This window comes from Pseudomonas sp. Emmai (assembly GCF_055179735.1).
Window position 1 is genome coordinate 5,747,099 of sequence record NZ_CM143685.1, and the last position, 230,686, is coordinate 5,977,784.

185 protein-coding genes and 2 pseudogenes (2 of these 187 cut by a window edge) are annotated in these 230,686 nt (G+C 60.6%); 93 read left to right on the plus strand and 94 right to left on the minus strand.

The annotated features are described in order from the left end of the window. The 13 genes from tolB to ACY4LX_RS26485 form a co-directional block, all read right to left on the minus strand. Positions 1–700 carry the 5' portion of a Tol-Pal system beta propeller repeat protein TolB gene (gene tolB / locus ACY4LX_RS26425; RefSeq protein WP_218585736.1) on the minus strand. 569 nt of this gene lie to the left of the window's left edge, so the window shows 700 of its 1,269 coding nt (coding positions 1–700); its start codon is at positions 698–700; its stop codon lies beyond the left edge, outside the window. Positions 701–729: 29 nt separating this feature from the next. Next, positions 730–1,809 (minus strand): cell envelope integrity protein TolA, encoded by a 1,080-nt coding sequence (tolA, locus tag ACY4LX_RS26430; protein ID WP_149657886.1) that lies wholly within the window; start codon positions 1,807–1,809, stop codon positions 730–732. Then, entirely contained in the window at positions 1,809–2,261 is a 453-nt protein-coding gene (gene tolR / locus ACY4LX_RS26435) for a protein TolR (protein ID WP_166656030.1), read from the minus strand. Before tolR ends, tolA begins: the two co-directional genes overlap by 1 nt. A gap of 23 nt (positions 2,262–2,284) precedes the next feature. Further along, positions 2,285–2,980 (minus strand): protein TolQ, encoded by a 696-nt coding sequence (gene tolQ / locus ACY4LX_RS26440; protein ID WP_054044990.1) that lies wholly within the window; start codon positions 2,978–2,980, stop codon positions 2,285–2,287. After that, positions 2,970–3,437, minus strand: a complete 468-nt coding sequence (gene ybgC / locus ACY4LX_RS26445; protein WP_149657887.1) for a tol-pal system-associated acyl-CoA thioesterase — start codon at positions 3,435–3,437, stop codon at positions 2,970–2,972. Before ybgC ends, tolQ begins: the two co-directional genes overlap by 11 nt. 138 nt (positions 3,438–3,575) lie before the next feature. After that, positions 3,576–4,637, minus strand: coding sequence for a Holliday junction branch migration DNA helicase RuvB (gene ruvB, locus ACY4LX_RS26450; RefSeq protein WP_133838095.1), 1,062 nt, complete (start codon positions 4,635–4,637; stop codon positions 3,576–3,578). Continuing rightward, on the minus strand, positions 4,638–5,255 hold the full coding sequence (gene ruvA / locus ACY4LX_RS26455; protein WP_149657888.1) for a Holliday junction branch migration protein RuvA: 618 nt from the start codon (positions 5,253–5,255) through the stop codon (positions 4,638–4,640). 114 nt (positions 5,256–5,369) lie between these two features. Next, positions 5,370–5,894 (minus strand): crossover junction endodeoxyribonuclease RuvC, encoded by a 525-nt coding sequence (gene ruvC, locus ACY4LX_RS26460; RefSeq protein ID WP_008147379.1) that lies wholly within the window; start codon positions 5,892–5,894, stop codon positions 5,370–5,372. Positions 5,895–6,043: 149 nt separating this feature from the next. After that, complete coding sequence (locus ACY4LX_RS26465) at positions 6,044–6,790, minus strand: YebC/PmpR family DNA-binding transcriptional regulator (protein WP_149657889.1); 747 nt, start codon at positions 6,788–6,790, stop codon at positions 6,044–6,046. A 120-nt stretch (positions 6,791–6,910) separates the two neighbouring features. Continuing rightward, positions 6,911–8,686 carry an aspartate--tRNA ligase gene (gene aspS, locus ACY4LX_RS26470; RefSeq protein WP_463258286.1) on the minus strand — a complete coding sequence of 592 codons (1,776 nt, stop codon included), beginning with the start codon at positions 8,684–8,686 and terminating at the stop codon, positions 6,911–6,913. A gap of 94 nt (positions 8,687–8,780) precedes the next feature. Beyond that, entirely contained in the window at positions 8,781–9,002 is a 222-nt protein-coding gene (locus tag ACY4LX_RS26475) for an FmdB family zinc ribbon protein (RefSeq protein WP_010457489.1), read from the minus strand. Positions 9,003–9,154: 152 nt separating this feature from the next. Continuing rightward, on the minus strand, positions 9,155–9,469 hold the full coding sequence (locus ACY4LX_RS26480) for a ribbon-helix-helix domain-containing protein (protein ID WP_149657891.1): 315 nt from the start codon (positions 9,467–9,469) through the stop codon (positions 9,155–9,157). Positions 9,470–9,735: 266 nt separating this feature from the next. Further along, on the minus strand, positions 9,736–10,206 hold the full coding sequence (locus ACY4LX_RS26485) for a Dps family protein (RefSeq protein ID WP_149657892.1): 471 nt from the start codon (positions 10,204–10,206) through the stop codon (positions 9,736–9,738). Between the two features lie 310 nt (positions 10,207–10,516). Between ACY4LX_RS26485 and ACY4LX_RS26490 the strand changes: the two genes are divergently transcribed. Then, positions 10,517–11,119 (plus strand): cold-shock protein, encoded by a 603-nt coding sequence (locus tag ACY4LX_RS26490; protein ID WP_133838099.1) that lies wholly within the window; start codon positions 10,517–10,519, stop codon positions 11,117–11,119. A gap of 74 nt (positions 11,120–11,193) precedes the next feature. Here ACY4LX_RS26490 and ACY4LX_RS26495 read toward each other — a convergent pair whose 3' ends face one another. Both ACY4LX_RS26495 and ACY4LX_RS26500 read right to left on the minus strand, forming a co-directional pair. Then, positions 11,194–11,400 carry a SlyX family protein gene (locus ACY4LX_RS26495; protein ID WP_149657893.1) on the minus strand — a complete coding sequence of 69 codons (207 nt, stop codon included), beginning with the start codon at positions 11,398–11,400 and terminating at the stop codon, positions 11,194–11,196. A gap of 3 nt (positions 11,401–11,403) precedes the next feature. Continuing rightward, the gene (locus tag ACY4LX_RS26500) at positions 11,404–11,829 is read right to left on the minus strand and encodes an HIT domain-containing protein (protein WP_054045765.1); all 426 of its coding nucleotides are present in this window, start codon (positions 11,827–11,829) and stop codon (positions 11,404–11,406) included. Positions 11,830–12,737: 908 nt separating this feature from the next. Between ACY4LX_RS26500 and ACY4LX_RS26505 the strand changes: the two genes are divergently transcribed. Further along, the gene (locus ACY4LX_RS26505) at positions 12,738–14,036 is read left to right on the plus strand and encodes an OprD family porin (RefSeq protein ID WP_463258287.1); all 1,299 of its coding nucleotides are present in this window, start codon (positions 12,738–12,740) and stop codon (positions 14,034–14,036) included. A 240-nt stretch (positions 14,037–14,276) separates the two neighbouring features. Here the strand turns inward: ACY4LX_RS26505 and ACY4LX_RS26510 are convergent, their stop codons facing one another. Both ACY4LX_RS26510 and ACY4LX_RS26515 read right to left on the minus strand, forming a co-directional pair. Further along, positions 14,277–15,119, minus strand: a complete 843-nt coding sequence (locus ACY4LX_RS26510; RefSeq protein ID WP_463258288.1) for a mechanosensitive ion channel family protein — start codon at positions 15,117–15,119, stop codon at positions 14,277–14,279. A gap of 138 nt (positions 15,120–15,257) precedes the next feature. Beyond that, entirely contained in the window at positions 15,258–15,743 is a 486-nt protein-coding gene (locus ACY4LX_RS26515) for a YajQ family cyclic di-GMP-binding protein (protein ID WP_463258289.1), read from the minus strand. A gap of 140 nt (positions 15,744–15,883) precedes the next feature. On the opposite strand from ACY4LX_RS26515, the gene ACY4LX_RS26520 reads away from it, so the two are divergent. From ACY4LX_RS26520 to ACY4LX_RS26530, 3 genes are read left to right on the plus strand one after another with little or no spacing between them, the layout of a single operon-like run. Continuing rightward, positions 15,884–16,801: a putative 2-dehydropantoate 2-reductase gene (locus tag ACY4LX_RS26520; RefSeq protein ID WP_463258290.1), complete on the plus strand. Its 918-nt coding sequence runs from the start codon at positions 15,884–15,886 to the stop codon at positions 16,799–16,801. A gap of 45 nt (positions 16,802–16,846) precedes the next feature. Beyond that, on the plus strand, positions 16,847–18,883 hold the full coding sequence (locus ACY4LX_RS26525) for a sensor histidine kinase (RefSeq protein ID WP_463258291.1): 2,037 nt from the start codon (positions 16,847–16,849) through the stop codon (positions 18,881–18,883). 3 nt (positions 18,884–18,886) lie between these two features. Then, complete coding sequence (locus tag ACY4LX_RS26530) at positions 18,887–19,468, plus strand: cob(I)yrinic acid a,c-diamide adenosyltransferase (protein ID WP_463258292.1); 582 nt, start codon at positions 18,887–18,889, stop codon at positions 19,466–19,468. A 37-nt stretch (positions 19,469–19,505) separates the two neighbouring features. Here ACY4LX_RS26530 and ACY4LX_RS26535 read toward each other — a convergent pair whose 3' ends face one another. From ACY4LX_RS26535 to secA, 4 genes are all read right to left on the minus strand, one after another. Continuing rightward, complete coding sequence (locus tag ACY4LX_RS26535) at positions 19,506–20,450, minus strand: Nudix family hydrolase (RefSeq protein WP_149657900.1); 945 nt, start codon at positions 20,448–20,450, stop codon at positions 19,506–19,508. Further along, a complete protein-coding gene (locus ACY4LX_RS26540) occupies positions 20,447–21,079 on the minus strand; it encodes a glutathione S-transferase family protein (protein WP_463258293.1) in 633 nt (210 codons plus the stop codon). Before ACY4LX_RS26540 ends, ACY4LX_RS26535 begins: the two co-directional genes overlap by 4 nt. A gap of 136 nt (positions 21,080–21,215) precedes the next feature. Beyond that, positions 21,216–22,433: a bifunctional glutamate N-acetyltransferase/amino-acid acetyltransferase ArgJ gene (gene argJ, locus ACY4LX_RS26545; protein WP_149657902.1), complete on the minus strand. Its 1,218-nt coding sequence runs from the start codon at positions 22,431–22,433 to the stop codon at positions 21,216–21,218. A gap of 121 nt (positions 22,434–22,554) precedes the next feature. Next, positions 22,555–25,290 carry a preprotein translocase subunit SecA gene (gene secA, locus ACY4LX_RS26550; RefSeq protein ID WP_149657903.1) on the minus strand — a complete coding sequence of 912 codons (2,736 nt, stop codon included), beginning with the start codon at positions 25,288–25,290 and terminating at the stop codon, positions 22,555–22,557. 307 nt (positions 25,291–25,597) lie between these two features. Between secA and ACY4LX_RS26555 the strand changes: the two genes are divergently transcribed. After that, a complete protein-coding gene (locus ACY4LX_RS26555; protein WP_054613720.1) occupies positions 25,598–26,053 on the plus strand; it encodes a DUF721 domain-containing protein in 456 nt (151 codons plus the stop codon). 105 nt (positions 26,054–26,158) lie between these two features. Here the strand turns inward: ACY4LX_RS26555 and ACY4LX_RS26560 are convergent, their stop codons facing one another. Continuing rightward, the gene (locus ACY4LX_RS26560) at positions 26,159–27,640 is read right to left on the minus strand and encodes a helicase HerA-like domain-containing protein (protein WP_463258294.1); all 1,482 of its coding nucleotides are present in this window, start codon (positions 27,638–27,640) and stop codon (positions 26,159–26,161) included. A 187-nt stretch (positions 27,641–27,827) separates the two neighbouring features. Here ACY4LX_RS26560 and ACY4LX_RS26565 point away from each other — a divergent pair. From ACY4LX_RS26565 to ACY4LX_RS26585, 5 genes and pseudogenes are all read left to right on the plus strand, one after another. Further along, positions 27,828–28,859, plus strand: a pseudogene (locus ACY4LX_RS26565) (HAMP domain-containing protein); the annotation flags it as partial. A 93-nt stretch (positions 28,860–28,952) separates the two neighbouring features. Further along, a complete protein-coding gene (locus tag ACY4LX_RS26570) occupies positions 28,953–29,717 on the plus strand; it encodes a methyl-accepting chemotaxis protein (protein WP_372242329.1) in 765 nt (254 codons plus the stop codon). Positions 29,718–29,909: 192 nt separating this feature from the next. Further along, positions 29,910–31,031 carry a glycosyltransferase family 4 protein gene (locus tag ACY4LX_RS26575; RefSeq protein WP_463258295.1) on the plus strand — a complete coding sequence of 374 codons (1,122 nt, stop codon included), beginning with the start codon at positions 29,910–29,912 and terminating at the stop codon, positions 31,029–31,031. Continuing rightward, positions 31,024–31,797 carry a DUF2334 domain-containing protein gene (locus tag ACY4LX_RS26580; RefSeq protein WP_463258296.1) on the plus strand — a complete coding sequence of 258 codons (774 nt, stop codon included), beginning with the start codon at positions 31,024–31,026 and terminating at the stop codon, positions 31,795–31,797. The genes ACY4LX_RS26575 and ACY4LX_RS26580 overlap by 8 nt, the downstream gene beginning before the upstream one ends. Then, on the plus strand, positions 31,794–32,789 hold the full coding sequence (locus tag ACY4LX_RS26585; protein WP_463258297.1) for a lysylphosphatidylglycerol synthase transmembrane domain-containing protein: 996 nt from the start codon (positions 31,794–31,796) through the stop codon (positions 32,787–32,789). Before ACY4LX_RS26580 ends, ACY4LX_RS26585 begins: the two co-directional genes overlap by 4 nt. 101 nt (positions 32,790–32,890) lie before the next feature. Here the strand turns inward: ACY4LX_RS26585 and ACY4LX_RS26590 are convergent, their stop codons facing one another. Then, positions 32,891–33,067, minus strand: a complete 177-nt coding sequence (locus ACY4LX_RS26590; protein ID WP_178129028.1) for a hypothetical protein — start codon at positions 33,065–33,067, stop codon at positions 32,891–32,893. A 140-nt stretch (positions 33,068–33,207) separates the two neighbouring features. Further along, entirely contained in the window at positions 33,208–34,056 is an 849-nt protein-coding gene (purU, locus tag ACY4LX_RS26595) for a formyltetrahydrofolate deformylase (RefSeq protein ID WP_027922916.1), read from the minus strand. A 339-nt stretch (positions 34,057–34,395) separates the two neighbouring features. On the opposite strand from purU, the gene mvaT reads away from it, so the two are divergent. Continuing rightward, positions 34,396–34,773: a histone-like nucleoid-structuring protein MvaT gene (mvaT, locus tag ACY4LX_RS26600; RefSeq protein WP_007933316.1), complete on the plus strand. Its 378-nt coding sequence runs from the start codon at positions 34,396–34,398 to the stop codon at positions 34,771–34,773. A 98-nt stretch (positions 34,774–34,871) separates the two neighbouring features. Here mvaT and sbcB read toward each other — a convergent pair whose 3' ends face one another. Continuing rightward, positions 34,872–36,302 carry an exodeoxyribonuclease I gene (gene sbcB / locus ACY4LX_RS26605; protein ID WP_149657910.1) on the minus strand — a complete coding sequence of 477 codons (1,431 nt, stop codon included), beginning with the start codon at positions 36,300–36,302 and terminating at the stop codon, positions 34,872–34,874. Between the two features lie 186 nt (positions 36,303–36,488). Between sbcB and ACY4LX_RS26610 the strand changes: the two genes are divergently transcribed. From ACY4LX_RS26610 to ACY4LX_RS26635, 6 genes are read left to right on the plus strand one after another with little or no spacing between them, the layout of a single operon-like run. After that, positions 36,489–37,214, plus strand: a complete 726-nt coding sequence (locus tag ACY4LX_RS26610; RefSeq protein ID WP_463258298.1) for an RDD family protein — start codon at positions 36,489–36,491, stop codon at positions 37,212–37,214. Then, positions 37,211–38,188 (plus strand): stage II sporulation protein M, encoded by a 978-nt coding sequence (locus tag ACY4LX_RS26615; protein WP_463258299.1) that lies wholly within the window; start codon positions 37,211–37,213, stop codon positions 38,186–38,188. The genes ACY4LX_RS26610 and ACY4LX_RS26615 overlap by 4 nt, the downstream gene beginning before the upstream one ends. After that, positions 38,175–39,719: a DUF4129 domain-containing protein gene (locus ACY4LX_RS26620; protein ID WP_463258300.1), complete on the plus strand. Its 1,545-nt coding sequence runs from the start codon at positions 38,175–38,177 to the stop codon at positions 39,717–39,719. The genes ACY4LX_RS26615 and ACY4LX_RS26620 overlap by 14 nt, the downstream gene beginning before the upstream one ends. Then, on the plus strand, positions 39,716–40,879 hold the full coding sequence (locus ACY4LX_RS26625) for a DUF4350 domain-containing protein (RefSeq protein WP_463258301.1): 1,164 nt from the start codon (positions 39,716–39,718) through the stop codon (positions 40,877–40,879). Before ACY4LX_RS26620 ends, ACY4LX_RS26625 begins: the two co-directional genes overlap by 4 nt. Then, entirely contained in the window at positions 40,876–41,874 is a 999-nt protein-coding gene (locus ACY4LX_RS26630; RefSeq protein ID WP_463258302.1) for an AAA family ATPase, read from the plus strand. Before ACY4LX_RS26625 ends, ACY4LX_RS26630 begins: the two co-directional genes overlap by 4 nt. After that, positions 41,871–43,202 carry a DUF58 domain-containing protein gene (locus ACY4LX_RS26635; protein WP_463258303.1) on the plus strand — a complete coding sequence of 444 codons (1,332 nt, stop codon included), beginning with the start codon at positions 41,871–41,873 and terminating at the stop codon, positions 43,200–43,202. The genes ACY4LX_RS26630 and ACY4LX_RS26635 overlap by 4 nt, the downstream gene beginning before the upstream one ends. A 32-nt stretch (positions 43,203–43,234) precedes the next feature. On the opposite strand, the gene ACY4LX_RS26640 is transcribed toward ACY4LX_RS26635, so the two are convergent. The 6 genes from ACY4LX_RS26640 to ACY4LX_RS26665 all read right to left on the minus strand — a co-directional run bounded on the left by ACY4LX_RS26640 (position 43,235) and on the right by ACY4LX_RS26665 (position 59,285). Beyond that, entirely contained in the window at positions 43,235–47,281 is a 4,047-nt protein-coding gene (locus ACY4LX_RS26640; protein WP_463258304.1) for an Ig-like domain-containing protein, read from the minus strand. Continuing rightward, positions 47,274–51,353 (minus strand): Tc toxin subunit A-related protein, encoded by a 4,080-nt coding sequence (locus ACY4LX_RS26645; RefSeq protein WP_463258305.1) that lies wholly within the window; start codon positions 51,351–51,353, stop codon positions 47,274–47,276. The genes ACY4LX_RS26640 and ACY4LX_RS26645 overlap by 8 nt, the downstream gene beginning before the upstream one ends. A 48-nt stretch (positions 51,354–51,401) precedes the next feature. Then, positions 51,402–55,004, minus strand: coding sequence for a Tc toxin subunit A (locus ACY4LX_RS26650; protein ID WP_463258306.1), 3,603 nt, complete (start codon positions 55,002–55,004; stop codon positions 51,402–51,404). A 149-nt stretch (positions 55,005–55,153) separates the two neighbouring features. Further along, positions 55,154–57,670: an Ig-like domain-containing protein gene (locus ACY4LX_RS26655; protein ID WP_463258307.1), complete on the minus strand. Its 2,517-nt coding sequence runs from the start codon at positions 57,668–57,670 to the stop codon at positions 55,154–55,156. 633 nt (positions 57,671–58,303) lie between these two features. Then, positions 58,304–58,663, minus strand: a complete 360-nt coding sequence (locus ACY4LX_RS26660) for a PilZ domain-containing protein (RefSeq protein WP_149657920.1) — start codon at positions 58,661–58,663, stop codon at positions 58,304–58,306. Positions 58,664–58,910: 247 nt separating this feature from the next. Next, positions 58,911–59,285, minus strand: a complete 375-nt coding sequence (locus ACY4LX_RS26665; protein ID WP_149657921.1) for a tetratricopeptide repeat protein — start codon at positions 59,283–59,285, stop codon at positions 58,911–58,913. A 172-nt stretch (positions 59,286–59,457) separates the two neighbouring features. On the opposite strand from ACY4LX_RS26665, the gene pyk reads away from it, so the two are divergent. Then, positions 59,458–60,909, plus strand: coding sequence for a pyruvate kinase (gene pyk, locus ACY4LX_RS26670; RefSeq protein WP_123600008.1), 1,452 nt, complete (start codon positions 59,458–59,460; stop codon positions 60,907–60,909). 145 nt (positions 60,910–61,054) lie between these two features. Here pyk and ACY4LX_RS26675 read toward each other — a convergent pair whose 3' ends face one another. From ACY4LX_RS26675 to ACY4LX_RS26695, 5 genes are all read right to left on the minus strand, one after another. Then, positions 61,055–61,888, minus strand: coding sequence for an IS3 family transposase (locus ACY4LX_RS26675; RefSeq protein ID WP_463257481.1), 834 nt, complete (start codon positions 61,886–61,888; stop codon positions 61,055–61,057). Further along, complete coding sequence (locus ACY4LX_RS26680) at positions 61,885–62,181, minus strand: transposase (protein ID WP_463257480.1); 297 nt, start codon at positions 62,179–62,181, stop codon at positions 61,885–61,887. The genes ACY4LX_RS26675 and ACY4LX_RS26680 overlap by 4 nt, the downstream gene beginning before the upstream one ends. Positions 62,182–62,389: 208 nt before the next feature. After that, complete coding sequence (locus ACY4LX_RS26685) at positions 62,390–63,139, minus strand: enoyl-CoA hydratase-related protein (RefSeq protein WP_463258308.1); 750 nt, start codon at positions 63,137–63,139, stop codon at positions 62,390–62,392. Between the two features lie 31 nt (positions 63,140–63,170). Beyond that, positions 63,171–64,106, minus strand: a complete 936-nt coding sequence (locus ACY4LX_RS26690; RefSeq protein ID WP_463258309.1) for an iron-sulfur-binding ferredoxin reductase — start codon at positions 64,104–64,106, stop codon at positions 63,171–63,173. After that, complete coding sequence (locus tag ACY4LX_RS26695) at positions 64,099–65,205, minus strand: GGDEF domain-containing protein (protein ID WP_149657924.1); 1,107 nt, start codon at positions 65,203–65,205, stop codon at positions 64,099–64,101. Before ACY4LX_RS26695 ends, ACY4LX_RS26690 begins: the two co-directional genes overlap by 8 nt. A gap of 498 nt (positions 65,206–65,703) precedes the next feature. Here ACY4LX_RS26695 and ACY4LX_RS26700 point away from each other — a divergent pair, with 498 nt between their 5' ends. The 7 genes from ACY4LX_RS26700 (at position 65,704) to ACY4LX_RS26730 (ending at position 82,233) form a co-directional block, all read left to right on the plus strand. After that, positions 65,704–67,227 carry a fumarate hydratase gene (locus ACY4LX_RS26700; protein WP_463258310.1) on the plus strand — a complete coding sequence of 508 codons (1,524 nt, stop codon included), beginning with the start codon at positions 65,704–65,706 and terminating at the stop codon, positions 67,225–67,227. Positions 67,228–67,453: 226 nt separating this feature from the next. Then, on the plus strand, positions 67,454–71,896 hold the full coding sequence (locus ACY4LX_RS26705; RefSeq protein ID WP_463258311.1) for a SpvB/TcaC N-terminal domain-containing protein: 4,443 nt from the start codon (positions 67,454–67,456) through the stop codon (positions 71,894–71,896). A 3-nt stretch (positions 71,897–71,899) separates the two neighbouring features. Then, entirely contained in the window at positions 71,900–74,692 is a 2,793-nt protein-coding gene (locus ACY4LX_RS26710; protein WP_463258312.1) for an RHS repeat-associated core domain-containing protein, read from the plus strand. A gap of 21 nt (positions 74,693–74,713) precedes the next feature. Further along, complete coding sequence (locus tag ACY4LX_RS26715; protein ID WP_463258313.1) at positions 74,714–77,446, plus strand: RHS repeat-associated core domain-containing protein; 2,733 nt, start codon at positions 74,714–74,716, stop codon at positions 77,444–77,446. Between the two features lie 81 nt (positions 77,447–77,527). After that, complete coding sequence (locus ACY4LX_RS26720) at positions 77,528–79,294, plus strand: sensor histidine kinase (protein WP_463258314.1); 1,767 nt, start codon at positions 77,528–77,530, stop codon at positions 79,292–79,294. Then, positions 79,288–80,619 carry a sigma-54-dependent transcriptional regulator gene (locus ACY4LX_RS26725; RefSeq protein ID WP_463258315.1) on the plus strand — a complete coding sequence of 444 codons (1,332 nt, stop codon included), beginning with the start codon at positions 79,288–79,290 and terminating at the stop codon, positions 80,617–80,619. Before ACY4LX_RS26720 ends, ACY4LX_RS26725 begins: the two co-directional genes overlap by 7 nt. A 291-nt stretch (positions 80,620–80,910) precedes the next feature. Further along, on the plus strand, positions 80,911–82,233 hold the full coding sequence (locus ACY4LX_RS26730) for an MFS transporter (protein ID WP_463258316.1): 1,323 nt from the start codon (positions 80,911–80,913) through the stop codon (positions 82,231–82,233). A gap of 135 nt (positions 82,234–82,368) precedes the next feature. Here ACY4LX_RS26730 and ACY4LX_RS26735 read toward each other — a convergent pair whose 3' ends face one another. Beyond that, positions 82,369–83,124 carry a COG4705 family protein gene (locus ACY4LX_RS26735; RefSeq protein WP_149657932.1) on the minus strand — a complete coding sequence of 252 codons (756 nt, stop codon included), beginning with the start codon at positions 83,122–83,124 and terminating at the stop codon, positions 82,369–82,371. A 347-nt stretch (positions 83,125–83,471) separates the two neighbouring features. On the opposite strand from ACY4LX_RS26735, the gene ACY4LX_RS26740 reads away from it, so the two are divergent. Next, positions 83,472–83,726 carry a hypothetical protein gene (locus ACY4LX_RS26740; protein WP_149657933.1) on the plus strand — a complete coding sequence of 85 codons (255 nt, stop codon included), beginning with the start codon at positions 83,472–83,474 and terminating at the stop codon, positions 83,724–83,726. 503 nt (positions 83,727–84,229) lie between these two features. After that, a complete protein-coding gene (locus ACY4LX_RS26745) occupies positions 84,230–84,859 on the plus strand; it encodes a flavin reductase family protein (protein WP_149657934.1) in 630 nt (209 codons plus the stop codon). On the opposite strand, the gene ACY4LX_RS26750 is transcribed toward ACY4LX_RS26745, so the two are convergent. Together ACY4LX_RS26750 and ACY4LX_RS26755 are read right to left on the minus strand one after the other, a co-directional pair. After that, a complete protein-coding gene (locus ACY4LX_RS26750; protein WP_149657935.1) occupies positions 84,860–85,090 on the minus strand; it encodes a hypothetical protein in 231 nt (76 codons plus the stop codon). Between the two features lie 43 nt (positions 85,091–85,133). Then, entirely contained in the window at positions 85,134–85,487 is a 354-nt protein-coding gene (locus ACY4LX_RS26755; RefSeq protein WP_463258317.1) for a putative quinol monooxygenase, read from the minus strand. 334 nt (positions 85,488–85,821) lie between these two features. On the opposite strand from ACY4LX_RS26755, the gene ACY4LX_RS26760 reads away from it, so the two are divergent. Further along, entirely contained in the window at positions 85,822–86,751 is a 930-nt protein-coding gene (locus ACY4LX_RS26760; protein WP_149657937.1) for an AraC family transcriptional regulator, read from the plus strand. 114 nt (positions 86,752–86,865) lie between these two features. On the opposite strand, the gene ACY4LX_RS26765 is transcribed toward ACY4LX_RS26760, so the two are convergent. The 6 genes from ACY4LX_RS26765 to ACY4LX_RS26790 all read right to left on the minus strand — a co-directional run bounded on the left by ACY4LX_RS26765 (position 86,866) and on the right by ACY4LX_RS26790 (position 94,303). Next, on the minus strand, positions 86,866–87,921 hold the full coding sequence (locus ACY4LX_RS26765; protein ID WP_463258318.1) for an ABC transporter ATP-binding protein: 1,056 nt from the start codon (positions 87,919–87,921) through the stop codon (positions 86,866–86,868). A gap of 15 nt (positions 87,922–87,936) precedes the next feature. Continuing rightward, the gene (locus ACY4LX_RS26770) at positions 87,937–88,785 is read right to left on the minus strand and encodes an ABC transporter permease (RefSeq protein ID WP_123409336.1); all 849 of its coding nucleotides are present in this window, start codon (positions 88,783–88,785) and stop codon (positions 87,937–87,939) included. Further along, positions 88,782–89,693, minus strand: a complete 912-nt coding sequence (locus ACY4LX_RS26775) for an ABC transporter permease (protein ID WP_149657939.1) — start codon at positions 89,691–89,693, stop codon at positions 88,782–88,784. Before ACY4LX_RS26775 ends, ACY4LX_RS26770 begins: the two co-directional genes overlap by 4 nt. Positions 89,694–89,898: 205 nt before the next feature. Next, positions 89,899–91,002, minus strand: a complete 1,104-nt coding sequence (locus ACY4LX_RS26780) for an ABC transporter substrate-binding protein (RefSeq protein WP_123409338.1) — start codon at positions 91,000–91,002, stop codon at positions 89,899–89,901. Between the two features lie 218 nt (positions 91,003–91,220). Then, a complete protein-coding gene (locus ACY4LX_RS26785) occupies positions 91,221–92,669 on the minus strand; it encodes an aldehyde dehydrogenase family protein (RefSeq protein ID WP_463258319.1) in 1,449 nt (482 codons plus the stop codon). After that, positions 92,666–94,303 carry a 5-guanidino-2-oxopentanoate decarboxylase gene (locus ACY4LX_RS26790; RefSeq protein ID WP_463258320.1) on the minus strand — a complete coding sequence of 546 codons (1,638 nt, stop codon included), beginning with the start codon at positions 94,301–94,303 and terminating at the stop codon, positions 92,666–92,668. Before ACY4LX_RS26790 ends, ACY4LX_RS26785 begins: the two co-directional genes overlap by 4 nt. Positions 94,304–94,462: 159 nt before the next feature. Here ACY4LX_RS26790 and ACY4LX_RS26795 point away from each other — a divergent pair, with 159 nt between their 5' ends. Further along, positions 94,463–95,347: a LysR substrate-binding domain-containing protein gene (locus ACY4LX_RS26795; RefSeq protein ID WP_463258321.1), complete on the plus strand. Its 885-nt coding sequence runs from the start codon at positions 94,463–94,465 to the stop codon at positions 95,345–95,347. A gap of 28 nt (positions 95,348–95,375) precedes the next feature. Here the strand turns inward: ACY4LX_RS26795 and ACY4LX_RS26800 are convergent, their stop codons facing one another. From ACY4LX_RS26800 to ACY4LX_RS26815, 4 genes are all read right to left on the minus strand, one after another. Beyond that, on the minus strand, positions 95,376–96,398 hold the full coding sequence (locus ACY4LX_RS26800; protein ID WP_463258322.1) for an alpha-xenorhabdolysin family binary toxin subunit B: 1,023 nt from the start codon (positions 96,396–96,398) through the stop codon (positions 95,376–95,378). Positions 96,399–96,433: 35 nt separating this feature from the next. After that, positions 96,434–97,672 (minus strand): alpha-xenorhabdolysin family binary toxin subunit A, encoded by a 1,239-nt coding sequence (locus tag ACY4LX_RS26805; protein ID WP_463258323.1) that lies wholly within the window; start codon positions 97,670–97,672, stop codon positions 96,434–96,436. A gap of 348 nt (positions 97,673–98,020) precedes the next feature. Continuing rightward, a complete protein-coding gene (locus ACY4LX_RS26810) occupies positions 98,021–98,635 on the minus strand; it encodes an NAD(P)-dependent oxidoreductase (protein ID WP_463258324.1) in 615 nt (204 codons plus the stop codon). Between the two features lie 160 nt (positions 98,636–98,795). Continuing rightward, positions 98,796–99,677 carry an MBL fold metallo-hydrolase gene (locus ACY4LX_RS26815; RefSeq protein ID WP_463258325.1) on the minus strand — a complete coding sequence of 294 codons (882 nt, stop codon included), beginning with the start codon at positions 99,675–99,677 and terminating at the stop codon, positions 98,796–98,798. 113 nt (positions 99,678–99,790) lie between these two features. Here ACY4LX_RS26815 and ACY4LX_RS26820 point away from each other — a divergent pair, with 113 nt between their 5' ends. Both ACY4LX_RS26820 and ACY4LX_RS26825 read left to right on the plus strand, forming a co-directional pair. Beyond that, positions 99,791–100,699, plus strand: coding sequence for a LysR family transcriptional regulator (locus ACY4LX_RS26820; RefSeq protein WP_463258326.1), 909 nt, complete (start codon positions 99,791–99,793; stop codon positions 100,697–100,699). Positions 100,700–100,846: 147 nt separating this feature from the next. Continuing rightward, positions 100,847–101,023 carry a hypothetical protein gene (locus ACY4LX_RS26825; RefSeq protein ID WP_166656028.1) on the plus strand — a complete coding sequence of 59 codons (177 nt, stop codon included), beginning with the start codon at positions 100,847–100,849 and terminating at the stop codon, positions 101,021–101,023. Positions 101,024–101,032: 9 nt separating this feature from the next. On the opposite strand, the gene ACY4LX_RS26830 is transcribed toward ACY4LX_RS26825, so the two are convergent. After that, entirely contained in the window at positions 101,033–101,929 is an 897-nt protein-coding gene (locus ACY4LX_RS26830; RefSeq protein WP_149657948.1) for a helix-turn-helix domain-containing protein, read from the minus strand. A gap of 179 nt (positions 101,930–102,108) precedes the next feature. On the opposite strand from ACY4LX_RS26830, the gene pobA reads away from it, so the two are divergent. Further along, positions 102,109–103,302, plus strand: coding sequence for a 4-hydroxybenzoate 3-monooxygenase (gene pobA / locus ACY4LX_RS26835; protein WP_463258327.1), 1,194 nt, complete (start codon positions 102,109–102,111; stop codon positions 103,300–103,302). A 59-nt stretch (positions 103,303–103,361) separates the two neighbouring features. Further along, a complete protein-coding gene (locus ACY4LX_RS26840; protein ID WP_463258328.1) occupies positions 103,362–104,879 on the plus strand; it encodes an MDR family MFS transporter in 1,518 nt (505 codons plus the stop codon). A gap of 111 nt (positions 104,880–104,990) precedes the next feature. Here the strand turns inward: ACY4LX_RS26840 and ACY4LX_RS26845 are convergent, their stop codons facing one another. The 4 genes from ACY4LX_RS26845 to ACY4LX_RS26860 form a co-directional block, all read right to left on the minus strand. After that, positions 104,991–105,839 carry a cache domain-containing protein gene (locus tag ACY4LX_RS26845; RefSeq protein ID WP_463258329.1) on the minus strand — a complete coding sequence of 283 codons (849 nt, stop codon included), beginning with the start codon at positions 105,837–105,839 and terminating at the stop codon, positions 104,991–104,993. Between the two features lie 292 nt (positions 105,840–106,131). Next, positions 106,132–106,977, minus strand: a complete 846-nt coding sequence (locus tag ACY4LX_RS26850; protein WP_149658162.1) for an ATPase — start codon at positions 106,975–106,977, stop codon at positions 106,132–106,134. 125 nt (positions 106,978–107,102) lie between these two features. Beyond that, on the minus strand, positions 107,103–108,095 hold the full coding sequence (locus tag ACY4LX_RS26855) for an NAD-dependent epimerase/dehydratase family protein (RefSeq protein WP_463258330.1): 993 nt from the start codon (positions 108,093–108,095) through the stop codon (positions 107,103–107,105). A 95-nt stretch (positions 108,096–108,190) separates the two neighbouring features. After that, positions 108,191–109,090 (minus strand): LysR family transcriptional regulator ArgP, encoded by a 900-nt coding sequence (locus ACY4LX_RS26860; RefSeq protein WP_149657953.1) that lies wholly within the window; start codon positions 109,088–109,090, stop codon positions 108,191–108,193. 96 nt (positions 109,091–109,186) lie between these two features. On the opposite strand from ACY4LX_RS26860, the gene ACY4LX_RS26865 reads away from it, so the two are divergent. The 3 genes from ACY4LX_RS26865 to ACY4LX_RS26875 all read left to right on the plus strand — a co-directional run bounded on the left by ACY4LX_RS26865 (position 109,187) and on the right by ACY4LX_RS26875 (position 111,235). After that, positions 109,187–109,588, plus strand: coding sequence for an ACT domain-containing protein (locus ACY4LX_RS26865; RefSeq protein ID WP_463258331.1), 402 nt, complete (start codon positions 109,187–109,189; stop codon positions 109,586–109,588). Between the two features lie 6 nt (positions 109,589–109,594). Continuing rightward, positions 109,595–110,197, plus strand: coding sequence for a LysE/ArgO family amino acid transporter (locus tag ACY4LX_RS26870; RefSeq protein WP_463258332.1), 603 nt, complete (start codon positions 109,595–109,597; stop codon positions 110,195–110,197). Positions 110,198–110,638: 441 nt separating this feature from the next. Further along, positions 110,639–111,235 (plus strand): superoxide dismutase, encoded by a 597-nt coding sequence (locus tag ACY4LX_RS26875; protein ID WP_008034365.1) that lies wholly within the window; start codon positions 110,639–110,641, stop codon positions 111,233–111,235. Positions 111,236–111,435: 200 nt separating this feature from the next. Here the strand turns inward: ACY4LX_RS26875 and ACY4LX_RS26880 are convergent, their stop codons facing one another. Both ACY4LX_RS26880 and ACY4LX_RS26885 read right to left on the minus strand, forming a co-directional pair. After that, positions 111,436–111,684: a DUF6124 family protein gene (locus ACY4LX_RS26880; protein ID WP_463258333.1), complete on the minus strand. Its 249-nt coding sequence runs from the start codon at positions 111,682–111,684 to the stop codon at positions 111,436–111,438. A gap of 531 nt (positions 111,685–112,215) precedes the next feature. Beyond that, complete coding sequence (locus ACY4LX_RS26885) at positions 112,216–112,464, minus strand: DUF6124 family protein (protein WP_149657956.1); 249 nt, start codon at positions 112,462–112,464, stop codon at positions 112,216–112,218. A gap of 1,097 nt (positions 112,465–113,561) precedes the next feature. On the opposite strand from ACY4LX_RS26885, the gene ACY4LX_RS26890 reads away from it, so the two are divergent. From ACY4LX_RS26890 to ACY4LX_RS26920, 7 genes are all read left to right on the plus strand, one after another. Then, positions 113,562–115,613 (plus strand): putative bifunctional diguanylate cyclase/phosphodiesterase, encoded by a 2,052-nt coding sequence (locus ACY4LX_RS26890; protein ID WP_149657957.1) that lies wholly within the window; start codon positions 113,562–113,564, stop codon positions 115,611–115,613. Positions 115,614–115,825: 212 nt separating this feature from the next. Next, complete coding sequence (locus ACY4LX_RS26895; RefSeq protein WP_463258334.1) at positions 115,826–117,175, plus strand: imelysin family protein; 1,350 nt, start codon at positions 115,826–115,828, stop codon at positions 117,173–117,175. Between the two features lie 289 nt (positions 117,176–117,464). Next, positions 117,465–118,892 (plus strand): di-heme oxidoreductase family protein, encoded by a 1,428-nt coding sequence (locus tag ACY4LX_RS26900; protein ID WP_463258335.1) that lies wholly within the window; start codon positions 117,465–117,467, stop codon positions 118,890–118,892. A gap of 26 nt (positions 118,893–118,918) precedes the next feature. Beyond that, a complete protein-coding gene (locus ACY4LX_RS26905; protein ID WP_149657960.1) occupies positions 118,919–119,983 on the plus strand; it encodes an imelysin family protein in 1,065 nt (354 codons plus the stop codon). Positions 119,984–119,997: 14 nt separating this feature from the next. Beyond that, the gene (locus tag ACY4LX_RS26910) at positions 119,998–121,095 is read left to right on the plus strand and encodes a DUF1513 domain-containing protein (RefSeq protein WP_463258336.1); all 1,098 of its coding nucleotides are present in this window, start codon (positions 119,998–120,000) and stop codon (positions 121,093–121,095) included. A gap of 283 nt (positions 121,096–121,378) precedes the next feature. Continuing rightward, positions 121,379–122,527 carry an efflux RND transporter periplasmic adaptor subunit gene (locus ACY4LX_RS26915; protein WP_463258337.1) on the plus strand — a complete coding sequence of 383 codons (1,149 nt, stop codon included), beginning with the start codon at positions 121,379–121,381 and terminating at the stop codon, positions 122,525–122,527. A 13-nt stretch (positions 122,528–122,540) separates the two neighbouring features. Next, positions 122,541–125,576, plus strand: coding sequence for a multidrug efflux RND transporter permease subunit (locus tag ACY4LX_RS26920; protein WP_463258338.1), 3,036 nt, complete (start codon positions 122,541–122,543; stop codon positions 125,574–125,576). Between the two features lie 160 nt (positions 125,577–125,736). Here ACY4LX_RS26920 and ACY4LX_RS26925 read toward each other — a convergent pair whose 3' ends face one another. The 5 genes from ACY4LX_RS26925 to colR form a co-directional block, all read right to left on the minus strand. Further along, on the minus strand, positions 125,737–125,964 hold the full coding sequence (locus tag ACY4LX_RS26925) for a hypothetical protein (RefSeq protein WP_133838174.1): 228 nt from the start codon (positions 125,962–125,964) through the stop codon (positions 125,737–125,739). A gap of 2 nt (positions 125,965–125,966) precedes the next feature. Beyond that, positions 125,967–126,680 carry a lipopolysaccharide kinase InaA family protein gene (locus ACY4LX_RS26930; protein WP_149657964.1) on the minus strand — a complete coding sequence of 238 codons (714 nt, stop codon included), beginning with the start codon at positions 126,678–126,680 and terminating at the stop codon, positions 125,967–125,969. A gap of 4 nt (positions 126,681–126,684) precedes the next feature. Continuing rightward, complete coding sequence (locus ACY4LX_RS26935) at positions 126,685–127,353, minus strand: class I SAM-dependent methyltransferase (RefSeq protein WP_149658163.1); 669 nt, start codon at positions 127,351–127,353, stop codon at positions 126,685–126,687. Positions 127,354–127,506: 153 nt separating this feature from the next. Further along, the gene (locus ACY4LX_RS26940; protein ID WP_463258339.1) at positions 127,507–128,787 is read right to left on the minus strand and encodes a sensor histidine kinase; all 1,281 of its coding nucleotides are present in this window, start codon (positions 128,785–128,787) and stop codon (positions 127,507–127,509) included. Further along, positions 128,777–129,460, minus strand: a complete 684-nt coding sequence (gene colR, locus ACY4LX_RS26945; protein ID WP_149657966.1) for a two-component system response regulator ColR — start codon at positions 129,458–129,460, stop codon at positions 128,777–128,779. The genes ACY4LX_RS26940 and colR overlap by 11 nt, the downstream gene beginning before the upstream one ends. A gap of 202 nt (positions 129,461–129,662) precedes the next feature. Between colR and ACY4LX_RS26950 the strand changes: the two genes are divergently transcribed. Both ACY4LX_RS26950 and ACY4LX_RS26955 read left to right on the plus strand, forming a co-directional pair. Next, complete coding sequence (locus ACY4LX_RS26950) at positions 129,663–131,612, plus strand: LTA synthase family protein (protein WP_463258340.1); 1,950 nt, start codon at positions 129,663–129,665, stop codon at positions 131,610–131,612. Between the two features lie 54 nt (positions 131,613–131,666). Further along, the gene (locus ACY4LX_RS26955; RefSeq protein ID WP_463258341.1) at positions 131,667–132,410 is read left to right on the plus strand and encodes a phosphatase PAP2 family protein; all 744 of its coding nucleotides are present in this window, start codon (positions 131,667–131,669) and stop codon (positions 132,408–132,410) included. Positions 132,411–132,603: 193 nt separating this feature from the next. Here ACY4LX_RS26955 and groL read toward each other — a convergent pair whose 3' ends face one another. The 4 genes from groL to ACY4LX_RS26975 all read right to left on the minus strand — a co-directional run bounded on the left by groL (position 132,604) and on the right by ACY4LX_RS26975 (position 136,112). After that, positions 132,604–134,247 (minus strand): chaperonin GroEL, encoded by a 1,644-nt coding sequence (groL, locus tag ACY4LX_RS26960; protein WP_149657969.1) that lies wholly within the window; start codon positions 134,245–134,247, stop codon positions 132,604–132,606. 49 nt (positions 134,248–134,296) lie between these two features. Beyond that, complete coding sequence (locus ACY4LX_RS26965; protein WP_019827816.1) at positions 134,297–134,590, minus strand: co-chaperone GroES; 294 nt, start codon at positions 134,588–134,590, stop codon at positions 134,297–134,299. A gap of 247 nt (positions 134,591–134,837) precedes the next feature. Then, entirely contained in the window at positions 134,838–135,314 is a 477-nt protein-coding gene (locus ACY4LX_RS26970) for an FxsA family protein (protein ID WP_149657970.1), read from the minus strand. Between the two features lie 66 nt (positions 135,315–135,380). Further along, positions 135,381–136,112 (minus strand): HugZ family pyridoxamine 5'-phosphate oxidase, encoded by a 732-nt coding sequence (locus tag ACY4LX_RS26975; RefSeq protein WP_463258342.1) that lies wholly within the window; start codon positions 136,110–136,112, stop codon positions 135,381–135,383. A gap of 167 nt (positions 136,113–136,279) precedes the next feature. On the opposite strand from ACY4LX_RS26975, the gene ACY4LX_RS26980 reads away from it, so the two are divergent. Continuing rightward, positions 136,280–137,038, plus strand: coding sequence for an SDR family oxidoreductase (locus ACY4LX_RS26980; RefSeq protein WP_149657972.1), 759 nt, complete (start codon positions 136,280–136,282; stop codon positions 137,036–137,038). A gap of 83 nt (positions 137,039–137,121) precedes the next feature. Here the strand turns inward: ACY4LX_RS26980 and apbC are convergent, their stop codons facing one another. Next, positions 137,122–138,216 (minus strand): iron-sulfur cluster carrier protein ApbC, encoded by a 1,095-nt coding sequence (apbC, locus tag ACY4LX_RS26985; RefSeq protein WP_149657973.1) that lies wholly within the window; start codon positions 138,214–138,216, stop codon positions 137,122–137,124. 320 nt (positions 138,217–138,536) lie between these two features. Between apbC and metG the strand changes: the two genes are divergently transcribed. The 8 genes and pseudogenes from metG to ACY4LX_RS27025 all read left to right on the plus strand — a co-directional run bounded on the left by metG (position 138,537) and on the right by ACY4LX_RS27025 (position 145,621). Then, entirely contained in the window at positions 138,537–140,588 is a 2,052-nt protein-coding gene (gene metG, locus ACY4LX_RS26990; RefSeq protein ID WP_463258343.1) for a methionine--tRNA ligase, read from the plus strand. Positions 140,589–140,735: 147 nt separating this feature from the next. Further along, positions 140,736–141,305: an electron transport complex protein RnfA gene (locus ACY4LX_RS26995; protein WP_463258344.1), complete on the plus strand. Its 570-nt coding sequence runs from the start codon at positions 140,736–140,738 to the stop codon at positions 141,303–141,305. 17 nt (positions 141,306–141,322) lie between these two features. Next, positions 141,323–141,697, plus strand: a pseudogene (rsxB, locus tag ACY4LX_RS27000) (electron transport complex subunit RsxB); the annotation flags it as partial. 802 nt (positions 141,698–142,499) lie between these two features. Then, on the plus strand, positions 142,500–143,492 hold the full coding sequence (locus ACY4LX_RS27005) for an RnfABCDGE type electron transport complex subunit D (protein WP_149657978.1): 993 nt from the start codon (positions 142,500–142,502) through the stop codon (positions 143,490–143,492). After that, positions 143,489–144,100, plus strand: coding sequence for an RnfABCDGE type electron transport complex subunit G (locus ACY4LX_RS27010; protein ID WP_149657979.1), 612 nt, complete (start codon positions 143,489–143,491; stop codon positions 144,098–144,100). Before ACY4LX_RS27005 ends, ACY4LX_RS27010 begins: the two co-directional genes overlap by 4 nt. Then, positions 144,093–144,671 (plus strand): Rnf-Nqr domain containing protein, encoded by a 579-nt coding sequence (locus tag ACY4LX_RS27015; protein WP_463258345.1) that lies wholly within the window; start codon positions 144,093–144,095, stop codon positions 144,669–144,671. The genes ACY4LX_RS27010 and ACY4LX_RS27015 overlap by 8 nt, the downstream gene beginning before the upstream one ends. Before the next feature lie 25 nt (positions 144,672–144,696). Further along, the gene (nth, locus tag ACY4LX_RS27020; protein WP_463258346.1) at positions 144,697–145,335 is read left to right on the plus strand and encodes an endonuclease III; all 639 of its coding nucleotides are present in this window, start codon (positions 144,697–144,699) and stop codon (positions 145,333–145,335) included. A gap of 106 nt (positions 145,336–145,441) precedes the next feature. After that, positions 145,442–145,621, plus strand: coding sequence for a PA3496 family putative envelope integrity protein (locus ACY4LX_RS27025; RefSeq protein WP_149657982.1), 180 nt, complete (start codon positions 145,442–145,444; stop codon positions 145,619–145,621). A 43-nt stretch (positions 145,622–145,664) separates the two neighbouring features. On the opposite strand, the gene ACY4LX_RS27030 is transcribed toward ACY4LX_RS27025, so the two are convergent. Continuing rightward, entirely contained in the window at positions 145,665–146,291 is a 627-nt protein-coding gene (locus ACY4LX_RS27030) for a response regulator transcription factor (RefSeq protein ID WP_054045186.1), read from the minus strand. 566 nt (positions 146,292–146,857) lie between these two features. On the opposite strand from ACY4LX_RS27030, the gene ACY4LX_RS27035 reads away from it, so the two are divergent. Beyond that, positions 146,858–147,580, plus strand: a complete 723-nt coding sequence (locus ACY4LX_RS27035) for a hypothetical protein (RefSeq protein WP_463258347.1) — start codon at positions 146,858–146,860, stop codon at positions 147,578–147,580. A 128-nt stretch (positions 147,581–147,708) separates the two neighbouring features. On the opposite strand, the gene ACY4LX_RS27040 is transcribed toward ACY4LX_RS27035, so the two are convergent. Together ACY4LX_RS27040 and ACY4LX_RS27045 are read right to left on the minus strand one after the other, a co-directional pair. Further along, positions 147,709–148,926: an argininosuccinate synthase gene (locus ACY4LX_RS27040; RefSeq protein WP_133840112.1), complete on the minus strand. Its 1,218-nt coding sequence runs from the start codon at positions 148,924–148,926 to the stop codon at positions 147,709–147,711. A 128-nt stretch (positions 148,927–149,054) separates the two neighbouring features. Next, on the minus strand, positions 149,055–149,963 hold the full coding sequence (locus tag ACY4LX_RS27045) for a flagellar protein MotY (RefSeq protein WP_463258348.1): 909 nt from the start codon (positions 149,961–149,963) through the stop codon (positions 149,055–149,057). 159 nt (positions 149,964–150,122) lie between these two features. Between ACY4LX_RS27045 and pyrC the strand changes: the two genes are divergently transcribed. After that, positions 150,123–151,169, plus strand: coding sequence for a dihydroorotase (gene pyrC, locus ACY4LX_RS27050; protein ID WP_149657985.1), 1,047 nt, complete (start codon positions 150,123–150,125; stop codon positions 151,167–151,169). After that, complete coding sequence (rnt, locus tag ACY4LX_RS27055; protein ID WP_133840115.1) at positions 151,166–151,843, plus strand: ribonuclease T; 678 nt, start codon at positions 151,166–151,168, stop codon at positions 151,841–151,843. The genes pyrC and rnt overlap by 4 nt, the downstream gene beginning before the upstream one ends. A gap of 74 nt (positions 151,844–151,917) precedes the next feature. Here the strand turns inward: rnt and ACY4LX_RS27060 are convergent, their stop codons facing one another. Beyond that, positions 151,918–152,520: a peroxiredoxin gene (locus ACY4LX_RS27060; protein ID WP_133840116.1), complete on the minus strand. Its 603-nt coding sequence runs from the start codon at positions 152,518–152,520 to the stop codon at positions 151,918–151,920. Between the two features lie 316 nt (positions 152,521–152,836). Between ACY4LX_RS27060 and ACY4LX_RS27065 the strand changes: the two genes are divergently transcribed. Further along, positions 152,837–153,055 carry a bacterioferritin-associated ferredoxin gene (locus ACY4LX_RS27065; RefSeq protein ID WP_008057530.1) on the plus strand — a complete coding sequence of 73 codons (219 nt, stop codon included), beginning with the start codon at positions 152,837–152,839 and terminating at the stop codon, positions 153,053–153,055. Positions 153,056–153,253: 198 nt separating this feature from the next. Next, the gene (gene bfr / locus ACY4LX_RS27070) at positions 153,254–153,727 is read left to right on the plus strand and encodes a bacterioferritin (protein ID WP_149657986.1); all 474 of its coding nucleotides are present in this window, start codon (positions 153,254–153,256) and stop codon (positions 153,725–153,727) included. A gap of 177 nt (positions 153,728–153,904) precedes the next feature. On the opposite strand, the gene grxD is transcribed toward bfr, so the two are convergent. From grxD to ACY4LX_RS27085, 3 genes are all read right to left on the minus strand, one after another. Continuing rightward, a complete protein-coding gene (gene grxD / locus ACY4LX_RS27075; protein ID WP_109501982.1) occupies positions 153,905–154,246 on the minus strand; it encodes a Grx4 family monothiol glutaredoxin in 342 nt (113 codons plus the stop codon). A 97-nt stretch (positions 154,247–154,343) separates the two neighbouring features. Then, entirely contained in the window at positions 154,344–156,449 is a 2,106-nt protein-coding gene (locus tag ACY4LX_RS27080) for a molybdopterin oxidoreductase family protein (RefSeq protein ID WP_149657987.1), read from the minus strand. A gap of 133 nt (positions 156,450–156,582) precedes the next feature. Continuing rightward, the gene (locus ACY4LX_RS27085) at positions 156,583–156,873 is read right to left on the minus strand and encodes a hypothetical protein (protein WP_149657988.1); all 291 of its coding nucleotides are present in this window, start codon (positions 156,871–156,873) and stop codon (positions 156,583–156,585) included. A 407-nt stretch (positions 156,874–157,280) separates the two neighbouring features. Between ACY4LX_RS27085 and argF the strand changes: the two genes are divergently transcribed. Further along, positions 157,281–158,201, plus strand: a complete 921-nt coding sequence (gene argF / locus ACY4LX_RS27090; RefSeq protein WP_429512212.1) for an ornithine carbamoyltransferase — start codon at positions 157,281–157,283, stop codon at positions 158,199–158,201. Beyond that, complete coding sequence (locus ACY4LX_RS27095) at positions 158,198–159,307, plus strand: ABC transporter ATP-binding protein (protein WP_463258349.1); 1,110 nt, start codon at positions 158,198–158,200, stop codon at positions 159,305–159,307. The genes argF and ACY4LX_RS27095 overlap by 4 nt, the downstream gene beginning before the upstream one ends. Before the next feature lie 112 nt (positions 159,308–159,419). Here ACY4LX_RS27095 and ACY4LX_RS27100 read toward each other — a convergent pair whose 3' ends face one another. Continuing rightward, positions 159,420–160,202 carry a PhzF family phenazine biosynthesis protein gene (locus ACY4LX_RS27100; RefSeq protein ID WP_463258350.1) on the minus strand — a complete coding sequence of 261 codons (783 nt, stop codon included), beginning with the start codon at positions 160,200–160,202 and terminating at the stop codon, positions 159,420–159,422. Between the two features lie 15 nt (positions 160,203–160,217). Then, positions 160,218–160,688 (minus strand): Cys-tRNA(Pro) deacylase, encoded by a 471-nt coding sequence (ybaK, locus tag ACY4LX_RS27105; RefSeq protein ID WP_149657992.1) that lies wholly within the window; start codon positions 160,686–160,688, stop codon positions 160,218–160,220. Between the two features lie 368 nt (positions 160,689–161,056). On the opposite strand from ybaK, the gene ACY4LX_RS27110 reads away from it, so the two are divergent. From ACY4LX_RS27110 to ACY4LX_RS27170, 13 genes are all read left to right on the plus strand, one after another. Beyond that, positions 161,057–161,908, plus strand: coding sequence for an MIP/aquaporin family protein (locus tag ACY4LX_RS27110; RefSeq protein ID WP_169373308.1), 852 nt, complete (start codon positions 161,057–161,059; stop codon positions 161,906–161,908). Between the two features lie 74 nt (positions 161,909–161,982). After that, positions 161,983–163,488, plus strand: coding sequence for a glycerol kinase GlpK (glpK, locus tag ACY4LX_RS27115; protein ID WP_149657994.1), 1,506 nt, complete (start codon positions 161,983–161,985; stop codon positions 163,486–163,488). A gap of 93 nt (positions 163,489–163,581) precedes the next feature. Then, entirely contained in the window at positions 163,582–164,337 is a 756-nt protein-coding gene (locus tag ACY4LX_RS27120) for a DeoR/GlpR family transcriptional regulator (RefSeq protein ID WP_007916700.1), read from the plus strand. A gap of 391 nt (positions 164,338–164,728) precedes the next feature. After that, the gene (glpD, locus tag ACY4LX_RS27125) at positions 164,729–166,267 is read left to right on the plus strand and encodes a glycerol-3-phosphate dehydrogenase (protein ID WP_463258351.1); all 1,539 of its coding nucleotides are present in this window, start codon (positions 164,729–164,731) and stop codon (positions 166,265–166,267) included. Positions 166,268–166,687: 420 nt separating this feature from the next. Next, the gene (locus ACY4LX_RS27130; protein ID WP_149657996.1) at positions 166,688–167,602 is read left to right on the plus strand and encodes a glutamate/aspartate ABC transporter substrate-binding protein; all 915 of its coding nucleotides are present in this window, start codon (positions 166,688–166,690) and stop codon (positions 167,600–167,602) included. A 193-nt stretch (positions 167,603–167,795) separates the two neighbouring features. Continuing rightward, positions 167,796–168,542 (plus strand): amino acid ABC transporter permease, encoded by a 747-nt coding sequence (locus ACY4LX_RS27135; protein WP_149657997.1) that lies wholly within the window; start codon positions 167,796–167,798, stop codon positions 168,540–168,542. Next, the gene (locus tag ACY4LX_RS27140) at positions 168,542–169,213 is read left to right on the plus strand and encodes an amino acid ABC transporter permease (RefSeq protein ID WP_463258352.1); all 672 of its coding nucleotides are present in this window, start codon (positions 168,542–168,544) and stop codon (positions 169,211–169,213) included. The genes ACY4LX_RS27135 and ACY4LX_RS27140 overlap by 1 nt, the downstream gene beginning before the upstream one ends. Beyond that, the gene (locus tag ACY4LX_RS27145; protein WP_054045228.1) at positions 169,210–169,944 is read left to right on the plus strand and encodes an amino acid ABC transporter ATP-binding protein; all 735 of its coding nucleotides are present in this window, start codon (positions 169,210–169,212) and stop codon (positions 169,942–169,944) included. Before ACY4LX_RS27140 ends, ACY4LX_RS27145 begins: the two co-directional genes overlap by 4 nt. A 215-nt stretch (positions 169,945–170,159) precedes the next feature. Further along, positions 170,160–172,061: a two-component sensor histidine kinase AauS gene (aauS, locus tag ACY4LX_RS27150; RefSeq protein ID WP_149658000.1), complete on the plus strand. Its 1,902-nt coding sequence runs from the start codon at positions 170,160–170,162 to the stop codon at positions 172,059–172,061. Next, a complete protein-coding gene (gene aauR / locus ACY4LX_RS27155) occupies positions 172,058–173,386 on the plus strand; it encodes a two-component response regulator AauR (RefSeq protein WP_149658001.1) in 1,329 nt (442 codons plus the stop codon). Before aauS ends, aauR begins: the two co-directional genes overlap by 4 nt. A gap of 8 nt (positions 173,387–173,394) precedes the next feature. Beyond that, positions 173,395–173,724 (plus strand): GlpM family protein, encoded by a 330-nt coding sequence (locus ACY4LX_RS27160; protein ID WP_178129047.1) that lies wholly within the window; start codon positions 173,395–173,397, stop codon positions 173,722–173,724. A 323-nt stretch (positions 173,725–174,047) separates the two neighbouring features. Next, positions 174,048–174,422: a DMT family transporter gene (locus tag ACY4LX_RS27165; protein WP_149658164.1), complete on the plus strand. Its 375-nt coding sequence runs from the start codon at positions 174,048–174,050 to the stop codon at positions 174,420–174,422. Further along, positions 174,415–174,816, plus strand: a complete 402-nt coding sequence (locus tag ACY4LX_RS27170; protein ID WP_149658003.1) for an EamA family transporter — start codon at positions 174,415–174,417, stop codon at positions 174,814–174,816. Before ACY4LX_RS27165 ends, ACY4LX_RS27170 begins: the two co-directional genes overlap by 8 nt. A gap of 168 nt (positions 174,817–174,984) precedes the next feature. Here the strand turns inward: ACY4LX_RS27170 and ACY4LX_RS27175 are convergent, their stop codons facing one another. Beyond that, complete coding sequence (locus tag ACY4LX_RS27175) at positions 174,985–175,737, minus strand: MipA/OmpV family protein (protein ID WP_463258353.1); 753 nt, start codon at positions 175,735–175,737, stop codon at positions 174,985–174,987. A 217-nt stretch (positions 175,738–175,954) separates the two neighbouring features. Here ACY4LX_RS27175 and ACY4LX_RS27180 point away from each other — a divergent pair, with 217 nt between their 5' ends. The 5 genes from ACY4LX_RS27180 (at position 175,955) to ACY4LX_RS27200 (ending at position 182,176) form a co-directional block, all read left to right on the plus strand. Beyond that, the gene (locus ACY4LX_RS27180) at positions 175,955–176,653 is read left to right on the plus strand and encodes an HAD-IB family phosphatase (RefSeq protein ID WP_149658005.1); all 699 of its coding nucleotides are present in this window, start codon (positions 175,955–175,957) and stop codon (positions 176,651–176,653) included. Continuing rightward, positions 176,646–178,040: an aspartate aminotransferase family protein gene (locus ACY4LX_RS27185; RefSeq protein ID WP_463258354.1), complete on the plus strand. Its 1,395-nt coding sequence runs from the start codon at positions 176,646–176,648 to the stop codon at positions 178,038–178,040. The genes ACY4LX_RS27180 and ACY4LX_RS27185 overlap by 8 nt, the downstream gene beginning before the upstream one ends. Beyond that, positions 178,037–178,915 carry an alpha/beta hydrolase gene (locus ACY4LX_RS27190; protein WP_149658007.1) on the plus strand — a complete coding sequence of 293 codons (879 nt, stop codon included), beginning with the start codon at positions 178,037–178,039 and terminating at the stop codon, positions 178,913–178,915. The genes ACY4LX_RS27185 and ACY4LX_RS27190 overlap by 4 nt, the downstream gene beginning before the upstream one ends. A 113-nt stretch (positions 178,916–179,028) precedes the next feature. Then, positions 179,029–180,798: a sensor histidine kinase gene (locus ACY4LX_RS27195; RefSeq protein ID WP_463258355.1), complete on the plus strand. Its 1,770-nt coding sequence runs from the start codon at positions 179,029–179,031 to the stop codon at positions 180,796–180,798. Beyond that, entirely contained in the window at positions 180,788–182,176 is a 1,389-nt protein-coding gene (locus ACY4LX_RS27200) for a sigma-54-dependent transcriptional regulator (protein ID WP_463258356.1), read from the plus strand. Before ACY4LX_RS27195 ends, ACY4LX_RS27200 begins: the two co-directional genes overlap by 11 nt. A 152-nt stretch (positions 182,177–182,328) precedes the next feature. Here the strand turns inward: ACY4LX_RS27200 and ACY4LX_RS27205 are convergent, their stop codons facing one another. The 4 genes from ACY4LX_RS27205 to ACY4LX_RS27220 form a co-directional block, all read right to left on the minus strand. Beyond that, entirely contained in the window at positions 182,329–183,237 is a 909-nt protein-coding gene (locus ACY4LX_RS27205; RefSeq protein ID WP_463258357.1) for a hypothetical protein, read from the minus strand. Beyond that, a complete protein-coding gene (locus ACY4LX_RS27210) occupies positions 183,234–183,929 on the minus strand; it encodes a hypothetical protein (protein ID WP_149658011.1) in 696 nt (231 codons plus the stop codon). Before ACY4LX_RS27210 ends, ACY4LX_RS27205 begins: the two co-directional genes overlap by 4 nt. Positions 183,930–184,039: 110 nt before the next feature. Further along, positions 184,040–184,705, minus strand: coding sequence for a DsbA family oxidoreductase (locus ACY4LX_RS27215; RefSeq protein ID WP_463258358.1), 666 nt, complete (start codon positions 184,703–184,705; stop codon positions 184,040–184,042). Positions 184,706–185,171: 466 nt separating this feature from the next. Continuing rightward, complete coding sequence (locus ACY4LX_RS27220) at positions 185,172–186,191, minus strand: alpha/beta fold hydrolase (protein ID WP_149658013.1); 1,020 nt, start codon at positions 186,189–186,191, stop codon at positions 185,172–185,174. A 266-nt stretch (positions 186,192–186,457) separates the two neighbouring features. On the opposite strand from ACY4LX_RS27220, the gene ACY4LX_RS27225 reads away from it, so the two are divergent. Then, positions 186,458–189,739 carry a hypothetical protein gene (locus ACY4LX_RS27225; protein ID WP_463258359.1) on the plus strand — a complete coding sequence of 1,094 codons (3,282 nt, stop codon included), beginning with the start codon at positions 186,458–186,460 and terminating at the stop codon, positions 189,737–189,739. A gap of 65 nt (positions 189,740–189,804) precedes the next feature. On the opposite strand, the gene metE is transcribed toward ACY4LX_RS27225, so the two are convergent. Continuing rightward, on the minus strand, positions 189,805–192,117 hold the full coding sequence (gene metE, locus ACY4LX_RS27230) for a 5-methyltetrahydropteroyltriglutamate--homocysteine S-methyltransferase (protein ID WP_463258360.1): 2,313 nt from the start codon (positions 192,115–192,117) through the stop codon (positions 189,805–189,807). Positions 192,118–192,224: 107 nt separating this feature from the next. On the opposite strand from metE, the gene metR reads away from it, so the two are divergent. Beyond that, complete coding sequence (gene metR, locus ACY4LX_RS27235) at positions 192,225–193,142, plus strand: transcriptional regulator MetR (RefSeq protein ID WP_123515140.1); 918 nt, start codon at positions 192,225–192,227, stop codon at positions 193,140–193,142. 121 nt (positions 193,143–193,263) lie between these two features. Here metR and ACY4LX_RS27240 read toward each other — a convergent pair whose 3' ends face one another. The 4 genes from ACY4LX_RS27240 to nosR form a co-directional block, all read right to left on the minus strand. Continuing rightward, complete coding sequence (locus tag ACY4LX_RS27240; RefSeq protein ID WP_463258361.1) at positions 193,264–193,770, minus strand: GNAT family N-acetyltransferase; 507 nt, start codon at positions 193,768–193,770, stop codon at positions 193,264–193,266. Positions 193,771–193,772: 2 nt separating this feature from the next. Then, positions 193,773–194,411 carry a LysE family translocator gene (locus ACY4LX_RS27245; RefSeq protein ID WP_149658017.1) on the minus strand — a complete coding sequence of 213 codons (639 nt, stop codon included), beginning with the start codon at positions 194,409–194,411 and terminating at the stop codon, positions 193,773–193,775. Positions 194,412–194,436: 25 nt separating this feature from the next. After that, on the minus strand, positions 194,437–194,859 hold the full coding sequence (locus ACY4LX_RS27250) for an NUDIX hydrolase (protein WP_463258362.1): 423 nt from the start codon (positions 194,857–194,859) through the stop codon (positions 194,437–194,439). Between the two features lie 228 nt (positions 194,860–195,087). Beyond that, on the minus strand, positions 195,088–196,449 hold the full coding sequence (nosR, locus tag ACY4LX_RS27255) for a response regulator c-di-GMP phosphodiesterase, NosR family (protein WP_149658019.1): 1,362 nt from the start codon (positions 196,447–196,449) through the stop codon (positions 195,088–195,090). Positions 196,450–196,705: 256 nt separating this feature from the next. On the opposite strand from nosR, the gene ACY4LX_RS27260 reads away from it, so the two are divergent. The 5 genes from ACY4LX_RS27260 to ACY4LX_RS27280 are packed head-to-tail and all read left to right on the plus strand — an operon-like array spanning position 196,706 to position 205,098. Beyond that, on the plus strand, positions 196,706–199,012 hold the full coding sequence (locus ACY4LX_RS27260) for a putative bifunctional diguanylate cyclase/phosphodiesterase (protein ID WP_463258363.1): 2,307 nt from the start codon (positions 196,706–196,708) through the stop codon (positions 199,010–199,012). After that, entirely contained in the window at positions 199,009–200,883 is a 1,875-nt protein-coding gene (locus ACY4LX_RS27265; protein WP_463258364.1) for a putative bifunctional diguanylate cyclase/phosphodiesterase, read from the plus strand. The genes ACY4LX_RS27260 and ACY4LX_RS27265 overlap by 4 nt, the downstream gene beginning before the upstream one ends. Positions 200,884–200,927: 44 nt before the next feature. Beyond that, positions 200,928–201,887 (plus strand): cytochrome-c peroxidase, encoded by a 960-nt coding sequence (locus ACY4LX_RS27270; protein ID WP_463258365.1) that lies wholly within the window; start codon positions 200,928–200,930, stop codon positions 201,885–201,887. Next, positions 201,884–203,695: a DAHL domain-containing protein gene (locus ACY4LX_RS27275; RefSeq protein ID WP_463258366.1), complete on the plus strand. Its 1,812-nt coding sequence runs from the start codon at positions 201,884–201,886 to the stop codon at positions 203,693–203,695. The genes ACY4LX_RS27270 and ACY4LX_RS27275 overlap by 4 nt, the downstream gene beginning before the upstream one ends. After that, on the plus strand, positions 203,692–205,098 hold the full coding sequence (locus tag ACY4LX_RS27280; RefSeq protein ID WP_463258367.1) for an ATP-binding protein: 1,407 nt from the start codon (positions 203,692–203,694) through the stop codon (positions 205,096–205,098). Before ACY4LX_RS27275 ends, ACY4LX_RS27280 begins: the two co-directional genes overlap by 4 nt. Before the next feature lie 733 nt (positions 205,099–205,831). On the opposite strand, the gene ACY4LX_RS27285 is transcribed toward ACY4LX_RS27280, so the two are convergent. Together ACY4LX_RS27285 and ACY4LX_RS27290 are read right to left on the minus strand one after the other, a co-directional pair. After that, the gene (locus tag ACY4LX_RS27285; RefSeq protein WP_149658025.1) at positions 205,832–207,157 is read right to left on the minus strand and encodes an APC family permease; all 1,326 of its coding nucleotides are present in this window, start codon (positions 207,155–207,157) and stop codon (positions 205,832–205,834) included. Between the two features lie 230 nt (positions 207,158–207,387). Beyond that, a complete protein-coding gene (locus ACY4LX_RS27290; protein ID WP_463258368.1) occupies positions 207,388–208,209 on the minus strand; it encodes a carbon-nitrogen hydrolase family protein in 822 nt (273 codons plus the stop codon). A gap of 127 nt (positions 208,210–208,336) precedes the next feature. On the opposite strand from ACY4LX_RS27290, the gene ACY4LX_RS27295 reads away from it, so the two are divergent. Beyond that, positions 208,337–209,137, plus strand: coding sequence for a helix-turn-helix transcriptional regulator (locus ACY4LX_RS27295; protein ID WP_463258369.1), 801 nt, complete (start codon positions 208,337–208,339; stop codon positions 209,135–209,137). Between the two features lie 151 nt (positions 209,138–209,288). Then, the gene (locus ACY4LX_RS27300; RefSeq protein WP_123410296.1) at positions 209,289–210,908 is read left to right on the plus strand and encodes an FMN-binding glutamate synthase family protein; all 1,620 of its coding nucleotides are present in this window, start codon (positions 209,289–209,291) and stop codon (positions 210,906–210,908) included. Positions 210,909–211,031: 123 nt separating this feature from the next. On the opposite strand, the gene ACY4LX_RS27305 is transcribed toward ACY4LX_RS27300, so the two are convergent. After that, complete coding sequence (locus tag ACY4LX_RS27305; protein ID WP_463258370.1) at positions 211,032–212,525, minus strand: glucosyltransferase domain-containing protein; 1,494 nt, start codon at positions 212,523–212,525, stop codon at positions 211,032–211,034. Between the two features lie 227 nt (positions 212,526–212,752). Here ACY4LX_RS27305 and ACY4LX_RS27310 point away from each other — a divergent pair, with 227 nt between their 5' ends. Beyond that, positions 212,753–213,880 (plus strand): OpgC family protein, encoded by a 1,128-nt coding sequence (locus ACY4LX_RS27310; RefSeq protein ID WP_463258371.1) that lies wholly within the window; start codon positions 212,753–212,755, stop codon positions 213,878–213,880. A 214-nt stretch (positions 213,881–214,094) separates the two neighbouring features. Here ACY4LX_RS27310 and ACY4LX_RS27315 read toward each other — a convergent pair whose 3' ends face one another. Further along, positions 214,095–215,516, minus strand: a complete 1,422-nt coding sequence (locus ACY4LX_RS27315) for an amino acid permease (RefSeq protein WP_054613646.1) — start codon at positions 215,514–215,516, stop codon at positions 214,095–214,097. A gap of 1,267 nt (positions 215,517–216,783) precedes the next feature. On the opposite strand from ACY4LX_RS27315, the gene ACY4LX_RS27320 reads away from it, so the two are divergent. The 3 genes from ACY4LX_RS27320 to ACY4LX_RS27330 all read left to right on the plus strand — a co-directional run bounded on the left by ACY4LX_RS27320 (position 216,784) and on the right by ACY4LX_RS27330 (position 226,446). Next, positions 216,784–217,242, plus strand: a complete 459-nt coding sequence (locus tag ACY4LX_RS27320; protein WP_133840163.1) for an REP-associated tyrosine transposase — start codon at positions 216,784–216,786, stop codon at positions 217,240–217,242. A gap of 952 nt (positions 217,243–218,194) precedes the next feature. Beyond that, the gene (locus ACY4LX_RS27325; protein WP_463260649.1) at positions 218,195–221,305 is read left to right on the plus strand and encodes a transglycosylase domain-containing protein; all 3,111 of its coding nucleotides are present in this window, start codon (positions 218,195–218,197) and stop codon (positions 221,303–221,305) included. Positions 221,306–221,499: 194 nt separating this feature from the next. Then, positions 221,500–226,446: an NEL-type E3 ubiquitin ligase domain-containing protein gene (locus tag ACY4LX_RS27330; RefSeq protein WP_463258372.1), complete on the plus strand. Its 4,947-nt coding sequence runs from the start codon at positions 221,500–221,502 to the stop codon at positions 226,444–226,446. 178 nt (positions 226,447–226,624) lie between these two features. Here the strand turns inward: ACY4LX_RS27330 and ACY4LX_RS27335 are convergent, their stop codons facing one another. From ACY4LX_RS27335 to ACY4LX_RS27355, 5 genes are all read right to left on the minus strand, one after another. Further along, a complete protein-coding gene (locus ACY4LX_RS27335; protein WP_463258373.1) occupies positions 226,625–227,836 on the minus strand; it encodes a hypothetical protein in 1,212 nt (403 codons plus the stop codon). Between the two features lie 70 nt (positions 227,837–227,906). Continuing rightward, the gene (locus tag ACY4LX_RS27340) at positions 227,907–228,407 is read right to left on the minus strand and encodes a CS1 type fimbrial major subunit (RefSeq protein ID WP_463258374.1); all 501 of its coding nucleotides are present in this window, start codon (positions 228,405–228,407) and stop codon (positions 227,907–227,909) included. Positions 228,408–228,481: 74 nt separating this feature from the next. Next, positions 228,482–229,225 carry a molecular chaperone gene (locus tag ACY4LX_RS27345; RefSeq protein WP_149658036.1) on the minus strand — a complete coding sequence of 248 codons (744 nt, stop codon included), beginning with the start codon at positions 229,223–229,225 and terminating at the stop codon, positions 228,482–228,484. A 44-nt stretch (positions 229,226–229,269) separates the two neighbouring features. Beyond that, positions 229,270–230,478, minus strand: a complete 1,209-nt coding sequence (locus ACY4LX_RS27350; RefSeq protein WP_149658037.1) for a hypothetical protein — start codon at positions 230,476–230,478, stop codon at positions 229,270–229,272. 5 nt (positions 230,479–230,483) lie between these two features. Next, positions 230,484–230,686, minus strand: partial view of a CS1-pili formation C-terminal domain-containing protein gene (locus tag ACY4LX_RS27355; RefSeq protein WP_463258375.1) — the end only. The gene runs 2,320 nt beyond the window's last position; 203 of the gene's 2,523 nt are visible here — the last part of the coding sequence; its start codon lies beyond the right edge, outside the window; the stop codon is at positions 230,484–230,486.

Sequence of the window (230,686 nt, forward strand, 5' to 3'; positions counted from 1 at the left end):
GGCCTTCGAAGTTGGTGATCTGCTCACGGCGGCCGGTGTCGATGTTCTGCATGAAGATGCGCGGACGCTTCTGCTCGAACGATACATAGGCGATGCGCTTGCCATCCGGTGCGAAACGCGGCGACAGGATTGGCTCGCGCGATTGCAGCAGGGTCACGGCGCGAGCACCGTCGTAGTCCGAACGTTGCAGCGTATAGCGCGTGTTCTTCTCGGAGAAGCGCTCGGCGGTCACGTACAACAGGCGAGTCGAGAACGCACCTTTAATACCGGTGAGCTTTTCGAACGACTGGTCGGCGATGTAGTGCGCCATGTCGCGCAGCTGATCAACCGTACCGGAGACACTGCCTTCCGATACTTTTTGCTCGGTCGCAACGTTGAACAGCGAGTATTGGACCTGCAAGCGACCGCCCGCCGGAACAATGTTGCCGACCATGATGAACTGGGCGTTTACCGCTTTCCAGTCACGGAAAATGATTTCGCTCGGCTGGGTCGGCTGGCTGATCATGTTCTGCTTTGGAATCGGCGAGTAGTAGCCCGAGTTGCGCAAGTCATTACCGATGATTTCGGCCATGTCATCCGGCAGCACGGTGCCGCCCTGGAAACCAAATGGCACTACGGCAATTGGAGTTGCCTGGGAGCTACCACTGCTGACCAGAATGTTTTTTTCATCTGCGCTCGCCAATCCTGCAAAGCAGAACATGACTACAAGCAGTCCTCGAAGAAGGTTTCTCACAAGGCTAGATCCTCAGGTGTGAATGTCATCTTGAATGAACGATAGGGTGCGAAATCACTTGCCTTCAGACCCTGCATTTCGGTCAAACGACCAATATTTTTTACTGCCGCTACCGCTGAACTGTCGAACGGCACATCACCACTGGAATGAGCTACCGAGACGCCGGAGATCGTTCCGTCAGGCAACATGTTGATCTGCAGGATCACCTTCATGCCCTTGCGGGCCGACGGCGGCTGCGCCCAACCTTCAGAAGCGCGTGAACGAATCAGGTCATCGAAGTTGCCGGCGACTTCGTCACCCTGCTCATCGGCCAACGCCTGCTGACGCTCCGGCTTGTCGGAAAGCAAATCTGCCAAGGCCTGAGCCTTTTTGTCTTCGACCGATTTACGTGCCGCATCCTGCGATTTCTTCTTCGCAGCATCGGCAGCAGCTTTCTTCTTGGCTTCGTCGGCGACTTTCTTCTTCGCCTCTTCAGCGTCAGCTTTCTTCTTGGCGTCGTCCGCGGCTTTCTTTTTCGCGTCTTCGACGATCTTTTTCTTCGCTTCTTCAGCGGCCGCTTTCTTGGCCTCTTCTTCCGCAGCCTTCTTGGCTTCTTCTTCAGATTTCTTCTTGGCTATATCAGCCAATTGTTTCTCTTCGGCCTTTTTGGCTTCGGCGGTCTTCTTGGCTTCGTCGGCTTTCTTGGCTTCATCAGCCTTTTTGGCTTCCTCAGACTTCTTGGACTCGTCGGCCTTCTTGGCTTCCTCGGCTTTTTGAGCCGCTTCTTCTTTCTTTTGTTCCGCAGCCTTCACCGCTTCCTGCTCGACCTTCTTCTGTTCCATCTGTTCGACTTCAGTCTGGCGCGCAGCAGATTTCTGCGCTTCACCCGCAATCTTCTGATTGGTCTGGGTGACAGCCCGACTTTTCGATTTCAGCTGGTACAAGGTCGCCTGGACAATCGGCTTGGCCGGCGGCAACTCAGGCGTCAGGGCAAAACTGACGAACAGCATGCCGAAAACCAGCACGTGCAAGCCAATCGCCCAGACACTAGGCCAGAAGTAGCTTTCCGAGGCTGTTGGCTCTCGTTGTTGCTGCATCAGGGCGCCTCGGTAATCAAGCCAACATTACCGACCCCGGCTTTCTGCAACCCGCCCATGGCACCCATGACGGATCCGTAGTCGACGGTCTTGTCACCACGGATGAACACCTGGGTACGCTTGCCGCCTTCAGTGCCTACGCGAATGATCTTGGTCACGGCGTCGGTCATCTGCGGCAAGGTCATCGCCTTGTCCTGCTGCTTTTCGGTGTCGACTTCGCTGCCAAGGTTCCAGTAGTAGGTCTTGTCAGCCTTGATCGAAATGGTCAGGACCTGGGTGTTGTTGTCCTGCGGCAAGGCTTCGCTGGAAACCTTGGGCAGATCAACTTTCACGCCCTGATTGAGCATCGGCGCGGTCACCATGAAGATGACCAGCAGTACCAGCATCACGTCGATGTAGGGCACCACGTTCATCTCGGCGACCGGCTTGCGCTTTTTGCGAGCTCGAGCGATTAAAGCCATTGGAAATTACCTGCTTATTCTTCGCTGGTGTGCACTTTGCGGTGCAGGATCGCCTGGAATTCGTCGGCGAAGGTGTAGTAACGGCTCAGCAGGGTTTCGCTGCGGGCAGCAAAACGGTTGTAAGCGATAACGGCCGGGATGGCTGCGAACAGGCCGATAGCGGTAGCCACCAGTGCTTCGGCAATACCCGGGGCCACGGTGGCCAGGGTCGCTTGCTGGGCAGTTGCCAGGCCGCGGAAGGAGTTCATGATGCCCCAGACCGTACCAAACAGACCGATGTACGGGCTGACGGAACCGACAGTGGCGAGGAACGGCAAGCTCTGCTCGAGCTTTTCTTCTTCGCGGGAAATGGCGACGCGCATGGCACGGGCCACGCCTTCCATGACCGCTTCAGGGTCAACCCCTGGCTGCTGGCGCAGACGGGAGAATTCCTTGAAACCGGCACGGAAGATCTGCTCGACGCCCGAATCCGGGTCAGGGTTGCTGCCGGCCTGACGGTAGAGTTTGGACAGGTCGATACCCGACCAGAAGCGCTCTTCAAAGCTCTCCAGGGCACGTCGACCGGCGCGCAGCAAATTGCTGCGCTGAAAGATCATGATCCATGAGGTCACCGATGCGGCTACCAGAATCAGCATTACCAACTGCACCACGACGCTGGCATTGCTGACCAGGCTCCACATGGAGGAATGGTCGACGACGTTAGCTTCCACGCTTTATCTCCTGCTTTGAGTGTGTACCCGCGCCGCTCACGTCGGCAAAGGCCGCACGTAGAGCTTCGGGAATGGCCCGGGGTTTCAAACTGTTAGTGCGCACACAGGCCACCAAAAACTGCCCTTCGCAGAGCAGCACATTATCCGTAGCCCGCCTGACCTGCTGTTTAAAGCGCAGGCTGACACGGTTCAATTCGATTACTTCAGCGCTTACCAGCAGCTCGTCGTCCAGTCGCGCCGGCGCGTGGTAACGCGCTTCGCTGGAATGCACGACGAACAACAGGTCCTCCCCTGCCAGCTGGGATTGGGCAAAGCCCAGTTCCCGGAGCCGCTCGGTTCGAGCCCGTTCCATAAACTTGAGGTAATTAACGTAATACACGATGCCGCCCGCGTCGGTGTCCTCGTAATAAACGCGACAACGATGTGCGAACGGCTCAAGCCCGTTTTGCGCGCGCATACTCTAGTGCTTACTCCTCAGGTTGCCAATCCGGCGAGGCAACTGTTTTTGATTGTTTCTGCGGCTTTCCAGTGAAAGATTCGTCATGTGAGCCCCTAGGACCACACAAACCGTCAATCGATCAGCCCGCAAAGGTGATTAATCGTCTACTGCATCAAGGAACTCGTCTACCACGGGCATCTCGCCCAATCGTGACGGAATGTTTAAACCGAAGTGCAGGTACGCGTGCCGGGTGACGACCCGCCCCCGCGGGGTACGCATGATATAGCCCTGCTGAATCAGGTACGGCTCCAGCACGTCTTCGATGGTGTGGCGCTCTTCGCTGATGGCCGCGGCCAGGCTGTCCACCCCCACCGGGCCACCGTCAAACTTCTCGATCATGGTCAACAACAGGCGTCGATCCTGGTGATCAAAGCCACGTTCGTCGACATCCAGCAGGTTCAGGGCCAGGTCGGCGATGGGTTTGGTGATGTGGCCCTTGGCGCGGACTTCGGCGAAATCCCGCACCCGGCGCAACAGGCGGTTGGCGATCCGCGGCGTGCCACGGGCGCGGCGAGCAATTTCGAAGGCGCCCTCCGGGTCCAGCGGCAAGCCGAGGATGTTCGCCGAGCGCATGACAATCGTCGCCAGGTCGGCGGTGCTGTAGAACTCCAGGCGCTGCACAATCCCGAAACGGTCGCGCAATGGGTTGGTCAACATGCCGGCCCGCGTGGTGGCACCGACCAGGGTGAACGGCGGCAGATCCAGCTTGATCGACCGCGCAGCCGGGCCTTCGCCGATCATGATGTCGAGCTGGAAATCTTCCATGGCCGGGTACAGCACTTCTTCGACGATCGGCGACAGCCGATGGATTTCGTCGATGAACAGCACATCGTGCGGCTCAAGGTTGGTCAGCAATGCCGCCAAATCACCCGGACGCTCAAGGACCGGGCCCGAGGTGCTTTTGATCGACACGCCCATTTCCTGGGCGATGATGTTGGCCAGCGTGGTTTTACCCAGGCCCGGCGGGCCGAAGATCAGCGTGTGATCCAGGGATTCGTTACGGCCACGGGCAGCCTGGATAAACAACTCCATTTGCTCGCGAACGGTCGGCTGGCCAATGTACTCGGCCAGGCTGAGGGGACGAATCGCGCGGTCCTGGACTTCCTCGCGGTCGCGAGGGCCAGGTGTGGCGGCAATCAGACGATCAGCTTCAATCACTTAAATCATTCCCTTCAGGGCACGGCGAATCAGGTCTTCACTGCTCAAGCCTTTCTCCTTGATCGAGGTAATCGCCTTGCTGGCTTCCTGCGGCTTGTAGCCCAGGGAGACGAGCGCGCTGATCGCATCACTCTCGGCGGTGACCGTCGAAGCTGGGGCATCCGGCCCACCCGGCTGGTTCGGCACCAGGGCGAACATCGCCGGTACGGTTTCCCAGGCCTTGAAGCGGTCCTTGAGTTCCACCAGCAGACGTTCGGCGGTCTTCTTGCCCACGCCCGGCACCTTGGTCAGCGCCGAGGTGTCCTGGGACTGCACGCAACGCACCAGCTCATCGACTTCCAGGCTCGACATCAGGGCCAGGGCCAATTTCGGCCCGACACCATTGAGACGGATCAACTCGCGAAAAAAGTCTCGCTCACGCTTACTGGCGAAACCATAGAGTAACTGCGCGTCTTCGCGTACGACTAAATGGGTGTGCAAGGTCAGCGGTTCACCGACCGACGGCAAGCGGTACAGCGTGGTCATGGGCACTTCCAGCTCATACCCCAGGCCGTTTACATCCAGAATCAGGTGCGGCGGCTGCTTTTCAGCCAGGGTGCCGCGCAAGCGTCCAATCACGTTTCGAATCCTTGAGCGTTGGCCAGGCAGGTGCTGGCGACTGACAGGACAAGGGTTTTGCGCCGACGACACAGGCGCAAAACCCTCATCCCGTAAAAATGATTGCTGATGCTATCAGAGACGCAGGCGCCCGCCACGACTGCGTGCAGTTCCCAGGCCATGAGGCAGCAGGCTGGAACGGGTATGCGCATGACAAATGGCGATGGCCAGGGCGTCCGAGGCATCGATTTGCGGCTTGCTGGTCAGTTTCAGCATGTGCATGACCATCATTTGCACCTGCTCTTTATTCGCCGCGCCGGTGCCAGTGACCGCTTGTTTGACCTGGGTCGCGGTGTACTCGGCGATTTCCAGGCTTTCTTCGGCGCCGGCGACAATGGCCGCGCCGCGAGCCTGGCCCAGCTTCAGCGCCGAGTCGGCGTTGCGGGCCATGAAGACTTTTTCGATGCCCATGGTGACAGGGCCGTAGGTCTGGATGACTTCGCGCACGCCGCGATAGACGATCTGCAGGCGTTCGTGCAACTCGCCGGAGCCGGTGCGGATGCACCCCGACGCCACGTACACGCAGCCGCGTCCGGTATCACGTACCACGCCATAACCGGTGATGCGCGAACCGGGGTCGATACCAAGAATTAAAGTCATAACGCCTGCGCAATGTGGTGCGATCGCTGAGGGGAACCGTAGGCGCTGCCGAAGGCTGCGATCTTTTGGCTCTTGAAAATCAAAAGATCGCAGCCTTCGGCAGCGCCTACAGTGTAGAGCGGGTGAAGGCCGCGATCTTGATAGATGCATCAACCCAGCTGTGCGGCAACCGACTCCGGAATGTCCGCGTTGGAGTAGACGTTCTGTACGTCATCCAGGTCTTCGAGCATGTCGATCAGCTTGAGGACCTTCTCGGCACCCTCCAGGTCCAGTTCGGCACTGGTGGTCGGCAGCATGACGATTTCCGCGTCATCCCCTTTGAAACCAGCCGCTTCCAACGCGTTACGCACGGAGTAGAACCCGGCAAACGAAGTGAACACGTCAATCGAACCGTCTTCGTGGGCAACCACGTCATCGGCGTCGGCTTCCATGGCCGCTTCCATCAGCGCGTCTTCGTCAACGCCCGGCGCGAAGGAAATCTGGCCCTTGCGCTCGAACAAATACGCCACCGAACCGTCAGTACCGAGGTTGCCGCCGCATTTGCTGAACGCGTGGCGCACAGCGGCTGCGGTGCGGTTACGGTTGTCGGTCATGCACTCGACCATTACCGCCACGCCGCCCGGGCCGTAGCCTTCGTAGGTCAGTTCGACCATGTCGTCGGTGTCGGCAGCGCCAGCACCGCGAGCCACCGCGCGATCAATGATGTCGCGACTCATGTTCGCGCCAAGGGCCTTGTCCAGCGCCAGGCGCAGACGCGGGTTGGAACCTGGATCGCCACCACCCTGACGGGCCGCAACGGTCAGTTCACGAATCCACTTGGTGAAAATCTTGCCCTTCTTGGCATCCTGACGTTCTTTGCGGTGCTTGATGTTCGCCCACTTGGAATGACCCGCCATATCTCGCTCCGAATTCTCTTTGAAACATTGCCCGCTGCGCACGTTCGCGCCAGCCAGCAAGAAAAAATCTCGACCTATGAAAAAGGCGCATCCCATAAGGATGCGCCTTCAGGGTCAGCCTTACTCAGCCTTTGGCGTTTCGCGCAAACGAATGTGCAATTCGCGCAATGCCTTGGCATCTACAGCACCCGGAGCCTGCGTCATGACGTCAGCCGCGCTCTGGGTTTTCGGGAAAGCGATCACTTCACGGATCGACTGGGCGCCAGTCATCAGCATCACCAGACGGTCCAGGCCGAAGGCCAGACCACCGTGCGGCGGCGCGCCGTATTTCAGGGCGTCGAGCAGGAAGCCGAATTTCTCTTCCTGTTCCGCTTCATTGATACCCAGCAGGCGGAAAACGGTCTGCTGCATTTCCTTGCGGTGGATACGGATCGAACCGCCACCCAGCTCGGTGCCGTTCAGGACCATGTCGTAGGCACGGGACAACGCGGTCGCCGGGTTGGCTTCCAGTTCTTCCGGGGTGCACTTCGGCGCGGTGAACGGGTGGTGCAAGGCGGTGAAGCTGCCGTCGTCGTTCTCTTCGAACATCGGGAAGTCGACGACCCACATTGGCGCCCACTTGCAGGTCAGCAGGTTCAGGTCGTTACCGACCTTGATCCGCAGCGCGCCCAGGGCTTCGCTGACGATCTTGGCTTTGTCGGCGCCGAAGAACACGATGTCGCCGTCAACCGCGCCAACGCGATCGAGGATCACATTGAGGTTGGCTTCAGGGATGTTCTTGACGATTGGCGACTGCAGGCCTTCGACGCCTTTGGCGCGCTCGTTGACCTTGATGTACGCCAGGCCCTTGGCACCGTAGATGCCGACGAACTTGGTGTAGTCGTCGATCTGCTTGCGCGGCATGCTCGCAGCGCCTGGAACGCGCAGGGCGGCAATGCGGCATTTCGGGTCGTTGGCCGGGCCGCTGAACACCTTGAAGTCGACGTCTTTGAGTTGATCTTCAACGTCAACCAGTTCCAGCGGGTTACGCAGGTCCGGCTTGTCGGAACCGTAACGGCGCATGGCTTCTTCGAAGGTCATGTGCGGGAAGTCGCCGAATTCCAGATCCAGCACTTCCTTGAACAGGTTGCGGATCATTTGTTCGGTGATGGTCATGATCTCTTTTTCATCGAGGAAACTGGTCTCGATGTCGATCTGGGTGAATTCCGGCTGGCGGTCAGCCCGCAGGTCTTCGTCACGGAAGCACTTGGCGATCTGGTAGTAGCGGTCGAAGCCGGCAACCATCAGCAGTTGCTTGAACAGCTGTGGCGATTGCGGCAAGGCGAAGAAGGAACCGGCGTGGGTACGGCTCGGCACCAGATAGTCACGCGCGCCTTCCGGGGTGGCACGAGTCAGGATCGGCGTCTCGACGTCGAGGAAGCCGTTCTCGTCCAGGAAGCGACGGATGCTGGTGGTCATGCGCGAACGCAGGCGCAGCTTCTCGAGCATTTCCGGGCGACGCAGGTCGAGGAAGCGATAACGCAGGCGGGTTTCTTCGCCAACGTCGGAGAACTCGTTGAGCGGGAACGGCGGGGTTTCCGATTCGTTCAGCACTTCCAGCTCGTAGCCCAGCACTTCGATCATGCCCGACGCCATGTTGGCGTTGGTGGCACCGGCCGGACGCAGACGCACCTTGCCGGTGATCTTCACGACGTATTCACTGCGCACGCGATCGGCGGCAGCGAAGCTCTCGGCGCGGTCCGGATCGAATACCACCTGGGCCAGACCGTCACGATCACGGATATCGAGGAAAATCACCCCACCGTGGTCACGGCGACGGTGAACCCATCCGCAAAGGGTAATTTCCTGGCCTTCCAGGGCTTCGTTCAGTTGGCCGCAATAATGGCTGCGCATCATGGTAGTGGTTTCACTTCTCGTAATCGAAATTCGGTTGGAGGCCTTGCAGATGGTGCAAGAGCTCGCGCGTGTCGTTCAACTCAGGTCCAAGACCCTAGTCAGCTTTGTCGCCGCCGGCCAGATTCTTCTTGGAACCGGTCTTGAAGTCGGTTTCATACCAGCCGGTGCCACTGAGGCGGAAACCCGGCATGGACAGCATCTTCTTGAGCTCTGGCGCCTGGCACGCAGGGCAGTCGACCAGCGGTGCTGCGCTGATCTTTTGAATGGCTTCCAACTGATGACCACAGGAAGCACATTGATAGTCGTACATCGGCATGGGGGTTGTCTCGGCGATCAGATTGCTACCGCTTACACTGGGTTTTGCGGCAAAGAGCGGGATTATATCCATTAAATGCAGCCTGTGCAGCCGTAAGACTGCACAGGCCGACATACCACCCGCTGCGGCGTGAGCCACGGGAGGAACGTGCGTTACTTCAAGCTGTGTACAACGCAGACAACGCGCACCAGCCCGGTGAAATTCTTCACCCCGCCATGACGCAAATGCACCTCGCGATCCACGTGGGACAACAGTGCACTGACGGAGCAACCATTGAGCGTGGCCATCTCGCCCAGAATTTCCCAATAGACCTGCTCCAGCCGCAGGCAAGTCGCAAAACCGTTCAAGCGCACCGATCGGGATAACGGCCTGGCCAGCCCCATATCGAATTCCCTGACGAACGGATCAACCTTTATAGCCGGTTGCGCACCGGGCCTCCACTCGCTTCGACTTCCTCCATAAACCATACCGCTGACACTCCTTTGCCATCCTGGTTTCGATAAGAGCAACCTCCTGTGCCCTTATCAAAACGCAGGCGCAAAGTTATATCCAGATGACTTTTTGACCATCCACGTAGGATAAGCCAACAGCTGGGAGAGGATCATGGACACGGTCCTAGGCTGGACTGTTTCCTACAAAGCCCGGGGTATTTTCTTTGGCTGAAAGGGTATTTGGCTGAGAGAAAAAGCCGTGCACGAACAACGCTCCCCGGCGCCATCCGCGCACCTCGCGGTTACTGATCGAGCAATGAGCGCAACATCCACGCGGTTTTTTCGTGAACCTGCATGCGCTGGGTCAGCAGATCCGCGGTGGGTTCATCGCTGACCTTGTCCAGCAACGGGAAGATCCCGCGGGCTGTGCGGGTCACGGCTTCCTGGCCGTCGACCAATTGCCTGATCATGTCTTCGGCACTCGGCACACCCTCTTCTTCTTTAATAGAAGAAAGACGTGCATATACCGAATAGGCACCGGGTGCCGGGAAACCCAACGCACGAATGCGCTCGGCGATCAAATCGACCGCCAGGGCCAATTCGTTGTATTGCTCCTCGAACATCAAGTGCAGGGTGCGAAACATCGGCCCCGTGACGTTCCAGTGGAAGTTATGGGTTTTCAAATAAAGCACATAAGTGTCCGACAACAGACGCGACAGCCCGTCGACGATGGACTTGCGATCCTCTTCACTGATACCGATATCAATTGCCATGCTTATCCCCTAAAGGTGATGAAATTCATCCGACAAGTGCAGGACCACTGTAGCAAGGCTGTCCACACCCTGCAGTCCCGGATGGCCAGCCGAGCTGCGACAAATCGCCCACGGGGGCACCGCTGGCCTGCCTGATTTGAGTAGCCGCAGGCTTTGCTGTTAAATAGGCAGCGTGTCGCCACTCCCCTATTTTTCCGGGTGCGGCGCATAGGCTGGTAGCGGGTACGTGTCCACCGCCTCTTATTGTTCTGAAGCGGACCGTGCTCAATCAGCTCTTCCTTGTGATCCGTCTTAACGTGAGTCAATCAAAATGTTGAAAATCGTCCACCTGCTAATGGGCGCAGCTGCTTTGCTGCTGTCCTTCATCCCTAGCCTGCGATCCGAAGCGGTACCTTACCTGCAACAACCCGATGCGCTGTACCTGGCCTTTTTCGGCCTGCTCAACCTGACCCTCGCTCCGGTTATCCCTTACTGGAACAAAGGTCCTCGTCACCAACTGCAAAACCTGGTCAGCGCCCTGCTGGTCCTGGCTGTCGTGCTGCAAACCCTGACGCTGATCGCGCCGATGCCGGTGATTGCCGGTCAACCCGCGGTTCTGTTCAGTCTCGTTGTTACCCTGGTCGCCGTGCTCCTGCACCTGGCCATCAGCTTCTACAAATCGTCACCGGCCGCCGCCTCGCCAAGCTATGACATGAGCAACCGCGATACCGGCACCGTCAAGTGGTTCAACACGTCCAAAGGCTTCGGCTTTATCTCCCGGGATTCCGGCGATGATATTTTCGTGCACTTCCGGGCCATTCGTGGCGAAGGCCACCGCGTTCTGGTCGAAGGCCAGCGCGTGGAGTTCTCCGTGATGAATCGCGATAAAGGCCTGCAAGCCGAAGACGTGATTGCCGCACTGCCCCGTCGCTGATTCCGAGCGATAAAAAAACCGCGAACAGCCTGGCTGTTCGCGGTTTTTTATTGCCCGGCGTTTGGCCGCTCTACTTAATAATGCGGCGGTGGCGCCTCTTCTTCGGAGGACTCGAACTGGCCAGCCATTTCTTCCTGGCGCCGCAGCAGCGCGGCCATTTGCAGTTGCAGGCGTTCGACCACCCGCTGTTGCGTCACGAGAATATCGTTCAATGACTGAATGGTGTCGTCCTGGAACGCCAGTTGGCTTTCCAGATCGTTGACGCGCTCTTCCAGGCCCATGGCTCAGCCCTCCAGAAACGTGAAGTGATCGGTCAAGACCAGGCGCAGCCGTTCGCGGATCACCGCGACCTGCTCGGCGCTGTAGGGCTTGGCCGGGTGCTTGCCCCAGACCGGGGCGGGCCAGGCGGCATCCTCGCGTTTGCGCACAATCACATGCATATGCAACTGACTGACAACGTTACCCAGCGCCGCAACATTCAACTTGTCGGCGTCGAACGAGTCCTTGAGCATTTCTGCCAGGGCGGTGGTTTCCTGCCAGAGCTGCTGCTGATCGGCGACATCTAACTGAAACAACTCGCTGATATCTTCGCGGCGCGGTACCAGGATGAACCAGGGGTAGTTCGAATCGTTGGACAAGAGCAACCGGCAGAGAGGGAAATCGCCGATGGGTAAGGTGTCTTGTTGAAGTCGTGGATCTAAAGCGAACACTGTGCGCACTCCCGCCTGTTTCATCATTTTCAGCTTAGCGCCGCCCACCGGAGGCTGCGCGCCAAGCGACAGAACCGCAGCATACCTGCGAATGCCCCGGGCTTCACGACGAACCCGGCCCGCAGGGTCAACTCAGCCATGCGGTCCCGCGCCCCGAGATGAGACATTTTTGTCCGGCGCGCACCATTACAGCACCGATGCGGCAGCGAAAACCGCCGAAATGACCGACAAACACTCCTCCGTTCGCGCCCTGCCACTGGCCACGCTGTATGAATACAGCACAGCGAATAAAATTTTTTGCACCAAAACCGCACATCGCGTCTACGCTGAGTCCGTCGGGGATCCGCCAATTACTCACTCACGGGGTGAACCGGTAACGTTTTTTGTGGTCGCGCAATTGTCATCAGCGTGCAACACACTGGAAAGGATGGCGTCAAGCGCAAACAAAACGCGCTTGAAACCCCCGGTTTTATGAGGTTTTTACAGGAACGAGCGTGCCGATAGAAAAAAACGGCAACAGAATTCAGGTTTGAGCACGCTTGTTGCATTCACACCCATATCGTCTACAAGTGCCCTGCTGGAAGTGGGAGCCTTGAGGCCAATAAAAACAGCGGCAGGGTTGCCCAATGGAGATTCAAACGTTTCACCAGGGACTCTTTTTATCGACGCTAAAGCTTTGGAAAACAGCGCCTAAGTTGTTAATCCGCTTGCATCGAGGTTGTAAATTTGCGACATCTATCAAGCTGTTTGCGACAGTGTCGTAAAGAAGCTGAAAGGTTAGATGCGCAAGTATCGCCAATACTGTCGGCGTGATATAAGTTTGCGCCGACACAAAAAGAAAGAGCCGCCCAGATAATAAAACAGGTGGGACGGCAGTACTCTTCTAAAAACCAAAGGAGCAAATCACGATGCGCGTGATGAAGTGGAGCATGATCGCACTGGCTGTTTCAGCAGGCACCTCGCAGTTCGCAATCGCGTCCTCCCAGGACGACGCTAAAGGTTTTGTTGAAGATAGTCATCTGACAGCAAAAACCCGTATTGAGTACATGAACCGCGACTTCCGTAATGGCGCTGGCAACATTTCAACGGGGCCAAATACCTTCAAAAGCGGTTATCGCCAGGACACCGGTATCAGCGAACTGCTGACCTACGAATCGGGCTTCACTCAAGGCACTATCGGGTTTGGCCTTGATGGCTTCCTCGGGGGCACCGCCAAGCTGGATGGCGGCTCGGGCCGCGCTGGTAACGGCCTGTTCGCTACCGACAGCGAAGGCAACCCTGAGAACACCCAATCCAAAGGTGGCGCAGCTGTTAAATTCCGCCTCTCCGACACCACGCTGAAATACGGCCGTCAATTCGTTGCCAGCCCTGTATTCGCTACCGATGACAGCCGTCTGCTGCCAGAAGTCGCTGAAGGCACCTTGATCACCAGCAAGGAAATCAAAGGCCTGGAAGTCAGCGCTGGTCGTTTCACAGCCCTGAGCTCGCAAACCGGCATGGGCAAGGACAGCATCAACGGCAAGCACACCCCGGGCTTGACCAGTGCCAACATCGCTGGCGCAACCTATCAGTTCACCGATAACTTCGTTGCTGGTGTGGCTGCATCCGACGTTGATGACTACTTCAAGAAGCAGTACATCAACGCCAACTACACCTTCCCGATCAATGACGAACAGTCGCTGAACATCGACTTCAACGGCTACAAGACCAAGTCCCAGGGTCAAGAGCTGTACGGCGATCTCGACAACAAACTGTGGAGCCTCGCGGCGGCCTACAGCATTGGTGCGCACAAATTCACCATTGCTCACCAGCGTTCGACTGGCGACACCAACTACCTGTACGGCGTGGACGGTAACGGCACGATCTTCGTAGCCAACTCCATCCAGATCTCCGACTTTATCGGTATTGACGAACGTTCGTGGCAGGCTCGCTACGACTTGAACATGAAAACCTACGGCGTTCCTGGCCTGAGCTTCATGACTCGCTACGTATACGGCGACAACATCAAGACGTCTTCCGATACCGAAGGTAAGGAACACGAGTTCAACTTCGAAACCAAGTACGTTCTCCAGGAAGGTCCGGCCAAGGATCTGTCGTTCCGCCTGCGTAGCGCGATTTATCGTGCAAACGGTGCCTATAACGCCGACTACACCGCAGACAACAACGATGTGCGTCTGATCGTTGAGTACCCGCTGACCATCCTGTAATCAGGATGTAAACCGGTCGTACTGTAGAGCTCTGCTCTAACAAAAACCGCTCACCTGTTTCAGGTGGGCGGTTTTTTTATGCCGGGTGCACAGCAACTTCGCAAGCAAGCTAATTAACTTCAACTAATAACATTAGGAAGCTATCTTTTCTAAACGATAGCCCATAAAAAACCCAAGAGCCTTATCGACTCTTGGGTTGACGGTTTTAACTTGACCGAACAGCCAAGTTAAAAAACTCCGTTACTGTGGTGTTGCTTCCCGAACCACGCGAATAACCCGTTGCGGAAACGGGATATCGATACCGGCCGCTTTCAAACGATCACGGGATTGCTCATTGAACATGAACATCACATCCCAGTAATCGGCGGTCTTGACCCACACCCGCAGGGACACAGTGATCGAACTGTCACCCAGGGTCGAAATCACCGCCTGAGGCGCCGGCTCGACCATGACGCGTTCATCCTTGGCCAGTTCCAGCAACACTTCACGGGCCTTCTGCAAGTCCGCTTCGTAATCCACGCCCACATCAAACACGACTTTACGGGTCGGCTGACGATTCGTGTTGGTGATGATGCCGTTCGACAGGTTGCCGTTAGGGACGATGATGGTTTTGTTGTCACCGGTGCGCAGCACGGTGTGGAAGATCTGGATGCTGTCGACCGTACCGGCCACGCCCTGTGCTTCGATCCAGTCACCAATGCGGAACGGACGGAACAGCAGAATCAGCACGCCGCCGGCGAAGTTCGCCAGGCTGCCCTGCAATGCCAGGCCGATGGCCAGGCCGGCCGCACCGATGGCCGCGACGAACGAAGTGGTTTCCACACCGATCATCGACGCGACGCTGACAATCAGCAGCACCTTGAGAATGATGTTGGCCAGGCTGCTGATAAAACCTTGCAGCGCGAGGTCGGCGTTACGCAGGGCCAGCAAACCGCCGAGCTTGTTCGTGACCTTGTTGATCAACCACCAGCCGATGGCCAGGGTAATCACCGCCAGCAAGACGCGGCTGCCGTATTCCATGATCATCGGAATCCAGGCTTGCGATGCCTTGACCAGATTGTCCACTTCGCTATTCAAATCCATCTACTTTCTCCTGATTTCCGGCCATCCGGCACGCGAAAAGTAAGCGGCAGAAAAGACCAACCCCACCGGGATTTGATCGTTTCTGCCATTGCTGGGGCCTCGGACGCCGAAAACGCCAGGAGGTTCCCGCCTTGAAGGTCAGTCGCGGAAGTTGTTGAACTGCAGCGGCATGTCGAACGTCTTGGCGCGCAGGGCCGCCATGGCTTCCTGCAAATCGTCGCGTTTCTTGCCGGTAATTCGCACCTGCTCGCCCTGAATCGAGGCCTGGACCTTGAGTTTGGCGTCCTTGACGTGAGCGACGATTTTCTTCGCCAGCTCTTTGTCGATGCCTTCCTTGAGCACGGCTTCCTGCTTCATCAGCTTGCCCGACGCATAAGCGTCTTTGACTTCAAGGCACTGCACGTCGATTTTGCGCTTGACCAGGGACAGCTTGAGGATTTCGATCATCGCTTCGAGCTGGAAGTCGGCTTCAGCGGTCAGGTTGACGGCCAGGTCCTTTTCCTTGAACTCAAAGCTGCCCTTGCCTTTCAGGTCATAACGGCGATCGAGTTCCTTGACGGCGTTCTCGACCGCGTTGGTGACTTCGTGTTTGTCCAGTTCGGATACCACGTCGAACGACGGCATGTAGTTTCTCCAATAAAAAGGCGCGCTCGATCATGATGGAGCGCGCTTGGCTTGCGGTTAAAATCGGGCTCATTATAACGGGTCTTTTCCAACCGATACTGCGAGCCGCACATGCCTGCCTCAAACCGAGCAAAAAACTGATGTCCACCACCTGGCATGTTCTGGGCGCCGGCAGTCTCGGCACCTTGTGGGCCACCCGTCTGGCGCGGGCCGGCGTTCCGGTGCGGTTGATTGTGCGCGATGAGCAACGCTTGCAGGCGTACCAATGCGCCGGCGGCCTGACACTGGTGGAGCACGGCGAGGCAAAAACCTATGCGGTGCCCGGTGAAACACCTGACAACGAAGAGCCGATCAATCGCCTGCTGGTGGCTTGCAAGGCCTACGACGCCGAGAACGCCGTGGCCCGACTGGCGTCGCGCCTGGCCCCGGGCGCCGAGCTGATTCTTTTGCAGAATGGCCTCGGCAGTCAGGATGCGGTCGCGGCCAAGGTGCCCCAGGCCCGTTGCATCAGCGCATCGAGCACCGAAGGTGCGTTTCGCGATGGCGACTGGCGCGTGGTCTTCGCCGGCCACGGTTACACCTGGCTCGGGGATGCCGGCCATCCGGTGGCGCCGATCTGGCTGGACGACCTGACGGCCGCCGGGATTCCCCATGAGTGGAGCACCGACATCCTCACCCGTCTGTGGCGAAAACTCGCACTCAACTGCGCAATCAATCCTCTGACCGTGCTGCACGATTGTCGCAACGGCGGTTTGCAGCAGCACCATTGCGAGGTGGCCACGCTCTGCGCCGAACTCACCGAGCTGCTGGAGCAATGTGGCCAGCCGGCCGCCGCTGAGGATCTTCAGCAGGAAGTGGAGCGAGTGATCCACGCCACCGCCGCCAATTACTCCTCGATGTACCAGGATGTTGCCAATCAACGCCGCACCGAAATCAGCTATCTATTGGGCCATGTCTGCAAAGTCGCGGCGCGACACCAGCTGCACCTGCCCCATCTGCATCAATTGCAGCAACGGCTGATCGCTCATCTGCACAGCCTTGGATTGCCCAGCGACTGAGCAGCGGCTACGCTGGCCACTTGTTCCTTTGCAGCGATAAACCTGATGCCACTGCGCCAGCGCCTCGAAAACCTTCCCGTCGGCCAGAAACTGCTGGCCGCCCTGCTGGTGCTGTTGATCACTGTCCTGCTGGTCGCCAACCTGACGTTCATCAGCGCCGCCTACTACATATCCCAGGAAAGCATGGCGCCCCAGGCCTTGCAGACCATCGGCCGACTGGTGTCCAACCCGAGCCTGGTGGCCGAGGCGTTGAAGTCGCCGCAAAGCGCCGAGCGCCTGCTCAATGAGCTCAACAGCTACTCACCGTTGCGCGCGGCAGCGCTGTATGACGGTGACGGCGTGCGTCTGGCGCAGTTGCAGCACGGCGAAAAGCTCAAACTTCCAGAACGCTACCGGCATATCGAAGCCTGGCAAGCCACGGAATTTCGCAGCAACCAAATCATCACCCTGCCCCGCCCCGGCACCGAACCGGGCCATCTGCTGCTGGTGGCGAGCAGCGAACTGCCCGTGGCGTTCTATACCGGCACCCTGACCGCGAGCCTGGGGATCCTGATCTTCAGTGTGCTGCTGTGGCTGGTGATCGCCCGGCAGATCAAACGCCTGATCACCCGACCGATCCATCAGCTCGAAGAACTGTCCCGACAAGTGACCCGGGAAGAGAACTACGCCCTGCGCGCCTCTCGCGGCAACCACGATGAAATCGGCAGCCTGGCCGAGGCGTTCAACACCATGCTTTCGCGCATTGAAGCCCGGGAGCAGCAACTCAAGCGCGCCCGGGACGATTCCCAGGCCGCTTACGATCAGGCCCAGGGGCTGGCGGAAGAAACCCGTCACACCAACCGCAAGCTGGAACTGGAAGTCCAGGTGCGGAGCAAGATCGAAAAGAAACTCACCGGTTTCCAGAACTACCTCAACAGCATCATCGACTCCATGCCGTCGGCGTTGATCGCCCTCGATGAGCAGCTCTACGTCACTCAGTGGAATCAGGAGGCCAGTGCCCTGTCCGGCACGCGCCTGGATGAAGCGCTGAACCAGCCGATCTTCCTCGCCTTCGAACCGCTCAAGCCATTCCTGCCGCAACTCAAGCAAACCGTCGAGCAGCACACTGTGGCCAAGATCGAACGGGTGACCTGGATCAAGGACGATGAAGCCAAACACTACGCCCTGACGTTCTACCCGCTGATGGGCGGCGCCGGGCGTGGGGTGGTGATCCGTATCGACGACATCACCCAGCGCCTGTCCCTGGAAGAAATGATGGTGCAGTCGGAAAAAATGCTCTCGGTGGGCGGCCTCGCTGCCGGTATGGCCCACGAAATCAACAACCCGCTGGGGGCGATCCTGCACAACGTGCAAAACATCCGCCGACGGCTGTCCCCGGACCTGCCGAAGAACCTCGAACAGGCCGAACACGTCGGCATCGAGCTGGAAACGGTCAATCAATACCTGCAAGCGCGGGAAGTCCCGCAGTTGCTCGATGGCATTCAGCAAGCCGGGGCACGGGCGGCGAAGATCGTCACGCACATGCTCAGCTTCAGCCGGCGCAGCACCCGGCAAATGGCCCCGTGCGACCTGCCGGCGCTGATCGATCAAGCGGTGGAAATTGCCGGCAATGACTTCGACCTGGCCATCGGCTTCGACTTCAAGGGCCAGGCGATCATTCGTCAGTTCGACCCGGCGCTGGGCCCGGTGCCGGGCACGGCCAACGAGCTGGAGCAGGTGCTGCTCAATTTGCTGAAAAACGCCGCCCAGGCGATTCACCAACGGGAAGACGACCGCGAACCAGGGCGGATCATCCTGCGTACCAAACTCAACCCGCCGTGGGCGGAAATCCAGGTCGAAGACAACGGCATCGGCATGAGCGAGAACGTGCGCAAACGCACCTTCGAGCCGTTCTTCACCACCAAGGAAATCGGCCAGGGCACTGGCCTGGGGCTGTCGGTGTCGTATTTCATCATCACCAACAACCACAAGGGCCAGATGGAAGTGCAATCGACCCTCGGCCAAGGCACCTGCTTCACCTTGCGCCTGCCGTTGGCGGGCACCCCGCTCGTCTCCCAAGAACTCAATCAGCTACCGAGGTAACCCATGGGCTTTCGCTTGTCGAAGATTTACACCCGCACCGGCGACAAAGGCGAAACCGGCCTGGGCGATGGCCGCCGCGTGCCCAAGGATCACCCGCGGATCGAGGCCATTGGCGAAGTCGATACGCTGAACAGTCAGGTCGGTGTGTTACTCGCCGGATTGGCTGCAGAAAGCGCGACTTATCCAGGCTTGAAGGAGGTGATCGACGTGTTGGCCCCGTGTCAGCATCGACTGTTCGACCTCGGCGGTGAACTGGCGATGCCGGTGTATCAGGCCTTGAATGAAGCGGAAATCGAACGGCTGGAAGCGGCCATCGATGTGTGGAATGAAGAGTTGGGGCCGCTGGAGAATTTCATTCTGCCGGGCGGTTCGGCGTTGATTGCCCAGGCCCATGTGTGCCGCAGCCTGGCCCGCAGTGCGGAGCGCCGGTGTCAGCACTTGAACGCGATTGAGCCGTTGGCCGGGGTGGGCCTGGCGTACATCAATCGGTTGTCGGATTTGTTGTTTGTGGTGGCGCGAGTGATTGCCAAGCGTCAGGGGATTGCCGAGATTTTGTGGCAGGCGGCGGCGAAGCCTCAGGCGTAATGATCGTTCCCACGCCGAGCGAGGGAACGATCAGGTGTTACGCCTCAGGCCAAAACGCCCGAATCCCCGCCACACCCTGCGCCCCGGCTTCCCAAGCCTTCTGCCGATCCGACGGGCCAACGCCACCCAACAAGAACACCGGTTTGCTGAAGCCTTCGATCAGGGCCGCGGCCTGTTCCCAACCCAACGGCTGGCCATCCGGGTGGGTCTGGGTCAGCTGCACTGGCGACAGGGTGACGAAGTCCACGTCCATCTGCTCGGCCAACGCCAATTCTTCAGCGTTATGGCAGGACGCCGCCAACCAGCGCGATGCCGGCAGCGGCCGGCCCTTCTCCGCATACTTGCGCAGTTGCGCGGCGGTGATGTGCCAACCGGCGGACGGGAAGTCGCCCAGCCATTCGAATGGGCCCTTGATCATCAACTGCGCCTTGCCGGCACACAGCCCCGCCGCGTCCACCGCCAGGTCGCGGTATTTCGGGTCGTAACCGTTGGGTGCGCGCAACACAATCAACTTGATGCCACCGGCAATGGCTTTCTGGATACCACGCAGCAGGGCCGGGGTTTCCAGATCTTCCGGGGTAATCAGGTACTCCGCCGGCAGCCGTGCGGCCGCGACAATTGGCTGGTTGGCCGCCGGGAACTCATAGTTCAGCAGATCCCGGGGCGCGACCCATTCCAGCGGCTGGCCTTCGGCACCGTGGGGTTCGCCGGTAAATGCCGAGACTTCCCAGACATCCAGCAACACTTGCTTGTCCGGGTAGTCGTGGCGAACCTTGATCAGCGGGCGCGCAGCACCGACGACAATCCCCAACTCTTCATGAAGTTCGCGGGCCAGGGCCGTCTCGACCGACTCGTCAGCCTCGACCTTGCCACCGGGAAACTCCCACAGGCCGCCCTGATGCTGGGTATCGGCACGACGGGCAATCAGAATCCTGCCTGCGTTGTCACGGATAACCGCGGCGGCGACGTGTACTCGTTTCACTGTGCTACCTCCTCCAGACCAGCCTTCTGCCAGGCCTTGAAAAACGGCCATTGGTAAATTGTTTCAACGTAAGCCTCATCGGCCGCCGGCAACTTCACCCGGTAAGTGCGCAGACGCACGGCAATCGGCGCGAAGAACGCATCGGCCAGCGTTGCAGCGCCGAACAGGAACGGGCCGGTTTCGGTCGCGACCGCGCGGCATTCTGCCCACAGCGCCAGCATGCGCTCTATGTCCGCCTGAACCTCAGGTGGTGTCGAGGGCAGTGCTTCGTCGCGGCTCAGGTCGAAGGGCATGTTGCTGCGCATCGCGACTAAGCCGCTGTGCATCTGCGCGCAAGCCGAACGCGCCTGGGCGCGAGCGGCGGTGTCTTTGGGCCAGAGCTGGGCGTCGGGAAACTGCTCGGCCAGGTATTCGGCTATCGCCAACGAGTCGGCGATGACACCGTGCTCGGTCTTCAGCAACGGGACTTTGCCGGTGGGCGAATGCTTGAGCAGGCGTTCTCGGGTGTCGGGCTGGCCGAGTTTGATCAGCTCTTCGGTGTAGGGCGCGCCGGTCAGGTCGAGGGCCAGGGCACCGCGCAGGGACCAGGAGGAAAGCAGCTTGTCGCCGATGATCAGGTGGAGGCTCATGTTCGGGACCTTTTGGTGAAGGGGTACAGGCCAGAATCTCTAGCGTCTGGTCGGCCGTCTTCGCGGGCAAGCCTCGTTCCTACAGATCACATCATCCGTAGGCGCGAGGCTTGCCCGCGAAGGGCGCGACTCGGTCTTACGTACGGTATTCGGCGTTGATCTTCACGTATTCGTGGGACAGGTCGGTGGTCCAGATGGTTTCGCTGCAATCGCCGCGACCCAGTTCGATACGGATGGTGATTTCTTCCTGCGCCATCACCGCCGAACCTTGGGCTTCGGTGTAGGTCTCGGCGCGGGCACCACGGCTGGCGATGCACACGTCACCGAGGAACACGTCGATCTTGCTCACATCCAGGTTCGGCACGCCGGCACGGCCGACAGCGGCGAGGATGCGGCCCCAGTTCGGGTCCGAGGCGAACAGCGCGGTCTTGATCAGCGGCGAGTGGGCCACGGTGTAGCCGACGTCCAGGCATTCCTGATGATTGCCGCCGCCGTTGACTTCAACGGTGACGAACTTGGTCGCGCCTTCGCCGTCACGGACGATGGCCTGGGCCACGTCCATGCACACTTCGAACACAGCCTGTTTCAGCTTGGCGAACAATTCGCCACTGGCGGACGTGATTTCCGGCAGCGAAGCCTGACCGGTAGCAATCAGCATGCAGCAATCGTTGGTCGAGGTGTCGCCGTCAATGGTGATGCGGTTGAACGACTTGTTGGCGCCGTCCAGCAGCAGGTTTTGCAGCACGTCACGGGCAACTTTGGCGTCGGTGGCGATGTAGCCAAGCATGGTTGCCATGTTCGGGCGAATCATGCCCGCGCCTTTGCTGATGCCGGTGACGGTGATGGTCACGCCGTCATGCTGGAACTGGCGGCTCGCACCTTTGGGCAAGGTGTCGGTGGTCATGATGCCGGTGGCGGCGGCTTCCCAATTATTCACCGAGAGGTCGTCAAGGGCCGCTTGCAACGCGCCTTCGATTTTCTCGACCGGCAGGGGCTCGCCGATGACACCGGTGGAGTACGGCAGCACCAGGCTGGCATCGACACCGGTCAGTTCAGCCAGTTTCGCGCAGGTGCGCGCGGCGGCAGCCAGGCCTGGTTCGCCGGTGCCAGCATTGGCATTACCGGTGTTGGTCAGCAGGTAACGCACCGGGCCTTGCACACGTTGCTTGGCCAGGATCACGGGAGCCGCGCAAAACGCGTTCAGGGTGAACACGCCCGCGACCGTGGAACCTTCGGCACAGCGCATGACCACGACATCCTTGCGCCCGGGGCGCTTGATGCCGGCCGAGGCGATACCGAGTTCAAAACCGGCAACCGGGTGCAACGTTGGCAAAGGACCAAGACCAACAGCCATGAATGCGCTCCTTAATAAATGATGTCAGCACCGGCGTCGCAGCATCGGTGGTTTAAATGGCAAAACGCCGCGACGGCTGATGCCGGTCGCGGCGCGGGTATTTCAGCGATTGAAACGGGTTTTACTGGATCTGCCCGTGGCAATGCTTGAATTTCTTGCCCGAACCGCAGTAGCACAGTTCGTTGCGGCCCAGCTTCTGATCGTTGCGTACCGGCGCGGCGGCAAGGGCCACATCGACCTCTTCACCGAGCAGTTCCGGTTGCTCAAGACCCGGTGCTTCGTCGTGCTGGAACTGCAGGCGCGCCGCCAGTGCCTCGGCTTCCTGACGCAGGCGTTGCTCTTCTACTTCCGGATCTTCGCGGCGCACCTGAACGTGGGACAGCACACGGATCGAGTCGCGCTTGATCGAATCCAGCAGCTCGGAGAACAGCGTGTACGACTCGCGCTTGTACTCTTGCTTCGGATTCTTCTGCGCATAACCACGCAAGTGGATGCCGTGACGCAAGTGATCCATGGTCGACAGGTGGTCTTTCCACAGGTCGTCGAGTACGCGCAGGACGATTTGTTTCTCGAAACTGCGCAGCGCTTCGGCGCTTGCCGCTTCTTCTTTCTCGTTGTACGCCGCCAGCAGCTCGGTCATGAGCTTCTCGCGCAGGGTTTCTTCGTACAGGTGATCGTCTTCGTCGAGCCATTGCTGGATCGGCAGCGCCACACCGAAGTCGCTCTGCAAGGCAGCTTCCAGACCGGCCACGTCCCACTGCTCAGGCAGCGATTGCGGTGGAATGTGCGCGCTGACAGTGGCGTTGAGCACGTCCTGACGGAAATCGGCGATGGTTTCGCCGATGTTGTCGGCGGCCAACAAACTGTTACGCATGTGATAGATCACTTTACGTTGTTCGTTGTTGACGTCATCGAACTCGAGCAGTTGCTTACGAATATCGAAGTTGCGGCCTTCAACCTTGCGCTGAGCCTTTTCGATGGCGTTGGTCACCATGCGGTGCTCGATCGCTTCGCCGGACTGCATGCCCAGGGCCTTCATGAAGTTCTTCACCCGGTCAGAGGCGAAGATGCGCATCAGGCTGTCTTCCAGCGACAGGTAGAAGCGGCTGGAACCGGCGTCACCCTGGCGACCGGCACGACCACGCAACTGGTTGTCGATACGGCGCGATTCGTGACGCTCGGAAGCGATCACTTGCAGGCCACCGGACTCCAGCACTTGCTGGTGACGCTTCTGCCAGTCGGCCTTGATCTGGGCGATCTGCTCGGGGCTCGGATTTTCCAGCGCCGCGACTTCAACTTCCCAGTTACCGCCCAACAGGATGTCCGTACCACGACCGGCCATGTTGGTGGCGATGGTCAGTGCACCCGGACGACCGGCTTGCGCGATGATCTCGGCTTCTTTTTCGTGGAACTTGGCGTTCAGAACCTTGTGTTCGATGCCTTCCTTCTCCAGCAGGCTGGACATGTGCTCGGACGTTTCAATGGTCGCAGTACCCACCAGCACCGGACGGCCCTGGGTCATGCATTCCTTGATGTCGGCAACGATGGCCGCGTACTTCTCGTCCGCGGTGAGGAACACCAGGTCGTTGTAGTCTTTACGCGCCAGCGGTTTGTTCGGCGGGATAACCATCACCGACAGACCGTAGATCTGGTGGAATTCGAACGCTTCGGTGTCCGCGGTACCGGTCATGCCGGACAGCTTGTTGTACAGACGGAAGTAGTTCTGGAACGTGGTCGAGGCCAGGGTCTGGCTTTCGGCCTGGATGTTCAGGTTTTCCTTGGCTTCGATGGCCTGGTGCAGGCCTTCGGACAAACGACGACCCGGCATGGTACGACCGGTGTGTTCGTCGACCAGCACAACCTGGCCGTCCTGCACGATGTATTCGATGTTGCGATGGAACAGCTTGTGCGCACGCAGGCCGGCATAAACGTGGGTCAGCAGGCCCAGGTTATGCGCGGAATACAGGCTCTCGCCTTCCGCCAGCAGACCGACGCGGGTCAGCATGTCTTCGATGAACTGGTGACCGGCTTCGTTGAGTTCGACCTGACGGGTCTTCTCGTCAACGGTGTAGTGGCCAGCCTTGGTGACTTCGCCTTCGACTTCTTCGACGTGCAGTTCCAGTTGCGGGATCAGTTTATTGATCTCGACATACATTTTGGAGCTGTCTTCGGCCTGACCGGAAATGATCAGCGGCGTACGGGCTTCGTCGATGAGGATGGAGTCGACTTCGTCGATCACGGCAAAATTGAGTTCGCGCTGGAATTTTTCTTCCATGCTGAACGCCATGTTGTCGCGCAGGTAGTCGAAACCGAATTCGTTGTTGGTGCCGTAGGTAATGTCGGCAGCGTAAGCCTGGCGTTTCTCTTCCGGCGGCTGGAACGGCGTGACCACGCCGACCGTCAGGCCGAGGAATTCGTAGAGCGGACGCATCCAGTTGGCGTCGCGACGGGCCAGGTAGTCGTTCACGGTGACAACGTGCACGCCTTTGCCGGACAGCGCGTTCAGGTAAACGCCCAGTGTGGCCACCAGGGTCTTGCCTTCACCGGTACGCATTTCCGCGATCTGGCCTTCATGCAAGGTCATGCCGCCGATCAACTGGACGTCGAAGTGACGCATGCCCATGACGCGCTTGCCGGCTTCGCGGGCGACCGCAAAGGCTTCTGGCAACAGCTTGTCGAGGGTTTCCCCTTTGGCGATGCGGGCCTTGAACTCGTCCGTCTTGGCACGCAACTGATCGTCCGAAAGGGCCACCATTTGCTCTTCGAAGGCATTGACGAATTGCACCGTCTTGAGCATGCGTTTGACTTCACGCTCGTTCTTGCTTCCAAAAAGTTTCTTTAACAAAGGCGCAAACATATCGGCAGGATCTTCCACACTAAAGGGATGGAGGGCGGCCCCGTGAGTCGCCCGAGCAGCCCTCATGGCCGCATGCGAACGAGCATTCTACCCGGAAACGATGGTGAGGAAAGTGGCGTTGTTCCACGATGCATGCACTGCGCTGTTACGGGGCTCACTTAAAATAAGGGCTTTTTACTGAACTTCAAGCCATTCACGGCAGAAGTTACTTGTTGATTTAATGGGTAAAGCGCTCGCAAAGCAATGGGTCAGGTTCATCGAGTGCTTTCTGCTACCATGGCCGCTCTGTTACTTCAGGTGTCTGATCATGGCATTTCGCCCTCTCACGGCCAGAGCACCCGCCGTTCTGCTTCGCGAAGCCAAACCGCTGAAAGCCATCTTCGGCCAGGCTCAACGCCTGGGTCATCTGCAACGCCTGGTGGAAAGCCAGTTGCAACCCGCTGCGCGCGAGCACTGCCATGTGGCGTCGTGGCGCGAGGGCAGTTTGTTGCTGATTGTCACCGACGGTCATTGGGCCACCCGCCTGCGTTACCAGCAGAAGCGCTTGCAACGGCAGCTGCAGTTGTTTGATGAGTTCGCCAGCCTGACGCGGATTCTGTTCAAGGTCCAGCCGCCGACCGTCCAGCAGGGCGCGGCGGGGCATACCATCAGTTTGTCCAGCGATGCGGGTGCGACCATTCAGGCGACAGCCGACGGGATCAGCGATCCGAATTTGCGGGCGGCGCTGGAGCGCCTTGCGGCGCACGCCAAACCAAAAGACTGATGAAAATCCTGTAGGAGCGAGGCTTGCCCGCGAAGCTTTTGGCGCCCTCAAGGGCCTCTTCGCGGGCAAGCCTCGCTCCTACATTGATTGTGGCCAGCCAGGAATTCAGCGGCGTTTGCTGCCGCCCAATAGAGAGCCCATCAACCCACGCACCAACTGTCGGCCCAACTGGTTCGCCGCCTGTCGCATCGCCGATTTCAGCGCCTGCCCCGCCGCCGTGCCAAGAAACTCCCCAGCCTTGTCGGTAAAACTCGGCTCCTCAGCAGCCGGCTTACCCGGTTCAGCCTCCGGCGCCAGGCCCTTGCGCCCCATCAACACTTCATACGCCGATTCGCGATCAACCGGCTTGTCGTAACGCCCCTTGAACGGCGACCCGGCGATCAGCATCGTGCGCTCGGTGTCGGTCAACGGCCCGATCCGCGACTGCGGCGGTGCGACCAACACCCGCTGGACCATCTCCGGCGTGCCCTTGTCCGCCAAGGTGCCAACCAGCGCCTCGCCGATCCCCAGTTCAGTCAAGACCGACAAGGCATCAAACGCCGGGTTCGGCCGGAAGCCATCCGCCACGGCGCGCAGGGACTTCTGTTCTTTGGCGGTGAACGCGCGCAAGCCGTGCTGCACCCTCAAACCGAGCTGGGCCAGCACGTCGTCCGGCAAGTCCCCCGGCGACTGGGTGACGAAATACACGCCCACGCCTTTGGAACGAATCAGGCGCACCACTTGCTCCAGACGCTCCTGCAACGCCTTCGGGGTGTCGGCGAACAACAAGTGCGCTTCGTCGAAAAACAGCGCCAGCAGCGGTTTGTCGGCATCGCCGCGCTCCGGCAGTTGTTCGAACAGCTCGGCCAGCAGCCACAGCAGGAAGGTCGCGTAGACCTTCGGCGCTTCATGCACCAGACGACTGGCATCGAGCAGATGAATGCGCCCACGACCATCGGCCGCCGGTTGCAGGATGTCTTCGAGTTGCAGCGCCGGCTCGCCGAACAAGGCTTCGGCGCCCTGTTGCTCCAGGGTCGCCAGCCGCCGCAATAGCGCCTGACTGGAACCGGTGGTCATCAATGCCGCGTCTTCGCCGAGCAATTGCGGGTTGTCCCGCAGGTGATTGAGCAGCGCTTTCAAATCCTTGAGGTCCATCAGCAACAGGCCTTCGCGGTCCGCGACCTTGAACGCGGCGTACAGCGCCGACTGCTGGCTGTCGGTCAATTCCAGCAACGCGCCGATCAACAGCGGGCCCATTTCGCTCAGCGTGGTGCGCAAGGGATGACCGGACTCTCCGTGAATGTCCCACAAGGTCACCGGATACGCCTGGGGCTTGTAGTTCAGCCACGGCATCCCGGCGATGCGCTCGGCGACCTTGCCTTGTGGGTTGCCGGCGGCGCCCAAGCCACACAGGTCGCCCTTGATGTCCGCGGCGAACACCGCCACACCGGCATCGCTGAAGGCTTCGGCCAGGCGTTGCAACGTGACGGTCTTGCCAGTCCCGGTCGCGCCCGCGACCAGACCGTGACGGTTCGCCAGGCGCATGGCCTGGGCGATCGGCTGCCCCGCGAGGTCGGCGCCGATAACGAGTTGCGATGAGTCAGGCATTTTGTCACCCATGGTTAATCTTTGATCCTGCACGGCCGATAAAAAGAGGCGAGAGACCAGACTGAAAAGAGCGTCGGTAATTCCCTAAGGAGAGACGGAATATCAGCTTACTTTCAACACCGCCCAATTTGCGTGCCTTTATAAAAGCACGCCCTGGACATTAAGACCTTAGCGGACACCCCAAGCCATGAACAAAAATCTGCGTTTCAGCCATAAGATACTGCTTGCCGCCGCCCTGATCGTTATTGCCGCCTTTGCCTCATTCACGCTGTACAACGACTATTTGCAACGCAACGCGATTCGCGAGGACCTGGACAATTACCTCAACGAGATGGGCGAGGTCACCGCCAGCAACATTCAAACCTGGCTGACCGGTCGCATTCTGCTGATCGACAACCTCGCGCAGAACATCGCAATCAACCCTGAACAGTCCACCGTGGCCAGCCTGCTTGAGCAGAAAGCCCTGACGTCGACGTTCATGGCGTCCTACCTCGGTGACGCCACCGGCCACTTCAGCATTCGCCCGGATGTGAAAATGCCTGACGGCTTCGACCCTCGGGTTCGCCCCTGGTACAAAGGCGCCGAAAGCAGCAGCACGGCAACGCTGACCGAACCGTATATCGACGCGGCCACCGGCCAGACCATTATTTCCATCGCCACCGCCTCGAAAAAGGCCGGACAAAGCGTGGGCGTAGTGGGCGGCGACCTGAGTTTGCAAACCTTGATCGACACCCTCAGCGCCCGAGACTTCGACGGCATGGGTTATGCCTTCCTGGTCAGCGCCGACGGCAAGATCCTCGTGCACCCGGACAAAGCCCTGGTGATGAAATCCCTGAACGAGGCCTACCCGAAAAACACCCCGCGCATCAGCAGCGATTTCAGTGAAGTCGAAGTTGACGGCAAGACCCGCATCGTTACCTTCACCCCAATCAAAGGCCTGCCATCGGTCAACTGGTACATCGGCCTGTCGGTGGACAAGGACAAAGCCTTCGCCATGCTCAGCGAGTTCCGCGCCTCGGCGGTGGTCGCGACGGTGATCGCCGTGGCCATCATCATCGCCCTGCTCGGCATGCTGATCCGAATCCTGATCCAGCCGTTGCACGTCATGACCCGCGCCATGGAAGACATCGCCGACGGTGAAGGCGACCTGACCAAACGCCTGACCATCCAGAACAATGACGAATTCGGCATCCTCGGTACCGCGTTCAACCGCTTTGTGGAGCGAATTCATACCTCGATCCGCGAAGTGTCCTCGGCCACCGGCCAGGTCAACGAAGTGGCGTTGCGTGTGGTCGCGGCCTCGAACTCGTCGATGTTCAACTCTGACCAGCAAGCCTCGCGCACCAACAGCGTGGCCGCCGCGATCAACCAGCTCGGCGCCGCCGCCCAGGAAATCGCGCGTAACGCCGCGCAAGCCTCGAACCAGGCCAGCGACGCACGCAGCCTGGCCGAAGACGGCCAGCAAGTGGTGGACCGCAGCATCAAGGCGATGAATCAACTGTCGAGCATGCTCAGCGCGTCAAGCACCAACATTGAGTCGCTGAACAGCAAAACCGTGAACATCGGCCAGATCCTCGAAGTGATCACCAGCATTTCCCAGCAAACCAACCTGCTGGCGCTCAACGCAGCGATTGAAGCGGCGCGCGCCGGTGAAGCCGGTCGTGGCTTTGCGGTGGTGGCCGACGAAGTGCGCAACCTGGCGCACCGCACCCAGGAATCGGCGCAACAGGTGCAGACCATGATCGAGGAGCTGCAAGTCGGCGCCCGGGAATCCGTCAGCACCATGAGCGAAAGCCAGCGCCACAGTCAGGACAGCGTGGAAATCGCCAACCTGGCCGGCGAACGCCTGAACAGCGTGACCCAGCGCATCGGCGAGATCGACGGGATGAACCAGTCGGTGGCCACGGCGACCGAGGAACAGACCGCAGTGGTGGAGTCGATCAACGTCGACATTACCGAGATCAATACGCTGAACCAGGAAGGCGTGGAAAACCTGCAATCGACGTTGCGCGCGTGCTCGGACCTTGAGCAGCAGGCGGCGCGGTTGAAGCAGTTGGTGGGCAGTTTCCGTATCTGAGGCGTCCTTCAGGGCCTCTTCGCGGGCAAGCCTCGCTCCTACAACGGATCGCACATCCGCGTAGGAGCGAGGCTTGCCCGCGAAAGCGGTCTATCCAACACCACATCCCCCGCTGACACCCCCGCCGCAAAACCCCAGCCGAACATCTATCCTTCATATAGGTCAACCTAGGGAGAGCAATAGCCCGGAGGGATGTTCATCGTGCATATCGCTGACATAACCATGTTCTACGCCCCTGCCAGCGGTGGCGTGCGCACTTATCTGGACGCCAAGCACCGTCGCCTGAGCGTCAAACCGGGAATTCGCCACAGCCTGCTGATACCCGGTTCACACCTGAGCGAACAGGACGGTGTGTACACGGTTCCCGCTCCCGCCCTGCCCTTCGGCAAGGGTTATCGCTTCCCCCTTCGTCTCGCGCCTTGGCGCAATGTTCTGCAGGATTTGCAGCCCGATCTGATTGAAGTCGGCGACCCCTACCTCACCGCCTGGGCGGCGCTGGATGCCCGGCGGCAACTGGATGTGCCGGTGATCGGCTTTTATCACTCGGACCTGCCGCTGCTGGTCAGCAATCGCATGGGCAATTGGGTGACCACCAATGTCGAGGCTTATGTCAGCAAGCTTTATGGCAACTTCGACCGGGTGCTGGCGCCGAGCCAGGTCATGGCGGACAAACTGTCTAGCCTGGGGGTGCGCAATGTGTTCGTGCAGCCCTTGGGCGTCGACCTGCAAACCTTCAACCCGAGTGCCCGTGACCCGGAACTGCGGGCCGAACTGGGGATTGCTGAGGACTCCCGGCTGCTGATCTTCGCAGGACGTGGCTCCAAGGAGAAAAACCTGCCGGTGCTGCTCAATTGCATGAAACGCCTGGGGCCGCGCTATCACCTGCTGCTGGTGGGTTCATCGATGCCGGCCCAAGTGCCGGACAACGTCACGGTTGTGGATGAGTTCTGCCCGGCCACCCAGGTCGCGCGTTTGATGGCCAGCGCCGACGCGCTGCTGCACGCCGGGGACCAGGAAACCTTCGGCCTGGTCATCCTCGAAGCCATGGCCAGCGGCATTCCGGTGGTCGCCGTGGCAGCCGGGGCCTTCAAGGAAATTGTCACCGAGCAATGCGGCCTGCTCTGCGCGCCCAACAATCCCCTGGCCATGGCCAACGCAGTGCGCGAATTGTTCAGCCGGGGCAGCGTCACCCTGGGCGAACAGGCCCGGCAACATGTGGAACGGCATTACGCCTGGGACGCGGTGGTCAACAGCTTGCTGGGCCATTATCACGCCGTGCTTGGCGATCCCTGGCCGCTGACCGTCAATGGCTGAGCACACGCCCCCCGCACTCTTGCTGGTGCTGCACGACGTGGCACCGCAGACCTGGGCCGATTACCAGCCTTTCGTCGACGCCGTCGATGCGTTGGGCGGCGTGCCGATGACCTGGCTGGTGGTCCCCGATTTTCACAAACACAACGATCTGGAGGCGCATCCGGGATTTCGCCGGATGTTGAGCAGTCGCCTCGACCGGGGTGACGAACTGGCGTTGCACGGCTACTTTCACTGCGACGACAGCCCGACAGCGACGACACCCCGAGACTGGTTCATGCGCCGTGTCTACACCCACGAAGGCGAGTTCTACAGTTTGTCTCAAGCCGCCGCCCTTGCTCGCCTGCGCGCTGGCATCGAAGTGTTTCATCGTTACAATTGGCCGCTTAAAGGCTTTGTCGCGCCTGCCTGGCTGATGAGCGAAGGAACACGCCAGGCCTTGCAACAATTGCCATTGAGTTACACCAGCGACCCGCAACATCTGTATCGTCTGCCGGAATTCACCGCGATCGATGCCCCCGGGCTGGTCTGGAGTGCGCGCAGTGCGTGGCGCCGCGGTCTATCGAAAATCGTCAGCGACCAACGGCAACAACGCTGGCGGCATGCGCCGGTGATTCGCCTCGGCCTGCACCCGGTGGACATGCGTCACCGGTTTTCCCGTGATTACTGGCTGAAAACACTTGAACACTTACTCGACGAGGGCCGTGTGCCAATGACCAAGGCCGACTGGCTGACGCTGCACCAAGACCGTTTCGGCCGCACAGCATGAGTCGCGGGATTCTGCTGTTCCTCGCCCTGCTGGCGGCGGTGCTGATTCCGCTGGTGCTGGGCGGCAATGAAACCTGGTCGCGCCTGCAAAGCTTTCCGGTGAGCGGTTTGCTGATCATGTTCGGCATGGTTCTGCTGTGCTGGGTGGTCAATACGATGCGCTTGCGCCTGTTGCTGGGCGATCAGCGCGACAAGGTCAGCCACGTCAAAAGCCTCGGTGTGGTCATGGCCGCCGAGTTCGCCTACTGCGCCACCCCCGGCGGCAGTGGCGGACCGCTGACCATCATGGCCCTGCTGGCGCGTAACGGCGTGCGCCCGGCCAGGGGCAGCGCGGTGTTTGCCATGGACCAATTGAGCGACTTGCTGTTTTTCCTCTGCGCCCTGAGCGGGATTCTGATTTATGCGCTGTTCCAGCACCTGAGCCAGCGCATGGAATGGCTGCTGATGGTCAGCGCTGTCTCGTTGTTCGGCGGCTTGGTCACTTGCCTGATGGTGGCGCGTTTCCATCGGCTGCTGATTCGTCTGAGCGGCCGGTTACTTGCGCGCCTGAATGTCAAAGCCAGCACACGCCTGCGTTGGGCGCGAAAACTCCTGCATTTCCTGGCGGCGTTCACGGACACGCTGAAGTTGCCCGTCCAGACACTGGCCAAGGTCTTCGCCCTGACCTGCGTGCATTGGCTGCTGCGCTACAGCGTGCTGTACCTGGCGTTACGCGGATTGGGGGCGGATTTGCAGTGGGCCTGGAGCTTTCTGATCCAGATGCTCTCATTGGGTGCGGGGCAATTCAGCTTGTTGCCGGGCGGTGCCGGTGCGGCGGAATTGACCTCGGCGGCGTTGTTGGCGCCGATGGTGGGGAAATCCACCGCGGCGGCGGCGATTCTGATCTGGCGGGCGGTGACGTATTACTTTTACCTGGTGGTCGGTGGGCCGGTGTTTTTGCTGATGCTGGGACGGCCGTTGCTCAAGAAGTTGATGAAATTCAAGCAGGCCTGATCCCGTGTAGGAGCGAGGCTTGCCCGTGAAAACGGCGGGATATCCAATATTGATGCTGGCTGACACACCGTTTTCGCGGGCAAGCCTCGCTCCTACAGGGATCAGGCGTCCCCGGATTTTTCGCCAGGTGTTTCCTGCAACTGCTCCCACAACTCGGCGGCGCCGGGGAATTCGGTGCCGTCTTCAGGGCTCATGTCATCCGGGTCATAACGACTCAAACAGCCCTCGCCCAAGGTGGCAGGCGCCTTGGAAGTGGCTTTGTCCAGTGGATCGGCCATGGTCAATTTCCTCTCTCTACACTGATCGTTCCCACGCTCTGCGTGGGACTGCCGCCATGGACGCTCTGCGTCCGCTTTGTGACGCGCAGCGTCACGGGATGCATTCCCACGCAGAGCGTGGGAACGATCAGGTGTGGAGTTTAGAACACGACGGTTTTATTGCCGTGGACCAGCACCCGGTCTTCCAGGTGATAACGCAGGCCACGGGCCAACACCATCTTCTCGACGTCACGGCCGAAGCGCACCATGTCTTCGATGCTGTCGCTGTGGCTGACACGGACCACGTCCTGCTCGATGATCGGACCGGCGTCCAGTTCTTCGGTGACATAGTGGCAAGTAGCGCCGATCAGCTTCACGCCACGCAGGGAAGCCTGATGGTACGGCTTGGCCCCGACGAACGACGGCAGGAAGCTGTGGTGAATGTTGATGACCTTGTGGGCATATTCGCTGCACAACGCCGGCGGCAGAATCTGCATGTAACGGGCAAGTACCACCACTTCGGCATCGTGCTGTTTGACCAGGCGCGAGACCTCGGCAAACGCAGGCTCTTTGTCCTGTGGATTGACCGGTACGTGGTAATAAGGAATGCCGTGCCACTCGACCATGCTGCGCAAGTCGTCATGGTTGGAAATCACGCAGGAAATTTCGCAGTCCAGTTCATCGCTGTGCCAGCGGTGCAGCAAGTCCGCCAGGCAATGAGACTCGCGGCTGGCCATCAATACCACGCGTTTTTTCTGCGCGGTATCGGTAATACGCCAGTTCATCGAGAACTCTTCGGCAATCGGCGCAAACGCTTCGCGGAAAGCTTCGATACCAAAAGGCAGCGAATCGGCACGAATTTCGTGACGCATGAAGAACCAGCCACTGAGATTATCCGAGTGATGGCTCGCTTCAGTGATCCAGCCGTTATGTGACGCCAGAAAGTTACTGACTTTAGCAACGATACCGACGCGGTCCGGGCAAGCAATCACCAGCCGAAAAGTGCGCATTAGGGTCAAACTCCAGAACTTCGCAAAGGCCGCCATTCTAGCGATTGCGCAGCAAAACTGCAGTATTGATGACGTCTGCCCCTGCACATCGGCCAACGGCCCGGGTTCGAGCCGCGTCACGCGCCAACGCGATGGGGCTGTAGCACAGCATGTTCAAGCACTCATTTGTGAATATCTGTGTTGACTGCATCACACTATTTAACTGCACAACGAGTTCATGCCCTATTCACCGCAACTCATTTAAATAAAACTTCGGTTAAATGTTTACTTGATGAAACACCCTGACTATTATTGCCGCACTGTCCCTGCCATCCTGCGTCCTACATAAGGTAGTCCTCAATGTCCTTGATCAACGAATACCGCGCCACCGAAGAAGCTATCAAAGAGCTGCAAGCCCGTTTGAAGAATCTGTCCCAAGACGACAAACTGCAAACCGAGCTGGAATTCGAAGGCAAATTGCGCACCCTGATGGGCGAGTACTCCAAATCCCTGCGTGACATCATCGCGCTGCTGGATCCAGAGTCCAAAACCAAAGCACCACGTGGCGGCGCAGTAAAAACTACTGGTACCAAGCGTGCTCGCAAAGTTAAACAATACAAAAACCCGCACAACGGCGAAGTCATCGAAACCAAAGGTGGCAACCACAAGACTCTGAAAGAGTGGAAAGCCAAGTGGGGCGGCGACGTGGTTGAAGGCTGGGCTACCCTGCTGGGCTAAGCCGCAAGCCTGTTGCAGATTAATTCTGCGACAAAAAATAACGCCAGCAGATGCTGGCGTTTTTTTATGCCCGGGATTCAGGCTTCAATCATTGCACTTCAAAGACTCAAACGTTTGCGTAATCCCTGGACATAATTTGCCCATTCATTGAGCACCTCTTGCTGAAACGTTGTAGCGCTATTGGCCAATTGTGCCGAGGCCTGCGCAAAAGATTCCAGGGTATTGGGCGCCCCCCACTCCGGAGCACTCAAACGTTGCTGACAAAATAGCCGCCAGCGTTCTTGCTCTTCGAAATTCAACGTATCCGGGAAGTTGCGTGCGCGATATCGAAACAATAATTCAGGTAAACGCTCATCATCGAACGGCCATTGTTGTTGCGCTAATTGCACCGGGTCCGCCGCCCGGACTTGATCACATAGACGCCGATCCCGATCACCGATAAAGCCGTCGTATAACTGTTGCTCCGGATCCTGGCTCGCGGCGAAAGCTTCGCTGGCATAAATCGCCATGACCTTATCGCGCCAAACTTGTTGTGCGTCACTTAGCCGCAGCGCCCGTTGCTGATATAGCGCCATCTCCAGCCCCAGGCGTTGCTGATCTTCGGCACGCAGTACCGACAGCGGCGCCACCACCGGGCATTTATTGATATGAATGAGTTTGAGCGGCACCGGCAACTCGCCTTCAGCCAGCTCATCGCGACGGGTATACAGGCGCTGGCGCAACGTCTCGGCATCCAGGTCGAGCAAGCCTTGGGGGTCCAGGTGCAAGTCGCAGACAATCAGCGCGTTCTTGTTGCGCGGATGCCAGGCCAGGGGCAATACCACGCCGACATAACTGCGCGCCGCCGAAAAACGCCCGGAGATGTGCACCATCGGCTGCAATAACCGAATCTGATCCATCACCTTCTGTTTGCTGCGCAACTGGAACAGCCAGTCATACAACTTCGGTTGTTTCTCGCGAATCAAACGGGCCAGGGCGATGGTGGCGCGCACATCGGACAAGGCTTCGTGGGCATTGCCGTGATCGATGTTATTGGCCACCGTCAGGCGATCGAGCTTGAGCGTCACCCGCCCTTCGTCGTCCGTGGGCCAGTTCAGGCCATCGGGGCGCAGGGCATACGCGGCGCGCACCACATCGATCAGGTCCCAACGACTGTTGCCACCCTGCCATTCCCGAGCATACGGGTCGAAAAAGTTTCGATAGAGGCTGTAGCGGGTCATCTCGTCGTCGAAGCGCAAGGTGTTGTAACCCGCACCACAGGTGCCGGGGGCCGCGAGTTGGGCATGCACCCGGGTCATGAAGTCGGCTTCACTCAGCCCTTGTTCGGCCAGACGGCTTGGCGTGATGCCGGTGATCGCACACGCCGCCGGATGCGGCAGGATGTCGTCGCTGGGCTGGCAATACAGATTGACCGGCTCGTCTATTTCATTGAGTTCGAAGTCGGTGCGAATCCCCGCCACTTGCAGCGGCCGGTCGCAACGGGGGTTGATGCCAGTGGTTTCATAGTCGTACCAGAAGATGGAGGTCACGGGCTGTTCCTGAACTGAAGACCGGCGAAGTCTAGGCGCAGACAAGTCGCTGCGGCCAGTCCTCTTGTCATTCAATCACTTCCGGCTTTGCATCGTGCAATACATAGTTATGTCGTTTCCCCCCAAGAGGCTGCTAGCATCTACGCATTATTGAATCCCGATCCGGCCCGATCATTCAGGTTGCCCATGCTCGTGACCACAGCACTGCCAAGGAATGCGACGCTGTCCCCGCCACTGGACACGCGGTATCAAGTCGAAACGCCCGAAGGCATCGACTTGCCACTGCGCCCGGCCGGGTTGATGGTCCGTGCGCTGGCGTTCTCCATTGACCTCGGCCTGCGCGGGTTGCTCCTCGGCGTGCTGTTCACCGTGCTGGCGTTTCTGGGCAAACTCGGCGCCGGGCTGGGCTCGATCCTGCTGTTCGGGGTCAGTTGGTGGTACATGGTGCTGTTCGAGGTGCTGAATCAGGGCCGCTCGCCGGGCAAGCAATGGATGGGGTTGCGCGTGGTGCAGGACGATGGCACGCCGGTCGGCTGGTCGGCCTCGTTGCTGCGCAACCTGCTGCGATTTGTCGACCTGCTGCCGTTTGGTTACGTCCTCGGGGCCATCAGTTGCCTGCAACACCCGACCTTCAAGCGCCTCGGCGACCTCGCCGCCGGGACGCTGGTGATCTACCGCGAACGGCCGCTCACCCGCCCCGAAATACCCGACGCCGAACCACGTCGCACCACCTTTGCCCTGACGCTGACCGAACAACGCGCCATCCTCGGTTTTGCCGAACGCCAGGGCGAACTCTCCCCGGCGCGGGTCAATGAACTGGCGAGCATCCTCGCCGAACCGTTGCGGGTTGCGCCGCCCCGCGCCGTGGCCGAACTCAATGGCATCGCCCGCGGCTTGTTGGGCCCCACATGAAGCAAAGCCTTTTCGAAAGTCGCCACAAGGCCGAATGGGAGCAATTCGCCCTGGTCCTCGACCGACTGGAACGAGGCAAGGACGCCTCACGCATCGCCAGCTTTTCCAAGGATTATCGCCGGCTCTGCCATCACCTGGCCCTGGCCCGGGAGCGCGGGTACAGCAGTTTCCTCGTGGATTCGCTGCAGCATCAGGTGTTGCGTGGGCATCAACAGTTTTACCGGCATCGCAGTCGATTGGGGGCCAATGCGCTGGCGTTCATCCTCGCCGACTTCCCGCGACTGGTGCGCCAGCAGTGGCGCTTTGTACTCGCCGCCGGCCTGATGTTTTTCGGCAGCCTGATCGGCATGGGCCTGCTGGTGTATCTGTTCCCGGGCCTGATCTACAACCTCATCCCGGCCGACCAGGTCAGCGAAATGCAAAGCATGTACGACCCGGTCGCCGGGCACCTCGGCCGTTCGGCGGAACGGGCGGCCAGCGAAGACTGGGTGATGTTCGGCTACTACATCATGCACAACATCGGCATCGCCTTTCAGACCTTCGCCAGCGGTGCGCTGCTTGGCGTGGGCAGCGCGTTTTTCCTGGTGTTCAACGGGTTGATGATCGGCGCGGTGGCCGGGCACCTGACCGACATCGGCTATGGGCAAACCTTCTGGCCCTTCGTGATCGGCCACGGTGCTTTCGAACTGACCGGCATCGTCCTGTCCGGCGCCGCCGGCCTGCAATTGGGCTGGGCCTTGATCGCACCGGGACGCCTGCCCCGGGCCGAAGCCTTGCGCCTGGCTGCGCGCCAAAGCGTGTTGCTGATTTGCGGGGTCATGCTGTTTCTGCTGCTGGCGGCGTTCGTCGAAGCCTACTGGTCCTCCATGACCGCCCCCACGCCCATGACCAAATACCTGGTCGGCGCGGCGCTGTGGTCAGGGGTGCTGTTGTATTTGCTGTTGGCCGGACGGACTCGCCATGCGCCTGAGTGACGCCACGGTGGTGATTCGCCCGCGCAATACCTGGGAAGCCATGGACCTGGGCGTGCTGCTGAGTCAACGGCATCGCGGGTTGTTGATGAGCAGTTGGGCCATCGTGACGTTGCCGATCTTCGCCCTGCTCACCCTGCTGCTGTGGGATTCGCCGTCGCTGGTGGTGATGATTTTCTGGTGGCTCAAACCGGCGTTCGATCGCCTGCCGTTGTTCATCCTGTCGAAAACCCTGTTCGGTGAAACGCCCACGCTCAAAGAGGCGTTGCGCCAATGGCCGCGACTGCTCAAGCCGCAACTAGTGGCCAGCCTGACCTGGCGCCGACTGAGCCTGAGCCGCAGCTTCCTCATGCCGGTGGTGCAACTCGAAGGCCTGAGCGGTACGGCACGCCAACAACGTTTGCACGTCCTGCTGCAACGCAATGCCGGGGCCGCGCAGTGGTTGACGATCATCGGCTCGTTCCTGGAAAGCGCGTTGTGGATCGGCTTGATGGTGCTGTTCTACCTGCTGCTGCCGCAACAGGTCGAGCTGGACTGGAACTGGCAGACCCTGATCGACGCCGCCAATCAGGACTGGCTGTGGCTGGCGCACCTGATCAACGCCTTTTACGCACTGATATTGGTGGTGTGGGAACCGATTTATGTCGCCTGCGGTTTCAGCCTCTATCTGAACCGCCGCACCGTGCTGGAGGCCTGGGACATCGAACTGGTGTTCCGCCGCATGCGTCAGCGCCTGAGCAGCGCAGCCGTCGTCCTGTTGCTGATAGTGATTGCAGGGATGCCGAGCGCGCAAAGCGTCTGGGCCGCCGAGCCGGTCATTTCACCGGACACGCCGCGCCTGCTGGACCAGCCCCTGACCAGCCAGGCGTCCCGGGACAGCATCAAGGCGATCCTCGACCAGCCACCGTTCAAGAACCGGGAATCCGTCACCCGTTATCGGTTTGGCGAGGACAAACCCGACGCGAAAACCAAGGACGATGGCACCACCCCGCAATGGCTGAAGGCGCTGACCCGGCTGCTCGACGACTCGCGATTCAGCGCCCTGGCGTCGCTGATTGAAGTGGTGCTGTGGGGCATCGTGCTTGCCGGCATCACGTTGCTGATCTGGCGCTACCGCGACTGGTTGCAGGCGTTTGTCAGCCGTCGGCCCGTGCGACGGAGCAAGGTTGAGCGCGCCGTGCCCAAGCAACTGTTCGGCCTGGACGTGCATCACGAAACCCTGCCCGCCGACGTCGCCGCCGCTGCCGAAACCCTCTGGCAAACCAACCCTCGCGAAGCCCTCGGCCTGCTGTATCGCGCCCTGCTCAGCCGCTTGTTGCATGACTACAAGCTGCCATTGAAAGACGCCGACACCGAAGGTCAGGTGCTGGCGCGCATCGATCAATTGCAGCAACCGGCACTATTGGCCTTCAGCCGAACCCTGACCGGGCACTGGCAGAACATGGCCTATGGGCATCGCTTGCCGCCAGCGCCGTTGCAACAGGAACTCTGCGATGGCTGGCGTGCGCTGTTCAATCCGGGAGCCTCCCGATGAGCCGGCGCGGATGGCTGGCGCTGGGCGCCGTGTTCGCGCTGCTGTTCGGCGCGTTGTGTTTTTATCTGTACCTGAAAGCCACGCCGTATCAGGAGATCGTCGATCACGGCGCATCTCCCGAAGCGCGGGCCAATCCGTATCTGGCGGCGGAGCAGTTTCTGCGCAAACAGGGCGTCGCCGTCAGTCACGCCAACAGCCTCGACGTGCTGCCCGGCATCGACCCGCGCCAACACAGTTTGTTGCTGTTCGGCGACCGCTCGAACATGACCCCGCGCCAGATCGATCAGGTGCTGAACTGGACCCGAGCCGGCGGGCGTCTGGTGTTCGTCGCCGAATCCCTGTGGGATGAAAAGACCGGCCAGAGCAACGACCTGCTGCTCGACCGGGTGCAGTTGCATCAGTCCTTGAGCAAAGACCTCAAGGACCTGCCGCCCGATCCCATCGACGACCCGTACCCGAACCTGACCAAGCTCTACCTGGAAGACGAGGACGCCCCGGCCTACTTCAGCTTCGATACGGATTTCCACCTCGATGATCCGAAAAACCTCGCCCAGGCCTGGGCCAACAGCGGCAAGGCCACCCACATGATGCAACTGGCCCACGGGCTCGGTTCGATCACCGTGGTCACCGACGCCGAGCTGTGGAAAGCCCCGGCCATCGAGCAATACGACAATGCCTGGCTGCTCTGGTATTTGAACGCCGATACCAGCGTGACCCTGCTGTACAACACCGATCACGATTCGCTGCTGACCTTGCTGCTGCGCTATTTCCCCCAGGCCCTGGTCGCCCTCGCAGCGTTGATCGGCCTCGCCTGCTGGCACTTCGGCGTGCGCCACGGGCCGCTGCTGGCACCTGTTCCACGGGCGCGCCGACAACTCCAGGAACACCTGCGCGCCAGCGCCGATTTCATGCTGCGTCATCACGGCCAGGACACCCTGCTGCAGGCCTTGCAGCAGGACGTCTTGCGCCGCGCCCGACGCCGTCATCCCGGTTTCGAACAACTGGCGATTGCCGAACAATGGCTGGTGCTTGCGCGCCTGACCCGGCAACCCACCCGCGCCATCAGCCAGGCCCTGAGCCCGCGCCCGAAACAGCGGCTGTCCAGCGCTGAATTCAGCCGTCAGGTCGCCCACCTGCAAACCTTGAGGAATGCCCTATGAGTGACATCGAGCCCGGCACCGCCCACCACGCCGCCCAGCAACGCCAGCGCGCCAGTCAACTGGCCCAGGCCGTGCGCGGCGAATTGCAGAAAGCCGTGATCGGCCAGAACACTGTGATCGATGACGTGCTCACCGCGCTGATCGCCGGCGGCCATGTGCTGCTCGAAGGCGTGCCGGGTCTGGGCAAGACTCTGCTGGTGCGCGCCCTCGCCCGCTGCTTTGGCGGCGAATTTGCGCGCATCCAGTTCACCCCGGACCTGATGCCCAGCGACGTCACCGGGCACGCGGTGTACGACCTGCAAACCGAGCAATTCAAACTGCGCAAAGGCCCGTTGTTCACCAACCTGCTGCTGGCCGACGAGATCAACCGCGCCCCGGCCAAGACCCAGGCGGCGTTGCTTGAAGCGATGCAGGAACGCCAGGTCACCCTCGAAGGCCGGGCGTTGCCGATTGCGCAGCCATTCATGGTTCTGGCCACGCAAAACCCGATCGAACAGGAAGGCACCTACCCGCTGCCGGAAGCCGAACTCGACCGTTTCATGCTCAAGGTGCGCATGGACTACCCCGATGCCGACCAAGAGCTGGACATGGTGCGCCAGGTCAGCCGCTCGACCCGGGCCGACATGCTCGACGTGCAGCCATTGCGCACCGTGCTGCAAGCCAAGGACGTCATGGCGCTGCAACGGATCGCCAGCGATTTGCCCCTCGACGAGCAAGTGCTCGACTACGCCATCCGCCTGGCCCGCGCCACCCGCACCTGGCCTGGCCTGACCCTCGGCGCCGGACCCCGGGCGTCCATCGCCCTGGTGCGTTGCGCGCGGGCGCTGGCGTTGTTGCGCGGCGGTGAGTTCGTGATTCCGGATGACATCAAGGGCTGTGCCCTGGCGGTGTTGCGTCATCGGGTGCGGATTGCGCCGGAGCTGGACATTGAAGGCCTGGATGTCGATCAGGTGTTGCAGCAACTGCTTGATCAGATCCCGGCGCCGCGCCTGTGAAACCCTCGCGCCTGCTGCTGATCTGGCTCTCGGTGCTGCTGGGCCTGAACATCATTCTGGGCGCACTGCGGGCGCTCGAAATCAACATTCCCGACAACCTGCCATCGATCAGTTGGGCGCTGTTGTTGGCACTGCTGACCCTGGCCGTGCTCGATATCGTGCGCCTCAAACGCCTGCCCTCGCCACGCCTGACACGACAGATGCCCGGCAGCCTCGCGCTGGGACGGTGGGGAGAGGTGCAGCTGGTGGTCGAGCATGACTTTGCCCAGCCGTTGGACGTACAGATTTTCGATCATGCCCCCGAAGGATTGCTCTTCGAACACTTGCCACAATCCCTTGAGTTGCAGCCCGGTCAACACAGCCAGCTCACCTATCGCCTGCGCCCGCTGCAGCGGGGTCACTTCAGGTTCGAACAGTGCGAAATCAACCTGCCCAGCCCCTTGGGCCTGTGGTCCGACAAACGCCTGCTCAATGTGAGCGACAGCACCCGCGTCTACCCGGACTTCGCCCGTCTCTACGGCGGCGAACTGTTGGCGGTGGACAACTGGCTCAGCCAGCTCGGCGTACGTCAGCATCAACGACGGGGCCAGGGCCTTGAGTTTCATCAACTACGCGAATACCGCGAAGGCGACAGCCTGCGCCAGATCGACTGGAAAGCCACGGCCCGGCAACGCACGCCGATTGCCCGGGAATACCAGGACGAGCGCGACCAGCAGATCATCTTCATGCTCGACTGCGGCCGGCGGATGCGCAGCCACGATGGCGAACTCAGCCATTTCGACCATGCACTGAACGCCTGCCTGTTGCTCAGTTATGTGGCGTTGCGACAGGGTGATTCGGTGGGGCTGTGCACCTTTGCCGGCGAGACGCCGCTGTACCTCGCCCCGGTCAAAGGCGCGGGTCAGCTCAAGACCGTGCTCAACGCGACCTACGACCTCAACACCACCCAACGTCCCGCCGACTACCAGGCGGCCGTCAGCCAGTTACTGGCCCGGCAGAAACGCCGTGCGCTGGTGGTGCTGGTCACTAACCTGCGGGATGAAGACGACGAAGACCTGCTCAACGCCGTGAAACGCCTGGGCCAGCACCACCGGGTGCTGGTCGCCAGCCTGCGCGAAGAAGTCCTCGATCAGTTGCGCCACACGCCCGTGCAAACCCTGCCCGAAGCCTTGTTGTATTGCGGAACCGTGGATTACCTCAACGCACAGGCCGAACGCCATGAGCAACTGAGTACCCATGGCGTGCCGGTGCTGGAAGCGCTGCCCCGGGAACTCGGCAACGGTTTGGTGACGCGTTATCTGAGCTGGAAAAAGGCCGGGGCGTTTTAACGTTCATTCCCCGTCACCGTTGACTCGCGCCCCTAAATGACTGGCACAACAATCCCGCTCCGTTTCGCAGGTTCGCCGGGGTTTCTGACTTCCACGTTGAGTGAAACCAAATCACCCACCATCAAAGGTCGCCAGTGACCTATCACTTCTCCTTTTGCATCCGTCAGTGTTGACCGGTAGGCACCTCCACTCACAGACACAAACACCTCTCGCCCCGCCAACGGCTGGCCTGTGTCTGTGGCCACAATCACCGCGGTCATCCTGACAAAAACCTGAGGCGCCGCCGGATTCGGTGATGCATTCACCTCTCGGATACTGGCATGCACCGGCAACACCTCGACGATCACCGACGCCATCTCCCACCCATACAAGCCACCGCTCACAAAAGCCGTCAACAAGCCCTCGCCGGCTTGCTCCAGAGTGAACTCAACCGTCGCCACCCCATCCGCTCCGGTCAGGGTCGGCACCAGCCTGACGCCCGAGTAATCCCACATCACCTCGACCCCAGCCAATGGCTCACCCGTGAACGCCGACACCACCGTCGCCATGCCCGACGCCACTTGACCCGGATAACCCGCCGGTTCTGCGCAGACCAGCGATTGAATGCTGGAGGGTTGATTGACGACATACGCCAGCGATACCGACTGCGAATATGTCTGGTCCCCGACCGTCGCCGTGAGCACTGAGGCCCCGGCGGTGGTCGGTGTGAAACGAACGCTCGCCACCCCGTAAAAATCCGTCACCGACGTCACGACCCCCAGGTCCGGGCTACGCCAGGTCACGGTCAAACCCTTCATCGGTCTGCCACTGATTGACGACACTACCGTCACCTGCTCAACCAGCGTTTGCCCCCAGTTCAACGTCTGGTCAACACGACTGTCGATCCGCAGCTTGACCACCTGGACCCCTGACCCGAGCGACATGGCATTGGCGGGCGACAATGCCGCCAAGCGGCTGGCGGCCAGGCGCAGGGCGAACGCGCCATCCTGTACATCGCCCACCGTAAAGGACAATTGCACGCCGGCAGGGGATATCGGCAACGGGGTCCCGAGCACGTTCGTCGGGTCGAAGCGGATACCCAGCGCCGCCGGCCCGGTGCCGGTCAGCCCCAGCGTCAGTTGCTGATCGAGCAAAGGGCTGTCGTGGCTGGCCATGATTTGCAGCGTGTGGTTGCCGCTGCGCCGCGGAAAGTAGGTTTTTGCGCCCCAGGGTTGCGGCGGCTGATCGTCAAAACTCACCGTTACGCCGCTCCACGGGTCGCTGGCCAGTGGCGACACCGTCGTCGCGCGCGACTCTTCGTAGCCGTCATAGGGGCTGGTCAGTACCGCCCACACCTCTTGCGGCCCGGTACCGCTGGGCGCAAAGGCAAACCCGGACCAACCGTCGGCGTCGGTTTGCACCTCGATGGGCACAGCACCCGCCAGCCATTTCAGCGGAACATGTTCCACCGCGCGCCCGGTGTACCGGGAAAACACTTGCGCCCACAGCCAGGCCGGCTCCTGGCCCACGACCGGGTCCACCGCCGCTTCCTGCCACGTCCCAATCCGGACTCGGTTGTGCGCCAGCAGCATGTCGTTGGCTGTCGCCGTCCAGTTCAATTGCGGCAACGCCAGCGCCAGGGCAAACCGGCCCGGCGCCGGGCTGGCGGTGAAATCCAGGGACCAGCGCGCGCCGCCGTCGTCGATCACCTGGGGTTGCGCCAAGGGCGGCGTGACGCTGGCGCCCAGATCCTCGGGGGTCGCGCCCGTCCAGGACAAGGTTGCCGATAGCCCTGTCAGCGGACTCAAGGCATTGGGCAACACGCTGAAACGGTGCACGGCCCCCAGGCACGGATAGAGCGCCTGGGCGCCGGGTATCGCGGCGACCTGATCCAGCGCCAGGCTCGCCTCCTCGGCCAGGTCAGGGGCGATCAACCGTCCGAACAATTCCCGATCCGCAGTCAACCGCGGGGTGCTGAGTTTCAGCTCGAACAGACTGCTGACGCTGGTGGCCTGCACCGACGATAACGTCCACTCCAACCCCGCAGCGGTCAGCGTTCTCGGCGTTCCGATATCACTCGCCACCAACCCGATGGCCGGTGCCGCTCCGCGCCAGTTCAGCGCAATGGCCTGACCGATCAAAGTGCTACCGGCCAACGGCTCGACTTTCAGCGTGTGCGAACGCCCCCGCCAACACAGCACGCCCAACACCACCCGATCGACTTCGACGTTATCCAGCAGGATTCTGACTTCGCTCTTCCACGGACTGGTGGCCAGGGCTTTGACATTGAAGGGGTGTTCATACGCCACCGCCTCTTCATGGGCCCGCACCCGGGCGCTGACCTGCTGATCCCCGGCGTTGCGCGGCGTGTAGAACAAACTGGCCCAACCACCGCTGCCCGTGGGGACGGTGGGCAACGTGCCCTCAGGGGTGACCCAGTCCACCAGCGCATTGACCACTGGATCGCCGTCGCCGCCGTCCCGCACATGCACCACCTGCACCCGCAACAACACGTTTTCGTTTTCATCCACCACTGGAAACTTGTTGGCCTCGCGCACCTCGCCGATGCGCACCAGATTGCGCGCCAGCGACATGGTTTTTTTCGGCGACGGCAGCAACAGTTTCGAGCACACCAGCGACAGTTCGAATCGACCGTCGAGGCGATCCTCGCTGGTCAGGGTCCATTCCAGATCGCGGCCCGTGACCGGCACCGAAGTTTCCAGCGCCGGGCTGACGGCAACGCCCAGTTGCTCGGCGGCATCACCGCTCCAGCGCAGCTGCATCTCGCTATCCAACAGCATGTGATCCGTCGGCAGCCTCACTTGCAAGGCATACCCGGATCCCCGATTGGGGTAACCGGTCTTTTCCTGCCAGGGTGTCTCGGCGCCTTCGACCACCGACTGCAACGTCTTCCACGGATCGCTCGCCAATACCCGCACCGTCTGGGTGTGGGAAACCACGCCGCTGGCGTAATACAAACTCTCGACCGTCGCTTCGATGTCGAAGTCACCCGCCACCGTGGGCACATAGTCGAAGTAGGCCCAGCCATCGGCGTCGGTCAGGGCGGCACCTTTGACGCCCTGACCGGCCACGGTCCAGTTCACCGTGCGCCCGTCGAGAAACTGACCGGTGTAGTACGACGCCACCTGCACCCCCAGGCGTACGGATTGCTCATATTCCAGCACCGGGTAATACGCCGCTTCCAGCACCTCGCGGAACACCACGCGGTGGTGCCCCAGGGACACGGGAATCGAATACGGTTCGGCGGTGTACTGGTTGACCCATTGCAGCGTCAACAGGTGCGGGCCTTCGTCATCCAGCAGCGGACAGTCAAGGAGCCACGGTTCATCCAGCGGCTGATCGGCCCCCCAATCCGGTTCCGCGCGGATCGCGCCTTGCGGATTGTCTGCCAGGGTCAAGGCCGCCTGGGTACCCAGCCACGGGTGCCCCGCCACCGGCACACACTCCAGACGATGGCGCCAATTGCCGGTGGTCCCCAGGCATAACGGCAACAGGCGGCCGGCGGGCACGACTTGCTCATCCAGCTTCAGGGTTTGCAGTTGCACCGCTGGCAAATGCAGGGCCAGGTTGATGCGGGTGATACACACCTCTGCATTGCCATCTCCACCGGTCGGGCTGTTCACCGTCAAGCGAATCCGATCCTGGCTTTGCAACGGCAGGTCCAGTTCGACTTCGTACTCGATCGGAAGAAATTCCTGTGCCTGCCCACCCGCCAGACGTTCCCTATCTTGCTCCTCGTTCCGCGCAGGGCCGGGCAGCAGTTCAATCTCCATTTTTTTCTCGGGCTGATCAACCATCGCCACCACCACCCGACCCGCACCGTCGTAACGCACCTGGCACAGAAAGCTCAGTACATAGCGGTTCTCGGCGTCCGAGGCCTTGGGCACCACGATCACCTGGCTGACCGAGGCATCCAGGCTGATCCTGAGAAAACGCGTCATTTCGCCGTTGTACATTTCACTGCCAATGGCGACACCCCGCGAATTGGGGGGCTGCTTGAGCCAGCCATTGGCATAGGGCAGCAGGAAGTCACCGTTAAGTACCAGGTTCTGATTGGCCTGAATGACAGGGTTACCCATGGCTGCGCGCTCCCTTGAGGCCGGGCATTTCGTCTATGTTCACCAGGTTTTCCACCGCCAGCCGAAAGCTCGGCTCGCCGCCCTTGGCGGTGTAGCGGATGCGCACAACGACATCGGTCAAAGAGCCCAGCATCGCGCGCTGCACCTCTTTTTTCGGCCAGGGGAAATTCAATTGCCAACGGGAAACGGCACCGGTGTTTTCGAACGGATTGAGCAAGCCTTCATCGGGCCGGATCGCCATCATGCCGTTATCGGCTACCCCCGCCGACAGCGCGATCTGCTGCCCGCTGCGCAGGTTGAACTGCACATCCGCCGGGGCCACCTTGCCATCCGGGTCGTGCAGATACTCGACCGACTGGACCGTTGCCTTGGTGGCGGTCGTGCTGCCAATCTGCTGCAAGGTCCCCCGCACATCCTCGTAAGGTCCGACCAGCACCGGCAGGTCGACCTCCACCGCGTTGATCAGGCGGCAGTAGTCGCCGGGGTGTTCGCGATCGAACAGCAACTGCGTGAGCCTGAACTCCAGCACGCCGGTGTCCTGCAACCTGGCCAGCGCCTCGCTCCAGCTTTTGTGCACTGGTTGCGGGTCTTTGTCGTCGTCGAACAGCCGCCGCAGGGACACCGTCTTGACCCGCTCCAGGCGCCGCTCGAAGGTTTGCAGGTGCCGACGCTCCATGCGCAACAGGTACTCGCGCAACTGTTCACCGGCCGTCAGGCCACAACGGTTGTCGAGCCACACCTGAGGCAAGGCCGGGGCCGAATCGTAATCGCCGGTTTCAGCACTCAGTGACGACTGGGCACTCTGGCACAGGCTGACCACCGCATCGTAGGCCTGGTAGTGCAAAGCCTTGAGCTGGCCCAGCAGCCAGCCGAACAACTCGGCATTGCTCGCGCGTTTTTTCAGGAAGTTGTACACCGTCAGCGCTTGGGCATTGGCGCGCAATGTCTGGTCGAGACTGGACCGGGCCGCGTCCACCGCCAGTTGCTGCGCGGTGATCTGTTCGTCGATGGCCAGCACCTCGGCCTGGGCCTGGTTGCGTTGCAGTTCCCATTCCCGCCGGCGCAGGCGATAGGTTTCGGTCACCGCTTGCTTGTCGGCGTCTGCTTGCTGCGCCGTCGAGGCGACTTCCAGGCCATAGGCCACGGCATAGAGAACGGAACCCGGACGATGGCCGCCATTGGCCACGCCAAAGATGTTCGGCAACGCGTCTATCGCCGCCCCCCCGGCTTGCAGCGCCGTCGACCCCACGTGTAGTTGCTTGGCCAATTGCAGGCTTTCCATCACCTGATATTCCACATCACTGACGTTTTGCTCATACCAGCGGGCATAGGTGTCGGCACGTTCCTGCACCGTGATACGGCTTTGGCGCAGCGCGGCCACTGTCGCCTCCAATTGGGCGATGCTCTGCTCCTGGGCGACCTGGGCGTAGTTGCCCAATTCCACCAGATGGTTCTGCTGCAACTCTTCCTGCTCGGCCCGATCCCGTTGCTCCAGCAGGCGCAGCACCTGGCTGCCGTAGTCTTGCAGCGTCTGCACGGCCCGCAGTGCGACTTCGTACGCCACCCGCCAACGGAAGGCGCCCACGACCAGGCGTCCGCCCATCGGCCGCGGACCGCCCCCCCCGCCGGCGGCCAGGTCGCGCAGCAATTGGTTCGGATCGGTCGGCGGGCTGAACAGCGGAATATCCAGCGGTTTACCGTCCAGCGTCAGGTTACTGCGCAGGTTGAAAAGACGCCGGCCCGGCAGGTCGAACAGGTCGAGCAATTGCCCGTTGATCGGCACCTTGAACGGCCCGTTGGCCAACAAGCCGAGCAAGGGCGGCGCTTCGGCCGCTGGCGGGATGTCGCCCAGGGAAACATTGAGGGTTTTCTCAAACTGTTCCAGCGCCGGGCGCGAACGGCTGTCGTCCAGCAGTTGTCCCAGCGTCCGGGTTTTCCATTGCGTCACCGTCCGCGCCACCGGCGGCTTGCCCATCAGGAACTCGGCTTGCACATAACACAGCTTGGCCGCCACCAGGCTGTCGCGGGTGAGCTGGCGGTAATACCAGTCCCCCCAGGCGATCAGGTTGTTCACGTACTCGGTGAACACCAGAATCTGAAAACGCTGGGGTGCCGAGTAACCGATGGCATCCGGGTCGACGGGCCGTTGGGTTTCACACCCCAGGTTGCCTTCGCCGTCCAGTGGACGGCAGCGCCAGTAGGGCGGTTTGTCGGTGGCTTCCGGGGGTTCGGACACCTCGGCCGGGGCACGCGGGTCGAACAGATAATGCAGCCAGTTCTGCGCTTCCTGAAAGCGATCCTCGGCCCGCAGGCGCACCGCGATCAGATGCGGAAGGTGAAAAAACAGCTCCCAGAACGACAGACCATTGGCACCGTTGAAGGCCCCGTTGGGCTCGTCGAGGGCGGCGGAATCGGGGGGTGGCTCCACCAGGAACTGGGTATCCCAATCGAGCACGGCGTCCACCGACGCGCTGGCGCGCTGCACCAGTTCCGGGCCGAACAGCGAGTTCAGGCGTGCATGGGCCAGGGTGCTCGGCTGTTTGAAGGCAATGAATTGCGCGGCGTTGGCGGTGTTTTTTTCCAGGGCCGGGGGCACGAACCGGGGCAGGTTGGCCATCTTCAGGGTGAATTGGCTCTTGCCGTAAGACGTGTTTGTTCCCTCCAACGTGAACTGCACAGTGCCAACAAAGCCACCCGAATTGCGCTGGATCGTTATCCAATCCGTCGCCCAACCGCCGGTGGGGTTTCCTTCGAAGTCGGCCGTGTCAGGCTTATCACCGGCAGCAGGGTTGAGCAACGTCAACGTAAAAGTGCCACTCGCCGCAGGCAGCGGAGCGGGCTTGCACACCCCTCTGACCACCAATCGGTCCTTGCCAGCGCCGCTATCGCTGAGAAACAACACCTGCAAGCCGTAATAGCTGGTCAATGAACCGGGAGTAATGACTTCGTCGGTGATCTCCGGTTGATTCCCTGCAAACAGCGGATGCTGCACGGTCAAGGTATTGGTGAAGCGATACAGCGCCAGATGAGACAGCCAACAGCCGTCATCCTCCGGAACGGGGCGCATCAACACATCACGGGTCACGAACACGTTAAATTCGCTGTTCTTGCACACGAACATGACGCCCAACACGCCTTTGGGCTGACGTGCATCCACCGTGATCGTGGCGATCAAGCGGGCGTCGACGCTCAAATCCTCTACCGGCTCATCGGTATACAGATTCAACGGTGCCGACCATTGGCCGTTCTGCATCATGAATGCCAGATTGATGTCGAGCTTGTTCGGAATACGCACGACTGACCCATTGTCAACAATCTTGTCCCGCCACTGCGCCCACACCACACACAACCGCCCGTTCCAGAACACCGGGCGAATATCCAGCACCCGATCCCCCGTACCAATCTCCACCGGCAACCATTCCCCCCACGCCACCGGGTTGATGGATTTGCAGTTGGGCTGCAATTCAATCGCGGCCTTGCGCCAGAAATACTGGAACGGCGGCACCCGCTGGCGGCCGATAAAGTAATAGTCGGCGCGGGTGGGCGAAGCACCGTCCATGTAGCTGCTGAGCACCTCCAGGTTGCAGGTCTGCTCGAACCCTTGCAGGTAGCTCTGCAAGGCCCGCTGCACCGAATCGCTGCTGAGCCGGGTCTGGTTCAGATCGTTTTCCAGGGCCTTGAACAGCCCGGTCTTGCGCTGGCGGACAAAGGGGTTGATGAAGTTCTCCGGGTAAATCCCGATCTGGGTCACCGCCGCCCAGTCCGGGTAGTTGTTGTACAGCTCCCAGAGCTTGAGATCCTGCGAATTGAAAATCGCCTTTTTATAACCCGGTTCCAGCTTGCGGTAGGCCGCATGGATGAACTGTTGGGCGCAACTGGTCGCCTCGGCCACCCAGGAACTCTGCACCGGATAGCTGTCGAGCGGGTCCAGGCGCAGCAGTTCGAACAGGTCCTCCGGGGTCCTCAGAAAGTTGAATTTGCCGGTGCCGGTCTTGCCCACTTGCCCGATGCAATACTCGACCAGGGCCAAACGACGTTCTTCAAGCAGACCACCAATATTGTGCTGTGCCATGCTTCTTGCTCCTAAGCCCGTTGGGGCCAAACCGTTATGCGGCCGTCGTCATTCGGCGCCATTGCCGGCAAATTCGATGGGCTCGAACACCACCTTGGTATTGGCGCTTTGGATAATGACGCTGACCTCGAAGCTTCCACCTTCATTACTGGAAAGAAAGGTCCGCACCAGGCCCTCCTGATTGCTGAACCCCTGACCCGGCCGGACAGTCGCAGAGTCTGTATCACTCAGCGCCACCCAGACCCAGTCCACCAACTGGTTTTGGCCAAGGTTGCCGTAACGATCCTTGAGCGTGCCGTAAACCTCGACTTGCTGGCCCAACGGCACCGCCCCTATCGGTGGCTGGGACCTCTCCGCCGGCCTTATCGTCAACGACTTCACATCCGCTATGACGTGAACGGTCTCGGCGTACTTGGGGTCTATCAGATCCAGCCAGTACAACGGCGCCTCGCTCCCCAGAACCTTGCCCAAGTACTGCGCGGTGGCGATGCCGTTCTCGTCGGTCCTGGCCTTCGCGATCGTGCCCAGGCTGGCCTGAAAGTACACATCGACATGGGGAATAACCTTGTCGTCGGGGTCCTTGACCGTCACGGTGAAGGTGATCTTGTCCTCCGGGTTGTTCGCCACCACGTCGACCTTGTCCAGGACACAGTTGATCTTGACGATCTGTTCGGGCGCCTCGTCCCGGTAGGACGTCATCGCCGCACGGGACTCCGTGAGGCTCAGCAAGGCACTTTCCGCAGCAGCCCGATACGCCTCTTTGTCGATTGCCTCCGGTAAACAGCCGACGCGCAACACCGTCGAGGCGTCCATACCGGTGTGCCGCGCCAATACGCGGATGCGCATCAGCAGGTCCAGTTGGGACAGGTTCTTCACCAGGCGTTTGTCGGGATCGATATACGCGACACAGGCCCGCACCTCCTCCACGCTCCAGTCGAAAAACGCGGCCAGACGAATCGAGGCGGCTTTTTGCGCCAGGTCCAGCGCTTCATTGGAGATCTGATCAGGCAGCGCGTTGACCTCGCGCAGGTAATCCAGCAGCTTCCCGGCCGGTTGCTCACTCAGCTCGAAGGCGCGAGTCAATGCCGAAAAGTAATACAGGGCGCGCAGCGAAAAATCGTAAGGGTCGTTCTGACCCAGCCAGGCCTTGTAGCCGTACTGCAAATAGTCCTGCAGCAACGTGGCGCTCAGGTCGAGTTGCAATACCACGTTGCTGCGCTGCCGCACTTCAGCCAGCAGCTTGAACAAGGGGTCGGTTTGGTCATCATTCAACGCGCCTTCCAGCGCGCGCTCGGCCCGTCCCTGCACCTGGCGCAACAGTTGATAAACCGTGCTGTTGGCCCAGACCAGCACACTGGCCACGCGCTCGGCATCCAGGCCGGTGTACACCGCCAGGCTTTCCCGGGCCACCGAGGCCTGGGCGTCACGCGCCTGCAGCAGCACCGCGAGCATGCGCTCGACCAGAACGGCATCCTCCTCGCCGAGGCCATCGTCCACCGCCTTACCCAGTTTTTCCCGGGCGCGCTCCAGATAATCGGCTTCACTGCCGTCAGGGTTGAGCACCAACCCCGAGGCATCCACCAGCGAGCCCAGCAAGTCCAGCCAGTCGGCGCTGGGCAGCGGTGGTACGCCCGCCATCAGCACGGAGGCGTTGCTGAACAGCGCGGCAGGCAGCAGGTTGCGGCACTGTTCGATGAACTGGCGTTCCTGTGCGGAGGCCACGGCCAGCGCCGCCGGTGGCGACACCTGCTGCAACATCCACAGCACTGGCAAGTCGCGATCCCGGCACCAGCCCACGCAAGAATGCAGGGCATAGATCAGGTTCAGCACATCGGGCGCCTCTTCGCCGCTGGCGGTGGCCTTGATCTGTGGGACACCCGCCAGCACATCGACCCACCTGTTGCCGCCCAGAGCGGTCAGCATCAGCACGCCCTCCACCGGGGTGATGCCCAACAGGCGCGGCAACTTCACCAAGCGGAAGAACGCCGAGATGATCGACCGGCTGCGCTTCAATGTGCTGCTCAGGCCATGGGCCCGGGCAATCGCCAGTGCCAGGTAGTGGTAGGTCTTCAGATCGATGCCCAGGCCACTGCACAAGCGGTTGACCGTCAGGTCCATGCCTCCCGGCACCGGGATGATCGGGAAGTCCCCGTTATCCAGGAGCAAGGGAGACTGAAAGGCGCCCTGGTTGTTGAACACCTGGTCGAATTGCGACAGCGCATCGCCCCGGCCGTAGATCGCCATCTCGTCGATAAACACCGCGAAGTCCGGCGCGGTGCAGCCATAGCGCTCGCGCAGTGACTGAAACAAGCCAATGGCTTGCACCGTAGCCTCGCTGATCCACCAAGGGTTGGCGACGTCGCGCTTCTCAGCCTGCATCGCCGCCACCAGCAGCGCGTCCACCTGATCGCAGGGCAATTCCAGCCATTGGTCCAGGCGCACCTTGCGGTTCAACCGGTCGAAAAGTCCAAAATCGGCCCCAGGGATGGCACTCAAACGGTGGAACTTCTGGCCCGCTTCGCTGTAATTGATCGTGACCGCCGGGCTCTTGGCGGCATTGAGATAGACCGAGCCCGAACGCTCGCTTTCGCTCACGCCTGGGGCGGGTGCAGTCGCATACACCAAGACATTTGCCGAGCGTGTCGGGGCGAAATCCCGCGCCGACAACAGCGCCTCGACGCCCCGGGCATCGAGCTTGGTGCGCTCACCGAAAAAGGGCACCTGACTGAGGTTTTGCCAGGAGACATCGGCGGCACCGAAACTGGCCAGGTAAAACTCGTCCCGCCCGTCCTCGGGCACCGCTGATTCCGTCAACAACAGCCGCTGATAAGGCCCCAGTCGCGAGGCGTGGATCAGGGCCCGTTTGGCGTCGCCATTCCAGGCCTTGGGCAGGAGGAAATACGGGAAGGATTCGTCCACCATGTGCACAAAATTCCCCACCGACATCCCGTGATGCCGGGCAACCGCATCCAGGGTGACCCAGTGCTGGTAGTACGGCAGCCCATTGGGGTAGCGCGCGTCGATTAAGGCCTGTTCCAGATCGGCCGCCCCTCCTTCGCCCTTGATAAAGGTCTCGAGCACGGAAACGATGATATCCACCGCCGACACCGACTGATGCACCGCATTGAAATCCACCGCCAAGGCTTTCAGATCCTTGCGCCGATCATGCAGAGGCAGTTTCTTGTCCCCGCCGTCCCCGTCGTCCTTGCCGCTGGGCTCGACGCGGTCGCGGATCCAGCGCAACAGCTCAATGCAGTACGCCACCGGAGAGGTCACGGATTCCAGGGCATCGGGCGGGCACAATGTGTCGAAATCGGTCTGGAACAGTTGCTCGAAACTCGGTCCCTGCACCAGCGACAGCAGCCCGCTCGACGGTGTGCCGGCGAGCGCTCCGGACCCCGTCAGGCTCTGCTCGATAAAACGGCGGCGGACATACGCCGCCAGGCTATTGGCCCGGCGCAGGAACTGCTGCGCGTCATCACGACTGATCCCGTAATCGCGCACCAGCCCTTGCACACCCTGCTCCACCAAGGGAAACACCGAGCCGCCCTGCTCGATGTACGTGCTCAGGTCGGTGTAAGCCGCACGTTGGTTCTCGCCAAACACCTGCTCGAACAATTGCTGGATGGGACGTTGACCGGAATCTGCCATGGCCAGGCTCCTCGAATGGATGCAAGTACCCGAACGGCGGCTAGCCGCGCGGAAAAGTAGGTCTGTATAGTGCGAATCTGCGCCTGGAGAGCAGAAGCGTCTACTGTCAGAAGTGACAGTAGACACGAGCGCTTTTACGGCGCTGGCCGTTAACGCGGCGGTGGCCCGGGGACTTCAAAGCGCTGGCTTTGCACCCAATCGGAAATCGTTGAGCCATCCGCGCCATCGACGATGGTTTGCTTGAAACGGCACCAATTGCCGCCCGCCGACAATCGTCGGACCGACCAGCCTTGCCAGCCTTGGGTGCTGACAGTCAGCGCCGGCGCCCACACGTACTCGGGGTTGTACCAGCTCGTTACCTGGCCGGTGCCCCGCCGGCCCTGGCCGCTGAAGTTCACGGGCTCCGCGACCCAGCGCCCCGCCTGCGGCGTATCGATCACCGGCGAGTAGCTGCCCAATACAACCGGTTGCCGAGCGCAGCGATCGGATTCAAACCCGTCCAACGAAGCCACCGCCACCAACGCCTGAGCACCAGCGGGTTGCGTGAGCGTCACGGCCACCGACCAGGTGCGATCCTCCAGCACCGGCGTACTGCCGAGCACGGTGTGTGCGGCATCGTCCAGGCTGATCGTGATCGTGTCCCCCGGCTCGCCGAAACCGGACACCACCGTGACGCGCCCGATCTCCCCGTCCTTGACCGGGGTTTCAATCCAGGGCGCGTCGGGCACCACGTCGCAGGTCACCGGCGAGCTTTCGCCGGACGCCTCCTTCTGCGCCTCCATGGTTTGCCGGGCCTGTAGCGTGATCACTCCCACCGGCAGGTTCACCGCACCTTCCCAACAGCCGTCGAAGCCGACCGGCACTTCCATGAGCAACAAGTCCTCGCGCCCCACCTCCCACACCTGGACCTTCGCGCCGGGCGTTCCCTTACCGGCAATCGTCGCCGCGCGCGGTACCTGGCCGCCCGGCAGCGGCACCGTGAACACCGGGGGCATCAGCACCACCATCACCGCGACCGGGTCGCTGAGTTCGGAGGGCCGACCGCCCCGGAACTGCTGTGCATCGAGGATTCGGCGGCCGAAGGCCAGGCCTGTGAGATCGATATGCCACGCCCCCCCACTCATCGGCGTTGCAGGCCCCGCCTCAATACCGTCGACGCGCAGCTGCATCGTCGCCCCGTTGGTGCTGTCTGTGCCGCACACCCTCAGGTCACGTGCCACTTCTGCCCCGTGCACGGGTTCGATGATGACGGGTTTACTCAACATCCCCACCTCGAACGTACGCCGTGCCGGGGGCGAAGTTTGTTGTGCCATGGTCTGGGTGACCGTCACCGTATGGGTCACGCCGGGAGCAAACTTGTCGGGGTGTCGAAAGCACCACTGGCCATCGCTCATGACGGGGCTGTAGGGCGCCGGGCTGTTGCTGAACACCAGTTCGACCTGCGCCCCCGGCCAGCAGGTGCCGCTAACGATGGGCGACAACTCGTCGTCTACCACGCCAGTGATAACGGGTGGTAGTGGCGGGATCGTCACCTCGACCGCCACCAGCCCCGGCGACACCTGGCCGTCCAGTTGCTGCTTGAATTGCACCTGTCGTTTCCACGTTGGGCCCCAGTCCGTCGTCGGCCTGCTCGACCAGATCCCGCCTATGACCGGGGCGTCGGGCGCGGCTCTGTCACCGTTGGCGAACGTGATGAGTACCGTTGCCCCCGTCATTCCCCTGCCGAAAAAACTCGGTATGTACTGTTCGTAGGTGAAGCTAACGTCCGTGGGATCAGGTACGGGATCCTCCACTATCGAGACATCAAATTCCGAAGGCTGCGAAGGGATCCAGCCACTGGCGTTGTCAGTCACCTTCTGGATGGCCGACAGCCTGTAGACACCCAGCGGCCAGCTGCCAGCGGTCGTTGCCCAAGTGCCGTTGCTCACCGTCACGGCAGGCGGTGGCGAGGCACCGTCGGGACCGCTGATCACGGTGATTTCCACCGTAGCGCCGTCGTAACCGGGACCGGAGAACCTCACGCCATGGTTAACTTGCGGTGTGACGGCAATGTTGATGAGCCGAAATGGCCGGACCTTGAAAAGACGTTCCGTACCCACGGTCCCCACCCGACCGTTGATCGTCTGTCGCGCAACAATCGAATGCATGCCGGGCGCAAAAGAGATGAAGGTCCCCCAATTATTCGTTGGCAAAACAAGGGCGGAACCCACTTCGCAGTAATCGAAGTCCGTGAGAATCTGCACCTTGGCGGAATAGTCGCCACGCCGTCCACTGACCCAGGTCAGCATGTCTTGCGTTGAGTCGACCTCAGGTTGATTGATCTGCGGCGCTGGCAACGCCAGTCGGATCGAAAAGGTGACGCGGTCGCTGGGTATCTCATACCCATCAACCCCTACCGCCACGGCAATAATCGTATGCGTGCCTTCACCGAGCACCACCGAACACCCCCAAGGGCCACCGGGCAAGAGGAGCGGGTAGGTGACGCCCAATGGAATTGCGATGTCGTCGGCATCAAGTTTGCGAACGTGAATGAAGACGGGTACCAGAATGCCGCCGGTGACCGCGAACCTGGAACTTGTCTCCACCGAGCCATTCACCGGGTAGGAGATATGAATAGCGGGAGCATGAGTGTGTTCGCCTGTAGTGCCTTCGTCTTCGCTGGCCATGAATGCCGCTCCGCTCAACCCGTTCGTAGTACGCACTGTTTTACGACGAATGCGCGGGGCTTCCTACCTGTAATAACTGACAGTTCAGACGAACGGTCCTGCGGACTTTTCCCACATTTTTTGAGGCCTACGAAGCGTTGCGCCGTTGCCTACAAGCCCCTCGGAATCGGCCGGCTTGTGCACTTTTGGCCTGACCCGTAATTTGATCCGTGTCGCTGATTGGCAGCGGCCGGATTCAGTCGACCGGGAGGTGAATGCGAAGGTGAAAAGCCTGTCAGACGGTCGGGATGTCCCTATCCCCCTTCCTGAACGTTATGACGGCTGCGCCGGTTTTCTCGCATTCCCTTCCGGCCGACTGCCCCGTGGATGGACGCAAAGCCACCGCACCTGGCGATGGCGATTTAGTAATTGAACGAGATGGGGTTGTTGCGGGTGAAGAAGCCACTGGAGAATGAGCCGGTGATCTGCGCGACCCAAGTTTCAGCGCTGCCCTTGCAGGCGCAAGGCCCGCCCGCGATGGCGATTTCGAGCCCGCCATCGCTGTAGGAGCAAGGCTTGCCCGCGATGACGATTTCGAGCCCGCCATCGCGGCCAAGCCTTGCACCTACAGGGGACCGATAGACACCGCCGACATCAGGCAGAAGCAGGCAACGGCTGAAAACTGAAGTACTGCCTCAACGCACTCACCAATTGCCCATACTCCGGCGGAGCCCGTTGCAGGCTGAACCCGGCGTCATAGTGGTGGGGCGTGGCGTCTTCATGGCACCACAAACAACTGCCGCACACATCAATGATCTGCGTGCAGCCGTCGCTGGCGGGAATCTTCAGGCGCAAGTCAAAATCAGCGCCAATCATCATCGGCAACTGACTGATCAGCATCAGTCCGTCCTCGGACACATTGCCGAGAAAGCCGATGGGTTTGTCGGTGACGCTGTTGAACACTTTCAGAAAATACGGCAGTTGATGCCGCTCGATCCGGCGGTCAGTAAACATGCTGAATTCACTACGCAAGGCTCTTAAGCAGAGCCGCACTAATGCTTCGGAACGGGCCTTCTGCTTTATAGATGCAGGATGGGCACGCTCTCCCCGCTTCCGGTGTGACAGTCCATCCAGACCGCTGCCACTTTTACCGCTGCCAGTCGCAGGTGTTGCGTCGGTTCAGAGGAAAAGGCCCTGAAGCCGATTTATTCGACTATAGCTGAACCTGTACACCCGGCCAGCCTTTGTATGAGATCTGTCATCAGAAGCGGGTTGGTCGCACAACCGGCGCGCTGCGGGTCGGATAGTGGCCAAGGGATTCCAGGGTTTCCAGGCGCGCACGAGCGCGGTAGGCGTATTCGCTTTGCGGGTACGACGCGATGATGTACTGGTACGTCTGGGCCGCGTCGATAAACAGCTTCTGCCGTTCCAGGCACTGGCCGCGCATCATCGACACTTCCGGCTGTACATAACGGCGCGCACGGCTGGCGCGGTCGACCTTGGACAATTCGAGCATCACCTGCTCGCAATTGCCCCGGTCATAGGCGCTGTAGGCGTTATTCAAATGATGGTTCATCGACCAACGGGTGCAGCCCGTGACGCTGAGGGCAATGACGGCTATGAGCGCAAATCGCATGAGGGTTCTCCTGTCTTGAGCTCTGTATCGACCCGTCGGCGGAAATCTTCAGGCTGCCTGTAACCAAAAGTATTCGTTTCAAGAAACAAACGAATAAGTAGTGCATCCGAACAATGACTACATCCAAAGACCATAGTAGCCTCACTCAGCGCTTGAACTCAGGAGTCTATGCATGTCCGTCCGTCGCACCAAAATCGTCGCTACCCTTGGCCCGGCCAGTAACTCGCCGGAAGTTCTCGAACAGCTGATTCTGGCTGGCCTGGACGTCGCCCGCCTGAACTTCTCCCACGGCACCCCCGACGAGCACAAGGCTCGCGCGAAGCTGGTGCGTGACCTCGCCGCCAAGCACGGCCGCTTCGTCGCCCTGCTGGGTGACCTGCAAGGCCCGAAAATCCGTATCGCCAAATTCGCCGGCAAGAAGATCGAGCTGAAGATCGGTGATCAATTCACCTTCTCCACCAGCCATCCGCTGACCGAAGGCAACCAGCAAGTGGTCGGCATCGACTACCCGGACCTGGTCAAGGATTGCGGCGTGGGCGACGAGCTGCTGCTCGACGACGGTCGCGTGGTAATGCGCGTCGATACCGCCACCGCCACCGAACTGAATTGCACCGTGCTGATCGGCGGTCCGCTGTCGGACCACAAAGGCATCAACCGTCGCGGCGGTGGCCTGACTGCCCCGGCCCTGACTGAAAAAGACAAGGCCGACATCAAGCTCGCCGCCGAAATGGAAGTCGACTACCTCGCCGTGTCCTTCCCGCGCGACGCTGCCGACATGGAATACGCCCGTCAACTGCGCGACGAGGCCGGCGGTACTGCCTGGCTGGTGGCGAAGATCGAACGCGCCGAAGCCGTGGCCGACGACGACACCCTCGATGCCCTGATCAAAGCCTCCGACGCTGTCATGGTTGCCCGTGGTGACCTGGGCGTGGAAATTGGCGACGCCGAGCTGGTGGGCATTCAGAAGAAAATCATTCTGCATGCACGCCGCCACAACAAGGCGGTGATCGTCGCGACCCAGATGATGGAGTCGATGATCCAGAACCCGATGCCGACCCGCGCCGAAGTGTCCGACGTGGCCAACGCCGTGCTCGACTACACCGACGCCGTGATGCTCTCGGCTGAAAGTGCTGCCGGTCTGTACCCGCTGGAAGCCGTGCAAGCGATGGCGCGCATCTGCGTCGGCGCTGAAAAGCACCCGACCAGCAAGACCTCCAGCCACCGCATCGGCAAGGTCTTCGAAAGCTGCGACCAGTCCATCGCCCTCGCGGCCATGTACACCGCCAACCACTTCCCGGGCGTGAAGGCGATCATCGCGTTGACCGAAAGTGGCTACACGCCGCTGATCATGTCGCGCATCCGTTCTTCGGTGCCGATCTACGCGTTCTCCCCGCACCGCGAAACCCAGGCCCGCGCCGCCATGTTCCGTGGCGTCTACACCGTGCCATTCGACCCGGCGTCCTTGCCACCTGAGCAAGTCAGCCAGGCCGCGATCGACGAGTTGCTGAAACGCGGCGTCGTGGAAAAAGGCGACTGGGTCATCCTGACCAAGGGCGACAGTTACCACACCATCGGCGGCACCAACGGCATGAAAATCCTGCACGTTGGCGATCCGATGGTCTGAGTGACCGGTTGCTGAAAATCAAAAGCCCCGCCCTGTGAATGGCGGGGCTTTTTGGTTTCTGATCTGGGGGATGTGGTGCCTGGGCCGGCGCCTTCGCGGGCAAGCCTGTTGGGGTCCAGTTTTTTTGGACCACTCCGTAGGAGCTTTAGGCCGCCTGCTGCTCAAAAAGCGCAGGCGGCAGGTTATTCGATGCGGTGTGGCAGCGGCGATGGTTGTAGTGCGACACGAAGTCGATCACATCCTTTTCCGCCTCAAGGTGATTCTGATAGCCATTTTCTGGCATCCAGTCGTGCTTCAACGTTCTGAAATAACGCTCTACCACCGCGTTATCCCAACAGTTACCGCGACGACTCACGCTGTGGACGATTCGGCATTGCGCCAGACACGCTGAAAATCGCTCAGAGGTGTACTGACAGCCCTGGTCTGAATGAAACAACAGCTCAGGCATTGGGTGGCGCAGTGCTACTGCCAATTTCAGTGCTTTGATCGACAGGTCCGTGTCGGCGGTTCTTGAACAAGCCCACCCCACAATCCGGCGTGAAAACAAATCCATCACTACGGCTAGATATAACCAGCTATCCCTCACTTTGATGTAAGTGATATCGCCGGCCCAGAGCGTGTCTGGCTGGACCGGATTAAAGCGACGATCAAGTATGTTCGGTGCCGTGATACTTGGTTTGGTGGCGCGACGATAGTGGGCGTAACGCGGCCGGCGCCTGGTTAAATCAAGGGTCTTTATCAAGGAGCGCATGCGGTGACGTCCGATAGAAATACCTTCTTTCCTCAACTCCTTGGAAAGCCCTCGGGCCCCTAAAGCTTCGCGATGCTCGGTATGCACCGCACGAATCGTCATCTCCAAACCACTCTCGATAACACGAGGCGGCTTGGGTTTACGTTGCGCGTAATAGCTACTGCGGGCCAAGCCTAAGACCAGACACGTGCGTCTAATCGACCCTGCCCCTCTAGCGCCGTCAATCACTTGGTTCGACTGAACAGAACCTTCAGATGAGAGGGCAATTGCTTTTTTAATACCTGGTTCTCTGCTTCGACCAGTGCCAATTTTGCCTGTAACGACTCAATCAGCTCCTGGTCCTGCGGCCGAGAGGGTTGTGAAATCCCCGCATGCTCCCGACGCCAGAGCAGAACCCATCGGCGTAGAGCTGTGGGTCCAATTCCCGTTAGCTTGCAGGCTTCAGGTATGGAGCAATTCATCTCCACAACCAAGCGAATGGCTTCCGCTTTTGCCCCAGTATCAACGATCCGATATCCCATGATGCTTCCTTAGGTAGATGCTCCTACATCATGGTCCAAAAACATTGAGCCACAACAGCCTCGCTCCTACAGAGGGGGACGCATTCCAAATATTGATGATCGTTCCCACGCTCCGCGTGGGAATGCAGCCCGGGACGCTCCGCATCCCAAAGAGCCGAACGCAGAGCGTCCGTTGAGGCATTCCCATGCAGAGCGTGGGAACGATCACTCAACGCCGGTTGATAAACCCCGACAACGCCGCCAGCGCTTCCGGCGAGCGCAGCCGCTGGGTAAACAACGCGCCCTCCTCCTCGATCACTTGGCGAATCAATGCCCGGTCCGGCGCTTTCATCAATTGCTTGCTGATGCGTACGGCTTCAACAGGCAATGCTTCAAACTTCAACGCCATCTCCCGCGCCTTGGCCAGCGCCGCTTCGCCACTGCCCAGCGCTTCGGTGGCAATGCCCCAGGCCGCCGCTTGTTCACCGCTGAAGCCTTCGCCCAGCAGCAACAATTCCGCCGCTTTGGCGTGGCCGAGCAAACGCGGCAGGATCAGGCTGGAGCCGAATTCCGGGCACAACCCGAGATTCACGAACGGCATGCGCAAACGTGCGTCGCGGCTGATGTAGACCAGATCGCAGTGCAGCAACAACGTGGTGCCAATCCCCACCGCCGCCCCGGCCACGGCGGCGATCACCGGTTTGCGGCAGTCGAGCAGGTTGAGCATGAAGTGGAACACCGGGCTGTCGAGACTGCTCGGCGGTTGCTGGAGGAAGTCGGAGATGTCGTTGCCGGCGGTGAAACACTCGGCGCTGCCGGTGATCAGCACGGCGTTGATTTGCGGGTCGCTGTCGGCGTGTTTCAGGGCTTCGGCCAGGTGGCTGTACATGGCGCGGGTCAGGGCGTTTTTCTTGTCGGGGCGGTTCAGGCGCAGGGTCAGCAGACCGCGTTCGCGTTCAATCTGGATGGCATCGGGCATGGCGGGTCTCGCGTCGTTAAACGATCAGCGCTCAACCACGGGGCAGGAACACGTCGGCCAGCAGTTGATTGCGCGGCAGTCCCGCCAGGTACAGGCGCCGGGCAAAGGCGTCGACGCTGTCGGGGCCACCGCAGAGTAAGGCCAGGGTTTGCCGGGAAACAAGCCGCAGTTGCGCCAACGCCTGGGGCAACTCGGCCGGGGTCCAGAGTTCGACCGTGAGGTTTTCGCGGCCGGCGGCCATGGCTTGCAGGGGTTTGGCCAGATAGTGCTCGTCGGCGTCATGGGCCAGGTGAATGACGCGGATGGCGCCCTGGTGATCCTGACGCAAGGCTTCACGCAGCACACCGAACAACGGCCCCAGCCCAGTGCCGGCGGCCAGCAGCCACAGGGGCCGGGTGTGCCAGTCGGCGTCGTAATGCAAGGCGCCGCCGCGCAGTTCGCCCAGGCGCAGGGTGTCGCCAATCTGCAACTGACGCGCGGCGTCGCTGAATTCGCCGGGCTGGCGGCAATCGAGGTGGAATTCCAGGAATCGGTCTTCGTCCGGCAGGCTCGCCAGGGAATACGGGCGCGCCACGTGACCGGCCCACAACACCAGATGCTGGCCGGCGCTGTAGCGCAATGGCCGCTGAGTGGTCAGGCGCAAGCGCAGCACATGCGCGCTGAGCCAATCGACGGCCGCGACCTCGGCCGGGCGCCCGTCCTGTTGCGGATCAAACGTGTGCACCTGCAAGTCTTCGATCACCGAACACTGACAGGCCAGACGCCAACCTTGCTGGCGTTGTTCCGCGCTCAAGGCATCGGGGCGGCTGTCGGCGGGCAGGCCTTGCACGCATTGCACCAGGCACGCATGACAACTGCCGGCGCGGCAACTGTAAGGCACGGAGACGCCGTTCTGATTCAGGGCATCGAGCAGGTTGCTGCCCGCCGCCACCGACCATTGGCGTTCGCCGACCCGGACCTCAGGCATCGATGTTCTCCCACGCCGCCGCGCAACGATTGCGGCCGTCACGCTTGGCCCGGTACAGCGCCTGGTCGGCCCGTTGCAGGGCGTCGTCGAGGTCGTCGCCCAGTTCCAGCAGGGTCATACCGGCGCTCAGGCTGAGGTTGCTGACGCTCAGGCCGAACAACTCGACATCGGTGAAAGCAATGCGCAGGCGTTCGCAACAAGAGGTCAGGCGCTCGGCATCGCAGTCGGGCAGCAACACCACGAATTCTTCGCCGCCGTAACGGGCCAGCACATCGCCGTCGCGCAGGCAGGCCGTGGCCACCCCGGCGAAGGCTTGCAACACCTGGTCGCCGGCGGCATGGCCGTGTACGTCGTTGATGCGTTTGAAGTGGTCGAGGTCGATCAGCGCCAAACCGTGGACCACGCCAGCGTCCATCGCATTCAGCTCCCGGGAAGCCAGGCGCAGGAAGTGACGGCGGTTGAACAGGCCGGTGAGTTCGTCGGTGGCGACGAGGTCTTCGAGCTGGCGCATCATCCCGCGCAGGGTGTCCTGGTGCGCTTGCAAGGCGAAGCGGCGCTGGCGCATCAGTTGGCGCGAGGCCTGGACGTATCGGGCGTAAAGCACCAGCCACACTAGCACGATAAACAGCACGCACACCTGCAACAGCGCCAGGGCCGGGTCGGCCAACTGGAAGTGGTAGCCCTCCCACAGCGTGATGGCGCTGAAACTGAAGAACACCAGCAACGCGCAACGGACAAAGGCCCGACGCGAGAGGTGGAACAGGCCGAACAGCAAAATCAGGATATAGAAGACCAGGAACGCGCCGCGGGCTTCGTCCAGGTGAGAGATGAGCCAGGTTTGCCAGCCCAGGCCCAGCAATACCTGGACTTCGGTCAGGCTGGGGTCGGCGAAGCGCAAATTGCAGCCGCTGTAGAACACCGCGAACAGCGCCGCCTGCGTGATGACCACCATTGCGCTGCCAATCGCGACACTGGCCAGGGGCGCATCGAAGTGCCCGGTGAAAAACGCCAGCCACAGCAGCAGCAATGCCAGGGCATAGGTGCCGGCCGCGAGGGCAAAACGTTTGAGCAACAGGCGCTGGATGGCGTTATGGGTCAATCGTTGACTCACCAAAGGAAAAGAGGCTGAAAGAGTGTCCTACTCTACAGGCCGATGGCCACTTTAGTGGCGCGACCGATAAATGACCATTCAATTTTGGAAGCGGAAAACTGGCGTCAAAAGCATGGCCCGCTTGACTCCTGTTTATGGGCATAACCGCCTCTGTGGCGAGGGAGCTTGCTCCCGCCGGGCTGCGAAGCGGCCCCTCTCCTTACCTGAAAAGAGGGGGAGCGCTTCGCACTCCAGCGCAAGCAAGCTCCTTCGCCACAGGTCAACTCCGACCAAAAGCCAATGTGTACCCGCCAGCGAGCCGCGTTATACTGCCGCGCCTTTTTAGCGTCGCGCCAGCAGCCCCGGCGTGCCAGAGGATCAGCTACAAGTCTCAAGTTTCAAGCCGCAAGCTGAAGCCGTTCGCGTACTGCTTGGAACTTGCAGCTTGAAACTTAAGGCTTGTAGCTGCCCCATAGAATGTTCCCGTCTTTTAGAGGAGCGCGACTCATGACCGTGATCAAGCAAGACGACCTGATTCAGAGCGTTGCCGACGCCCTGCAGTTCATTTCTTATTACCACCCCGTTGATTTTATCCAGGCGATGCACGAAGCCTACCTGCGCGAAGAATCGCCAGCGGCCCGTGATTCGATGGCGCAAATCCTGATCAACTCGCGCATGTGCGCCACCGGCCACCGTCCGATCTGCCAGGACACCGGCATCGTGACCGTGTTTGTCCGTGTGGGCATGGACGTGCGTTGGGATGGCGCCACCATGAGCCTGGACGACATGATCAACCAAGGCGTGCGCCAGGCGTACAACCTGCCGGAAAACGTCCTGCGTGCCTCGATCCTCGCCGACCCGGCGGGCGCTCGCAGGAACACCAAGGACAACACCCCGGCCGTGATCCACTACTCCATCGTTCCGGGTAATACCGTGGAAGTGGACGTAGCGGCCAAGGGCGGCGGTTCCGAGAACAAGTCGAAGATGGCCATGCTCAACCCGTCCGACTCGATCGTCGACTGGGTTCTGAAGACCGTTCCGACCATGGGCGCCGGCTGGTGCCCACCGGGCATGCTTGGCATCGGCATCGGCGGCACCGCCGAGAAAGCCGCCGTCATGGCCAAGGAAGTGTTGATGGAATCCATCGACATCCACGAGCTGAAGAAGCGCGGCCCGTCCAACCGTATCGAAGAGATGCGCCTGGAGCTGTTCGAGAAGGTCAACCAACTGGGCATCGGCGCCCAGGGCCTGGGCGGCCTGACCACCGTGCTCGACGTGAAGATCATGGATTACCCGACCCACGCCGCGTCCCTGCCGGTGTGCATGATCCCGAACTGCGCCGCCACCCGTCACGCGCACTTCGTGCTCGACGGTTCCGGCCCGGCCTCGCTGGAAGCGCCACCGCTGGACGCCTACCCGGAAATCGTCTGGGAAGCCGGCCCGTCGGCCCGTCGCGTCAACCTCGACACCCTGACCCCGGAAGACGTGCAGAGCTGGAAGCCGGGCGAAACCGTCCTGCTCAACGGCAAGATGCTCACCGGTCGCGACGCCGCGCACAAGCGCATGGTCGAGATGCTGAACAAAGGTGAAGCCCTGCCGGTGGACCTGAAAGGTCGCTTCATCTACTACGTCGGCCCGGTTGATCCGGTGCGCGAAGAAGTGGTTGGGCCTGCCGGTCCGACCACCGCGACGCGGATGGACAAGTTCACCCGTCAGATCCTCGAGCAAACCGGCCTGCTGGGCATGATCGGCAAATCCGAGCGCGGCCCGACTGCGATCGAAGCGATCAAGGACCACAAAGCCGTGTACCTGATGGCAGTGGGCGGCGCGGCTTACCTGGTGGCGCAAGCCATCAAGAAATCCCGCGTCGTGGCTTTCGCCGAGCTGGGGATGGAAGCCATCTACGAGTTCGACGTCAAGGACATGCCGGTGACCGTTGCGGTGGATAGCAAAGGTGAATCGGTGCACATCACCGGTCCTGCCATCTGGCAGAAAAAGATCAGTGAAAGCCTGGCGGTAGAAGTGCAGTAAGCACTAACACCTCCAAAAACGGCCGGGTCATCTCCCCAGATGACCCGGCCGTTTTTTTTTGCCCATCCCCCACCTGTGGGAGATCGGTATAAACAGTCATCCCCTGCAACCCAATCAATCTAAAAATCCCGCCCCCACCTGTCAGATCTGACAGGTTACGCCGCCCCGGCAACTTGATAGCGTTGACCCACACCGAAACCCTTTGCCGAACACCGGGATCCGCCCCATGGACGATCACGCTTCGCTGAGCATCACCACGCCCTCCATTGCCCGCACCGCGTCCATTGCCATGGTCGGCAAAAGCGGCTCGGTCGGTTTCACCGGCAGCGCGTCATTCGAATTGCCGCTGCCCCTGTCGGCCGGGCGCGGTTTCGATCCCAACCTGTCGCTGGGCTATGACAGCCAGGCCGGCAACGGACCGTTCGGGATTGGCTGGGGGTTGAACAGCGGTGCCATTTCCCGACAGACCAACAAGGGCGTGCCGCGCTACCAGGACGACGATGTGATGATCGGCCACGACGGCCAGCAGTGGCGCCCGGAACGGGATGCCCAGGGGCAGATCACGTCCAGGAGCGAAACCCATTACCGGGGCGTGCCCGTGGGCTCACACACGGTGGTGCGTTATTTCCCCCGCATTGAAACCACCTTCGCGCTGATCGAGTTCTGGCGCTCCAGTGCCAACCCGCAGGGTTTCTGGCTGATACACGACACCGACGGCAGCCTGCACCTGTTCGGCAAAGCCGATACCGCGCGGGTGGCCGATCTGAACGACCTGCAACGCGTTACGTCCTGGCTCATACAGGAAAGCCTGAGTGCCCACGGCGAGCACATCGCCTACGAGTACAAAGCCGAGGAAGCCTCACCGGCGCCCCATGACTACCGGGCCCAGCGTTACTTGCAACGGGTGCTCTACGGCAACGCCGCAGCCAGCAGCCACTTGTATGGCTGGACCGAGCCACCGCCCTCGCCGGCGTGGCATTTCCATCTGCTGTTCGACTACGGCGAACGCACCCTGGACCGGGAACAGAAACCCACCTACGAACCCAAGACCCCGTGGCCAGTGCGCAGCGATCCGTTCCACACCTACGGCAACGGCTTTGAAGTCGGCACCCGACGCTTGTGTCATCAGGTGCTGATGTTCCATCACTTCCCCCGGGAACTGGGGGCGAACCCGGTGCTGGTGCGACGGCTGCTGCTGGAGTACCGCGCCACGTCCCTGGGCTACAACCAGTTGGCGGCCGCGCACTATCAGGCCTGGGACGCCAGTGGCGCGGTGGAAAACCGCCCGCCCCTGGAGTTCGACTACTCGGCGTTCGCCCCCAATACCCAACCGGCGCCCTTGTTGCCCTTCGATAACATGCCCGGCCTTGAGGATGGGCAACGCTATCAATCCGTCGATCTGTTTGGCGAGGGCTTGCCGGGTTTTCTGTGCCGCTACGACCAGGCCTGGTTCTACCGCGAGCCGTTGCGCGATGAGTCCGGCGACGATGACATCACCTACGGCCCATGGACCGAACTCAGCCAGATCCCCCGCGCCGACAGCCGTAAACCGGTGCAGCAAACCCTCACCGACCTGACCGGTGACGGGCGCCTGGACTGGGTCATCGCTCAACCGGGCCTGAGCGGTTTCCACACCCTGAACCCGGACCGCAGCTGGTCAGGCTTCATCCCGTTCAGCGCGTTTCCGGCGGAGTATTTCCACACCCTGGCGCAACTGGGCGACTTGAGCGGCGACGGCCTCAGCTCCCTCGCGCTGATCGGCCCCAGGAGCGTGCGCCTGTACGCCAACCGTCGCACCGACGGTTTCGCCAAGGCTGAGGAGGTGCCCCATCTGCCGGACGACGACCGCTTGCCGTTGTTCAGCGATGCGCCGACTGAACTGGTGTTCCTGGGCAACATGCTGGGCAGCGACATGAGCGAGTTGTGCCGCATCCGCCACAACGAAATCAAATGCTGGCCGAACCTGGGTCACGGGCGTTTCGGCCAGGGTTTCGTGATGAGCGCCCTGCCCTTCAGCTACCACGAATTCGATGCCGCCCGCGTGCGCATTGCCGACCTCGACGGCTCCGGGGCACCGGCGCTGATTTACCTGAAGTCCGACGGTTTCGACATCTACTTCAACCGGGGTGGCAATGGTCTGGAGCAGACACCAGTCCAAGTCTCCTGGCCCGAAGGTGTGCGCTACGACAACCATTGCCAGGTGACCCTCGCCGACCTGCAAGGCCTGGGCTGCGCCAGTCTGATCCTGACAGTGCCACACATGAAACCCCGGCACTGGCGCTATGACTTTGTCAGCGCCCGGCCGTACCTGCTGAGTGCCAGCAACAACAACATGGGGTGCAGCACGCACGTGAAGTACCGCAGCTCGGCGCAGGAGTGGCTGGATGAAAAACGGCAATTGCATAACCGCAAAATGCTAGCGATGTCGTACCTGCCATTCCCGATTCAAGTGGTCAGCAAACAGCAGCAAAAGGACGAAATCACCGGCAACGTGCTCACCCAATCCCTCAGCTACAGCCAGGGTTACTACGATGGTATCGAGCGCGAGTTCCGGGGTTTCGGCCTGGTGCGCCAGACCGACAGCGAAGCCGTGCAGACTGAAGACGACATCGGCTTCACCGCCCCGGCGCTGGCCTGCACCTGGTTCCATACGGGCCGCAGCGTGGACATGCCGCGAGACGGTTATTTCGCCCAGGACCCGGACGCCCAACCCTTGGGCGATACGCTGTTCTGTCGCTACCACGCCAGCGACGCCTTCGATGAACCGGTGCCCCCGGACGCAGCCACCGCCCGTGCAATCGCCCGGGCCCTCGCCGGCGCAGTGTTGCGCACGGAAACCTATGCGCTGGACGACACCCTGCCCTACCAGGTTGAGGAGTACCGCTACAAAGTCCGTGAATTGCGGGGCATCGACGCTCACCCGCCCCACGGCAGCCTGTTCGCTGCGCCGCTGGAACAAATCAGTTACCAGTACGAACGCTTTATCGACGACCCGCTGTGCCGCCACGACATCACCCTGAGCCAGGATGCGTTCGGCCAGCCGACCCATGCCCTCACCGTCCACTACGCCCGGCGCAAGACCGAACTCGACGCACCGCCCTTCGATGACCCGGACGAACAAGCCTGGTGGCGCGACGCCCACGACCCGCAGCAACAGTCTTACTACCTGAGCGAAACCCGCGCCGAATTCATTCACCTGACCGACCCGCAAGGCTGGCGCGTGGGGCTGCCCTATCGCCAGCGCGGCAACGCCTTGAAGTTGCCCAAAGGCGCGTTGCCCACGGGGCTCAATCCCGGGCAAATCAGCTACGAATTACTGCTTGAGCATCACGCCAGCCCGGCGTGGAACAGCGCGCGGGAATTGACGAGGCAAGCGCTGCAGCGTTACCTCAACACCGCAGACCGCTCCGTGCGGCCCGATGGCAGCGCCGACTTCGAAGCCCTGGCCGCGCCCCAGGAAATCGCGCAATTGGACAAGACCGCGCTGGACGCCTACAACACCCTGCCCCCGCCCTTCGATATCCGGGTCGAGCTGGTGAAGATCGGCTATGTGCACATGCCGTTGTTCCTTGAGCCGGACGTCGATGAAGACCAGCGCAAAAACCTTTGGTCGGCCCGCTACGGGTTTGCCGAATACGCCGACCTGGCCGGCTTCTACAAGGTGCGCAAGTACAACGAGACCTTGAGCCACGGCGTCACCCAGGCCAGCTATGACTCCTACCACCTGGCGATCACCGAGGTCACGTTGCCGGACGGCTGCACCACCCGCGCCGAATACGATTACCACGCGCTGCAACCGCTGCGCCTCATCGATGCCAACGACAACATTGAGGAAGCGCTGTACGAACCGTCCGGCCAGCCGCTGGCCGTCAGCTTCTACGGTACGGAAAACGGGGTGCCCGTCGGGTTCAAGCCGCTGAGCGAGTACGTTCGGCCCGCATCGTCGCTGCCGGCCCCGGCCATCGATAACCCCGAGGCAGCCCTGCAAAAAGCCGCCAGCGTCCTGCGCAAGGACTTGTTCAGCTGGATGGGCCAACTCCCCGGCGCCACCCACCAGACCGCCGCCTGGCTCGCCGGCTGGATCGCCGACGGTTACGTGCTGCCCAGCCTGCACATCCGCGCCAGCGCCCGCACGCGACTGGCCCGGCTCAAATCGCGCACCGCCGCCGAACAAACGCTCAAGGAACTGATCGCAGCGACACCCCGTGAACCGGTGCACAGCGTGATCCTCAGCGCCGACCGCTACCCCGATGACCCGTTGCAGCAGATCCAGATCAGCAAGGCCTGCGTGGACGGTTTCGGCCGGGCGCTGCAAACCCAGCAAAAGGTCGAGCCCGGCCTGGCCTACAGCGCCAATGCCAACCTCGAATTGGAGGTGGTGGACGGCCAACCGCTGGAGAAACCGGCCGACCCGCGCTGGCGCATCAGCGAACGGGTGGAATACAACAACAAGGGCGCCGTGACCCGTGTCTTCCGCCCCTACTTCTGTAACACCCATGGCTATATCCGCGACCAGTCCTTTCGCCTGTTCGGCTACCACGACCAGCAGTTCTACGACCCGCTGGGCCGTCCGATCAAGGTCATCAGCGCCAAAGGCTATGAGTCGTTTGACAGCCTGCATCCGTGGTATCGCGCCAGTCACGACTTCAACGACACCGAGGGCTCGTGAGCCATGATGACGACCGTGCATGGGCGCACACCCTCGCTGGTGGTGAATGACAGTCGTGGCCTGCCGCTTCGCCAAGTGGCGTACCTGCGCACGGAGGTGGGTGGCACGGCGGATGCGCTCATTACCCGGCAGCTCCACGACGTCCGTGGCCGATTGATCGGGCAATGGGACCCGAGGCTTTTCGGGGTTGCGCTCACCCCCAACCTGGCCACGGTTTATCGGCTGTCCGGCGAAGCGGTGCGTGTGGACAGCGTCGATGCCGGCTGGCGCTTGAACCTGTCCGGGATGTCGGGTGAGGTGCTGCAACGCTGGGACCCGCGCGGCACCCATTGGCAAACCACCTACGACAATCAGTTGCGCGTGATCGCCCTCCAGGAAAACACCCAGCCGAACGTCGAGCGCTTCACCTATGCCAACGCCACGGCGGCAGCCAGCCACAACCTGCGCGGGAAACTGATCGGGCAAGTCGACCCTTCGGGCACGGTGAGCTTCGACAGCTACAGCCTGGGCGGCGAGGCCTTGGGCGATTCCCGGACCTTTGTCGACGGTGCGCCTTATACCAGCCGCCGCACCGTCAGCCCCCTCGGCGCCGTGCTGGATCAGACCGATGCCAAGGCGCATCAGCAACAGTTCGGCTACGACCTCGCCGGGCAACTCAAACGGGTGGAATTAAAAATCGACCCGACGGCCTCGGCTCAAGCCGTGCTCGCCGATGCTCACTACAACGCCGCCGGCCAGTTGATCGAACAGCACGCGAGCAATGGCGTGGTCAGCCGCTGGACCTACGATCCGGCCAATGGCCGGCTTACCCAACAACAAGCTGGTTTACCCGGCCAATCAGCGTTGCAGAACCTCGGCTACACCTACGACCGGGTTGGCAATGTGCTGGCCATCGACGACCTGGCCTTTACCCCGGTGTTCTTCGCCAACCAGCGGGTCGACGGCCGTCGCGAGTTCAGTTACGACTCGCTGTACCAATTGCGCAGCGCCGCGGGTTTTGAAACCGATACGCCGAATCTGCGTCCCGGTTTGCCAACCCCCATCACACCGGTCGACACCGGCCGGCTCTACAACTACGCCCAGCAGTATGAATACGATACCGGCGGCAACCTGACGACCCTGCGCCATGTGCGCACCGGCAATAACCACACGCAAACCACGCGCATCGCCCCCGACAGCAATCGCGGTGTGCGCTGGATTGAAGGAGAGCCGGAGCCGATTTTCGACGAACACTTCGACCCCCACGGCAATTTGCTGTTGCTGGAAAAAGGCCAGCCACTGACCTGGAACCGCCGCGATCAACTGGCCGTGGCCCGGCTGGTGGAACGCAGCGGCGGGCCGAACGATGAAGAAACCTATGTCTACAGCCAGGGCCAGCGCGTCAGCAAACGCCTGCTGACCCAGGCGCAATCGGCCAGCCATGTGCGCCAGGTCCTGTACTTGCCGGGGCTGGAAATCCGCACCCTGGACGATGCCGAAGAACTGCACGTCATCACCCTGGGCAACGTGCGCTGCCTGCACTGGGTCAAGGGCAAACCGGCGGCCATCGAGCAAAATCAGTTGCGCTACAGCCTCGACGATCACCTGGGCTCCAGCACCCTGGAACTGGACCGCAACGGCGCGTTGATCAGCCAGGAAATCTACTACCCCTTCGGCGGCACGGCGTGGTGGGCGGCGCGCTCGGCGGTGGAGGTGGACTACAAGACGATCCGGTATTCGGGCAAAGAGATGGATGTCAGCGGGCTCTATTACTACGGTGCCCGGTATTACGCGCCGTGGTTACAGCGTTGGGTGAGTGCCGATCCGGGGGGGGATGTGGATGGGCTGAACCTGTTTGCGATGGTGGGGAATAACCCGCTGCGCTATGTGGATCCCGAGGGCGGTGCCCGGGAAGAGAACGTGATTTTTCTCTACTCGGGTTTTATTTCCGTCCTGGGGGGGGTGTCAGAGCAGACACTCGGGCAGGTCGACAACATCATTCATCAGAAGAACATCGTCAGCAGTCTGTTCAAGAACCTGTTGGGAGAGACATTCCTGGGCGTCATCGGCTATGAAGGTGGCGTGATCGGCACGCCACAAGCAAGCGCCGTGCTTCCCAATGCGCCTCACGCCCTGCAATTCACCGACCCAGGCGCATTGACCGGTGGCAACCTCGGCGGGGATGTGGCCGGCGCGCTGGCAGAACCGGTCACCAGCAGCTTTGGGTTGATATCCGCGCTGATCCCGCAAACCTCGAAGATCTCCGTTGCCGCGATTGACGACATGTTGGGGATCCCGGCCCCCGTCAACGAGATACAGCCCAATTGGCGCAGCATCAAGGATGAGGTGATTCACCCAGCGCTCAACGCCGTGCTCAACCCCGAGTTCGTGATGAACCGAGGGATCGCGACCTGGATATCAATCATTCCCGGCACCCTGAATATGTTCGCCCGGGCGGTGGAAGCCGAAGACATCACGAACCGTCTCGACCCGGTCAAGATCGCCAAGATTGAAGCCATGACCGCCGAATGGAAAGCCGCGACGGAGCAACGCTGGGCCTGGGCGCAAAATGCCTTCGATGCGCTGGGCACCGACACGGTCAACCCGGCCGACGTCATTCCCAACGTGAACTTCATGACCCCCAAGGCCATGCTTGCACCTATCACCCGGGCCGGATTGCAGCAAGCCACAACCACAACCCTCGACTCCATCAGCCGCATTCAAAAAGGCATGGCCCAGTACAAGGAAATGGGCACCACCGACAATATGTATCTGGCACGGCAGGCGCGGGCGGCGGCGAAGGCTTCTCGAAGATGAGTGATGCACCGGGAGCAACCCATGAATCGATCAACGCACCTGAATACACCGACGCTTTTCGTCCACGACCCCAGAGGGCTACCGGTGAGACAGGTAGCCTACCTGCGTAAAGGGACCGGTGGTTTGGTGGAAGCACGGGTGACCCGGCAGGTCCTCAACGTCAGTGGCCGGTTGATCGAACAATGGGACCTGAGGCTTTACGGGGTTGCGCCCAAACCCAACTTGGCTACGATTTATCAGCTGTCCGGCGAGGCCGTAAGGGTGGACAGCGTCGATGCCGGCTGGCGCCTGAACCTGTCCGGGATGTCGGGTGAGGTGCTGCAACGCTGGGACCCGCGTGGCACGCACTGGCAAACCACCTACGACAATCAGTCGCGCGTGATCGCCCTCCAGGAAAATGCCCAGCCGAACGTCGAGCGCTTCACCTATGCCAACGCCACGGCGGCTGCCAGCCACAACCTGCGCGGGCACCTGATCGAGCAGGTCGACCCTTCGGGCACCGTGAGCTTCGACAGCTACAGCCTGGGCGGCGAGGCCTTGGGCGAGGCCCGGACCTTTGCCGACGGGACGCCTTATACCAGCCGCCGCACCGTCAGCCCCCTCGGCGCCGTGCTGGACCAGACCGATGCCAAGGCGCATCAGCAACAGTTCGGCTACGACATCGCCGGGCAACTCAAACGGGTGGAATTAAAAATCGACCCGACGGCCTCGGCTCAAGCCGTGCTCGCCGATGCTCGCTACAACGCCGCCGGCCAGTTGATCGAACAGCAGGCGAGCAATGGCGTGGTCAGCCTATGGACCTACGACCCGGCCGATGGCCGGCTCACCCGCCAGCAAGCCGGTTTGCCCGGTCAACCCGTGTTGCAAAACCTCGGCTACACCTACGACCGGGTTGGCAATCTGCTGGCCATCGACGACCTGGCCTTTACCCCGGTGTTCTTCGCCAACCAGCGGGTCGACGGCCGTCGCGAGTTCAGTTACGACTCGCTGTACCAATTGCGCAGCGCCGCGGGTTTTGAAACCGATACGCCGAATCTGCGTCCCGGTTTGCCAACCCCTATCACACCGGTCGACACCGGCCGGCTCTACAACTACGCCCAGCAGTATGAATACGATACCGGCGGCAACCTGACGACCCTGCGCCATGTGCGCAACGGCAATAACCACACTCAAACCACGCGCATCGCCCCCGACAGCAATCGCGGTGTGCGCTGGATTGAAGGAGAGCCGGAGCCGATTTTCGACGAACACTTCGACCCCCACGGCAACCTGCTGTGGTTGCAAAAAGGCCAGCCACTGACCTGGAACCGCCGCGATCAACTGGCCGTAGCCCGGTTGGTGGAACGCAGCGGCGGGCCCAACGATGAAGAAACCTACGTCTACAGCCAGGGGCAGCGCGTCAGCAAACGCCTGGTGACCCAGGCGCAATCGGTCAGCCATGTGCGCCAGGTCCTGTACTTGCCGGGGCTGGAAATCCGCACCCTGGACGATGCCGAAGAACTGCACGTCATCACCCTGGGCAACGTGCGCTGCCTGCACTGGGTCAAGGGCAAACCGGCGGCCATCGAGCAAAATCAGTTGCGCTACAGCCTCGACGATCACCTGGGCTCCAGCACCCTGGAACTGGACCGCAACGGCGCGTTGATCAGCCAGGAAATCTACTACCCCTTCGGCGGCACGGCGTGGTGGGCGGCGCGCTCGGCGGTGGAGGTGGACTACAAGACGATCCGGTATTCGGGCAAAGAGATGGATGTCAGCGGGCTCTATTACTACGGTGCCCGGTATTACGCGCCGTGGTTGCAGCGTTGGGTGAGTGCCGATCCGGGGGGGGATGTGGATGGGCTGAATTTGTATGGGTTTGTGGGGAACAATCCGCTTGTCTACATAGATCAAGGCGGCAGGGTCAGAATCCCGTTCGCGATTGTGGAGCGGTTCAAAGCTAATTGGGGCAACTGGACGCCAGAGGCTACGTACGACTTGAAAATCTACCGGCATCTGGAAATCCTCGATGAAGTGAAGACGGGCGTACGTGATACCTGGCAACAAATACTTAACCATCGATCAATGACGGAGCACGCGCAGTCCACCAGTAAGCGAACCGGATACTTCCTGGCAGAAAAAGGCACCTCCTTTGCGGCAGGTGCGGGCGTTGGAGCCGCCGTTGGTGCCATCGCCGGGGCACCGCTAGGTCCAGTGGGGATGGCAGGCGGCGCAGTCATCGGCTTCGTCACCAGCACGGTCGTCAGTAAAACAACGGCATACATCGGAAAAGAGACAGGCCTCAACACATCGGTAAGCCTTGAATCCGGGCGGTTGAATCCCGACAAGCTAATTAAAAAGGTTTATTCCCAAACATCCGATCAGCTCATTCCCGATCTCATTTCCAGCTACGATCCGCGAACAGCAGGCGGGCGCAAGAAGTTGGCTAAAGAGGCGGTAACCGTGGCGCTGGGGAAGGTCCCATTGGCAGGACCAGGCTTGAAAGCCATACCGGGCACCCTTGATATCCTCAGTGAAGTGAGTGCGGCGGCATCGGCTCTTTCCGCTGAACAAGTCAATGCGCTGGATACCGACATCGTCGCGATGGTCGGCGCATTGGAGAAAGGCAAAATCAATTTGGCGGAGATGGCACGAAAATTCGATCGAGAGGAGGTCCTGAAAAAAATTAACGTGAAGACAGACAAAAGGATCAGAAGCCTGAACGATCTGCGAACAGTCCTGCATTCTCGTTCATCCAAATTCACAGCAGTGTAGAGGCGATTATGGGTCCGGCCTGAAACGACACGAATTCACATGCTATCGTGCGCGCCCGTATTACTGACTGTTTGCGCCGCCATGCCCGCGACTTCCCGAACCCTGCGCCTGACGCTTTACACCCTGCTGATCGTGGCTGGCGCCGTGCTGGCCGCCGCCCTGGCCATGCGCCACGCCGAACGCCAGGCCCTGGAGGAAGACGCGGCCCGGGCCAATCAGCAACTGGCGTTGTACGCCAACTCCCTGCACACCTTGATTGATCGCTATCGCGCCCTGCCCGCCGTGTTGGCGCTGGACCCGCAATTGCGTTCGGCCCTCGATGGCCCGGTGAATCCTGAACAGCAGGACCTGCTGAACCGCAAACTGGAAAAGATCAACGGCGCCGCCCAGTCCTCGACCCTGGAATTGCTCGACCACACCGGCCTGGCCGTGGCCGCCAGCAATTGGCGTCTGCCCAGCAGTTACGTCGGTCACAACTACGGCTTCCGCCCCTACTTCAGCCAGACCCGCACCCAAGGCACCGGGCGCTTTTACGCGGTGGGCGTGACCAGCGGCATTCCCGGTTATTTCCTCTCCAGCGCAGTGACCCGGGACAACGGCGAGTTCCTCGGTGCCATGGTGGTCAAGCTTGAGTTTCCCGAACTTGAGCGCGAATGGCGCCAGGGCAGCGACACGCTGTTAGTCAGCGATGCCCGCGGGATTATCTTCATCGCCAACCAGCCGGGCTGGCGTTATCGCACATTGAAACCGCTGAACGACAGCGATCACACCGAACTCAAAGTCACCCGCCAATACGACAAGCAACCGCTGACACCGCTGGTGTATCAATCGAAACGCCGCTTCGACGACAACAGCGATCTGGCCCGGGTCGAAGGCCCCGACGGCACGGCGGATTATCTGTGGGAATCCCTGCCGCTGCCCGCCGAAGGCTGGACCTTGCACCTGTTGCGCCGCCCGCAAGTTGCGTTCGAAGACAGCCGCAATGCCGCCCTCGCCGCCGCCGGATCGTGGCTGGCGCTGGTGTTTTTGCTGCTGTTCCTCAACCAGCGCTGGCGCCTGGCGAAAATGCGCCAGCGCAGCCGCGAAGAGCTGGAACAACTGGTGGAAGAACGCACCCGCGACTTGCGCACCGCCCAGGATGGTTTAGTGCAATCGGCCAAGCTCGCGGCGCTGGGGCAGATGTCGGCGGCACTGGCTCATGAAATCAACCAGCCGCTGACCGCCCAGCGCATGCAGTTGGCGACCTTGCGTTTACTGCTCGATCACGGCCGGGTCGATGACGCCTACAAGGCGTTGAAACCGGTGGACGACATGCTCACCCGCATGGCCGCGTTGACCGGCCACCTGAAAACCTTCGCCCGCAAAAGCCCCAGCGGCTTGCGCGAACGCCTGGATCTGGCGGCGGTAGTCGATCAGTCCTTGCAGCTGCTCGACGCGCGGCTGCGCGACGAAAACGTCAGCACCGTGCTGCACCTGACCCGCCCGGCGTGGGTGCGTGGCGATGCGATTCGCCTGGAACAGGTGCTGATCAACCTGCTGCGCAACGCCCTCGACGCGGTGCAGGACAAACCGTGCAAACGCCTGGAAATCCGCCTCGAAGCCGACGAACAACTGTGGCGCCTGACCGTCGCCGATAACGGCGGCGGGATTGCCGAAGAACACCTGCCGAATGTGTTCGATCCGTTCTTCACCACCAAACCGGTGGGTGATGGTCTGGGCCTGGGGCTGGCGGTCTCGTTTGCCATCGTGCATGAATCCGGCGGACGCCTGAGTGCCGCCAATCACGAGAACGGCGCGGTGTTTACCGTAACCTTGCCGATCGATCTGGAGGAACCTGTTCCATGCTGAATTCGGTGATCGTGGTCGACGACGAAAGCAGCATCCGCAGCGCCGTCGAACAATGGCTGAGCCTGTCGGGGTTCGAGGTGCAGCTGTTCAGCCGCGCCGATGAATGCCTGGCGCAACTGCCGGCGCATTTTCCCGGGGTGATCCTCAGCGATGTGCGCATGCCCGGCATGACCGGCCTGGAACTGCTGGCCGAAGTGCAGCGCCGGGATGCCGATTTGCCGGTGATTTTGCTGACCGGTCACGGCGATGTGCCGATGGCCGTGGAAGCCATGCGCGATGGCGCCTACGACTTCCTCGAAAAACCCTTCAGCCCGGAAACCTTGCTCGGCAGTTTGCGGCGGGCCCTGGAGAAACGCCGGTTGGTCCTGGAGAACCGGGCCTTGCACGTCCAGGCCGACAACCGCGCCAAACTCGATGCGACGTTGCTCGGTGTGTCCCGTGGTTTGCAGACCTTGCGCCGACAGGTGCTGGACTTGGCGACGCTGCCAGTCAACGTGTTGATCCGGGGCGAAACCGGCAGCGGCAAAGAGTTGGTCGCCCGTTGCCTGCACGACTTCGGCCCGCGTGCGGACAAGCCGTTCGTGGCGCTGAACTGTGCGGCGATCCCTGAGCAATTGTTCGAGGCCGAGCTGTTCGGGCACGAGAGCGGCGCGTTCACCGGTGCTTCGGGCAAGCGCATCGGCAAGCTTGAATACGCCGACGGCGGCACGCTGTTTCTCGATGAGATTGAAAGCATGCCGTTGGCGCAGCAGGTCAAGTTGTTGCGGGTGTTGCAGGAACAGAAGCTGGAACGCCTGGGTTCGAACCAGAGCATTCGCGTGGACTTGCGGATCATCGCCGCGACCAAACCCGACCTGCTGGACGAAGCCCGGGCCGGGCGCTTTCGCGAGGATTTGGCCTATCGCCTGAACGTCGCCGAGTTGCGCCTGCCACCGTTGCGCGAGCGGCGCGAAGACATTCCGTTGTTATTCGAAACCTTCGCCCAGCACGCCGCCGAACGCCTGGGCCGGACCTTCCCACCCTTGAGCGGCCCGCAACTGAGCCACCTGCTGAGCCACGACTGGCCGGGCAATGTGCGGGAACTGGCGAACGTGGCTGAGCGTCAGGTGTTGGGGCTGGGTGAGCCGGAGCCGGTGGGGATTGATCCTGGCCAGTCGCTGGCAGCGCAACAGGAAGCGTTTGAAGCCCATTGCTTGCGTGCGGCGTTGACCCGGCATAAGGGCGATGTGAAAGCGGTGCTTGAGGAGCTGCAACTGCCGAGGCGGACCTTCAATGAGAAGTTGCAGCGGCATGGGTTGAGCCGGGAGATGTTTATCCCCGAATGATCGTTTGATGATCGTTCCCACGCTCCGCGTGGGAATGCATCAAGGGACGCTCCGCGTCCCCTCGCGGTAGTGACGCGGAGCGTCACGGGCGGCATTCCCACGCGGAGCGTGGGAACGATCGGTAGGCGGAAATCCGCTCACTCTCTTGCGCGCATTGAGCGACTATCCGCTCAACAAAACTGCCCACCCCCTCTAAACCGGCCCTCCTCCCTTTGGCACACCTCCTGCTATAGCCCTTGCAGGCTGCGTTTACACGCGCTCCACAAAAACAATTAAACGAAGGATCCTTCAATGGATAACTCCAACGCCCTGCCGCTTGGGTCGGCCGCCGTGCCTGCCAAAGAAAGAACCACCGCCAGCCGGATCAAATCGATCTTCAGCGGCTCGGTCGGCAACATGGTCGAGTGGTATGACTGGTACGTCTACGCCGCGTTTTCCCTGTACTTCGCCAAGTCCTTCTTCCCCGCCGGTTCCTCCACCGCACAGCTGATGAACACCGCTGCGATCTTCGCCGTGGGCTTCCTGATGCGCCCGATCGGTGGCTGGTTGATGGGCCTCTACGCCGACCGCGCCGGTCGTAAACGTGCGCTGATGGCCTCGGTGTACCTGATGTGCTTCGGCTCGCTGCTGATCGCCCTGAGCCCCAACTATGAAACCATCGGCATCGGCGCGCCGATCCTGCTGGTGTTCGCGCGCTTGCTGCAGGGCCTGTCGGTCGGTGGCGAGTACGGCACCTCGGCCACCTACCTCAGCGAGATGGCGACCAAGGAACGTCGCGGCTTCTATTCCAGCTTCCAGTACGTGACCCTGATCTCCGGCCAGCTCATCGCGTTGGCCGTGCTGATCGTGCTGCAACAGACCCTGACCACCGAACAGCTGTACGCCTGGGGCTGGCGCATTCCGTTCGCCATCGGCGCGCTGTGTGCGGTCGTGGCGCTCTACCTGCGTCGTGGCATGGAAGAGACCGAGTCGTTCAACAAGGTCAAGAAAGAGAAAAAAGAAAGCGCCATGCGCACGCTGATGCGCCATCCCAAAGAGCTGATGACCGTGGTCGGCCTGACCATGGGCGGCACCCTGGCGTTCTACACCTACACCACCTACATGCAGAAATACCTGGTGAACACCGTCGGCATGAGCATCACCGACTCCACCAGCATTTCGGCCGCCACACTGTTCCTGTTCATGTGCCTGCAACCGATCATCGGCGGCTTGTCGGATAAGGTCGGTCGTCGGCCGATCCTGATCGCCTTCGGTGTACTGGGCACGCTGTTCACCGTACCGATCCTGACCACCCTGCACACCATCCAGACCTGGTGGGGCGCATTCTTCCTGATCATGGCGGCGCTGATCATCGTCAGCGGCTACACCTCGATCAACGCGGTGGTCAAAGCCGAACTGTTCCCGACCGAAATCCGTGCCCTGGGCGTTGGCCTGCCGTACGCGCTGACCGTGTCGATCTTCGGCGGCACTGCCGAATACATCGCGCTGTGGTTCAAGAGCATCGGCATGGAATCCGGTTACTACTGGTATGTCACCGCGTGCATCGCCGTGTCGCTGCTGGTGTACGTGACCATGAAAGACACCCGCAAGCATTCGCGGATCGAGACCGACTGACCGTTACATAGAGGTCGTTTGTATCGGCCCCATCGCGGGCAAGCCTTGCTCCTACGGAGATGAGTCGTTCATAAATTTCTCGAACGGCTTAAAAATGCAGGAGCAAGGCTTGCCCGCGATGGGCGCACCTCGATATCAGGACAACTCGGCCACCGCGCGCTTGCCATATTTGTTCTGCGCGTAAGCCGCCCCCGCAATCATCACCACCAGAATCCCCGCCAACACCAGCGACGAGCCGATGGTGCCGAAGTCCAGACCGCCCTTTTCATGGGGTTTGGTCAGGAAGTCGCCCAGGGTTGCGCCGAACGGCCGTGTCAGCACGAATGCCACCCAGAACAGCAGCACCGACGAAAGCCTTGTGAAGTATTTAAGCAACACAACCACCGCGATGGCGGAGCCGATCACCAGCGCACCACCGGCAAAGCCCAAGCCCGAATCGTCGGCCAGGTAATCGCCCAGCGCAGTGCCCAGGGTGTTGGAAAACAGAATCGCCATCCAGTAGAACATCTCGCCGCGAAAGGTCTGGACCTTGCTCACGTTCAGCGAGTCGCCGCTCAAGCGCCACGCCGCGAAAATCCCCAGCAGAATCGCAATCAGGATCATCGAACCGGTGGCGTAGCCCAACCCGAGGGTGCGGTCCATGAAGTCGGACATGGTAGTGCCCGCCGTGCTGGTGGACAGAATCACGATCCAGTACAGCACCGGTTTGTAGGTTTTCGACATCAACTGCGTGATCAGGGTCAGCACGAACACGCTGATCAAAATCAGCGAGCTGATGGCATAGCCGACATTAAGGGTCATCGACAGCAAATCACCGGCGGTTTCCCCCAGGGTCGTCGCGCAGATTTTCATCACCCAGAACGCCAGGGTGATTTGAGGCAGCTTATTCATTACGGGTTGAACTCCAGTGGTCGTGGCAGCCGTTTCTCAGGGTGATGGCCGACGCGCAGACTGGCGGCGAAGCGGTGAAAAATAGGTAAGTGCTGTATGAAAAATCTGTCACGCAAGCCAACGAAACGATTAATCACCGGTTAATGCCCGGAATGCATCCTGCCCTTGTCTGATCGATTCATTGCGATGTGCTCACTCGAACCTTGAAAGCGAGAACGCCTCACGGCCTTAACATCAATTTAATCGATAGTTACTAGTATTAATTTGCGCTTTTCAATCAATTTATCGAGCGTAAACTCAAACCCATACCCAAGGCACACCACGCCAACGAACCCGGAGTAACCGCCATGAAAACCCCACTGATCCTCGCCCTGACCCTTTCCGTACTGGCCGGTGGCGCCTTCGCCGCCGATGGTTATGACCGCACCGGCTCTGCCGTAGCTGCCGACGGTTACGACCGTACTGGCTCGGCCACTGTTGCTGCTGACGGCTACGATAAAACCGGTTCCGCTACTTTCGCCGCCGACGGCTACGACAAAACCGGCTCCGCCACCTTCGCGGCTGACGGCTACGATCGCACTGGCTCGGCCACCATCAGCTAACCCCCAAACGCGGCATCACAGCCCGGCTTCGGCCGGGCTTAGTCGTTTCTGGGAGACGGTAAAATGTCAGCCTCCACATTCCCTGTAGGGGCGAGGCTTGCCCGCGAAGGCGGCCGGTCTGACACCTCAACGTTGAATGTGCCGCCGCATTCGCGGGCAAGCCTCGCTCCTACAAAGGCGGCCGGTCTGACACCTCATCGTTGAATGTGCCGCCGCATTCGCGGGCAAGCCTCGCTCCTACAAAAGGCGGCCGGCCTGTTACCTCATCGCTGAATGTGCCGCCGCATTCGCGGGCAAGCCTCGCGCCTACAAAAGGCGGCTGGCCTGACACCTCAACGTTGAATGTGCCGCCGCATTCGCGGGCAAGCCTTGCTCCTACAAAAGGCGGCTGGCCTGTTACCTCATCGCTGAATGTGCCGCCGCATTCGCGGGCAAGCCTTGCTCCTACAGGGTCGCGCTTGCACTATGCGTTTATCCCGAACATCGCCCCAGGAACCCCAAGCATGCGCGACGACATCCACTACTACGAACCCGCCAACGGCCACGGCCTGCCCCATGACCCGTTCAACGCCATCGTCGGCCCGCGTCCCATCGGCTGGATTTCCTCGCAGGATGCCGACGGCCACCTCAACCTGGCGCCCTACAGCTTCTTCAACGCGTTCAACTACATTCCGCCGATCATTGGTTTTTCCAGCGTCGGGCGCAAAGACAGCCTGAACAACATCGAACAGACCGGCGAATTCGCCTGGAACCTGGCCACCCGACCACTCGCCGAGCAGATGAACCAGAGCTGCGCCATGGTTGCGCCCGACACCAATGAATTCGAACTGGCCGGACTCACGCCCGCCGCCTCCAAAATCATTCAGGTGCCACGGGTCGCCGAAAGCCCGGTGTCCTTCGAATGCAAGGTCACGCAGATCATTCAGTTGCAGCGTGCAGACGGGAATGTGGTGCCGAGCTGGCTGATTCTGGGCGAAGTGGTCGCCGTGCATATCGCCAAGTGGCTGTTGAAGGATGGGGTGTACGACACCGCCGCGGCAGAACCGATTCTGCGCGGCGGCGGGCCGGCGGATTACTTTCAGCTGGGGCCAGAGGCCTTGTTCAAGATGTATCGCCCGGGGGCGAAGAAATAACTACCAGATCAAATCGCTGTCTTCGCTGACGCCTTTGAGCTTGGTCAACTCCAACGCCGCCGCTTCATCGGCTTCGCGCGCGGTGGTGAAGGTTTGTTCTTCAAGCAGCTTGTGAAAACGTGGAGCACCGCTGCCACCGATGGCTTTGACGGCGATTGCCGCGTAATAGCCGCCTTCGCGGGGTACTACGGCTGATACGGCTTCGAATGTTTCAAAGGCTTTGCGTGCCATGGTCGCGCATCCTGGCTAAGTTGAGATTGCCGCCATTAAACCCTCAACCGACCAGTTTGTGCACCTGTGCGTTGGTCTGACCGAGCGCCTGAACTGCCGAGACGTCCTTGAACGTATGAAAATCCAGGCTGTTGACCACCAGGTCCTGCACCAGCTCGGCAAAAATCTGCATGGCGGGGGTGCTGAAGTACGCGGTCATGGCCTGTTGATGGGTCCAGAAACCGGACACCAGCCACAGGTCGGGATCGCATTGCGAGTGTTGCAAGGCAAAGTTCAGGCAACCGCTGGCCGAACGGGATGGCTCGATCAACGCGCTCAGGCGCGCACCGAGTTCCGCCGAGCGCCCGGCGCGGGCACGAACAAAGGCCATATGACTGACGGGAATCTGCGTAGACATGTTCAACCCTCCCAGGAGTTGCGTGGCAGCCGGGGACGGGCTGCGACAGGATCCAAGGTTAGGCGGCGCGCCTTCGTTGCCGTTAGTCGATTCCTGCCGGCTTGTTGCACAATCCTGCGAGGATGGCCAAATCGCACTGAATCAACGACTTCGACGTGTCCGGACGATGACACAGCGGTTTCAAGCAAGTTTCAGTCCGGCGGCACTGCTCTGGCAGCACCGTGAAATAACCCAATGCAGAATCAGGCAAGCATCAGGCAGGATGTGTCTACCGCTTTGCCTTGCACAAACTTAAGCTCTGCCCATCAACAACGCCTCACCGAGGATGTCCTGCATGTCGTCGTTCGATCACTTTGAAGCCCCGCTGGATGCCGACATGGAGAAACAGCGCGAGGAACTGGCTGCGATCATCCGCCGCAACACCACGGAGGATGGCAATTACGCCACTGCCGTCGATTCGCTGATCATGTCGCGTCACAGCCAGACCCATCAATTTGCCCCGGTACTGGCGCAACCGGCGCTGTGCATCATGGCCCAGGGGCGCAAGGAAGTGCGGCTGGCCGATGAGGTGTTCAATTACGACCCGCTCAATTACCTGGTGGTCTCGGTCTCGATGCCGGTGAGCGGGCGCGTGGTGACCGTCACCTCCGAGGAACCGATCCTCTCCGTGCGGCTGGACATCGACCCGGCGGAAATCACTGCGCTGATCGCCGACGCCGGCCCCATGGGCGTGCCGACCCGGCCGACCGGGCGCGGGTTGTATGTCGAACGGCTGGACGCGGCCATGCTCGACGCGGTGCTGCGCCTGACCCGTTTGATCGACACGCCCAAAGACATCGCCATGCTCGCGCCGCTGATTCGCCGGGAGATTCTGTATCGCCTGTTGCGCAGCCAGCAGGGCCACCGCCTGTATGAAATCGCCATCGCCAACAGCCAGAGCCATCGCATCAGCCAGGCGATCAAATGGCTCAACGGCCACTATGAACAGCCGTTGCGCATCGATGACCTGGCCAAGGAAGTGAACCTGAGCGTGTCGACCCTGCATCACCGCTTCAAGGCGATGACCGCGATGAGTCCGCTGCAGTATCAGAAGCAACTGCGCTTGCAGGAAGCCCGGCGCTTGATGCTGGCCGAAGGGCTGGAAGCGTCGGCGGCGGGGTATCGCGTCGGGTATGAAAGCCCGTCGCAGTTCAGCCGGGAGTACAGCCGGTTGTTTGGCGCACCGCCGCTGCGGGATTTGGCGCGGATGCGGTTGACGGTATAACCGCCCCCTGTAGGAGCGAGGCTTGCCCGCGAAGGCGTCGTGTCAGTCGACATTAATGCTGGCTGACACGACGCCTTCGCGGGCAAGCCTCGCTCCTACAGGGTTGGGGTGTTTTCAGGCGCTGAGTACGCGGCAGGCTTCGGCCGGAAGCGTCACCGACACCGGATTGCCCACACTCAACCCAAACCCCTGACACGGCGTGCTCAGCGCGGTAAACGACACCCCGGAACACTCCACCGTCGTCTCGATCGTCGCGCCGATGTCCCGCACAAACGTCACCTTGCCCAGCAACCGATTCCCCGCCGTGGCCTGGGGCTGCGACAGTTGCAGGTCCTCAGGGCGAATCAGCATCTTGATCTTCTCCCCCACCACGATGCTGCTGCAAATCGGCACTTCCAGGGCATCGCCACCCGGCAAGCCCACCTTGCCATTGCCCAGTGCGGTGGCCGGAAAGATGTTGCCCGAACCGATAAAGTCCGCGACAAATTCATTGGCCGGGTGCCGGTAAATCTCAATCGGCGTGCCCACCTGCTGCACCTTGTGCTCGCCCAATACCACGACGATATCGGCCATGGTCATCGCTTCACGCTGATCGTGAGTCACCATGATCGTGGTGATGTTCAGCCGTTGTTGCAGCTGACGGATTTCCACCTGCATCGATTCTCGCAACTTGGCGTCCAGCGCCGACAGCGGCTCATCGAGCAGGAGGATTTTCGGCCGCGAGGCAATCGCCCGGGCAATCGCTACGCGCTGGCGTTGCCCGCCGGACAGTTTCGCCACCGGGCGATCAATCATTTCCTTGAGTTGAATCAGCTCCAGCAACTCCACTACCCGCGCCTGCTGATCAGCCTTGCTCACCCCGCGCAGTTTCAACGGATAGGCGATGTTCTCCCCCACGGTCATGTGCGGAAACAGCGCCAACGATTGGAAGACCATGCCGAAGTTGCGCAGGTGCGCCGGGGTATGGCCGATGTCTTCGCCATCCAGGCGGATCTCACCGCCGGACAGGGTTTCGAGCCCGGCGATCATCCGTAGCAACGTGGTTTTGCCGCAGCCCGACGGGCCGAGGAAACACACCAGTTTGCCCTCGGGCAAATGCAGGTTTACATCCTTTACCGCGCAGGCCGAGCCGTAGTGTTTCTCGACGTTTTCCAGAATCAGACCAGTCATGTTGCACCTCAAGAATCAGAACGAAACGCCACCTTCACCGACCAGCTTCTCCAGCGCCCAGATCAGGACGAAGTCGATCAGCACGATCAGCACGGCAAACGAGAAAACGGTTGGGTCCAGCGATGACACGGTGCGGCTGTACATCCAGATCGGCACGGTCATGACGTCGATGGTGTAGAGGAAATAGGTCACGGTGAATTCGTTGAACGAGACGATGAACGCCAACAGCATCCCCGCCAGAATCCCCGACTTCATCAGCGGCACCACCACATCAATGATCGCCCGGGTCGGTGAGGCGCCGAGCATTTGCGCGGCCTCTTCGACTTCGCTGCCGATGGAGAGCATTGCTGCTGTGCAGTTCTTCACCACGAATGGCAGTGCGAGGATCACGTGGGCAATCACCAGCCGCGAGGTGGTGATCTGGAACGGCAGGCTGTCGAACACCAGCAGCAACGCCAGGCCCAACACCACCATCGGGAACACCAACGGCAACGACATCAATTGCAGGGCCACGGCTTTGCCACGGAACTCGCAACGGGTCAGCGCGTAGGCCGCCGGCACCGCGATGATCGTCGCGAAGACCATGGTCAGGCACGCCACCATCAGGCTGGTGGTCATGGCTTTGCCCAGGCTCAGTACATCGCTGGCGTCCGGCGAAACAAAGGTGTGCCAGGCCGCGCGATACCATTGCAGGCTGTAGCTGCTGGGCGGGAAGTCGAGGTTCGACGCGCCGCTGAACGACATGACGATCATGGTCAGGATCGGCAGCACCGCCAGCAGCAGGATGAAGCCCGACAGGATGCCGGCGAACTTGCCGGTTTCCCCCGGCAGCAGGCCATAACGTTTTTTGCTCAGGGTGCTCATTGCGAAGCCTCCAGCATGCGCCGACGACGGCCGGTGATGTATTCGGACAAGGTCATGATCGCCAGGGTGGTGACAATCAGCACCACACCGGCAGCGGACGCGGCGGGCCAGTTCATCAGCGGGGCGATCTGGTCATGCACCATGACCGCCAGCATCGGCACCCGCCGACCACCGAGCAGCAGCGGCACCACGAAGCTGCTGGCGTTGTAGGCGAACACCAACGTCGCGCCAGTGATGATCCCCGGCAGACTCATCGGCAACACCACTTGGCGGAACACCTGGAAGCGACTGGCGCCCAGTGTCGCGGCGGCTTCTTCATAAGTGCGAGCGACGCCGCGCATGGCGCTGGCAATCGGCAGCACCGCCAGCGGGAACGCGGTTTGCACCAGGCCCATCAACACGCCGTTCTGGTTGTAGAGCAGCATGATCGGGCGCTTGATCAAACCGATGCCCATCAGCGCCTGATTGAGCATCCCCGCCGGGCCGAGAATCACCAACCAGCCGTAGCTTTGCAGCAGCAGGTTGACCAGCAACGGCAGCAGCACCGCCGCGAGGAAAATCCGTCGGATAAACGGCGAGGTCAGGCGCGACATGGTGTACGCCACCGGAATTGCCAGCAGCACCGCGATCACCGCGCTGAACAGCGCCAGACGCAGGGTCAGCATCAGGGATTTGAGGTAATAGGGTTCCAGTAACTGCGCGTAACTAGCGAGGCTAAACCCGCTCCATTCCGCGCCTTTGGTGCCGACGCTCATGCGCAGCACCAAGAGGCTGGCAGCAATCAGCACGCCGAGAAACAGCATCGACGGCGACAGGAAAAGCCAGGCGCGAGTAGTCGGCGACACGCCCCGGCGTGGACGCGCTGGCGCGGCGGCGAGCGGATGAGTCAGAGGTGGTTGGTGTTCCATAGCAAGGGTCTCGTCAATGGAAAGCAGCAAGACTGCGATTTGAGTAACCCTGTGGCGAGGGAGCTTGCTCCCGCTGGGTCGCGAAGCGGCCCCCATCAATCACCGCGTCGATACAGAAAGGGTCGCGGTGTCTGGTTGTACGGCTGCTGCGCAGCCGAGCGGGAGCAAGCTCCCTCGCCACAAAAGGTCTTTCAAACCTCAGAAATCAGGAAGAAAAGATTTCCGTATAACGACGAATCCATTGGTCATGCACAGTGGCCAGGAAGGCGTTGTCGTGCATGATCGCCTTGTCGGCAATCTGCTCTGGCGTGAGGATGAACGGGCTCTTGCGCGCTTCGGCGGAGATGATCGCCTTGGCGTTGACCGGGCCGTTGTAGATGTCCTCGGCCATCTTGCCCTGCACCAGTGGGTCCAGGGAGTGGTTGATGAAGGCGTAGGCCAGGTCGGTGTCGCCGGGGCGATTCTTTGGCATCACCGACAGCATCAGGTCGGTGTAGAACCCTTCCTTCATGCCGAACGTGGCGCCGAGGCCGTAGTTCGGGTCGCGAATCTGTTTCGGGAAAAACGCCGGAGCGTACAGGCCGCCCATGTCCAGGGAACCGGTGCGGAACAGCTCGGCGATCTGGTTCGGGTTTTCACCCAGCGTAACCACGCGGTCCTTCAACTCCGCGAGTTTCTTGAAGCCCGGCTCGATGTTGTGTTCGTCACCTCCGGCCAGTTTGGCGGCGATGATGATTAGGTCCATCGCTTCGGTCCAATTCGGCGGCGGCAGGAAGATGTTCGGCGCCAACTCGGCATCCCACAGCGCGGCGTAACTGGTCGGCGCTTCGGTCTGGGTGCGGGTGCTGTAAACCAGGCTGTTGCACCACAGCAGGTAACCGATGCCATGACCGTTGGCGCCGGTGCGGTATTTCTCCGGCACGTCCACCAGGTTGGGGATGCGGTTGAGGTCGGGTTTTTCCAGCAAATCGGCGGCGGCCAGGCCTTCGGCGCCGACGCCGGCCAAGGTGATGATGTCGTACTGCGGACGATCACCGCCGGCCTTGAGTTTGGCGACCATTTCCGAGGTGCTGCCGGTGCGGTCGGCGATGACCTTGCAGCCGTACTTGGCTTCGAAAGTCGCCGCGATGTTGCGCAGTGCCGCCAACCCGGTGTCATCGGACCAGGTCAGCAGGCGCAGGGTCTTGCCCTGAAAACGGGTGTCGCTGGCATTGGCACGGATGAAGGGCATGCTCATGGCCGCCGCTGCAACCGAAGCCACGCCCACGGTTTTGATGAATTGCCGTCTGTTCAGATCATGCTGGCCCATGAAGGACTCCCTTTGTTTTTGTACGTATGAGGTTGGTCGCAACCGTTGCATCCGCGTGCTCGGATCAGCTCGAAGCCCCCGGTTTCAAAGGACTTGAGCTGAGCCGACGGGTTTATCCTGAGGTCGTGCAAAACACCTGACTATCGATAAAAACTCATTGAAGCCATGACGCCAGCGCATGCCTCAGAACGAGGCATGCGCTCACCGTTTTCGAGCGCTTAGACGGCTCGAATCACGTGTTTGATTTCCTGGAAAGCCTGCAACCCCCACGGCCCCAACTCGCGGCCGAGGCTGCTCTGCTTGTAGCCACCCCAGGCGGCCTGCGGGAAGATCACTTGCGGCGCGTTGATCCACACCAGCCCCGCTTGTAGGGCGTTGGCGACCCGATCCGCCGCTTCGACATCGCGGCTGACCACGCTGGCGACCAGGCCGAACTGGCTGTCGTTGGCCAGGGCAATCGCCTCGGCTTCGGAGGCAAAACTGCGTACGCAAATCACTGGACCGAAAATCTCTTCACACCACAGCGCACTGTCGAGGGGCACTTCGGTGAAGATCGTCGGCTGCAAAAAATAACCGCGCGGCAGATCCGCCGGACGATTGCCGCCGCAAATCAGCTTGGCGCCGGCACTCAAACCGCGATCGATGTGGCCGAGCACGCGCTGGTATTGCGCCTGATTGACCAGTGCACCCATTTCCACATTCGGGTCGAACGGGTCGGCCACGCGAATCGCTTCGGCGCGGGCCTGCAAACGAAGCAGGAATTCATCGGCCAGTTCATCGGCGACCAGCACGCGGCTGGTGGCCGAACACATCTGGCCGGCGTTGAAGAAACCGCCGCCGCAGGCCAGTTCCACGGCCAGGGCGATGTCGGCGTCTTTCAATACCAGCAGCGAAGATTTGCCGCCCAGTTCCAGGCTTACGCCCTTCACGGTTTCAGCGGCGCGCTGCATCACCTGCACGCCCACCGCGTTACTGCCGGTGAAGGAAATCTTGGCGATGCGCGGATCCGCCGACAGCGGCGCACCGACCGCCAGACCGGTGCCGCAAACGAGGTTGAACACGCCTTTGGGCAGACCCGCCTCGGCGATGATCGCGGCCAGTTCCAGCTCCGGCAGCGGCGTGACTTCCGATGGCTTGAGCACCACGCAGCAGCCGGCAGCCAGGGCCGGGGCGAGTTTCCACGCGGTGGTGACCATCGGGAAATTCCACGGCACGATCAGGCCGACCACGCCGCACGGTTCACGGCGCAGGCGTGCGCTGAAATCGTCGGTGGGCAGCTCGACGGTGCTGTCTTGCTTGGCATCGAGCCCTTCGGCTAAACCTGCGTAGTACTCGAAGGTGGCGATCACGTCGTCCACATCGATGGCGGCTTCGAACAGCGGCTTGCCGTTGTTGCTCGACTGCAAATGCATCAGTTGTTCGCGACCGGCCGCCACACCGGCGGCGATGCGGCGCAGGATCGCCCCGCGTTCGGTGCCGGTGGTTTTCGACCAGTCCTTGAAGGCGTTGGTCGCAGCGGCTACGGCGTGCTCGACAGCTTTTTCATCGCCGCCGTTTACGGTGGTCAACAGGGCTTCAGTGGCCGGGTTGATCACACGCAGGTGTTCTTTGCCAGCGGACCATTGGCCATTGATGTACAGGCCATCCAGCGTCGTTGGGAAGCTCATTTCGACACCGCCTTCATCCACTGGGTCTGATCGATTTCAATCAGGGTCGGGCCCTGACGGTCCGTGGCGGCGCGCAAGGCGCTGCGCAGTTGCTCGACACCGTTGACCGCTTCAGCCGCACAGCCCAGAGCCTTGGCGACACCGATAAAGTCCGGGGTGTAGATGTCCACGCCCACCGGCTCAATGGCGCGGTTGACCATGTACTTTTTGATTTCTTCGTAGCCCTGGTTATTCCACAGCAACACGATCACTGGCGTGCGCGCTTCCACGGCACTGGCCAGTTCCGGCAGGGTGAATTGCAGGCCGCCGTCGCCGATCAGGCACACAACAGGAGGACGCGAACCGCCCTCGACGCTGCCGCCAAGCCACGCACCAATCGCCGCCGGCAAGGCGTAACCCAAGGTGCCGTAACCGGTGGACGAGTTGAACCAGCGGCGCGGACGCTCCGGGTTGAAGGTCAGGTTGCCGGTGTACACCGGTTGGGTCGAATCGCCGACGAACACCGCGTCCGGCAGTTCGTGCAGCACGGTTTCGAGGAAACGGGTTTGAGCCAGGGTCGGCGCATCCCAGGTCGCGGCGAGTTCTTCACGCAAACGCGCAGCGCGTACCTGGCCCCAATCGTTGCGGCGCTCGGCCAACGACTTGTGGGACAGGGCGCTGAGCAGGGCTTGGGCGGCGTTGCGCGAGTCGGACACCAGCGCCACGTGCGGCGGGTAGTTGCGCACGGTCTGGTCCGGATCGATGTCGACGCGCAGCAGTTTGCCGGGGATTTCGAAGCCGCCGGCGAAGGTCACGTCGTAGTCGGTTTCGGCCAGTTCGGTGCCGATGGCCAACACCACGTCGGCTTCCGCGACCAGGGCGCGGGTGGCGACCAGGCTTTGGGTCGAGCCGATCAGCAGCGGGTGATTGGATTCGAGCATGCCTTTGGCGTTGATGGTCAACGCAACCGGGGCGTCGAGCAGTTCGGCCAGTTCAGTCAGCTCGGCGGCAGCGTCGATGGCGCCGCCACCGGCCAGGATCAGCGGGCGTTTGGCACCGGCCAGCAGTTCGGTCATGCGCGACACGGCGGTCGGCGCAGCACCGGCGCGGTCGATGTTGACCGGGACGCTGGCAAGCAGATCGTCGGCCTCTTCCACCAGCACGTCTAACGGAATTTCGATGTGCACCGGACGCGGACGCCCGGCCTGGAACAGCGCGAACGCCCGAGCCAACACGCCCGGCAATTCCGACGCCGACATCAGGGTGTGGGAGAACGCCGCCACGCCGCCGACCAAGGCGCTCTGGTTCGGCAGCTCGTGGAGCTTGCCGCGACCGCCGCCCAACTGGTTGCGGGTCTGCACGCTGGAGATCACCAGCATCGGGATCGAATCGGCGTAGGCCTGGCCCATCGCCGTGGTGATGTTGGTCATGCCCGGGCCGGTGATGATGAAGCACACACCCGGCTTGCCACTGGTGCGCACATAGCCATCGGCCATGAAACCGGCGCCCTGTTCGTGACGCGGCGTGACGTGGTTGATGCTCGAACGGGCCAGCCCGCGATACAGCTCAACGGTATGCACCCCGGGAATGCCGAACACCTGCTCGACCCCGTAGTCTTCGAGTAACTTGACCAATACTTCGCCGCACGTCGCCATGTCTTTGCCCTTTTTGTTCGTTTGAGACGCCGGGCCTGCGCAATGTTTATGATGCGAAGGCAAGCCCAGGGATGGCCTCATTGGAACGGGCGACACGTAGCCGCAACAATGGATAAAAAGTCATACTAGCCATGTCCTCACGTCATACCTTGGGTCCTCATGAAACGATTGCCTCCCCTGCCCGCCCTGCACACTTTTCTGATCACGGCACAGTGCTGCAACTTCACCCGGGCCGCCGAGCAGTTGCACATCACCCAGGGCGCGGTCAGTCGGCAGATCGCCGGGCTGGAAGATCACCTCGGTTATGAGCTGTTCATCCGCCAGGCCCGCGGCCTCGATCTGACGGCGCAAGGACGGGAATGGCTGCCACGGGTGCAGCAGATTTTCGGCTTGATCGGCGAGGCGGTGGAGCAGATCGGCGCCAAGCGCGAAACCCTGCAACTCAAGGCCCCGACCTGTGTCATGCGTTGGTTGTTGCCGCGTTTGATGCAATGGCAAAGGGAACGCCCGGACGTGCCGGTGGAGCTGACGACAACGGTTCGGCATGGCGTGGATTTTCATCGTGAGCAGTTCGATGCGGCGGTGATCTACGGCGTACCGCCAGACACATCACTGGCCTCCCATCGGTTGTTCGATGAGCAACTGACGCCGGTGTGTTCCAAGCCGTACCTCGAAGGGCCGGTGCCGTTGCAGGTGCCGGAGGATCTGGAACAACACATGTTGCTGCACCCGACTCGCGATGAACGGGATTGGAAAGCGTGGCTGGCCTCGGCGGATGTTCAGTTGAGCAATGTCGGCAAGGGCCAGCATTTCGAAACGCTGGACCTTGCGATGTCGATGGCGTCCCAGGGGACAGGCGTGGCGATTGGCGATTGGTCGCTGATTGGTGACGATTTGCAGGCCGGTCGATTGGTCATGCCATTTGAATTGAAAGTACGCACGGGGTTGGCGTACTACCTTGTCCATCCACTGAGACCGACCCCAAGCGCACCGCTGGCTGAATTGCTGGACTGGCTACAAGCCCAGGCCCACGACCTGTCATGAACCTGGGCGCCATTGCACCCTGTGGCGATCAGCGCCAGGTAATGCTCTTGAGGTAATCGAGCATCGTTTTATGGCGTCCGGCCAGGTTCTGGATCGATGACGCGTCTTGAATCTGTTGCGGATGGCTTGACCGTATAAAACGCTCAAACGCAGATTGGATCTTTTCCGCCTCTTGCAACCAGTTGCGAGTGATCTGATCGAGGCCGCGAATAGCTTCAAGTTTTTCCAGCTTACTGTTCTGCTCGCCGATCTGCGCCTCAATGGTAGCCAGTTCCTGGCGCACACCTTCGAGTCGGCCGCGCACACCCTCTCTTGCCTGGGTGAGGTTGGCGTAAAGGCGCCCTTCTTCGATGCCTTGCAAGTTACCTTTGAGTCGCTTGAGCACCAGTTCGAGGAACTCGCGATCAGGCTTGCGGATAGCCACCAATTTAAGCGCAGCTTCTATCTCTTCTGCGCTGGGGATCTGTTTATTGAAGATCTCCAGCCAGCCCGGAGCATTGAACTGCGAGATCTGCAGATCAATGTCGCTTTTCTCCTGCTCAAGCTTTGTGCGGTCATCAGTGAGCACACTCTGAGTCTGGCGCAAGCGGGCGAGGTGCGCCGATTCGATTCGATCAAGATCGATTCCAACGTCGGCGAAACGAACCCCGGCCAGGTTGGGCAATGCCCGGCGCAGGTATTCGGTCGCGGTGTTCAAAGGCAGCAGCGCCGCTTCGACCCGACGCACGCAATACTTCACCAGTTCCTCAATTTTCTCTGCCCGTACCGCGGCCGCTACCGTGGTATTGCCCAGGATCTCGTCAACGCGCACCAGAATATTGTTGAACCCGACATTGGTCAGGGCAGCGATTGCTCGCTTGATATCTTCGCCCAAGTGCTGATCGTCGGCGTTGAGTTGGTCCCGAAGATAAAGGCTCTTCTCCTGGACGGCCGGTAAGTGCACAAAGGTTTTATCCGCCACTATCAAGTTGAAATGGCTTTGCGCGGCCTTCATCACCACCCTGTTCGGTAGTGCATAGCCATTCCTATCGTCAAGCGTATTAGCAGTCATAATATTTTTCATCCTTGAAGTATTTAACCAACCATTCAACCAACAACTTCGTTAAAAACCCTGGACAACGCATTGGCATGCCCTTGAATGACACCCCAGGGTTCAATCACTGAATGTAAATCCAGCACCAGCATGCCCAGATCAAGCTCATTATCGAGTTGCAATAATCGATCGGAGGATTCTTCAATACTCACCCAAATAATGGCCCATACATCTTCCAGATTTTTAGCACCGCGCTCAGCGTCACTCATCAGGATTTTCATATCGCTTAGCCGCCCTCCCACTTGATTCAAAAGTTGTGAAAAGCGCGTCTTGCCCATTCTACCCAGCAGTTCGTCCCGATTGGCCAACAGGGTATTTTTCTGTGACCTGACCTTTTCGGCCTGGGATCCGAAGATCCCCCCGGTAATGGCAACCCCGATAGGACCAAACACCAGGCCGGCAAAGGAATAACCGACCAGGTTGTTGTACTCGGCGATTTTTTCCGCGATGTGTGCATCCAGTTCTTTCAGTTGAGCCCTGAGCGCTTCCTCCTGGGCTGGCGCTTCGATACCTGCCTGTTCAACATAGCCCAGCGTGGCCACGACTGCAGGTAGGAGATCTTCTGTTATTTTGCGTGAAAATTCTGAAGCTAACGCTTTGACCGCACTGACACGCTGATAAAAACTCTCGATATCGTTTTTCATTCGCGTGAAATACTTGGCCAGGTTTTGCACCCTTTCGCTGTCGGAGTTGCCCAGGGGAACGGCTGCCAGCGCCGCCCGCTCGGCATCATTGAGCGTATGGATCGTACCGCTCAGATCCTTGTAGCCGGCGAAGCTCTTCAAATGCTCGACCACCTGGATTCCGCTGTTTATAAACCCTTTGGAGAAGAGATCCAGACGGCTTCCGAGGTCCTTGGTGTCGCGTTCCAGCGTTCCCCAGGAAAGCGCATGTTGATGAATGCGCTGGTGCAGTAACTGGATGTCTCGCGGCTCCAGGCCCTTGACCGTGGATTCGGTGTAACCCAGCAGTTTCTCGACTGCGCCAAGGTCCACCGGCAGGCGCAGACTTGCGCTGACATAACGCTTGATATCAATAATGTTGTGTTTCTGAACAATGAAAGTTCCGTCTTTGTAAGTCGACGCTTCAGCACCGGCCATGACGCCAAAGTATTGCACGGGCACATACTTTGCCGCTTCGGCCATAGTGTCCACGCCCTCCAACTCGGCCACGGCTTGATGTGCCACACGCCTTAATTCATTTTGCAACGCTTGCTTTTTATCGATCAGCATAAAAGACCCAATTAAAAAACCACAACACAATTAATAGATACGCTTGCAGAGCGACTTGTTATTCAGCGTCTACAATATATAACGCGAGATCACACTAACCTGCTGAAGTGGACTATTCAACTACGCCCGAGGAGGCAAACACTGTAGGAAAGCAAACCCCTTTCATGAATGATTTTTAACCCCACGAAAGACAGCGCGCTTAATAACGATTGCAAACCGACAGCACCCAATGCATTGCCCCCAATGAATATTGGCAGGTACGACGCCGATACCAATACCGTTTATTTTCAACCCACAAAAAAAAGCACACGTCACTTGCGTGACGTGTGCCTGATGTTGCTCTATGTATCAGTAACCAACTGTAAATCGCTGGCGTGCAAAAACATGTTTTTCAACTTCATCAATGATCGCAATGGCGTAATCGGCAAATGTAATCCAACTGCGACCGTCGGCACTGACCAGCAAATCATCCTTGCCGAGACGAAACTTGCCGGTGCGCTCACCTTCAACAAACTCCGCCGATGGCGACACGAAGGTCCAGTCCAGTTCCTGTTCCTTGCGCAGATTCTCCAGGAACAACGCCCCGGCACTCGCTTCAGCCTTGTACTCCTCGGGGAAACCTTCGCTGTCGATCACGCGACCGCCATTGGGCAGCAACAACGAACCGGCCCCTCCCACCACCAACAGCCGTTTAACCCCGGCCTTCTTCACCGGCCCGATCACGGCGCTGGCCGGCAGGGTCGCGAAGTGTGCGGCGCTGATCACCACGTCATGTCCGGCGACCGCCGCTTGCAAGGCGTCGGCATCCAGCGCATCGACGGTCTTGCTGACCACACCGTCGCGCTGGCCGATCTTCGAGGTATCACGGGCGATGGCGGTAACGCGGTGACCGCGACGCAGGGCTTCTTCCAACAATTGGCTACCGGCGCGACCGGTGGCACCGATGATTGCGATTTTGCTCATGACGTTCTCCAGTGGGCTTGAATGTGTCTGTATAGATCGTTCCCACGCTCTGCGTGGGAATGCCTCAACGGACGCTCCGCGTTCGGCTGTTGATGGGACGCGGAGCGTCCCGGGCTGCATTCCCACGCGGAGCGTGGGAACGATCAGTCACTAAATCCGGTTACCACTTCATCTCGCCCTTGGCGACTTTGGCGCTCAGCTCCAGCGAGCTTTCCTCGCCCAGTGTCGGGTAGCGTTTTTTCATCGCTGCAATCAGCGCGGCAGAATCCTTGGCCTTGGCCGTTTCTTCGTCGAACGCCTTGATGTACTCGGCAGTGAATTGCACGGCCACCAGGGACCGCGCGCTCTCACCCAGGTAGTGACCCGGCACGATGGTTTTCGGTTTCAGGGTTTCAATCGAATGCAGCGTAGTCAACCAATCGGCATGGGACTGCGCGGTCTGTGTATCCGCCATCCATACGTGGATGTTTTCCGCGACCACCACACCACCGACCACAGCCTTGATCGACGGGATCCACACGAAGCTGCGATCCGGTTGCTTGCCGTCCAGGCCCACCACCTGCAATTTCTGCCCTTCGAGCATCAGGCTGTCGCCCTTGAGCACACCCGGCACGATGGTTTTGGCGGGCACGTCAGCGCCCATTTTCGGGCCCCAGAAGGCGAGTTTGCCGTCGACGGTTTGCTTGATGTGGTCCACGGTCGGTTGCGAGGCCAGCACTTTGGCGTTCGGGAACGCGGCGGTCAGGGTGTCGAGGCCGAAGTAGTAATCCGGGTCACCGTGGCTGATGTAGATGGTGGTCAGTTGTTTGCCGCTGGCGCGGATCTTCTGCACCACTTGCTCGGCCTGGGATTTGCCGAACTGCGCGTCCACCAGGATTGCGTCTTTCTCGCCGCTGACCAGCACCGAGGTCACCGGGAAAATCGCCTTGTCGCCCGGGTTGTAAACATCCAGGGTCAGGGTCGACGCGGCTGCCGCGTGGGCAGCAAAGCCGAGGGTGGCGGTTGCCAGGAGAATGCGCTTGATTGCGGTGAAACCGATCATCTGTTGCTCCGTTGTCCAAATGCCGTGCGGCGATGGGGGCAGAGCTTAGTTGCCAATCTCAGTACAAAAAATGCGATGCTGGAACATAGTTTGTTTCTAAAAGTGGGCAAATCATGGATCGTCTTCAAGCAATGCAGGTGTTTGTCTCGGTAGTGGACCTGGGCAGCCAGTCGGCGGCGGCCGATCACCTGGACCTGTCGCGGCCGGTGGTGTCACGTTATCTGGCGGAACTGGAAGATTGGGTCGGCGCCCGGCTGATGCACCGCACCACGCGCAAGTTGAGCCTGACCGCGGCAGGCAGCGAGATCCTGCCGCGCTGTCGGCAGATGCTCGACCTGACCACCGACATGCAAGCCGCCATCAGCGAACCGGACGAAGCACCCCGTGGCCTGCTGCGGATCAGCGTCAGCACCTCGTTCGGCCAGGCGCAACTGGCGGACGCCATGGCCGCGTACGTCAAGCGCTACCCCGGCGTCAGCATCGACATGCAGATGATCGACCGCACGGTGAACCTGGTGGACGAACGCATCGACCTGGCGATCCGCACCAGCAACGACCTCGACCCGAACCTGATCGCCCGGCGCCTGACCGTGTGCCGCTCGGTGATCTGCGCCTCCCCGGCGTATCTGGAAGAACATCCGGCACCGCAACGGGTCGAGGACTTGAGCCAGCATAATTGCCTGACCCACTCCTACTTCGGCAAAAGCCTGTGGCATTTCGAGCAGGACGGCGAACAGGTCTCGGTGCCGGTGCAGGGCAACATCAGCGCCAACGAGGCCAGCACCCTGCTGCGCGCCACCATGGCCGGCGCCGGCATCGCGATGCTGCCGAGCTACCAGGCCGGCGTGCACATCCACAGCGGCGAACTGATCCGCTTGCTGGCGCATGCCGAGCCGCGGCAGATGAACATGTACGCGGTGTATGCCTCACGCAAACACATGCCGTCGACGATGCGCAGCATGCTCGACTTCCTGGTGCTCAGATTTCCCGAAGAGCCTGAATGGGATAGAGGCAGCTACTAGCTTTGAGCTGCAAGCTGCAAGCTGCAAGCTGCAAGTTGGAAGCGCGTTGCTTGTAGCTTGTAGCTTGTAGCTTGTAGCTTGCGGCTGCCCCTGTCTGACCTATGCTGAATGTAAGTACCCAAGGGTATTCGTTCAGAGGTCAACGCCATGAACATCAGAACAAGAAGATACCTCGCCATTTTCATCACCTGCGCGGCGACGTTGGCGCTGTATGGCACTGCGGCCTGGCGGGTCGAGCAGTTGCGCAACCTGCCCCGTGAGTTCGCCAGCTGCAACTACGAGCGCTGCATCCCCCACAACGCGACCCTCAATGCCCTTCGCTAGTGAAGAACGTCAGGCCTCGTTGTCCTGATCGGCCTTCAAACGGTCGCGGAAGGCCTTGGGTGAGATCCCCACGCGACGCCTGAAAAGACGCGTGAAGTTGGTCGGATCGGAAAACCCCAACACGTCAGACATTTCATAAATAGTCATGCTGGTGTAGGTCAGCAGGCGCTTGGCTTCCAGCAATTGGCGCTCGTGCATGATCTGCAATGCCGGTTGCCCCGCCAGCTCACGGCAGGTGCCGTTGAGGTGCGACACGGAAATCCCCAGCCGATGGGCCAGGTCCTCGACTTTGACGTGCTGGCGGTACGTCTCTTCCACCAGTTGAATAAAGCCGTTGAGGTATTCCCGGGCGCGCTGCGGGCGCTGGCTGGCGTTGCGGCGCTGGATCACCTGGCGGCTGACCCAGACCATGATCACGCTGACCAGCGAATGCATGAGCATTTCCCGGGCCGGTTGATGGCCGGTGTATTCGCTTTGCAACGCCGAAAACAGACTGTTGAGGTACTCGCTGTCCTTGCCCGCCGGATAACTTTCGGCCTGGGCCAGAGCGTTCTCCGAATTACCCAGTTGTGACTGCAAATGCGCCACCAGGGGTGCGGCCAGGGTCACGACAAACCCTTCGACATCCTCGGAAAAACGATAACCGTGCACCGACAGCGGCGGCAGGATCAGCATCGCCGGGTCGGTCAATTGCGTGCGTTTACCTTCGATTTCAAGCTCTGCCTGACCTTTGAAAACGAAGAGTAACTGGCACAGATCAGCGTGGCGGTGGGGTTTGATTTCCCATTGATGTTCGCGACTGCGTTTGGAAATGGTTTCACAGTGCAGCAAGTCGGGGGTCGGCCAGTCCAGGCTTTCACCGTAGAGCTTGAACACCGGAATCGAAGGCAGGTCAGGCTTGTTCATCACTTCAATCCAGGCCTCGGGGTAGACGGGGCGATAATCGCACCGATTGGCAGAATGTACAGGTATCGGCTCAGTTTTCACCTTCAATTGACAGACTCGCAAGGGAAAAATGCAAGCACTCGATCCATAAAAATTATTCACCGGCTCTGGTCGCGTGACACTTGCGAGTCATAAAAACAATGAAAACGCTGAAGACCCAAATCGCCATCATTGGTGCCGGCCCCTCCGGTTTATTGCTCGGCCAATTGCTGCACAACGCCGGCATCGACACCCTCATTCTTGAACGCCAGACACCGGATTATGTACTCGGCCGAATCCGCGCCGGAGTCCTTGAACAAGGCATGGTAGAGCTGTTGCGCCAGGCCGGCGTGGGTCAGCGCATGGACGCCGAAGGACTGGTGCATGGCGGCTTCGACCTCGCCCTCGACGGCCGCCAGGTTCACATCGACCTGCACGCCCTGACCGGTGGCAAAACCGTGATGATCTACGGCCAGACCGAAGTCACCCGCGACCTGATGGCCGCCCGTCGGGACGCTGGCGCACAGACGATTTATCAAGCGAGCCATGTCGTTCCCCATGGCATGAAAAGCGACGAAACCTTTGTCACGTTCGAAAAGGATGGCGAGACGTATCGCCTTGATTGCGACTACATCGCCGGTTGCGACGGCTTCCATGGCGTGGCCCGGCAATCGATTCCCGCCGAGTGCCTGAAAGTCTTCGAACGGGTCTATCCGTTCGGCTGGCTGGGGATATTGGCCGACACGCCGCCGGTCCACGAAGAACTGGTCTACGCCCGCCACGAGCGCGGGTTCGCGCTGTGCAGCATGCGTTCGGCGACTCGCACCCGTTATTACCTGCAAGTGCCGGTCGAGGAGAGCGTCGAGGATTGGTCCGATCAACGCTTCTGGGACGAGCTCAAATCCCGTCTGCCCCGGGCGCTGGCGGACAAACTGGTCACCGGGCCGTCCATCGAGAAAAGCATCGCGCCGCTGCGCAGTTTTGTCGTGGAACCGATGCAATACGGGCGGATGTTCCTGGTCGGTGATGCGGCGCACATCGTCCCGCCCACCGGCGCCAAGGGCCTGAACCTGGCCGCCAGCGACGTCAGCACGCTGTTCAATATTCTGCAGAAGGTTTACCGCGACGGGCGTGTGGATTTGCTGGAGAAATACTCGGAAATCTGCTTGCGCCGGGTGTGGAAAGCCGAGCGGTTTTCCTGGTGGATGACCTCGATGCTGCACCATTTCGAGGAGCACGATGCCTTCAGCCAACGCATCAGCGCCTCGGAGCTGGACTACTTTGTGAACTCCGAGGCGGGTCGAAAAACTATTGCAGAAAATTACGTCGGGCTTCCATACGAGGCTATCGAATAGCCTGCTATCGACTTACACTGGCGAGCATTCACCCGCTCGCCGTGCCCGCAGGTTTTACCGTGACCAATCTGAACCAGCCTGAAACGCCCAAACCGGCCATTCGCAGTGTCTTGATCGCCCTGATGCTGGCGATCTTTCTCGGCGCGCTGGACCAGACCATCGTCGCGGTGTCGATGCCGGCCATTTCCGCGCAGTTCAAGGATGTCAGCCTGCTGGCCTGGGTGATTGCCGGCTACATGGTGGCGATGACCGTGGCGGTGCCGATTTACGGCAAACTTGGCGATCTGTATGGGCGGCGCAAGTTGATGCTGTTCGGCATGGGTCTGTTCACGGTGGCCTCGTTCTTTTGCGGCATGGCCCAGAGCATGGAGCAACTGGTGCTGGCGCGGATCCTTCAGGGCATCGGCGCCGGCGGGATGATTTCGGTCAGCCAGGCGATCATCGGCGACATCGTCCCGCCCCGGGAGCGCGGTCGTTATCAGGGTTACTTCAGCAGCATGTACGCGGTGGCCAGTGTCGCCGGGCCGGTGCTCGGCGGGTACATGACCGAATACCTGTCCTGGCGCTGGGTGTTCCTGATCAACCTGCCGCTGGGCCTCGGCGCCTGGCTGGTGGCCAATCGCACGCTGGTGGGGCTGCCGGTGCCGCAGCGCAAACCGATCATCGATTATGTCGGCACGGTGCTGATGATCATTGGGTTGACCGCGTTGTTGCTCGGCATCACTCAGGTCGGCCAAGGGCATTCATGGCGCAGCGCCGAAGTGCTCGGCCTGCTCGGTTGCGCGGTGGCGGTACTGGCGCTGTTTGTCTGGCATGAGCGCCGTGCGCGGGAGCCGTTGCTGCCGATGCATTTGTTCGCCAACCGCGACGCGATCTTTTGCTGGTGCACGATTTTCTTCACCAGTTTCCAGGCCATTTCCCTGATCGTGCTGATGCCGTTGCGCTTCCAGAGCGTCACCGGCGCCGGGGCCGACAGCGCCGCGCTGCACCTGTTGCCGCTGGCGATTGGCTTGCCGATTGGCGCCTATTTCGCCGGGCGCCGCACGTCGGTGACCGGACGCTACAAGCCGATGATCCTGACCGGCGCGCTGCTGATGCCGCTCTCTATTCTGGGCATGGCGTTCAGTGCACCCCAGGCCTTGTTGATGAGCAGCCTGTTTATGTTGCTCAGCGGAATCGCCAGCGGCATGCAGTTCCCGACGTCATTGGTCGGCACGCAGAATTCGGTGGCGCAACGGGATATCGGCGTCGCCACCAGCACCACCAACCTGTTCCGCTCGCTGGGTGGCGCGGTGGGCGTGGCGTTGATGTCGGCGCTGTTGCTGGCGTTGTTGCAGGATTCGAGTTTCGCCCACCTGGCCGGTTCGACGCTGATTGCCGAGGGGCGTTCGGGGAATGTCTTGCTCGACGGTTTGAACGCCGCGCCGGGGGAGGCGCAGAACGCCTTGCGCGCGGAGTTGCTGCTGACGTTCCGGCATTTGCTGATGGTCAGTGCGGCGGTGTCGTTGTTGGGGTTGGCGGCGGCAGTTGCCATGCCGAACAGGGTGTTGCGGGGGCGGGAAGATAAGGTTCGCTAGTCCCCCGCTCCGCGTGGGAATGCCTCAACGGACGCTCCGCGTTCGGCTTTGGATGGGACGCGCAGCGTCCCGGGCTGCATTTCCCACGCAGAGCGTGGGAACGATCATTGCTCAAGGGCTGTAATACCCGACAGCCACCAGAAAATGTCCAACCTTCTTCAGATAAGCATGCTTGTCCTCAACCTTCCCGGTCACCGGGTTCTTCCAGCGATACTCGTACTCGCCCTGATCCTGCTTGGCGATCAACGCCAGAATCGGTTCGCCCACCGGTTTGCCTTCCGGGTCGTTGACCTTGCCGAAGTCGGTATTGATCAGCCTTAGATTGGTGCCATGGGCGACGTAGCGCTGGTTATCCAGATCCACCACGAACACATACAAGTCGTCCTGCAAGTAGCCGCCCTTGAGCGAGTTGATCGCCGTCAGCGTGCCCTTCTCATCTTTGGAGAGGTCGGCGGCGGCTTTATCGAGCAAGGCCTGGGCTTGCTGCGCCGATGCGCGGGGCACGTAGTAACCGACCGCCAGGATCCGCTGGCCAATGCGCTGATAGAACACGTGCTTGCGCTCGACCTTGCCGTCGGCCCAGTTCTGCCAGCGGTATTCGGCCTGCTGGATGCCGTTGCCTTCCGGCACTTTCAGGGCGTCCTTGAAGGCTTTCTGCAAATCCGGCGGCAGGGTCTCGGACACGTCGCGCCCGATCAACGCCGAGGACGGCCCACCGCTGGCGAGCATCACGCCTTGGGTGTCGACCACGAAGACGTAACGGTCCTTGTCGACAAACTCGCCCTGTCGGCTGAACGCCGCGAAGGCCTTGTCGCCATTGTCGTGGTAATACGCCAGGGCTTTTTCCAGCAAGGCCCGGGCCGCCTGGCCGTCATCCTTGGCTGCCGTGGCCGCCTGAACCTGGCCCAGGCTCAGCAACAACATCCCCCCCAACCACGCCAACTTGTGCACAAACCCCATAGCGCATCCCTCGTTCTTGTTGATGTTTCAAGAGCGTAGACGGGGTTGGGGATATGGATGGATATTCAGCGAATCGCGGTGCGCGAGGCGAAAGAGCACTTTGAGGTGAGAGCGCTTTTGTGGCGAGGGAGCTTGCTCCCGCTCGGCTGCGCAGCAGTCGTAAACCCTGAGCATGCGGTGTGCCTGACACACTGCGGGGGAGCGCTTCGCACTCCAGCGGGAGCAAGCTCCCTCGCCACAGGCAAGCCCCTTCGCCACAAAAGCGCCTTTGCTACAGATTTGGCGCGGCGGGCTATTTCGCCCGGGCGTTGATCTGCTGCTGCAAATTCTGGATCTGCGCTTGCAGGGTGTTGAGGTTGCGGGTGGTCTGGGCGCGGAAGGCGTCGAACTCGGCGGTGTTGGTCGGGTTTGGCGCGACGGCGGCCGGGCGGTTGTCCTGCTCGCTTTTGAGCACGACGATTTCCTGTTCCAGACGATCGATCGCCGCTGTCGGGTTGCCCTGTTTCTTCAGCGCAGCGATGTCGGCGTTGAGGCTTTTCAGCTCGGCGTCGACTTTGCTGGTGTCGGCCGGCGTGCTTTTCAGGGTCGCCAGGTCCGTGCTCAAGGTTTTCACCTGGGCCTGCAACTGCGCGTTGGCCGCCGTTTGCGCCGTGGTTTGCGCCGTCATCTGCGCCAGACGTTTGTCCAGATCGCTGGTCTGGCCGACCACACCCAGTTGGGCCTGGCTCTGGTCCTGGAGTTTGCTTTCCAGTTGTTTGATTTGCAGTTTCAGCGCTTCGCTGTCGCTGGAGACATTCGACTGGCTGGCCACCACCTTGCCGGAAATGTCCTGCAGGCGCCCCGCCGCTTCCTCACTGATCCGCGCGAAACTTTCCTGGGTCGCCACCAGTTGCTGCTCCATCAGCGAAATCTGCTGGAAACTCCACCAGGCCAGGCCCGCGAACGCGAAGAACAACGCGCCGACCAAGGCCCACAACGGCCCGGTGCTGGCGCTTTTGACTTTGGTCACCGGCACCGGGCGCGAGTGCACGGTGGTGCGTTCACGGGCGGCCGGTGTGGTTGGGAAATCGTCGTCATCGAGGGGGTCGGCACGCAGGCTCGGTACATCGTCGAAGTCGTCGTTGGCATCGTTACGCATGGACATTGAGGCAACCTTTGTGGAACGCGGTGATGGCGGTGTGCGGCGAAGTATAACCCCCACCGCCGCATGGGTTGACCCTCAACCCCGCACTCGGTTCAGTGTCGGGACAGGTCCTACACCCATCAGCGAATATCCTGAGCCTTCCACCAGACGCAGAATTCATCGAGGGCGGCCCAGAGGCTGACTTTCGGATCGTAGTCCAGATAATGCCGGGCGCGGCTGATGTCCAAGGTGAAATTTTTGTTCATCACCTGCATGCCCAGGCGCGACAGGGTCGGCTCGGGGCGCCCCGGCCAGAGTTTGCACACGCCTTCATTGAGCGCCGCGACGCTGTAGGCCAGGCCGTAGGAACGGTAGCGAGTGACCTGTGGGACGTCCATTTTGCGCATCACATAATTCACCACATCCCACAACGGCACCGGCGCACCGTTGCTGATGTTGTAGGCCTTGCCCAATGCCGAGCCGCTGGCCAGCAAACTGCTGAGCAACGCTTCGTTGAGGTTTTGCATGCTGGTGAAATCGACCTTGTTCAGGCCGTTGCCGACAATCGCCAGGCGCCCCTTGCGCTGCATCTTCAGCAGACGCGGGAAGATGCTCATGTCGCCGGCACCGGTGACGAACCGCGGGCGCAGGGCAATGGTTTCGAGGCCGAATTCCTGGGCGCCGAAGACCTTTTGCTCGGCGAGGTACTTGGTGGCGGCGTAGTGATGCTTGAAACGCTTGGGCACTTGCTCTTCGGTCACGCCCAGATGATCGCGGCCATCGAAGTAGATCGACGGCGACGACAGGTGCACCAGGCGCCGGACCCGCTGTTTCAGACAGGCCTCGACCACGTTTTCGGTGACTTGGACGTTGCCCTGGTGAAACTCCTGATAGCGGCCCCACAAACCGACGGCGCCGGCGCAGTGCACCACGGCTTCGACGTCGGCGCACAGGTCGCGCACCAGTTCCGGGTCGCTCAAGTCACCCTGGATAAATTCGGCGCCACGGCGCACCAGGTGCTCGACCCCCTCGGCCCGGCGACCGTTGACCCGCACGTCCAGGCCCTGCTCCAGGGCGAAACGCGCAAAGCGTCCGCCAATGAAGCCGCTTGCGCCGGTGACCAGAATTTTCATGTAAAGCTCCAACAAAGCAGCAGCGAGCTTCAAGCTTCAAGCCGCAAGTTAAAAACACACCGCAAGCACTTCACTTGCAGCTTGCAGCTTGACGCTCATGGCTGCTCTCGGGGCACCAGCCATTGCTTCGACGAACGTACCAATTGGTCAGTGAGTAAACCCAGCAGCTGACCGCCATTGCGCCAATGATGCCAGTACAGCGGCACATCGATGGGCTTATCTGGCAAAAGCTCCACTAAAACACCTCGTTGCAGTTGCTCGCGCACCTGCAATTCCGGCACCAGGCCCCAGCCCAGCCCGGCTTCCGTGAGGCGGATAAAACCTTCGGACGATGGGCACAGATGGTGTTCGAAACCGCCGTCCACGCCGAGAGATGCAAGGTAGCGATGCTGTAGAAAATCATCCGGGCCAAACACCAGCGCCGGGGTGCGCGGCAGCAACTCGGCGCGCACACCGTCGGGGAAATGCCGGGCAATGAACGCCGGGCTGGCCAACGCCCGGTAACGCATGGCGCCCAACAATACGCTGCGAGCCCCGGCCACCGGGCGTTCGCTGGCACAGAGACACGCCGCCACTTCCCCGGCGCGCATGCGTTTGAGGCCCACGGTCTGGTCTTCAACGACCAAGTCCATCAACAAATGTTGCTCGGCGCAAAAATCCCCCACCGCATCGGCCCACCAGGTGGCGAGGCTGTCAGCGTTGAGGGCGATACGCAGGCGTTCCGGCAGGCCTGCTTCATCCAGCGCCGGCACCAGGGTCAGCAAATCCCGCTCAAGCAAGCGCACCTGCTGCACATGGTTGAGCAAACGCCGACCGATTTCAGTCGGCGCTGGCGGCGTCGCCCGCACCAACACCGGTTGGCCAATCCGCGCTTCCAGCAGTTTGATCCGCTGGGAGATCGCCGATTGCGACAACCCCAGCACCTGGGCGGCGCGTTCGAATCCGGCCTGCTCGACCACGGCGGCCAAGGCAGAAAGCAATTTATAGTCGAACATCAGTTTCCCTAATGAGCGATCAGCACTATTGGTTTTTCTTATACAGCGTAGCGCCGGAGAATGGCCAGCAAGAACTCTTGAACAAGGAATACCGACATGGCTGGCGAAACCTCATTGGCAACCCTGCTGCGCAGCATGAGCCCGCAACTCAACGCCGGCGAGTATGTGTTTTGTACGTTGCGCGACGGCACGCTGCCGGCGGGTCTGGAGATTGTCGGCAGCTTTCGCGAGCAGGAAGGTCTGACCGTCATTCTGGAAAAATCCCACGCCGAAAAGGCCGGTTTCAGCTTCGACTACGTCGCGGCATGGATCACCTTGAACGTGCACTCGGCCCTGGAAGCCGTCGGCCTCACCGCCGCCTTCGCCACCGCACTGGGCAAGGCTGGCATCAGTTGCAACGTGATCGCCGGTTATTACCACGACCATTTATTCGTCGGCCAGGCCGATGCCGAACGCGCCCTGCACGCGTTGCGGGATCTCGCGGCCAACGGGGAGTAGAAAACCATGTGGCAAAGCTATGTAAACGGCCTGTTGGTCGCGGCGGGGCTGATCATGGCGATCGGCACCCAGAACGCCTTTGTGCTGGCCCAGAGCCTGCGCCGCGAACATCACCTGCCGGTCGCGGCGCTGTGCGTCGTTTGTGATGCGCTGCTGGTGGCTGCGGGCGTGTTCGGTCTGGCGACCGTGCTGGCGCATAACCCGACCTTGCTGGCGGTGGCCCGTTGGGGCGGCGCGGCGTTTCTGATTTGGTACGGTAGCCAGGCATTGCGCCGGGCCTGCGCGAAACAAAGCCTGGAACAGGGCGAAAACCAGACCGTGCGTTCGCTGCGGGCGGTGATGCTCAGTGCGTTGGCGGTGACCCTGCTCAATCCGCACGTTTATCTGGATACGGTTTTGCTGATCGGCTCCCTCGGCGCCCAACAGACCGAGCCCGGCGCCTATGTCGTCGGCGCGGCGAGCGCTTCTTTATTGTGGTTCTTTACGTTGGCGCTGGGCGCGGCATGGTTGGCGCCGTGGCTGGCACGGCCGAGTACCTGGCGGATTCTTGATCTGTTGGTGGCGGTGATGATGTTCACCGTAGCGTTCCAATTAATCACCACGCCCTGATTTATTCCAAAAGGCTAAGGGGATGCCCTCACTAAATGACGGTCGCGCCGCCACCCCGCAAAGCGCAAGACTAGGCGTGAGGAGCGAGGTTTGGTGGTTCAAATGAGCGACGAACAACGACGGATTGCGCTTTGCGGGGTGACGGCCCTTCGGGTTGGAGCTGTGATCGTGCCATGCGGCGTTGCGGGACTCGAAGAGGCAAAAAGCATCCTCTTCGTCCCGCGCCTTGCCTGGCACGATCACAGCTCCAACGCGATCCGTCATTTAGTGAGGGCATCCCCTTGAACCTCTATCCCACACAGTTGTTGCGTGGTTATGCCGCACCCCCGGTGCTATGATCCGGTTCGATGCGCCGCAAAGAGTACAAACTCCCCGGCGCTTGTCTGGCCGCCCGTGATCGGCCTTGCGCTCACCGCAACTGACCTGATTAGGAGAATCATCATGGCTTTCGAATTGCCGCCGCTGCCCTACGCACACGATGCCCTGCAGCCGCACATTTCCAAGGAAACTCTGGAATACCACCACGACAAGCACCACAACACCTACGTCGTGAACCTGAACAACCTGGTGCCAGGCACCGAGTTCGAAGGCAAGACCCTGGAAGAAATCGTCAAATCTTCTTCGGGCGGCATCTTCAACAACGCCGCTCAGGTCTGGAACCACACCTTCTACTGGAACTGCCTGGCGCCAAACGCCGGCGGTCAACCGACCGGCGCGCTGGCTGAAGCCATCAACGCTTCGTTCGGTTCGTTCGACAAGTTCAAAGAAGAATTCAGCAAAACCTCCATCGGCACCTTCGGTTCCGGCTGGGGCTGGCTGGTGAAAAAAGCTGACGGTTCCCTGGCCCTGGCCAGCACCATCGGCGCAGGCAACCCGCTGACCAACGGCGACACCCCGCTGCTGACCTGCGACGTCTGGGAACACGCTTACTACATCGACTACCGCAACGTTCGTCCGAAGTACGTCGAAGCGTTCTGGAACCTGGTCAACTGGAAATTCGTGGCTGAGCAGTTCGAAGGCAAAACCTTCACCGCTTAAGATCGAAACCAGTCAAAAAAACCCGGCTTAGGTCGGGTTTTTTATGGGTGCTGGAAAGGCGTAGCCTGTACCGACGCCTTCGCGGGCAAGCCTTGCTCCTACAGGTTTGGGGTTGAATCGCGGTAATGCGCACGACACAAAACCTGTAGGAGCAAGGCTTGCCCGCGAAGAACGATAACGCGGTCAACCTGACGGAATGCCTAGCCCTGCGGGTCGACGATGTCCAACGCCCGATTCACAGCAAGGTCCGCCAGCATGACGACCTGCGCAATAGCCAGCGCCGTGCTGCGCTGGGAGCCGCTCAGATAGGTGGCGAAATCGCTGGCCAGGACACTTGCCGAAGCCAGGGATTCACAGGCGTGGGCCAGGAGGGTTTCGATGTTCTGGTTCGGGGAGATGTTGAACATGGGGCTGGGGTTGCGGGGCGGGTCTGGGATTAATTTATCCACTTGAATCTCCTTTTGAGGTTCGCGCCATCAATTCCCGATCTCACTCGAAGAAAGAGGTGGCAGCTATGTGCAGGGTGAGATCACCGGCAAAAGGAACCCGGCCGGACCGAAGTCCGCCCGCACACAGCCGCCATGAACGTTGCTGACAGCCTCAAGCTGCCGGCAATTATGGAGGGCCCAGCACTGGTTTCCAATTGCTTAGTCTGGGGATCTCACACCCGGTCGCAGAATTTTTCCGCGACACCCAAAAGGTTATTGAACCCGCTTCCTACGGGCAACCTGAAAACATCGTGGGAAACGTCTGGTATTTTCGCAACCCATTAAACAAAAAACGGAACGCGGAGCGTCCCTGGCGGCATTCCCGCGCGGAGCGTGGGAACGATCAAAAGGCGTAGCCTGTACCGACGCCTTCGCGGGCAAGCCTCGCTCCTACAGGTTTGGGGTTGAATCGCGGTAATGCGCACGACACAAAACCTGTAGGAGCAAGGCTTGCCCGCGAAGAACGATAACGCGGTCAACCTGACGGAATGCCTACCCCTGCGGGTCGACGATGTCCAATGCCCGATTCACAGCAAGGTCCGCCAGCATGACGACCTGCGCAATGGCCAGTGCCGTGCTGCGCTGGGAGCCGCTCAGATAGGTGGCGAAATCGCTGGCCAGGACACTTGCCGAAGCCAATGACTCACAGGCATGGGCCAGGAGGGTTTCGATGTTCATGTCCGGGGAAATCTGGAACATGGGGTTGGGGGTGTAGGGTGGGTCTGGGATTAATTTATCCATAAAAATTCCTCACGCGTTGAGGGCCACCACTTACCGTTCTCACGCGGTGAAGAGGTGGCAGCTATGTGCGGGGTGAGAAAACCGGTCATGGACACCCGGACCAGACAAAAGTCTGCCCGCACACAGCCGCCATAACGCATTTACGACAGGATAAGCTGGCGGCAATTATGCGTGTACGGGTTCTGTATGACCATAAGTTGCCGGGTTCTCACACCCGATCACTGAGGTTTCAGCGACACCCAAAAGGTTATTGAACCCGCTTCCTACGGGCAACCTGAAAACCTCGTGGGAAACGTCCGGTATTTTCGCAACCCATTAAACAAAAACGGAACGCGGAGCGTCCCTGGCGGCATTCCCACGCGGAGCGTGGGAACGATCAAATGGGTCGGCTGCCAGGCCGCCTTCGCGGGCAAGCCTCGCTCCTACAAAAGCAGAAGCAGAGCGGCGAACACCCGCCCGCCCCTCACCACTCATTAGGCCGAGCGTTAGCTCGCCTGCTTTTGATCTTGCTCTACCGCCCCTTCGGGAGGCCGAGTGGAGGTTCTGCGTAGTGGGCAGCCCGGCATGGATGCCGGGCTAGCCGCCCCCGGCCATGGATGGCCGATGGCGGCGGGCCCACGGAGCAGGACCGGAGCGAGGGAACACCGAGCCTAAGCGAGGGGCCGGACGCCGGGGCGAGACCTTTTGGTTCCTTTTGGGGCGTTTGCCAAAAGGGACTCGCTGTAAGAGCGAAACCATAAGTGGCCGTAACCGCAGGAATGGATATGTACTCAACCAACAACAACCTGGTCGGCCCAGAGGCCGCCAAGCCCCACAAGCCCAGTCGAAATTTCCGACGATGAAACAAGCCGCAAGCCCCTTGCCCCAACGCCACAGCGGACTAACATCAACCCAAAGGAAAAATAGTCCCGATCCCCCTCAAGTTGAAGACCAAAACTACCGACACAGTACAAATAGGACAAACACTCAAAACAACAGCATATTGGCCAAGCTACAGGCAAAATCCCCAGGGCTGAATTGTCCCTTTGACTGCCATCACGGGATTGCCAATACTCATGGCAACTTGATGCTACCCGCACGGAACAAGGAATAACCCTTTGAAGCTGGAACTCAAGAACAGCTTGTCGGTGAAGTTGCTCCGGGTCGTGCTCCTGTCGGCATTGATCGTCGGCGTGGTCTTGAGCTGCGCGCAGATCGTTTTCGATGCCTATAAAACACGCCAGGCCGTGGCCGGTGATGCCCAGCGCATCCTCGACATGTTCCGCGACCCCTCCACCCAGGCCGTCTACAGCCTGGACCGGGAGATGGGCATGCAAGTCATCGAGGGCCTGTTCCAGGACGACGCCGTGCGCCAGGCCTCCATCGGCCATCCCAACGAAGCCATGCTCGCGCAAAAGTCCCGCGAACTGCAGCATTCCAACAGCCGCTGGCTGACCGACCTGATCCTCGGCCAGGAACGCACGTTCACCACCCAACTGGTGGGTCGTGGGCCCTACAGCGAATATTACGGCGACCTGAGCATCACCCTCGACACCGCCACCTATGGCCAGGGTTTCATCGTCAGCTCGGTGATCATCTTCATTTCCGGTGTCTTGCGCGCCCTCGCCATGGGCCTGGTGCTGTACCTGGTGTACCACTGGCTGCTGACCAAGCCGCTGTCGCGGATCATCGAGCACCTGACCGAGATCAACCCCGACCGCCCCAGCGAACACAAGATTCCGCAGATCAAGGGCCACGAAAAGAACGAACTGGGTATCTGGATCAACACCGCCAACCAGTTGCTCGAATCCATCGAACGCAATACCCATCTGCGCCACGAAGCCGAAAACAGCCTGTTGCGCATGGCCCAGTACGATTTCCTCACCGGCCTGCCGAACCGCCAGCAATTGCAGCAGCAACTGGACAAGATCCTCGTCGATGCCGGCAAGCTGCAACGCCGGGTCGCGGTGCTGGTCGTGGGCCTGGATGACTTCAAGGGCATCAACGAACAATTCAGCTACCAGACCGGCGACCAACTGCTGCTGGCCCTGGCCGATCGCCTGCGCGCCCACAGCGGCCGCCTCGGCGCCCTCGCCCGTCTGGGCGGCGACCAGTTTGCACTGGTCCAGGCCGACATCGAACAACCTTATGAAGCGGCCGAACTGGCGCAAAGCATCCTCGATGACCTGGAAGCGGCGTTTGCCCTCGATCATCAAGAGATTCGCCTGCGCGCCACCATCGGCATCACCCTGTTCCCCGAGGACGGTGACAGCACCGAGAAGTTGCTGCAAAAAGCCGAGCAGACCATGACCCTGGCCAAGACCCGCTCGCGCAACCGTTATCAGTTCTATATCGCCAGCGTCGACAGCGAGATGCGCCGACGCCGCGAACTGGAAAAAGACCTGCGCGATGCCCTGACCCGCGATCAGTTCTACCTCGTCTACCAACCGCAGATCAGCTACCGCGATCACCGGGTGGTGGGCGTCGAAGCGTTGATTCGCTGGCAGCATCCCGAACACGGGTTGGTACCGCCGGACCTGTTCATCCCGCTGGCCGAGCAGAACGGCACCATCATTGCCATTGGCGAATGGGTGCTGGATCAAGCCTGCAAGCAATTGCGCGAGTGGCATGACCAGGGTTTCGCCGACTTGCGCATGGCGGTGAACCTGTCCACCGTGCAACTGCACCACGCCGAGCTGCCACGGGTGGTCAACAACCTGTTGCAGATCTACCGCCTGCCGCCGCGCAGCCTGGAACTGGAAGTCACCGAAACCGGCCTGATGGAAGACATCAGCACCGCCGCCCAACACTTGCTGAGCCTGCGCCGCTCCGGTGCGTTGATTGCGATTGACGACTTCGGCACCGGTTATTCATCGCTCAGCTATTTGAAAAGCCTGCCGCTGGACAAGATCAAGATCGACAAGAGCTTTGTGCAGGACCTGCTCGATGACGACGACGATGCCACCATCGTTCGGGCGATCATCCAGTTGGGCAAGAGCCTGGGCATGCAGGTGATTGCCGAAGGCGTGGAAACCGCCGAGCAAGAGGCCTACATCATTTCCGAAGGTTGCCACGAAGGTCAGGGTTACCACTACAGCAAACCACTGCCGGCGCGGGAGTTGAGTGCCTACTTGAAGCAGGCCCAGCGCAGTAACGCGGCTATTTTGTAAAAATCAAAAGATCGCAGCCTTCGGCAGCTCCATGAATCGCATCCCCGCGGAGCTGGCGAAGGCTGCGATCTTTTGATCTACCGCACCAAATTCCTGAATAAGAAATATTTCCAACCACAACCCTTTACACATAATGCGAAAGATTTGCATTATGTCGCAGCTTTGCGCGCCCATAGCGCCATTCCACCCCCAATCGAAGCAGGATGTTCGCCATGATTCGTATGCCTCTGGCTACCGCCAGTCTGTTGGCCATCGCTATTTCCCTCGCCGGTTGCGGCGAAGGCAAAGATAAGGCTGCCGCTCCACAAGCGCCAACGCCGGCCGCCAGCACCGCCGCTGCTCCTGCCGTAGCGCCAGCCGCTGCCGGTAAAGTCGACGAAGCCGCCGCCAAAGCTGTGGTCGCGCATTATGCCGACATGGTCTTCGCCGTTTACAGCGATGCCGAATCTACCGCGAAAACCCTGCAAACCGCCGTCGACGCCTTCCTCGCCAAGCCGAACGCCGACACCCTCAAAGCCGCCAAGGCTGCCTGGGTCGCCGCACGCGTTCCTTACCTGCAGAGCGAAGTGTTCCGCTTCGGCAACACCATCATCGACGACTGGGAAGGTCAGGTGAACGCCTGGCCTCTGGACGAAGGCCTGATCGACTACGTCGACAAGACCTACGAACACGCACTGGGTAACCCGGGCGCCACCGCCAACATCATCGCCAACACCGAAGTCCAGGTCGGCGAAGACAAGGTCGACGTCAAAGACATCACCCCGGAAAAACTCGCCAGCCTGAACGAGCTGGGCGGTTCCGAAGCCAACGTCGCCACCGGCTATCACGCCATCGAATTTCTGCTCTGGGGTCAGGACCTGAACGGCACCGGCCCTGGCGCCGGTAACCGTCCGGCTTCGGACTACCTGGAAGGCAAAGGCGCAACTGGCGGTCACAACGATCGTCGCCGCGCCTACCTGAAATCCGTGACCCAACTGCTGGTCAGCGACCTGCAAGAAATGGTCGGTAACTGGAAGCCGAACGTGGCCGACAACTACCGCGCCACCCTGGAAGCCGAGCCTGGCGAAACCGGCTTGCGCAAAATGTTGTTCGGCATGGGCAGCCTGTCCCTGGGCGAACTGGCGGGCGAGCGCATGAAGGTTTCCCTGGAAGCCAACTCCCCGGAAGACGAACAGGATTGCTTCAGCGACAACACCCACAACTCGCACTTCTACGATGCCAAAGGCGTGCGTAACGTGTACCTGGGCGAATACACCCGCGTCGACGGCACCAAAATGACCGGCGCCAGCCTGTCGTCCCTGGTGGCCAAGGCCGACCCGGCCGCCGACACCGCACTGAAAGCCGACCTGGCCGCCACCGAAGCCAAGATCCAGGTCATGGTCGATCACGCCGCCAAGGGTGAGCACTACGACCAGTTGATCGCTGCCGGCAACACTGCAGGCAACCAGATCGTCCGCGACGCCATCGCATCCCTGGTCAAGCAGACCGGTTCGATCGAAGCCGCCGCTGGCAAACTGGGCATCAGCGACCTGAACCCGGACAACGCTGATCACGAGTTCTGATCAACGCTGGCTGAATAAAAAGGCGACCTTCGGGTCGCCTTTTTCATTCCCGCCAGAACACAATCCCTTGTAGGAGCGAGGCTTGCCCGCGAAGACGGCTTCACATCCAACATCTTTGGTGACTGACACGCCGCTTTCGCGAGCAAGCTTCGCTCCTACATTGGATCGCAGTGACCGCGGTATCCGGGGAAACCTGTCCCAAATCAACCAAACGATAATTCCTCTTATTCAAACTCCGCCGTCCTGTTAGACTTTGCGCCCTTATTTTGCTCGCCCGTCAGGAAGTCTGATGCCGTCGTTGCCTCTTCGCTGGTGCACCCTGTTCATGGCCCTGGGCCTGAGTGCCTGCGATGACGCCCCGCGTTTTACAACGGCCGAACCCGGTGAAGCCCGGTCCGGTGGCGCCGCGACGGTGCGCAAGACCGATCAGAATTCGTTTTCCCTGCCCTCGGCCAATCTGCCGCCGTCACGACGGGTGGATTTCAGCGTCGGCAACAGTTTTTTCCGTAGCCCCTGGGTGATCGCCCCGTCGACCACCACCGCCCGGGATGGCCTCGGCCCGCTGTTCAACACCAACGCCTGCCAGAACTGCCACATCAAGGACGGTCGCGGTCACCCGCCGACGCCTGATGCCACCAATGCGGTGTCGATGCTGGTGCGCCTGTCGATCCCGGATGCGCCGGCCTACGCCAAGGTCATCGAGCACCTGGGCGTGGTCCCGGAGCCGGTCTACGGCGGCCAACTCCAAGACATGTCGGTACCCGGCGTCGCCCCGGAAGGCAAAGTCCGCGTCGATTACACGCCCGTGCCGATTCGCTTCAAGGACGGCACCGAAGTCGAACTGCGCAAACCGGTCCTGCAAATCACCCAACTGGGCTACGGCCCGATGCACCCCGACACCCGGTTCTCGGCCCGCGTCGCCCCGCCAATGATCGGCCTGGGTCTGCTCGAAGCGATCCCCGACGAGGCGATCCTGGCCAATGCCGAGGCCCAGGCCAAAGACAAAAACGGCATCGCCGGGCGCCCGAACCAGGTCTGGGACGACGCCCAACAAAAAACCGTCCTCGGCCGCTTCGGCTGGAAAGCCGGGCAACCGAACCTCAATCAACAAAACGTTCACGCGTTCTCTGGTGATATGGGCCTGACCACCAGCCTGCGACCTTTCGATGACTGCACCGACGCGCAAACCGCCTGCAAACAGGCGCCCAACGGCAATGGCCCGAACGGCGAGCCGGAAGTCAGCGACAACATTCTGCGCCTGGTGCTGTTCTACAGCCGCAACCTCGCCGTGCCCGCTCGCCGCGACATCAATGCGCCGCAAGTGCTGGCCGGCAAGAATCTATTTTTCCAGGCCGGCTGCCAGACCTGTCACACGCCGAAATACACCACCGCCGCCAACGCCGCCGAACCTGAACTGGCCAATCAAGTGATTCGCCCCTACAGCGATCTGCTGCTGCATGACATGGGCGACGGCCTGGCCGACAACCGCAGCGAATTTAAAGCCAGTGGCCGCGACTGGCGCACGCCGCCGTTATGGGGCATTGGCCTGACCCAAGCGGTCAGTGGCCACACCCAGTTCTTGCACGACGGCCGCGCGCGCAATCTGCTTGAAGCCGTGCTCTGGCATGGCGGCGAAGCGAGCGCGGCGCAGCAACAGGTTTTGTCTTTCAATGCCGAGCAGCGCGCTGCGTTGTTGGCGTTTTTGAATTCTCTCTAAGCACTTAAAAGAATCGGGAGCCCGACATGTTCCGTCCCAAACTGTTGTTCACCAGCCTTGCAGCGCTCGCCCTCGGCGCCTGTTCGCCGCAGGATCCGCAAGCCGTCACTTCGGCAGCCATCGCCAAGCAGGTGATCCTGCCGACCTACAGCCGTTGGGTTGATGCCGACCGTCAACTGGCTGTCAGCGCCCTCGCCTACTGCGAAGGCAAGGCCGACCTGGAAACCGCTCGCAAAGATTTCCTGCACGCGCAAAAAGCCTGGGCCGAGCTGCAACCGTTGCTGATCGGGCCGCTGGCCGAGGGCAATCGTGCGTGGCAGGTGCAGTTCTGGCCGGATAAGAAGAACCTGGTCGGCCGTCAGGTCGAGCAACTGGTCACCGCCCAGCCGCAGATCGATGCCGCCGCCCTGGCCAAGTCGAGCGTGGTGGTTCAGGGCCTGTCGGCCTACGAATACATCCTGTTCGACAGCAAGCCTGACGTGGCCAACGACGCGCAGAAAGCCAAGTATTGCCCGCTGCTCAAAGCCATTGGCGAACGCCAGAAACTGCTGGCCGAAGAGATTCTGCAAAGCTGGAACAACACCGACGGCATGCTCGCGCAGATGAGCAAATTTCCGAACCAGCGTTACGCCGATTCCCATGAAGCGATCGCCGATCTGCTGCGGGTACAAGTCACCGCCCTCGACACCTTGAAGAAAAAACTCGGCACGCCGATGGGCCGCCAGACCAAGGGTGTGCCGCAACCGTTCCAGGCCGATGCGTGGCGTAGCCAGTCGTCCCTGACGGGCCTGGAAGCCAGCCTCGCCGCCGCCAAGACCGTGTGGGAAGGTGTCGACAACAAAGGCCTGCGCGGTCTGTTGCCGAGCGAGCAGAAGCCGTTGGCCGACAAGATCGATGCCGCCTACGCCGCTTCGCTCAAACTGTTCGCCAGCAACCAGCGCTCGCTGACCGAAATGCTCAACGACGATGCCGGCCGCCAACAGCTCAACGATCTCTACGACAGCCTCAACGTCGTCCATCGCCTGCACGAAGGCGAACTGGCCAAGGCGCTGGGCATCCAACTGGGCTTCAACGCCAACGACGGTGACTGATGAGGGCGAGTGCCATGCTGCGACGTCAGGCTCTGACTTTAGGTAGTTTGCTGCTGGGAGCAGTGACGCTGGGCGGCTGGACGCTGTTCAAGCACAAGGACAAGAGCCCGCTGCTGCTGTCGGCGCGGGACGATACCGACGGCAAGCATTACGCCGTCGGTTATCGGCTGGATGGCACCCGGGTGTTCGCCACCCAGGTCGGCCAGCGTTGCCACGACATCATCAATCACCCGACCCTGGCGATAGCGCTGTTTGTCGCCCGGCGTCCGGGCACCGAGAGTTACCTGATCGACCTGCGCGACGGCACGTTGCTGCAAACCGTGACCTCACAGCCGAACCGGCATTTCTACGGGCACGCGGTGATCCACAAGGATGGCGAGTTCTTGTACGCCACTGAGAACGACACCTCCGATCCGGGTCGTGGCTTGCTGGGTGTGTATAAGTTCGAAGGTGAGCGACTTATCCACAGCGGTGAGATGCCTACTCACGGCGTCGGCCCGCATCAGGTGTCATGGATGCCCGACGGCGAAACCCTGGTGGTGGCCAACGGCGGGATTCGCACCGAGGCCGAAAGCCGGGTCGAGATGAACCTCAACGCCATGGAACCGAGCCTGGTTTTGATGCAGCGCGACGGCACGCTGTTGAGCAAGGAAACCCTGGCCCAGCAGATGAACAGTGTGCGCCACCTGGGGATTGCCAGCGACGGCACGATCCTCGCCAGCCAGCAATTCATGGGCCCCTCCCATGAGTCGTCGGAGTTGCTGGCGATCAAGCGTCCAGGCCAGCCGTTCGTGGCGTTCCCGGTGCCTGAGCATCAGCTGCAGGCCATGGGGCATTACACCGCCAGCGTCGCGGTGCACAGCGAACTGCGCCTGGTCGCGCTGACCGCGCCACGGGGCAATCGCTTCTTCATCTGGGACCTGGACAGCGGCGAAGTGCGCCTGGATGCGCCGCTGCCGGATTGCGCCGGAGTCGGCGCGGTGGCGGACGGGTTTGTCGTGACCTCGGGTCAGGGCCGTTGCCGGTACTACGATTGCCGTCAGACAGATCTGGTTGCAAAACCGTTGGAGTTGCCGGCGGGGCTCTGGGATAACCACCTTCACCTCATCTGAGCGCCCTCCTCCCCAGTGGGTGAATTTACCCTGTGGCGAGGGGGCTTGGCCCGGTTCGGCTGCGAAGCCGTCGTAAAACCTGTAAATGCGGGATGACTGGAGAAATGTAAGGGAGCGCTTCGCGCTCCAACGGGGGCAAGCCCCCTCGCCACAGGCAAGCCCCTTCGCCACAAGTTTTGTGTTCGCCCCATTACAGACTGTAATAAGTGCCAGTTGGATTACCCCCCGCACTCGGAGTAATGTTCCGCCTGTCTCACCTGATTTTCTCCAAGGAAGTGGAAATATGCTGCGTCGCCGCATGCTGATCATGTTGGGGGTTGTCCTGCTTATTGTGCTGGCCCTGGGCGGGTACAAGGCCTTTTCGATCTACACGATGGTCCAGGGTTTCGCCAAGCCGAAACCGCCCATCAGCGTCGCCGTGGCCACGGCCGTCGAACAGCCGTGGCAGATGCGCTTGCCCACTGTCGGCACGCTCAAGGCGTTGCAGGGAGTGAACCTGAGCCTGGAGATCGCCGGCACCGTCAAGGAGCTGATGTTCGAGTCCGGGCAGAAGGTCAAGGCCGGGCAACCGCTGCTGCAACTGGACAGTGCCGTGGAGAGTGCCCTGCTGGAAACCGCCCAGGCTGACCTCGGGTTGGCACAGCTGGATTTCGGGCGTGGCAGTCAGTTGGTCGATAGCCGCGCCATCTCCAAAGGCGAGTACGACCGGCTCTCGGCGCAGTTGCAAAAGAACAAGGCCACGGTCAATCAGCTCAAGGCCTCCCTGGCGAAGAAACGCATCCTCGCCCCTTTCAGTGGCACCATCGGCATCCGTCAGGTTGACGTCGGCGACTACCTCCCCAGCGGCACCATGGTCGCCACCCTGCAAGACCTCAGCAGCCTCTATGTCGACTTCTTCCTGCCCGAACAATCGGTGCCGAAAATCGCCCTCGGCCAACCGATCCAGGTCATCGTCGCGGCTTACCCGACACAGAGCTTCCCCGGCACCATCAGTGCGATCAACCCGAAGGTCGAGAACAGCACCCGCAATATTCTGGTGCGTGCGACGCTGGCCAACCCGGACGGCAAGTTGCTGCCGGGCATGTTCGCCAGCCTGCAAGTGATGCTGCCGGATCCGCAAAAGCACATCGTGGTGCCGGAAAGCGCGATCACCTACACCCTCTACGGCAACTCGCTGTACGTGGTCGCGCAGAAAAAAGCCGAGGACGGCACGGTGGAAAAAGACGACAAGGGCCAACCGATCCTGATCGCCGAACGCCGCTTCATCGAAACCGGCGACCGCCGCGATGGCCTGGTGATGATCAACAAAGGCGTGCAGAGCGGCGAACAAGTGGTCACGGCCGGCCAGATCAAACTGGACAACGGCGCACACATTGCCATCAGCGACGACAAGACCCTGACCGATAAGAACAGTCAGCCACGCACTGACTGATCAAGGAATCCTCATGGCTTTTACCGATCCGTTCATCCGCCGCCCGGTGCTCGCCACGGTGGTCAGCCTGTTGATTGTGCTGCTGGGCTTCCAGGCCTGGAGCAAGCTGCCGCTGCGCCAATACCCGCAAATGGAAAACGCCCTGATCACGGTAACCACCGCCTACCCCGGGGCCAACGCCGAAACCATTCAGGGCTACATCACCCAGCCGATGCAGCAGAGCCTGGCGAGCGCCGAGGGCATCGACTACATGACCTCGGTCAGTCGCCAGAACTTCTCGGTGATCTCCGTCTACGCACGTATCGGTTCCAACAGCGACCGCTTGTTCACCGAGTTGCTGGCCAAGGCCAACGAGGTGAAGAACAAGCTGCCCCAGGACGCCGAAGACCCGGTGCTGAGCAAGGAAGCCGCCGACGCCTCGGCGCTGATGTACATCAGTTATTTCAGCAAGGAGCTGAGCAACCCACAGATCACCGATTACCTGTCCCGGGTCATCCAGCCCAAACTGGCGACACTGCCCGGCATGGCCGAAGCCGAGATTCTTGGCAACCAGGTGTTCGCCATGCGCTTGTGGCTGGACCCGGTGAAACTGGCCGGGTTCGGCTTGAGCGCCAGCGATGTGACCAACGCGGTACGCCAGTACAACTTCCTCTCCGCCGCCGGCGAAGTGAAAGGCGAGTACGTGGTCACCAGCATCAACGCCAACACCGAACTCAAGTCCGCCGAGGCCTTCGCCGCGATTCCGCTCAAGGTCGATGGCGACAGCCGGGTGCTGCTCAGCGATGTCGCGCGGGTCGAAATGGGCGCCGAGAACTACAACGCCATCAGCTCCTTCGGCGGTACACCCTCGGTGTACATCGGCATCAAGGCCACCCCGGGCGCCAACCCGCTGGACGTGATCAAGGAAGTGCGCAAGATCATGCCGGAGCTGGAAGCCCAGTTGCCGCCCAACCTTAAAAGCGAAATCGCCTACGACGCCACGCTGTTTATCCAGGCCTCGATCAACGAGGTGATCAAGACCCTGTTTGAAGCGGTGCTGATCGTCATAGTCGTCGTCTTCCTGTTCCTCGGCGCCCTGCGTTCGGTGGTGATCCCCGTGGTGACCATCCCGCTGTCGATGATCGGCGTGATGTTCTTCATGCAGATGATGGGTTACTCGATCAACCTGCTGACCCTGCTGGCGATGGTGTTGGCCATCGGGCTGGTGGTGGACGATGCGATTGTGGTGGTGGAGAACATTCACCGGCACATCGAGGAAGGCAAGACACCGCTGGACGCGGCCATTGAAGGCGCCCGGGAGATCGCCATGCCGGTGGTGTCCATGACCATCACCCTGGCGGCGGTCTATGCGCCGATCGGCTTTCTGACGGGCCTCACGGGGGCGCTGTTCAAGGAATTCGCCCTGACGCTGGCCGGGGCGGTGGTGATTTCCGGCATCGTCGCCCTGACCCTGTCGCCGATGATGTGCGCCTATTTGCTGCGCCATGACACCAATCCCAGTGGACTGGCCCATCGCCTCGACCTGATTTTCGAAGGCCTCAAGCGCCGCTATCAGAGCATGCTGCACGGCACGCTCAATACCCGGCCGGTGGTGCTGGTGTTCGCGGTGATCGTGCTGTGCCTGATCCCGGTGTTTCTCAAGTTCGCCAAAACGGAACTGGCGCCGGACGAGGACCAGGGCATCATTTTCATGATTGCCAACGCCCCGCAACCGACCAACCTCGACTACCTGAACACTTACACCGACGAGTTCATCACGATCTTCAAGGAGTTTCCCGAGTACTACTCCTCGTTCCAGATCAATGGCTTCAACGGCGTGCAATCGGGTATCGGCGGCTTCCTGCTCAAACCGTGGAACGAGCGCGGCCGCACGCAAATGCAGATCCTGCCCGAAGTTCAGAAAAAGCTGGGGAGCATTCCCGGCTTGCAGATTTTCGGTTTCAACCTGCCGTCCCTGCCGGGCACCGGTGAAGGCTTGCCGTTCCAGTTCATCATCAACACCGCCAACGACTACGCCTCGCTGCTGGACGTGGCGGACCGGGTGAAAAAACGCGCGCTGGAGTCCGGCAAGTTTGCCTTCGTCGACATCGACCTGGCGTTCGACAAGCCGGAAGTGGTGGTGGATATCGACCGCGCCAAGGCCGCGCAGATGGGCGTGTCGATGCAGGACCTCGGTGGCACCCTGGCGACGTTGCTGGGTGAGGCGGAAATCAATCGGTTCACCATCGAAGGGCGCAGCTACAAGGTCATCGCCCAGGTCGAACGGGCCTACCGGGATAACCCTGACTGGCTGAACAATTACTACGTCAAGAACACAAAGGGCGAACTGCTGCCACTGTCGACCCTGATCACCGTGACCGACCGGGCGCGGCCACGGCAGTTGAACCAGTTCCAGCAGCTCAACGCGGCGGCGGTGACCGGGTTCCCGCTGGTCAGCATGGGCGAGGCCATCGACACCGTGCGCCAGATCGCCCAGGAAGAAGCGCCGGTGGGTTTTGCCTTTGACTATGGCGGCACGTCGCGGCAATTCGTTCAGGAAGGCAGCGCGCTGTGGGTCACGTTCGCCCTGGCCCTGGCGATCATTTTCCTGGTGCTGGCGGCGCAGTTCGAAAGCTTCCGTGATCCGCTGGTGATTCTGGTCACCGTGCCGCTGTCGATTTGCGGGGCGTTGATCCCGCTGTTCCTCGGCTGGTCGAGCATGAACATCTATACCCAGGTCGGGTTGGTGACGTTGATCGGGCTGATCAGCAAACACGGGATCCTGATCGTGGAGTTCGCCAACAAGCTGCGCAAGGAGAAAGGTCTGACCCCGCGCGAAGCGGTGGAGGAAGCGGCGGCCATTCGTCTGCGGCCGGTGTTGATGACCACGGCGGCGATGGTGTTCGGCATGGTGCCGTTGATTCTGGCCACCGGTGCGGGTGCCGTCAGCCGGTTCGATATTGGCACGGTGATCGCCACGGGGATGTCGATCGGGACGTTATTTACCTTGTTCGTGCTGCCGTGTGTGTACACGTTGCTGGCCAAGCCCGATAAACCCTCCGCCCCGTGATTGTTCCCACGCTCCGCGTGGGAATGCCTCTTGTGACGCTCTGCGTCACGCTTTGGGACGCGGAGCGTCCCGGGCTGCATTCCCACGCAGAGCGTGGGAACGATCAGCCAAAAAAAAAGACCCCGCATCTGCGAGGCCTTTTATTTTGGCTTCAATCTGTTCAACTCTGCGGCCTCAATCCCTGTGAAAGTCCGAACATGAACAGTAACAAGTCATGATCAGGTTGTGTGGCCACGGCTGCTTTGGCAACCCGTGGCAACGGACAGTGAGCGCCATCGTTCACTGCACTGAGGACTTGCGTGCGGGGCTGCTCCCAAGCCGCCACCGCCAATGAAGCAACTGCCAAGGCTCCTAGAAGAAACACACCTCGTGCAATTTCGAGTTTCATCGCTATAAACCCTTGATAGCGCTGCCAAACGCCGTCTCATAAAAGTAGACCAGATTCTTCCAGTCTGTATCGCTGAACGACGAGTGGCGACGCAGCTGCTTCATGTCATGGGCGGCGGCACGCTGGGCGGTCAAACGCTGGCGGCACTTTTCAAGATCGATCAACGCCACTTCCACCGTGGCCGCATCCCCTTCGCCAGTCACCCGCACGAATACGTGTTTGATGTAGATGCAGCTGTGCTGCCAGCGCCCCTTGTGCATGCGGGCCAGGTTCTCGGCCAGTTCCTTGAGGACGCGCTCGTGTACCACTTCGCCATGACGCTCGCGACCGCCACCGGCATACCAGTGTTCGATTTCCTCAAAGCCATCCAGAGACTTGGTAACCAGCAACGCGCGCCATTTGTGCACCGGGTCCCGTTGGGCACCACAGAACACCATTTCCGGCACGCGCACGCCGAGCGCCGTCAAACCGATCAGCGCATCCTGCTCGCGCAATACGGTCGGTCGGCCGAACGGGTGCAACCAACTGCGGTAGATATGCCCGGTCTGACGCTTGGCATACAGCAGTTGCCCGTCGCTGCCCCTGACGCGCTGCACGCCACTTTCCCCACCGCGACGGACGTTGGGTTCTTCCACCCATTCACCGCGCTGATTCCAGAAATAGTCGAAGCGGTCCTGGGAAGCGACTTCCGTTTCTGCTGCACATTGCACTGCCATCCTGTTACCTCTTGCGTAATACGTAAACTCGCCACATGGCATAGAGCGGTAAAAAGTCCAGTTGTTCCTGGATACGAAAACCCGCCTGTTCGAACTCCTTTTCGACCGTGGTGGCCGGTAACACAAAGCGATTTTGGTAACCTTCCTGCCCGCGCTTTTTCTCGGCGCGCTTGCGCTTCCAGGCCTTGAAATTGCCATCCACCCACAACGAAATGATCACGCTGTCACGGGTGACACGCTCGAATTCGCGCAGGATGGCCAGTCGGTGCTCGGCTTCCCCGATGTGATGGAGCAAACGCATGCAAAAAATGCTGTCGACGGCGTTATCAGGCAAAGCAATGTCGAATGCAGAAGTGTGCAAGGGTTGTACCCGTTTCACCACTTCAGCCGGCTGCGACTGGGTCGCAATTTTCAACATTGATTCGGAGTTATCGGCTCCGATGATCACCCGATTGGGTTTTTCTGCCAGTAACGGCCAGAAACGCCCGGCACCACTGGGTAAATCGAGGACCAAACCAGGCTCGCCGGCCAGGGTCAGCGCCTTGCGTGCCAGTTGTTCGTCACGCCAATGGGACAATCGACGACCGAGACCGTCCTGGTGCTTGCGCAAATATTTTTGCGCGTGTTGATCGTCGTACTTTTCCGAAAAATCCAGCTTGATCGGGCCCGTCATATCAAATGCTCCTGAATTGCTGATGGCAACCACCTTAGGTAGCGTCATGTCAGCGTCAGGTCATCACTTTGTGAAAACTTCGTTGTGTACAATCACCAAGTATTTCAGGGTTTTACAAGGATTAGATAGTGGCGCGGGGCCACCGCCTTTCAATCAGGCCCGAGGCTTACCCAATTCCACTTCAAAACGGCAGCCGTTCGGTTCCATGGTGGTCAGGCTGACGGTCCAGCCCTGGCTCTCACAGATCCGCTGTACCAGCGACAAGCCCAGCCCCAGGCCTTCGCCACGTTTTTCGGAGCCCCGCACAAAGGGTTCGAACATTGCCTCGCGCTTTTCTTCCGGAATACCGACACCGCTGTCCTCGACGACGAACCCGGTACCTCTCAGGGTGAGGCGAATGAACCCGGTTTCGGTGTAGTGCAGCGCATTGCGCAACAGGTTGCCCATGACCGCATGCAACAGCGTCGCGTTGTAGCCCTCATTCGCAGGACTTCCCCGCTCGAAGTCCAGCGTCAAGCCCTTGGACTCGATCGGCTCACGCCAGAGATTGAGCAGCCCGTCAGCCACCTGGCTGACCGTCTGCTGCGGGGACATGCTGGCGTCCTCATGCTGGGCACGGGCAAGCATCAGGAAGGTTTGCACCAACTCACGCATTTCCTCACAGGCTCGGGCGATGCGCTCGACCTGGGCGCGACCGCGCTGGTCGATGCCAGGGTTTTCCAGCAGCAATTCGCAGGAACTGGCCAAGACCATCAGCGGGGTGCGCAACTCATGACTGACGTCACTGGTGAACAGGCGCTCACGGGTCAAGGCCTGACGCAGACGCCCGAGCGTGGCGTCGAAGGCCACCGCCAGTTCGCCCACTTCGTCCGCGGCGTAGTCGGGCGCCAGGGGAGGCGCCAAACCCAATAACTGATCGCGATGCCGTACTTGCCGAGCCAGCCGCACCACGGGCGCCATGACTTTGCGCGCCAGGATCCAGCCGAGAAAAACCGCCAGTGCCAGGCTCAGGACGAAGCCCACCAGCACCACGGCAAACAGCACCCGCTCACGCTCCTCGAAATCACTCTGATCCTGCAACAGCACGTACCGCCGGCCGTCGACGACTTCGACCATCGCGTGATACGACAACTGTTCGCGAAACACTTCGTGAAAACCGGGTTCCAGGTGACGCAGGTCCTTGGGCAACTCGAAGTCCCCTGGCCCGCCACTGAAATAGAACAGCTGGTCGGGCTCCGGGCGGTGGCTCCAGTCCGAGACGCTGTCCATCAGCAACAGCCGTTGCAAGTCGCCGCCCAGGCCTGCCGAAATCAGTTTCTCTTCCACCAGGTGCACGGTCGCCACGATGCCCATGGCGAAGGCCCCGGCCACCAGCGCGCTCATCAGCGCAAAGGCAATGATGATCCGTTGAGCAAGGCTCTGCTTAAACTCCATCACGGCCCTCGGCCAAGCGATAACCCACACCGTGCACGGTTTGCAGCAAAGGCTTGGCAAAAGGCTTGTCGATCACCTGGCGCAGTTGATGAACGTGGCTGCGCAGGCTGTCGCTGTCCGGGCAATCATCGCCCCACAGGGCTTCTTCGAGGATTTCGCGGCGCAGCACGTGGGGGCTTTTCTGCATCAGCACCGCCAGCAACTTGAGGCCGACCGGGTTGAGTTTCAGTAGACGGCCATCGCGGGTCACTTCCAGGGTGTCGAGGTCGTAGTTCAGGTCGCCGACCTGCAGGGTACGCCGCCCGCCGCCCTGGGCCCGACGCATGACCGCTTCGATGCGTGCCGCCAGTTCGGACAGCGCGAACGGCTTGATCAGGTAGTCATCGGCGCCGGACTTGAAGCCCTGCAAGCGGTCATCCAATTGATCCCGGGCGGTGAGCATGATCACCGGCGTATCGCGGCGGGCGTCTTCACGCAGGCGCTTGCACAAGGTGTAGCCGTCAATGCCGGGCAGCATGATGTCGAGCACGATCAAGTCGTAATGCTCGGTGGCCGCCAGGTGCAGTCCCGACAAACCATCCTGCGCGCAATCCACGGTGTAGCCCTTGAGCCCCAGGTAGTCCGCCAGATTGGCGAGGATATCGCGGTTGTCTTCAACCAATAGAATTCGCATGGGCACTCCTCCGTACACAGTAACGGCCATCTTCGGCTCGCGCAGCTTACGGCCAAGCGCAGCGCAGGGCTAGGGCCGAAGACCGGATCCATCCATTCGTCCAACAAAATGAAAGACTTAACAAGTTTTTCACTATCGGTTCACAACCTGACTACAGTGGCCCGGTGAAACTCCCGCGCCATTGATATAAGGAATGTAGCCAATGGACTTTTTCAAGACAGCGCCTATGCGCTTTCTGCTGCTCGTCACCAGCGCCTGGCTGGTGATTTTCTCTTTGACCCGGACCGTTCTGCTGCTCACTCACCTGGATGAGGCCGGTAGCGGTTTTGTGTCGGTTTTTGCCATCGGATTTCTTTACGACCTCGGGTTCATTGCCTATGCGGCCTTGCCGATGGGCCTCTACCTGCTGCTCTGCCCGCCCGCCTTGTGGCGTCGCCGGGGCCATCGCTGGTTACTGCAAGGGCTGTTGACAGTCAGCCTGTTTGCCATGCTGTTCACGTCCGTGGCCGAATGGTTGTTCTGGGACGAGTTCGGCGTGCGTTTCAACTTCATCGCCGTGGATTACCTGGTGTATTCCGATGAAGTCTTGAACAACCTGCTGGAGTCGTACCCGATCGGCACGTTGCTGAGTATCCTCGCCGTGCTGGCCGTGGCCCTGAGCTTCGCGTTGCGCAGGGCCTTCAATGCGGCACTGGACGCACCGCTGCCGCCACTGCGTCGACGCCTGGTCAATGCCTTGGGCTTGTTGATCGTCGCCGGCCTGAGCCTGCAACTGCTCAGCCAGGACGCACCGCGCGCCCAGGGTGGCAACGCCTATCAAAATGAATTGGCAAGCAATGGCCCGTACCAGTTCTTCGCCGCGTTTCGCAACAATGAGCTGGACTACCCGCAGTTCTACAAAAGTCTGCCGCCCGACGTCGTGGCCCAGCAGATTCGCGCCGAACTGAGCGAACCTAACGCACAGTTCGTTGGCCAGGACCCACAAGACATCCGCCGCAACATCGATAACCCGGGCACCCCGCGCAAACCCAACATCGTGCTGGTGACCATCGAAAGTTTCAGCGCCAAGTACATGGGCAGCAACGGCGACGAGCGCAACCTGACGCCCAACCTGGATGCCCTGCGCAAACAGAGCCTGTACTTCAATAATTTCTACGCCACCGGCACCCGCACCGATCGCGGCCTGGAAGCCATTACCCTGGCCATCCCGCCGACGCCGGGCCGTTCGATCGTCAAGCGCGTGGGCCGTGAAAGCGGTTTCGCCAGCCTCGGCCAGCAGCTCGGTGCCGTGGGTTACGACAGCGTGTTCGTGTATGGCGGGCGTGGTTACTTCGACAATATGAACGCGTTTTTCAGCGGTAACGGTTATCGCGTGGTTGACCAGAGCAGCGTCGATGAAGCGCAAATTCACTTCAAGAACGCCTGGGGTATGGCTGACGAAGATCTCTACACCCAGACCCTGAAACTGGCCGACGCCGACTACGCCAAACAGCAGCCCTTTCTGCTGCAACTGATGACCACCTCCAATCATCGGCCTTACACCTATCCGGACAATCGCATCGACATCAAGTCCGGCAACGGTCGAGACGGCGCGGTGAAGTACACCGACTATGCCATCGGCCAGTTTCTGGAACAGGCGCGGCAAAAGCCGTGGTTCGACAATACGATTTTCGTGTTCGTCGCCGACCACACCGCAGGCAGCGCCGGTAAGGAAGACTTGCCGATCAGCAACTATCAGATTCCGTTGTTCATCTACGCGCCGAAGCTGATCGAGGCCCGGGAAACCGCACAACTGGCGAGCCAGATTGATCTGGCGCCGACGTTGCTGGGCTTGCTGAACCTGGATTACCAATCGACATTTTTCGGGCGCAATCTGTTGCAGGACAATCCCCTGCCACCCCGCGTCGTGGTCGGCAACTATCAGCATCTGGGGTTGTTCGACGGCAAGGATCTGGCGATCCTGAGTCCGCGCCAGGGCCTGCGCCGGCATGACGACGCACTGACCGAAAGCCGCGAATCGAAGGCCGAGGCCAGCGATCCGTTGATCACCCGCGCCATCACGTACTACCAAAGCGCCAGTTATGGCTTCAAGCAACAGCTGCTTGGCTGGAAAGCGCCCAAGGAGGGCACGCCCCAGGTCAGCGTACGTTAACCGAATGACCCCGGGCTGATGCCCCGGGGCTTTTTCCTACGTTCAGGATCCACCATGTCATCAACTGCTGTTCGCCCCGTGTCCAGGCCGCTCAATTTCTGGGTGTGCCTAGGGGTTCCCGCCATCGCGGCCATCGTGCTGATGCTGCTCGAACTGACCGATCTGGACATGAATCTGGCCAGGTACTTTTATGATCCGGCGGCCGGGGACTTCATTGGCCGCCACAGCTACTTCCTCGAAGACATCCTGCATGACCGGGCCAAACAGGTGGTCATCGCTTTCTCGGTGTTTGCGGTGATCGGTTTCATCTGCGCGTTTTTTGTCGACAAGCTCAAACTGTTCAAACGGGAGCTGGGTTGCCTGGTGCTGTCGTTGGGCCTGGCCACGTCCTTTGTCACCCCGGTCAAAGTGGTGACGGCGGTGCAATGCCCATGGAGCCTGGAACAGTTCGGCGGCCATGAAACCTACAGCGAACTGCTGAGCCCGCGCCCACACACCGACAAGCCGGGCCGCTGCTGGCCGGGTGGTCATGCGGCGACTGGTTTTACGCTGTTTGCGCTGTTCTTTGTGCTGCGCGACCGCCGTCCACGGCTGGCGCGCAAGGCGTTTATCTTTGCCGCGGCGCTGGGCACGGTGTTTTCCATCAGCCGGATGATGCAGGGCGCGCACTTCTTCTCGCACAACGTGTGGACGGCGATTTTCTGCTGGTTGATTTGTCTGGGGTCGTATTACTACATCCTGTATCGACCGGCGGGCAAGGCTGAACGGGTTACCAAGACGCAATCGGTCAGCGTCTGAGCTGACGTCTTCGCGGGCAAGCCTCGCTCCTACAGGATCGTGGTTGTCATCGCGATTGATGACACAACACCTCCCCCTGTAGGAGCGAGGCTTGCCCGCGAAGAGGCCGTAAGAAACAACATACCTTTTGACCAATAATAAAAAACCCCGCCTGCTTTCGCAGGCGGGGTTTTTTTACAGGGGTAAGGCTGGCTTACATCATGCCGCCCATGCCACCCATACCGCCCATGTCTGGCATACCGCCGCCAGCACCGCCTTCTTCCTTGATCTCGGCGATCATGGCTTCGGTGGTGATCATCAGGCTGGCGATGGAAGCCGCTGCCTGAAGCGCCGAACGCGTCACTTTAGCCGGGTCCAGGATGCCCATTTCGATCATGTCGCCGTATTCGCCGGTAGCAGCGTTGTAACCGTAGTTACCCGAACCCTGCTTGACCTTGTCGACTACAACGCTTGGCTCGTCGCCGGAGTTGGCAACGATCTGGCGCAGTGGCGCTTCAACAGCGCGACGCAGCAACTGGATACCAACGTCTTGATCAGCGTTGTCGCCTTTCAGTTCGGAGATAGCCTGCAGAGCGCGAACCAGTGCCACGCCGCCGCCAGGTACCACGCCTTCTTCAACGGCTGCACGGGTAGCGTGCAGGGCGTCTTCAACGCGGGCTTTCTTCTCTTTCATTTCGACTTCGGAACCAGCGCCAACCTTGATCACTGCAACACCGCCGGACAGCTTGGCCAGACGCTCTTGCAGTTTTTCACGGTCGTAGTCGGACGAAGTGTCAGCCACTTGCTGACGGATTTGCAGAACGCGAGCCTGGATATCAGTCTCAACGCCAGCGCCGTCGATCACGGTGGTGTTTTCTTTGGACAGGATCACGCGCTTGGCATTACCCAGGTGTTCCAGGGTAGTGCTTTCCAGGCTCAGACCGATCTCTTCGGAGATAACGGTACCGCCAGTCAGGACAGCGATGTCCTGCAGCATGGCCTTGCGACGGTCGCCGAAGCCCGGAGCCTTGACGGCTGCGACTTTAACGATGCCACGCATGTTGTTCACAACCAGAGTCGCCAGGGCTTCGCCTTCAACGTCTTCGGCCACGATCAGCAGTGGACGGCCGGCTTTGGCAACGGCTTCCAGTACTGGCAACATTTCGCGGATGTTCGAGATCTTTTTGTCGACCAGCAGGATCAGCGGACCGTCGAGCTCGGCGGTCATGGTCTCTGGCTTGTTGACGAAGTACGGGGACAGGTAGCCACGGTCGAACTGCATGCCTTCAACAACCGACAGTTCGTTTTCCAGGCCCGAGCCTTCTTCAACGGTGATCACGCCTTCTTTACCGACTTTTTCCATGGCTTCGGCAATGATGTCGCCGATGGAGTTGTCGGAGTTGGCCGAGATGGTGCCGACCTGAGCGATGGCCTTGGTGTCAGCGCAAGGCTTGGACAGGGCTTTGAGCTCTTTGACGATAGCGATGGTCGCTTTGTCGATGCCGCGCTTCAGGTCCATCGGGTTCATGCCGGCAGCGACGGCTTTCAGGCCTTCGTTGACGATCGATTGAGCCAGAACGGTAGCGGTGGTGGTGCCGTCGCCTGCGTCATCGTTGGCACGGGAGGCAACGTCTTTGACCAGCTGCGCGCCCATGTTTTCGAAACGGTCTTTCAGTTCGATTTCTTTGGCTACGGAAACGCCGTCCTTGGTGATGGTCGGAGCGCCGAAGCTCTTCTCGATGATCACGTTACGGCCTTTAGGGCCCAGGGTCGCTTTTACTGCGTCAGCCAGGACGTTGACACCGGCGAGCATTTTCTTGCGGGCGGAATCGCCGAATTTAACTTCTTTAGCAGCCATGATCGATATTCCTTAAATACTTTGTAGTAGCGGGAAAATGAGCGGGGAATCAGCCTTCGATAACAGCGAGAATCTCGTTCTCAGCCATTACCAGCAGGTCTTCGCCGTCGACTTTCACTGTGTTGCTGCCGGAGTACGGACCGAACACAACCTTGTCACCCACTTTAACGGCCAGTGCACGCACTTCACCGTTGTCCAGCACGCGGCCGGTACCGACAGCGAGGATCTCGCCGCTGTTGGCTTTTTCAGCAGCCGAACCTGGCAGGACGATACCGCCAGCGGTTTTCTTTTCTTCTTCGCTGCGACGGATGACGACGCGGTCATGCAGAGGACGAAGCTTCATTGTCGATCTCTCCTAATTGTGGTTTTCATCGGCCGGTGTATTCCCGGCGGGTTTAACAAATCCGGCGGTGCCGGGTGCGGTTCGTCGAGCGAACCGCGGAAGTCTGTCTGGCATGATCGCCAGAAACCTTGCGGTGACCGTTACATAAGGGCGCATAAGCTTATTACAAGGGCGGGCCAGCAAATTTTTTCATGTTGTTGCCCGCAAATGAACACGGCACCCGAAGGTGCCGTGCAGCTGAAACGCTTTACTTGGGATCGTGGTGTTCGAACTCGCCTTCGATCACGTCGGGCTCGCGGCCCAACGGCTGACGAGGGGCGGGACCGCCCCGCGGTTGCAGGTCATCGGCGAAGGCACGCTGGCGGATGGCAGCCTCTTCAGCGCGCTGGCGCATCTTGTTCGCCAGCAAACGACGCGACAGCGGCAGCAGCATGATCAGGCCCAGCACGTCGGTGACGAAGCCCGGCAGGATCAACAGACCGCCAGCCAAAGCCAGCATCAAACCTTCAAGCATGGTCTGGGCCGGCAGCTCGCCGCGGTTCAGGCTTTCACGGGCACGCAGCGCAGTGGCCAGACCGGCGATCCGCAGCACGAACACGCCGAGCATCGAGCCGAGAATGATCAACAGCAGGGCCGGGAAAAACCCGATGGCCCCGCTGACCTTGACGAATACGAACAGCTCCAACACCGGAAACAGTACAAAGAGCAATAAAAAAGGGCGCATCAAATGGTTCCTCAACGCAAGAATGCCTTGCCAGTGTTCCCTAGATGACGTCGCCACTTCGTGAATTCAAGCGTCGGCCACTTCATTTTTCGGCCAATGCTCGGCGTGAGCCAGGAAAACCAAGGCTTCCCGGACTTGTGTCGGCGTATTACACGGTGCTTGAAACGGCAACCAGTACAGGCCCTGGCCGATGCGCAGGTGCATGCCTTCGGTGTCGATGCCGGCCAGTTGCGCCGGGGCTGTCGTCGGCAGACCGGCTAGCTCGACGTAGTGGGCGATAGCCTTGGCGTGATCGGCATTCATGTGCTCGACCATGCTCACTTCCGCCTTGCCGGCGAACGGGTTGGCCAGGGTCAGTTGATCGACCCAATGTATCGCGCCGAAACCGCCGATGTAGCGATGACGCACCGGTTTGAGCACCCAGAAATCGAAATCGTGGGCCTTGTGGTAACTCTGGGAATCCGGGAAATAACGGTAATAACGCTCGGCCGCCGCGTCGATGGCCGCCTCATCCTCAAGCTTTTCGGCCTCGGCCAGGTACGTCAGGCGACCGACGGCTTGTGCGTCTTCGGCCCCGCGCTCGCCCACGAACAGTGAGCATTTCGGGTCTTTCTGCAAATTGTGGGTGTGCTGGGCGATGCGGCTGATCAGGATCAGCGGTCGGCCCTGCTCGTCCAGGCAGTACGGAACCACCGAGCCAAAGGGGAAACCGGGCATGGCCTTGGAGTGTGTCGAAAGCACTCCGCGGTATTCCTTGAGAAGCAATTCTCGGGCATTCTTGGCCGCTTCAACGCTCAATTTATGACTCCTTATATAGAATCCGTCGAAAAAACGGACAGGCGCCTGGGAATAAGTATCCAGCACGCCATCGGGGCAGTTCTCATGTGCAGCCAGGCCACATCAGGTGCAGATCGAGAGGCCCTCTACAAGGAAATCACTTTCTGACCTGCTATTAGGGCATGCGAATGCAACTCACTGACAAAGTAATCATTATCACTGGCGGTTGCCAGGGTTTAGGCCGTTCGATGGCCGAGTATTTCGCAGGCTTAGGCGCGAAGCTGGCACTGGTCGATCTGAACCAGGAAAAGCTCGACGACACCGTCGCCGCATGCAAAGCCAAGGGCGTCGAGGCTCGCGCTTATCTGTGCAACGTCGCCAATGAAGAGCAAGTGACGCACATGGTTGCCCAGGTGGCCGAAGATTTCGGCGCGATCCATGGCCTGATCAACAACGCCGGGATCCTACGCGATGGCCTGCTGATCAAGGTCAAGGACGGCGAAATGACCAAAATGAGCCTGGCCCAGTGGCAGGCCGTGATCGACGTCAACCTCACCGGCGTGTTCCTGTGCACCCGTGAAGTGGCGGCGAAAATGGTCGAGCTGAAAAACAGCGGCGCAATCATCAATATCTCGTCGATTTCCCGGGCCGGCAATGTGGGCCAGACCAACTACTCCGCCGCCAAGGCCGGTGTCGCCGCAGCGACCGTGACCTGGGCCAAGGAACTGGCGCGCTACGGTATTCGCGTGGCAGGCATTGCGCCGGGCTTTATCGAAACCGAGATGACGTTGGGGATGAAGCCGGAAGCGCTGGAGAAGATGACGGCCGGGATTCCGCTCAAGCGCATGGGCAAGCCGGACGAGATCGCCCATTCGGCGGCGTACATTTTCGAGAACGACTATTACACCGGCCGGATTCTGGAGATGGATGGCGGGTTGCGCATCTAACCGCCGTTGCAGGAGCCAGGCTTGCCGGCGAAGGCGTCATCAAGTCCGCTTTCGCCGGCAAGCCTGGCTCCTGCAAAAGATCATCAATCGTCGCTGATGGTGATATTCGGCATCGCCGGTGTCGCCGCTTCCTGCAACACGATCCGCGCGCCGACATGCCGCGCCAGTTCCTGATACACCATCGCAATCGGGCTGTCCGGCTCAGCGATCACCGTTGGCTTGCCGCCATCGGCCTGCTCGCGGATGGCCATCGCCAGTGGCAACGAGGCCAGCAGTTCGACGCCGTATTGGGTGGCCAGTTTCACTCCGCCGCCCTCACCGAACAGATGCTCGGCATGGCCGCAGTTGGAGCAGATGTGCACGGCCATGTTTTCCACCACGCCCAGCACCGGAATATTGACCTTGCGGAACATTTCCACGCCCTTGCGCGCGTCCAGCAGGGCCAGGTCTTGGGGCGTCGTCACGATGACAGCACCGGCCACCGGGACTTTCTGCGCCAGGGTCAACTGGATGTCACCGGTGCCTGGCGGCATGTCGATGACCAGGTAATCCAGGTCGCCCCACGCGGTCTGGGTCACCAGTTGCAACAGCGCACCGGAAACCATCGGCCCACGCCAGACCATCGGCGTGTTGTCGTCGGTCAGGAAGGCCATGGACATCACTTCGACGCCATGGGACTCGATCGGCACGAACCACTTCTGATCCTTGACCTTCGGTCGGGTGCCTTCGGGGATGCCAAACATGATGCCCTGGCTCGGACCGTAGATGTCCGCATCGAGAATCCCGACCTTGGCGCCTTCGCGGGCCAGGGCCAGGGCGAGGTTGGCGGCGGTGGTGGACTTGCCTACGCCACCCTTGCCGGAGGCCACGGCGACGACGTTCTTGACGTTGGCCAGGCCCGGGATCTGGGCCTGGGCCTTGTGCGCGGCGATCACGCTGGTGATCTCGACACGCGCGGTGACCACGCCGTCCAGCCCTTCAATCGCCATTTGCAGCAACTGTGCCCAGCCACTCTTGAACAGACCGGCGGCATAACCCAGTTCCAGCTGGACGCTGACGCGATCGCCCTGGATGTCGATGTTGCGCACGCACCCGGCGCTGACCGGATCCTGGTTCAGGTAAGGGTCGGTGTATTGACGAAGGACGGCTTCCACCGCCGCGCGATTGAGGGCGCTCATGGGCAACTCCGATAACAAGACTGGAAAATCAGGCGGGTATCCTACGCCGGACACGGATTTGTGGCGAACAGATTACTGTGGCTGGAGAGCTTCATGTGGCGAGGGGGCTTGCCCCCGTTGGGTGGCGGAGCCGCCCCAGCTTTTTTTCTGACCGGGACACCTTCGCTTGCAGATTTTACGACTGCTTCGCAGGCGAACGGGGGCAAGCCCCTCGCCACAAAAGCACGTTTGTAACAATAAGCCCTTGGGGCTCGGGGGTGAAAAATATGCGCCAGCGCTTTATAGTGGCCGACCTCCGTTTCATCAAGTAGCCGAGCCCCATGTCCGAGCCACGCAAGATCCTCGTCACCAGCGCCCTGCCCTATGCCAATGGTTCGATCCATCTTGGCCACATGCTGGAATACATCCAGACCGACATGTGGGTGCGCTTCCAGAAGCACCGCGGCAATCAATGCATCTATGTCTGCGCCGACGACGCCCACGGTTCGGCCATCATGCTGCGCGCGGAAAAGGAAGGCATCACCCCGGAACAACTGATCGCCAACGTCCAGGCTGAACACAGCGCCGACTTTGCCGAGTTCCTGGTGGACTTCGACAACTTCCACTCCACTCACTCTGAAGAAAACCGTGAGCTGTCGAGCCAGATCTACCTGAAACTGCGCGACGCCGGGCACATCGCCCAGCGCTCGATCACGCAGTACTTCGACCCGGAAAAGAAAATGTTCCTGGCCGACCGCTTCATCAAGGGCACCTGCCCGAAATGCGGCACCGAAGACCAGTACGGCGACAACTGCGAAAAATGCGGTGCGACCTACGCCCCCACCGACCTGAAGGATCCGAAGTCGGCGATCTCTGGCGCCACCCCGGTGCTCAAGGATTCCCAGCACTTCTTCTTCAAGCTGCCGGACTTCCAGGAAATGCTGCAAGCCTGGACCCGTAGCGGCACCCTGCAAGACGCGGTCGCCAACAAGATCGCCGAATGGCTGGATGCCGGCCTGCAACAGTGGGACATCTCCCGCGATGCGCCGTACTTCGGTTTCGAGATTCCGGGCGAGCCGGGCAAGTATTTCTACGTGTGGCTGGACGCGCCAATCGGCTACATGGCCAGCTTCAAGAACCTGTGCGCCCGTCGTCCGGACCTGGACTTCGACGCGTTCTGGGCCAAGGATTCCACCGCCGAGCTCTACCACTTCATCGGCAAGGACATCGTCAATTTCCACGCGCTGTTCTGGCCAGCCATGCTCGAAGGCGCGGGTTTGCGCAAGCCGACCGGTATCAACGTGCACGGCTACCTGACCGTCAACGGTCAGAAAATGTCCAAGTCTCGGGGCACCTTCGTCAAGGCCCGGACCTACCTGGATCACCTGTCGCCGGAATACCTGCGCTACTACTACGCGGCCAAGCTGGGCCGTGGCGTCGACGACCTGGACCTGAACCTCGAAGACTTCGTGCAGAAGGTCAACTCCGACCTGGTGGGCAAAGTCGTCAACATCGCCAGCCGTTGCGCCGGTTTCATCCAGAAAGGCAACGCCGGGGTGCTGGTCGCGGGTAACGCCGCGCCGGAACTGACCGACGCGTTCCTGGCTGCGGCGCCAAGCATCGCCGATGCCTACGAGGCTCGCGACTTCGCCCGCGCCATGCGCGAAATCATGGGCCTGGCCGACCGTGCCAACGCCTGGATCGCCGACAAAGCACCGTGGTCGCTGAACAAACAGGAAGGCAAGCACGACGAAGTCCAGGCCATCTGCGCCTTGGGCATCAACCTGTTCCGCCAACTGGTGATCTTCCTCAAGCCCGTGCTACCGCTGCTGGCCGCCGACGCCGAGGCGTTCCTCAACGTCGCGCCGCTGACCTGGAACGACCACGCCACGCTGCTGAGCAATCATCAGCTCAACGAGTTCAAACCGTTGATGACCCGCATCGACCCGGTAAAAGTGCAAGCCATGACCGACGCCTCGAAAGAAGACCTGACCGCCAGCGCCACCGATACCGGCGAAACTGCACCGGCCGGCAACGGCGAGCTGGTCAAGGAACCGTTGTCGCCGGAGATCGAGTTCGACGCCTTTGCCGCCGTCGACCTGCGCGTGGCACTGATCATCAAGGCCGAACACGTGGAAGGGGCCGACAAACTGCTGCGCCTGACCCTGGACATCGGTGACGAGCAACGCAACGTGTTCTCCGGGATCAAGAGTGCTTACCCGGATCCGTCCAGGCTCAATGGTCGCCTGACCATGATGATCGCCAACCTCAAGCCACGGAAAATGAAGTTCGGCATCTCCGAAGGCATGGTGATGGCGGCCGGCCCTGGCGGTGAAGAAATCTACCTGCTGAGCCCCGACAGCGGCGCCAAGCCGGGTCAGCGCATCAAGTAAGCGTCGATCTGCAAAACCGATCCCACAGTCGTGCCCGGCATGACTGTGGGATTTTCATGTCTGGCCCATACTGTTTCTCATGGCCGGCCTGATCTTGTAATTATCAGCCCAACGATATGTGGATACGGACGCTTAGGTAACCAGGTCATGACCGAACTGCTCCTTACGCTTATCAGCGCCGCCCTGATCAACAACCTCGTGTTGCAGTGGCCGCTGGGCGTCGATCCGCTGTTGGGTGCCGAACAGCGGCAGGTCCATGCGCTGGGCATGGCCACGGCGAGCCTGATGCTGATCGTCGGGATGCTCGGTTATGCGCTCTACCACTGGCTATTGGTGCCGTTGGAGCTGACGGCCCTGCGTCTGTTCGTGTTCCTGCCGCTGAGCGTTCTGCTGATCGCCCCGCTGCTGATGTTGCTGTCCCGATCATGTCCAAAACTGTCGTTCGAAGGCCTCTGGCCCTTGTTGCTCGGCAATGCCGGCGTGCTCGGGCTGACCTTGCTCAACGCCCAGGATGACAAGGGATTTTTCCACGCCGCCGCCCTGAGCCTCGGCGCCGGTCTGGGCTTCTGGCTGGTGCTGACTCTGTTCAGCGACTTGTGCCAGCGCACGCGTGACAACGATGTTCCCCTGCCCTTTCGTGGCTTGCCGATCCAGTTGATCGGCGCCGGACTGATCGCAGTGGCCTTTCTCGGATTCAGTGGACTGATCAAAACATGAGTCTGATTCAACGCATCGACGCCCTCTTGCCGCAAACCCAATGCGGCAAGTGCGGCCACCCTGGATGCAAGCCCTACGCCGAAGGCATCGCCAGTGGCGAGTCGATCAACAAGTGCCCGCCGGGCGGCAGCGAAACCATCGCCGCCCTGGCCGACTTGCTGAAAGTCCCGGTGCTGGAACTGGACACCAGTCGCGGCTCGGCCCCGGCGCAGATTGCCTACATCCGCGAAGCCGAATGCATCGGCTGCACCAAGTGCATCCAGGCCTGCCCGGTGGACGCCATCGTTGGTGCGGCGAAACTGATGCACACGGTGATCGTCGATGAATGCACCGGTTGCGACCTGTGCGTGGCGCCGTGCCCGGTGGACTGCATCGAGATGCGCCCGCTGCCGTTGGCCTCGGTGCTGCCGATTGTCGGCGGCCTGGCGTTCAGCCTTGAAGAACAACGAGCCCGGGCCACCAAGCGCAACCGTGCACGGCGGCGTTTCGAACAGCGCAATGCTCGTTTGCAACGTGAAGAACAACAGAAAGTCACCGAGCGCCAGGCCCGCGCCCAACGTGCCGCACAACCCAGCGAAGTGACGGTCAATCCGGTACAGGCCGCCCTTGAGCGGGTCCGTGCGCAGAAAACCGCGACGGCTGACGCGGCGTTGAAAAAGGCCAAGATCGATCTGGCGATGAGTCGGGCGCAATTGAACAAATCGCTCAAGGCCTTCGGCCATCCACCGACCTTCGAGCAACAATCGCAACTGATCGTGCTGCAACAACAGTTCGAAGCCGCCGAGCAGGCGCTGGCCCAACTGGAAAGCACCGCGCCACCCGCCCCGGCACCGGTTGCCCCGGCGAAAGATGCTGACCTGAAACGGGCGAAAATCCAGCTGGCCATGCGCCGCGCAGAGCTGAAAAAAGCGCAAACCAGCGAAGCCCCGGCGCAGCAGATTGAAGCGTTGGAAAAGGCGTTGAAGAGTGCCGAACAAGCCTTGCACGAGGCCGAAGCGGTCAGCGATCAACCGTTGCCGTACCTGGTGCGCGTCGAAAAACGCCCGATCGACAGCCAGCTTCGACAGCTGAAAACCGAATTGGCCTACGCCCGCGCCGACGTCAGCAAACTTGAACGTCGGGGCGATACGCCTGCCGAGTTGTTGGACAAGGCACGCACCCGACTCTTGGAAGCCGAACGTCTGATGGAGGCCTATGTCGCCCCTTGAATCGGTGGACGAACGCCTTCAGCAGGCCATGAAGCGGGTATTGCTGGCCACCCTTCCGGGGGTGCTGGCGCTGTTTTGGCTGTATGGCTGGGGCGTATTGATCAACCTGATTCTGACGGCCGTGACGGCGCTGGCGGTCGAGGCCGCCGTGCTGAAATTGCGCCAGCGCCCGCTCAAGCCGACCTTGAGCGACGGCAGTGCCTTGGTCACGGCGACGCTGCTGGCGCTGGCCTTGCCGCCCTATTGCCCGTGGTGGCTGACGGTCAGTGCGGCCGCCGCCGCGCTGCTGTTCGGTAAACATGTGTATGGCGGTGTCGGCAAGAACCCGTTCAACCCGGCCATGCTCGGTTTCGCCCTGATGCTGGTGACCTTTCCCCAACTGATGACACATTGGCCATCGTCCCATGGCATGGACCTGCTCGGCGGTCTGTCCCAGGTGTTCGGCTTCAGTTTCAGTCAGACCCCGGATGCGTGGGTGCAGGCCACGGCGCTGGACAGCCTGCGCATCAACAAAAGCCTGACCATGGATGAGCTGTTCGCCGGCAACCCGGCGTTCGGGCATTTCGGCGGTCGCGGTGTGGAATGGGTGAACCTGGCGTTTCTGGCCGGTGGTGCGTTTCTGCTGCAGCAACGGGTATTCAGCTGGCATGCGCCGGTGGGCATGCTCGCCAGCCTGTTCGTCATCAGCCTGGTGTGCTGGAACGGCTCGGGCTCCGACTCCCATGGTTCGCCACTGTTTCATCTGCTCACCGGCGCGAGCATGCTCGGTGCGTTCTTTATCGTCACGGAACCGGTGTCCGGCGCCAAAAGCCCCACGGCCCGACTGTTGTTCGGCGTAGGGGTGGGACTGCTGACCTACCTGATTCGAACCTGGGGCGGGTATCCGGATGGCGTGGCTTTTGCCGTGCTGCTGATGAACCTCTGCGTGCCGGCGCTGGAGCGATGTGTCGCGGCCCGGCAGGAGCGAACCGCACCATGAACCGGGCGACCAGCGTTGTGATCCTGGTGTTATTGGCCGGCCTTGGAACCGGCGCGACCTACCTGGTGCAACACACCAGCGCGACGCGCATTGCTGCTGAACAGCGCCTGATCGACAGTCGCACGCTGCTGGATATGTTGCCGCCCGACAGCTACGACAACCAACCCCTGGAACAACCACTCGCCGTTGAAAACATCCCGCTGGGCAACAGCACGTTGCTGGGGGGTTACCGGGCGACCAAGTCCGGCCAGCCCAGCGCCGTGTTGCTGCGCAGCCAGACCCTGGGTTACACCAGCGCCATCGAATTGCTGATCGCCATCGACGCCAATGGCAAGCTGCTGGGGGTCAAAACCCTCAAGCAGGCAGAGACACCGGGCCTCGGCGGTCGTCTCGCCGATTGGCCGAATGTCTGGCTGCACCTCTTTACCGGCAAGTCACGCACCGAACCCGCGGACAATGGCTGGGCGTTGAAAAAGGATCAGGGGCAATTCGATCAAATGGCCGGGGCGACCACGACGTCAAGAGCCGTGATCAATGCGATTCATGATGCGTTGCGCTACTTCGATGAACATCGGCAACCGCTGCTGGGGAGTGGCTCCCATGAATAAGGCGTCTGTGCAGAACTCACTGATGCTGGCGCCACTGATCGGCGCCAGCGGCTCCTTGATGACTGCGCTGGGACTGTGGCTGATGTTCGTGGTGGTGATTGCGGCCTATGGCGTCGCAATGGGCCCGTTGCGCGCCCGACTCGCCCCATGGGCACGCCTGCCCGCCGGCGTCCTGCTGGCGGCCACGCTGACCAGTTGCGCCGAACTCGCCGGGCAAGCCTGGTCGTTGCAATGGCAGCAACATCTGGGGTTGTATGCGGCGCTTATCGCATTGCAATGTGTGGTGCTGGACAACAATGACTTTTTCCAGAGTCCCTGGCGTGATCGTCTACGCCTGTGTGGCCTGTTCGGCGCGCTGATGGTGGGCCTGGGCCTGCTGCGCGAACTCATCGGCAACGGCACCCTCGGCGCTCATCTGACCTGGCTGACCGGAGGGTTGGATTGGCCCGGCATCGTTCTGACCGCCGACGGCGGCCTGCGCCTGGCCACCTTGGCGCCTGGCGGATTTATTCTGCTGGGGCTATTGATCGCCGGGTGGCAAGCCTGGCCGCGTCCAACGCCCTCAAACTGACCGCTTTCGAGGAAACGCATCACCCATGAATGCCGCAAAACGTTACGAAATCTTCCGCAGGCTGCACGAAGACAACCCGGAGCCGAAGACCGAGCTGGCCTATTCCTCTGCGTTCGAACTGCTGATCGCGGTGATTCTGTCGGCGCAATCCACCGATGTCGGCGTCAACAAGGCCACGGCAAAACTCTATCCGGTAGCCAATACTCCGGCGGCGATTTATGCCCTGGGCGTCGAAGGGCTGACGGAGTACATCAAGACCATCGGCCTGTTCAACAGCAAGGCCAAGAACGTGATTGAAACCTGCCGCTTGCTGGTGGAGCGCCACGGCGGGGAAGTCCCGCAGACCCGCGAGGCGCTGGAAGCGCTACCCGGCGTTGGCCGCAAGACCGCCAACGTGGTGCTCAATACGGCATTCCGCCAGCTGACCATGGCGGTGGACACCCATATTTTCCGGGTCAGCAACCGTACCGGCATTGCCCCTGGCAAAAATGTGGTGGAGGTGGAGAACAAGCTGATGAAGTTCGTGCCCAAGGAGTTTCTACTCGACTCCCACCACTGGCTGATCCTCCACGGGCGCTACGTGTGCCTGGCCCGCAAGCCCCGCTGCGGCAGTTGCCGGATCGAAGACTTGTGCGAATACAAGCAAAAGACCTCGGACGATTGAGGCGCTATTAGAATTATTGATTCACCGATTGAAAAAATCTTTTTTACCCGCCGGGAGAATGTCGATATAAGGAGCGCCAAAGGCAGTCTTAGCCTGGAGTAACAAAATGAGCACTGGCAAAGAGCAATTGGACGTAGAAGACGACTTCGCCCCCGTTGAAGCCGATGACGCTGAACCGGTGGTTGAGGTAGCAAAAACCAACCTGAGCAAGCGCCGCACCATCGACAATCTGCTGGAGGAGCGCCGACTGCAAAAGCAATTGGCCGATTACGATTTTGATTTATGACACCTAAAAGCCTCCCGAAACGGAGGCTTTTTACTTTAAGTCGTCACACCAGGCCATTACGCTGGGCCAGTTCGATCAAATCCACCAGCGACCGCGCATTAAGCTTCAACAACAACCGGGTCTTGTAAGTGCTGACGGTCTTGTTGCTGAGGAACATCCCATCGGCAATCTCCTTGTTTGTCTTCCCTCGGGCCAGTTGTTGCAACACCATCATTTCCCGTCCCGACAAACGATCCACCATATCGGCTTCACTGGCATTGCCCAGACTGGACCGTACCGTATGCAATGCTTGATTGGGAAAGTAACTGTAGCCTGACAATACCGCCTTGATAGCACTCAGTAATTCGGTGAGGTCCTGTTGTTTGCAAACATAGCCGGCGGCACCCGACTGCATGCACCGCATCGAAAAATGCCCCGGTGCCTGGGAGGTCAGCACTAACACTTTCAACGGCAACGCTACGGAGGTCAGGCGGGCAATCACTTCCAACCCATCCAGTTTCGGTATTCCAATATCCAGAATGACAATATCCGGCATATGTTCACGCGCAAGTTGCAATGCATCCACACCATTATCTGTTTCTGCAATGACTTCGTAGCCATGACGTTCCATTAGCAAACGCACCGCAAGTCGAATGACGGGGTGATCATCCACGATCAGCACTTTATTCATGGGCAAGTCCAATTTTCGCTGTTCGAATTTTTAGAGCCCGCACAATAGCCTAGTCGTTTCACCCATGGCATGCCGCCACCCCCAAGCACCCGCACCGAGAGACATCCCCTACAAGCAACGCGGATTATTCCTACAAAAAAACCTTGAATTTAAGGCACATGAAACCGTGAAATCCTTGAGTGCGCTCAACATCGGGTGTCTTTTTTGTTTCGCCTTACAACCAATACCGCGCATTACCGACAACCGTACAACCCACCCCGCCTCTATTGCCTTCGGCGCCAGTCCTGATAGTAACTAACATTGTGAATATCAATCCCTGTAACACAACGCCAATCGCCAACGATCTACCCACGCCTGAAGAAATGAACACACCCCCTCTAAAACTTTTGAAACAAGAACGCCCAACATCCTAAAACCATGAGCACTACAGTTACTCTATATGACCACAACCTATTATTCGGAACGGACTCTCATTAAAATCAAACACCTTAAAAAGCCAACAACCTTACTCCCGACAAACACGTTTATCCACACGAGAAAAAGACATTACCTTATGAGCAAAAAACATGAAAAAACTCCAAAAGAAAATCACGAACCCAATGACCATCATTGCTATTTTTGCAGCGATCTCAGAAACCTCTGCCGCAATCTCCCTGCCCTTTCTAGATAGCGACGAAAGAGAAATTTATGTCTGGTTCCTGATCAGTTTTCCGTTCTATTTACTCTTTCTTTTTTTTCTCACACTCAACTTCAACTATCGATCGCTGTACGCGCCTTCCGATTTTGGAAAAGACAAGTACTTCGTCAAAGTCATCGATAACGCCGGGCGTTCTGAAAACAGAAAAAGTCCACGCCCGAACGACGCTCCAGCGAAACCGAAAGGCGCCGTGATCACGTCGACCTATGAACGTCCCCTGCCCGGCTTTTCGAACCGGCGCCGAGGGTTTCGCTGGTTCCGGACCGCGCAGGATCCGCCGGCCCGCATCCATCTGCAAACAAGCATCCGGGTTCTACACAGCCTCTATTTGCCGGGAGAGTTGAAGGATTTGAGCATCATTGATACGCGCGGTATGCACACACAGGTGGATGTCACTGCCCTGATGGAAAAAATCCGTCAACCACGCAACCACGCCGCGAAAGTGATCGTGTTTCTGGCTTGCAGCCAATCGGAGCAGTTACTGAAGGAAGACACCACACACAGAAGCAAAGGCGCTTGCGAGACCTTATGCGTTGTTTACAACTTGAACTCACAGGACGTGACAGTGCTGGATCAAACGCTTGATGCGTGACCAGAAGAAGTTAATAACTTGAGTAGAAACGAGATAAGCGATGGCAACGAAATGCCAGGCGTAACCACCATTGAAGCTGTGGCCCCGTCGACGACAGGGCCACAGCTTCAATTACTGCGGCAAAGGTCTCAGAACAGCTTGCGACCCTTGTTGGCTGCAATGCGCATGCGCAAGGCATTGAGCTTGATGAAGCCCGCCGCGTCAGCCTGGTTGTAGGCGCCGCCATCTTCTTCGAAGGTGGCAATGTTGGCGTCGAACAACGATTCATCGGACTTGCGACCGGTGACGATCACGTTGCCTTTGTACAGTTTCAGGCGCACGACGCCATTCACATGGACTTGGGACGCATCGATCATCTGTTGCAGCATCAGACGCTCAGGGCTCCACCAGTAACCGGTGTAGATCAGGCTGGCGTATTTCGGCATCAGCTCGTCTTTGAGGTGAGCCACTTCGCGGTCCAGGGTGATCGATTCGATCGCACGGTGCGCGCGCAGCATGATGGTGCCGCCCGGGGTTTCGTAGCAGCCACGGGACTTCATGCCCACGTAGCGGTTTTCAACGATGTCCAGACGGCCGATGCCGTGTTCGCCACCGATTTTGTTCAGCGTCGCCAGCACGGTGGCCGGGGTCATTTCGACGCCGTCCAGCGCGACGATGTCGCCGTTGCGGTAGGTCAGTTCCAGGTACTGCGCTTTATCAGGAGCGTTCTCCGGGGAGACGGTCCATTTCCACATGTCTTCTTCGTGCTCGGTCCAGGTGTCTTCCAGCACGCCGCCTTCATAGGAGATGTGCAGCAAGTTGGCATCCATCGAGTACGGGGATTTTTTCTTGCCGTGGCGCTCGATCGGGATGTTGTGCTTTTCAGCATAATCCATCAGCTTTTCACGGGAGAGCAGGTCCCACTCGCGCCAAGGAGCGATCACTTTCACGCCTGGCTTGAGTGCGTAGGCGCCGAGCTCGAAACGCACCTGGTCGTTGCCCTTGCCGGTGGCGCCGTGAGAAATGGCGTCAGCGCCGGTTTCGTTGGCGATTTCGATCAGGCGTTTGGCGATCAACGGACGAGCGATGGAAGTACCCAGCAGGTACTCGCCTTCGTAAACGGTGTTGGCACGGAACATCGGGAACACGAAATCACGCACGAATTCTTCGCGCAGATCGTCGATGTAGATTTCTTTTACGCCCATGGCCTGAGCCTTGGCGCGGGCCGGTTCGACCTCTTCGCCCTGACCCAGGTCAGCGGTGAAGGTCACCACTTCACAGTTATAAGTATCCTGCAGCCACTTGAGGATCACCGAAGTGTCCAGGCCGCCGGAATACGCCAGAACGACCTTGTTTACGTCCGCCATGCCATCACTCCACGGGGTTTACGGAAAGCCGTGAAGTCTACCGCTCATACGAAATAATTTACAGTACCGCGACAGCTTATGACGACGAAGCGACAGATTCTTACGAGGGCGCGACGATGACCCGCGAGTCAGGATGTGTGCGCGGCACTCGCGGCAGAGGCTGATTGCGGGGCCGGCTTGTCGGTCGGCGCGACGCGTTCCAGGCGAACCGCGACCCGGCGATTCTTTGCCCGGTTGGCGGCATTGGTGTTCGGCACCAATGGGTAGCGCTCACCGTGGAAACGCATGGTGATCTGCGATTCCTGAAAGCCATTGGCCTTGAAGAAGTCCATCACCGCCAGCGCCCGGCGGCGTGACAGTTCGCGATTGGTCAGGCGATTGCCGCTGTTGTCGGAGTGCCCATCGAGCTCGATGTGATTGACCGTCGGATCGGCTTTCATGAACTCCAGCATCACCTGCAACTTGGCCTTGGCTTGCGGATCAAGGTCAAAGCCTTCGCCGGGAAAACCGATCTCGGACTGTTTCACCTGTTCGAAATTCTGCGGCAACAGCTTGGCTACACAACCCTGATAGTCACTGAACGCCTTGTTGAACTTGACCGGCAGCAAACGCACTTCAGACACTCGACCATCGCCGGAAGCGCGGCGAATGACCGGGCTGCGGCCGTCCATCAAGCCATTGATCAAACGCCCGGCCTGCACCTGAGAACTGTTGAACAGCACATTGCCGCTGCCAATGTTGACCGACCCCAGGTTAATGTCGCCACGCCCCGGTTGCCAAGGCGCAGCGGCCGCGAGCAAGGTCGCGGAACCGCCGCCGATCACCGAGTTGTAGGCCTTGAGGCGAAAGATCGCTTGCTCGCCGGCACGACGCACGAATTCACCGGAACCGAAATCGGTCACCGGCTGGGTCAGGCGGCATTCGAATTTGTCACCTTCGACCGTCCACTCGATGCTCTCCAGACGGGTCTGGAAAGTGAGCGCCATCGCGGGAAGGCTGGCAAACACACTGAGCAAGGCTAAATAACGCTGGCGCACGGGAGGCTCCACTGGCTTCTACAACAAAAAGACCGACACACACATGTTTACGGCATACCTAGTTCATATCGGTACGTTCCTGCAAAACTTGATAGCGAGTGCCTGAGAGAGTCTTTTCCGGTAGCATTCCCCTCAGTTTGACCCGCCTGGAATCCCCTCATGTCCGACCGCCTGACCCTGCTGCGTCCCGACGACTGGCATATTCATCTTCGCGATGGTGCTGTTTTGTCCAATACCGTTGCGGATGTCGCGCGCACCTTTGGTCGCGCCATCATCATGCCCAACCTGGTACCTCCGGTGCGTAACGCCGCTGAAGCCGACGGCTATCGCCAGCGGATTCTCGCTGCACGCCCGGCCGGCAGTCGTTTCGAACCGTTGATGGTGCTGTACCTGACCGACCGCACCCAGCCCGAAGAAATTCGTGAGGCCAAGGCCAGCGGTTTCGTTCACGCCGCCAAGCTGTACCCGGCCGGCGCCACCACTAACTCGGATTCTGGCGTCACCAGCATCGACAAGATTTTCCCGGCGATCGAGGCCATGGCCGAAGTCGGGATGCCGTTGTTGATCCATGGCGAAGTCACCCGTGGCGATGTCGACGTGTTCGACCGCGAAAAAATCTTCATCGATGAGCACATGCGGCGTGTGGTCGAGCGTTTCCCGACGCTCAAAGTGGTGTTCGAACACATCACCACTGCCGACGCCGTGCAGTTCGTCAACGCGGCTGCGGCCAACGTCGGCGCGACCATCACCGCTCACCATCTTCTGTACAACCGCAACCACATGTTGGTGGGCGGGATTCGGCCGCACTTCTACTGCCTGCCGATCCTCAAGCGCAACACCCACCAGGAAGCCCTGCTCGACGCCGCCACCAGCGGCAGCGAGAAGTTCTTTCTCGGCACCGACTCGGCGCCGCATGCCCAGCACGCCAAGGAAGCCGCTTGCGGCTGTGCCGGTTGCTACACCGCTTATGCCGCGATCGAGATGTACGCCGAAGCCTTCGAACAGCGCAACGCGCTGGACAAGCTCGAAGCGTTCGCCAGCCTCAACGGCCCGCGCTTCTATGGCCTGCCGGTGAACACCGATCGCATTACCCTGGTCCGCGAAGAGTGGACCGCCCCAACCAGCCTGCCATTTGGCGAGCTGACCGTAATCCCGCTGCGCGCCGGTGAAAAACTGCGCTGGCGCCTGCTGGAGGAACACGCGTGAGTGAAGACCATTTCGACGATGAACAGGACGGTCAAGGCGGCGGAGGCGGTGCTCGTCATCCAATGGCAGCCCGATTCCGTGGTTACCTGCCGGTTGTCGTCGACGTAGAAACCGGTGGTTTCAACTCGGCCACCGACGCCCTGCTGGAGATCGCGGCGACCACCATCGCCATGGACGAAAAAGGCTTCGTGTATCCCGATCACACCTACTTCTTCCGCGTCGAGCCGTTTGAAGGCGCCAACATCGAAGCAGCTGCCCTGGAGTTCACCGGGATCAAGCTCGATCACCCGCTACGCATGGCGGTGAGTGAAGAAGCGGCGCTGACCGATATCTTCCGCGGCATCCGCAAGGCCCTCAAAGCCAACGGCTGCAAACGGGCGATCCTGGTCGGGCACAACAGCAGCTTCGACCTGGGCTTCCTCAACGCCGCTGTCGCGCGCCTGGACATGAAACGTAACCCGTTTCATCCGTTCTCCAGCTTCGACACCGCCACCCTCGCTGGCCTGGCTTACGGCCAGACTGTATTGGCCAAGGCCTGCCAGGCAGCCGACATCGACTTCGACGGTCGCGAGGCCCACTCGGCTCGCTACGACACCGAGAAGACGGCTGAGCTGTTCTGCGGCATCGTCAATCGCTGGAAACAAATGGGCGGCTGGGAAGACTTCAACGACTGATCCGGTCGCTGGGTTTATCCCGCCCATAAAAAAACCGGCCTCACGGCCGGTTTTTTTGTGCCTGACGCTTGGGCTTACAGGGCCGCAGCGTGCTCGGTCAGGTAAGCCGCAACACCTTCGGTGGAAGCGGTCATGCCTTTGTCGCCTTTTTTCCAGTTGGCAGGGCAGACTTCGCCGTGCTCTTCGTGGAATTGCAGCGCGTCAACCAGACGGATCAGCTCTTCCATGTTACGGCCCAGCGGCAGGTCGTTGATGATCTGCGAGCGGACAACGCCTTTGTCGTCGATCAGGAACGCACCACGGAATGCAACGCCATCAGCGGACTGAACGTCGTAGGCCTTCATGATGTCCTGCTTGATGTCGGCAGCCATGGTGTAGCGAACCTGGCCGATACCGCCATTGTTCACTGGGGTGTTGCGCCATGCGTTGTGAGTGAAATGCGAGTCGATCGACACGGCAACCACTTCAACGTTGCGGGCCTTGAAGTCAGCCATGCGGTTGTCCAGAGCGATCAGCTCGGACGGGCAAACGAAGGTGAAGTCCAGTGGGTAGAAGAACACCAGGCCGTATTTGCCTTTGATGGCCGAGGACAGGGTGAAGCTGTCTACGATCTCGCCGTTGCCGAGGACAGCCGGTACGGTAAAGTCTGGGGCTTGTTTGCCTACGAGTACGCTCATTGGATATCTCCTGGTCTAAATAACGTGAAGGAATGGGTTCGCGTCAGCCTGCCACCCGCAAGCGACATCCCTGTGACACGAACCGCCTTCGCAAGGACCGACCATCATACACGGCGTTTTTGAGCTGTCCTCAACGGTTTTTCAGCGGGCTGATAAATTTGGACTCGCTGCGGTTACTGTCGCAATGCCATGTCGGGAACCGTTCGTCAGCCATGGACACTTATAACGCAAAGCTTTCAGAAACCACTTTGACAATCATTCTCGTTAACATTAAGATCCATCGCAATTGAGTCACAACCAGCGACGGTTCTCACTTATGTATGTCTGCCTCTGCACTGGCGTTACCGACGGTCAAATCCGCGATGCAATCTATGAAGGTTGCTGCAGCTATAAGGAAGTCCGTCAGGCCACCGGCGTAGCGAGTCAATGCGGTAAATGTGCCTGCCTTGCCAAGGAAGTGGTGCGCGAAACCCTGACCAAGCTGCAAACTGCCCAAGCCGCGATTCCATTTCCTGTTGAATTTACTGCCGCCTAATTACCGTATTTCAAAGAACCGGACTGATGTCCGGTTTTTTTATGCCCGTAAATCAACCGCTTAGGTTCCAGACGCGGAACACAAACATTCTTATTCCGATTAATTTTCATATAAGTTTCAATAACTTAGGTTTGACACTCTTAATTACGCAGCTCAAACTCTGCCTCATAGACAGTTAATAAAGGGCAGGACCCCATCATGAAAGGCGACATTACAGTCATCCAGCATCTCAACAAGATCCTTGCCAATGAGCTGGTCGCGATCAATCAATATTTTCTGCATGCGCGCATGTATGAAGATTGGGGTCTGAACAAGCTCGGCAAGCATGAATACAAAGAATCCATCGACGAGATGAAGCACGCGGACAAGCTGATCAAGCGCATCCTGTTCCTTGAAGGCCTGCCGAACGTCCAGGACCTGGGCAAGCTGCACATCGGCGAGCACACCAAGGAAATGCTTGAGTGCGACCTGCGTATCGAACGCACCGGTCATGCCGATCTCAAGGTCGCGATTGCACATTGTGAAACCGTCGGCGACTTCGGTAGCCGTGAACTGCTCGAAGACATTCTTGAGTCCGAAGAAGAACATATCGACTGGCTGGAAACCCAACTGGGCCTGATCGATAAAGTCGGTCTTGAGAACTATCTGCAATCGCAGATGGGCGAAGAGTAAGTTAGCTTTCGCTGAATTCGAGACACTAAAAAGCCCCGCTCTCTTGTGAGATGCGGGGCTTTTTATTGCCTGCTCTTGTAGGAGCAAGACATGCCCGCGAAGGCGGCGGACCAGTCAACAAATCTGTTGAATGTTAAGCCGCCTTCGCGAGCAAGCTTTGCTTCTACAGGAAGCGGATCAGGCTTCGGTCTTGGCAGCAGCGGCTTTTTCCGCAGCGGCTTTGATCGTGGCCTGCAACGAACCGTCAGCAGCCATTTCAGTCATGATGTCGCTACCGCCGACCAGCTCACCGCCAACCCACAGTTGCGGGAAGGTTGGCCAGTTGGCGTACTTTGGCAGGTTGGCGCGGATTTCCGGGTTCTGCAGGATGTCCACGTAAGCAAACTTCTCACCACACGCCATCACGGCCTGCGCAGCCTTCGCGGAGAAGCCACACTGCGGGGCATTCGGCGAGCCTTTCATGTAAAGCAGAATGGTGTTGTTAGCAATCTGCTCTTTAATCGTTTCGATGATATCCATGGAGCACCTCGGCTGAACTTTCCGACTCAAGGGTCGGCACGGTGGCGCATTGTAACGGAAACCCGAGCGCCATGCTCGGTCTCCCCGACAGACATACTCAAGCCGCGGCCACGGTCACCGGCACGCCGTTCAACGCCGCATTGCCCGACAACTCATCAAGTTGACATTCATCCGTCAGGTCATTGGCGCTGGCCCCCGGCTGACTGCTGGCGATCGTCATCTGCACACCCGGCCGCGCATGGCCCCAACCGTGCGGAAGGCTGACCACGCCTTTCATCATATCCAGGCTGCCCACGACTTCAACTTCGATCATCCCGACCCGCGAACTGACCCGCACCCGCTGCCCGTCGCTGAGACCGCGGCTGGCCAGGTCTTCCGGGTGCATCAGCAGTTGATGGCGCGGCTTGCCTTTCACCAGACGGTGATAGTTGTGCATCCACGAGTTGTTGCTGCGCACATGCCGGCGGCCAATCATCAACAGTTCATCGGCGGCCGGGGCTTGTAAGGCGGCGAAGCGCTCCAGGTCGGCAAGGATCGCGGGCGGCGCGGCCTGGAGACGCTGGTTCGGGGTCTTGAGCCGTGGTGTCAGATTCGGTTTAAGCGCGCCCAAATCAACGCCATGGGGATGATCGAACAACGTCGCCAGGGACAACTTGTGCTCCGAAGCATCGCCGTACAGCCCCATGCGCAAGCCACGGTCGATCATCTGCGCCGGAGCGATGGTCGGCTTGAGTTCCTTGCCGGTCTTGGCCGCAAATGCCTTGGCCAGCCCCACGAAAATCTCCCAGTCATGCAGCGCGCCTTCAGGCTTGGCCAGGATCGCCCGGTTGAAGCGCGTGACGTTACGCACGGCAAACATGTTGAACGTGGTGTCGTAGTGATCGTTTTCCAGAGCCGAGGTGGACGGCAGGATCAGGTCGGCGTAGCGCGTGGTTTCATTGATGTAGAGGTCGATGCTGACCATGAACTCCAGCCCGTCCAGCGCCTGCTCCAGTTGGCGGCCGTTGGGCGTGGACAACACCGGATTGCCCGCCACGGTGATCAGCGCCCGGACCTGCCCTTCCCCGCCGGTGAGCATTTCTTCGGCCAGGGCCGACACCGGCAACTCGCCGCTGTACTCCGGTCGCCCCGACACCCGACTCTGCCACAAGTTGAAATGCCCGCCCGAGGTGCTCGCCACCAGATCTACCGCCGGCTCGGTGCACAACGCACCGCCCACACGGTCGAGGTTGCCAGTGACTAGGTTGATCAACTGCACCACCCAATGGCACAACGTGCCGAACGCCTGGGTCGAGACGCCCATGCGCCCGTAGCACACCGCTGACGGCGCGGCGGCAAAGTCCCGGGCCAGTTGGCGAATCTGCTCGGCTGGCACGGCGCACAGCGGACTCATGACCTCGGCAGTGAATCCCGCGACCGCCTCACGCACCTCATCCAGGCCATCCACCGGCAGATGACTGTCGCGGGTCAGGCCTTCGGCGAACAAGGTATTGAGCAGCCCGAATAGCAACGCCGCATCGCCACCGGGGCGCACGAACAGATGCTGATCGGCCATCGCCGCCGTTTCGCTGCGGCGCGGATCGACCACCACCACTTTGCCGCCCCGGGCCTGAATCGCCTTCAGCCGTTTTTCCACATCGGGCACCGTCATGATGCTGCCGTTGGACGCCAGGGGATTACCGCCCAGAATCAGCATGAAATCGGTGTGATCAATGTCCGGGATCGGCAACAGCAAACCGTGGCCATACATCAAATGGCTGGTCAGGTGATGGGGCAACTGATCGACCGAGGTCGCGGAAAAGCGGTTACGGGTTTTCAGCAGGCCTAGAAAGTAATTGCTGTGGGTCATCAACCCATAGTTGTGCACGCTGGGATTGCCCTGGTAGACCGCCACCGCATTCTGCCCGTGACGCTCCTGAATGCCTGCCAGGCGTTCGGCTACAAGGTTGAAGGCGTCTTCCCACCCGATGGGCTGCCATTCGCTGCCCACGCGCTGCATCGGCTGGTGCAGGCGGTCCGGATCGTTCTGGATGTCTTGCAGGGCCACAGCCTTGGGGCAGATGTGCCCACGACTGAACGTATCCTGGGGGTCACCCTTGATCGAAGTGATCTGCACCCGGCCTTCGGCTTCTGTGGTTTCGATGGTCAGGCCGCAAATGGCTTCGCACAGGTGGCAGGCACGGTGATGGAGAGTCTTGGTCATGGCCAGTCTCTGTCTTGTTCTGGGCGGCGTTTTCAGCCACGGGAACAAAACTATGGCGCGCGAACCCTAGCTGCGCCAGCAACGTTCGTCTTGTGAATCGGCGGCCATCAGGCCAGCCGATGGCCGTCGCAGATCAGTTCGGCGGCAACCGGGGCGGCGTCTGCAACTGGATTTCCTGGATGGTTTCGATCTGCTCGTGGGCGACATGCACGCCGGTAAGTTCGCCAATCAGGCGCCAGTGTTCGTCGAGCCCACTGCTGATGGTGGCCATGCGATCGATCATGCGACGACCGGCGGCCTTGGTCACTTCGTCTTCACTGCGCATCAACTCGAAGGACATTGAGGTCATGGACGCAGTGAGATGGGTCAGGGAGCGGGCCGTGAGGCCGAGTAATTCCATTAGTTGCTGTTCTTTCGATTCCATTCCGGAGGCTTCCTGCGTCGCTCGAGACTTAGTTATAACCCAGCACTTTGCTTTAGCAAATGTTTCAGACGAGACACATTGCCACCACGCAACGAGAATCACAGGTCAGAAACCGACTATCGTTGTGCCGTCCCCGCCCCGCTTGATTGCAATGCCCGGCGGGCCCGGTGTACAAATGACGGACTGCTATCCGGAAACAGGCTTCAAAAGCGCTACTGCGGTCATCCCGTAGCCCCTCTGAATTTCCCTAAAAACCGTAGCCCTATTGGTAAGACGCGACATTTAATTATAAGATCGCGCCTTCCCCTATTTCGTCGCCCCGTGCGGCTTACGCCGCAGGTCTCGCCCGTTTTTCAGTTAAACAAGGCTTTGAGTATCTGCGGTCTGTTGCAAAAAGGTAGTCAATGATGAGCGCAAGGCACTTTCTCTCCCTGATGGATTGCACGCCCGAAGAGCTGGTCAGCGTGATCCGTCGAGGCGTTGAGCTCAAGGACCTGCGTAACCGCGGCGTACTGTTCGAGCCTCTGAAAAACCGCGTCCTGGGGATGATTTTCGAAAAGTCCTCGACCCGCACCCGCATCTCGTTCGAAGCCGGCATGATCCAGCTCGGCGGCCAGGCGATCTTCCTCTCGCCCCGCGATACCCAACTGGGTCGTGGCGAGCCGATCGGCGACTGCGCCATTGTCATGTCGAGCATGCTCGATGCGGTTATGATCCGTACCTTTGCCCACAGCACCCTCACCGAATTTGCCGCCAACTCCCGCGTACCGGTGATCAACGGGCTGTCCGATGACCTGCACCCGTGCCAGTTGCTGGCCGACATGCAAACCTTCCTGGAACACCGTGGTTCGATCCAGGGCAAGACCGTGGCCTGGATCGGCGACGGCAACAACATGTGCAACAGCTATATAGAAGCGGCGATCCAGTTCGACTTCCAGTTGCGCATTGCCTGCCCGGAAGGTTACGAGCCAAACCCTGAGTTCGTGGCCAAGGCCGGCGATCGTGTGACCATCGTCCGCGATCCTCAGGATGCCGTGCGAGGCGCGCACCTGGTGAGCACCGACGTCTGGACCTCCATGGGCCAGGAAGAAGAAACCGCCAAGCGCCTGAAGCTGTTCGCGCCGTTTCAGGTTAATCGCGCCCTGCTCGACCAGGCTGCGCCGGACGTGCTGTTCATGCACTGCCTGCCGGCCCACCGTGGCGAAGAAATCAGTCTCGACCTGCTGGACGACCCGCGCTCCGTGGCGTGGGACCAGGCGGAAAACCGTCTGCACGCGCAGAAAGCCCTGCTGGAGTTTCTGGTTACCCCGGCGTACCACCACGCATGAGCCAGCCATTACTGCTCAATCTGCGCAACCTCGCCTGCGGTTATCAGGACCAGCGGGTCGTGCAAAACCTCAACCTGCATTTGAATGCCGGCGACATCGGTTGCCTGCTGGGCTCTTCGGGCTGCGGCAAGACCACCACCCTGCGGGCCATCGCCGGGTTCGAACCGGTGCACGAAGGTGAAATCCAGCTCGGCGGCGAAACCATTTCCAGCGCCGGATTCACCCTCGCGCCGGAGAAGCGCCGGATCGGCATGGTGTTTCAGGATTACGCCCTGTTTCCGCATCTGAGCGTGGCCGAGAACATCGCCTTCGGGATCCGCAAGCATCCACAAAAGGATCGGATTACCGAAGAGCTGCTGGAACTGGTCAACCTGAGAAACCTCGGCAAGCGCTTTCCCCATGAGTTGTCCGGCGGCCAGCAGCAACGGGTCGCACTGGCCCGCGCCCTGGCGCCGGAACCGCAACTGTTGCTGCTCGACGAACCGTTCTCCAACCTCGATGGCGAACTGCGACGCAAGCTCAGCCATGAAGTGCGCGACATTCTCAAGGCCCGTGGCACCAGCGCGATTCTGGTGACCCACGACCAGGAGGAAGCCTTCGCCGTGAGCGATCATGTCGGGGTATTCAAGGAAGGTCGGCTGGAGCAGTGGGATACGCCCTACAACCTGTATCACGAACCCCTGACACCGTTCGTGGCCAGTTTCATTGGCCAGGGTTACTTCATTCGCGGTCAGTTGAGCAGCCCGGAGTCGGTGCAGACCGAGCTCGGTGAGTTGCGCGGCAATCGGGCCTACACCTGGCCGGTGGGCGGCGCCGTCGATGTGTTATTGCGCCCGGACGATATCGTTTATGCGCCGGACAGCGGGCTGAAGGCTCGTATCGTGGGCAAGACGTTCCTCGGCGCTTCGACCTTGTATCGCTTGCAGATGCCGACGGGTGCTCAGCTGGAATCGATCTTCCCGAGCCATGCGGATCATCAAGTGGGTGCAGAGGTCGGGATCCGCGTGGCGGCCGAACATCTGGTGCTCTTCCAGGCATCCGGCAGCACGGCGGCGCAGATTCCAGCGATCGAATCCGGTGTCCGCCGCTACAGCACCGCCAGCTAACACCGAGACCTGTTCCTGTAGGAGCGAGGCTTGCCCGCGAAGGCGTCGTATCAATCGACACCATCATTGGCCGGCCCGACGCCTTCGCGGGCAAGCCTCGCTCCTACAAGGGTCAACCCAGCATCAGCGTTCCGCTCGCCACAAGCATCGCATTCCCGCCAATCTTCACCCGCTCCCCCTCCAGCCGGCAGAACAACTCCCCGCCCCGGGCCGAGCACTGATAGGCCGTCAGACTCGACTTGCCCAAGCGCTTCGACCAGTACGGAATCAGGCTGCAATGGGTTGAGCCGGTCACCGGGTCTTCATTGATGCCAATCGCCGGCGCGAAGTACCGCGAAACAAAATCATGTTTGCCGCCCTTGGCCGTGACGATGGCTCCCGGCCACGGCAGTTTCGCCAGCGCCGCCATGTCGGGCTTGCAATCGAGCACCGCCTGCTCGGATTCCAGCACCACCAACAACTCATTCGAGCCCAACACATCCACGGCTTCCACACCCAGGGCGCGCTCGACATCCAGGGTTACGCCGACTTCCGACGGGATGATTGCCGGAAAATCCAGCCACAGTCGCCCGCCCTCACGGCTGACGCTCAACAGGCCGGACTTGCAGATGAAATCCAGGCGTTCGGCCGGTTCTTTATAGACTTCAAACAGGACGAACGCGCTGGCCAGGGTCGCATGCCCGCACAGCGGCACTTCAGTGGTCGGGGTGAACCAGCGGATATGCCACGCCAAGCCATCGCGCACCACAAAGGCGGTTTCGGCCAGGTTGTGTTCGGCGGCGATCTTCTGCATCAACTCATCGGCGAGCCAGGCATCGAGCCGATACACCATCGCCGGGTTGCCACTGAACGGCCGATCACTGAACGCATCGACCTGATGAAACTCAAGCTGCATAACCTTCTCCCTGATTCAGGCGCGACCGATATCGGCGAACTTCGCCTGAGTATGTTCGGCCAGTACCGCAGGCGCTAACTCCACTTCCAGACCACGCCGCCCGGCACTGACAAAAATGCTGGCAAAGGGCTGCGCCGATTGATCGATAAAGGTGCGCAGACGCTTCTTCTGCCCCAGCGGGCTGATGCCGCCCAACAGGTAACCGGTCGCTCGCTGTGCCGCTGCCGGATCAGCCATTTCGACTTTTTTCACCCCGGCCGCCTGCGCCAGGTGCTTTAAATCCAGACTTCCGACGACCGGCACCACCGCCACCAGCAATTCGCCTTTCTCACTGGCCGCCAGCAAGGTCTTGAACACTTGCGCCGGGTCCAACCCCAGTTTTTCCGCCGCCTCCAGACCATAGGACGCCGCCTTCGGATCATGTTCGTAACTGTGCACACGATGTTCGGCGCGAACTTTTTTCAACAAATCCAATGCAGGCGTCATGGCAGCTCCAGGCTGGGCGGCAGAAGAAAAACACTGGGCCAGATTCTAGGACATTGATCAGCAAAAGGCTCTATTGCGGCACTATTTCAAAGGCTTGGCGCAGCCCTGCCTGACGGGTTTCGGACCGGGTCGAAAGGCCATCAACACGATCATTCACGAAGCGAATAGTTTAAATATGACTGATGGTTCACTTTCGACCTTTGACAGCAGCGTTTCTTGTCTATATTTTTTCGAATGCGAATACTGCAGGAATGATCGCGAAGCAGTACCCGGCAGTAAACCAAGATCAGGATGGGGATCCTGACTCGGTGAAAATCGCGCTTTGTCCATGATGACCAGGCGCCAGACAACAACAAAAAGAGGTTTCGATGACAACTGCTTTGAAACAACCGCCACTCTCGAGCCAATGCATGGCTGAATTCCTGGGCACTGCGCTGTTGATCTTTTTCGGGACGGGGTGTGTTGCTGCGCTCAAGGTCGCGGGTGCCAGCTTCGGCCTTTGGGAAATCAGCATTATCTGGGGCGTTGGCGTCAGCATGGCGATCTACCTGACCGCCGGGGTTTCCGGGGCTCACCTCAATCCTGCCGTGAGTATCGCGCTGAGCATTTTCACTGACTTCGAAAAGCGCAAACTGCCTTTCTACATCATCGCCCAGGTAGCCGGCGCGTTCTGCGGCGCCTTGTTGGTTTACACGCTTTACAGCAACCTCTTCTTCGATTACGAACAAACTCACCATATGGTTCGTGGCACCCAGGCCAGCCTTGAACTGGCGTCGGTGTTCTCCACCTTCCCGCACCCGGCGCTGTCCACCGCCCAGGCGTTCCTGGTTGAAGTGGTCATCACCGCGATCCTGATGGGCGTGATCATGTCCCTGACCGACGACAACAACGGCCTGCCCAAGGGTCCGCTGGCGCCACTGCTGATCGGCCTGCTGATTGCGGTGATTGGCAGTTCAATGGGGCCGCTGACCGGTTTCGCAATGAACCCTGCACGTGATTTCGGTCCTAAGCTGATGACTTTCTTTACTGGCTGGGGTGAAATTTCCTTCACCGGCGGGCGCGATATCCCGTATTTCCTGATTCCGATCTTTGCACCGATTGTCGGTGCCTGCCTCGGCGCTGCTGCTTATCGCGGGCTGATTGCCCGTCATCTGCCGAGCACCGAACCTGCTACAAAGGACGCAACACCGGCCATTGACGGCAAACCAAGAACTTCTTGATACCGTTGGCGCGTGATCCTGCCCTTTGATCCCACGCCTGACCTCACTTTCTTTTTTCGTCCAAGGCAATCGACATGACCGATATTCAGAATAAGAACTACATCATTGCCCTTGATCAGGGTACGACCAGCTCCCGCGCGATCATTTTCGACCGTGACGCGAACGTGGTCTGCACCGCCCAGCGCGAATTCGTGCAGCATTACCCGCAAGCCGGCTGGGTCGAACATGACCCGATGGAAATCTTCGCGACCCAAAGCGCCGTGATGGTCGAGGCCCTGGCACAAGCCGGCCTGCATCACGACCAGGTCGCCGCCATCGGCATCACCAACCAGCGCGAAACCACCGTGGTCTGGGACAAGACCACCGGCCGCCCGATCTACAACGCGATCGTCTGGCAGTGCCGCCGCAGCACCGAGATCTGCCAGCAGCTCAAACGCGATGGCCACGAGCAATACATCAGCGACACCACCGGCCTTGTGACAGACCCGTACTTCTCCGGCACCAAGCTCAAGTGGATCCTCGACAACGTCGAAGGCAGCCGTGAACGTGCGCGCAACGGCGAGCTGCTGTTCGGCACCATCGACAGCTGGCTGATCTGGAAATTTACCGGCGGCAAAGTCCACGTCACCGACTACACCAACGCCTCGCGCACCATGCTCTTCAACATCCACTCGCTGGAGTGGGACGCGAAGATGCTGGAGATCCTCGACATCCCACGCGAAATGCTGCCGGAAGTTAAATCGTCGTCGGAAATCTACGGCCACACCAAAAGCGGCATCGCCATCGGCGGTATCGCCGGCGACCAGCAGGCCGCCCTGTTCGGCCAGATGTGCGTCGAGCCAGGCCAAGCGAAAAACACCTACGGCACTGGCTGCTTCCTGCTGATGAACACCGGCGACAAAGCCGTGAAGTCCAAACACGGCATGCTGACCACCATCGCATGCGGCCCGAAAGGCGAAGTGGCTTATGCGCTGGAAGGCGCGGTGTTCAATGGCGGTTCCACCGTGCAATGGCTGCGTGATGAACTGAAGATCATCGCCGATGCCACCGACACCGAATACTTCGCCGGCAAGGTCAAGGACAGCAACGGCGTGTACCTGGTGCCGGCGTTCACTGGCCTGGGCGCTCCATACTGGGACCCGTATGCCCGTGGCGCGCTGTTCGGCCTGACTCGCGGCGTGCGCGTGGATCACATCATCCGTGCCGCGCTTGAGTCGATTGCCTATCAGACCCGCGACGTACTCGACGCCATGCAACAGGACTCCGGCGAACGCCTCAAGTCCCTGCGTGTGGACGGCGGTGCGGTAGCGAACAACTTCCTGATGCAATTCCAGGCCGACATCCTTGGCACGCAGGTGGAGCGCCCGCAAATGCGCGAGACCACCGCACTGGGCGCCGCTTACCTGGCCGGCCTGGCGTGCGGCTTCTGGGGCAGCCTGGATGAGTTGCGCGGCAAGGCCGTGATCGAACGCGAATTCGAACCGGCCCTGGAAGAATCGGCGAAGGAAAAACTCTACGCTGGCTGGCTCAAAGCGGTCAGCCGCACCCGCGATTGGGAACCGCATGAAGGCGCTGAATAAGCCAAGCGCGGGACTCTTATAGGGTTGTAACTGGTCGGGAGCGGATTCCTGCGGCATCATGGGCAAATTTTGCGGCAGCCCAAAGGAAGCCCCATGAATCTGCCTCCCCGTCAGCAGCAAATCCTCGAACTGGTCCGCGAACGCGGCTATGTCAGCATCGAGGAAATGGCTACGCTGTTCGTCGTTACACCGCAAACCATCCGCCGCGATATCAATCAGCTCGCGGAAGCCAATTTGTTGCGTCGCTACCATGGCGGCGCGGCCTACGATTCCAGTGTCGAAAACACTGCCTACGCCATGCGTGCCGACCAGATGCGCGATGAAAAGCAGCGTATCGGCGAAGCCATTGCGGCCCAGATCCCCGATCACGCCTCGCTCTTCATCAATATCGGTACCACCACCGAATCGATTGCCCGGGCGTTACTCAATCACAATCACCTGAAGATCATCACCAACAACCTGCACGTGGCCTCGATGCTCAGCGCCAAGGACGATTTCGATGTCCTGCTGACGGGCGGAAACGTGCGGCGCGACGGTGGCGTGGTCGGTCAGGCGAGTGTCGATTTCATCAACCAGTTCAAGGTGGATTTCGCCTTGGTGGGCATCAGCGGCATCGATGAAGACGGCAGCCTGCTGGACTTCGATTATCAGGAAGTGCGGGTGTCCCAGGCGATCATCGCCAACGCCCGGCAAGTGATCCTGGCGGCGGACTCCAGCAAATTCGGGCGCAATGCCATGATTCGCCTGGGGCCGATCAGCCTGATCGATTGCCTGGTGACCGATCAGCAGCCGGTGCCGGCGTTGGCGCAGTTGTTGAGTCAGCACAAGATTCGGCTCGAGGTTGTTTAACCGCCGAAAGCGATTAAACAACCTGTAGGAGCATGGCTTGCCCGCGAGGGCGGCCTTGGGTGCGCCATCGCGTGCAAGCCTTGCTCCTGCAAAAGTCGCAGCAACTCCCCCCTTGTACAGATCGTTCCCACGCTCCGCGTGGGAATGCCGCCCGGGACGCTCCACGTCCCACCTCAAGTGCCGACGCAGAGCGTCTATTGATGCATTCCCACGCAGAGCGTGGGAATGATCTGCGCGCGAATGTTCGTAAATTTTCCTTTCCCGGCCCTTCGATCAGTATTTTCAATCGAAGTTGACTGGCTGTGCGCGGCTTTATGGGCTACCATTTTCGCAAATGAACATTAATGTTCGAATTCAAATATCGAAAATCATAAAAGCCCGAGGCCAGCCGATGCCCACTTCTACCTTGCCTACGCCCCCTCTCGCCGAGGTCTACGATATCGCCGTCATCGGTGGTGGGATCAATGGCGTGGGGATCGCAGCGGATGCCGCCGGTCGCGGCCTCTCGGTGTTCCTTTGTGAAAAGGACGACTTGGCCAGCCACACCTCGTCGGCCAGCAGCAAGCTGATCCACGGCGGCCTGCGCTACCTCGAACATTACGAATTCCGCCTGGTGCGCGAAGCCCTGGCCGAACGCGAAGTGCTGCTGGCCAAGGCCCCGCACATCGTCAAGCAGATGCGCTTCGTGTTGCCGCACCGCCCGCACCTGCGCCCCGCGTGGATGATCCGCGCCGGTTTGTTCCTTTATGACCACCTGGGCAAGCGGGAAAAACTGGAAGGTTCGAAAAGCCTGAAGTTCGGCCCGGACAGCCCGCTGAAAAGCGAAATCACCAAAGGCTTCGAATATTCCGATTGCTGGGTCGACGATGCCCGCCTCGTGGTACTGAACGCCATGGCCGCCCGCGAGAAAGGCGCTCACGTGCACACCCAGACCCGTTGCGTCAGCGCCCGTCGCGCCAAAGGCCTGTGGCACCTGCACCTGGAGCGCGCCGATGGCAGTCTGTTCTCGATCCGCGCCAAGGCGCTGGTGAATGCCGCCGGCCCGTGGGTGGCCAAGTTCATCCGTGACGACCTGAAGATGGATTCGCCGTACGGCATCCGCCTGATCCAGGGCAGCCACCTGATCGTGCCGAAACTCTACGAAGGCGAACACGCGCACATTCTGCAAAACGAAGATCAGCGCATCGTCTTCACCATTCCGTACCTGAACCACTTCACCCTGATCGGCACCACCGACCGCGAGTACACCGGCGATCCGGCCAAAGTGGCGATCACCGAAGGCGAAACCGATTACCTGCTCAAAGTGGTCAATGCCCACTTCAAGAAGCAAGTCAGCCGCGACGACATCCTGCACAGCTATTCCGGTGTGCGTCCGCTGTGCAACGACGAATCCGACAACCCGTCGGCCGTGACCCGCGACTACACCCTGGCGTTGTCCGGCAGTGGCGAAGAAGCCCCGTTGCTGTCGGTGTTCGGCGGCAAGCTGACCACCTACCGCAAACTGGCCGAGTCGGCGCTGGCGCAACTGGCCCCGTACTTCACGCAGATCAAACCAAGCTGGACCGCGACCGCGACCCTGCCCGGCGGCGAAGACATGACCACCCCGCAAGCCCTGTGCGCGAAGATCCGCGATCAGTTCGACTGGGTGCCGACCGAGATCGCCCGCCGCTGGGCCACCACCTACGGCAGCCGCACCTGGCGCATGCTCGAAGGCGTACAGAGCCTCAGCGACCTGGGCGAACACATCGGCGGCGGTCTCTACACCCGCGAAGTCGACTACCTGTGCAGCGTTGAGTGGGCCACCACCGCCCACGACATCCTGTGGCGTCGCAGCAAGCTCGGCTTGTTCACCACCCCGGATGAACAACAGAAGCTGGCGGATTACCTGAGCAAGGTCGAGCAGAGCCGCAGCAAGATCGAAGCCGCCTGATCGGGCATCCGGTTAAACGAAAGCCCCTGAATCGTGAGATTCAGGGGCTTTTTCGTACCTGTCTGCAGGAGCGAGGCTTGCCCGCGAAAGCGGTGTGTCAGCTACATGAATGTTGGCTGACACCCCCTCTTCGCGGGCAAGCCTCGCGCCTACAGGGGTTTCGCGCATTCGGTTTTCCGAACACGACTCGCCGGTCGATTCGGTTTACCGGATAGCCAAAGCGTAAATTCAACGCCACAAAAACTTAATAACCTTTTAAATCAATCACTTGATTCATATCACCTGGCCTGGCACGAGTCATGCTCTACACTCTTGGACGAATGTATTGTCGTGCCCACCCTTCAGGTGCCACCACGCATTCGAAGCACAAAAGGGCCGACGCACTGGCTCCATAAAAAAAACAATGTCGAGGAAAATTTGATGCGCATCGTTCCCCATATCCTGGGCGCAGCCATTGCTGCCGCTCTGATTAGCACTCCAGTTTTCGCTGCCGAGCTCACCGGCACACTGAAGAAGATCAAAGAGTCCGGCGTGATCACCCTCGGGCATCGCGATGCTTCCATTCCGTTTTCCTACATCGCTGATGCTTCCGGCAAGCCGATGGGCTACTCCCATGACATCCAGCTGAAAATCGTCGAAGCCATCAAGAAAGACCTCGATTTGCCAAACCTCCAGGTCAAATACAACCTGGTCACCTCGCAAACCCGTATCCCGCTGGTGCAGAACGGCACCGTGGACGTCGAGTGCGGCTCCACCACCAACAACGTCGAGCGTCAGCAGCAAGTTGACTTCTCCGTCGGCATCTTCGAAATCGGTACTCGCCTGCTGTCCAAGAAAGGCTCTGCCTACAAGGACTTCGACGACCTGAAAGGCAAGAACGTCGTGACCACCGCCGGCACCACGTCCGAGCGCATCCTCAAGTCGATGAACGCCGACAAGCAGATGGGCATGAACGTTATCTCCGCCAAAGACCACGGCGAGTCCTTCCAGATGCTGGAATCGGGCCGCGCTGTTGCCTTCATGATGGACGACGCCCTGCTGGCCGGTGAAGCCGCCAAGGCCAAGAAGGCCGATGACTGGGCCGTTACCGGCACGCCACAGTCCTACGAAATCTACGGCTGCATGGTCCGCAAGGGCGACGAGCCGTTCAAGAAGGCTGTCGACGACGCCATCGTCGCCACCTACAAGTCGGGCGAGATCAACAAGATCTACGACAAATGGTTCATGCAACCAATCCCGCCTAAAGGCCTGAACCTGAACTTCCCGATGAGCGACGAGCTCAAGGCCCTGATCGCCAATCCGACCGATAAAGCGGCTGACGACAAGAAGTCCTGATTTCTGACTAACCTTATCTCCTGAGAGGGCCGCTGCCCTTTCAGGAGGTTGTCACTCCCTGCTGGCATATTTTGGAAACACTCGAACCGGTGGCTGTCGAGCCGATCGCGTGTGCCTGACTTTCAAAGTCGGGCGGGAACGGAGCTTCCCCAGGCGGGCACTTGTACATTGATCGATCCGAGGGGAGACCCTAATGAATTACAACTGGGACTGGGGCGTGTTCTTCAAGTCCACCGGCGTGGGCAGCGAGACGTATCTCGACTGGTACATCTCCGGGCTGGGCTGGACCATCGCCATCGCCGTCGTGGCCTGGATTATCGCGCTGTCGCTGGGCTCGATCCTGGGTGTCATGCGCACTGTGCCGAACCGCATCGTATCGGGCATCGCGACCTGCTACGTCGAACTCTTCCGTAACGTGCCGCTGCTGGTTCAGCTGTTCATCTGGTACTTCCTGGTGCCCGACCTGCTGCCGCAGAACCTGCAGGACTGGTACAAGCAGGACCTGAACCCGACCACCTCGGCCTACCTGAGCGTTGTCGTGTGCCTGGGCCTGTTCACCGCCGCCCGGGTTTGCGAACAAGTGCGCACCGGCATCCAGGCCTTGCCGAAGGGCCAGGAATCCGCGGCTCGCGCCATGGGTTTCAAGCTGCCGCAGATCTACTGGAACGTGCTGCTGCCCCAGGCGTACCGGATCATCATTCCACCGCTCACCTCGGAATTCCTGAACGTGTTCAAGAACTCGTCGGTGGCCTCGCTGATCGGCCTGATGGAGCTGCTCGCGCAGACCAAGCAGACCGCCGAGTTCTCCGCCAACCTGTTCGAAGCGTTCACCCTCGCCACGCTGATCTACTTCACCCTGAACATGAGCCTGATGCTGCTCATGCGCCTGGTCGAGAAGAAAGTCGCCGTACCGGGCCTGATCTCCCTAGGGGGTAAATGATGGAATTCGATTTCTCGGGCATCGTCCCGTCCCTGCCGGGTTTGTGGAACGGCATGGTCATGACCCTGCAACTGATGGCGCTGGGCGTCAGCGGCGGGATCATCCTCGGCACGATCCTGGCGCTGATGCGCCTGTCTCACAACAAACTGCTGTCGAACCTCGCCGGCGCCTACGTTAACTACTTCCGTTCGATCCCGTTGCTGCTGGTCATCACCTGGTTCTACCTGGCGGTGCCGTTCATGCTGCGCTGGATCACCGGCGAAGACACGCCGATCGGCGCCTTCGCGTCCTGCATCGTGGCGTTCATGATGTTTGAAGCGGCGTACTTCTGCGAAATCGTCCGGGCGGGCGTACAGTCGATTTCCAAGGGCCAGATGGGCGCCGCCCAGGCCCTAGGCATGACGTACGGCCAGATGATGCGATTGATCATCCTGCCGCAAGCGTTCCGCAAGATGACCCCGCTGTTGCTGCAACAGAGCATCATCCTGTTCCAGGACACCTCGCTGGTATACGCGGTCGGCCTGGTGGACTTCCTCAATGCCTCCCGTGCCAGTGGCGACATCATCGGTCGCTCCAACGAGTTCCTGATCTTCGCAGGGCTTACGTACTTCACAATCAGCTTTGCCGCCTCGCTGCTGGTCAAGCGTCTGCAAAAAAGGTTTGCCGTATGATCTCTATCAAGAACATCAACAAGTGGTATGGCGACTTCCAGGTACTGACTGATTGCAGCACCGAGGTCAAAAAAGGCGAAGTGATCGTGGTCTGCGGGCCGTCCGGTTCGGGCAAGTCGACCCTGATCAAATGCGTCAACGCCCTGGAACCGTTCCAGAAAGGCGACGTGGTGGTCGATGGCACGTCCATCGCCGACCCGAAGACCGACTTGCCGAAACTGCGTTCGCGCGTTGGCATGGTGTTTCAGCATTTCGAACTGTTCCCGCACCTGTCCATCACCGAAAACCTGACCATCGCGCAGATCAAGGTGCTGGGCCGCAGCAAGGAAGAGGCCACCAAGAAAGGCCTGCAATTGCTGGAGCGCGTCGGCTTGTCGGCTCACGCCCACAAGCATCCCGGCCAACTCTCCGGTGGCCAGCAACAGCGTGTGGCGATTGCCCGTGCGCTGGCGATGGACCCGATCGTCATGCTGTTCGACGAACCGACCTCGGCGCTGGACCCGGAAATGGTCAACGAAGTGCTCGACGTGATGGTGCAACTGGCCCATGAAGGCATGACCATGATGTGCGTAACCCACGAAATGGGCTTCGCCCGTAAAGTGGCCGACCGCGTGATCTTCATGGACCAGGGCAAGATCATCGAAGACTGCAAGAAAGAGGAATTCTTCGGCGACATCAGCCACCGCGCCGAGCGTACGCAGCACTTCCTCAACAAGATTCTGCAGCACTAAAAGCACTACACCGAACTCTGTGGCGAGGGAGCTTGCTCCCGCTGGGTCGCGCAGCGGCCCCAAACCTGCCAATGCCTGCTGTCTGACACACCGCATTGGCCGGTGTAACGACTGCTTCGCAGCCGAGCGGGAGCAAGCTCCCTCGCCACAGGTCCGCGTTCGACTGGAAACCAGAGCAAGCCTGTTGCCACGCTGGTTGACCCAAGGCATCTGTGATGAAATGCGACCCCACTCTCTATCGCGCCGCGCCGCCATCACTCGCCGTGAAACCCCGTCTGATTCGCCATCTGTTCCTGCCGCCGCTGATCATCGCCCTGATGATCGGATTGGGTTACATCGGCTTCTGGGTCAGTGAACACTACGGGATTCGCAGCCTCAGCGAGAATGGCCAGCGTCAACTTGAGCTGCATGCCCGCGCCGTCGAGAGCGAGATCAGCAAGTACACCTACCTGCCCAGCCTGCTGGAACTCGAATCCAGCGTTTCAAAACTGCTGGATGAGCCGTCGTCGGAAACCCGGCAAACGGTCAATGAATACCTTGAAGGCCTGAACCGGCGCAGCCGTAGTCGGGCCATCTACGTCATGGACACCACCGGCCGTGTGCTGGCCACCAGCAACTGGCGCGATGTCGACAGTTACCTCGGTGAAGACCTGTCCTTTCGCGCCTATTTCCAGAACGCCGTGCGCGGTCAGCCGGGGCGCTTCTATGGCATCGGCAGCACCAACGGCGAACCCGGTTATTACCTGGCCCACGGCCTGGAAGAACACGGCAAGATCATCGGCGTCGCCGTGGTCAAGGTCCGGCTCGAAGCCATGGAGGAACGCTGGCAGCGGGCGCGTCTGGAAGCCTTCGTCAGCGATGAGAACGGCATCATCATTCTCTCCAGCGACCCGGCGCGACGCCTCAAATCCGTGGTGCCGCTGAGCGACGAGACCAAGGAAAAACTCGCCCGCAGCTTGCAGTACTACTGGTTCCCGCTGAACGAACTGCAACCCTTGGCCCGGGAAACCCTGGCTGAAGGCGTGGAGAAACTGACCTTCCCCGCCAACAGCGAACTGGCCTCCGACGAACAGGACATCACCTACCTCGCCCAGACCCGACCGTTGAGCGACACCCCGTGGAATTTCACCCTGCTCACGCCCCTGGCGGATTTGCGCCGTGAGGCGATCAACCAGGGGATTCTGGTGGCGGTGGCGTTTGCCCTGGTGGCGTTCCTGCTGATCGCCTGGAACGAGCGACGCAAGGTCATCGCTACGCGTCTCGCAGCCCGGGAAGCCTTGCAGGAAGCCAACAATCAGCTGGAGCGTCGGATTACCGAACGCACCACCGATTTGCGTGCCAGTAACGAACGGCTCAAGGGCCAGATCCGCGAACGGCGTCAGGCCGAAGAGACGTTGCGCCGGGCCCAGGATGAACTGGTCCAGGCCGGCAAACTGGCGGCCATCGGCCAGATGTCCACCAGCATTGCCCACGAATTGAACCAGCCGCTGGCGGCACTGCGGACCTTGTCCGGCAACACCGTGCGCTTCCTCGAGCGCGGTCAGCTGGACGTCGCCAGCACCAATCTCAAGACCATCAACGAACTGATCGACCGCATGGGCCGGATCACCGCCAGCCTGCGTTCCTTCGCCCGGCGTGGTGACGACAAAGGCCAGGCCAGCCTCGGCAAAGCGGTGGACGCGGCCCTGCAACTGCTCGGCAGCCGCATGGAAAGCGCGCATCTGGACCTGCACCGCGACTTCAACGACGTGCAGGTGCAAATCGACCAGACCCGTCTGGAGCAGATCCTGGTCAACCTGATCGGCAATGCCCTTGACGCCATGCAGTCGCAACCGCTCCCAGCGCTGTGGCTGGAAGGCGAAGAGTACGACGGCAAATATCGCCTGCGGGTGCGCGACAACGGCCACGGCATCGACGCCGAAGCGCGCAAGCACTTGTTCGAACCCTTCTTCACCACCAAACCCGGCGAACAGGGCCTGGGCCTCGGCCTGACCCTCTCCGCCAGCCTGGCCGCGGCCACCGGCGGCCATTTGGGCGTCGAGCACCCGGCCAGCGGTGGTACCACTTTCGTCCTCAGTTTACCGTTGGTAAGCCCCACTCCCGCCGAGCCAATATGAACAACGACCTTAGTGTGCTGATCGTCGAAGACGACCCCCATGTGCTGCTCGGCTGCCAGCAGGCGCTGACCCTGGAAGACATTCCCTGCGTGGGCGTGGGCAGCGCCGAAGAAGCCCTGGAGCGGGTCGGCGACAACTTTGCCGGGATCGTCATCAGCGACATCCGCTTGCCGGGCATCGATGGCCTGGAATTGCTGACCCGGCTCAAGGCCCGGGACCGCAGCCTGCCGGTGGTGTTGATCACCGGTCACGGCGACATCTCCATGGCGGTCGGCGCGATGCAAAAAGGCGCCTACGATTTCATGGAGAAACCCTTCTCCCCGGAACGCCTGGTGGACGTGGCCCGCCGCGCGCTTGAGCAACGCAGCCTCGCTCGCGAAGTCTCGTCGCTGCGTCGGCAACTGGCGGAACGGGATTCCCTCGAAGGCCGGATCATCGGCCGCTCGCCAGCCATGCAGAATCTGCGTGAGCTGATCGCCAACGTCGCCGACACCTCGGCCAACGTGCTGATCGAAGGCGAAACCGGCACCGGCAAGGAACTGGTTGCCCGTTGCCTGCATGACTTCAGTCGCCGCCACACCAAACAATTCGTCGCGCTGAACTGCGGCGGTCTGCCGGAGAACCTGTTCGAAAGCGAAATCTTCGGCCACGAAGCCAACGCCTTCACCGGCGCCGGCAAGCGGCGGATCGGCAAGATCGAACACGCCGACGGCGGCACGCTGTTCCTCGATGAAGTGGAAAGCATGCCGCTGCCATTGCAGATCAAACTGCTGCGGGTGTTGCAGGAACGCACCCTCGAACGCCTCGGTTCGAACCAGAGCGTGGCGGTGGATTGCCGGGTGATTGCGGCGACCAAATCCGACCTGGATGAGTCGAGCAAAAAGGGCGAATTCCGTAGCGACCTGTATTACCGCCTCAACGTGGTGACCCTGGAACTGCCGCCGCTGCGCGAGCGCCGCGAAGACATCCTGCAACTGTTCGAACACTTCCTGCAGCAGTCGTCCCTGCGCTTCGACCGCGCGGTGCCGGAGCTGGACAACCAGACCCTGTCCAACCTGATGAGCCACGACTGGCCAGGCAATGTGCGCGAGCTGCGCAATGTCGCCGAGCGTTACGCCCTCGGATTGCCCGCGTTCAAGAAGTCCGGCGCCAGCGGCAGCAATCAGGGCCTGGCCTTCGCCGAAGCGGTGGAAGCTTTCGAGCGCAACCTGCTCAACGACGCCTTGCAGCGCAGCGGCGGCAACCTGACCCAGGCCAGCCTGGAACTGGGAATGGCCAAGACCACGCTGTTCGACAAGGTTAAAAAGTACGGGCTGAGCCACTGATGGACCTGATTCTCAAAGCGGCGCTGGGCGCGGGCGTGGTGCTAATCCTCGCGGCCCTGGCCAAGACCAGAAACTACTACATCGCCGGGTTGGTGCCGCTGTTTCCGACCTTTGCGTTGATTGCGCACTACATCGTCGGCAAGGGCCGTTCGGTTGAGGATCTGAAAACCACCATCGTGTTTGGCATGTGGTCGATCATTCCGTATTTCGTCTATTTGGCGACGTTGTACGTGATGGTCGATCGGATGCGGTTGGAGGCTTCGCTGGCGGTGGCGGCGGTAGGCTGGTTGATTGCCGCGACAGTGCTCGTGTCAGTGTGGGTTCGCCTGCACGCCTGACACCCCTGTAGGAGCGAGGCTTGCCCGCGAAAACGGTGTGTCAGGCAACATTGATGTCGGCTGACAGTCCGTCTTCGCGGGCAAGCCTCGCTCCTACAGGTCCACGTTGATCGTTCCCACGCTCTGCGTGGGAATGCCTCTAGGGACGCGGAGCGTCACGGGCTGCATTCCCACGCAGAGCGTGGAAATGGTCATCAGGTGCTGGCCCGCCCCTTGCATTTACCCCCACAGCCCTCCCGGCCGGCCTTCATGTTCGATGACGTCGGTGTCCGGGGGCGTCTGCCAAAGGGTGAATCCTGACCGTGAACTTCCTAGATCCCGACCTGACCCTCACCGTGGTCCTGCTGGTCGCCTTTTCCATCGTGCTGGACGTTATCGGTCAGCTCTGTTTCAAGCTCGGCCTCGACCGCTTGCCCGAACTCGAAGGCGGGTTTCGGCTGAACGCTTTCTGGGGCCAGGTGTTCAACGCGCCGTTGCTGTGGTGCGGGATCGGCGCCTACACGCTTGAGTTTTTCGTCTGGCTGGAGGCCTTGTCCCGGGCGCCCCTGAGCCTGTTGTTCCCGGCCGGGGCCCTGGCCTATTGCGGCGTAGTGCTGGCGGGCAAAGTCGTGCTCGGCGAAACCGTCAGCCGTCGGCGCTGGCTCGCCACCCTGGTGATTACGTTGGGCGTGATGCTCGTGTGTGCCGGCCATGCGTGATTCGAAATCGATGGATTGGCTGCACGGGCGCCTCGGCACAATCGTGCTCTGGGCGCTGCTGATTATTCTGGAAAGCGCCGGGCAGATTGCGACCAAGGTCGGCGGTGATCAGCTCGGGCAGATGACCTTTACCCTGCACTGGCTGCAAGCCGTGATCGTGGACCCGGGCGTGTTGTTTGCGGTGGGCTGCGGCATCGGCGCGTTTTTCGTATGGATGCTGATTTTGCGGCGCAGCAGCTTGTCCCTGGCGTTTCCCCTGAGTTCATTGGTGTTTGTCGGGGTGTTGCTGGGGTCATGGCTGGGATTAGGTGAGCAGATCAGCGTGCTGCACTGGGTGGGCGTGGTGGTGATCATCGGCGGGATTGCGTTGCTGGCCGAGGGCGAACAAACCTGAAGCCAACACCGCCCATTGTGGCGAGGGAGCTTGCTCCCGCTGGGCTGCGAAGCGGCCCCAAAATTCTGGCAACGACGGCTAATTCTGTGAGTGCTGCGCACTCAAGCGGGAGCAAGCTCCCTCGCCACAGTAGATTTCGGAAGCCGCAAAAATGTCAGGGTGTCAGGGTCAATCGAACTTATAGGCCACCGCCGCCTGCACTTCCCCCTGATCGGCTTGCCCCACCTGTTTGACGATGCTGCTGTCCGCCGCTGAACCCGTCAGATGAATCCAGCTGGCACTGGTCAGCAACGACCAATGCGTCGCCAGGGGAAACTCGAAGTTCTGGGTCAACGCCACGTTCTGCCACCCGCCCCCGGCGTTGTACCGGGCGATGCCCGAAGCCTGAGACTCAGCGCCACTCACCCCAAAAAACGCCTGATTTTGCCGCCCATCGGCGAAGTGCGCAGTCAGGTTGCTGCTGCCAATCACCCCGCCGCCCAGCGGATAACCGATCTCGCCCCCCACTCGTCCAACCACACCGTCAGGCCCGCCAACCGCCTCGCCTACCGAAGCAAACACCCGCCAGAAATCGGCCGGGGCGTACTGCACGAACCCACCGACAACGCCCATGTCCGGCACATCGTGCAAGCCCTGCAAGCTGCCATTGGCGGTGCGCCCCGGCAGGTAATTGGCGAACGGTCCGGCGCTGAAACCGTTGAGCTTCAAGGCACTCCAGGTCAGCCCGTCGTCGGTGCTGAGGCTGACATCGCCCCAGTCCAGATCGACATACGGCACCGGCCGGACTTCATGGCGGCTGCCGGTCGGATCATGCGGCTGATAGCTCAACCCCGCCCCCGCCTCCCCGGTGATGCCATCGGCCAATACACTGGCTGACACGCAAGCCAACACCGCAAACAGAGCAACTGTAATCCTCGACATGAGGCCCTTCCTTAACAAGACATGCGCGCATCAATCCTCTTTTCACCCGCCCCGCGCAAGCACTCATGTTGTTTGTAGCGACCTACAAAAATTGTAGCTTCGCCGACACATCATCCCGCCAGAACCCCGTAGATACGGGGCCAAACCCGATTGGCACAGTCCCTGCTCTACCCCTTTGGCAAGCGCAAACAGCGCGCCCTGCCCAATAGGTAAACAGATGAACGATTGGCATATCGTGTGTGATTTCGACGGGACCATCACCCGCACCGACGTGATCGACAGCATCCTCCAGCGCTTCGCCGACCCGAGTTGGGAAGCGATCGAAGACGAGTGGCTGCAAGGCGACATTGGTTCGCGTGAATGCCTCAGCCGCCAGCTCTCGCTGGTCAAGGCCACGCCGACCGAACTGCTCGCCTTTTTCGACACGATCGAAATCGACCCGGACTTCCCCGACTTCGTCGACCACGTGATCGGCCTCGGCGCGTCCCTGGAAGTGGTCAGCGACGGCATCGAGCAAGGCATCGCGCGGATCCTCGCGCGCAATTACGTCAGCCTGCTGCCGATCCTCGCCAACCGCTTGCGCCAACTCGGCCACGACAGCTGGCGCATCGACTTTCCGTACGCCAGCGACGCCTGCCGTGCCGCCTCCGGCAACTGCAAATGCAAGTCCACGCCCAAGGGCAAACGCGTGCTGGTGATCGGTGACGGTCAGTCGGACATGTGCGTGGCCGCCACCGCCGATTTCGTGTTCGCCAAGGATCGCCTCGCCGAACACTGCGAGCGTAACGGCATTGCCTACGCGCGCTTCGACAGCTTCGCCGAACTCCCGGCCCTGCTGGCCAAACTGCCAGCCGCGAGCGCCGCCAACACCACCCCTTTCAACGTCGAAACACAGGAACTCTTCCATCATGTCTGATATTCGAATCGCGACCGCCGAAGACCAGATCCTTCTGGATAAAGAAGCCAAGTACTGCTCCTACGGCGACACCGTGCACTACATCGACCCGCCGCGCATTTTCAGCCGCTGCGAAGGTTCGTACGTGTGGGACACCGAAGACCAGGCCTACCTCGACCTGCAAATGTGGTACTCGGCGGTCAACTTCGGCTACGCCAACCCGCGCCTGAACAACGCGCTGAAACAACAGATCGACACCCTGCCGCAGATCGCCAGCCAGTACCTGCACAAAGGCAAGATCGAGCTCTCGGAAATGATCGCCGTCGATGCGAAGAAGAAATTCGGCCTCGACGGTCGCGTGCACTTCAACGTCGGCGGTTCGCAGTCCATCGAGGACTCACTGAAAGTCGTGCGCAACGCCACCAACGGCAAAAGCCTGATGTTCGCCTTCGAAGGCGGCTACCACGGCCGCACCCTCGGCGCGTCGTCGATCACCTCCAGCTACCGCTATCGCCGCCGCTACGGCCACTTCGGCGAGCGCGCCAATTTCATCCCGTTCCCGTACCACTTCCGTGGCCCGAAAGGCATGACCAAGGAAGAATACGGCAGCCATTGCGTGCAGCAATTCGCCCGACTGTTCGAGACCGAATACAACGGCGTCTGGGACCCTAAAGTCGGCCAGAGCGAATACGCAGCGTTTTATGTCGAGCCGATCCAGGGCACCGGCGGCTACGTGATCCCGCCGATGAACTTCTACAGCGAACTCAAGCATGTGCTGGATCAGCACGGCATCTTGATGGTGGTCGATGAAATCCAGATGGGCTTCTGGCGCACCGGCAAGCTGTGGTCGATTGAACACTTCGACGTCAAACCCGACGTGATCGTCTTTGGCAAAGCCCTGACCAACGGCCTCAACCCGTTGGGCGGGATCTGGGCCAAGGAAGAACTGATCAACCCGAAAATCTTCCCGCCGGGCTCGACTCACTCCACGTTCGCCTCCAACCCGTTGGGTACGGCGGTGGGCCTGGAAATGTTCAAGATGACCAGCGAAGTCGATTACGGCGCGATGGTCATGGCCAAGGGCAAATACTTCCTTGAAGGCCTGAAAGACCTGCAGAAACGCTACCCGATCATCGGCGACGTCGATGGCCTGGGCCTGGCCCTGCGCTGCGAAATCTGCGGCCCGGACGGTTTCACCCCGGACAAGGTGACCCTGGATTTCATGGTCGATGAAGGCATGAAGGGCGACATCGACATCGACGGTAAACGCCTGGGCCTGATCCTCGACGTGGGCGGCTACTACAAGAACGTGATCACGTTGGCCCCGTCGCTGGAAATCAGCTACCCGGAAATTGATCTCGGCCTGGCACTGCTTGACCGTTTGCTGCACCGGGCGATGAAAAGATGATGCACGATGAGATCGACATGGGCGAAGGCAACGCCGGTTTCGTTCTCGGCTCGGGCGAGGTCGCGGTGGTGTTGATCCACGGCCTCACCGGCACCCCGACGGAGTTGCGTCGGGTGGCCATGGGCCTGGCGAAAGCCGGGCACACGGTTTACGTGCCGACCCTGGCCGGGCACTGCGGGGGCAACGCCGAGCTGCAAGCCACTGGCTGGCGCGACTGGTACGAAAGCGCGCGCAACACCTTCGTCGGCGTACGCCGCAAACACGAGCGGGTGTTCGTCGGCGGCTTGTCCATGGGCGCGGTGTTGTCGATGTACCTGGCCGCCGAACACCCAGGGCAGATCGAAGGCTTGCTGCTGTACTCCACGACCTTGCGTTACGACGGCTGGAGCATCAACAAACTGGCGTTCCTCACGCCGTTGCTGATGCGCATCCCGTTCGGCGTGCACCTGTGCAGCTTCGAAGAAAAACCGCCCTACGGCATCAAGAATGAACGCCTGCGCAGCATCGTCGAGCGCCAGATGAAGGCTGGCGAAAGCAGCCAGGCCGGGTTGCTGACCATGGAAGGCGTGACCGTGCGCGAACTGCACCGGCTCAACGCCGTGGTGAAGAAACGCATGCCCGAAATCACCACGCCGACGCTGGTCCTGCATTCGCTCGAAGACGACATCACCAGCCGCTGGAACGCCGATTATGTCGAGCGCAAGCTTGGCGGGCCGGTGGTCAAGGTGCTGCTGGACGACTGCTATCACATGATCACCGTCGACCTGCAATACCACCGGGTGATTGACCTGAGCGTGGACTTTATCCATCAACGTTTCATTCAACAGCGGGCCGCGCCGCAACCGCTGCGCCGGGAGTATCGGCAGCTGGCCTGAGCCGATGGCGACCCCGGTTGCAGACGGGTCGCCACTGGCGGGGCAATGTCGGCTACTGTATTGAACCAGGCAACACCCTTGATCCTGCCATGGCTTTCGACAAGCGAAACCCGATGACCAAACGACCCGTCAACGCCCGACCCTTCGCCCTCTCCGGCTGGAGCCTGCAACGCAAACTGGTGCTGGCCTTCTGGCTGGTCAGCGTGATCCCGACCATGATTGCCGCCGAGCTGGCAGCCACCACGCTGTCGCAGATCTTCGACAGCAACGTGCGCATCTGGCTGCAGGAATCGACCAAGATCGTCGAAGACGAGATCAGCGAAATCCTGCGGGACAACGCCCGGGCCGCGCAGTTGTTTTTGCGCTATACGCGGCCACCGGTTGATCGGTTATCGGTGCGCCACGACCGACTGACCACGGACATCGCCGATTCCATGGGCATCGATGTGGTGGCCCTGGTGCGCAACAGCGATCACAAAGTGGTGTTCAGCACCGCCGCCGATGACATCGTGCGGCAGATCAGCACCGCGCCCAAAGCCGTGTTGCAAACCTTGCAGATCGGCGGCGTGGCGACCGGCACGGTGGTCTCGACCTTTGAGACCGAGCAGGACGGCGTCGATTACAAACTGGTGATTGCCACCTACCTCGACAACAGCTTCCTGACCAGCGTCTCCGACGTGCACTCGCTGGACCTGCGCCTGTACCTGGCCAAGGGCGATGACTTCTCGGAGATCTTTTCCAGCCAGCGCTTCGAGGATCACCCGGCGGCCGTGCCGGAGAACATCGAACGGATCCTGCGCACCACCAAGCTGCCGACCGAACAGTTCACCAGTCGCTACAGCGGCATCTACCGGCCGATCCTCAACGAAAACGGCGACCTGCAAGGCGTGATTTTCAGCGGCCTGCTGCGCCATACCAGCCTGGTGGGACTGGTTAATCAGAGCAACCTGTTCATCCTGATTTTCCTGCTCAGTTCGGCGGCGTCCCTGGCGGTGGGCTGGCTCGTATCCCAGCGTTTGACCAAGCCATTGCGCGGGCTGTCCAACGGTGTGCAAGCGGTGATTGCCGGGGATTATCGCCAACGTTTGCCGGTGACCGGCGGCGATGAACTGGCGGAGCTGAGCAGCACCTTCAACCACATGAGCGAACGCCTCGGCGAGTTGCAACACCTGGAATCGCAACTGCGCCGCCGCGACCGTTTGCATGCGTTGGGCGAAGTCGCCATGGGCCTGGCCCATGAAATCCGCAACCCGCTGGGCATCATCAAGACCGCCACGCAACTGCTGCACCGCCGCGCCGATTTGCCCGAAACCGACAAGCGTCACCTGGAATACGTGGTCAGCGAAGTCAGCCGCATCAATGACCTGATCACCGATTTTCTCGACTTCGCCAAACCCAGCGCGCCGCTGCGCACCACCCAGGCCGCGCGACCGTTGGTGGATGAACTGGTGGGGTTCTGCGCCCCGGAACTGGCCAGCCACCACATCGAGGTGTTGATCGACGATCAGGCCCCGGGCGCCACCCTGTATGCCGATGCGCGCCAGCTCAAGCAGGCCGGCCTGAACCTGATCGTCAACGCCATCGACGCCATGCCCGACGGCGGACGCCTGACGATCAGCATCAGCCGTGACGCCAGCCACACCATCCTGCGCGTGGCGGACACCGGCCAGGGCATTGAACCGGACATGCTCGAACGGATCTTTACGCCGTTCGTGACCACCAAGGCTTCGGGCACTGGCCTGGGCCTGGCCAAGGTGTTTTCGATCATGGAAAACCATGGCGGGCACATCGAATGCACCAGTGAAAAAGATGCCGGGGCGACCTTCAGCCTGTACATTCCGGCCCATGGCGACGACTTCGACGAGGCGAGCGATGACACATAACGTACTGGTGGTGGACGACGAGCCCAAGCTCTGCGACCTGCTGGCCTCGGCCCTGAGCCAGAACGAAATCACCGTGTTCACCGCCGGCAATGGCCTGCATGCGCTCAAGGTGCTGGAGTGCGAGGACATCGACCTGGTGATCAGCGACTGGCGCATGCCCGGCATGGACGGCCCGCAACTGCTGGCGGAAATCAAAACCCGCTTTCCGCAGCTGCCGGTGATCGTGATGACCGCCTATAGCACGGTGAAAAACGCCGTGCAGTCGATGCGCAACGGCGCCTTCGACTACATCGCCAAGCCGTTCGACATCGACGAACTGGACATCACCGTCAGCAAAGCCCTGCAGTTTCGCGACATCCTCAAAGACAACCAGCGCATGCGCGCCGAACTCGACGAACACCAGCAGATCGACAGCCTGGTGGGCGACAGCCCGAGCTTTCGCCGGGTGTTGCAAGCGATCGATTCGGTGCGCGAAAGCAACGCCACCATCCTGCTGACCGGCGAAAGCGGGACCGGCAAGGAAATGGTCGCCCGGGCCATCCACAAACATGGCAACCGCGCCGACAAACCGTTCGTGGCGGTCAACTGCGCGGCGATCCCCGAGGGCTTGCTGGAAAGCGAAATGTTCGGCCATCGCAAAGGCGCATTTACCGGCGCCGTGGCGGATCGGGTCGGGCGTTTCCAGCAGGCGGACAAGGGCACGCTGTTTCTCGATGAAATCGGTGAAATGCCGCTGGCCTTGCAGGCCAAGATTTTGCGCGCCTTGCAGGAACGGGTGATCGAGCCTGTAGGCGATCCGCGCGAGCGCAAGGTCGATGTGCGGGTGATCGCCGCGACCAACAAGAACTTGCTGGACGCGGTGGCGAACAAGGAGTTTCGCGAGGATTTGTATTACCGCCTCAACGTGTTCCCGATCCCCCTGCCGGCCCTGCGCGAACGGGTCGAAGACATCGCCCCGCTGGCCCGGCACTTCGCCAATACCCTGGGGGCGGCGGCGGGTAAACGCTTTAGCGGGTTCAGCGCCGAGGCGTTGCAGGCGATGGCCAACTATTCGTGGCCGGGGAATATTCGCGAACTGCAGAACTGCGTGGAGCGCGCGACCATTGTCGCCAGCGGCTCGGTGATTGAAGAGGATGATTTGCCGGCGTATCTGTTTGCCTCACGGCCCGCCGACGCGGGTGTGCTGATCGAAAACAATGGCGTGCCGGCGGACCTGGAAGCGGCGCTGGCGCAAGTCGAGCGCAGCTACATCCTGGCGGCCCTGCAGCAGAGCAACGGTGTGCAGGCTGCGGCGGCGCAACTGATCGGGATTTCCGAGCGCAGCTTCTGGTATCGGCTGAAGAAACTGGGGATTCATGTGGACAAGATCGTCCGCTGAAACTGGAGACTCATGATCGTTCCCACGCTCTGCGTGGGAATGCCTCTAGGGACGCTCCGCGTCCAGTGACGCGGAGCGTCACGGGCTGCGTTCCCACGCAGAGCGTGGGAACGATCATCAACAGGGTTATGCAGCGCCCTTTGATCGACGTGCTACTGCCCATACACCTTGCGCAACTGCGTCGGGCTCATCGCCTCTTCAAACGGCACCGGCACTGACTTCACCGCCCCGTACAGATTGCGATAACGCCAATAATTGCCGTTGTTGGCCAGCTGATAACCCCGCTCGACCACGCGCTGGCCATCGAGGACATAGCGCAAGGTTTCTTGGGCGGCTGGCGGTGGGGTCGGCTGCATCAGGTCGGTGGCCAGCACGCGCATGGACTCGTCGATGCATTCATCGAGCGCCGCCGTGACCTTGCTCAAATCCAGCGTGCCGTCATCGATGCACTGACTGCCGCAACGCCGGATTGGTTGGCTGGCCACTTCGATGCGCATGCGATACAGCGCCGAGCCGGCAATGTCCTGGACCTGCACCTGGTTGATCAGCACAAAACTGCCGCGATCCGGGCCGAGCATCAGTTTCGGTTCGATCACTAAACGCGCGGTGACCTGCCCTTCGCCCTGCTTGAGCCCGGCCACTTGCGACGCCTGTTGATAGCGCTGCTGCAAACGTTCCTGCAATGGCACGCCGCCAAGCAAGTCGGCCATCGGCCGCGCCTCGTTGAGGGCGGTTTTTTCTGCATCGCGCTGCAACGTGCCGCTGCCCATTTGCGTATTGATCAAACTGGCCACCAGCAAGCCGGCCAGCCCGGCCGTGTTGCCCGAACTCGCCACCAGGTTATAACTCGACGACGCCGCTTGTTGGGCAGCCTTGGCATCGATCACCGTGCTGGCGCCGACAAACGCTGGCGGCAGTTGCACATCGACCTTGAGCCCGTGGGCCTGGACGTAAGGCAACGCGCCCTGATCCTTGAAACCGGGCTCGGGGCCCGGTTTCTGCGCACAACCGGCCAGCGTCAGCAACGCCAGCGCGGCAGCGGCCACGCCCGAACGTTTCATTGGGCGAACGGGGTGATCATTTGTTGACGGCTATTGTCCATCGCCTGGTAGAAGGCATTGGACAGGTTGCTGTAGGTCGGCTCATCCCACTCGCCCTGGGCGGCTTGCACCGCGGCGAAAGGCTGGAACCACAGCAGTTTGTTGTCGGCCAGATCGACCACCATGCCCTGCCCGCTCACTTGGGCCATCGGTACGCTGGTCGGCACGATGCTGTAGTAGCTGCGGGTGGCACCGGTGGTGAAGACGTTGACCAACAGCAGGCGATCGACACCGTAAGCCGCTTTGATCGGCGTCAGATCGCGCACGGTATAGCCTTCGCGGAAACTGGCTTCCTTGTATTTCTGCAGATCGACCGGCTCGTCGATGCGCTTGGCCTTGTAACCCTTGGCCTGCAGCTTGGCGACGATGACATCCGGCAGCGTATTGAGGTCGCGGGTTTGCCATTTTTCAACGGTGTCGCTGAGCTTGCTGTTGACGCCACGGTTGATGGCGTAATCAAGGATCCCCTGGTTACCGGTCAACGCCAGCATCGGCTCCGGCAGCACGGTGATGGCCACGCCGATGGTCGGCTCCTTGGCATCCCAGAATTGGTGGTCCAGCGGTACGGGAGGTTGAACGTGGGCGCAGCCGGTGAGGGTCAGGCAGGCCAATAAGGTGATGGCGGCCCAGGTACGTAGAGCGTGAACGGTCATGGATCAAGTCCCTATGATTGATAACGATGCTGCCTGTGTCGGCAGCGATCGCAGCAACTGTAGTGGCACATTGATATTTTTTTGTCACATATCGCTGGCGGGGGCTGGAGTCAGCTGACCGTTCCGCCTTTGGCCTCATTCATGATCTGCCGGATCGCCCCGACAAACGTCTCTACCGGTTGCCCGCCCGTGACCGCGTACTGGCCGTTGAACACCACCGTCGGCACCGAACTCACGCCGCGCGACAGCCACAACTGCTCTTCTTCTTTAACCTCTCGGGTGTATTCATCCGACGCCAGAATCCCCACGGCCCGTTGCCGATCCAGCCCCACGCTTTCAGCGATCTGCGCCAGTTGTTGATGATTGGAAGGATTGCCGCCATCGGTGAAGTACGCCTTGAACAACGCCTCTTTCAGATTGAATTGCAGCCCTTCCAGCCCGGCCCAGTAGAGCAAGCGGTGGGCGTCGAAGGTGTTGTAGATGCGGCTGTTGCCGTCGGTGCGAAAAGCAAACCCGACCTCGGCGCCACGGGCGCGGATCATCTCGCGGTTTTTCTGCGATTGCTCGGGGGTCGAGCCGTACTTTTCGCTGATGTGTTCAGTGATGTTCTGGCCATCGGGGCCCATGTTCGGGTTCAGCTCGAAGGGCTGGAAGCGGATCTCGGCCTGCACTTCGTCACCCAGCAAATCCAGCGCCTTGGTCAAGCCATACAACCCGACCACGCACCAAGGGCAGGACACGTCGCTGACAAAATCGATTTTCAGGGAATTACTCATCGCAGACCTCGCAGGCTGTTTTGCGCCGCAAAGCTCGAACAATACACCTGACGGGGCCAGGACTGCAGCCCTCCCCTTGTAGGAGCAAAGCTTGCTCGCGAAGACGCCATCACATTCACCATGGATGTTGGCTGACACACCGCCTCCCTGTAGGAGCAGAGCTTGCTCGCGAAGACGCCATCACATTCACCATGGATGTTGGCTGACACACCGCCTCCCTGTAGGAGCAAAGCTTGCTCGCGAAGAGGCCAGCACATTCAACATGGATGTTGGCTGACACACCGCCTCCCTGTAGGAGCAGAGCTTGCTCGCGAAGAGGCCATCGCATTCAACATGGATGTTGGCTGACACACCGCCTCCCTGTAGGAGCAGAGCTTGCTCGCGAAGACGCCATCACATTCACCATGGATGTTGGCTGACACACCGCTTTCGCGAGCAAGCTTCGCTCCTACAGGGGATTGGCGGGTTACAGGAGATTGGGGGTGGCCACCGGCTCGATCTGCGCCCAGTGCGAGGTGTCTTCGCGGTGGGTTTGCAGGTACGGCAACACCGCCGCCAGCAGCGGTTCCTTGAAAGCTTCCTGGAAACGATGGGCCATGCCCGGAATCAGTTTCAACTGACTGCCGCGAATATGCGCCGCCAGGTGCACGCCGTGCATCACCGGCAACAGCGGATCCGCCGTGCCGTGCACCACCAGGGTCGGCACACGCAACTGATTGAGCAACGCCACGCGGCTTGGCTCGGCGAGGATCGCCATGATCTGGCGTTTCACACCCTCAGGGTTGAACGCCCGGTCATACGAGGCCGCCGCTTGCTGCAACAACACCTGCCGATCATCACTCACCGACGGGCTGCTCAGGGCCGCGAGCAAATCGGCTTGTTGCTCCAGCGCCACCTCGCGGTTCGGCGCGCCCCGACGCGACAGCAACTGCACCAGCGCCGCGCTCGGCGCCGGCAAGCCTTCGGCCCCGGAACTGGTCATGATCAGCGTCAGGCTCTCGACCCGTTGTGGCGCCATGGCCGCCATGTGCTGGGCGATCATCCCGCCCATGCTCGCGCCCAGCACGTGGAATTGCTCGACGTGCAGCGCATCCATCAGCCCCAGCGCGTCCTCGGCCATGTCCGTCAACGTGTACGGCGCCGCCACCGGCAAACCGAGTTTGTAGCGCAGCACTTCGAAGGTCAGGTTGGCGTCGGCCGGGGCCTGGCGCCAGGTCGACAACCCGACATCGCGGTTGTCGTAGCGAATCACCCGAAAGCCCTGCTGACACAAGGCAACCACCACCTCGTCGGGCCAGTGGATCAATTGTCCGCCCAGGCCCATCACCAGCAGCAACGCGGGGTCGGAGGCACGGCCGATGCTCTGGTACGCCAGGCTGACCTGGTCCAGGTCGACATGTTCAGTCGGGACATTGACGTCGCAACGCGAGGCCGCAAAGGACGGCAGGCTGAAAAGCAGCGCCGCCAGGAATAGAAATACACGCATTGAAAAACACCGAAACGCAGAACCCCAGTAGAGCGCGAGTCTGATGAAGTTTGTTCAAGCGCGCTGCCACAGTTGCGTGACAGTTTGATGAAGATTGCCCAGCGGTCATGGGCGCTGATTGCGCACCTCCCTGCGCCAGGGCAATGACCATTTATCGGAAACCACCCGCAACCTGTTATTTCTGACAGTAGCCACGTCCCGCCTGGAAGCATCCAATCAGCCCTGTACCCATTGCCACTTATGCGCCCGCCACCGGAGCCCGGATCATGAGCACTGATAACCGTAACCAAGAGCCTGCGTTCCCCAGTCCCAACGTCCGCCAGCGCCCGCCGATTGATATTCCGGCAGCGCTGCCCGTTGTCGATGAAGCGATCCCGGGCGTCAATCAGGCCATGGTCAAAGCGCCTGGATTGCAGGTCAGCATCAATTCGGACTCGATCAAACCCGGCGACAATGTGTTGGTGTACATCGACGAGCGCCTGGTCCTGGTGCTGCCGGTCAAGGAAGATTACGCGGGCGCGCCGATCATCCAGTACATCCCGGCCAAGCTGATCCCCGAAGGGGAGATCAGCGTGACTTACCGAGTGAATATCGAGTGGTCCGTGCCGTTGAAGGTGCTGGTCAAAACCCGCTTGCCCGGCGGCATCGATCCAGACCCGGACGCGCCGGGGCATCAACTGTTGGCGGCACCGGAGCTCAGCTCGACACTGCTCAGCGGCCAGGAGGATGTACCGGTCACGATTGCCCCCTACGAAAACATGTGCCGTGGCGATGTGGTGACGCTGGTGTGCGGCGTGTTCGCCACAACCCATAACGTGAAAGCCGATGAAGTTGGAAAGGCCCTGACCTTTATCCTGCCTAAAGACATTCTGGCCGAGAACGGTGCTGGCGATGGCGTGCTGTACTACAGGATTGATGATGCCGTCGGTAACAGCGCCACGGATCACTCACTGGGCCGATCAATCACGATTCAGGGCGAAGCCAACGAGTCCGCACCGCCGACCGTGGCAGGTGTTGACGAGCAGGACACCCTCTACCTGAGCCAACTGGGGAGCCAGGGGCTCGATATCAGTCTCGATACGCAAGACTTTGCCCCAGGCGATACGCTGACGCTTTTCTGGTTAGGGCTGGACCGTACAGGCGTGTCACACGTGCTCACCGAAACACAAACCCTCAAGACCCCATCGGCGCTGGTTTTCAAGATTGCCAACGCCGATGTCCAGGTCCTGGCCGGCGGCAGCGCCCGGCTTTCCTTTACCCGCACTGACAGCAACGGCGACACGCACTCATTACCTTCGCGGGAAATACTCATCGTGGGTAACACCCGCAGGATCCGTGAGGCGCAGCCTCAGCCGGAAGCCGACACCTTCGCCAGCGCACTCAGCGCACCCGAAAACGGTGTCTTGAGGATCGATGTGCCGATTGTCCAGGGAAGTACTCAGCCTGTGGTCGGGGCGCACTGCGGGGTCTCGATCAGAATTTACGATGACCGGGACCCGAATGGCGCCCTGGTCATCATCGACCCCCTGGTCGGTGGGGCGGAACTGGATGTCATCGACCTCATTCTCAACGGCAACATTTGCGACACCCTCATCGTTGGAACAGGCCAAGAGAATGCCCGGCACCTGATGAAAATCCCCAATCATCTGCTCAACCCACAAGCCGTCAACTTTCTGGTCGCCATGGTCAGCCGGGTCAGCGGAAACTCCGAGCGTTCCAATCCGCCGTTAAGCATCCTGTACAACGAAATCCGCCCCGGTAACAAAGACCTCAACACCGAGCCAGGACACTCGGAACTGCAACTGAAATTGCCCCAGGACATCATCGACAATGGCCTGGACGCCGCTCGGGCGGTGCAGGATGTCGAAGTAAGCTTTTGTTACCCGTACTGCCGGGCTCATGACGACATCGAGCTGCTAATGGGGACCTCGACGCTGCATTTCAAGGTCTTGCCGAGCGAGGCCACGGAGTTCGGTGTCAGCGCGCCCATCTGCATCAAGCGCCTGTTGACGGCGCAAGACTTCAAGAATGCCGGCGACAGTCCGGATTTTTTGCTCCAGTACACCGTACACGACCAGATCACCAACGGCCCGGATCCGACCGATCCGTACTCGGCACATATCGTTATTGATGTCGATATCGCTGGCGTGCGGCCCCCGGCTCCGGTGTTTTACGACCACCCGAACGACATGGACTCCAGCCTTATCGACCTGGAGCGGATGGCCGGCGTGCCGCTGAAAATGGCGATCAGGGCCGCCGCCCCTCTGTTTGCGGAAGATGACAGGGTCGAGGCCACCTACAGCAGCCCTCCCGACCGTGACTTCACTGTATCGGGGACGGTGGCCGTCCAATTTGGCACCTTCTTGCCGCTGATACTGGATGTGCCCAATCGCCTGGTCATCAGCGGACGACAGGTGACCGGTCGTTATTCGCTATTCAGAAACAACGTACGCGTTGCCGACTCGAAAATTGCCAACGCGCGGGTCATTGGCGTCGGCATACCGGACTTGCCTCCCCCCGTGGTGATCGTCGCACCGGGCGGCGTGCTTGAGCCCAAAGACAACCCGCAAGGGTCCAGGGGGCGGGTCGTCGTTCCGGGGTTCCGTCCGGGCGATGAGGTCCAATTGATTGTTCGCGGCGCCCCCGGGGCCGGTTCCCCGACGTTCGCCCCGGTGGAATTGGACGACAACGGTCTGGCCGATTTTCCACTGGACACAGCGTTTATCCGGGCCAACAGAGGCCGGGTGGTGATCGTGAGTTACCTGTTTATCCGGGGCATCCGGCAGCTGCCATCACGGGAGTTGACGCTCACCGTGAATGACGCGAATGAAACACCGGAAATCACCAGCGTCACGGCTGGCGACGCGGTGGTTGCTGATCGAGCAACGACGTATTACCGCGCCCTGAGTATCAGCGGCACGGCCGATGCGGGGTCAGAGGTAGAGGTGATGGATAACAACACGTCCCTGGGTCGGTTCAGGGTCAATGACAGCGGGGTCTGGACCATTACGGAGCGCACCTTCAGCGTAGCCACCCATAACCTCATCGCAAGAACCACGGATGGTAGCGACCTGGTCTCCGGGACTCGCGCTTTCACGGTGCAGGAAGGGCTGGTGCTCGACGTTACAAACTTCTACCACCCGAACTACAACTACTGGCAGAAGGGGCCAGCGGTTGGGCCTAATGACCTTAGCTTCTTCGTCCACAAACCGGTCAGCCAATACGTGCTGTTCAACAACACCAACACCCATACCTCGAAGGGGGTCGTCCTTTACAAGGATTACGACAATCTGACGCCGGGCAAGACTTACACGTTCACGGTCAACGTCGCGCGATACCCGGAACTGTACACAGTCCCCGTCTTGAAATGGCACACCAATGAACGCGCCACTGCAAACCTGACCATCAACCATGCCGAAATGCGCCACTACACCTTGGACTTTATCCCGCGCACCCCAAACGACCAACTGTGCATTTCCAACGAGCTGGCCACCGGCACCGGCAATGACTACATCATTGCGTGGATCCAGATTCTGCGGATGAACTAAGGCCAAAAACCCGCTGACCGGCCTTCGGTCAGCGGGTTTCCAGGCGGAGCGTGGGAACGATCAGCTCAGGCCAACTGACTGCGCAACTGCCTTGCGGCCGCGACCATGTTCACCAGCGCCGCTTCGGTCTCCGGCCAGGCCCGGGTCTTCAAGCCGCAATCCGGGTTGACCCACAAGCGCTCCGCCGGAATGCGCTTCACCGCTTTGCTCATCAGCTTGACCATCTGCGCCGTGTCCGGCACCCGTGGCGAGTGGATGTCGTAGACGCCCGGGCCGATGTCATTCGGGTAGTCGAAGGCTTCGAAGGCCTCCAGCAATTCCATGTCCGAGCGCGAGGTTTCAATGGTGATCACGTCGGCGTCCATGTCGGCAATCGCCTTGATCACGTCGTTGAATTCGCTGTAGCACATGTGGGTGTGGATCTGGGTTTCGTCCCGCACACCGCTGGCCGTCAGACGGAACGCTTCCACCGCCCAGTCGAGGTATTCCTGCCATTGCGCCCGACGTAGCGGCAAGCCTTCGCGGAACGCGGCTTCGTCGATCTGCACGATCTTGATCCCGGCGTTTTCCAGGTCCGTCACTTCGTCGCGCAGGGCCAGGGCCAGTTGTTGCGCCTGGACTTTGCGCGACACGTCTTCGCGCGGGAACGACCACATCAGCATGGTCACGGGACCGGTGAGCATGCCTTTCATGACCTTGTCGGTCAGGCTCTGGGCGTAGGTGATCCAGTCGACGGTCATGGCGTTCGGGCGGCTGAGGTCGCCGTAGATGATCGCCGGTTTCACGCAGCGCGAACCATAGCTCTGGACCCAGCCGAACCGGGTAAACAGGTAGCCGTCCAGTTGCTCGGCGAAGTACTCGACCATGTCGTTGCGCTCGGCTTCACCGTGCACCAGCACGTCCAGGCCCAGGCGTTCCTGGACTTGCACCGCGTGGCGGATTTCGCTGTGCATGGCGTCGGTGTAATCGTTGGCCGACAACTTGCCTTGCTTGAACGCCTGGCGCGCGAGACGGATGGAACCGGTCTGCGGGAACGAGCCGATGGTGGTGGTCGGGAACGCCGGCAGTTGCAGGCGTGCCCGTTGCTGTTCAATGCGTTTGGCGAACGGCGAATGACGTTGGCTGTCCTGGGCGCCGACCGCGGCGATGCGCGCCTGGACTTCGGCTTTATGGATGCGCGGTGACTGGGCGCGGCTGGCCTGGATCGCGCGGCTCTCGGCCAAAGCGGCTTGCACTTTGGGCGATTGCGGGCTGTTCAAGGCATCACGCAGCACGGCGATTTCACCGCACTTTTGCACGGCGAAGGCCAGCCAGGATTTGAGCTCAGGATCGAGTTTGTCTTCACGCGCCAGATCCACCGGGCTGTGCAGCAACGAGCAGGAACTGCTGACCCACAGGTTGTCGCCAAAACGCTCTTGGGCCGGTTGCAGTTGCGCCAGCACTTGCTCCAGTTCGCAGCGCCAGACGTTGCGCCCGTTGACCAGGCCCACCGAAAGAATCTTGTAGGTCGGCAGGCGATCCAGCACCTGGCCCAGTTGCTCCGGCGCCCGCACCGCATCGATGTGCAGGCCTTGCACCGGCAGGCTGACGGCCAGGCCGAGGTTGTCTTCCAGACCGCTGAAGTAAGTCGCCACGAGTTTTTTCAGCGGCGAGTATTGAAGGATGTGATAGGCGCGCTCGAAGGCACTTTTCCAGGCTTGGGGCAGGTCGAGGGTCAGGATCGGTTCGTCGATCTGCACCCATTCCACGCCTTGTTCGGCGAGGCGACCGAGGATTTCGTTGTAGACCGGCAGCAGGCGTTCCAGCAGGTCGAGTTTGTCGAAGTCGTTGCCTTTGGCCTTGCCCAGCCACAGGTAAGTCAGCGGGCCGATGATCACCGGTTTGACGTTGTGGCCCAGGGCCTTGGCTTCGGCGACTTCGTCGAACAGCTGCTCCCAGCTCAGCTTGAATGGTTGGTCAGCACTGAATTCCGGGACCAGATAGTGGTAGTTGGTGTCGAACCACTTGGTCAGCTCTTGGGCGTATTGCGCTGTGCGGTGTTCGCCGCCGCAGCAGGCGGTGGTCGCGCCACGGGCCATGGCGAACAGGGTGTCGAGGCTCGGCTGGCCGCCGGCGTCCAGGGTGCTGTCGAAACGCTCGGGCACCACGCCGAAGGCCAGGGAATGGCTCAGCACCTGGTCGTACCAGGCGAAATCACCGACCGGCAGCAGGTCGATGCCGGCGTCTTTCTGCAACTGCCAGTGGGTGGCGCGCAATTGGCGGCCGACGGCTTTCAACGCGTCCTGATCGAGATCGCCCTTCCAGTAGGATTCGAGGGCTTTTTTCAGTTCGCGGTCAGCGCCGATGCGCGGGAAACCAAGTGTGTGGGCCAGAGCCATGGTGAAGTTCTCCTTGTAAAAGATGGCCCTATTGTCGACACTCAGGCCAACATGAGACAAACTCAACCTTTTCGTGTTGATCACAAGTTTTCCTCATGGAGCCCCCGGTGCTTGAAATCCGTCACCTGAAGACCCTGCACGCCTTGCGCGAAGCCGATAGCCTGGTGGATGCGGCCGACCGCCTGCACCTGACCCAGTCCGCCCTGTCCCACCAGTTCAAGGAATTGGAGGAGCGCATGGGCATGCCGCTGTTCGTGCGCAAGACCAAACCGGTGCGCTTCACCAGCGCCGGTCTGCGCCTGCTGCAACTGGCCGATGCCACCCTGCCGCTGCTGCGTGGCGCCGAACGGGATATCGCGCGGCTGGCCGGCGGCACTGCCGGACGTTTGCACATGGCCATCGAATGCCACAGTTGCTTCCAGTGGCTGATGCCGACCATCGACCAGTTCCGCGACGCCTGGCCGGAAGTCGAACTCGACCTGGCTTCGGGTTTCTCCTTCGCCCCGCTGCCGGCCCTGGCTCGCGGCGATCTGGATCTGGTGGTGACGTCCGATCCGCTGGAACTGGCCGGGATTACCTACGTGCCGCTGTTCACCTATGAAGCGATGCTTGCGGTGGCCAATCAGCACCGCTTGGCCAACAAGGCCTACATCGTCCCGGAAGATTTGCTCACCGAGACCTTGATCACTTACCCGGTGGAGCGCGATCGCCTGGACATCTTCACCCGTTTCCTGGAGCCGGCCGACGTCGAACCGGCCCAGGTCCGCACCTCGGAACTGACGGTGATGATGATGCAATTGGTAGCCAGCGGTCGCGGCGTGTGCGGCATGCCCCATTGGGCGCTGCATGAATACAGCTCACGGGGTTACGTGAAGGCCAAGCGACTGGGCGAGAAAGGCTTGTTTGCGACGCTGTACGCGGGGATTCGTGCGGACATGCTGGATGCGCCGTACATGCGCGATTTTTTGCTGACGGCGAAGGACACGTCGTTCTCGACCCTCGACGGCGTCAGCGCCGTTCGCTAGCACTGTACGACCGATCGTTCCCACGCTCTGCGTGGGAATGCCTCAGCGGACGCTCTGCGTTCGGCTCTGGATGGGACGCGGAGCGTCCCGGGCTGCATTCCCACGCGGAGCGTGGGAACGATCAGGACTGGGTGATCTCGCGCCACATGTGGATTTTGTCGAAGTAGTCCTCGCCGACCCGCACCGCCAGTGGCTCCAGCCCGTACTGGATGAAGCCGCAACGCTGGTACAGCTTGAACGCCGCTTCATTACCCGCCGTCACGGTCAATTGAATCAACCTCAATCCGGGATGGTTCTGCGCCTCGGCCAACGCCGCCTGCACCAGTTCAAACCCCACGCCACGCTGGCGGACCTTGCCGGACACGTACATGCCGAACAACGTCGCCTTGTGCCGGGCTTTTTCCCGGGGTTCGAAGGCCAGGCCGACGATGCCTGCCAACTGGCCGTCCTCGAAGGCGCCGAACACCACGTCCAGCTTGCCGGTCAGCCTTGATTCCCACCAACTCAGCGGCATGACGGCGCGTTCGCGCACGCTGGAGGTGAAGGCTTGCGGGTGCAGGTCGTAGGCTTCGAGCATCAGCGCCCGATAGTCCAGGGCATGGCTGGCATCCAGTCGTTCAATCCACATGGTCATGCCGTCCTGCGTTGCTCAAGCATCAGCCGCACTGCCAGCGCCGCCAACACGAAACCCATGAAATAGCGCTGCACCGCCAGCCAGGTCGGGTTGTTGACGAACCACGCGGCGATTCCCGCCGCGAACACGGCGATCAGCAGGTTGACGCAGAAACTCACGCTGATCTGAGTCAGCCCGAGGATGATGCTCTGGGTAAACACCGAGCCGTGTTCCGGGCTGATGAATTGCGGGAATACCGAGAGGTAGAACACCGCGATCTTCGGGTTCAGGGCACTGGTCAGAAAGCCCATGGTGATCAGTTTGCGCGACGAATCCGGCGGCAGTTGCTGGGCCTCGAACGGTGAGCGCGCGCCGGGTTTGACTGCCTGCCAGGCCAGCCACACCAGGTACAGGGCGCCGGCCCATTTCAGCACTTCATACGCCATTGGCACCGCAAGAAATACGGCAGTCAAACCGGCCGCCGCCGCGAACAGATGCACAAAGAACCCCGCCACCACACCGAGCAACGAGGTCACCCCGGCCTTGCGCCCCTGACAGATCGAACGGGAGATCAGGTAAATCATGTTCGGCCCCGGCGTCAGTACCATCAGCAACGCGGCGGCGGCGAAGATCAGCCAGTCTTGAAGCGGGATCATGGGGCAGTCCTTGGTCTTGTTTTGATCAGGCGATCGCGGTCACCGAGGCTCGATAAAACGGCAGGATCACGTCCCGTGTCAATGGCGCCAGCGTGAGTTGGCCGTCGGTGGCCGGGTCGATCCAGCGCACCTCTTCGATTTCGGCCGCCGGGCGGACGTCTGCGTCGATGGTCAGCAGAAAGAGTTCGGCCTGGACGACAAAGCCCGGTTCGTTGGCGGCCGGCGCCGAGAACGGGCCCAGAAAAGTGGCGTGCGCCGGGTCGATGACCAGGCCCAGTTCTTCTTCCAGCTCCCGGGCCAGGGCGTGGGCCGGTCGCTCATGGGGCTCGATCTTGCCGCCGGGTTGCATGAAGGCTTCGGTGCCACGTTTGCGGACCAGCAAGGTACGGCCGTCGGGACCGATCAGCAGGGCGGCGGCGATGTGGATGATGCGGGGGGAAGTTGACATGAATTGGCCTCGGTAAAAAGGCCAAAAGCATAACCTGTAGGAGCAAGGCTTGCCTGTGGCGAGGGAGCTTGCTCCCGCTGGGCTGCGAAGCGGCCCCAAAAAGCAGGGGGACTGCTTCGCAGTCCAGCGGGAGCAAGCTCCCTCGCCACGGGCAAGCTCCCTCGCCACGGGCAAGCTCCCTCGCCACAGGCAAGCTCCCTCGCCACAGGTTTTATGTCAGGCAGACGCCTACGAGGTTTCACGCTCCAACAACGCTTCCACTTCCTCAGGGATTTTCACGAATACGCTGTACTTGGCGCCTTCCATGGTTTCAAAGGCAATCAATTTATCCACCAGCGGCCCGTTCAGCACTTTGCCGGCATTGAGCAACAACATGCCGTTGTCGGCGTTGAGGTTGCGCGCCAGGATCATGCCCGGCGCCAGGTCGCGGGTGGTCAGCACTTTGACCGACGGGTCGGCCAGCGTCACGTCACTGAGGTACGCGGAACAGACCTGAATGAAATCCTCGACCAATTCCGGATCGTAGAGCCGCCCGGCATAGCTGCGGATATACACCAGCGCTTCGTCGCTGTTCATCTGCCGCTCAAGGATCAACCCGCGCTGCAATTCGATGAAATCCACTGCCAGTTTCAGCAACCGCGAACCCAGCGGAATCGCCTCACCCTTGAGCCGGTCCGGAAAGCCGCTGCCGTCCCAGCGTTCCTGGTGGTGCAGGATCAGACGGGCGGCGTCCTTCATCGGGTCGAGGGTCATCAGCAGCGACTCGCTCTGCTTCGGATACTCGCGATAACGGTCGCGATCAAGGTGATGCAGCATGTCCGACGGCGTGATCATCATGCTGTCAGTCCAGCTCAGCTTGCCGATGTTGTAGAGCGCAGCGGCCATGGTCAGGTCGCGGCTGGTGCCTTCGTCCAGGCCGTGGAGTTTGCAGTACACCCGCACCAGTTCGATGATCTGGCGGTTGGTCTGCTTGGCCGGCGGCAGGCGCAGGTTGGCCAGCAACGAGAACACCTCGGTGCCGGTGACATAGCTGTGTTTGAGCTCTTCATAGGCCAGGTCGAGCATGTCGGCGGTCTGTTGCAGCTCGGAAGTACGCGCGGCGACGTGTTTTTCCAGGGTGGAATTGAGGCTTTTCAGTTGATCGTTCTGCTGCCGGGTCAATTGCACCAGGCGCCGGCGCTCACTTTCGGAATGATGATGCTCCAGGGCCTGGCGCAAGGTCAGTTGCAGTTCCTCGTCATTCCAGGGCTTGCTGATGTAACGGTGGATCTGCCCGTCGTTGATGGCCTTGATGATCGTCGGCAGGTCGGCGTAGCCGGTGAGCAGGATGCGCGTGGTCGCCGGGTACAGCTGATGGATGTGCGCCAGCAACGTGGCGCCATCCATATTGGGCATGCGCGCGTCGCTCATCACCAGGTCAATGGGCTGTTGCGCCATGATTTCCAGGGCCTGGGCGCCACTGGTGGCCAGCAATACGTCATAGGGCTGGCCGCGTAACAGCCGGCGCAGGCTGCTGAGGATTGATTCCTCGTCGTCGACCAGCAACACCTTGGGTTTATCGGTCAAAGTCGTAGGGAGTTGCTCTTCCATGGCGTCACCTCGAGTGAAACGGGCCTATCGCGTGTCAGCCCCCGGCAAACATCCACTCTTGCCGGAGCCTGAGCTACAGGCTAGATGATTTTCAGACACTGCCCGCAACTCATTCATTCCATTCCCCCAAGCGAACTCCGGACAAAGGACTATGCTCAGGTCACTCGGATCCACAATCTGCAACCGTTCGGCCAGGTGATCAGGGAAAGGATGCCCCTATGAACAGACCGTTTCGAACCGCTGTCGCCCAGGGCTCATGCCTATGAATGCGCTCCTGGCACGGACTAACCGGCGAATCCTCATCGTCGACGATACCGCTTCTATCCATCAGGATTTCGCGAAGATCCTCAGCCCGCAGTCGATTGAAGACGACGACCTGGACAACACTGAACGGGCGCTTTTCGGATCAACGGCGGCCATCACGCTGCAAAGCTTTACCCTCGAATCGGCCTTTCAGGGCCTTGAAGCCCTGGACATGGTCGAAACGGCGCTGGCCAACGACATGCCCTACGCCATGGCCTTCATCGACATGCGCATGCCACCGGGCTGGGACGGCCTGGAAACCATCCAACGGCTGTGGCAGGTCGACCCCAAGCTGCAAGTGGCGCTGTGCACCGCGTATTCCGACTATTCCTGGGAAGACATCGACGAACGCCTGGAGCTGGGCGATCGCCTGTTGATCCTGAAAAAACCCTTCGATGCCATTGAAATCCGCCAGATGGCCAGTGCGCTGACCGCCAAATGGCAGATGACCGAAGACGCGGCGCTGAAAATGTCGCTGCTCGAACAAGCCGTCGAAGAACGCACCCTGGAGCTGTCCGATGCCAACATCATTGTGCAAAACAGCCCGACCATCCTCTATCGACTGCGCGGCGAGCCGTCGTTCCCGCTGATGTACATCTCCCACAACATCACCAAGTACGGGCACACCGCGGCCAAACTGGTGGCGTCGGCCAATTGGTCCAAGGAGCTGATTCACCCGGACGACCTGTCCAAGGTCGACATCGCCATGGAGCGGGTGCTGGACCGGCATGCCGAGGGCGCGTCCATTGAGTTCCGCATGCGCACCGGCGACGGTGCCTGGCGCTGGGTCGAGAACCGCTACATCCCGGTGCGTGACGCCGAAGGTCGCTTGCTGGAAGTCGAAGGCATCATCCTCGACATCACCGAACGCCGGCTCGCCGAAGAGAAAATCGCCCTGCTCGCCCGCACCGACGGGCTGACCGGGCTGGCCAACCGCGCGACCCTGATCGAACGCCTGCACCAGGCGTTCGCCGCCAATCGTCGGGGCGCCACCGCGTTTGCGATTTTTTACCTGGACCTGGACCACTTCAAGCGCATCAACGACACCCTCGGCCACCCGGTGGGCGACCTGTTGCTGCAAGAAGTCGCCCGGCGGATCAAGGCCTGCGTGCGCGAGAACGACGTAGTCGCGCGCCTGGGCGGTGACGAGTTCGCGATCCTGCAACTCGATGTCAGCGACCCTACCCAATCAGCGGCACTTGCGGTGAAGGTCCGCGATGCGCTGGTGCAGCCCTACTCCCTGGGCGGCAACGATGTGCGGGCGTCGGTCAGCATCGGCATCAGCAGCTGCACCCCGGACATGCTCAGTGCGGACAGCCTGCTGACCCAGGCCGACATGGCGCTCTATCGTTCCAAGGAGCAGGGCCGCAATCAGTACCACTTCCATTCCGAGGAGATCAATCAGGAAGTGGTCGAGCGCATGACCATCGCCAGCGACCTGAAAACCGCCATCGACAACGAAGAACTGGAGCTGCATTACTGGCCCGAAGTCGACCTGAGCACCGGCAAGATCCTCGGCATGGAAGCCCAGGTCAGCTGGAACCACCCCACCCGCGGCTTGCTCGAAGGCCCGGCGTTCCTGCCGGCGGCGGAAAAAACCGGGACCATCGTCGCCCTCGGCCATTGGGTGCTGGACCACGCCTGCCAGCAGATGCGCCAGTGGCGCGACGAAGGCATGGCGCCGCCGGTGATTGCGATCAAGCTGTCCCTGGCCCAGCTCAAGAGCGGCCCCGAACTGATCTACGACGTGTTGCGCACCACCGCGCGTTGGGAACTGTGCCCCTGGGACCTGCGCTTCGACGTCACCGAAGCGACCCTGGCCCAGACCAAATGGACCCACAACGATGTGCTGCCGCGCCTGCGGGAGCTGGGGGTGAAGATCGCCATCGACGACTTCGGCACCGAGTATTCCTCGTTCGATTACCTCAAGACCTACCAGGTCAACCACCTGAAACTGGCCCAGGCCTTTATTGACACCGCCGCCCAGGACCCGGCGAGCGCGAACACGTTGCGGGCGATTATCAATTTCGCCCGTGACGTAGGGATCGGAATCATTGCCGAAGGTGTCGAAACCCAGGAGCAACGCAGTTCGCTGATGGCCACAGGTTCGCCGATGAACGCCCAAGGGTATTTCTTCAGCAAAGCGGTCAGCAGCCAACAAGCCGCCGAACTGCTGAAAGCCGGGAGCATCATGCCCTCGGGCAGCGAAACCGGCCTGACCTCGGGCAACTTGCCGCGGTCCACGGAGGACAACGGATGAAGACACCCTTCGTGCGGACCAACCGGCGCATCCTGATCATTGATGACACACCGTCGATCCATCTGGATTTCCGCAAGATCCTCGACCCCGACGCGGAAGAAGAACAGATCCTGGCCGGCACCGAGGAAGCGTTGTTCGGCACGCTGCAACCGGACCGCCTGACCTTCCAGCTCGATTCCGCCTACCAGGGCCAGGAAGCCCTGGAACTGGTCAAGCGCGCCCGGGCTGAAGGTCGACCGTATGCCCTGGCGTTCACCGACATGCGCATGCCGCCGGGCTGGGACGGGCTGGAAACCATCGAGGAATTGTGGAAGGCCGATCCCAGCCTGCAAATCGCCCTGTGCACCGCGTATTCGGATTACAGCTGGGAAGCCATGGCCGAACGGCTCGAATTCGGCGATCAGCTACTGGTGCTGAAAAAACCCTTCGACAGCCTGGAAATCCGCCAGATGGCCAGCGCCCTGACCTGGAAATGGCAGATGGCCCAGGACGCGGCGATGAAAGTCCTGAGCCTGGAGCAGACCATCGAGGCCAGGGTGCATGAGCTGCTCAAGGTCTCGCACCTGTTGCAATACGACATCCTCACCGAGTTGCCCAACAGCACCTTGCTCGGCGATCGGCTGAACCAGTCCCTGGCCCTGTCCCGGCGCCATGACAAACAACTGGCGGTGATGTTTCTCGGCCTCGACCGCTTCAAGCGCATCAACAATGCCCTGGGGCACCCGGCTGGCGACGAAATGCTCAAACGCGTCGGCCAGAGCCTGGTGGCCACGGTGCGTGAATCCGATTCGGTGTTTCGCTACGGCTCCGACGAGTTCGTGGTGATCCTGGCCGATATCCGCCACCCGCAGCAGACGAAGGGCATCGCGGAAAAACTGCTGAACGCGATCCGCGCGCCGCAACACATCGCCGGCCACGACCTGAGTGTGACCGCCAGCCTGGGGATCAGCATCTACCCCGAGGACGGCCTCGATGCCATCGTGCTGATCAAGAAAGCCGAAACCGCGATGCGCAACGTCAAGGAAAACGGCCCGAACGATTTCAGCTTTTTCATCGACGAAATGAACCAGCGTGCCCGGGAGCAGCAGAGCATCGAGTCGGGGATTCGGCTGGCCCTGGAGCGCAACGAATTTGTCTTGCACTACCAGCCGAAAATGGACCTGGGCAGTGGCCAGGTGGTGGGCGCCGAGGCGCTGATCCGCTGGAAAAAACCGGGACAAGGCTGGGTCTATCCCTCGGACTTTATCGCGGTGGCCGAAGACAGCGGTTTGATTGTGCCGCTGACCAAATGGGTGATGGCCCAGGCCTGTCGCCAGGCGTGTATCTGGACGACCGCCGGGCTGCCGAAAATCTGCATTTCGGTGAACGTGTCAGCCATCGATTTTCGCCAGCGCGACTTTGTCGAGAGCATCGAGCTGATCCTCAAGCAGACCGGGATGGACCCGACCTTGCTCGAACTGGAGATCACCGAAGGCGTGTTGATGCAGAACGTCGACGCCACCGTGACCGCTCTGAACCGGATCAAGGCCCTGGGCGTGCGCCTGGCCATCGATGACTTCGGCACCGGTTATTCCAGCCTCAGTTATCTGCGCCGGTTTCCCATTGATGTGCTGAAAATCGACCAGTCATTCATCCGCGGCCTGAGCAGGGACAGCAGCGATGCCGCCCTGGTCAGCGCCATCATCAGTTTGGGCAAGAGCCTCAAGCTGACGGTGATCGCCGAAGGCATCGAAACCCTCGAACAACTGGATTTCCTCAAGGCCCACCACTGCGAGGAAGGCCAGGGTTACTACTTCAGCAAAGCCGTGGCGCCGGACGCTTTTGCGCATTATTTGATGTTGGTGAAGCCGCTGCCTTCAGCCCAGACATGAGCGACGCACGACCACACCCAGGCCAACCGCCAAGGAATTATTCGATGTCGTCCAACCCTGCCTTTGCCGTTGCGGTGTTTGCGTTGGCGATCTGCCTGAGCGCCAGCGGCGCACCGCTGAACGAACCGCTCAAACCGTTACCTCCCGTGCCGCAGCAGAATCCCCAGCGGGTCGAACTCGGTCGCCAGTTATTCAATGAGCCGCGCCTGTCGGTCAACAACAGCGTGTCCTGCGCCGGGTGTCATCGCCTGGAAAGTGGTGGCGCCGATAACAAACAGTTCTCCATCGGCTTCAACGGCCAACCGGTGGCCATCAACACCCCGAGCGTGCTCAACGCCTCCCTCAACTTCCGCCAGTTCTGGAATGGCCGTGCCGCCACCCTGGAAGCCCAGGTCCACGAAGTGGTGCAGAGCCCCAGCGAAATGGGCAGCAACTGGGAGCACGTGGTGCAAACCCTGAGCGCCGACCCGACCTACCACGCCGCGTTCGCCAGCGCCTACCCGGACGGCGTGACCATGGGCAATGTGCAAAACGCCCTGGCCAGCTACGAGCGCACGCTGGTCAGCGCCAATTCGCGCTTCGATCAATACCTGCAAGGCAATACCGACATCCTCACCCTCGAAGAAAAGTACGGCTATCAGCGCTTCAAGGAGTACGGCTGCATTTCCTGCCATCAAGGGGTGAACATCGGCGGCAACATGTTCCAGAAATTCGGGGTCATGGGCGATTACTTCCAGGCCCGGGGCAACCCCACCCAAACCGACCTGGGACGCTACCTGGTGACCAAGGATGAGGAGGACCGCAATGTGTTCAAGGTCCCGAGCCTGCGCAACGTCGCCGTGACCGCGCCGTACTTCCACGACGGCTCGGCGAAAACCCTCGAAGAGGCGGTGGATGTGATGTTCAAGTACCAGCTCGGCCGCGTGCCCTCGAATGACGACAAGGCCCTGATCATCCTGTTCCTCAAGACCCTGACCGGTGAATGGGAGGGCAAGCCATTATGAAAATGTCCCGCCGTCGCAGCCTGGCGCTGCTCAGCCTGGTGGCCCTGGCCCTGGCCTCGATTCTGTTGTTCCTGTACCTCAAATCGAGTTCCGACCAGACCTCGGCCTACACCGACTCCCGGGACTTGATCGGGCGGATGAAACAACTCAACGCGCAATGGGAAACCGAGATTCTCAAGGCGCGGATCACCCTCAATCACAACTACGATCCACTGGTCACACCCCTGACCGAGATGACGCAGTTGTGGGAGCGGTTCGAAAACATGGAATCGAGCCATGGGCGCAATGACTCGCCCGCGTGGAAGGACAGCCACGATGCCTACCTGGCCGCCATCCAGGAAAAAACCCGACTGGTGGAGCAGTTCAAGTCCCACAACGCGGTACTGCGCAACTCGTTGGCGTTTTTGCCCACAGCCGAGGACGACATTCAGCAACCCTTGGCCCAAGTAGTGGATGGCGACCAACTGCAACTGCAGAACATCGCCACCGACACCTATGACTTGCTGCTCAGCGCACTCGAATTCGCGCAAGTGACCTCGGACGACAAGGCCGCTGACATCCTGGTCGGCCTGAACAAACTGGGGGTGAACAAACTGCGGTTGCCAGAACCGTTCCACAGCCCCATCGACATTTTGAGCAATCACATCGCGCTGATCCTGCGGGAGCAACCGATCGTCAACCGCCTGCTGGAAAACATCGAAGCCATCCCCGTGGCCGAACGCCTGGACGACATCACCGGTTTGCTCAACGACGACCAGAAGCAGTCCGATGCGGTGTATCAGCGCTATCACTTCTACATGCTGGTGTTTTCCGTGCTGTTGGTGCTGGTGCTGGTGTACCTGGCGATTCGGCTGATGCGCAGCTACACCGAGATCAGCCGCGTCAACAAAGCGCTGCAAACCGCTAACGACGACCTGGAACTGCGGGTCGAAGAACGCACCCGGGAACTGCGCGATACCCAGAGCGAACTGCTCGACACCGCGCGCCAGGCCGGCATGGCCGAGATCGCCACCAACGTGTTGCACAACGTCGGCAACGTGCTCAACAGCGTGAACATCTCCGCCGACCTGGTCACCCGCAGACTGCGCGGCAGCAAGGCCCTGGGGCTGGGCAAGGCGATGCAACTGATCAACGAACACGCTGCGGACCTGGGCAGCTTTCTGACCGAGGATGCCAAAGGCAAATTGCTCCCCGGCTACCTCAATCAACTGGTGGACGCCATTGCCCTCGAACAACAGGGCATGACCGAAGAACTGGCGCAGCTGACCAAAAGCGTGGACCACATCAAGGAAATCGTCGCCACGCAGCAGTCCTACGCCGGCGCCAACAGCCTGATGGAGCCGGTGCACATCAGCGAATTGCTGGAGGACGCCCTGCGCATGAACTCCGGCGCCCTGACCCGACACCACGTCACGGTGGTCAAGGAATACGGCGAAGTCCCCCGGATCATGGGTGACAAACACCGCTTGCTGCTGATCCTGATCAACCTGATCAGCAACGCCAAATACGCGATGTCTGACCTCAGCGACCGTCCACGACAGATGACCCTTGGGGTGAAAATAGTCGACGACAGCGTTCTTCAAGTCAGCGTCAAGGATGACGGTGAAGGCATCCCCAAGGAAAACATGACGCGAATCTTTGCCCACGGCTTTACCACCCGCAAGGAAGGCCATGGTTTCGGCCTGCACAGTTGTGCCCTGGCCGCCATCGAGATGAACGGCCACCTCACCGCCCATAGCGACGGACCGGGCAAAGGCGCACAGTTCACGCTGCAGATCCCTTTGAAAACCGTAGCAGGTGACGCATGAGCGAACTCTCGAATCGACGCATTTTGTTGATCGATGACACACCGTCCATTCATGTCGACTTTCGCAAGATCCTCACCCCGAACCCGGCGCAACACGTGGAACTGGATGAGATGGAAGTGGCGCTGTTCGGCGCCGAAGTCAAATCCGCCAGCGCCCTGTTCGAACTGGACTCGGCCTTCGGCGGCCAGGAAGGCCTGGGCAAACTCAAGTTCGCCATGAAGGAAAACCGTCCCTACGCCATGGCCTTCGTCGACATGCGCATGCCCGATGGCTGGGACGGCGCGCAGACCATCGAACACTTGTGGCAGCAAGACCCGCGCCTGCAAGTGGTGGTGTGCACCGCTTATTCCGATTACTCGTGGGATGAACTGCTCGACCGTTTGCAGGCCCATGACCGGCTGCTGATCCTGAAAAAACCGTTCGACAATATTGAAGTGCAGCAGATGGCCAATACCCTGTTGACCAAATGGGACATGACCGAACGGGCCTCGGTACAAATGCACCACCTGGAGCACCTGGTGGACCAGCGCACGACGGAGTTCAAACAGGCCAGCGGAGCCTTGCAGCGGGAAATCGACGAGCGCAAACAGCTTGAGTCGCAACTGGTGCAATCGGAAAAACTCGCCTCGCTGGGGCAACTGGCCGCCGGCGTCGCCCATGAAATCAACAACCCCATCGGCTTCATTTCCTCCAACCTCGGATGCCTGGAAGGCTACTTCAAGCAACTGCAGGAAATGCTCGACGCCTATCGCAGTGCCGAACAGGCGATTACTTCAACCGAGGTGATGGAGCGATTGGGCGTGCTGCGCGAACGCATCGAGCTGGAGTTCCTGCGCGAGGACATTCCGCTGCTGATCAAGGAGTCCAAGGACGGCATCAGCCGCGTCGGGCAGATCGTCAAGGACCTGAAGGACTTCTCCCGGGTGGACTCGAACCAGGAATGGCAGTGGGCCAACCTGCATCAGGGCATCGACTCGACCCTGAACATCGTCGCCAACGAGCTCAAGTACAAGGCCGACGTGGTAAAGGCCTATCAGGTGCTGCCGGAAATCGAGTGCCTGCCGTCGCAAATCAACCAGGTGATCATGAACCTGATCGTCAACGCCTCCCAGGCCATCGGGGCGGAACGCGGCACCATCACCCTGAGCACCGGGATGGCGGGTGAAACCGTGTGGATCGAAGTCGCCGACACCGGCTCGGGCATTGAGCCGCAGACCTTGCAGAAAATCTTCGACCCGTTCTTCACCACCAAACCGATTGGCCAGGGCACCGGGCTCGGGCTATCGCTGTCGTACGGGATCGTGAAAAAACATCACGGGGATATTTCCGTGCGCAGCATCGTCGGGACGGGCACAACCTTCCGCGTCGAACTGCCGGTGCGCCAGACCAAACTGGCAAGCTGAACACCAGCCCCTGTAGGAGCGAGGCTTGCCCGCGAAGTCGGCTGCACATTCAACATCAATGTTGACTGACATACCGCCGTCACCGTAGGAGCAAAGCTTGCTCGCGAAGAACGATGACGCGGCGTGTCAGACCCGACGCCTTCGCGAGCAAGCTTCGCTCCTACAGGTACGGGATCGTGAAAAAGCACCACGGGGATATTTCCGTGCGCAGCATCGTCGGGACGGGCACAACCTTCCGCGTCGAACTGCCGGTGCGCCAGACCAAACTGGCAAGCTGAACACCAGCCCCTGTAGGAGCGAGGCTTGCCCGCGAAGTCGGCTGCACATTCAACATCAATGTTGACTGACATACCGCCGTCACCGTAGGAGCAAAGCTTGCTCGCGAAGAACGATGACGCGGCGTGTCAGACCCGACGCCATCGCGAGCAAGCTTCGCTCCTACAGGTACGGGATCGTGAAAAAGCACCACGGGGATATTTCCGTGCGCAGCGTCGTCGGGACGGGCACAACCTTCCGCGTCGAACTGCCGGTGCGCCAGACCAAACTGGCAAGCTGAACACCCCCCCTGTAGGAGCGAGGCTTGCCCGCGAAGACGGCTGCACATTCAACATCAATGTTGACTGACATACCGCCGTCACCGTAGGAGCAAAGCTTGCTCGCGAAGAACGATGACGCGGTGTGTCAGACCCGACGCCTTCGCGAGCAAGCTTCGCTCCTACAGGGTGGTGTGTCGTTACGTGGCTTCCTGGAAATCCATCTCCGGCGGCTGGCGACGGAACCCGCCCGTCAGCACCGCCAGGTACACCACGCCAATCGCCAGCCAGCTCAGGCCCAGGTAAATCGCCAGGTGATCGAGGCTGACCATCAGCCACAAGTCCGCCACCAGGCCAACAAACGGGAACACCAGGAACAGCACCAGCTCACGCGGGCCTTTTTTCTCGCCGCCGATCCAGTAATGGAAGATCACCGACAGGTTCACCAGGCTGAAGGCCAGGAAGGCGCCGAAGTTGATGAACGAGGTCGAGGTGGTCACGTCCAGTTTCAGCGCGAGCAACGCCACCACGGCGCAGAGCAGGATGCTGTTGACCGGCGTGCCGAAGCGTTCATGCAACGTGCCGAAAAACGACTTGGGCAGCACGCCGTCACGGCCCATGGCAAAGAGCAACCGCGAACCACTGGCCTGGGCCGACAGGCCCGACGCGAACTGGCCGACGATCAGGCCGATGAGGAAGATCGAGACGAACAGGTCGCCGCCGATGTTGCGGGCAATTTCGTAAGCCGCCGAGTCGACGCTGTCGAACTGGAACGACGGATGGGCGATCTGCACGAAGTACGACACGCCGACGAAAATCAAACCGCCGATCAGGGTGATCAGCATGATCGCCCGGGGAATGGTGCGGCGTGGGTCGCGGGTTTCTTCAGTCAGGGTGCTGACCGCGTCAAAACCGAGGAACGAGTAACAGGCAATGGCCGCGCCGCTCATGATCAACGGCATTTGCATGTCGCCGTTGAAGAACGGTTTGATCGTCCACAACGGTGTGTTCGCGTCGCCGCCGATGTAATGCACGCACAGGGCGACGAAAGCGATCAGTACCAGAAATTGCACCAGCATCAGCAAGGCATTGATGCCGTTGGCCAGTTTCAGGCCGACGATGTTGATCGCGCTGGTGATGCCGATGAACGCCAACACCCAGATCCACTGCGGCACCGCCGGGAAGGCGGAGTTGAGGTAAGCCGCACCGATCAGCCAGATCGCCATCGGCAGGAACAGGTAATCGAGCAGCACCGCCCAACCGGCGATAAAGCCGAGTTTCGGGCTGATGGCTTTGCGCACATAGCTGTAGGCTGAACCGGCCACCGGGAACGCGGCGGCCATGCGCCCGTAGCTCATGGCCGTGAAGAACATCGCCACCAGCGCCGCCAGGTAAGCGGCCGGGACCATGCCGGCGGTGGATTGAGCGAGGATGCCGAAGGTGCCGAGCACAATGATCGGCGTCATGTAGGCGATGCCGAACAGCACCACCGAACCCAATGACAGGGTGCGTTGCAAACGAGCCATGAGCGACTACTCCGAATTTATTAGATTTATGGCAGAGCCGAGTTCGGCGCAAGGTACGGGGTGTTGCGTGATCGTTCCCACGCTCTGCGTGGGAATGCCTCAATGGACGCTCTGCGTCCGCTCTTGGGACGCGGAGCGTCCCGGGCTGCATTCCCACGTAGAGCGTGGGAACGATCGGTACAGCGGAATCGCGTTCGGCGGAGCTGCCGAAGGCTGCGATCTTTTGATCTTCAGTTTTTAGGGATCAGTAACTCCCGCCGTCCATTGGCATGCTCGACAATCTCCCCCGGCAACTTCAGCCGCTGATCATCCAGGTACCGATAATCCTGTCGCGCCGCCGCCAATTGGTTCAGGTCCAGCTCAACCGCAAACTGACCCTCCTCGCGCCCGGCTTCGAACAGCAACGTGCCCAGCGGATCCACCAGCGCACTGCCGCCGGCAAACAACAACCCGCCATCCCCCGCTTCCACGCGGTTGACCATCAGCGCAAACGCCTGGTTTTCCTGGGCGCGGGCCATGATCGCGGTGCGGTGGGTCGGGCCGTAGGGGTCCATGTTGCCGTTGGTGACCAGCAGCACTTCGGCGCCCAGTTGCGCCAAGGCACGGGCGGTTTCGGGGAATTCGATGTCGTAGCAAATCAGCAGGCCGACCCGCACCCCGTTCCACAGGCACGTGGCGTAACGGTCGCCGGCCTCGTAGACGCCGCGATCCGACGCCCACAAATGCGTCTTGCGATAGCGCAGGGCAATGCCTTCGGGGGTGATCAGCAGCGTGGTGTTGTAGAAACGGCCGTTGTCGTTCTCAGCAATGCCCACCACCACGGCGATCTGGCGTTCACGGGCCGCTGCGAGCACAGCGCTGACGGTCGGGCCGTCCAGCGGCTCGGCGACCTGGGCCACGGTCTCTTCCGATGCGAAGCCCATCAAGTGGCCTTCCGGTAACATGATCAGTTGCGTGTCGGCGGCGCAGCCAGCGATGGCGGCCAGGGCGCGTTCGAGGTTGTAAGCCGTGTCGTTGTCACGGCCCGCCAATTGGGCGAGTTCGACCTTCATGGGTATTCCTTGTTATGAGCGCCGGGGATGCAGAAAGATTGCCCGGTCGGTGTCTGTGCGCCAGTATGCGCAGCAAGCAACCGGCCAGGGAATCACGCGGCCGGGGTAACCCGATAGGGGTAGACGCATGACACTCTCGCTGGATGACATCGCCTGGCACCGCTCGGTGGGGCAACTGATCGACGCCCTGGACAAGCCGAACTTCTGGACGCAATTGGTCCGGTTGCTGGACCAATACGTGGATTTCGACAGCTGGGTGGTGCTGCTTTTCAGCGCCGACCAGCACCCGCAAGTGTTCGCCGAATGCCCTGGCGAGGACGGCAGCCCCGACCAACTGTTCCAGGATTACCTGCGCGGCCTGTACCTGCTGGACCCGTTCTACATCGCCTGCCGCGAACAATCGCGCACCGGGCTCTATCGCCTGTCGGAAGTCGCGCCGGAGCACTTCGAGCTGACCGAGTATTACCAGCGCTACTTTCGTCTGAATGTGGTGGCCGACGAAATCCAGTTCAATTGCCAGCTCGAAGGCGACCGCACGCTGTGCCTGTCCTTGGGCAGCAAGCAGCGTTTCAGCGGCCAGCAGATAGCCTTGCTGTCGCTGATCCAGCCGTGGGTGCTGGGCCTGTTGCGCCAGCGCTTGCCCTATGAAATCAACGAAGTCGTGGCCCTGGCTCCCGCCCCGATCCAGGCTGACTGGCGCGTGCAACTGGAAGCCTCGGTGCAGCAACTCAAAGGCGCGCAACTGACCGCCCGGGAGCTGGACGTCGGAAGGTTGATGCTCAGCGGTTGCTCCAGCAAAGAAATCGCCCGTAAGCTGGAAATCTCCGTAGAAACCGTGAAAGTCCATAAGAAACACATGTACAGCAAGCTGGGGATCAAGTCCCAGTCGGAGCTGTTTTCGATATTCCTGCAAGCGCAAAATGCCTGAAACACCACGGCCCTGTAGGAGCAAAGCTTGCTCGCGATGGCGGTGTGTCAGTCGACATTAACCGTGACTGACACACCGCTTACGCGAGCAAGCTTCGCTCCTACAGGGATCGCGTGTTGAACGTAACCGAGTCCGAACCCAGGGAACCCGTATGAGCCTGTCACTCCTGAGCCGCTACGCCTTCTTTGCCGCGTGTGTGATCTTTACCCTCGCCAGCCTGCCCTTCCTGCAACACGACTGGCTCTGGCCGATCACCGCCGTCACCGGTGTGCTGAGCCTCGTCGGCCTGTTCGACTTGCTGCAAAGTCCCCACGCCGTGCGGCGCAACTACCCGATCCTGGGCAATATCCGTTACTTGGTCGAGGGCATTCGCCCGGAAATCCGCCAATACCTGCTCGAATCCGACAGCGACGCCCTGCCCTTCTCCCGGGCCCAGCGTTCGCTGGTGTATTCCCGGGCCAAGAACGAAAGCGCCGACAAACCCTTCGGCACGCTGATCGATGTGTACCAGTCGGGCTTCGAATTCATCGGCCACTCCATGCGCCCGGCGCCGTTGAGTGACCCGAGCGGTTTCCGCGTGATGGTCGGTGGCCCGCAGTGCACTCAGCCGTACTCGGCGTCGGTGTTCAACATCTCGGCCATGAGCTTCGGCTCCCTCAGCGCCAACGCCATTCGCGCGTTGAACCAGGGCGCCAAGCTTGGCAACTTCGCCCACGACACCGGCGAAGGCAGCATCAGCGCCTATCATCGGGAAAACGGCGGCGACCTGACCTGGGAACTCGGCAGCGGCTACTTCGGCTGCCGCACCGCCGACGGCCGCTTCGATCCGGAACGCTTCGCCGCCCAGGCTCAGACGCCGCAAGTGCGCATGATCGAAATCAAGATGAGCCAAGGCGCCAAACCCGGCCACGGCGGCATCCTGCCCAAGCACAAAGTCACCAAGGAAATCGCCGAAACCCGCGGCATCATGATGGGCGAAGACTGCATCTCGCCTTCACGGCACAGCGCGTTTTCCACGCCGATCGAACTGATGCACTTTATCCAGCAACTGCGCGAACTGTCCGGCGGCAAACCGGTGGGCTTCAAGTTCTGCCTCGGCCATCCATGGGAATTCATGGGCATCGCCAAAGCCATGCTCGAAACCGGCATCCTCCCGGACTTCATCGTCGTCGACGGCAAGGAAGGCGGCACCGGCGCGGCACCGGTGGAATTCACCGACCACATCGGCGTACCGATGCGCGAAGGCCTGTTGTTCGTACACAACACGTTGGTGGGCCTGAACCTGCGGGACAAAATCAAACTCGGCGCCAGCGGCAAAATCGTCAGCGCCTTCGACATCGCCAGCGTCCTGGCCATCGGCGCCGACTGGGCCAACTCCGCGCGCGGCTTCATGTTCGCCATCGGCTGCATCCAGTCGCAAAGCTGCCACACCAACAAATGCCCGACCGGCGTGGCGACTCAAGACACTCTGCGTCAGCGCGCATTGGTGGTGCCGGACAAGGCGCAGCGGGTGTTCAACTTTCATCGCAATACCTTGAAGGCGTTGGCTGAAATGCTGGCGGCGGCAGGGCTGGAACATCCTTCGCAGTTGTCGGCCAAGCATTTGGTACGGCGCATGTCCGCGACCGAGATCAAATTGTTCTCGCAGTTGCATGTGTTCTTGAAGCCGGGGGAATTGTTGACCGGGGAAGTGAACGGCGAGTTTTATTCGCGGATGTGGCAGATGGCGCGGGCGGATAGTTTTGAGCCGGGGGAAGTGGCGGCGGCTTAAGAGTTTCAGCACCACGCTCATGGATTAATGCCCAGGCGAAACACGCGCTCTGTAGCAGCTGGTGAATTCTGCGTCCGGCTGCTACATGGGGTGTTACGGCTTACCGCAGTCCGTGGTCATCGCTCACCACTGAATCTCAGTAATGGGTGCCGGCTCTTTCATGACAATAAAACCGTAATCCCCGAGCAAATAAATGCGGTAGTACTGGCTATCCACCAATGGCACAAACCCCTGATACCCGACCCGCGTCGCATTGCGCCGCTCCCGCTCGGCCACCACATTGGTGATGCCGGCCTTGGGCAAGTTCTCGGCGAGCATGTAGTAGTCGGTGTTCAGCAAATAACGCAGCACCGGCAAGTGCTTGAAGGAACCGGCCGCACCGATCAGCCAGTGATCGGAGTAAGTCACCGACAGGTAAATGCGTTTGGCATCGCGCAGGGCCGGGCGGGAGGCGATGTCGTAGCTCAGGGCGTTGAGCGCGGTGTTGGCGAAGGTCTTCTGCACTACCAGCACCCGGCCATAGGCGAAGGACAGCGAGAGCATGGCCAGCAGCGGGATCAGCAACAGCAGCGGCAGTCGTGGGTGCAAGACCGTCAACGCCAGGTGACTGAAGTAGAACAGCAACAGCAGCACCACGGAAAACCCCACCAGGGTCCGGGCGCCTTCATTGAAGTCACGGAAAAACAGCGCGGCGCCGGGTACCAGAAACACCACGACCGGAATAATTAATAAACAAACAAACCCCAACACGGTTTTCCTCGGCCCCGTTTCCTGCCGTCCGATGAGCAGGACAGCGCCGGCCACCGCACACAGCAGCAGCCCCGCGAACACCCAGCCGAAGCCGCCGTGAAACAGCAACATGACCTTTTCCAACACCCGGGCCGTGTTGGTTTCGATTTGCAGCAGTGGCGCCACTTCCCCTTTCAACAGTTGGGTGCGGTGCTGATTCATATAGGCGCCCGCCGTGGCGAAGTAGATCAACCAGGCCAGCGCCACTTGCGCGGCGTTCCAGCCGATCAACCGCCACCACTCGGGCCAGGGCAGTTTGGCGTTGGCGCCGCGCAGCAACTCCAGGGCGCACAAGCCGAGAAACACATTGATGCTGACCTGATACAGCCCCAATGCCAGGGCAATCAGCAGCGCCGGCACCACCAGTTGCTGGACCCGCGAGGCACTGCGAAAGGTGATCGCAAAAATCACTGCCACCAGGCTCAGGGCCATGGCCGGCCCGTCGTATTGATACGACAGATTTTGCAGGAAGAACGGGTTGTACCAGAACCCGAGCACCACCAGGCAATGGGTCAGGGTCGGTTCGGCGAAGTAGTGGAAGGTCAGGCGGGTCAATGCCCACGATATGGCCAGGATGGCGATCAGCAAGGGTAAGGGGAAAATGTTCGGCGCCGCACCGCTGAAAGTCAGCCAGTTGTAGAACAGCTGGGTGAACAAGCGGCCCTCCTCCGACCAGCCCATGCCGGCGGCCAGGGAACGCCAACTGTCATCGATGTAGGGATAGTCCGCAAGGATCAACGGCAGGACGTAGGCAAAGGTCGCCAATAGAAAACACAGCCAGACCCGTCGACCGCCGAGTTCTCTGTCGAGCCAATCGCCCATCCGCATGTCGATGCCCCTTCGGGTTACTGCATTCAACCCGTGAAGCTTTGATCGCGGCGCCGGGCATTCATCACCGCGTTTAAGACGGACGGTGACAGCAGGCAATATCCCGTAATATCCCGACTTTGCAATTACTCGCCAATCACGCCACCCTGCGCGCCGCCCATTCGCGGCGCGCAACCTTTTGTGCCGCGTAGTACTCCTTTTCAACACCCGTTCAAGAGCCCTCAGTCATGACGTCTGAACGCGATCACCGCATCGACTTTTTTCGAGGCCTGGCCCTGATCTTCATTTTCTGGGATCACGTGCCGCACAACCCCCTCGGCCAAATCACCCCGCGTAACTTCGGTTTCAGCGATGCCGCGGAGATTTTCGTGTTTCTCGCCGGGTACGCGGCGGTGCTGGCCTACGGCAAGATTCTCCAGCGTGACGGTTATCTGGTCGCCTGCCTGAAAATCCTGCGCCGCACCTGGGTGCTGTACGTGGTGCATATCTTTTTGCTGGCGATGCTGATGGGCATCGTGTTCTTCGCCAACAGCCACGTGGAAACCCGTGACCTGGTGGAAGAAATGGGCATGCATCACTTCATCACCAACCCCCAGCAGGCGCTGACGGATGAGTTGCTGTTGCGCTTCAAACCCAACCTCATGGACCCGTTGCCGCTGTACATCGTGCTGCTGGCGGGTCTGCCGTTGGTGCTGCCCCTGCTGCTGCGCAAGGCATGGGCGGTGGTGGCGGTGTCGTTAACGGTGTACCTGCTGGCGCCGTGGTTCGGCTGGAACCTGGCCGCCATCAAGGATGGCGTGTGGTACTTCAACCCGGTGGTCTGGCAACTGTTGTTTGTGCTCGGTGGCGCCGCCGCTGTGCATGGGCAGCGCCCGGGACAGCCCGATACTCGACCGCTGCTACGCCAGCCGTTGTTTGTCAGCGCAGCGGTGTACGCGGTGCTCGCCGGGGTGATTACGATCACCTGGCGCTGGCCGGAAATTCACGACGCCGTGATGCCGGCGTGGCTGAGCAACCTGCTGTACCCGATCAGCAAGACCGACCTGTCGCCGGTGCGATTGCTGCATTTCCTGGCCCTGGCCTACGTCACCGCCAAGCTGTGGCCCGACAACGGCTGGACCCGAAACTGGCTGGCGCAGCAGAGTTGCCGCATGGGTCGTTACTCGCTGGAAATCTTCTGCCTGGGCGTGCTGTTGGCGCCGTTGGCGGACATGGTCAATGCCATGACCGACGATGCGTTTGCCATGCAGATCTTCACCGCGCTGGTGGGGGCCGGGTTGATGGCGTTGTTGGGGGCCTGGCTGGATTTCAACAAGCGCCTGACCCGGCCGGTGCAAGCGGTAGCAGTCAATTGAGTTACACCGTGCTTTTGTGGCGAGGGAGCTTGCTCCCGCTCGGCTGCGAAGCAGTCGCAAACCGATGAATGCGATACACCTGAACGACTGCGGTGGCCGTATTTAGGGCCGCTGCGCGCCCCAGCGCGAGCAAGCTCGCTCGCCACAGGGAAAGCGTGCCAAACAAAAAGCCCCGGCCAATGGACCGGGGCTTTTGCCTTTCAGGCGTTACAACTCAAGAAGCCGAACGCACCGCACCTTGCGCCACATTGGTCGGCTGCAGCTTGAACACGTAGAACAACACCGTCAGCAGCACCAGGAACGCCGGGCCCACGTACAGCGCCACCCGAGTGTCCGGGAAGTACGCCATCAGCCCCACCACCAGCACCAGGAACGCCAGCGCCAGGTACGAGCTGACCGGGTACAGCCACATTTTGTATTTCAGCCCGGCCCGTTCGCTGGCGCTCAGGCCTTTGCGGAATTTGAGCTGGGCCAGCAGGATCATCACCCAGGTCCAGATCGCGCCGAAGGTGGCAATCGCCGTCACCCAGACGAAGACTTTCTCCGGAACCATGTAATTGAGCAGCACGCCCAGCAACAGCACGAAGATCGACAACAGCAACGCGCGACGGGGCACGCCGTTGCTGGATGTGGTGGCGAAACCGGCCGGGGCCTGGCCGTTCTGCGCCAGGCTGTAGAGCATGCGCCCGGTGCTGAAGATGCCGCCGTTGCACGACGACAACGCCGCAGTAATCACCACGAAGTTGATGATGCCGGCGGCGGTCTTGATGCCAAGACGCTCGAAGGTCATCACGAACGGACTGCCCTGGGTGCCGATTTCATTCCACGGGTAGATCGACAGAATCACGAACAACGCGCCGACGTAGAACAACAGGATCCGCCAGAACACCGAGCCGATCGCGTTGGGAATGGTCTTCTGCGGGTTCTTCGCTTCGCCGGCGGTCAGGCCGATCATCTCGACGCCGAGGTAGGCGAACATCACCATTTGCAGGGACATCAACACGCCTTGCACGCCATTGGGCATGAAGCCGCCATGGGCCCACAGATTGGAAATCCCCAGGGCCACGCCGTCGTTGCCGAAGCCGAACGCGATCACGCCGATACCGCCGATCACCATTGCAATGATGGTGACGATCTTGATCAGGGCGAACCAGAATTCGAATTCACCGAAGGCTTTGACCGCGATCAGATTGATGGTGCCCATGCTGATCAACGCCGACAGCGCCCAGATCCAGCGCGGCACGTCGGGGAACCAGACGCCCATGTACACCGCCACCGCCGTGATTTCCGCGACGCAGGTCACCAGCCACAGAAACCAGTAATTCCAACCGGTCAGGAAACCGGCCAAGGGGCCGAGGTAGTCTTGGGCATAGCGGCTGAAGGAGCCGGCGACCGGGTTGTGCACGGCCATCTCGCCGAGGGCACGCATGATCACCAGGATCGCCAGACCGCCAATGATGTAGGACAGCATGATCGCCGGGCCGGCCATTTCGATGGCCTTGGCCGAACCGAGGAACAGGCCGACACCGATACAGGCGCCGAGCGCCATCAGGCGAATATGCCGTTCGCCCAGTTCGCGTTTAAGCGGGCCGCCCTGAGCGGTCTCGCCTTGGGGCAGATGATTGCCTGCTGGCATAGGGGTACAACCTCGTCTTGTTATTGGATATGACCACCGAGCATCGAAGCGCCGACCGATAAGCCGTTGCTTGCCTGAAACCGGGCCTGCCTTTTGGGCAAACCCGTCTTGTAGGACAAAACCTGCAAGATCAGCGGGGCGTGCAGTATAAAAAGCTTCCGACAGGGTTTTTCACTCTATAAACCACAACATTCAGCCAGAACTCTCGCTAAAAGCCCGGTTTACGGAGGGGCATTAACTGGCTTTTGCCGCAATAGCCATCGTGAAAAACGGCGGTGAGTATTGCACAGCATTGGTGCATCGTCATGGGTCGACCTTAGTCGGGTTTACTCCTTTAAAGCTCTAACACGGCTATCACAGAGGATGAGTCCCTGTGGCGAGGGAGCTTGCTCCCGCTCGACTGCGCAGCAGGCGCCAACCCTTCAATGAGTTTTGCCTGACACACCGCGGTGGATGGTTTTGGGCTGCTTCGCAGCCTAGCGCGAGCAAGCTCGCTCGCCACAGGGGGACAGTGTTCGACTGAATAACCTTGCTGACAGGCATCCGATCCTGGTTTCGAGCAAAACTCCAAACCTCACCGCTCATTGTGGCGAGGGAGCTTGCTCCCGCTCGACTGCGCAGCAGGCGCCAACCCTTCAATGAGTTTTGCCTGACACGCCGCGGTGGCTGTTTTTTGGGCTGCTTCGCAGCCCAGCGCGAGCAAGCTCGCTCGCCACAGGGGGACAGTGTTCGACTGAATAACCTTGCTGGCAGGCATCCGATCCTGGCTTCGAGCAAAACTTCCAAACCTCACCGCTCATTGTGGCGAGGGAGCTTGCTCCCGCTCGACTGCGCAGCAGGCGCCAACCCTTCAATGAGTTTTGCCTGACACACCGCGGTGGCTGGTTTTGGGCTGCTTCGCAGCCTAGCGCGAGCAAGCTCGCTCGCCACAGGGGGACAGTGTTCGACTGAATAACCTTGCTGACAGGCATCCGATCCTGGTTTCGAGCAAAACTTCCAAACCTCACCGCTCATTGTGGCGAGGGAGCTTGCTCCCGCTCGACTGCGCAGCAGGCGCCAACCCTTCAATGAGTTTTGCCTGACACGCCGCGGTGGCTGTTTTTTGGGCTGCTTCGCAGCCCAGCGCGAGCAAGCTCGCTCGCCACAGTTGCTGGTCGCCACATTGAGTCCTTCAACCGATTCGGAATTCTCATACAGCAGTTGCCGGCTCAAGTAGGAAGCTGGCGGGCTAGGGTCATTTCAGATCAAGGCAAAAGGACGCAATGGAATGCAAAAACATCCAAATTCCCATCGGCTACGTCATGGACGATATTCAGAACAAGGGCGAGGCTATCTGATCACGGCCGTCGTATATCAACGTCGTAAGGTTTTCACTGATTGGCGATTGGGACGACTCTTAGTGGCTGAATTCAGGCGAGCCCATGAACAACAATGGGTCAATTCGATTGCCTGGGTCATCATGCCGGACCACTTTCATTGGCTGGTACAACTTGAGCAGCGTTCCCTGGCGCAACTCATGCAAGCTATAAAATCCCGCAGCACATTGAGCATTAACCGAGCATCAGGCACTCAGGGGGCTTTTTGGCAAAGCGGCTATCACGACCGCGCTATCCGCGATGGTGAAGAACTTCTGCCATTTGCTCATTACATCCTCGCCAATCCGGTACGTGCAGGGCTTGTTGAGGAAATCGGCGACTATCCGCTTTGGGATGCTTACTGGCTTTGATAGAACCTCTGAGGCTCCGTGGCGAGGGAGCTTGCTCCCGCTTGAGTGCACAGCGCTCATACAAAGGGTCTGCTGCGCAGCCCAGCGCGAGCAAGCTCGCTCGCCACAGGGGGGCAGTGTTCGACTGAATGGCTTTGGTGGCCGGCATCCGATCCTGGTTTCGAGCAAAACTTCCAAACCTCATCGCTCATTGTGGCGAGGGAGCTTGCTCCCGTTTGAGTGCGCAGCGCTCATACAAAGGGTCTGCTGCGCAGCCCAGCGCGAGCAAGCTCTCTCGCCACAGGGGGCAGTGTTCGACTGAATGGCTTTGGCGGCCGGCATCCGATCCTGGTTCCGAGCAAAACTTCCAAACCTCACCGCTCATTGTGGCGAGGGAGCTTGCTCCCGCTTCAGAACGCAGCGCTCATACAAAGGGTCTGCTGCACAGCCCAGCGCGAGCAAGCTCGCTCGCCACAGGGGGCAGTGTTCGACTGAATGGCTTTGGTGGCCGGCATCCGATCCTGGTTTCGAGCAAAACTTCCAAACCTCACCGCTCATTGTGGCGAGGGAGCTTGCTCCCGCTTGAGTGCGCAGCGCTCATACAAAGGGTCTGCTGCGCAGCCCAGCGCGAGCAAGCTCGCTCGCCACAGGGGGCAGTGTTCGACTGAATGGCTTTGGTGGCCGGCATCCGATCCTGGTTTCGAGCAAAACTTCCAAACCTCACCGCTCATTGTGGCGAGGGAGCTTGCTCCCGCTTGAGTGCGCAGCGCTCATACAAAGGGTCTGCTGCGCAGCCCAGTGCGAGCAAGCTCACTCGCCACAGGGTAGTGTTCGACTTAATAACTTCGTTCCCCGTGACAACAACCATCCATACGATTTCGAAATTTCTCTATTCACAATTTTTTCACCATCGCCAACCACCGTCTAAGCTTCAGACAAGTCCGATCAATCTGCGTGAATGGATCAGTCGACTATGGGCGCGTTATGGCAAAGCGATTCGAGTAAAACCGTGGTTCCGACTGAACGTGTGGATGATGCGCCTTTACCTGAAAAACCCCGTCGCTCCAAGCACGGCTGGAAGGCGTTCTGGTTGTTGTTGCTGATTATCCTGGTGGTGCTGGGCCTGGCCGCTGCCAAGGAAATGCGCACGTCGAAGTTTCAGGCCCGGGAAGTCAGCAAATTTGCCGCGTCCCTGAGTTATGAGGTGCAACCCGGTCCGAGCGATGCGATTCGCTACCCCGGTGCCGGTCCGTTCGACTTGCGTCTGGGCTACAGCGCCATGGGGGATTTTCTGCCTCGGCTGCTCAAGCGCAACTATGTGATTGCCGCGCAAGCCCGTTTTTCCCCGGCGTTGATGAACTACACCGACAAGGGCTTTTTCGTGCCCTATTCGGAGAAGATCCAGGCCGGGCTGACGATCACCGATTGCCGCGCGGCGCCGTTGTATCAGTTCAATTACCCGCAGCAGCTCTACTCCAGTTTCGAGTCGATTCCACCGGTGGTGGTCAACAGCTTGCTGTTCATCGAGAACCGTTTCCTGCTCGATCCCAAACAGCCCCTGGCCAACCCCGCCGTGGACTGGCCGCGCTTCGGCATGGCCGCATGGTCCCAGGTGGCCAAGTTGATGCATCTGCCGGGGCAGTCGGCCGGCGGCAGTACCCTGGCGACGCAGCTGGAGAAGTACCGCCATTCCCCCGATGGCTTGACCGTGTCCGGCGCGGAGAAGATCCGGCAGATGATTTCCGCCAGCGTGCGGGCTTATCAGCCAGGGCCGCAAACCCTGGAAGTGCGGCAGAACGTGGTGCGTGATTACCTCAACAGCGTGCCGCTGTCGGCCGTCCCCGGCCACGGTGAAGTGCATGGCATGGCCGAAGGTTTGCGGGTCTGGTACGGCGCCGATTTCAACAAGGCCAATGAAACCCTGGCCAGCACCGCCACGGATCCAAAAACCATGGCCGCCAAAGGCCTGGCCCTGCGGGAAATGCTGTCGCTGATGATCGCCCAGCGTCGCCCTTCCCACTACCTGACCAAGGGTCACGAAGAACTGGCCGACCTCACCGACAGCCACATTCGCCTGCTCGCCCTGAACAATGTCATCGATGCACCACTGGCCGCCTCGGCGCTGGCCAGTCAAGTGACGTACCGCGACTGGCAGACCCAGCCGACCCTCCAGCCGATCGAAACCAACAAAGGCATCAGCACCGCCCGCAGCCGATTGGCGTCGATGCTCAACCGTCCGCTGTATGACCTCGACCGCCTCGACCTGTCGGCCACCAGCACCTTGCAAAGTGACTTGCAGGCCCAGGCCACCGAATACCTCAAGCACCTGGCCGACCCGGTGTTCGCCGGGCAGATCGGCCTGATCGGCGAACGCTTGCTGACCCCCACGAGCACCCAGGCGGTGCGCTACAGCTTTACCCTGTTCGAGCTGACCCCGGACGGCTCCCGCGTGCGGGTGCAGACCGACAGCACCGACCAACCGTTCGACATCAACGAAGGCAGCAAACTGGAACTGGGCTCCACCGCCAAGATGCGGGTGCTGACCACCTACTTGCAGATCATCTCCGAGCTGCACGACAAGTACGGCGACAAGACCGTGGCCGAGCTGAAGAAAACCGACGTGCCGGATCAGGATCGCCTGACCCGCTGGGTGGTCGATTACCTGATCCAGAACACCGACCGCAGCCTGCCGAAAATGCTCGGCGCCGCCCTTGACCGCAAATACTCGGCCAGCCCCGGCGAGGCGTTTTTCACCGGTGGCGGGTTGCACGTGTTCCACAACTTCCGCAACGAAGACAACGGCCGCATGCCGACCCTGCGCGATGCCATCCGCGAGTCGATCAACCTGCCGTTCATTCGGCTGATGCGCGACATCGTGCGCTACACCACCTATTCCGGGCCCAACAGCAGCGCCGAACTGCTCAAGGACGACCGCGACCCACGCCGTCAGGAATACCTGGCGTCGTTCGCCGACAAGGAAGGCACGTCGTTCCTGCTCAAGTTCTGGAAAAAGTACAGAAACAAGGACACTGACGCGCGCCTGGAAACCTTCCTCGACAGCATGCGCCCGACCCCGATTCGCATGGCCGCCGTGCACCGTTACCTCTACCCGGACGCCGAGCAAGCCGCCTTCAACACCTTCGTGCGCGTGCACCTCAAAGGCGCCAAAGTCACGGAAAAACTCACCGACGAACGCCTGGAACGGCTCTACCTGAGTTACGGCCCCGGCTCGTATGACCTGCCGGACCAGGGTTTCATCGCCAAGGTCCACCCGCTGGACCTGTGGCTGATCGGCTACCTGCTGGGCCACCCCGACGCCAAGTGGAGCGAGATCGTCAAGGCCAGCCAGTTCGAACGCCAGGAAGTTTATAGCTGGCTGTTCAAGAGCAAACACAAAGGCGCCCGGGACAGCCGCATCCGCACCATGCTCGAGATCGAGGCGTTCCTCGACATTCACCAGCGCTGGCAGAAAGTCGGCTACCCGTTCGATCACCTGGTGCCGTCACTGGCCACCGCCATCGGCAGCTCCGGCGACCGCCCCGCCGCGTTAGCCGAGCTGATCGGCACCATCCTCAACGACGGCATCCGCATGCCGACCCTGCGCATCGACAGTCTGCATTTTGCGGCCAACACACCGTATGAAACCCAGGTGATCAACGCCCCCAACGTCGGCAAACGCGTGATGCCTTCAGAAGTCGCTGCGGCCATGCGCGAAGCCTTGTCCCACGTGGTGGATGCCGGTACTGCAAAACGGGTCTCTGGCAGTTTCAAAACCCCGGACGGCACACCGCTGGCCATGGGCGGCAAGACTGGCACCGGGGATAACCGTATCGAAGCGATTGGCTCTGGCGGCAGGATTCTGAGTTCGAAGTCGATCAACCGCACCGCGACCTTCGTCTTCTATATCGGCGAGCATCACTTCGGCACTTTGACCGCGTTCGTGCCGGGTCGCTCGGCGGAACAATTCAAGTTCACCTCGGCGTTGCCCGTGCAAGTGCTCAAGGGCATGGCGCCGATCCTGACCCCGTATTTGCAGCCGGGTCGCAACACGGAGTGCGCGGCGCCGACGATGGCACAACGCTAATGCCGGAGGTCGCCGTGGCGTTTTCCTACGGCGATCACGGCATTGGTTACAAAGGTGGTAATTAATTATTTTCGGCAATCCAATTCCTGATCGTTAACTCGACATTCTTCAACTTCAGGAACAAACATTTAGACTTTTATTCTTCACGCCAGCGGATAGTTTTAGGGCTTCTCCTAACGTGAAGATCATTCAATATGTTTCAGTCACAAACAGTAAACAACTTGGTTGAATCGGACAACTCCGATAACAATAAAGGTCGTCATTACCCCTTCATCAAAGAAACACTCAACAGCGCTTTTACCCAGGCGTCCATTGAAAGAGTGCGGACGTTGGGCAAGGTCCGCCCCGTCCGCGAGTCCTGGTTCAACAGCGCCGACGAAGACCTGGCCAATGCCAACGTGGAATCCTGGACCCGCCAGAATGCGGTGGATCGCCTGCTCACTGTGCTTCAGGACATCCATGCCTTTGCCGAACCTTTGCTCAGGGCTGCACTGCAACGCCAATATGGGCTGAACCTTGATGTACGAGCCACCTGGTTAAATCTGTATATCCCCAAGGAACATCCCTGGTATGTGATTGATACGTCCAAGGGTGTCACCACCCGCAAAGTGTCTTTACTGGATGCGGCACTGCATAACTTCGCAAGTTCCGACACCTTTGAACCTCAATCGGACTTTATTACCCAGCCCGATGAACACGGGCACTTCGAAGTGGTGCCAATCAAACAACAAATGTCGCTCAAACAATTCCAGACACTGTGCCGTGAGTTGAATATCGGCCGCCGTTACCGGCGTCATCTTCAACAGGTCCTGTTGCCGTCCAGCCCGGTGGCCGCAGGGGCCTTGCAACACTTTGTCATCCTCAACCAGAAGGCCGCGTTCAAGGCCGCCTTGCACCTGGCGCTGCAGACCCGTGACATCAGCCCCCAGGCACACCGCGGGTTGCTGGCCGTGCTCCACGGCTTCCCGAACCTGACCCTGGATGGCAATCTCCTGCAAGCCTGCGACCTGCGCCTGATGGACACCACCCTGACCGGCATCCTGATGTTTACCCCGACGCCATCCCCGCACAATCGCGCGTCCAACCGCATGCTGGCGTACGTCCCCCACGACCCGGAGCACCCCCTCAAGGAATACCCGTCGGCGACCGCTTGCATCGTCGAACTCGGTCGCCAACTGCGGGAGAACAAAAGCCTGCCGTCGACCGGGCAGACCTATCGGCAGTTCTTCAGCCAGTTTGTCGACCAGCAACAGCGCGGGCATTTTTTTGCCGGCCTGGAGCAACGCCTGAGCCAGGTCAAATGGCACGAGTTGGCGCCGACCGATCCCGGCCCGAGCTGGCGTGATACACCGGTGCCCCGGCCCAAACTCGAGGCCAGCGCCGTGCCGATCACCGGTGCGCTGTGGGAGCATCGGTACCAGCAGGCACTGAACAAGATCCTCAATGATGGCCGTGAGATCGCGGTCTCCACCGGCGATGCCGACAGCCGCTCGCGCTGGGCCTGGTGGGACAATTTCAAGAAAATGCTCTCGGACATTTTCAACGTCGCGCTGATGGTGGTGGCCCCGTTCGTGCCGGGCCTGGGGGAATTGATGCTGGCCTACACCGCCTATCAACTGACCACGAATGTGATCGAGGGCGTGGTCGACCTGGCTGAAGGCCAATGGACGGAAGCCGCCGAGCATGTGATTGGCGTGGTCACCGATGTCGTTCAACTGGCCGCGTTGGGTGTCGGTGGCGCGGTCGGCGACGTGTTCAAACTCAAACTGTCGCCGCTGATCGAAGGCATGACCCCGGTGCAACTGCCCGGCGGTAAAACCAGGCTGTGGAACCCTGACCTCAGCCCGTATGAACAACAGATCCGCCTGGAGCAGGACTCCAAGCCCAATGACCTGGGCCTGCGCAACATCGAAGGCCAGGACATCCTGCTCCTCGACCAAGGGACCTACCACGTCAAAAAAAACCCCGACACCGGCGAGCATCGCATCCAGCACCCCACTCGTCCCGAGGCCTACGCACCGAAAATCAGCCACAACGGCCACGGCGCCTGGCTGCTCGAAGGGGAAAACCCGCGCACCTGGGACGCCTACACCCTGATGAAACGCCTCGGCCATCGCACCGATGGCTTCAACGCCGACCAACTGGAGAACATCCGCCGGGTCAGTGGCACGGACGAAGGGGTGCTGCGCCGCATGCATGTCGAGCAGACCCCGCCACCGTTGCTGCTGGACGACACCCTCAAGCGCTACCAGGCCATCAAGGATATCGCCGTGGTCCGCGAGCAAATTCGCTCGGGGTCGGCCATGGAACCCTCGTCCTACTGGTTCGAACAATTGGTCACTGAACTGCCCGGCTGGCCGGCGGACTACGCGCTGAACGTCTACGAACGCTCCAACCTGACCGGCATGTTCCGCGCCTATGGCAGCGCCCCGGCAACCGCGCGCCGGACGCTGAACCTCAGCCTCGCCGAGGTGATGGCCGGCAGGCTCCCGGAGCGGGTCGCGGGCTTTCTGGACGAGGCGCAACTGGCCCGTTTGCTCGGTGCACACTTGCCCGCCGATGCGCGGGTACAAGCATTGCGTGATCGCTTGATTGCGCGGGTGAATGAGCGCAAGGCCGACCTCGCGGACTACCTGTACCGCGCCAGGGCCATCAGCCAGGACGCCAAGGTCTTGCGCTTGCAACAGCAATACCCGGACTTGCCGACGGACGTCGCCGAAACCCTGTTGGCCGGCGCCGGCAGCAGCGAACTGGCGACACTCGCCGAACCGCAGCGCATCCCCCTGCGCCTCCGGGGCCTGGCGCGTGAATGCGCGTTTGAAACCCGCACGGCGCGGGCCTTTGAAGGTTTCTACCAGCGCGACCGCGTGACCATCGACACCGAACGCCTGGCCCTGAACGTGCTGCGGCTCAACAGCGACACCTTCAACGGATTGCGCATCGAGGTGCGTGACGGCACCTTCGACGGCCCGTTGCGCTGCCGGGTCGGCGCCGATGAGGCCGCGAGCGTCACAGTGCTGGTGCGTGATGAACACGGACGCTACGAGGTGCGTGACCACGAAAACCGCCCGTTGCATCCTGCCTTCAATCTGTACGAGGCGATTCTGCGCGCCATGCCTGAAACGTCGCGCCTGGAACTCGGCTACCGCCCCGGCGAGGGCGCCTGGTTCAAGGAATGGCTGATGGTCAAGGCCGAGCCACCGGCCGCACGGCGCACCGCGTTGCTGGAGCCGCCGATCCGGCCGGTGGCCCAGCGCGAGACCCTGCTGCTGTTGCGCGGCCCTGCACTGTCCCGGGAAGCCAGGACGGTTGGGCAACGGGTGCTGGATCTGTATCCGCATTTCAGCGAACAGGACGTGGAAGTCTTTCTCCACTCGTTGCCCCGTGATGCCGACCCCGTCCAGGTGCTCAAGGCCCTGGAGAAGGAATTGAACAAGTTGCGCAACGTGCTCAGCACCTGGCAGGAACAGGTGGCGGTGTCCCTGCCCGACGAGGCCGCCATTGCGCCCGATGCCGTCAGGCATGTGGCCGACCGCCTGGTGGAATGCTTCGAGCGAAAACCCCGGGTGTTCGATGAACGCAGTACGTCGCTGAGCGGCGGTTATGCGCTGGACCTGTCCAGCGATCTGCGGCGCTACAACCTGGAACGCTGGTGGAAAAAACTGCCGGACATCAGGCCCTGGCTCGAGCAGATCACCACGCTGAATCTCGATGGCATGGATTTCTCGCTGCGCTCGGACGGGATGTTGCGCAACTTCACCCAACTGCGCCAGTTCAGCGCGCGCCGCTGCGGCCTGACGGGCCTGCCGGCCGGAGTCGGAAAGATGTCCGGCCTCGAAACCCTGCGCCTGAGCGACAACCGCATCCGCCTGACCGAGGAGGCCGTGGCGCAACTGGCCAACCTGACCCGCCTGCAAACCCTGCGCCTGGAATACAACGTGCTGGGCCTGCCACCGAACGTCCAGCGCATGCCGCGCCTGAAGGTCCTCAACCTCGCCTACACGGGCCTCGCCACCTGGCCCGAGGGCTTGCTGAGCCGGCCGCGTCCCCGGGGCTTTTTCCTCGACCTGTCGGGTAACCCGATCAATACCGTTCCCCGGGCCATACGCGGCTCGAGCAATGCGTGGACGGTCGCCCGGACGCGACTGGACGCCCGCCAATTGCTCGACGCCCATCGTCAGACGTTTTATTCGTACCGCCGCTCGGTGGGCCTGCACCGGGAGAACATCTACGAACCGCTGGCGCAACGGGCGCGGGACAAATGGCCGCTCAATGACGACACCTCACTGTGGGGCAACCGTTCCCCTGGCCTGGGCACCTGGCGCGCCGAAGCCTGGGACCACTTGATGAACGAAGCCAACAGCGAAGGGTTTTTCCGGCTCATCGATAGCCTGACCACCTCCGCCGATTACCGGGCCGGCGGCTGGGTGCGGGAACAACTGTCGCGCCGGGTCTGGGAACTGATCGATGCCATGGACCTGGACACGCCCTTGCGCGAAAAGCTGTTCCGCACCGCTGAAAACCCGGAAAACTGCGCGGATGCCCGCTCCGAGCTGTTCAACAGCATGGGGGTGCAGGCGCTGGTGTCCCAGGCTTACGCCTATTCGACGTCGGCGATTGAACTGGAGCCGCGGCTGGTGAAATTGGCCAAAGGTGCGACGCGCCTGGACCGGGTCAACGACATCGCCCGGGCCGATTCCCTGTCGCGCCCCAGCCGGGCCGAAGAGGTGGAAATCTACCTGGCGTATCAAACATCACTGGCGCGACGCCTGGACCTGCCCTGGCAGTCCGACTCCATGCTCTACCGAACTGTCGCGGCGGTGCCGGACGAGGCCATCGACCGGGCCTATGCCACCGTGCTGGAACTGGAGAGCGGCGACGGGCTGGTCAATGGCATGCTCGAACAACCGTTCTGGGAAAACTATTTGCGAGAGACCTACCCCGAGCAATGGCTGGCCAACGACCAGGATTTTGATCAGCAGCTGGACGCTCTGGAAGAACAGCGCAACGCCACCGGCAGCCAGCCAGCGATGAGTGATCAGACCTACACGACCCGGCTCAATGAGTTGACTTACAACCGACTGACACTGGGCCGCCACCTGACCCGCGAGCTGCTGAAAAAGCAGGGGCTGGAGGCATAAAGCCGATCGGCCAAGCCTGACACCGAACTTGTGGCCAGGGGGCTTGCTGTGGCGAGGGGGCTTGCCCCCGCTGGGCTGCGAAGCGGCCCCTCTCTTTTGCCGGAGAAAGGAGGGGACTGCTGTGCAGTTCAACGGGGGTAAGCCCCCTCGCCACCAGTGCGGTGTCGCGCCTACAGGCTCACACCTCCGAATCCCAAATCACAGTGATGTTGCCCTTGTAGGGCCGCCCCTTGCTGTTGCGGATGAAAAACGCGGTATCACGTTCCGGCACTTCGAAATGCAGGGTTCCCGGCTTTCGATCCACATAGACGCCAGGCTGGAACGTCACCGATTCCTCACGGTTCAACAACAATCGATTGACCGGTTTGCCGCTGCTGTCGGTCAGCCCGTGGGGCAGGCTGACGCTGACGGTGACCAGCCCGGCATACCCCGACTCCCGATCAATGATCCCGCAGCCCTCGCTCAGGTCGAGTTCACATTCCAGTTGCATCTTGAACCGCGATGACGCCGAGATGAGGAAGGTCTGGTCACGCAACAGGCGCGTGGGTGGCCGTGCCTGATCGAGCCAACTGCTCCACCCGCCCTTGGGTTCCAGGAGGATTTGAGTACCGCCGGGCGGAAGGTCGACTTTGAGGGTGTGTTGCACATCGAGGACGAAGTCCAGGGTCAGGTTGCTGTCAGTGGGTTGCATGTTGCCGATGTTGAAATCCCCGCCGGGACCGATCTGGTAGTTGATCGACCCGGTATAGAGCCCGCTGGACATGCCCAACGGGTTGGGCGTGCGCAGTTCGTAGGCGAAATCCAGGGTGTCGAAATACATGGCGGGAATCCGGAACGCCGCCACTTTTGTGCAGTTGGCTTCTACGGGGGTTTTCCAGAAAAAACGGTAGGTGGTGTCGCTGTAAGCACCTACACCACTGTACGTACAGGGCGGCGATGCATAAACCCAACTGCTCATCTGCCCGCCCCAGAGTTGCTGGTGCCCTGCGACCGCGGTCGCGGCTCCCGTGAGGTTCATTGCCGTGTCACTCAGCACGTAATCGGAACCTATACCGCTGATGCGCACTTCAACGGTTTCTGTTTCCTGAGTGTCCCGGTTGGTCACCGTCAATCGGCGCCAGCCAGCCGGCACCTTGATCGGTACCTCCGACCCCGGGGCAATGTCAGTACGCGGGTGGAAGCGCTCCGGCAGCCGGATACTGAACATGTCCTGTTGTGTGCACTCCTGCGGGTAACTGGCGCAGTAACCGCTGTTCGGTGTCTGGTTGATAAACACGTTTTTTTGCGGCTGCGACGAATCCGGCGTGAACAGCGCCCGGATCTCCTGATTGACCGCCAGCGCCGAAGGCGCAACCAGCATCAGTGCCAGTCCGTAGATAGACATTTTCATGGGTTTCAACCTGCCTTCAGATCAGTCGATGTGACATCAGCCAAAAGCCGCAGCACCGCCCCTTGCGGGTCTACCCACCCGGTGCCTTGGCGTTGAACAACAGCAACACATTGCCGTAGTAATCGCCGGGGCGATAACCGCCCGCCGGCAACTGCGGCTCGATTTCCAGCAAGACCCGCGAGCCCACCGCCGCATCGGCGGCGGACACCACTAGCCGGGGTTCGACGGCGTGACTCAGCTCGACGCCATTGAAGCTGACCCGCAATTGGATATCGTCCGCCGGGTAGCCGTTGCTGAGGTAGGGCTGCAACTCCAGGCGCGCTTCGATCGCGCTGGTGTCGTGGCGCACATCAAAATATTTGCGCAGGCTGCCCAGCCGGGAAGTCTCCCTGAGCCAGGGCAGGATCTGCTCGCGGTGAATCCAGTCCGATTGCGCCGGCGTCACATAAAACGAACGCGTCGGCACTGTCAGGCTGACTTCGAACGTGTGCTCCTCGCGCGCCGCCAGTGCCGAAAGACTCATCAGCCCCGTGGCCGCCATCAACGCCGCAACCGTGCATTGCTTGATCATGTTTTGTTACCCACAAAGATTTAACACTGCAGCCCGCGCCCACATGAACCGAGTTTCACCGACTGACATCAGCCTTACCGACTGGCAATTTTCAGCGACTTCTTGCTGTCGCCTTCGATCACCATGAAGCGGTATTCACGTCCCTTCTCTTTATCGAAACCAAAGGACCTGCCCGCCAACACGTGGTGCTTGGTGGTCGGCCCGCAGTCGTTTTCCTTGCTCAGCGAGCAGCTCTTGAACTCGTCGACCACCAGCACGGTATTGCCGTTGTTGCGCAGTTCATAACGGCTGGCGGTGTCATTGACGGCCGTGTCGTAGCGGGCATTTTGCGGGCGCACGAAAAAGATCGTGCCGAACCCGGTCATCACGTTGACCCCCGCCGACAGGCTCTTTTTGTAGTCGTCGCGCTCCTCGCTACTGATCACGAAATCGTCTTCTTTCTCCGGCACCACGGGGATGAAACGCACACGGAAGTAACGCTCGACATCACGCTCGCCCATGTACAGCAAACGCGTGCCCTGCATGCCTTGGGCCGGCACGATCAAGCGTGCCGGGCTGGCCATGATGCCCTTGCGCGAGGTGCCGTCCGCCGAGCTTTCGACCGGGATTTCGCGGGACGTACCGTCGGCGTCGTAGACGATTTCCAGGACATTGATCTTGACGAACGCGGTGCTGTCGCCGCTGTTGAACACCCGTTTCAGGTAGGTGCTTTTATCGCCATCCAGGTAGTCGTAGACCGTGCCGACATTGATCTGCGGGCCGGCCTGCACCGCCAGGGAAAATGTACCGAGCAACCCCATCAACAACAGAAATCTCATTGCTTTGCGCCTCTTGAAAAATACCTGCGGGCTGACCCGGACGGTCAGACTTCCGAATCCCAGATCACGGTGATGTTGCCCTTGTAGGGCCGCCCCTTGCTGTTGCGCACAAAAAACGCGGTTTCGCGTTCCGCCACGTCGAAATGCAGGGTTCCCGGTTTTCGATCCACGTAGACACCGGGCTGGAACGTGGCCGAGTCCTCGCGGTTCAACGGCACGCGCATGGCCGGTTTGCCGCCGCTGTCGGTCAACCCGTGGGGCAGGCTGACGCTGACGTTGACCAGCCCGGCGTAACCCGACTCACGATCGATGATCCCGCAGCCGTCGGTCAGGTCGAGCTCGCATTCCAGTGACATCTTGAAGCGCGATGACGCCGAGATAAGGAAGGTCTGGTCACGCAACAGGCGGGTCGGCGGACGACCCTGATCGAGCCAGCTGCTCCACCCGCCCTGGGGTTCCAGGACGATGTGATTGCCGCCGGGCGGAATATCGACTTTCAGGGTGTGTTGCACATCGAGCACGAAGTCCAGCGTCAGGTTGCTGTCATTGGCGACCATGTCGCCAATGTTGAAATCCCTGGCCGCGCCGTTGAGCAGGTAATTGATCGACCCGGTGTAGAGCCCGCTGGACATGCCCAGCGGGTTGGGCGTGCGCAGTTCGTAGGCAAAATCCAGGGTGTCGAATGACATGAACGGGATTCGAAACGACGTGACTTTGGTGCAGTCGCCTTCGCTCGGGGTTTTCCAGAAAAACCGATAGGTATTGGGGCCGTAGGCACCGACACCGCTGTAGAGGCAATTGGCCGGTGCATAAACCCAACTCAGTCCACCCCAGAGCTTTCGGTGCCCTTCGAGGATGTCGGTTTCCCCCGTCAGACTGGCGGCGGTATTGCTCAGGACGTAATTGGAACCAATGCCGCTGATGCGCACTTCAACGATTTCCGTTTCCAGGGTGTCGCTGTTGGTCACCGTGATTTGGCGCCAGTAGGCCGGTACGCGGATCGAAACACCCGCCATGGGCAACATGGGGCCCTTGGGGCCGAAATTGATCGGCGCGCGGATGCTGAATGTTTCGTTCATCCTGCACTCGTCCGGGTAGGTGGCGCAGTAACCGCTGTTCGGTGTCTGGTTGATAAAGACATTTTTCTGCGGCTGCGACGGGTCCGGCGTGAACCGCGCCCGGATCTCCTGATTGAACCCCAGCGCAGAAGGCGCGACCAGCGCGAGCGCCAGCCCGTACATACTCATTTTCATAGGTTTCAACCTGCCTTCTGATCGGTCGGCGTGACGTCGGCCAGGGTGTCCGGCGTGCAGCGCAGGTCCCCGATCATCAACACGTTGTTTTCACTGCGATGACGATTGGCATCGAGGCGGAACTGACACAGCAACTGATTGCCCTGGCGCACTTCCAGGGTCGGTGAAGCGGCGTGCATTTCCATGGAAAAGAAGCCGTCGACCTCGG

Bases quoted from the DNA above. Each gene is read 5' to 3' on its own strand.
- ACY4LX_RS26875 (WP_008034365.1), top strand. From the start codon at position 110,639: ATGGCTTTCGAATTGCCGCCGCTGCCCTACGCACACGATGCCCTGCAG.
- ACY4LX_RS26965 (WP_019827816.1), bottom strand. From the start codon at position 134,590: ATGAAGCTTCGTCCTCTGCATGACCGCGTCGTCATCCGTCGCAGCGAA.
- ACY4LX_RS26790 (WP_463258320.1), bottom strand. From the start codon at position 94,303: ATGGCGACGTGCGGCGAAGTATTGGTCAAGTTACTCGAAGACTACGGG.
- ACY4LX_RS26940 (WP_463258339.1), bottom strand. From the start codon at position 128,787: ATGGAGTTTAAGCAGAGCCTTGCTCAACGGATCATCATTGCCTTTGCG.
- ACY4LX_RS27300 (WP_123410296.1), top strand. From the start codon at position 209,289: ATGAGCCTGTCACTCCTGAGCCGCTACGCCTTCTTTGCCGCGTGTGTG.
- ACY4LX_RS27010 (WP_149657979.1), top strand. From the start codon at position 143,489: ATGAACCGGGCGACCAGCGTTGTGATCCTGGTGTTATTGGCCGGCCTT.
- metE (WP_463258360.1), bottom strand. From the start codon at position 192,117: ATGGCTCTGGCCCACACACTTGGTTTCCCGCGCATCGGCGCTGACCGC.
- ACY4LX_RS26525 (WP_463258291.1), top strand. From the start codon at position 16,847: ATGCCACTGCGCCAGCGCCTCGAAAACCTTCCCGTCGGCCAGAAACTG.
- nosR (WP_149658019.1), bottom strand. From the start codon at position 196,449: ATGGAAGAGCAACTCCCTACGACTTTGACCGATAAACCCAAGGTGTTG.
- ACY4LX_RS26580 (WP_463258296.1), top strand. From the start codon at position 31,024: ATGGCTGAGCACACGCCCCCCGCACTCTTGCTGGTGCTGCACGACGTG.
- ACY4LX_RS26860 (WP_149657953.1), bottom strand. From the start codon at position 109,090: ATGTTCGACTATAAATTGCTTTCTGCCTTGGCCGCCGTGGTCGAGCAG.
- ACY4LX_RS26625 (WP_463258301.1), top strand. From the start codon at position 39,716: ATGAGCCGGCGCGGATGGCTGGCGCTGGGCGCCGTGTTCGCGCTGCTG.
- ACY4LX_RS26560 (WP_463258294.1), bottom strand. From the start codon at position 27,640: ATGCCTGACTCATCGCAACTCGTTATCGGCGCCGACCTCGCGGGGCAG.
- ACY4LX_RS27340 (WP_463258374.1), bottom strand. From the start codon at position 228,407: ATGATCAAGCAATGCACGGTTGCGGCGTTGATGGCGGCCACGGGGCTG.
- metG (WP_463258343.1), top strand. From the start codon at position 138,537: ATGTCCGAGCCACGCAAGATCCTCGTCACCAGCGCCCTGCCCTATGCC.
- ACY4LX_RS26955 (WP_463258341.1), top strand. From the start codon at position 131,667: ATGTCATCAACTGCTGTTCGCCCCGTGTCCAGGCCGCTCAATTTCTGG.
- ACY4LX_RS26505 (WP_463258287.1), top strand. From the start codon at position 12,738: ATGCGCGTGATGAAGTGGAGCATGATCGCACTGGCTGTTTCAGCAGGC.
- argJ (WP_149657902.1), bottom strand. From the start codon at position 22,433: ATGGCTGTTGGTCTTGGTCCTTTGCCAACGTTGCACCCGGTTGCCGGT.
- ACY4LX_RS26865 (WP_463258331.1), top strand. From the start codon at position 109,187: ATGGCTGGCGAAACCTCATTGGCAACCCTGCTGCGCAGCATGAGCCCG.
- ACY4LX_RS27185 (WP_463258354.1), top strand. From the start codon at position 176,646: ATGTCTGATATTCGAATCGCGACCGCCGAAGACCAGATCCTTCTGGAT.
- pyk (WP_123600008.1), top strand. From the start codon at position 59,458: ATGTCCGTCCGTCGCACCAAAATCGTCGCTACCCTTGGCCCGGCCAGT.
- secA (WP_149657903.1), bottom strand. From the start codon at position 25,290: ATGTTTGCGCCTTTGTTAAAGAAACTTTTTGGAAGCAAGAACGAGCGT.
- ACY4LX_RS27265 (WP_463258364.1), top strand. From the start codon at position 199,009: ATGAAGACACCCTTCGTGCGGACCAACCGGCGCATCCTGATCATTGAT.
- ACY4LX_RS26515 (WP_463258289.1), bottom strand. From the start codon at position 15,743: ATGCCGTCGTTCGACGTGGTATCCGAACTGGACAAACACGAAGTCACC.
- ACY4LX_RS27315 (WP_054613646.1), bottom strand. From the start codon at position 215,516: ATGCCAGCAGGCAATCATCTGCCCCAAGGCGAGACCGCTCAGGGCGGC.
- ACY4LX_RS26465 (WP_149657889.1), bottom strand. From the start codon at position 6,790: ATGGCGGGTCATTCCAAGTGGGCGAACATCAAGCACCGCAAAGAACGT.
- ACY4LX_RS27170 (WP_149658003.1), top strand. From the start codon at position 174,415: ATGCGTGATTCGAAATCGATGGATTGGCTGCACGGGCGCCTCGGCACA.
- ACY4LX_RS27280 (WP_463258367.1), top strand. From the start codon at position 203,692: ATGAGCGAACTCTCGAATCGACGCATTTTGTTGATCGATGACACACCG.
- ACY4LX_RS26785 (WP_463258319.1), bottom strand. From the start codon at position 92,669: ATGAGCTTCCCAACGACGCTGGATGGCCTGTACATCAATGGCCAATGG.
- ACY4LX_RS27245 (WP_149658017.1), bottom strand. From the start codon at position 194,411: ATGATCCCGCTTCAAGACTGGCTGATCTTCGCCGCCGCCGCGTTGCTG.
- ACY4LX_RS27025 (WP_149657982.1), top strand. From the start codon at position 145,442: ATGAGCACTGGCAAAGAGCAATTGGACGTAGAAGACGACTTCGCCCCC.
- ACY4LX_RS27145 (WP_054045228.1), top strand. From the start codon at position 169,210: ATGATCTCTATCAAGAACATCAACAAGTGGTATGGCGACTTCCAGGTA.
- ACY4LX_RS26650 (WP_463258306.1), bottom strand. From the start codon at position 55,004: ATGGCAGATTCCGGTCAACGTCCCATCCAGCAATTGTTCGAGCAGGTG.
- ACY4LX_RS26645 (WP_463258305.1), bottom strand. From the start codon at position 51,353: ATGGCACAGCACAATATTGGTGGTCTGCTTGAAGAACGTCGTTTGGCC.
- pobA (WP_463258327.1), top strand. From the start codon at position 102,109: ATGAAAACGCTGAAGACCCAAATCGCCATCATTGGTGCCGGCCCCTCC.
- ACY4LX_RS27100 (WP_463258350.1), bottom strand. From the start codon at position 160,202: ATGCAGCTTGAGTTTCATCAGGTCGATGCGTTCAGTGATCGGCCGTTC.
- ACY4LX_RS27175 (WP_463258353.1), bottom strand. From the start codon at position 175,737: ATGTCGAGGATTACAGTTGCTCTGTTTGCGGTGTTGGCTTGCGTGTCA.
- mvaT (WP_007933316.1), top strand. From the start codon at position 34,396: ATGTCCTTGATCAACGAATACCGCGCCACCGAAGAAGCTATCAAAGAG.
- ACY4LX_RS26475 (WP_010457489.1), bottom strand. From the start codon at position 9,002: ATGCCGATGTACGACTATCAATGTGCTTCCTGTGGTCATCAGTTGGAA.
- ACY4LX_RS26810 (WP_463258324.1), bottom strand. From the start codon at position 98,635: ATGAGCAAAATCGCAATCATCGGTGCCACCGGTCGCGCCGGTAGCCAA.
- ACY4LX_RS26570 (WP_372242329.1), top strand. From the start codon at position 28,953: ATGTTCAACTCTGACCAGCAAGCCTCGCGCACCAACAGCGTGGCCGCC.
- ACY4LX_RS26735 (WP_149657932.1), bottom strand. From the start codon at position 83,124: ATGAATAAGCTGCCTCAAATCACCCTGGCGTTCTGGGTGATGAAAATC.
- ACY4LX_RS26710 (WP_463258312.1), top strand. From the start codon at position 71,900: ATGATGACGACCGTGCATGGGCGCACACCCTCGCTGGTGGTGAATGAC.
- ACY4LX_RS26925 (WP_133838174.1), bottom strand. From the start codon at position 125,964: ATGAAACTCGAAATTGCACGAGGTGTGTTTCTTCTAGGAGCCTTGGCA.
- ruvC (WP_008147379.1), bottom strand. From the start codon at position 5,894: ATGACTTTAATTCTTGGTATCGACCCCGGTTCGCGCATCACCGGTTAT.
- ACY4LX_RS26775 (WP_149657939.1), bottom strand. From the start codon at position 89,693: ATGGAACACCAACCACCTCTGACTCATCCGCTCGCCGCCGCGCCAGCG.
- ACY4LX_RS26800 (WP_463258322.1), bottom strand. From the start codon at position 96,398: ATGACTGCTAATACGCTTGACGATAGGAATGGCTATGCACTACCGAAC.
- ACY4LX_RS27130 (WP_149657996.1), top strand. From the start codon at position 166,688: ATGCGCATCGTTCCCCATATCCTGGGCGCAGCCATTGCTGCCGCTCTG.
- ACY4LX_RS26950 (WP_463258340.1), top strand. From the start codon at position 129,663: ATGGACTTTTTCAAGACAGCGCCTATGCGCTTTCTGCTGCTCGTCACC.
- ACY4LX_RS26910 (WP_463258336.1), top strand. From the start codon at position 119,998: ATGCTGCGACGTCAGGCTCTGACTTTAGGTAGTTTGCTGCTGGGAGCA.
- ACY4LX_RS27060 (WP_133840116.1), bottom strand. From the start codon at position 152,520: ATGAGCGTACTCGTAGGCAAACAAGCCCCAGACTTTACCGTACCGGCT.
- ACY4LX_RS27180 (WP_149658005.1), top strand. From the start codon at position 175,955: ATGAACGATTGGCATATCGTGTGTGATTTCGACGGGACCATCACCCGC.
- ACY4LX_RS26895 (WP_463258334.1), top strand. From the start codon at position 115,826: ATGATTCGTATGCCTCTGGCTACCGCCAGTCTGTTGGCCATCGCTATT.
- ACY4LX_RS27120 (WP_007916700.1), top strand. From the start codon at position 163,582: ATGAATCTGCCTCCCCGTCAGCAGCAAATCCTCGAACTGGTCCGCGAA.
- ACY4LX_RS27240 (WP_463258361.1), bottom strand. From the start codon at position 193,770: ATGTGGATTGAACGACTGGATGCCAGCCATGCCCTGGACTATCGGGCG.
- ACY4LX_RS27320 (WP_133840163.1), top strand. From the start codon at position 216,784: ATGCAAAAACATCCAAATTCCCATCGGCTACGTCATGGACGATATTCA.
- ACY4LX_RS27195 (WP_463258355.1), top strand. From the start codon at position 179,029: ATGACCAAACGACCCGTCAACGCCCGACCCTTCGCCCTCTCCGGCTGG.
- nth (WP_463258346.1), top strand. From the start codon at position 144,697: ATGAATGCCGCAAAACGTTACGAAATCTTCCGCAGGCTGCACGAAGAC.
- glpK (WP_149657994.1), top strand. From the start codon at position 161,983: ATGACCGATATTCAGAATAAGAACTACATCATTGCCCTTGATCAGGGT.
- glpD (WP_463258351.1), top strand. From the start codon at position 164,729: ATGCCCACTTCTACCTTGCCTACGCCCCCTCTCGCCGAGGTCTACGAT.
- ACY4LX_RS27135 (WP_149657997.1), top strand. From the start codon at position 167,796: ATGAATTACAACTGGGACTGGGGCGTGTTCTTCAAGTCCACCGGCGTG.
- ACY4LX_RS26715 (WP_463258313.1), top strand. From the start codon at position 74,714: ATGAATCGATCAACGCACCTGAATACACCGACGCTTTTCGTCCACGAC.
- ACY4LX_RS26905 (WP_149657960.1), top strand. From the start codon at position 118,919: ATGTTCCGTCCCAAACTGTTGTTCACCAGCCTTGCAGCGCTCGCCCTC.
- apbC (WP_149657973.1), bottom strand. From the start codon at position 138,216: ATGAGCGCCCTCAATCGCGCGGCGGTGGAAGCCGTCCTTCGTCAATAC.
- ACY4LX_RS27275 (WP_463258366.1), top strand. From the start codon at position 201,884: ATGAAAATGTCCCGCCGTCGCAGCCTGGCGCTGCTCAGCCTGGTGGCC.
- ACY4LX_RS26680 (WP_463257480.1), bottom strand. From the start codon at position 62,181: ATGGGATATCGGATCGTTGATACTGGGGCAAAAGCGGAAGCCATTCGC.
- ACY4LX_RS26720 (WP_463258314.1), top strand. From the start codon at position 77,528: ATGCCCGCGACTTCCCGAACCCTGCGCCTGACGCTTTACACCCTGCTG.
- ACY4LX_RS27270 (WP_463258365.1), top strand. From the start codon at position 200,928: ATGTCGTCCAACCCTGCCTTTGCCGTTGCGGTGTTTGCGTTGGCGATC.
- ACY4LX_RS27205 (WP_463258357.1), bottom strand. From the start codon at position 183,237: ATGAAACGTTCGGGCGTGGCCGCTGCCGCGCTGGCGTTGCTGACGCTG.
- ACY4LX_RS26705 (WP_463258311.1), top strand. From the start codon at position 67,454: ATGGACGATCACGCTTCGCTGAGCATCACCACGCCCTCCATTGCCCGC.
- ACY4LX_RS26970 (WP_149657970.1), bottom strand. From the start codon at position 135,314: ATGCGCCCTTTTTTATTGCTCTTTGTACTGTTTCCGGTGTTGGAGCTG.
- ACY4LX_RS27215 (WP_463258358.1), bottom strand. From the start codon at position 184,705: ATGAGTAATTCCCTGAAAATCGATTTTGTCAGCGACGTGTCCTGCCCT.
- ACY4LX_RS26620 (WP_463258300.1), top strand. From the start codon at position 38,175: ATGCGCCTGAGTGACGCCACGGTGGTGATTCGCCCGCGCAATACCTGG.
- ACY4LX_RS26495 (WP_149657893.1), bottom strand. From the start codon at position 11,400: ATGGGCCTGGAAGAGCGCGTCAACGATCTGGAAAGCCAACTGGCGTTC.
- ACY4LX_RS27250 (WP_463258362.1), bottom strand. From the start codon at position 194,859: ATGTCAACTTCCCCCCGCATCATCCACATCGCCGCCGCCCTGCTGATC.
- ACY4LX_RS26590 (WP_178129028.1), bottom strand. From the start codon at position 33,067: ATGGCCGATCCACTGGACAAAGCCACTTCCAAGGCGCCTGCCACCTTG.
- ACY4LX_RS26610 (WP_463258298.1), top strand. From the start codon at position 36,489: ATGCTCGTGACCACAGCACTGCCAAGGAATGCGACGCTGTCCCCGCCA.
- ACY4LX_RS27345 (WP_149658036.1), bottom strand. From the start codon at position 229,225: ATGAGATTTCTGTTGTTGATGGGGTTGCTCGGTACATTTTCCCTGGCG.
- ACY4LX_RS27085 (WP_149657988.1), bottom strand. From the start codon at position 156,873: ATGGAATCGAAAGAACAGCAACTAATGGAATTACTCGGCCTCACGGCC.
- ACY4LX_RS27295 (WP_463258369.1), top strand. From the start codon at position 208,337: ATGACACTCTCGCTGGATGACATCGCCTGGCACCGCTCGGTGGGGCAA.
- ACY4LX_RS26510 (WP_463258288.1), bottom strand. From the start codon at position 15,119: ATGGATTTGAATAGCGAAGTGGACAATCTGGTCAAGGCATCGCAAGCC.
- ACY4LX_RS27035 (WP_463258347.1), top strand. From the start codon at position 146,858: ATGAAAAAACTCCAAAAGAAAATCACGAACCCAATGACCATCATTGCT.
- ACY4LX_RS26640 (WP_463258304.1), bottom strand. From the start codon at position 47,281: ATGGGTAACCCTGTCATTCAGGCCAATCAGAACCTGGTACTTAACGGT.
- ACY4LX_RS26920 (WP_463258338.1), top strand. From the start codon at position 122,541: ATGGCTTTTACCGATCCGTTCATCCGCCGCCCGGTGCTCGCCACGGTG.
- ACY4LX_RS26855 (WP_463258330.1), bottom strand. From the start codon at position 108,095: ATGAAAATTCTGGTCACCGGCGCAAGCGGCTTCATTGGCGGACGCTTT.
- ACY4LX_RS27325 (WP_463260649.1), top strand. From the start codon at position 218,195: ATGGGCGCGTTATGGCAAAGCGATTCGAGTAAAACCGTGGTTCCGACT.
- ACY4LX_RS27350 (WP_149658037.1), bottom strand. From the start codon at position 230,478: ATGAAAATGAGTATGTACGGGCTGGCGCTCGCGCTGGTCGCGCCTTCT.
- argF (WP_429512212.1), top strand. From the start codon at position 157,281: ATGAGCGCAAGGCACTTTCTCTCCCTGATGGATTGCACGCCCGAAGAG.
- ACY4LX_RS27065 (WP_008057530.1), top strand. From the start codon at position 152,837: ATGTATGTCTGCCTCTGCACTGGCGTTACCGACGGTCAAATCCGCGAT.
- groL (WP_149657969.1), bottom strand. From the start codon at position 134,247: ATGGCTGCTAAAGAAGTTAAATTCGGCGATTCCGCCCGCAAGAAAATG.
- ACY4LX_RS26665 (WP_149657921.1), bottom strand. From the start codon at position 59,285: ATGCGATTTGCGCTCATAGCCGTCATTGCCCTCAGCGTCACGGGCTGC.
- ACY4LX_RS26540 (WP_463258293.1), bottom strand. From the start codon at position 21,079: ATGAGCCTCCACCTGATCATCGGCGACAAGCTGCTTTCCTCCTGGTCC.
- ACY4LX_RS26490 (WP_133838099.1), top strand. From the start codon at position 10,517: ATGTTGAAAATCGTCCACCTGCTAATGGGCGCAGCTGCTTTGCTGCTG.
- ACY4LX_RS26935 (WP_149658163.1), bottom strand. From the start codon at position 127,353: ATGACGGGCCCGATCAAGCTGGATTTTTCGGAAAAGTACGACGATCAA.
- ACY4LX_RS26930 (WP_149657964.1), bottom strand. From the start codon at position 126,680: ATGGCAGTGCAATGTGCAGCAGAAACGGAAGTCGCTTCCCAGGACCGC.
- ACY4LX_RS26730 (WP_463258316.1), top strand. From the start codon at position 80,911: ATGGATAACTCCAACGCCCTGCCGCTTGGGTCGGCCGCCGTGCCTGCC.
- ACY4LX_RS27305 (WP_463258370.1), bottom strand. From the start codon at position 212,525: ATGCGGATGGGCGATTGGCTCGACAGAGAACTCGGCGGTCGACGGGTC.
- ACY4LX_RS27140 (WP_463258352.1), top strand. From the start codon at position 168,542: ATGGAATTCGATTTCTCGGGCATCGTCCCGTCCCTGCCGGGTTTGTGG.
- ACY4LX_RS26915 (WP_463258337.1), top strand. From the start codon at position 121,379: ATGCTGCGTCGCCGCATGCTGATCATGTTGGGGGTTGTCCTGCTTATT.
- ACY4LX_RS27015 (WP_463258345.1), top strand. From the start codon at position 144,093: ATGAATAAGGCGTCTGTGCAGAACTCACTGATGCTGGCGCCACTGATC.
- ACY4LX_RS26820 (WP_463258326.1), top strand. From the start codon at position 99,791: ATGGATCGTCTTCAAGCAATGCAGGTGTTTGTCTCGGTAGTGGACCTG.
- ACY4LX_RS26530 (WP_463258292.1), top strand. From the start codon at position 18,887: ATGGGCTTTCGCTTGTCGAAGATTTACACCCGCACCGGCGACAAAGGC.
- ACY4LX_RS26690 (WP_463258309.1), bottom strand. From the start codon at position 64,106: ATGCCTGAGGTCCGGGTCGGCGAACGCCAATGGTCGGTGGCGGCGGGC.
- ACY4LX_RS26630 (WP_463258302.1), top strand. From the start codon at position 40,876: ATGAGTGACATCGAGCCCGGCACCGCCCACCACGCCGCCCAGCAACGC.
- ybaK (WP_149657992.1), bottom strand. From the start codon at position 160,688: ATGACGCCTGCATTGGATTTGTTGAAAAAAGTTCGCGCCGAACATCGT.
- ACY4LX_RS26725 (WP_463258315.1), top strand. From the start codon at position 79,288: ATGCTGAATTCGGTGATCGTGGTCGACGACGAAAGCAGCATCCGCAGC.
- ACY4LX_RS26830 (WP_149657948.1), bottom strand. From the start codon at position 101,929: ATGAACAAGCCTGACCTGCCTTCGATTCCGGTGTTCAAGCTCTACGGT.
- ACY4LX_RS27200 (WP_463258356.1), top strand. From the start codon at position 180,788: ATGACACATAACGTACTGGTGGTGGACGACGAGCCCAAGCTCTGCGAC.
- ACY4LX_RS26995 (WP_463258344.1), top strand. From the start codon at position 140,736: ATGACCGAACTGCTCCTTACGCTTATCAGCGCCGCCCTGATCAACAAC.
- ACY4LX_RS26870 (WP_463258332.1), top strand. From the start codon at position 109,595: ATGTGGCAAAGCTATGTAAACGGCCTGTTGGTCGCGGCGGGGCTGATC.
- colR (WP_149657966.1), bottom strand. From the start codon at position 129,460: ATGCGAATTCTATTGGTTGAAGACAACCGCGATATCCTCGCCAATCTG.
- ACY4LX_RS26740 (WP_149657933.1), top strand. From the start codon at position 83,472: ATGAAAACCCCACTGATCCTCGCCCTGACCCTTTCCGTACTGGCCGGT.
- ACY4LX_RS27190 (WP_149658007.1), top strand. From the start codon at position 178,037: ATGATGCACGATGAGATCGACATGGGCGAAGGCAACGCCGGTTTCGTT.
- ACY4LX_RS26770 (WP_123409336.1), bottom strand. From the start codon at position 88,785: ATGAGCACCCTGAGCAAAAAACGTTATGGCCTGCTGCCGGGGGAAACC.
- ACY4LX_RS27335 (WP_463258373.1), bottom strand. From the start codon at position 227,836: ATGAAAATGTCTATCTACGGACTGGCACTGATGCTGGTTGCGCCTTCG.
- ACY4LX_RS26655 (WP_463258307.1), bottom strand. From the start codon at position 57,670: ATGGCCAGCGAAGACGAAGGCACTACAGGCGAACACACTCATGCTCCC.
- ACY4LX_RS26615 (WP_463258299.1), top strand. From the start codon at position 37,211: ATGAAGCAAAGCCTTTTCGAAAGTCGCCACAAGGCCGAATGGGAGCAA.
- ACY4LX_RS26825 (WP_166656028.1), top strand. From the start codon at position 100,847: ATGAACATCAGAACAAGAAGATACCTCGCCATTTTCATCACCTGCGCG.
- ACY4LX_RS26585 (WP_463258297.1), top strand. From the start codon at position 31,794: ATGAGTCGCGGGATTCTGCTGTTCCTCGCCCTGCTGGCGGCGGTGCTG.
- ACY4LX_RS26900 (WP_463258335.1), top strand. From the start codon at position 117,465: ATGCCGTCGTTGCCTCTTCGCTGGTGCACCCTGTTCATGGCCCTGGGC.
- ACY4LX_RS26780 (WP_123409338.1), bottom strand. From the start codon at position 91,002: ATGGGCCAGCATGATCTGAACAGACGGCAATTCATCAAAACCGTGGGC.
- ACY4LX_RS26700 (WP_463258310.1), top strand. From the start codon at position 65,704: ATGACCGTGATCAAGCAAGACGACCTGATTCAGAGCGTTGCCGACGCC.
- ACY4LX_RS27080 (WP_149657987.1), bottom strand. From the start codon at position 156,449: ATGACCAAGACTCTCCATCACCGTGCCTGCCACCTGTGCGAAGCCATT.
- ACY4LX_RS27005 (WP_149657978.1), top strand. From the start codon at position 142,500: ATGTCGCCCCTTGAATCGGTGGACGAACGCCTTCAGCAGGCCATGAAG.
- ACY4LX_RS27095 (WP_463258349.1), top strand. From the start codon at position 158,198: ATGAGCCAGCCATTACTGCTCAATCTGCGCAACCTCGCCTGCGGTTAT.
- ACY4LX_RS27330 (WP_463258372.1), top strand. From the start codon at position 221,500: ATGTTTCAGTCACAAACAGTAAACAACTTGGTTGAATCGGACAACTCC.
- ACY4LX_RS27210 (WP_149658011.1), bottom strand. From the start codon at position 183,929: ATGACCGTTCACGCTCTACGTACCTGGGCCGCCATCACCTTATTGGCC.
- ACY4LX_RS26845 (WP_463258329.1), bottom strand. From the start codon at position 105,839: ATGGGGTTTGTGCACAAGTTGGCGTGGTTGGGGGGGATGTTGTTGCTG.
- ACY4LX_RS27110 (WP_169373308.1), top strand. From the start codon at position 161,057: ATGACAACTGCTTTGAAACAACCGCCACTCTCGAGCCAATGCATGGCT.
- ACY4LX_RS26885 (WP_149657956.1), bottom strand. From the start codon at position 112,464: ATGGATAAATTAATCCCAGACCCACCCTACACCCCCAACCCCATGTTC.
- ACY4LX_RS26745 (WP_149657934.1), top strand. From the start codon at position 84,230: ATGCGCGACGACATCCACTACTACGAACCCGCCAACGGCCACGGCCTG.
- ACY4LX_RS27260 (WP_463258363.1), top strand. From the start codon at position 196,706: ATGCCTATGAATGCGCTCCTGGCACGGACTAACCGGCGAATCCTCATC.
- aspS (WP_463258286.1), bottom strand. From the start codon at position 8,686: ATGATGCGCAGCCATTATTGCGGCCAACTGAACGAAGCCCTGGAAGGC.
- bfr (WP_149657986.1), top strand. From the start codon at position 153,254: ATGAAAGGCGACATTACAGTCATCCAGCATCTCAACAAGATCCTTGCC.
- ACY4LX_RS27030 (WP_054045186.1), bottom strand. From the start codon at position 146,291: ATGAATAAAGTGCTGATCGTGGATGATCACCCCGTCATTCGACTTGCG.
- ACY4LX_RS26555 (WP_054613720.1), top strand. From the start codon at position 25,598: ATGGCATTTCGCCCTCTCACGGCCAGAGCACCCGCCGTTCTGCTTCGC.
- grxD (WP_109501982.1), bottom strand. From the start codon at position 154,246: ATGGATATCATCGAAACGATTAAAGAGCAGATTGCTAACAACACCATT.
- ACY4LX_RS26980 (WP_149657972.1), top strand. From the start codon at position 136,280: ATGCAACTCACTGACAAAGTAATCATTATCACTGGCGGTTGCCAGGGT.
- ACY4LX_RS26755 (WP_463258317.1), bottom strand. From the start codon at position 85,487: ATGTCTACGCAGATTCCCGTCAGTCATATGGCCTTTGTTCGTGCCCGC.
- ACY4LX_RS26750 (WP_149657935.1), bottom strand. From the start codon at position 85,090: ATGGCACGCAAAGCCTTTGAAACATTCGAAGCCGTATCAGCCGTAGTA.
- pyrC (WP_149657985.1), top strand. From the start codon at position 150,123: ATGTCCGACCGCCTGACCCTGCTGCGTCCCGACGACTGGCATATTCAT.
- purU (WP_027922916.1), bottom strand. From the start codon at position 34,056: ATGCGCACTTTTCGGCTGGTGATTGCTTGCCCGGACCGCGTCGGTATC.
- ACY4LX_RS27290 (WP_463258368.1), bottom strand. From the start codon at position 208,209: ATGAAGGTCGAACTCGCCCAATTGGCGGGCCGTGACAACGACACGGCT.
- tolA (WP_149657886.1), bottom strand. From the start codon at position 1,809: ATGCAGCAACAACGAGAGCCAACAGCCTCGGAAAGCTACTTCTGGCCT.
- ACY4LX_RS26520 (WP_463258290.1), top strand. From the start codon at position 15,884: ATGTCCACCACCTGGCATGTTCTGGGCGCCGGCAGTCTCGGCACCTTG.
- ACY4LX_RS27310 (WP_463258371.1), top strand. From the start codon at position 212,753: ATGACGTCTGAACGCGATCACCGCATCGACTTTTTTCGAGGCCTGGCC.
- ACY4LX_RS26485 (WP_149657892.1), bottom strand. From the start codon at position 10,206: ATGGCAATTGATATCGGTATCAGTGAAGAGGATCGCAAGTCCATCGTC.
- ACY4LX_RS26685 (WP_463258308.1), bottom strand. From the start codon at position 63,139: ATGCCCGATGCCATCCAGATTGAACGCGAACGCGGTCTGCTGACCCTG.
- ACY4LX_RS26765 (WP_463258318.1), bottom strand. From the start codon at position 87,921: ATGACTGGTCTGATTCTGGAAAACGTCGAGAAACACTACGGCTCGGCC.
- ACY4LX_RS27225 (WP_463258359.1), top strand. From the start codon at position 186,458: ATGAGCACTGATAACCGTAACCAAGAGCCTGCGTTCCCCAGTCCCAAC.
- ybgC (WP_149657887.1), bottom strand. From the start codon at position 3,437: ATGCGCGCGCAAAACGGGCTTGAGCCGTTCGCACATCGTTGTCGCGTT.
- ACY4LX_RS26815 (WP_463258325.1), bottom strand. From the start codon at position 99,677: ATGATCGGTTTCACCGCAATCAAGCGCATTCTCCTGGCAACCGCCACC.
- ACY4LX_RS26795 (WP_463258321.1), top strand. From the start codon at position 94,463: ATGAAACGATTGCCTCCCCTGCCCGCCCTGCACACTTTTCTGATCACG.
- ACY4LX_RS26760 (WP_149657937.1), top strand. From the start codon at position 85,822: ATGTCGTCGTTCGATCACTTTGAAGCCCCGCTGGATGCCGACATGGAG.
- aauS (WP_149658000.1), top strand. From the start codon at position 170,160: ATGAAATGCGACCCCACTCTCTATCGCGCCGCGCCGCCATCACTCGCC.
- ACY4LX_RS27220 (WP_149658013.1), bottom strand. From the start codon at position 186,191: ATGCGTGTATTTCTATTCCTGGCGGCGCTGCTTTTCAGCCTGCCGTCC.
- ACY4LX_RS27040 (WP_133840112.1), bottom strand. From the start codon at position 148,926: ATGGCGGACGTAAACAAGGTCGTTCTGGCGTATTCCGGCGGCCTGGAC.
- ACY4LX_RS26480 (WP_149657891.1), bottom strand. From the start codon at position 9,469: ATGGTTTATGGAGGAAGTCGAAGCGAGTGGAGGCCCGGTGCGCAACCG.
- ACY4LX_RS27285 (WP_149658025.1), bottom strand. From the start codon at position 207,157: ATGGCTCGTTTGCAACGCACCCTGTCATTGGGTTCGGTGGTGCTGTTC.
- ACY4LX_RS26660 (WP_149657920.1), bottom strand. From the start codon at position 58,663: ATGTTTACTGACCGCCGGATCGAGCGGCATCAACTGCCGTATTTTCTG.
- aauR (WP_149658001.1), top strand. From the start codon at position 172,058: ATGAACAACGACCTTAGTGTGCTGATCGTCGAAGACGACCCCCATGTG.
- ACY4LX_RS26805 (WP_463258323.1), bottom strand. From the start codon at position 97,672: ATGCTGATCGATAAAAAGCAAGCGTTGCAAAATGAATTAAGGCGTGTG.
- ACY4LX_RS26575 (WP_463258295.1), top strand. From the start codon at position 29,910: ATGTTCATCGTGCATATCGCTGACATAACCATGTTCTACGCCCCTGCC.
- ACY4LX_RS26850 (WP_149658162.1), bottom strand. From the start codon at position 106,977: ATGCGTAACGATGCCAACGACGACTTCGACGATGTACCGAGCCTGCGT.